Origin of the sequence: Corynebacterium sputi DSM 45148 (assembly GCF_000427865.1) — a bacterium.
GTDB classification, from domain to species: domain Bacteria; phylum Actinomycetota; class Actinomycetes; order Mycobacteriales; family Mycobacteriaceae; genus Corynebacterium; species Corynebacterium sputi.
In genome coordinates, this window is sequence record NZ_ATYV01000002.1 from 57,672 (window position 1) to 224,074 (window position 166,403).

Genomic DNA, 166,403 nt, shown 5'->3' on the forward strand with positions numbered 1-166,403 from the left:
TTGATCTCAAGGAATCTCGGCAGGCAGCCCTCGATGCCTATCAGGCAATCAAGGGCTAACCACTCCGCCGTGACCCCGTGACGAGCCAGCGGCAGTGCTGGGCGAGAATGTATCCATGAAAAAACTTCTTGCTCTCCCCGTATCGCTGGCTCTACTCATTGGTGTTTCTGCCTGTGCTGATGACTCCCCGAGCACGAACAACGGCCCCGATAATGCTGCGGTGGAGCCAAGCATTCCTGACCTTTCAGGTACCTGGCGTCAGCAAAACACCGCCAGCGAAACCGATTACATGGAAGCAACGATCGCTGAGAACACCATCACCGTCCGGTGGATGTTCAACGAAGACGACATGAGGCCCCTGTATTGGGTCGGCACCTTCGACGTACCTGCCGACGCCACCTCACCAGTGACGATCGAATCGGTCCGAGACAAAGAAGCAACTGACCCTGCGCTGTTCGCGGCGATGGTCGATACCAAGGACTTCACGTACGACGACGGCGAAATCACCTTCGACGTCTCTATCCAGGATGAGACGGCAACTGTCCAGATGACCCAGGTCGAATCAGCACCAGCGGAGTCCTGACGCTCCACTGGCTACTTAGCGTCCCAGGTCCCACCCTGCTGCCTGGTCCTGTTGCCTCCAAAACTCGGCAAATCGACCATCTGCAGCAAGTAGTTCATCGACACTGCCGTCTTCAATGATTCGGCCGTCTTCCAGAAACAACACTCGATCCGCCTGGCGAATGCTCGACAGCCGGTGGGCCACGATCACTCGGGTTCGGTCACTGTTCTGCAAGGCGGTCGTGATCGCTGCTTCGTTCTCGTTATCGCGGGCACTGGTGGCTTCGTCCACCAAGAGGATCGGCGCGGGCTTCAGCAGCGCACGGGCAATCGATACCCGCTGGCGCTGTCCTCCAACGAGCATCGAACTATACGGCTTCGAGGCGAATCCCTCCGCTCGGGCGGCGGTGATGGCGTCGTGCAGTTGGTCGTCGGTGGCGTCGGGGTTGCCGGAGAGGATGTTGTCGCGGATGGGTCCGTCGAAAAGATAGGGCTCCTGGAACACGACGCTGGATTCGCCTGCGGAAACGATGCCGCTGGTCGGCTCCTGCAGTCCCGCGATGAGCGACAGCACGGTGCTTTTGCCAGATCCGGACGGACCCACGATTGCTGTGGTTGTGTTTGGTTCGAGGGCGAAGGTGAGTTCGTGGAGGACGTCGTTGTCGCCGTACGTGAACGAGACGCGATCGAAGCGAATGTCCGCGCCACCCGGCGCGGCGTCTGACACCACCAATGCATCAAGCACCGTCCGCAATTTGCGCAGCATGGTGATGGAGTTCTCCACTCCTGCAGACAGTTCCGCCAATACAGTGAACGGCTCCAGGTACCGCACGGTTACCACAATTAGAGCGATCGCTTCCGGCACCGAGACGTTCCCCTGCACCGTGAGATACACGGTCATACCTGCCATGAGAATCAGCATCAGTTGGCTGGCCAGACCGAAGATCAGGTGTCCGGGGATCTGCATGAACAGCAGCTTCATCATGGCATTGTGCTGGGTTTTCAGAGCCGTGCCGACGTGGGAGTGTTCGGAGTCGACGCGTCGGGAAGCCCGCAGGGCCTGCTGGGTGCCGGCGAATTCCACGATGCGTTCAGTCAACTGTGCGTTCGCCGAATCAGCCTCACGGTCGGCCTTCCGTCCCAGCATTCCAGAGACCACATACGCACCAAACAGCACCGGCACGCCCAGCAAGGCAACCAGTGCCAACTGCCACGACACCGCGAACAGCGCCAGCGCAATCACCAGCGGCAGCAGGATCGCCGTGACCACCGGGGTGACCAGGTACACCACCACACCGACGAGGTCCGGTCCGGTTGCCGCTATCGACTGCCGCGCCACGGAGGTGTTCTCCGGTGTGAACCAGTTCAGGCGAGTTTTCTCCACGTGAGCGCCGACGGTCTTCTGTCCGCGGCCGAGCAAGGAGAATCCGAGGTCGTAACCAATCCTGGCCACCAGATAGTCCACGACCCAACCGGCCACGGTCACCAGCGCCAACCACCCAACCCACGGCCACGCATTAGATGGAGTGCCACTAAACAGCGCAGCCACCAACGGCACCAGGAGAACCACGCCCACGGCGCGGAGGACCAGTCCGAGCAGCGTGAAAAAGACATGCTTCCCGACGCTCCCCTCACTCCCCTTCGGCAACAACCCCACCAAAGTCCTGATCATCGGATTGCTCCCTTCGTCTCTGCGGCATCCCACAGTCTGCGGTAACGGCCGGCGTGTGGGCCGGCCATCAATTCGTCATGGGTACCGGACTCAACGATCCGGCCCTCGTCGAGGACCACGATCTTGTCGACACCAGTAATCGTGTGCAGCCGGTGCGCGATCACGACAACGGTGCGTCCGGCTACTAGTTCGTTGAGGGCCCGCTGCACGAGGTACTCGGACTCTGGGTCGGCAAAAGCGGTGGCCTCAACGAGTACCAGCACTGGAGTGTCGGCGAGGATCGCCCGCGCGATCGTCAGACGCTGCTTCTCACCACCAGATAGTGCGGTACCAGCAGAACCGATGACGGTGTCATAGCCCTCGGGCATCCGCATGATCCGCTCATGGATCTGGGCGGCTTCGGCGGCGGCGATGATAGCGGGGTCGTCGGCGCCCGGAACTGCCAGAGCGATGTTCTCTCGCACTGTGCCCTGCACCAGTTGGGTGTCTTGGAAGACGAACCCGACGTGGCGGTACAACTCGTCGAACTCCATTTCACGGATGTCTTTTCCACCGATGCGGATCGCGCCCTCATCCACGTCGTGGAACCGCGCGAGCAGCGACGCCAGCGTGGACTTTCCTGATCCGCTAGGCCCCACCAACGCGGTGACGGTGCCGGGCTCCAACTCCAGGTTCACGTCGCGGACCACCGGTACCCCATCGACGTACGAGAAGGTGATGTTGTCGAAGTTGAGGGTGAGGGATGTGGAGGGGGACGTCGGGAAGCGGGTGTGTAGCTCGTCCTCATCCAGTGTGTTTTGGATATTCCGCGCGGCGCTGATGCCTCCGCGCAGTCCCGCGAGGCCGTAGCCCAGGCCGAGCAGTTGCGCGCCAAAGGTCGTGCCGAGGAAAAGGAACGGCAAAATCTCGACCGGATCCATCCCGCCGGTGATGCGAATGGTCCCGAAAAGCGTAATGAGGAGCAGGAATGTCGATGGGCGCATCGCCAGATCCATGACGGTCTTCTGCCCGATGAATGGCCGCTGCCAGCCTCCCAGGAAGTCGATGTAGCGATTCAGTTGAGTACGGAAGCGTGACGACGTCCCGAATACCCGTATCACCGGCTGCCATTCAAGGAATGAGCCTGCCTCGCTATTCATTCGCTCCGCCCATGCTTGGGCCTTGGAGGTTTTCGAGCCGGATTGCACGATCATGCGATACATCGCGAGCACGTAGATGAGGATCGGAATGAGCATGACCAGGCCCAGGCGCCAGTCGACGATGAAGCGGTACACCAGCACGGTAACTGGTGCGCTGACGGCGGCGACGGCGTCTGGAACTGCGTGGGTGATGAGGTAATGCATCGACAGGGTGTCGTCGTAAATGAGGGTTTTAACCTGGCCGGAGGTGCGCTTGTCGAACCACCCGAGCGGCAGTCGGGCGACCTTGTTCAGTAGTCGCTGGCGCAGAGCTTTTTCGAATCGCGCGTCCACTAAATGCAGCCAGAGCATCAGCGCCGTGGACGTGATGAGTCCCAGTCCCATGAGGATCACTGCCCAGATACCGAGCTGCCAGAGTCGTTCGGTAGGGGCGTCAATAAGCATGAGCCTGGCAAGTTCGGTGAGCAGGATGAATGGAGCGATCTGCAGGAGCGTCACCAGTGCTTGGACGATTCCGGCGATCCAGAACGTGGGCTTGAGCGGTGCGAGCAGACGGCCGGCAGCGCGGGCGCGCCACTTCTCGTGTTCCTCGGCGTCCTCGGTGGCCTTTTTCCACTTGGCTTTGGCTTCTTCGGCGAGGGCTTTCTCGCGCTGGGCTTCTTCCTTTGAGCGGCGGGAGCCGAAGGCGCGGCCCTCGTACCAATAGGCGCGGGCGTAGATTTCGGTCTTGGGGAAACCGAAGTCGTCGCGAAGCCGCTGTCGGAGGAGTTTGAGCGTGGCCGATTCGGTGGAGGCCCAGCCTTTCCAGTTGGCCCATTCGCGGGTCTCGACGGCCTCTGCCACCGACCCCTCCCCATCCCTCGCCTTCCGATGGACGTTCAGGCGCGGATGGTCAGCGATGTGAAGGTCGCGGTCGTGCTCGGAGTGCTCCTAGAAGTAGAGCTCGATCGGCATAGTCTCGGGGATGGTGCCGATGACGCCATTGAGACCTGGCAGAGATGCAGCATCGCCGAAGAGGAGGTAGCCGGCGGCGTCCTCGTCAGGTTCGAAGACAGAGGAGCCATTGGACTGAGCCTGCAAGGTCATGCCTTTTGCCGCGGTGCTGGCCCAGGCGGAGGCGGGGCCGGCAGGCTCGTGGAGGACGAAGTCACAGGCGAACTCACCGGTCTCGTCGTTGGCCTCGGTGAAGGTGTACGCGCGCTGATGTTCGGCGCCCTCATTGTCTGGGTCATTGTCCGGGAACCAGATGCGCACCCACGCGGTTGCGCCGGGCTGTGCGTCGCTGAAGAGGGTGTCCGCGCGGAAACGAATGCGCCTGAAGTGTGGCGCGAGTTCTTCGGTGCCAACGACGGTGATGTCGTGGTCCTTCACACCGAAACTCTTCATCATCACGCCGGTAAAACCTCTGCGTGCCATGTGTCCTCCTACGTCACGCGGGATCATCCGGACTAATGCCAGACTCTCCCGATCAAACGTAGGCTAACCTATCCCTGCCTCGGCGGGAACACCTCACGGCGGGGAACCACCCACCAGCCCCGCGAAGAGCAACGAGACCATCATCGACAGGATCACCGTGTTGAACAGGAAGGCAATGAAACCGTTGGTCCGAAACAGCCGCCAGCCAGGCCGAGAGACGATCTGAGCAGGACTCGTCGCACCCATCGTTGAGATCGACAGCGCCAACGTCACGAACTCACCGAACCGTGGCTGCTCGTTAATGGAGAAGATCATGTGCTCGTCCTGGCTCTCGGAGAACACCAACAACATGTATGACCTGGCGAAAGCCACCACCATGAGGATCCACGAACACATCACGGTCAGCAGTGCGAGGGCGACATAGATCGATTCGCCGCGGAACGCCGGTTGAGCAGCGATGACGATCGTGACCAGCACTGCGACACTGGCTGCGCTGACACTGGTTTTTGTGGTGGCCTGGCCGAGGGATTGCTTGTGGCTACCGGACCAGTTTTGGGCGTCGCCGAGGACAGCGTCGCGAAGTTCCTCATCAGAGAGACCTGCAAACTTCAGGCAACTCCAGGTGACGTACACAATCGTGTAGGTCGGCCACAGCGCCAGGAACCCGACCATGTAGATGTTCGCGCCACGGCTGGTATCGATGAAGTCGCTGAGTTCACCAGTAATCATCGCGATGGCCATCGCCCCGATGGCAAGCAACGAACAGATGATGATGCGGAACGTGTCCGTGTTGGGGCGAAGTCTCCTCATGGAAACCAGTATTGCACCCGCCCTCATTCTGAACTGGCGGCTCCTGGTTGGTTTCAAGGCGGTACCGGAGACCGACCTGAACTACGCTGACCTAGATTCATTGAGGGTAAGGAGCACACATGATGTCAGGTCGACCGCAGGGTCAGCACCGCGCCGGCGCGTTCGGACGTTTTCGCATGCACCGCGCAATCGACAAGCCCATCCCTCCGGTTCCCTCCTCTCACCGGACGACCTTCGTCATTGACGGCGAATGCACCCCGACCGGGGTGGCTCCAGAGGCAATCTCTGCGGAGGAAGCGCTGCTGTTCTCTGAGCATTCGATCTCTGCGGGAAATGCCGACATCGCCGAGGCCACGGCGCAGGAGACCGCCGACAAGCAGCGCCTCGCCCTGACGGTGTACTCCTCCCCGACCGAGGACGACATCACAGCACTGACCGGCGCATGGGCTCTGCACCCGATGCTCGAGGAGGACCTTCGCACTGGCGGGCAGCGTCCGAAACTGGAGCGCTATGACGACGTCCTCTTCGTCGTCGCCCGCTCCGCCCGATACCTGGACAAAGAAGAGGATGTGGCGTTCTCTGAGTTCCACGTCGTAATCAAAGAAGACGCCATCGCAGTGATGTGCCAGGACGGCCGCTGGGTCACTGACAAGGGTGCACAAGGCCATGACGAGGCAGTGGCTGTTGGCGCTGTCGAGCGGGCTACCGCCGCGCTGGTGAAAGACAAAGAGTTACTGAAGCTCGGTCCCGAGGCGGTGCTGTATCGGCTTCTCGACGAGATCGTCGACGGCTTCATCCCCGTTCTCCGCGGCATCGTCATCGACAAAGAACAGATCGAAAAGCAGGTGTTTAACGGCAATAGCGCGGTCGCCGAGCGTATCTATCGCCTCAGCCAGGAGGTCATCGATCTTCAGCACGCGACGTCCTCTCTGTCCGCCGTGTTGGATGAGCTCTCCAATGGCTGGCGCAAGTACGGCATCCCAGAGCAACTGCAGGAGTACTTGGAGGATGTCTCGGACGGGCTGACCCGCGTGGAAACCCGCGTCGTGGAACTGCGCGCAGCATTGGCGCAGATCCTGGACGTCAATGCCACGCTCGTTGCTCAGCGCCAGAACGAAGACATGAAAAAGATCTCCGGCTGGGCCGCTATTCTCTTCGCCCCGACGCTGATCGGCGCGATCTACGGCATGAACTTCGAGGTCATGCCAGAGCTCAGCTGGAGATTCGGCTACCCCATGGCCGTGTGCGTGATGGTGCTGTTCTCCGCGACGCTGTGGCTTATCTTCAAGCGCAACAAGTGGATGTAAAGCTACTGCGCCTCGAATGACTCCAGCAGGTCCCGGAGGGAATTGACCAGGTTCACTCGCCACGCTGCCCAGTCATGGCCGGCCTCAAAGCCGGTAGCGACAACAGAGCGGTCGCCCAGGCGCGGATCAATGTTGAGGTCATCCTTGAGCGTCCGCACGTTCAACAACATGTCCCCCTCATATGCACCTGCGTGGAGGTGGAGAGAGGACCAGTTGGGGGCGTCGAGAAGCGAATCGGTGACATCAAAGCGCCATAGCGACGGTGACTGCGCGATAGCGTGGCGAACCGCGCCACCGCTGAGCGCGAGAGTCCACAATGCGGCAATCCCGCCGAGACTCTGGCCTGCGACGATGGTGCGCTCTCCAGAGGGATCGACGGCGAAACGCCTGCGTACGGCGGGCAGCCAGCGATCGATAACGGTATCGACCTGCCCGCCAGGCACACCGAGGTTCGCCCGACGATAGTCGTTGTCACTGGAGTCAACGAACAGCACGTGGGCCGGGCGCATGAGACCGGCCTCGATGAGTTGATCGAGAATGCCGGGCAGGCCAAGGGAGAGCCAGTTCTGGCCGTCGTAAAGCACCAGAAGTGGAGTTGGTTCAGCCGTGGGTGGCACGTAGACGGAGGTATCTCCATCAAGCTTCACGACGTTCCCCTCCCCCACCGGCTCCCTCCACACCTGACGCGGCGCGGTGGGACCTGCAGCGACAGAGGAGATCTCGCCAAGTCGCGGATTAATGATCGCAACGCAGTCCGGATCTAGTTCAGCAGCTGCAGCTGCTGCCAACAGGACATTGCGGCGACCCTGCACCTGCCGCCAGGGCGGCTCATCGTCGGAGCGCCACACACTGATGCGATAGGAAAAACGAAGCGCGCTGGGCAGCCGGAGCGTAATCGTCCAGCGGCCATTGCGACGGACCATCTCCATACGGGAGACATCCGTGTAATCGAAGACGGGGTTAGTCCACAGCAGGACTACCCGCGCCGAATCGTCCCGGACCACCCACGTCCAGTACGAAAAGTTCGGATCCGGATCCGGGCAGATACGAGGGTTGTGCTCGAAGAAACACTGCGCCGAACAATCCGGTTCGACCCGTTCCCAGTCCAGGGACGACGCCCTGTCGTGGGTCGGAGTCGGAGCAAGCTCCACATGCTCACGCCCGAAGCGGTCGAAGCTTCGAGGGCGGGCGTCTGGGAGCGTGCGGTTCATTTAGCCCTCGATGACCTCGGCGACCGGAATCGCGATCTGCTGAGCGGCCCAGGTGGAGGACAGCGGTCCGGAGCGTGCGAGAGCCCAAGACAGGTTGCCGTCATGCTCCTGGCCATTGATGTCGAAGGAGCCGCCCTTGTTGTTGATGACAACGACGTTGCCCTCTTCAGAGGCCTTGATCTGCTTGAACAGCTCGTTGTTGAGGATGCGATCAGAGGTGGACTCATCGTTGGCAGAGAAGATCACCACGTCAGCGTCGATAATGGAGAGCTGCTCCTCAGCGATGGTCTCGCGGTACTCCAGGGTGCCGGCGAGCTCTGGCTGCTCGAAGCCCATGCTGGTCAGGGTGTTTCCAGCCGGGGAACCTTCGGTGGAGTGGTACTGCAGGCCCCCTCGTCGCCGTAGCTGACCAGGTAGGCAACAGACTTGCCCTGGAACTCCGGGTGGGTGCTGCGGAACTCTTCGAAGAAGTCCTCTTCGGTGTTGATGGCCTCTTCAGCAGCTTCCTGGAGGTCAAGGGCCTCGCCGATGCGGCGGATGTTCTCGTCCCAATCGTTCTGGGTGTTGAACACGGTGCCGGCTTCGCCTTCCTCACCAAGGACCGGCGCGATGGTGCTCATCTCGTCGTAGTAGTCCGTCAGATCCATGCCCAGGGCGATGATGAGGTCTGGCTCTGCTGCGGCGATCTGCTCAGAGGGGAACGGGTTGTCCGGAGTGGCGGTGAAGACTTCGGGGATCTCGTTATTCATCGCGTCGGTGATCCACGGGTGCTGCTCACCATCGGGCTCACGAGCGATGTACGGGGTCACGCCCATCGACACGAGGATCTCAGTGTCATCCTGAGACATGGTCACAGCCGCGATCTTCTTCGGCTGCTCCTCCAGAGTGGTGGTGCCCCACGGCGACTCGAGCTCGTACGGGTAGGAGGTGGTGCCTTCGCCGGCCGGGACGAGATCGTCAGTGCCGGCGGCGCTCTCGACGTTGTTGTGCTCACCGTTGTGGTTGTTGCCCTCGTCGCTGCTGCAGCCGGACAACACCAGCAAAGCGGAGGTAGCGACAGCTGCCGAAGCAACCAACTTCTTACGTACGGTGATTCTCATCGAGAGACCCTTTCTGTTCGACAGGCACCTGATGTGGGCCTTAACGTCACAGATGATTCCGCCAAGGCAAGCCTAAGGCAAGCAGTTTTTCTAAACGTTTCCTATACACCCCCGGCGTGCCAGTACCTCGCGTAGCGTCCGCCCAGTTCGAGCAGGTCGGCGTGGGTGCCTTCTTCCACGATGCGCCCGGCATCGACGACCACGATCCGGTCGGCGACGGCCGCCTGACTCAGCCGGTGCACCACGGTCAACGCGGTTCTGCCTGCGGTTACCTCTTGCGCAGCCCGGTCCAGGATGTTGCTATCTGCACTTCCGCTTTCCGACGCCGCCTCATCCAACACCACCCACCCCGGATTTCGGAGCACAGCCCTGGCCAGGGCGATCTGCTGGCGTTGGACATCGGTGAGGTCGGGGTTGATCGGGCGTCTAGGGCCCAGTCCGGTCCTGCTGCCCCGACTCGAGCAAGGGCGGCACGGAGCTCTTCGTCGGTGGCCTCTGGCGCGGCGATCCGGAGATCCTCCGCAAGAGTGCCCGCAAAAATGTGATTCTCCTGGGAGACAAGCACTGCCTCTGGAACGGCGACGGTGCCGGAGTCCGGGGTGAGATGGCCCGACAGCACGGTGGCGAGGGTGCTTTTGCCCGCACCACTGGCACCGACGACGGCCACGTGTTCGCCCGGCGCGATGTCCAAGTCGATGCCGTCGAGAGCAGTGACCGGGCCGAAGGAGTGCCGCAGTCCCCGAACCTGGACCGAGTCGGTAGTCGAGGGCTCTCGCGGTGATTCGGTCGGCTCTTCCAACAGGCCGACCAATCGCGCCAGGGAGGCGGCTGCCTTCTGGAGGTCGTCGATACCGGCGAGCACCGCCCCCATCGGATCGAAGAGATTCATGAACAGCAGGGCCGCTGCGGTCACCCCACCGATGCTGGCAGAGCCGTTCTGGACCAGGAAGTAGCCGATCACAAGGATCACCGACAGGCCAGCGAGTTCGGCGAGGTTCAGCCGTCCCCAGAATTTCACTGCCAATCGGGTGGTTCGGCGGACCAGGTCCGCAGCGAGGCGAGCAGTGACGTCGATGCGCGATTGCGCCCGATCGGTGTCTCCGAAGGCAGTGAGTGTCGGCAGGGCATCGAGGGATTCTAGGACCTGCTGGGATCTGATGCCTTCGACTTCCCGGGAGCGTCGATACACCGGCTGGGTGTGCTTGAGGTGAATACGCAGAGCCAGCAGCTGCATCGGCAATACGACAAGCGCGGTGAGCATAAGCACTGGGTTGACCGCACCGATGCCGATGAGGGCAGCGAGGATCGCGAACGCTGCGGCGACAACGCGGGGCAGCACTGAAGAGACGGTGTCACCAATGATTGCGACATCGCCAGAGACTCGGGAGACGATCTCACCGCGACCGGCTGCCTCAACACGGGCCTGGGGAATCTTGAGGACATGGACGACGAGGCGTTGCCTCAGGTCCGCGAGCATGCGGGCACCAGCGGTCGCCACCGAAGTGAAGGACAGCCCGCCGAGGAGACCTTGCGCCAGAGCCACGAGACCATCGCGCCGAGCAGCCAGGCCACCGGGCCATTGTCAGTCACGGCGTCGACGATCCGACCAAGGATGAGCGGCCCAGCGATACTCGCTAGAGACCCTAGGATGACCAGTCCCACCGCGATGGCGAAGCCGGTCCAGTGTCGACGGATCAGAACAACGAGGGCTTTCCACGTCTCTCGTGAACTGGCGGTTGTCAGTGCGGTGCTCATACGGTCACGACCTTCGTGCAGATGTTCAGCAGAATGGGACTGCGAGTGATCAAGACGGTGGTCCGGCCCTTCCGAGCGTCAGCGATTCCAGCGGCAATGGCGGTCTCTGTGACGGTGTCGACGGAGGAAGTCGGCTCGTGCAGGATCAGGACCTCGCTCCCCCACTTGCCGTTCCCAACCTTCCGGCCCCAACAGATCGGATAGTGCGGCGGCCTCGGTCAACTGGTCAATCCGGGTGCGCTCGCCGTCGGGCCAGATATTGTCCGCCAGGGAGCCGTCGATGAGAACCGCATTGTGCGGAACGCTCATTCCCGCCATCGTCTGAGAGAGCTCTCTGCCTCTGTCGGTGATGACCCCGAGGATGTGGTGGGGTTCGGGGGTGAGGGGGACGCATGGAAGCATGGTTTTCTCCTCGTCCTCTTCAAATAGCTTCTGGACGCGATCGCGCGACGCGCGCACCCGCGCGAACTCCGCGCCCATGTAGCCCAGACCTGCCACCGGCCACTGGAGGAATTGCGCCACTCCGATGACGGTGACGAGCTGTCCGATGGTGATGCCGGCGCGCACCGAAAGGAACACCAGCGCTGCCAGGAAGAGCCCGGTGAGCGTGGCGGTGACGCCGTGAACTGCACCTGCAGCGCGTGCGGCACCGATGGAGGCACGGAGGTTCGTTTGGTTGGCGACTTCGGCGCGGTGGAGTGCCTCGTCTTCCACGCCGAGGCCGCGGACGGTTCGCAGACCAGAAAGGATGTCGGTGACCGTGGCGGAGGATTGGGCGAGCGCCTCTTGTTCCACGCTGGTGCGCTTCTCCAGTGGGGCGCTGGCCTTGTGCACGGTGAATACGAGCACGGGCACGAGCACCAACACCGCCAGGCCCAGTGGAACGTTGATGAGCAACAGGCCGACCGACGTCAGAGCGATGACGACCACGTAGGACACAGCGCCACCTGCGACCCTTGCGATCGAGGAGGCCGAACTGACGTCATTGGTCAGCGTGGAGAGGGTCTTCCCTGGGCGCGCATCGGCTCGAGTCGCGGGACTGAGGACTTTCGCCAGGAGAGTGCGCCGAGTCCGGTAGTCCGTATCGGCGTACATGTTCGTGGAAGCGATCTCCGCGGTGCGCCACGAGCCGATGAGGACGATGAAGACTGCGATCAAGGCCGCGATGCCGAGGATGAGTCCGGTCGCGTCTGATGGGCCGATCGCCCGGTCGATCACGATTCCCACTACGAAAGGCACTGCTGCCTCGCACAATTGGTGCCCGGAGAAGCCGAGCGCCGCCGGCAAGAGGGTGCGTTTGTTGCGTGTCACCTGCAACGAAGAAGTCGAAGACATGGCGTGTTAGCTTATGCTGGCCTACATTCGGCAACAATGTGACAGGAGGACAGACAGTGTCGCACAGCGGACAGGTCCGAGTCTTCACCAACCGATTCACCCTCACCGAGGACTGCCGGTGGGACAGTCATTCGCATCCTGATCTCCACGAAATGGTGTGGGGCTGCCGGGGCGCGTTGACGGTCACCACCGACACCGGCTTCTTCGCGGTGCCTGCCGCGCTCGGATTGTGGATCCCGGCGGGCGTCTCCCACCGAGTTCAGGCCGCCGCGGGCACAGCGTTTAAGTGCACGTTCATCTCCACGTGCATTGACGATCTGCCTCCCGACGCCAACCGCGTCCACGGCGTCCTCGTCCCACCGGTGGTCTCCGCCCTTCTGGAGCGGTTGAGCCAACCTCCTTGGCTTCCCGACGCCTCCCGCCTCCCAGCCGAAAGCCTCGCCCTGAGGTTGTTGGAACCCACTCAATTCATGACGGTAGATCTGCCAATGCCTACTGACTCCAGGGCTAGTCGAGTCGCCCACGCTCTCGTGGCGGATCCCTCCGACGGTCGCAGTGCGGAGGAATGGGGCCGCGCAGTTGGTGCCAGCGCGCGAACGTGACACCGGTTGTTCGCCTCTTCAACTGGCCTGAGTTTCACCGAATGGCGAACACGCGCGCGGATGCGCCGGGCCGTTGAGGAACTGGCCGCTGGAGTTCCGGTCAGCAACGTCAGCCGACGGATCGGCTACTCCTCCCCCAGTGCATTCGTCCAAGCATTCCGGAGGGAGAACGGCACAACTCCTGGTGAGTTCGCGGCTATGCGGCGGGGGTTGGTGGAGGTGAGGGCGTCGTAAAGCGAATCTTTTAGGTGAACCTAACCCAGTGTCCTGCCCGCAACACTGATTGACGTTCCGGCGACACCGTGAGCCACGCGCCGCCCCTACTGTTCATCGAGTTCAGACCGCAGGGCACGCGCCCGTTCACCAGAAAAGACTCACATGCGACACTCCACAGTTGCCGGTTTCATGGCCATCGCGGCCGGGCTCGTGCTCACCTCCTGTTCATCCGCAGATGCCTCGGCGTCCAACGCCCCTACCGACGAAATCGTGACCCCCGCCGGCACCACCATAGAGATGCCCGACGACCCGCAGGCAGCCCTCGGCTTCTACACCACCGACGTGGATATCCTCACCACACTGGGCGTTCCACTGTCACAGAGCCAGCCGATCCGCGACGAGTACACCGCGTTTCCGGAGTTCTTCGACCAGTCCAAGCTCGAGGGCCTGGACGCGTTCCACAACTACCCGGAGTACAACTTCGAGGGCGTCGCTAACGCTAACCCGGACTTCATCCTCAACGGCCTGGGCTACGGACATCGCCCCGACGTATACCTACAACGCCTTCGACGGCGCCGACTGGCGCGACTCAGTATCGAAGGCCGCGGCGGACCTTGGGCGCGAGGACCAGTGGCAGGAATGGGAAGAGGAGTACCAGGCACGTGTCGATGAGGTTCGGGCTCGCCTGGATGAGGAAGGCATCGACCCGGTCGTCGCGTCGATCTCATTCTGGAACGACAAGGTAAATATCGGCTGCACCGGTGTACCGTGTTTGGTCTTCGCGGACCTGGGGCTGAAGATCGCTCCGCAGGCGAACGCCACTGAAGACGGTCTGCAGGATGGAGAAGCCCCAGAATTGAGCGTCGAAGAACTAGGAACGCTAGAGGGCATCGACGTGGTCTTCGACTCCGCTGACGAGGACGGCGTCATGTCTCTTAATGAGGAACAACTGACCCGGAACCCCCTGTGGCAGAACCTGCCTTTCGTAAAGGACGACCAGATTTACGCGTACAACATGGAGATGCAGTACGGTTCCCCCAGCGGTCAGATGGCCTTCCTTGAGGTCGTAGAGAAACCACTGCTGGGCGGGAACTGATGAATGGCGGGCCGCTACCTGCGCTTACTGCATTACTGGGCATAGAGGACCTGCAATACTATTGAGGTCAATAGTTTCCTGGAGTTTCGGTTCCATTCCCACTGAGCCCTGACGAGGAGGTCCCCATGCCCGACGCCTCCGGCACTTCCTCCATGAAACACGCACTCACCCATCCTGCAGTGTGGGTCTACGTGGCGTTTTCCCTCGTGACAATGGTCATCCTGCAGACAGCGATGATCCTGCAGTCGACACCAGTGGCCGCAATCGCCTTCGCCGTCTATGCAGTGACGCATTGCGCCCGAGATCGAATCGTCCTCATCCGCGACAGTGTCGCTCACCTAGCGGGACTGGGGCTAGCGCTAAGCACCGTGATCAACATCCTGGTGGCACTGATCGTCGGTGAGGTGGCCGAGCGGATCCTTCTGGGACGCGGCGATGATTTCATGGACGCCGCCTTGATCACCGGCATCGCCGCGATCCTCGGAGTGCTGTACGCACTGTTCAGCGCACTCGTTGGAGCCTTCAATGTGTGGGGCTTGATGACGTTCCGGAAGCGCTTCGGACCCGACTCCCCATGGAAGCCGCTGATGATCACGGCTGTGGTCTCTACCGGGATCGGCATCATGGCATTCGTAACGTACAACCTGATCTGGCACGCGGGACACGACCTATACCTAGTCGGAGTCTGGCTCGTGATGCTCGCGATCCGACTCGGCGGGGACTTTGCGGTGTCCCGGACCGTCTAGCGCGGGTGGAACTGCTCGCTTGTGCCTGTCTGAAGACTGCGGGCGCTAAACCCCGTCATGGTGCACCCCGTCATCGGAGGAATTCCCGGATCTTCGACCTGGGGAAATGCGACACTCAGTCCTCCCATGACGGGGTGCACCAATGCGGGGTCGACTTTTCGACCGGGTAGTCCGACTGCCCGGCCCTGACTCGAGGGACTACTGGTCGACGAAGTACGCGCCGATCGGCTCGCCCTGCGTGGTGATCAGACGATCCGAGCCGGAGATGGTGAACCCGGCGTCGCCGTTTGTGCATTCAAGGGTCGCCTCGTCGACGGCAGCACACGTCGTGCCGTTCAGGCTGACCTGTTGTCCGGCCATCAGGCTGGCCGGGGCAGCCGGGATTCCCTCGAACAGGGTGTAGTCCACTCCGTCGGAACCGACGAAGACCGCACCAGGTCGGCTTGGGTCCAGCGGCGGGACCTGGATATCGGGGACGTCGTCAGGCGCAGTACCGATGCAGATCACGCCTTCCTCGCCGAGTGCACACTCGCCAACGGTGCCGTCGGTCTCGTACTTGAAGACGTACCCGGTAGGCGCAACGAAGGTCTCAATGTCGACCTCCTCGTACTCCGACTCCGAGGCTTCAGACGTGGTGTTTCCGTCAGAGTCGGCGACCGTTTCAGAGTCGGTGGAGGTCTCTGCGGTGGTTTCGACCTCGGTGACGGTGTTGTTATTGCCGTCGGTTCCACATCCCACCAGGAATCCGACGACGGCCAAGGCGCTGATCGACCCGAGTATCTGTGCTCGGCTGCGTGTGCTCATAGCGATAACTTTCCCACATCCGACCCCTAGTTAACAGAGTTGATGCAGCGGAATCGGTGAAATGGCCATGTTTCTGGGCGGCCCGATGACCGCCGAGATCCCTTACGGAGCGACGCCGACCCGACCGGAGTCCGGAAGATCGCACACTGCGGCCAGCCCTAGCTCTGCGGATCGAGCTGCTGTCGGCATTGAGCACGTCCAATCTCCGAGTTCTTGAAAGTTTGTGTTTCCACCATCAATATTCACTGGAGTGTTGAGGTATTTCTCCATAATTAGGCGCCCTTCGGCGCAGTTGACTTCACCGTCTACGACCGTCACCTCATTGCCGTCCAAACCTCGTTTACGTACTGCTGCGCGTTATCGCGTTGGTGCAGAGAAGGTATCGACAACCTCTCCCTGAAGAAGGATGTCGACCTTCACCAGATCAGCGTTCTGCTCGCCGGCTTCCTCATAGTTCAGCGAGGCGTAGCCCTTGGTACGAGACTTCAGCAGGTCGAAAAAGTCGAAGATGATCTCCCCCATGGGCATCTTGTACCGCAGTTCGACGCGATCCTCAGAGAGGTAGTCCATGCCCCCCATCTCACCGCGCTTCTGCTGGCACAGTTCCATAGTTCCGCCGATGAACTCAGACGGAACGATGATGGTGCACTTGACCATCGGCTCCCAGATCTCCCTAGGCTTTCCGTCCGGCCAGTCAGCAGGGTTAGAGACGCGCTTCTCTGTGCCGTCTTCAGAGACAACGCGATAGACCACGTTCGGTGCCGTAGAGATCAGATCAAGGTCGAACTCACGCTCCAGACGCATTCGGGTGATCTCCATGTGGAGAAGACCAAGGAAGCCTCCACGGAAACCGAAGCCTAGGGCGACAGAGGTCTCGGGTTCGAAGGTGAGGGAAGCGTCGTTGAGCTGGAGCTTTTCCAGCGCGTCGCGAAGGTCCGGGTAGTCCTCCTGGCTCATCGGGAAGAGCCCGGAGTAGACCATCGGGGTCGGGTCTGCATAACCCGGCAGAGCATCCACTGCTCAGTTCTTAGCTGAGGTGACGGTGTCACCGACCTTTGACTGGCGGACATCCTTCACACCAGTGATGAGGTAGCCGACCTCGCCGACGGAGAGTCCGTCGCACTTCTGAGGCTTCGGGGATACCACACCAATCTCAGGATCTCGTGTTTGGTGCCAGTCGACATCATCTGGACCTACTCGCGCGGGGTGAGCTTGCCGTCGACGACTCGGATGTAGGTGACCACGCCACGGTAGGTGTCGTAGACGGAGTCGAAGATCATCGCACGGGCAGGAGCAACAGGTTCAACATCGGGCGAGGAGTTGATGACCCATCCCTGCTGCTGGTGCCGTACTAACTTTCCGACTTTCGAGGCGGTCAAAAAAACACGGAATCTCGATGTCTAAAATCATTTCGGAGCCAGTAGTGAATTGGTGCACTTCTACTAACGACAGGACTGATCGCCAATGGTCGCAGCCCAAGAAATGAATCTTCAGGACATTCTGGAGGGGACAAAGCAGTACATCGTTCCGCTCTACCAACGTCCATACCAGTGGGGAAAGCAGCAGCTTGAGGCTCTCTGGAACGACATTGTAGAGCTCACTGAGGATCGAGCAGACGGCGCACGCAGCAGCCACTTCATCGGCTCGCTGGTTCTGGCTCCGCCACCTGCAGCCGTTGCTGGGGGCGTCGCTACCCACTTAGTGGTTGACGGACAGCAGAGACTGACGACGCTAACGCTCCTTCTCGCCGCCATCCGCGACCACCGCGATGAAGTCGAGCCAGAAGACCACGCCGGTGAAGAAATCCAGAACCGGTTCTTGGTCAACAGTTATAAGAAGGGCGCTCAGCACATCAAACTAGTTCCCACCCAAGCCGATCGCGCGGCATATCAGGCCGTGATCAACCGTTTCCCTGACTCTGGCGGATCCGACTCCATTGGTGAGGCTTACCGCTTCTTCCGCACGAAGCTCGCGCACATCGACGATCCGGACGACCCCGACGACATGGCGGCGATCCAGGAGGCGGTCGTTGAAGGACTATCTCTTGTTTCTATCAGCACCCATCCGGAGGATAACGCCCACCGAATCTTCCAGTCGCTCAACAACACAGGGTTGAAGCTCACTCAAGGCGATCTACTACGCAATTACATATTCATGCGATTGCCGGAATCCGGAGATGACGCCTACGACCGTTATTGGAAACCTCTTCAGGCTCGACTAGAGAATGACCAGATCGAATCACTCTTCTGGGTCGATATCGCCTCATCAAAACCACTTGCGAAGATGAGCGATACTTTCGTCCTTCAGCAACGGCGGATGGATGCGCTCACCGGCGAGGAGGCGATCCTTGAGGAGCTCGCACGCTTTACAAAACTGGCTGAACTCTACGAATTGATTCTGAACCCGCAGTTGGAAAAGGATCAAAGCGTCCGGCACAGACTGCAGCGGTTGCGTGATTGGTACGTCAACACCACCCATCCGATCCTCCTCAACCTACTAGCCAAGCGAGATGACGGAAGTATCTCAAGTAAGGAGCTCGCCAGCACGATCCTCGTCCTCGAGGCCTTCATCATCCGTCGCTTCCTCACAGGTCGACCGACTCAGGGTTTGAATCGCACATTCCGTGAGGCTGCAGGAATCTTTGAAGGAGTTGACGACACTGCAGAACACCTACAGCGATGGCTCTCAACCGGTCGAAAGCACTACGCCGGGGACGATCAACTTCGTGAGGCAATCAAGGAGCAGCCCTACTACCTCAACGGCAAGCAGGCGCACCGACCGCTGTTCCTCCGCTGGTTAGAGGAAGAGTTCGACTCCCGAGAGCCGATCGATACGACCTCATTGTCGATCGAGCACGTCATGCCGCAGACTCTGAGCCCCGAATGGAAACACACGCTGAAGGAACGACACCCAGATCAATCTCTCGAAGACCTGCATTCGGCCAAGAAGCATGTGCTCGGAAACCTGACGTTGACTGGTTACAACTCGAAGCTCAGTAACCGAGGGTTCGACTGGAAACGTGAAGAGATGAGCCGTTCGGGTCTTCGGCTCAGCGCAGGCGTCGTCGAAAATGATTCATGGGGCCCCGATGAGATCGATGCGCGTGCCGACGCCTTGGCTGACCTAATCTGTGCCGCATGGCCCGGTCCGGTGACAACCGAAACTGAAACCACATCCTCAGCACCGGTCGTAGTTCAGGACCCAAAGTGGCAGAAGCTACGGGAAGTACTCCTCGCTATTCCGAGCGGGAGATGGACCAGCTTCGGAGAAGTCGGAACGATCGTTGGCGCCGGAGCACGGCGGGTCGTCAACCACCTCTCGGAAGAAAAAGTGCCAAATGCGCATCGGGTGCTCTACCGCAGTGGGGAAGCTTCGGACTCCTTGCAGTGGCACGACCAGCAGGAGACTCGATCGCTTCAAGAAGTTCTCAAGCTGGAGGGCGTCGAGTTCAGCAGTAGAGGAAAGGCTGTGGACAAGCAGTTCATCTCCGCTGAGGAGCTGAGCGCACTACTGGACCCGGAGATCGAAACCGCGATACTGGTTGACTAGCTTTCGTCCTACTTCACCTGAATGAACCGCTCTGCCTTCTTCGGAGCAGCTGCTCGGTTCTCCAGGTTCCGCCGAGGGTTCCGCTCATCTGGGCGTTTACCCTGGGGTTGGCCTGCGATCCTGTACGTGGTGATATGGGCTTGATCGACGGACATGCCGCGCTTTTCGATGAGGAACCTTCGAAGCGTTCCCGCATCCCGGTACTCTCCCGCTGCCCACACAATCGTGGACGGCCTCAGAGTAGAAAGGGTGACGTCGCAAGCGAATCACTTGTAACCGGGATTTGGGGTAAATGTCCTTTGTCCGCATCGATTCCAATTACGTCGACTTCAACTTTTGGAGGCAGAGCGTCAAGCGTTGCGGCTTCTGCGGGTAGCGCTGAGTTATCGGCAATCATCAGCGGGTGGTCGCTGATCGGTGCCAGCCAGGCTTCGCTCGCTCCTCGCCAAATCCCTTCGTCGCCCGGCTGCGCCGACGTCGACCAGGTAGATGCGAGCCCATCTAGATGCTTTACGACTTCCAACTCCACACCACTCTCGCCAACTCTCCGCATCGAATAGCTACGAACTTGAGGCATGCGAAATGGTGTAGATCTTTTTAGTCGCCTGAAGTGAGTCAAATACGATCGCCAGAACGTCGCGATGGGCGGAAGCGCAGTCGGCCCGTCTGCTCAGTATGGCGCCTCAGGTGGATAATAGTGCCAATTCTCTTCTTCGAAGCCCAAGGTAACCCCAGACTTCGACTGACCTCGCTGATGTTTCAGCTACTCTTCATCCGTACTAAGCGCAGCCACAAACGCCTCCTGCGGCACCGACACCGTGCCGATGTTCTTCATCCGCTTCTTACCGGCCTTCTGCTTCTCCAGCAGCTTGCGCTTACGAGAGATATCGCCGCCGTAGCACTTAGATAGAACGTCCTTACGGAGTGCACGGATGTTCTCGCGGGCGATGATCTTCGAACCGATTGCAGCCTGAACTGGGACTTCGAACTGCTGACGAGGGATCAGTTCCTTGAGCTTCTTGGTCATCTTGTTGCCATACCACTGCGCATTGTCGCGGTGGACGATGGCAGAGAAGGCATCAACGACCTCTCCCTGAAGAAGGATGTCGACCTTCACCAGATCAGCGTTCTGCTCGCCGGCTTCCTCATAGTTGAGGGAGGCGTAGCCCTTAGTGCGGGACTTCAGCAGGTCGAAGAAGTCGAAGATGATCTCGCCCATGGGCATCTTGTAACGCAGTTCGACGCGATCCTCAGAGAGGTAGTCCATGCCACCCATTTCGCCACGCTTCTGCTGGCACAATTCCATCGTTCCGCCGATGAATTCCGACGGGACGATGATGGTGCACTTGACCATCGGCTCCCAGATCTCGCGCGGCTTTCCGTCCGGCCAATCTGCTGGGTTAGAAACGCGCTTCTCTGCGCCGTCTTCTGCAACGACCCGGTAGACCACGTTCGGAGCGGTCGAGATCAGATCAAGGTCGAATTCGCGCTCAAGGCGCATTCGGGTGATCTCCATGTGGAGAAGTCCAAGGAAGCCCCCACGGAAACCGAAGCCGAGGGCGACGGAGGTCTCAGGCTCAAAGGTGAGAGAGGCGTCGTTGAGCTGCAGCTTTTCCAGCGCGTCGCGAAGGTCCGGGTAGTCCTCCTGGCTCATCGGGAAGAGCCCGGAGTAGACCATTGGAGTCGGATCCGCGTAACCCGGCAGAGCTTCCTCGGCGCCGTTCTTTGCGGCGGTCACGGTATCTCCAACCTTTGACTGGCGGACATCCTTCACGCCGGTGATGAGGTAGCCGACCTCACCTACCGACAGTCCGTCGCACTTCTGCGGCTTCGGGGAGACGACACCGATCTCAAGGATCTCGTGCTTGGTGCCGGTCGACATCATCTGGACCTGCTCGCGCGGGGTGAGCTTGCCGTCGACGACACGGATGTAAGTGACCACGCCGCGGTAGGTGTCGTAGACAGAGTCGAAGATCATGGCTCGGGCAGGAGCCTCAGAGTCGCCGACCGGTGCAGGAACGAGCTCGCAGACGCGGTCCAGAAGTGCGGGGACGCCTTCGCCGGTCTTACCGGAGACGCGAAGCACGTCCTCCGGCTCACAGCCGACGAGGTTTGCCAGTTCCAGGGAGTACTTCTCAGGATCTGCGGCCGGCAGGTCGATCTTGTTGAGGACCGGGATAATCTCAAGTTCGTTCTCCATCGCCAGGTAGAGGTTGGCGAGGGTCTGGGCTTCGATGCCTTGGGCGGCGTCGACAAGCAAGATGACGCCTTCACATGCCTCCAGTGCACGGGAGACCTCATAGCTGAAGTCGACGTGACCGGGAGTATCGATCAGGTGGAGGACAATCTCTTCGCCTTCGTGTTCACCGGACTTCGGCACCCACGGCAGCCGGACGTTCTGAGCCTTGATCGTGATGCCACGCTCGCGCTCAATGTCCATGTTGTCCAGGTACTGGTCCCGCATGTCGCGGTCCTCGATCACGCCGGACATCTGCAGGATGCGATCCGCCAACGTCGACTTACCGTGGTCGATGTGGGCGATGATGCAAAAGTTCCTGATCTGCTTGGGATCGGTGAACGTCTTGGCCGCGAAGTTCTTGGTCACGTAGGAGCCACTTTCATGGCATGAGCGCGTTGATCCAGGCGGTCAGCCGGTCACGCGGGCGCTTTGGTTCGGCCCGGGCACGCATCATGCAGTCGTAGAGCGAATACAGTCCCATCAAGGATAGCCGGTCAGCACCTGCGGATGGCAGTTGTATAAGAGGACTCTGCTGGACCTGCCGAGAATACGATCGCCGATGTGTCTGAACTGTGCGAACTAGACAATGACCATTCGTGCCAGCGCTCGATCCGAATTCCTCGGGCCGACCGCACAGATTCCAATCTGCGGACCGAGCACAGGTAGTGGGCTGCTAACCGCGGGACGACCGGTGATTCCAGCGAGACACGTGAGCTGGAAGGTGCTGGCGCGGGCCTGCTCGATGACCTCTCCCCCAAGTCCCGCGCTCTCTCGGTCGGGTGCGACAGAGGACGCCGAGGGCAGAATCAACACGGCATCACCGATCGCGTCGTTGATGGCCTCTCGCGCCTGATCGAGGATGACGTCGGCGGCAGCGACATCTTCCTCGGTGTATTCCTGAGCAGTCTCGAAGCGTGAGCGAACATCCGGATTCAGAGAGTCCCAGTTCTCCTCGATCCATTCACCATTGGCCTGCCACGCCTCCCAGCCCTGCCGAGTCTGGAATGCCTTTACCCAATCAGGGAGGACAGTTGTATCGAAGGGGATTTCGTCGATGGTGAGGTCGCCCGGAAGTGAATCGATTGCCTCCTGGACGGCAGCGGCGACTTCGGGGTCGGCGATGTCGAGAAGTTCACGGGAGTAGACGACTCGGGTGAGATCCATCGTCTCGGGGAGGTCAGGCTCGAGGACGTCGGCGACCTCGTAGAGGACTTCCTGTGATTCAGTCAGCCAGCCGACGGTGTCGAAAGAGGGTGCCAGCGGGATGAGACCGTCGACAGGTACTGCGCCGTGAGTCGTCCTGATGCCGAACAATCCCTGGTAGGAGGCCGGAACTCGGATCGAACCGCCGGTGTCGGTGCCAAGGCCGATTGTCGCTTCCCCCAGCGCAACTGCTGCGCCCGAGCCGGATGACGAGCCGCCCGGAATCCGATCCGGTGCCTTCGGGTTCGGCGGTGCGCCGTAGTGACCGTTGGTGCCGGCGAGGCTATAGGCGAACTCATCGGTGCGGGCGATACCTCCGATGGAAGCGCCTGCACCGAGCAAAGAGGCCACCGCGGCCGCCGATACCGTCTCGGGCTGGGCGGACTCCAGCCACACCTCATTGCCGGCACCGATCACTTGGCCTTCGACGGCGAATAGGTCCTTCACCGCAACGGTCTGCCCGTCGAGGACTCCTGAACCGGTCGGCTCCACCAGTGGGTTGCTGTATTCGCGCCAGACGGTCGAGTCGAAATTGTCGCCGTCCGGGGTCTCGGTGGTCGCCGAGGCGGTGTTGTTTGCGGCGTTGTTCTCCGTGTCACCGCAGGCGGCTAGCGCTAACGCACCGGCTGCGGACGCTCCGGAAAACAACAGAAACTTTCTACGGGACAGGGCAACCATTGCGACCTCCACTTAAGACTTTTATGACGTCTCAAGTTTCGGCGACAGAAGAGTCCCACCCGTGAAAACGGTGTTTATATCGCGTTTCTCAGCAGATCTGCTGAGCCAAAAGAACTACTTCTTTTTCTTCAGGCGGTAGTACACCTGCCGGCGGACGGTTGCGACGGTGTCACCGGACTCGTCCTTCACCTCAACCTCGAACCAGTGCAGGTACTTCTCGCCGCCCGCGGTCTTCTCGCGGATGAGGTCGTAGGTGGCGTCGTCGATGCGCATGTCGGCGGTGATCCGGCCGCGGCCGGGCTTAGTGAACTTCACCTCTGCCGCGGTGTCCCACACGTTGTAGTCCCGACCAAGGCGGGTCATCGACGCGAGCATGTAGAACGGGTCGGTCATCGACTGGATCGAGCCGCCGAAGGCAGTGCCCACCGCGTTCATCGTCAGCTTGTTGGGCCTGTGCGTAGTCACGACGCGCGAGCCATCATCAGCGAAGACCTTCACCTTCACTCCGGCACCCAGGAACGGCGGCCAAAGAGACATGAATTTTTGCAGCTGGCGAGCGGTGAATTTCATGGTGGGCCTTTGAGGTTGGCGCCGGGAAGCAAGTACTTGTCACCGGTAGGTGACCTGGAAATCGTACAATCTAAAGCATGGCTCCGAAGTTCGTTTCGAAAATCGAGGACACTGGGCGCAAAACCGTCCGGTGGGCCGTCGACGCTATCCGCGGTCCGGACACGCTCGACGAAGGCCTGTCGATGCTCACCGCACAACTGGGCATGTCCCCATCCCTCGACGAAACCTCCACGGAGTACCGCGAACCGGTCACTACCGCCCGGCCGAGCCCCGAGTACGCGCGAACTCTCCTCTACGCCCCTGACATGGATGGCCAAGCTGAACCGGGCGAAGTGGTCTGGGCCCCAGTGATGCTCGGCGAGGACCCGATCCCCCAGGAACGCGCCGTCACAGTCCTGGGCAGGCGCAAGCACGTCCTCCTAGGAGCACTGATCTCTGCGGACCCGCGCCATGCACAGAACGACAAGTGGCTCTACATCGGCTCCGGCCCGTGGGACTCCAAAATGCGCCCCTGTTGGATCCGTCTCGATAAAATCCTGGAAGTCCCCGAATCCGGCATCCGCCGCTCCGGCATCTTCATGCCAAAACGCCGCTTCGACCGTATCGCCACCAAGCTGCGCACGAACTACCAGTGGTCCTAGCCCTTCTGGTAATGTTTCGACAGTTGTCTGCATGAAGTTCGTGGTTTATCGCCGATCAGGACCTTGGGTTCGGCGCTAACAACCAGGGCGGGGCCTTTTCCCCGGAATCTCACGGCAGCACCCATCACCGATCACGGAAACAAGAGGCAAAGCCACATGGCAAACATCAAGTCCCAGCAGAAGCGCATCAAGACCAACGAGAAGGCACGCCTGCGCAACAAGGCTGTCCGCTCCACCGTCCACTCCTCGATCCGCAAGGTTCACGCCGCCATCGAGGCCGGCGACAAGGCTGCTGCTCAGAACGAGCTGCAGGTCGCTTCTCGCAAGATTGACAAGGCCGTCTCCAAGGGCGTCTTCCACCGCAACACTGCGGCGAACAAGAAGTCCGGTCTGGCTAAGGCCGTCAACAAGATCGAGGGCTAATCGCCTTCTGGCTTGAACCAGAACACCGCCTCCGCTGATTAATTTCAGCGAAGGCGGTGTTTTGTTTGTCCAGGTCCTGATTACTCGTCAGGGTTGAACTGGAACTCGAAGTCATCTTCCGCTGCTGCGGTGTCGGTGGCTTCTTCGGTCTCGTCGGTCGCAACCTCGTCATCGGTGGCGTTCTCGTCGGTGGTCAACTCGAACTGGTCGACGACCTCACCTTCCATGCAGACGATGAGGTACGTGCGCTCATCATCGCCGGTCACCGCAGTTCCGTACTCGGCGTCCGATGCAGCCTCTGCGGTGGTCTCGGCGTCAGCCTCGGTGCCGGCTTCGTCCTCGGTGGTAACTTCTGCGCCAGCCTCACCTTCGATGGTCTCACCGTCGGTGGTCTCAGCGTCGGCGGACTCCAAAGACTCGTTGGTTGCCTCAAGGTCAGAGGTCAGCTCCGGCAGTTCTGCATTGTCCACGATGGATGCAGCGCAACGGACGCCGTCCTCTTCCCGGTCATCGAGACCGGCAACATCCTCAGCCTCTTCCGGCCATGAGCCCTCATTGGCGTCCGCGACATCCTGTGCGGCCTCGTCCAACTCGGGGGACTCGGTGTAGATCGAGGAGAGGTACTCGTCGAGTTCCGTCTCGAAGGTCGCCCGCTCTTCTTCCAGTGCGGGGTCCTGCTGCTGCGGGGATACCCCCGGGGTTCCCGGGGTTTCCGGGAAGAACTGCTCAAGGAGATCAGAAAGGAAGCTTCCCGACGCCAACTCTTCGACATCAATCGGGCTGGCATTCGCCACGGCGGTCCCTCCGGTGAGGGTCAGTCCCGCCGTCGCGAAGACTGCAATAGTTCTCTTGACGTTGTTCATGCGCATGAGTGTAGGGGCTTTCCTACCGGAGTGAAAAGGGCAGAACGGATGAAATTTGCTGGCAGGCAGGCTTAGGCGTCTTTTTCAGAGTCCTCACAGAACCATACGGCCGTCGATGGGAACACAGTTGACCTGCGACTGCGACATGAATCCCTTGCGCACCATTAGTCACATCAGCCCCACCTGTAATTTCCGTCATGATTTTTGTACTTCTGGGCCAGGCGTACGGTCCCCTGCGGCTCACGCGGGTGTGCACGCAACGAATTGATGGCATTCCACACCATCCGAACCGCCCTACCGTCATCCACCTCATCCCAATGGATCCGCACCACCCGGTTCCCGCGGTTCTCAATCCGCACCTGCCGCTCCCGCTCCTTCATCACCACCCGATAGTCAGCCTGGTCCTTTTTCTTGTACTTCCCGCGCCCATCGGCCTCGACGACGAGCTTGGTCTCCGGGAAGTAGAAGTCCACCACTCCCGCGAACGTCCCGTCCTCATCGGCCAAGTGCACCTGCTGATAAAACCGCGGGAGACCTGCCTCGATGAAAGCCGCTTTCGCGAACGACTCCAGCGGCGTATCCGAGCGCTCATCCGCCCAGCTCAGAATCTCCTTCGATCGCGGATCCCTGAACCGCCCCATCGCATCGGTCGCGCACTCCAGCAGTTCCGCCGGCGGTACTCCGCGCCTGAGCGCACCTTCCACTGCCATCAGGCCCGGCGCGATACCCCCGTGCTTCCCGACGTTCCCAACAACACCCACCACTCCCCTACCCACCGTCATTGAGGCGATCCCATTGACCCGCACCAATCCCTCCGGAGGGACCTCCCGTTGCCGGGCGAGCACCTTCCGATCCAAGAGAGGTCCAGCCATCCTGAAGTTCCGGTGGTTCGTCGACGAGCCCAACTCGATGGGGAATATCGTGTGCGGCAGCGGCAGCCCGTGCAGCACCGTCGCTGCCTCGGACATGAGAAACCGACTCCGGTTCTTCAGCGCGGCGGCCATCACCGTGAGCCGGTACTTCTCACTGAGGTACGAGCGATTCCACGTGTCGGTATCCAGGAAGCACCCGGGATAGACCGTCACTGCCGTGCCTTGCCGAACTCGGTACCTCCATTGATCTTTTAGCTTCTGGTACCTGCGGTCAGCGACAAACAGACCCGACGAATGTTTGCCGGGGATCCCCTCATGACATGGAAATTCTGTAACGATTCTGTCTGTCCCCACCTCAGCGTCCTCCCCCGTGCCCGCATGAACCCACCCCGAGTCCATGTTGTCGACACACTGCTCTACACACTGGCCTATTAGCCTCTCTAGCGCGCGTCGACAGGCACGAATTGGGCCCGACAGACAGACCCTTCATTGGTGCACCCCGTCATGGGAGGACTGCGATCTGCATTTCCCCAGGTCACAAAAACCCAGATTCCTCCACAGACGGGGTGCACGAAAGCGGGGTCTACCGCCGACCCGCCCGATGGGACTGCGACGCCAACTGGCTGATCTCGATGACGGCCTTCTCTAGGGCGTAATCGAAGTTTCGAGCGTTGCCCTTGATGTCTGCGTCCAGGTCGGCGGCGACCTTCATGGCACGGGCGACAGCAGGTGTCGACCAACGCTGTGCCAACCGCTGAGTCTTGTCCAACTTCCATGGCGGCATGCCGAAACGTTTGGCGTCCTTGGCAGAGACCCGGCCAACCCCATGCAGCCTGGCGACATCGCCAACCATTCCCGTGATCGCCGAGGCCATCAACACATGTGGGACACCGATCTGGATGGCGCGTCGGGTCTGGGAGATTGCCTCTGAGGTCTGTCCGGTCAGGGCAAGTTCAGCAACAGCGAAGCCAGAGACCTCTGCCGTGGCCCCGTAATAGGTACGAACAGCGGTGACGGTGACCTTGCCCTCGGTATCAGCGATCAACTGGTCAATCGCCGTTGAGAGCTCCCTCAGATCAGAGCCGACCGAGTCGAGGAGAGCGTCGACGACATCCCCATTAGCCCGCTTACCGCGAGAACGGAACTCATTTTGAACGAAGCCCGGCAGATCACGGGCCTTCAGAGCCTCCGCCTCGAAGACTGCAGCCGATGGAGCAGCCTTGCGCAGGTCAGCAACCATCTTCTTCTGCCGACCTTCACCCGAGTGCTGGATGATGATGGTGACACCGTCGGCGGGCTCCTTCACCGAATCTACGATGAGAGCAGCCGGTTCCTTGCCTGCGTCCTGACAATCGGTAAGAACCACGATGCGATCCTCTCCGAATAGGGAGGGGCTCAGCAGATCGATGAGTTCGTTGTAGGTGAGGTCTCCGCCGCGGAGCTGGGTGAGGGGGATGTTCCGGCCGTCGGGATCTGAGTCGGTAGCGGCAGAACGTCGAACGGCCTGGACGATCGACAGTCGGGCGCGGTCAATGAGCAGACCCTCTTTACCCACGATGAGGTTCACGGGAGCCGCAGTCGCAGCTGCTGGAGTACTCGTCACGGCTCCATCGTGCCAGAGGACCCCCACACAGTGCCGTCCGGGTAGAGCACCTGCGGCCCATCCCTGAACGGACACACAACCGGGACACCAGAGGGAGTGCTGATCCACCGACGAACCCGCTCCCCGCAGTTGTCAGCGGAGATCCATGAAGGAGGCTCCTCCGATTCACCGATGTCATGGGCGCCGTCCAAGTCTGGGACCACCTCGGTGCGAGGACTTTGGGTTGGTTGTGCGGGATCGAGCCCTCCGATCGCTTTCCGGCATCGCCGATCCGGTCTGTTGCTGTCAGCACTATCCGAGGGAAAGACCTCTACCCGCTCCGCCACCACGCACACCGCCGCGATTCCTCCCGGTGGTGCGGTGGAGAGATGAAGGCCCAACAAGAGTGAGATGGCGACGCCAAGGGTGGTGAGGAGAAGGGTGGTGGAGGTGAGCGTCGGGAAGCAAAAGAAGAACACTGCCAGCCCAAGCGCAAAGACCACCCCGACCAGCCCCATGCCAGAGGCAGCTCCTGGGACCTGCGCGAACAGCGAGCCGACCGAGTGTACCCACCAGGCGAACGGTGCAGCCAGCCAAACGAGCGCTGTGGCGATAGGTGTGAGGCCGAGGAATACGAAGACGGCGGCTGCGGTGCCGAGGATCGTTACCGGTGCCACGGCCGGGGCGGCGATGAGGTTCGCGAGAATTGAGATGTGCGAGACGCGTCCGATGAGCAGAGCGAGCACGGGGACCGTCGCGATGTGAGCGACCAGGGTGACCGCGATGGCTCGGACGAGGACGGCTGGCCAGCGGGCGACCGTGGGGATGGTGAGCAGTCGTTTGGTGACCGGTGCGACCACCACGATCAGCCCGAAGGTCGCAGCGACTGACAGCATGAAACCCGGCGCGAGTGCCAGTTCCGGCACCATGATCAGCAGGATGACAATGCCGCAGGCCAGAGCAGGCACGGCATTTCGACGCCTCGACGCAACTATCGCAATCAACCCCACGATCCCCGTCATCATGGCTCGCAGGACACTCGGCTCCGTACCAACCACAGCGACGAATCCCGCGAGTGCAAGCGCTCCTCCCACTATGCGGATGATGGGGCCCGCCCAGATCAAGGCCCACATCGTCACGCCAAGGACCAACGCGACATTCGCCCCAGAAACCGCCGACAGATGTGCGAGTCCGGAGTCAACCATCATCGTCTCGTCGAGGTCAGTGAACCCGCGTTCATCACCCAGGACCATCGCGGGGATCATGCGGTCTGGACCGGAGGGAAGGGAGGAGGCGATGTTGGTGAGGCCGTCGCGAACTCGGGCGACGTGATCGTTCGGTACCGAAGATTCCAGCACTACCCGGAGGTTCACCGTGATCCCCGACAGGTTTGGCCGTGATGACTCCCCCACTCCGACGATGGCAGTCAGCGCGGTGCCCTGATCATGCTCCAGCAGGGACTGATCCCCGAATACTGTCACTCGACCTGGAAGTCCATCGATCTTCGCCTCAGCCAGTGCACCGTGGTTCGTCGAGCGAGGTGCGCGAGTGAGGGTCATGTCGACAGTCGCTGAATGGCCGGTGCTCTCGACGACTAGATGCGTGCGAGCAACCGCCTGGCGAATGCCGACTCCTGCAGCAAGAACCGAGCCGACCACCGCAGGCAGCACCAGTTCCCCCCGAATGCGCTGGTGCAAAAGAACTGCGGCAACAACCGCCAGGACCCCAGCCACCACGGCAGAGAACACCGGACTGTGCATGAAAAGCAGCATCACGACGCTCCCCCACCCCACAACCACCGCCGGTACCACTCGGAGATCAAACGCCAACGGAACTGCGATCGCGCCCTTCTTCAGGACCCGTGGTTCAGCTGGTCTCGGCTTCCGTCGTAGTCGAGCCCGGATTCCAGGGCTCACACCGTCACCAGGTCCTTCATCTGCGCGAACTTCGCCGGTCCGATGCCGGAGACCTCCATTAGCTGCTCGACGCTTCCGAACGGACCACTGCTTTCTCGGTGACTGACAATGTTCCGGGCAGTCGCCGGCCCCACTCCAGGGAGAGTCTCCAGCAGAGCGGCATCGGCGGAGTTGAGATTGACCAGGCCACCTCCCCCGCCGGGATCGACGCTTGGATCTGCAGTGCCGGTGCCNCCGGCACTTCCACCGCCTGCCATCGGTTCATCGGACACGACGATCTGTTCCCCGTCGGTGAGGAGGGCGGCGTGGTTGATGGAGGCGAAGTTGGCGTCGGGAAGAAGGCCCCCAGCTAAGTGGATTGCATCTGCCACTCGAGATCCCGGCGGCAGCACGACGACACCCGGGTGGTGCACCAACCCGACCACGGACACGACCACTTCTGTTGGCTCGGCAACTGCTACATCGGGTAGCGACTCGGACTGCTCCGTTGGAGCACTGACTGATTGCCCGATTGCCTCGACCTCCGGCATCGTCACAGGTCCTGGCCGCAGCAGCCACACCGCCAGCGCTGCGATCACCACCACACCGACGGCCGCGGCCCCGAGTACTGCCGGCCGGGTGACGGCCCATCGCCGCTGGCCGTAATCAATCGGCATCGCCTCGTCTGCTGGCACGGGAGCGAGCAGATCGTCGAGTCGCCGTCGTACGTTGTCCATGCCGCGGAGGCTAAGGGCCAGCGTGTAAGTGCTCGCTTCCTAAAGCCCCGCCTACCTCGGCCTTGTGTACAAATCCCGAACAGTGGATAAGCGCGAGAATCGCTGGGCGAGTTTACTTCTCGGTGTCCTCAGAGGCAGGAGCGTCAGTGTCGTCGTTGTCCGACTGATCATCCTGGGATAGCCGTCGGAGGAAACCCTTGAGCAGCCCCTTGGGTTCGGGGCGATCGGTGTCAGCGGTACCGGCCGGCTTCTCGGTCACCTCAGCAGTGTCGACACCATCGACCTCATCCAGTGCTTCAGCGAGCGCTTCAGCACGTTCTTTGGCCAGGCGACGGTTCTCTGAGTGAGTAGCAATCTGCGCTGAGACAGCCCGGATCCATTCGGAACCGCGAGCGGCGGCGGCGCCCAGGACGTCGGACTCTGCGGGCTTGTCCGCTGGTACGTCTGCAACCTCCGCTGCGTCTTCCACAGGGTTCGCATCAGCGCCGTCAGCGATCTCGACCGAGCTCACATCCCCGGCAACGTCCTCACCGACAATCGGCTCCACCTTCAACTCGTCGGCCGGCGCGTCCGCCTCCCCAGTGTCGGTCTCCAGCACCACACCACCGGCCGAGGTCGAATAGACCAAACCCCCATCGGGAGTCCCGGGTTTACGGGTGCGGGCGGTGGAGGGAGTGTCCGGGTGAGCGTCGTTAAGCGAGACTCTTTCATCCGGAATCATGGAAACAAAACATGCCTCCGGGCCAGTATGGGCAAGCAAAGACGGCGGAAGTTCAGTCAGGTGGATAGTGCTGCCATCCGGGAGGTTGTCCTCCAAATGCTCCTGGATTGTCTCCACCAGGTCAGTATCGCCGCAGTTCATGATGATGCATTGCGCAGGCAGTCCACCTGCCACCGCAGTGCACCGCTCAATCAAGGCCTCCAACACCTTGGTGATAGTCCGGTGCTTCGCCACGAGGTTGACCGAACCGTCCTCGATCCCGATCAGCGGTTTGATGGCCAACGCGGTGGATAGGACCACCTTGCCGGTGGAGATCCTGCCACCGCGACGCAAGGAGTCCAGCCGTGGTACATAACCCCACACATGGGAGCGGTCTATGATCTCTCGCGCCGCCGCCGTGCATTCGCGCAGCGATCCGCCATCCTCGGCAACCTTGGCTGCGGCCACGGCAGCAAAGCCCACGGCAGCGCCCACGGTCCCGGTGTCGATGACTTCGGTATTACCTACTGCCTCACCGGCGATGACGCCATTGGACCAAGTAGAGGAAAACGTCTTGCCCACATGGAGCGCCAGCACGCCCTTGTCCCCTGCTCGCTCCTGGGCGCGGGCATACGCAACTGCAAGATCTAGCGTCTGGATGGCAGAAGTGGAGGCCTCCCCACCATCGGAATCGACCGGCATTGGCACCACAGCGATGTCGTAGTCGAGGGAGTCAGCAAGGCTCAGGCAAGAGGTGTCGTCGACGACAATTTGGACATGACGTGCATTCATCGTTCCTCCACCTGATCGATCGGTTGACTGGCTGTCAGACGGCGGTGTCCACCAGTTCTGGTGGCCCCCAGTTTAGGCAGTTCAGGCCCGACTCACCGGACGGGAGTGGGGGTCAATTCTGCGTTGAAGGCATCAAGGTTCCAGCCAAGGGTGCCGTCGGGCCGGATGCTGGTGCTCAACTCAACCCACGCGGTATTGCGCAAGCCATTGAACAGGAAAAAATGCGACAGCGGAACGCCAGTCAGCGAAGCGGTCAGCGCAGCGATCGACCCGCCGTGTGCGACGAGCATCGTGGTGCTGCCAGGCCAATCCACGTGTGTGGCGATCAGTTCATCGACCACCGAACGCATCCGCTCAGCCACAGCCACGCGGGATTCGCCTCCCGGCGGCGCCCACTCAGGGTCATGCCGCCAGCGGTAGCGCGCGCCAGGGAACTCCACGTCGACTTCGGTGTGGGACATGCCCTGCCACTCACCCAAGAGGGTTTCGCGCAGTCGCGTGTCCTTTGCGACATCCAGGCCCAGCAAATCGCCCACAGCACCAGCGGTGTCGTAGGCGCGCTTGAGGTCAGAGGCAATGATCCGAGTAATCGCGTGGGTACGGCCAGTGCCGACAGTCGAGGCGCCAGAATCGGCACCTGCATCCACACCCGAATCAGAGACCACCGGACCACCGGCGAAGAACCCCGCCACGGCGGCTGCTTGGGCCTCACCAGTGGCGGAGAGGTCAGTATCCATCTGCCCCTGCATGCGACCGGTCGCGTTGTACGTAGTCTGACCGTGCCGCAGCAGGATCAGCTTCCGCGACTCGGACCCGAGCGCGGACTGGGACTGGCCCGGCTCCACGGGTTACAGCTCGTCAGAATCCGGGCCAGCAGATGCCAGCGGGATGTCATCGATCGAGCGGGCGTTGCGCGAGGCATCGATGCGGTCCTGCGGCTCACCGGAGTAGTCCAGCGGGGTGCTCTGCTCCACGCCTTCGACCTCAATGGTCGGGCAGTCCTTCCACAGGCGGTCGAGTCCGTAGAACTCGCGCTCTTCGTGGCGGAATACGTGGACAACGAGCATGCCGTAGTCCAGCAGCGCCCAGCGGCCCTCGCGGACGCCTTCGCGGCGGACGGGCTTGGCACCCAGGTCGCGGAGGTCATCCTCGACCTCTTCCACGATGGCGTTGACCAGGCGCTCGTTGTCGGCGCTGACCAGGACAAAGGCGTCGGTGATGGTGAGCGGCACGGAGACGTCCAGAACCTGGATGTCCTCGCCCTTCATGCGGTCTGCGGCGACGGCTGCTGCTGCGGCCAGCTTGGTGGTCTGTTCGGAAACGGTCACGGTAGGGTTTTCAGCTCCTGCTTTTCGGATTCCTGCGGGGTTACCTCAGGTGAGGCCTGCGGTTCGTCGTCGGTGACAGACTGATACAGGCTTCTTTTGGCAATGTACTGCACAACACCGTCAGGGACGAGATACCAGACCGGCCGGCCCACCTTCGCGCGGTCGCGGCATTCGGTGGAACTGATCGACAGCGCGGGGATCTCGATCAGGTGCAGTCGGTCCGGTTCTACGTCCGGCAACTCCGCCGTGGCGAGGTCGAATCCCGGACGGGTAACACCGACGAAGGTCGCCAGTTCAAAGAGCTGCTCCCAGTTTCGCCAGGTGAAGATCTTCTGCAGTGCGTCTGCGCCGGTGATGAAGAACAGTTCAGCATCGTTGAACTGGGCTTTCAGGTCCCGGAGGGTGTCTGTGGTGTACGTCGGTCCCGGTCGATCAATGTCGACGCGGGACACCAGGAACCGGGGGTTGGACGCGGTGGCGATGACGGTCATGAGGTATCGCTCCTCACTATTTGTCACCGTCCGTCCGCGCTTCTGCCACGGCTCGCCGGTGGGCACAAACACCACCACGTCCAGGTTAAACCTGTCCGCCACTTCCGACGCCGCCACCAGGTGTCCATGGTGGATCGGGTCGAACGTGCCACCCATGACGCCGACGCGCCGGGGGTTGGTAGTGTTCGCACTTCTTGACATGGGTATTCACCCTAGTCGGCCCCGGGCTTGTTCAGAAAACGAATTGCTTTACGACGTCCCCGTCTCCCCACCACCCGCCCCCGACTGTGGACCTACGCCCCGATACTGCGCTCGGCTGCAGCAACGGCCCGCTCGGCCGAACGGATCGCATCGGCGGCTTCAATGCGGTGGATGACCTCTGCCGCGACTGCGTCCTGGATGCCAATATCCAGGTGGGAGGTGAATCCAACACAGGTGCAATTGAACTCGCCTAGGACGTAGGTGTCGGTGGTGGCGCCGTGGGCGTCGGGAGCATCGTCGAGCATGAAATCCGCCGTCCAGATCAACGGGACGCTGCGAACATTAAGGCGTTGCCTAATCGAGTCGAACTGACTGCGGAACAGCTCCACGAGCGAGGACCACTTCTCCGGGGAGTCATAGGTATACGTCGCCCCGGAGAACAGCGTCGCCGAGAACGCCCCTTCGGTCTGCGCGGGCTTCTTGTGCACCACGAAGACCGGATCGGAGCCGACCATGAGGATGCGGATCTCTCCTTCGACGATGCGCGGCAAAAAGCGCATGTCCACGATCAGGCCGTTATCGCCGACGATGTACTGCTCACAGAAGCTCATGAACTCATCGAGAGTGAACTCTTCGGTGTGGTTGTCCACCGCTTCGGTGCAGCGCAGTTGTGTGTCACCGGGCAAGGTATCGCCGACGGTGTACGGACGCTCATCGATGACGACGACCCGCCAGATGCCCGACCCGATTGAGCCACGGTTCTGCTTGAGCACCCGCTCTCCCCGGGAGATCGACTGCGGGAAGACGGTGCGGAAAGTCTGGATGTCGTAGTACGCATATGTATCGTCCGGTACCAATCCGGTGTCCGAGAGTTTCACCAGTGCATCCTTGGCACCGAAGGTGGTCATGTCGCCTGGATGTGACATCGCGACCAGCCCTCGGTCCGACAGCCCCCGCAGCAGATCGAAATAGCCCTGCTCCCCGCCGGGAATACTGCCTGGGTTCACGCGGGAGATGTAACCGTCGAACTTTGCGGCGGCGTAGGCGTGGATCTCCTCGGCCCACTCGGGGCGATAGAAGATGACCTCCGCGTCCCACCAGCGCGAGCGCAGCGCCTCGACGATCGGCAGGGTGTCTTTGCGGTGGCCATTGATGGTCTTGTCGGAGCCGCCCTCGACTTCGAAGATGACGATGTTCTTGTGCATCGGAATCCGTACCTCTCGCGGTGCGTGGGATGTCCACGGTCTGCGGACACCGCGAACGTAAACCCACCACACTGGCCCCGTCGCCCTGCAGAGGCAGTTTTCACCGAGCCGTCACCAGGGATTCAGCACACGGGGTTGATCGGTGTCTGCGCTGATCAACCCCGCGTTAGAAACTACCGCAGTGATTCGGCATCTGCACTCCATGGAACGCCGCCATCAGGTACGTGTACGCCACTGGCAGGTCGGTGACCATTGGCAGCATGTGTGTCACGCCATCGTCCCCGAAAAGGTCCGGCAACTGGTTCGGGTAAAACACCACATTCGAGCCCAGCGCACAGTAATCCTGGGCCAACTGCTCCGCCTGCGCCACCGGGATCGCCTGGTCATTGATGCCGTTTTCCACCATGATCGGCGCGTTCGTTGGCTGGGTACCCAGCTTCTGTGCGTCCAGGTAGGCACCGACTTCGGGCAGTTCGGCAACAAGTTCGTCGAAAGTTAGTCCTTCCTTCGTCATCTGCGCGGTGCCAGTCAGGCCAGCGGTCTCTCCACCGAGGAATGCCTCGATGTCGATGCCCTCATTGAGATTCAATGTCCCGTCAGAGACGCACTCATTCCGAGTGATCTGCAGGAAGCGGATCCCGTCCTCATTGAGGTGTTGTCCCACCAGGTTCGCAAAGTCCGGACGGTAAACGAACGACGAGTTGATCGCATACCCAAGCGTCGACAGCAGCGAGCCGCCATCGATCGACGGCAGGACCTCACGCAGGTTCGCCGGCGGTGCCCCGGCGAAGGTGCCCGCGACATTGAGGTCCGGTGCGTAACCGGCGGCGCGCTCCGCCGCAGATGCCGCTGCCCCACCGCCCTGGGAATACCCCAGGAAACCTACCGGTGACTCGCCCGGGGCGCCGGCGAGGTTAATGGCGGCGCGGGAGGCATCGATAAGCGCGTTTCCTTCGTCAACGGAGTTGACGTACGTATGTACGCCTGGCGTGCCCATACCGATGTAGTCGGTGACCACCACGCGGATGCCCTGGCTCGCGGCGAGGTAGGCGTTGAGGAGCTCGATATTGAGCCCGTCGAGCTCCTGCTCCGCGTTGAAAGTGGCGAAAAGATATTCCTGGGAGGAGGGCGCGCACTTGTCGCCCTGTCCCACCGTTCCCGGGGCGATGGCCAATGTGGGCCGCTCGCCAGTGCCGGGCCACGGGACCGTCGGCTCGATGACAAACCCGGTGACTCCGACCGTCGCCCCCATCTCATTGGTCGACGAGTACATGATCTTCGTCGCCGCACCGGGCCAGGTCATTCCCGTGAGATCCAACAGATGCTGAGCCGATTCACTGCGAACGATCTGACCGGCTGCGGGCAATTCTGCTGGCGGGTGATAGAAGGGGTCATCCAATCCAGCATCGTCGGGGGTCAGCCCGTGCTCGACGGGATCAAACGGCTTCCCGACGTCCACCTCCCCATCCCACGCCGGCCCCGCCACCGCTGGAAAAGCAGTAGCAGCCGTGAGCGCAAGGGCGAGAGATGCTGCAATAGACGCTGTCACACGATGCTTAATATTCTTCACAGAACGCCATTTAACACTCTTCTCAGGAGAATGTCAGGGCTTAGCGGTCCTCGATCAGAATGCGCATCGGCGTTATGCCCTCAAATCAGAAGGTGCCGCAGTCGTTCGGCAGTTCCTGGTCAGTGAACGCCAGGTACATGTAGTTGAAGGAGGTCGGCAAGTCAGCGAGCATCGGGAGGATGTGGCCTATCGCGGACTTCGGCAAGATCTCCGGGATGTTGCGCGGTTGGTATGCCACCTGGGCACCCTGCGCGCAGTAGTCACGGGCGAGCTGTGTCGATTGACCGTGCGGGATCGCATCATCATTAACACCGGTTTGCACCATGATCGGGGCATTCGGGAGTGCCGTTCCCAGCTTCTGCTCCTCCAAGTACTCCGAAAGCTCGGGCACGTCAGCAATCAACTCGCTGAAGGTGCGGCCATCCTTGGTCAGCGTGGAGGAATCGGTCAGCCCATAGGTGAGGATTGAGTCGCCGATGCAGGCCTCACGGGAGTCCTTGAGGAACTGAACCCCGTCCTCATTGAGGTAGTCAGTGACAAGAGCTGCCAGATCGGGGCGGTACTGCAGGCCTGAATTCAGGGCGTACCCAAGGGCGCCGAAGATCAGGCCATTATCGATGGCCGGGAGTACTTCCTTGAGGTTCGCAGGCGGCGCACCGGCGTAGGTCGCTGTGACATTCAGATCTGGGGCGTAGCCACCGGCGCGTTCGGCGGCAGCAGCAGCTGCTCCGCCACCCTGGGAGTAGCCGAGGAATCCGACAGGCGCATCGGCAGGTGCACCTGCGTGGAAGATCGCAGCGCGAGCAGCATCGATGAGCGCGTGGCCTTCGTCGTCTGAGTTCACGTAGGTGTGGACCCCCGGGGTGCCCAGGCCAATATAATCAGTGACGACCACACGCATGCCCAGGGAACTGGCGGCATAAGCGTTGAGAATCTCGTAGTTGATGCCGATCGACAGGCTCTCCATGTCGAAACTGGCAAAGAGGTTTTCCTGCGCGGATGGCGCACACTGGTCACCCTGCCCCATGGTTCCAGGGGCTACGGCGACAGTAGGACGCTCTCCCCCACCGCCCCACGAGACGCTGGGTTCGATGACGAAGCCGGAAACTGCGACCGTCTCCCCGACCTCATTGGTCGAGGAGTAGAGGATTTTCTCCGCCTGGCCGGGCCAGGACAGTCCGGTGAGCTCCAGCAGGTGCTGGGCAGGCTCGGTGCGGATTAGTTGACCGGCCGCCGGCAGATCGGCGGGAGGCTGATAGAAGGGGTCATCCAAGCCGGAGCCGCCATTAGCCAGTCCGAGGTCCTCAAGGGTGACGGTTCCTGCTGAGGTCTCGTCGGTCGTCGGGTCCGCGAATGCCGCCGGTGCCACCGCAGTCACGAGGAGAGCGGTGGCGACGGAAGCGGCCGTCGCGCGAAATAGGTTTCTCATGCGGGGAACCTTAAGTGATCCTTGACCCGTTGGTAACAAGAATTCCCAAAATTTTCGTTGTAGAACCGCAACATTTTAGATGGACAATCGATCCCGCGTGGGACCCGATATGAATCGTCAGAAGGACCCGCAGTCGTTGGACAGCTCCTCGCCGTTAAACGCCGAGTTCAGATACTGCATCGACACCGGAATATCGGACAGCATCGGCAGAATATGCCCCAGCGCCGACTTCGGCAGGATCGACGGAATCGTGTTCGTGTGGAACGACACTGCCGAGCCCTGACCGCAGTAATCCCGACCCAACTGGGCCGCCTGGTCGTACGGGATCACGTCATCGGAGACACCGGACTGCACCATGATTGGCGTCGAGACGTTGAGCTGACCCAACTTCTGGTCGTCGATATAGGACTTAATCTCGGGGATATCAGAGAGCAGCGTCGCGAAGTCATTGCCGCTGGAAGTCAGCGTCGAGGAGTCAATCAGCGGGTAGTTGATGATCGAATCAAGCAGGCAGTGCTCACGCGAATCCTGCAGGAATTTCACACCCTTATCGTTCAGATGCTCGGTCACCAGCGGTGCCAGATCCTCGCGATATTCCAGACCCGAATTCAACGAGTAGCCAAGCACTCCGAAGATCAGACCCTGATCAACCGCCGGAACCACGGCGCTCAGATCAGCTGGTGGGGCACCCGCGTAGGTGCCCTTGAGGTTCAATTCCGGTGCGTAGGAGCCAACGAGTTCTGTCGCCGATGCCGCCGCGCCACCGCCCTGCGAGTAGCCCAGGAATCCAACTGGAGAATCAGCCGGCAGACCTGCATGCGACAAAGCGGCTCGCGCTGCATCGATGACAGCGTTGCCCTGATCGACGCGGTTCATGTACGTGTGCACACCCGGGGTACCCATGCCGATATAGTCCGTGATCACCACGCGCATACCCAGCGCGGAGGCAGTGTAAGCATTGAGGATTTCGTAGTTAAACCCGACGGAGTTGCTATCCGAGTCGAAGCTCGCCAGCAGCCCTTCCTGGTTCGACGGCGCGCACTGATCGCCCTGACCCATCGTACCCGGAGCCACGACGACCGTCGGACGCTCTCCCGCCCCATCCCAACTTCCACTCGGCTCGATGACCACTCCTGAGACTGCCACCGTCTCGCCAACATCATTCGTCGAGGAGTAGAGGATCTTCTCCGCACTGCCCGGCCAGCCGATCCCGGCCATGCCAAGCAGGTGCGGTGCCGCTTCGGTGCGGATCATAGATCCTGCAGCCGGCAACTCTGCCGGCGGCTGATAGAACGGATCGGCCAGTCCCGAATCGCCGGGAGCCAGGCCCAGCTCCTCAAGAGATGCCTGACCATTGGTCTGCTCTTCGGACGGTTCACTCGACGGATCCGCGGTGGCCGCTGTGACGCCCACCGCCGCGATGAGAGCCGTCGCAGTGCCCACCACTGCTGCACGCATAATTAATCTCATAGGCCAAACTGTAGGCTGATCCTAACAGTCTTTTCTGCAAAACCTTATAATGCGCTGTGTGGGCAATCATTTGAGCGTGCAGAAGTTACGGAACCGTTACCCTTGGTAACGGTTCCGATGCTTTACGACGTCTACTTCACCACCCCAGCACCCACACTCTTAGGCGCGGGTCTGACCGGTTCCGCGGATGATCCACTTGGTCGAGGTCAACTCCGGCAGGCCCATCGGGCCGCGGGCGTGCAGCTTCTGGGTGGAGATACCGATCTCCGCACCCATGCCGTACTCCTCACCATCGGTGAATGCGGTCGAGGCGTTGACCGACACAGCCGCAGAGTCCACCGCATTAGCGAACTTCTCGCAGACGTTCCAGTCGCGGGCAGCGACGGCGTCGGTGTGTCCGGAGGAGTGGTTATTGACCCAGTCAATTGCGTCATCGACGCCGTCGACGGTGCGAACAGCAATATCCATCGAGAGGTACTCGTCGGTCCAGTCGGTGGCCTGTGCCTCGACGAGGCCGTCGAGAAGCGCCGGGGTAACAGTGCCACGGACATCCTCAACGAGGTTGTCACGGTCGCCGTGCAGGGTAACGCCAGCATCCACGAGAGCCTGCAAGATCTTCGAGCGGTCTTCGGCGCTGAAAGCCTTGTCGATGAGGACAACCTCGGTGGAGTTACACACCGAAACACGGCGGGTCTTGCCATTGACGGCAATGGCGATAGCCTCGTCCAGATCAGCAGAGCCATCGATGTAGACGTGGCAGTTACCGGTGCCGGTCTCAATGGCCGGGACGGTAGCGCCCATCACAACGGCGTTGATCAGGCCGGCACCGCCGCGGGGAATGACCACGTCAACCAGGCCGCGAGCGGTGATGAGGTCCTGCACCGAATCATGGGAATCGCACGGCAGGAGCTGAACCAGATCCTCCGGTGCATCATGGTCGCGCAGAACGCCGCGCAGCAGCTCCACCAGAGCGGTGTTGGAATGAACCGCGGTCTTGGAACCGCGCAGCAGGGCCACGTTGCCGGACTTCAGCGCAAGGCCAAAGGCATCGACAGTGACGTTCGGGCGTGCTTCGTACACCATGCCCATCACGCCCAGCGGGACGCGCACCTGCGAGAGCTTCAATCCATTGGCAAGGGTGCGTCCATCAAGAATCTCGCCGACGGGATCCGGCAGGCTCGCGACCTGGCGCAGGCCGTTGGCGATGGCCTCGATGCGGTCCTCACCCAGACGCAGGCGGTCGATCAGGGACTCGTCGAGACCGCGCTCACGGCCTTCGACGATATCGCGCTCATTCTCCCCCACCAGGTGAGCGCGGTGCTTCATCAGAGCATCAGCGGCCGCCGTGAGAAGCTCGTTTTTGCGTGCTGACGTGTATCCCGCCAGCTCCCCCGTGACAGCCTTTGCGCGACTGGCCTTCTCAAGGACCTCGGCCCGCTCAGCTTTGCGGGCCTCAGTCGGATTGTCGGTCATTGCATTGGTCGTATCAGACATACATTCCAGCATAGGTGAATTAACCGTGGTTCACAGTCGAATGACCGACACCGCAGGTGACTACAGGCGTGAGGCGTAGTTCGACAGGTAGTCCGCGTGGATGACCGGTCGACGCATGGCGTCCGGCAGCTCCTCGGTGGTGTGTCCGACCATGTCGCGCAGTTCCTCTGAGTCGTAGTTCACCTCGCCACGACCGATGACCTCACCGGTCGGACCAACAATGTCCACGATGTCATGGGACTTAAATTCACCGTCAAAGGAGGTAATTCCGACCGGCAGCAGGGACTTACGGCGCTCGGTGACAGCCTTCACTGCACCAGCGTCCAGGCGGATGATGCCAGCGGAGTCCGCGGCATACAGAGCCCAGAACTTCCATGCCGACAGGCGCTCATCACGCGGGGCGAAGGCGGTGCCGCAATCGGCCTGATCCAGAGCACGGTCAATGTTGTCAGTAGAAGTCAGCAGCACCGGCACTCCACCACGGGAGGCCAAACGGGCCGCGGAAACCTTGGAGGCCATTCCGCCGGTGCCCAGTGCGCCACCGTCACCAGCTGCGACACCACGCAGGTCATTTCCGGTCCAGACCTCCGGCACGAACTGAGCACCTTCTTCGGAGGGATTGCGGTCGTAGAGTCCTTCCACGTCCGACAGCAGCACCAAAGCATCGCAGTACACCAGGTGGCTGACCAGAGCTGCGAGGCGGTCATTGTCACCAAAACGGAACTCAGAGGTCGACACCGTGTCATTTTCATTGACGATCGGGATCGCCGAGAGCAACCGCAGACGATCAATGGTTTGCTGCGCATTTCGCGCCCGTTTGCGGTCACCGGCATCACCACTGGTGAGCAGGACCTGAGCGGTGGTGCGGTCGAATCGACCGAAGGACCGCGCCCACTCCTGCGCCAAACGGACCTGACCGACGGCAGCTGCAGCCTGCTTGGTCGGCAAATCCGTGGGGCGAGTGGCCAGACCCAGTGGGCCCATACCGGAGGCGACGGCGCCGGAGGAGACGAGGATGACGTCTGAATCCCGTGACATGCGGGCCTCCAAGGCCTCCGCGATCCGGTCGATCTTCTTCGGGTCCGTCCGACCATCTTCACCGGTCAGAGACGAGGACCCGATCTTGACCACAATGCGCTTGGCATCTGAGATCAGATCGCGGGTGGAACTGGAGTAAGGCGGGTTCTTCATGGTTACGTGTAACGCTCCCTAGTAGCTTTCTCGTTCTCGAAGTGGTACTCGTCGATCAGGCCACGACGCGCCTGCGACGCACGTTTACGAGCGGCTGCACTCGTTCGGTCCGTGGTTCCCAGGCGGCGGTCGGTGCCGCGTCCGGTGTTCATTTCCATGTCCTCACCGGCATGCGTATGCGGCACCCACTCAAAGGTGGCCCACCCAATGGTGACAGAACAACCCTCGACCGCGCCTGCTTTTCGCAAAGCATCCTCGACGCCCAGACGCGCTAGGCGGTCGGCCAAATATCCCACTGCCTCGTCATTTTCGAAGTTTGTCTGGTTGATCCAGCGTTCTGGTTTGCGGCCTTCGACGATGAATGCACCGTCCTCCTGCGGGTCCGAGACGATCTCGAACTCCTTCTGGCCACGCACGCCCTTGGGGCGGACAACCTTAACCTCCGGCTGGGTGGCGCCGGCATCGACCGGGTTATCCCGACGGAACTGCTTTACGAGCTCAAGCAGGCCGTACTTCAACGGCTCCAAACCCTCGCGTGCCACCGTGGAGATGGCGTATATCGGCCAGCCAAACTGCTCGAGGTCCTCGCGCATGAACTCAGCCATTTCACGTGCATCCGGCACGTCAATCTTGTTCAGGATGATGGCCCGCGGACGGTCCCGCAGATCACCCAAGCCCACATCGGAATCCAGAGCAGACTGGTAGTTATCGAGTTCCTTTTCCAAGGCCTTGATATCAGAGACCGGATCACGGTCGTGCTCGAATGTCGCACAATCGACGACATGAGCCAGGACAGCACATCGCTCGATATGACGCAAGAAGTCCAGCCCCAGTCCCCGACCGTCAGAGGCACCGGGAATCAACCCCGGAACGTCCGCGATAGTGAAGGACTCGTGTCCGACTTGCACCACACCAAGGTTCGGCTGAAGGGTCGTAAACGGGTAGTCACCAATCTTCGGCTTCGCCGCCGACAGCGAGGAGACTAGCGATGATTTTCCGGCGGATGGGAAGCCCACCAGGCCAACATCGGCCATGGACTTGAGCTCAAGAGTCAGAGCCTTCTCTTCACCCGGCTCACCGAGCAAAGCGAAGCCCGGGGCGCGGCGGTACCGGTTCGCGAGGGCCGCGTTTCCGAGGCCACCTCGTCCGCCTTCGGCAGCGACGAAGCGCATGCCCTTCTTGCTCATATCGGCCACGACCTCACCATCGGCGGTCAACACCACCGTGCCAATCGGGACCTTCACGATGAGGTCTTCACCGTTTGCTCCATTGCGGTGATCACCAGCGGCTTGACCGCCCTTACCTGACTTCAGGTGCGGATGGAAGTGAAAGTCAAGCAGGGTGTGTGCGTGTGGGTCGACTTCGAAAATGATGTCTCCACCATTGCCGCCGTTGCCGCCATCAGGGCCGCCGAGCGGCTTAAACTTCTCGCGCATCACGGAGCTGACGCCATGCGCGCCGTCGCCGGCCTGCAGGTGCAGGACAACCCGATCGATGAAACGTGACATTCAGAACTCCTATAGTGCTGCTGCGCGCCGAATCCCGGCGTTCGTGACTAGCGGGCCCTTCACAGGACCCCAGAATACGACAAAGCCGCCGTCCCCTGGCGGTACGAGGTACCGGGGACGGCGGCGTTGTGACACGGCGGTGAAGCCGGTCAGGTCTGTTCAGCGAGGCTGAGCAGACCGGGGCCGTCGTTAAAGCTTAAGCTTCAGCGCTCTCCACGATGGAGACGGTGCGACGGTTGCGCTTGGTGCCGAACTCGACAGCGCCGGTCTTGAGCGCGAACAGAGTGTCGTCGCCACCGCGACCGACGTTCTCGCCCGGGTGGAACTTGGTGCCGCGCTGACGCACGAGGATCTCGCCGGCCTTGACCTGCTGACCGCCGAAGCGCTTCACGCCAAGGCGCTTTGCCTCGGAGTCGCGACCGTTGTTGGTGCTGGATGCACCCTTCTTGGAAGCCATGATTTTCTCCTGGAAACGTGAGTGGAGGGGAGGCCGATTAGGCCTTGACCCCGGTGACCTTCAGAACGGTCAGCGGCTGGCGGTGTCCCCAGCGACGCTTGTAACCGGTCTTGTTCTTGTAGTGCATACCATTGATCTTCGGACCCTTGGTCTGCTCAACAATCTCAGCGTTGACGGTGGCGTTGGCAAGCTTGTCGCCAGCGGTGACGTCTGCGCCATCGACGAGCAGAACCGGGGTGAGAGACACGGCAGTGCCGGCTTCTCCCTCGATCTTCTCGACCTTGACGAGGTCACCTTCGGCAACCTTGTACTGCTTGCCGCCGGTCTTGACGATCGCGTACATAGGAGGGCTACCCCTTTTTCTTGGTTTACTCGTTCGGTCGGCACAGAGCCTTCCGAGCTGGACAATTTCTACTGCGCTCACTTGCCGCAACCAATCGGAACTGGTGCAGCCTCAGCATTTTCAGACGCGGTGAAGCGCCGGTACATACCGGTGAACAGCGACTGTGCAAGAGTAGCCAATAAGGGACCCAAAAGCCAAACCGCCCCGACAGAAACTGTCAGGGCGGTGTAACTATACGCCGGGTTAGCTGTTCTTGCGCACTACCCGTCGGCGTGAGCGGCTCGAGCGGTTACCGCCGGAGTTGCCGCGCGAAGAGCCCTTCGCACCGCTTACCGACGATCCCGTCTCCACCTTCTCATTCTTCTTCACCGGAGCCTCAGCCAGAGTCTGCTGGGCCTCCGGCTGCTGCTCATCGGCGCCCTGAGCGTCCGCAGGGGTGTTCTTGCGAACTACCCGCCGGCGACGGCGACTAGAGGCGCTGGAGGTACCAGCCTTCGCCTCAGACTTCTGCTCCGACTTCTGCTGAGGCTTCTCGGCCTTCTGCTCATCCTTGGCCGGAGCCTCAGTCTCGAACGTGGCCGGGTCCGGTGCGTGATCCGAACGGGACTTGCCGCGGGTCGGTCGACGACGACGCGGCGACGCCTCGAACTTCTCCACTGCCTCCTGGTAGGTCTCACCTTTTGCTCCGGTCTCCGCAGAGCCAACAGCCTTGACGGCCGCTTCAGCAATCGGTTCGACCGTCTTCTCCGGCTTCTCCGGGGCCTTTTGCTCCGCAGCCTTCGGGGCCTGTTTCTGCTGTGCCTTCGGGCCCTTCGCAGAACCCTGCTTCGGAGCGCGCTTCTGCTCCGGCTTCTGGTCCTGGCGAACCACACGGCGACGACTACGACGCCTGGAGACCTCAGAGACGTACCGATCATCCGACGGCTCGTCCGGATCCTTCTCGGCAGCCTCAGCGGTGGCTGCAGCCACGACAGCGGCAATGGGGTCCAGCGCCTCATCGTCCTTATCGCTTGCAGTCACAAAGATCGAGTCAATTACTCCGAGAGCTGCCTCATCGGCACGCTCTTCTTCCTCACGCTGAGCGGAGGACTCGGTGACGAAGTAGTCATCGTCATCGCTCCACACTTCACCTGAGGTCGACGCGGGGGCCACCTGCCCATCTGAGGGCTCCTGCTGCTCCTGCTGCTCAGCCTCGGCGGCACGGCGCTGGTTCGCCCTGCGGCGACGACGGCGCTGGCTGCTCTTGCTCTGCGACTGACCTTGTTCCTGTCCGTCCTTGCTCTCCTGGTTGTCCCGGCTATCTCGAGAGTCCTTCTGCTCCGACTCTTGGGAATCCTTGCTTTGGTCCTTAGTGGAGGTAGAGGGAGTGTGGGGGCGGGAGGCGTCGGGAAGCGGCTTCTTCTCGCTCTTCTTCGGCGCATCGTCCTTATCGTGCGGACGCTGCGAACGCTTCGTGCGCGGCAACTCATGCTCATGTTCCACCGGGTCCTCGTGGATGAGGTAACCGGTGCCACGGCAGGTCTTGCACTCAGTGCTGAAGGTCTCAAGTAGACCAGTGCCCAGACGCTTTCGAGTCATCTGGACCAGACCAAGAGAGGTGACCTCAGAGACCTCATGGCGCGTGCGGTCACGGCCAAGGGCTTCCTTCACTCGACGAAGCACCAGATCCTGATTCTCCGGGAGCACCATGTCGATGAAGTCCACAACGATCATTCCGCCGAGATCGCGCAGACGCATCTGACGGACGATCTCTTCGGCAGCCTCGAGGTTGTTCCGAGTAACGGTCTCCTCCAGGTTGCCGCCGGAACCGGTGAACTTGCCGGTGTTCACGTCAATGACCGTCATCGCCTCAGTGCGATCGATGATCAGCGAACCGCCCGAGGGCAACCAGACCTTGCGGTCGAGAGCCTTCTCGATCTGCTCCTCGATGCGGTACTCGTCGAACACATCAGTGCCGCCGTGATCGCGCGGCAGGTAGCGGTGGACGCGGTCGGCCAGATCCGGCGCGACCTCATCGACGTAGCCCTTCACCGTGCGCCAGGAATCGCCGCCCTGGACGACCAAGGAACTGAAGTCCTCATTGAAGATGTCGCGGACGACCTTCAGCAGCAAATCCGGCTCTTCATACAGAGCCAGCGGCTTCGCGCCCTTACGGGCCTTTGCCTCTTCCGCACGGGTGGAGATGTCATTCCACTGCTTCTCCAAGCGCGCGATATCCCCGGCGATAGCCTCCTGCTCCACACCCTCAGCAGCGGTACGCACGATGGTGCCGGCGCCCTCGGGAGTGACCTCCTTGAGGATGCGCTTCAGGCGCTTGCGCTCCGGCTCCGGCAGCTTGCGGGAGATACCGGCAGACTGTCCGTCCGGAACGTAGACGAGGAATCGACCGGCGAACGAGATCTGCGTAGTCAGACGCGGACCCTTGTGCCCGATCGGGTCCTTGGAAACCTGCACCAACACCTGGTCGCCGGACTTGAGGAAACGCTCGATCCGGCGGGACTTGCCCTCCGGCCCCAGCGCACGCCAGTTGACATCCGCCGAGTACAGCACGCCATTGCGATCGTGCCCAATGTCGATGAAGGCAGCCTCCATCGACGGCAGCACGTTCTGCACGCGGCCGAGGTAGATGTTGCCGATCTGCGATTCTTCGGTCTCAGAGGTGACCATGTGCTCCACGAGCAGGTCATCCTCCAGCACACCGACCTGCGTGACGGTGCCTGAGTGGTCGTGGCGCTGACGATCGCGAACGACCATAGTGCGCTCAACAGACTCACGACGAGCCAGGAACTCAGCCTCGGAAATCACGTGACGTTTCTTGGACTGCTCACGGCGATCCGCGCGGCGACGGCGCTGCGCCTCCAGGCGCGTGGAGCCCTTAATGGCGGTGGGTTCTGCAGTCTGCTTTACGACGTCCCCTTCCCCACCTTCCACATCCTGCTCATCACGGACCGTGGACTGCTGCTCCTTGGGCTCCGGCTTCGCCGGGTTCTTTGGCGCAGGCGCGGACTCGGCCTCAGGCTCTTCCTGGGTCTCAGCCTCAGCAGTGGCTTCCTGCTGGTTCTCCGAGGAGCGGCCACGCCCGCGACCACGGCGACGACGGCGCGAGCGCTGCGAGCGGTTGTTCTCTTCATCGCCGGACTCAGAGCGATCGTCCTTTGTGACCGTCACGTCAGTCGGCTCAACGTCAATGACTTCGCTGTCACTGCGGTCTGCGCGATCAGTGCGATCAGTGCGGGTGTTCTTGCTGCCGCGGTTGTTCTCCACGGACTTGGGCGCCTGGAAAATCGGGGCGTCGACGGTCGTTTCGGTGATCTCGGCAGCCTCGGACTGAGAGCTGGATCCATCCTCATTCGACTCAGAGAACAGTTCCTGGGAACCCTGCACGGACTGGGTGGAGCCATCAGCCGACGTCGTGGTGCGTCGGACGGTACGACGGGTCCGACGACGAGTACGCACCTGCGGCGGACGCGGCTCAGAACCTGCTGCGTCAAGAACTTCAGCCTCAGTCTGCGCCTCGGTACGGGAGTCTTCCTCCGACGGAGCCTCAGTCTTTGCAGCGGCCGGAGCCTCAGACTTCGGTGCACTCCGAGCGCTCACCCGACGGCGACGCTTCGGCGCAGCCTTCTTTGCCTCCGGAGCCTTCTCCTCGGCAGCCTGGTCAGCGGCAGTCGCGTCAGCGGCCTGCTCGACCTTGGGCTCGGTCTTCTTCGGCTCGGTCTTTTTCGACTCAGCCTTCTTCGGCGCTGCCGTCTGCTCAGCCTTCTTAGTCTCACCAGCCGGCTCAGACTGCTGATCTGCCTGCTGCACGTTCTGCTTGCCGGAGCTGCGACGACGGGTCGTCTGCTTCGCCGACTTCCGCGCAGCCTTCTTCGGCTCGGCGGACTTCTCGTCCGTCGACTCAGTGGCCTGGGCAGCCTCCGGGGCTGCAGTGTCGGTGCTAGTCTCCTCTGCCTTCGGAGCCTGCGAGACCTGTTCCGCCGGGGCGGTGGTCTTCTTCGCAGCGGTCCGAGCCGCCTTCGCCGGGGTCTTCTTAGCCGGCTTCTTCGCTGCCTTCTTCGCGGTCTTCTTCTGCGCCGGCTTCTTATCGCCATCGGTACTGTCCTGCGCGCCGGCGGTGACGGCTGCGATGACCTTCGCACGCTCGTCCGCGGACACGGCAGACTGGGCGCGCTTGTCCGGAACTCCTGCGGTATCCAGTTCGCGGATCACGTCTTTCGACTGGATTCCCAGCGCCTTCGCCAGCGCGTGCACTCGCATCTTCTCTGGTGCAGCTGCATTGTCGAATGCGCGTGCCTGTGCAATTGTCTCCTGGCTGTAATTTGCCACGGTTATGTGATTCTCCTTCTAGATCCGCCCATGGCGACCCGGCCTCTCGTCCATCGACCAATAGGGGATGGAGGGGCGGCGCCGACAGATATTGAGTTCTTTAAAAGTCTGGTCGGAGTTCAGCGGTCAACTACGAAGATCGCGGAGCGAACACCTATCGGCCATTGTCGCATACATAACCATTTGGCCGTGTCCGGCACTCCGGTCCCTTGCAAAGCGATCCGCGGGTGAGATCTCCTCCCCCATCCGTCCGATACCCCGGTACGTAGAGCCCCGGCCGCATTTCCCCAGGTCGAGGGCAAGACTCCGCTACGAGCCGGGGGTCCGAACCTTAAGGAGCCGGTAACTCGGATCACAGGTGACTGATCCCGATCACGCGCATCAGCATTTGTCCAGGTCGCGCGAAGCGGAGGCGATCGAAATCGGCCATCGCTCAACCGGTGCATGAGTCGAGCAGGCCAAGGAACGACAAATCCCGCCCCACCGGTGCCGCACATGGCACTGGGTGGGACGGGACAGGTATCCGGGAAGACCCGGAAAGTCCGGCGGACCTACTGGTTCGGGAACCAGATGGAGATCTCGCGCTCGGCAGACTCCGGGGAGTCAGAGCCGTGGACGATGTTCTCAGCAACCTCGAGAGCGAAGTCACCACGGATGGAGCCCGGGGTGGCAGCCTCGACCGGGTTGGTACCACCGGCGAGCTGACGCCATGCGGCGATGGCGTTGGGGCCCTCGACGATGCCGGCGATCAGCGGTGCGGAGGTGATGAAATCAACGAGCTCACCGTAGAAGGGGCGCTCGGCGTGCTCTGCGTAGTGGGCCTCTGCGGCAGCCTTGTCGGCGACGCGCAGGTCCAGAGCGGTGATCTTCAGGCCCTTGCGCTCGATGCGGGCGAGGACTTCACCGACGAGGCCGCGTGCGACGCCGTCCGGCTTGATGAGAATAAGAGTGCGTTCGGTCATGGACGGAATGTTATCGGTACGCACCGGACTCCCGCGAACCGGCCGGGTCACTACCCGACCGGAGCCTGCGAACTAAGTGTGCTGCGTGGTGAGCAGACCACGGTCGCGGCGAGCAATGAAGTTCTTGCGGAGGGTGAAGATATACCACCACACCAGCGCAAATACCACGCCGACCAATCCAAGCGACCAGTGCACCACAAACATCAGGACGCCGAACACCTGCATAACGATGTTGGCCTTCAATGCCCAGGGCTTGCGCTGCAGGAACGCCAGCACGAGCAGCGCGATGCCGAAGATCGTGACGTAGGCGATGTTAAAGGTGGTGGCGTGGGCCCCGTCGTCGACACGCATGACCACCGGCAGACCCAGTAACACCGAGATCGCCTGCATGATCAGCGCGCCGGACATCATGCCGGAGAGTCCGTTTAGCGGATCCTTCTCGTACGCCTTGCCCATGCCGAGCGGGCCGACGCCGGCCTCTTCGCGATCAGGGCCGGGGTTGGGTGAGCGGCCTTTATCGGTCATTGCGGTTCCTTTCCGAACAGGGTGCGAGCCTCACCGGCGGTGACGACGGAACCGGTGACGAGGACTCCGGAGCCGGAGACAATTCCGTCGCCGGTGTCGGTCTCCTCTGCCAAGGCGATCGCCAGTTCCACCGCGGAGGGAAGGCTGTCAATGCGGTGCACGCGCTCGTCACCGAAGACGTCATAGGCCAGGTCCGCGAGGTGATCCACGTCCAGTGCCCTCGGGGAAGAAGTTTGCGTTACGACGACCTCGTCCACAAACTCATCCAGCTCCGTCAGGATTCCGCGGGCGTCTTTGTCACCAAGGACAGCGACGACAGCGACGATCTTGCGGAAGTCGAACTCTGCTCGGATCGCTTCGCGTAGTGCGATGATGCCGTGCGGATTATGGGCAGCGTCGATGAAGACGGTGGGAGTGGTGCGGACTCGCTCCAGGCGGCCTGGAGACTCGACGGTCCGGAAGCCCTCACGAATGGCCTCGATGGCCAAGGGCCGGCCGGGGCCGGCTCCGAAGAAGGCCTCGACGGCAGCAAGTGCGGTGGCAGCATTGCGGGCCTGGTGTGCGCCATGGAGGGGCAGGTAAATCTGGTCGTACTCCCCTGCCACTCCGCGCAGCGTGACGTTCTGTCCACCAACGGCCAGGCTGTGATCGACGACGCCGTACTCGGCACCGGCGCGGGCAACCGAGGCATCGACCTCGACTGCGCGAGCCAGAAGCACCTCCATCGCCTCGGGGTCCTGTTCGGAAATGATCGCGACGTTGTCCGGCGGGGTCAGCAGATCATCAGAATCCCAGCGGGACTTGATGATGCCGGCCTTCTCCCCTGCAATCTGAGCGATCGTGTCACCGAGGTAATCGGTGTGGTCCATGCCGATCGGAGTGATCACTGCAACGTCCGACTTCACGACGTTGGTCGAGTCCCAGGACCCACCCATGCCGGTTTCGACGACAGCAACTTCCACCGGGGCATCCGCGAATGCGGCGAAGGCCATGGCGGTAAGGACCTCGAACTTGCTCATGCGCGGGCCGCCGTTGGCCTCTGATTCGGCGTCGACCATTCCCACGAAGGGTTCGATCTCGCGCCAGGTCCGCACGTAATCGCGCGGGTGCAGCGGAGAGCCGTCGATGGCGATGCGTTCGGTGGCCAACTGCAGATGCGGGCTGGTTGTACGTCCGGTGCGACGGCCAAGGCTGCGCACCAGCGACTCAATCATGCGGACCGTGGACGTCTTGCCATTTGTGCCGGCGACGTGGATGACCGGGTAGGTCCGCTCGGGGTTGCCCAAAAGGTCCATGAGCCGCTCAATGCGGTCCAAGGTCGGGTCGATCTTTGTCTCGGGCCAGCGCAGATCAAGTTCCGCTTCGACAACGGCCAGTTCAGCCAGGTCATCCGGCGTGATCTTCTGCGACGCTGGCGCATTGGCCTCCGCCTCCGACAGCGGCAGCGACAGGCCCTCACCATCGAGAGAGAGCTTGCCGAACATGCCGCCGACGGCGCCGACTCCGCTGTCGAGGTCTTCGACATCCACCTCGTCGCCGAGGTCTTCGGCCAGTTTGGCGATCTCTGATTCAGCGTCGCCGGAGTAGTCCTCGTCCTCATCAGAGACCAACGCCGAGACGTATTCGTCTGAGGTCAGATCCTCCAGTGCATCGAAGGGATTAGTGGTTCCGGTTGCATCGCCGGATTCGTCCTGATCGCCACTCGCTCCGACACCAGCTTCAGCGAGTTCTTCAGCCAGCATCTTCCGGGCGGTGGCTTCCGCACTGTCCTCAGAAGTCACTCCGAGGTCGGCAGAGAGCTCACCCATCGAAATGCCGAGGATGTCGTCGTCGGGGTGCTCGTCGTTGAGCTGGTCGTCGGGAAGCGAATCGTTGTCTTTGGGATCACTCATGCGGTGGGCAGACCTTCCAGTCGTGCGGAGATGCGCTCGATCTCATCCTTGGCGACCTGGTGGCGGGCGCGGATCTTGTCCACGACCGCGTCCGGTGCCTTGCCGAGGAATGCCTCGTTGCCGAGCTTCTTCTCGGTACCGGACAGTTCCTTCTCCGCGGCAGCAAGATCCTTCTCCAGGCGCTTGCGCTCAGCGGCAATGTCCACGGTGCCGGAGGTATCCAGCTCCACGGTCACAGTTGCCTGCGACAGACGCACCTCGACAGATGCGGTGGCGGTGAAGCCCTCCTCCGGCTGCTCCATACGAGCCAGCGAACGGATGGACTCCTCCTGCGCCAGAAGGTCAGCCGCTGCCAGGTCGACCCGGGCCGGCACGCGCTGCGCAGGCTTAAGTCCCTGGTCCGAGCGGAAACGGCGGACCTCTGTGACAAGCTTCATCAGGTCGTCGATGCGTCGGGAAGCATCGGTATCAATCTCGGCCGGGGTGCCGGTCGGCCATGCTGCGATGGCGAGGGATTCCCCAAGGTCGGAGCCGTCAGTCAGGGCCTTCCAGAGGGTCTCGGTGATGAACGGCATCGTCGGGTGCAGCAAGCGCAAGACGGTGTCGAGGACGTGGCCGAGCACGCGCTGGGTCGAAGCAGCACGAGCCTGCTGCGCCGGCGTGAGGGACTCACCCTCGGCCAGACGCGGGAAGTCGACCTTGGTGATCTCCAGGTACCAGTCACAGAACTCATCCCACGCGAAGTGGAACAGTGCCTCGTTGGCCTTAGAGAACTCGTACTTGTCCAGGGCCTCATCGACACCGGTGCGGACCTGGTCGAGGCGGTCGAGGATCCAGCGGTCAGCGTCGGTAAGCGAATCACGATCATCCAACTCGCCGACCTGGGCGCCATTCATCAGCGCGAACTTGGTGGCGTTGAACAGCTTGGTCGCGAAGTTACGGGCGGACTGTGCGTTGTCCTCACCGACAGGCAGGTCGGTGCCGGGGTTGGCGCCGCGGGCGAGGGTGAAGCGCAGGGCATCAGCGCCGTAGTCGCGGACCCAGTCCAGCGGATCGATGCCGTTGCCGAGCGACTTGGACATCTTGCGGCCGTGCTCGTCGCGGACCAGGCCATGCAAGAAGACGTCGGTGAACGGCACCTGCGGGCGGCCGTCAGTGCCAGTGCCCAGCGGGGAGTTCGGCAGGGTCGCGGCGAAGGTGGAGAACATCATCATGCGAGCAACCCAGAAGAACAGGATGTCGTAGCCGGTGACCAGCACGGACGTTGGGTAGAACTTCGCCAGATCCGGGGTAGCCTCCGGCCAGCCCATCGTGGAGAAAGGCCACAGCGCAGAGGAGAACCAAGTGTCCAAGACATCCGGGTCCTGGCGCCAGCCCTCACCGGTGGGAGCCTCATCATCAGGTCCGACGCAGACGATCTCGCCGTTGGGTCCGTACCAAATCGGGATGCGGTGACCCCACCAAAGCTGACGGGAGATGCACCAGTCGTGCATGTCATCGACCCAGTCGAACCAGCGCGGCTCCTGAGAGGCCGGGTGGATGGTGGTGTCGCCGGAGCGGATGGCCTGGCCGGACATCGCTGCCAGTTCCTCCACCTTCACGAACCACTGCTCCGACAGGCGCGGCTCGACCGGCTCGCCGGAGCGCTCCGAGTGGCCGACGGAGTGGACGTACGGGCGAATCTCCTTGACGATCCGGCCCTGGGCGCGCAGATCCTCGCGAACGGCCTCGCGGGCATCGAAACGGTCCATGCCGTCATACTTCGTGCCGGTACCGACGACCACAGCGGATTCATCGAGGATGGTCGGCATCTCCAAGCCGTGGCGCTGGCCCATGGCGAAGTCATTCGGGTCATGCGCCGGGGTGATCTTCACGGCGCCGGAGCCGAACTCGGGGTCGACATAGTCATCAGCGATGACACGCAGGGACAAGTCGTCGCGGAATGGGTGCGGCAGAACTTCGCCGACCAGGTCGGTGTAGCGCTCGTCGTCCGGGTGGACGGCGATGGCGACGTCGCCAAGCATCGTTTCGACACGGGTGGTGGCCACGACGATGGACTTCTCCCCCTCGCCGTAGCGGAAGCTGACGAGTTCGCCGTCGCGATCTTCGTACTTGACCTCAATATCCGAGACAGCAGTTTTGAGCACCGGGGACCAGTTGACCATGCGGTTGGCCCGGTAGATCAGGCCGCGGTCGAAGAGCTCCTTGAAGATGGTCTGTACAGCGCGCGACAGCCCCTCATCGAGAGTGAAGCGCTCGCGGGACCAGTCGAGGGAATCGCCGATCATCCGCATCTGGTGGCCGATCTGGCCGCCATATTCTTTCTTCCACTCCCAGACGCGCTCAATGAACTCTTCGCGGCCGTAGTCGAAACGGTCCTTACCTTCGGTCTCCTTCAGCTGCGCCTCGACCTTGGTCTGCGTCGCAATGCCGGCATGGTCCATGCCCGGCAGCCACAGCACCTCATATCCCTGCATGCGCTTGCGACGCGCGAGGGAGTCCATGAGGGTGTGGTCCAAGGCATGGCCCATGTGCAGCTGGCCGGTCACGTTCGGCGGCGGGAGAACGATGGAGTACGCGGGCTTGTCGCTGGTTGCGTCTGCAGTGAAGTACCCGGCGTCTACCCACCCCTGGTAGAGGTCGGACTCCACGTCCGCGGGCACCCAGGACTTCGGCAGCAGGTCGGCTCGGTTCGAAAGGTTCTCGGCGTTGTTCACGCCGGCCAGTCTAGTGTCCCAGCCGCCATCGCTCACCCACGGCCCGCGGGTGTCAGTAAAACGGTGCCGCTACGGCAGCAGATCTGCCACCGCGTCACGCTCACCGGCAAGTTCCTCAGCGTTGGCGTCCATGCGGGCGCGCTGGGCGTCGGAGATCTCAAGGCCCTGGACGATCTCCCAGGCCCCGTTCACGCTGCGGCACGGGAAGCCGTAAACCAAGCCCTCCGGGATTCCGTAGGAACCGTCCGAGGGAAGAGCGACGGACACCCAGTCGTCGTTGGCGGTCCCGTGGATCCAGTCGCGCATGTGGTCGACCGAGGCAGAGGCTGCCGAGGCCGCCGAAGACTTGCCGCGCACGTCGATGATCTCAGCGCCACGCTTGGCGACGCGCGGAATGAACTCACCCTCGTACCACTCTCGATCAACCAGCTCAGCAACCTTGTCGTCTCCGACGGTGGCGTACTCAACATCCGGAAACTGCGTCGCGGAGTGGTTGCCCCACACCGCTATATGGCGGAAGTCGCCGGTGGCCCGTCCGGTCTTCGTCGCCAACTGCGACAGCGACCGGTTGTGGTCCAAGCGCATTAGAGCAGTGAAACGGTCAGCCGGGATGTTCGGTGCATGGCGCTGCGCGATCATGGCGTTGGTGTTCGCTGGGTTGCCAACCACGACCACGCGGATGTCTTCTGCGGCCAATCGGTTGAGTGCCTCACCCTGCGGTCCGAAGATCTTGCCGTTAGACGCCAAGAGGTCAGCGCGCTCTTCACCCTTACCGCGCGGCTTCGCGCCGACAAGGAAAGCGGCGTTGACGCCATCGAAGGCAACGTTCACGTCATCGGTGACGGTGATCTTCTGCAGCAGCGGGAACGCAGAGTCATCAAGTTCCATGGCGACACCCTCTGCGGCACGGGTGGCCTCGGGGATCTCCAGCAGGTTCAGCTCTACCGGGGTCTCCGGGCCGAACACTTCACCGTTAGCGATCCGGAACAGCAGGGAGTACGCAATCTGTCCTGCGGCACCGGTGACGGCGACCTTCACTGGAACGGTAGTCATAACAGTCCTTTCGACGATGCAAAACTTCTTTCCACGATAGTGAAAGCCTTCTGGCAGCGCAGTGGCCCTTCTACCGCATCCCGAATTCGCGGGTGCCATGCCCATCGACGGCTTATATCAGATAGTCCTGATCCACATGTCCGTTCAAACACGACACGTTTCTGCATTGCCCGTATCTGCCATTTGTCTGACATATCACTCACATTCGGGGGCAATTTGAGGGGTGTCTAACGGCTATCGCGCGAAAACGCGGCTACTCTGGCGACGTGCAACCACCCATGCCCCGACGAGTGGTGACATCTGATCCACCGCAGCATCCACGCCGACGTGCAAGGACGTTTCAATGAGAACCAACGTGAACGATGACATCGCAGCCCGGCCGGTGTTGGAGGCTGCGTTGGAGCTGTTTGTGGACAAGGGTTTCGCCGACACAAAGATGGATGACATTGCCGATCAGGCTGGAGTCACCAAGCGTCAGTTGACCTACCACTTTGGGGACAAGACCAACCTGTACCGCGAGGCCATTCGCTACGGGTTGGAGCGGCTGCACCCCTCTACTGAGGAACTTCGGGCAACCTCAGAAATTCCTGTCGAGGCAATGCGCCATGTGCTGTCTCGGGTGTTCGACGCATATTTCGACTCCCCCAACTCTGTGCGTCTGGTGACCGCCGAGAACCTCCACCCGCTGCTTCCGCGCGGTGAGTACAGCCGGTTCTTCGAGCAGCACCCAGCCGTCCAGGAGTATGACCGGATCCTGCTACTTGGTCGCGACCTTGGCGCTTTCCGCACCGACGTGTCGGCAACGGACATCCACTTCATCGTGGCGTCGATGTGCTGCTTCCCCACGCTGGGCGATCCGGCGTTCCACGGAATCTACGCGCTGCCGCTGACCGATGAGGCCATGCGCGAGAAGACTAAGGCGCTGGTTATCGACACCATTATCGGGTTCTTGACCTCGGTCAATGGTGGTTCCGGCGGCGAGTCCTACACCGGCGTCGACAACACGCCGAACGATCCGGTCGTCGAGGTTCACCTCTCGGACGAGGTGTACGGCGACGACGAGACTCGGCTCTACGACGCTTCACTGGGCTACTCGGACATTTACGAGCAGTAACAACCCCTGCTTTACGACGTCCCCTTCTCTCACCTGGTTCAGGCGAAGGAAGGGGGATTAGGCGTCGTTAAGCAGATTTTTCGTCTTTTTCTTCGGTGACCAATTCAGGCACCTCGCCGTTTGTCACACATTCTGCGCTGACGCGCACGGCGACCACATCGTCGCGGTCAGGGACTTCGAACATCACCGGCATGAGGATCTCCTCCATGATTCCGCGGAGCCCACGGGCACCGGTGTTGCGGGCGATGGCCTTATCGGCGATGGCATCCATGGCGTCATCGTCGATACGCAGTTCTACGCCGTCCATCTCGAAGAGACGGGAGTACTGGCGCAGCAAGGAATTCTTCGGCTCGGTAAGCACGCGGACCAGTGCCTCCCGGTCCAGGCTTGTGACCGAGGCCAGTACCGGCAGACGGCCGATGAACTCGGGGATGAGACCGAACTTGATGAGGTCTTCCGGCAGCACCTTAGAGAAGGGGTCCTGCTCGCTGACGCCCTTAACCGGCACGACGTCCGCGCCGAATCCCAGACCCTTGCGGCCCGAGCGCTCTTCAATGACCTTCTCCAATCCGGCGAATGCGCCGGCAACGATGAAGAGGACGTTGGAGGTATCGAACTGGATCATTTCCTGGTTCGGGTGCTTGCGGCCTCCCTGCGGCGGGATGGAGGCAACGGTGCCCTCGAGGATTTTCAGCAGAGCCTGCTGGACACCTTCACCGGAGACATCCCGCGTAATGGAGGGGTTCTCCGACTTACGGGAGATCTTGTCCACCTCATCGACGTAGATGATGCCCTTCTGGGCCTTCTCCACATCGAAATCCGCAGCCTGCAGGAGCTTCAGGAGGATGTTCTCCACGTCCTCGCCCACGTAGCCGGCCTCGGTAAGGCTGGTTGCGTCTGCGATGGCAAATGGGACATCAAGCTTTCGGGCGAGGGTCTGCGCGAGGTAGGTCTTGCCACAGCCGGTGGGGCCGAGCAAGAGAATGTTGGACTTCGCGAGCTCTACCTCTTCGCCGAGGTCATCACTGACGTTGATGCGCTTGTAGTGGTTGTAAACCGCCACGGACAGATTGCGCTTCGCGGCCTCCTGGCCGATCACATACTCGTCGAGGAAGTCGCGAATCTCGACCGGGCGCGGCAGCCGGTCTCCTTCTTCGCCGGTTGCCTCGGCGGGCACGCCGGCGAGCTCTTCTTCGATGATTTCGTTGCAGAGCTCGATGCACTCATTACAGATGTAGACACCGGGTCCGGCGATGAGCTTTTTGACCTGCTTCTGGCTTTTCCCACAGAAGGAACATTTCAGCAGATCGGAGCTTTCCTGCATTCGAGCCATCTGGCCTCGGTTTCCTTCCCTTGACGCTGGATTTCCCCTGTCGACCGTGAGATGTGGCTGTGCCGCACTCCGGGACCTGACATGGAACTCCAACGCTACCCCGGTCGCGGATATTTCTGTGGCGTCTAGAGCGAAGTGTCACATATATGTGCCAATGCGCCAGCTCCGAATCAGTGCGCCTTCCTCGGGATACCGGGGGCAACCCATCACATCAACATCAGTAGTGGACTTCTCGCAACTTTAGTAACATCCATCTCACCCATATCTTCTATCGCATGAGTAACGGCAGAGTGGCTGTGGCCTCGGACAAATCCGGTCGGCCCGGCGGCCCAGCGAGTGCGATCTCTCAGAGCTTTTCTCAGGTCGAAAGGACCTCCGCATGAGCCTCCAGCTTCGTCGTACTGCCATCGCTGCTATCGCCTTCGCCACTGCAATTGGACTCGGCATCTCCCCTGCTTCCGCTGATCCGGTGGAGCCCGCAGAACCCTCCTCCTCCCTTGGATCGTTGGATCTGTCGACTGGATCGGCCGATCTCGACATCGTCTCCGGGAGCCTGTCCAGTGAATCGCTCGCGCTTCTCGACGGTGCCCTCAACGCCCCGGGCGGCATTCCCCTCGAGGACCTTTTCCGACTCCTAGGAGAACTCGGACCGGGTGAGCTCGGAGCCCTGGAATCCCTCCTCACCGGAATCCTGACCGGGGATTTCCCCGGCTCCGGTTCGCTCGAGGGACTGCTCCCGCAGTTGCCCGGTGGGGTCGAGGACCCAGATACCGAGGAGCCAGACGAGGACGCCGGTGGTGACGACGATTCCACTGATGAGACCCCGTCCGATGACGAGGCACCGGAGGAGGAAGCTCAGGGCGAAGACTCCACCGACGTTCCCGGTGTCGAAGAGGAGCCCGTTACAACCGATGAATCTGAGTCCGATGCAGCCTTGGGCGACGCTGCTGCGACCGTCGCACCGGACGCGATCGACGAAGCAGTGCAGGGCGAAGACAAGGCCCGCAAAGGTAATTCCACGGAAAAGGAAGAGTTCCTCACTCCGACGCTCGTAGTCGGATGCGGCGTCGGCGATTCCCCCGTAACCCTCGGCAAGACCTACGTTCAGCCAGGACCGAACTACGGTTTCGGCCCGTGGCCGGTTCCGGACAACTCACTGTTCCCCCATATCCCTGGCGGCCATGCCCGATACACGTCGGTGATCCTTAATGACGGCATCAACCTCGACACTGCGGCATCGGACCTCAAGGTGATCTGGATCAACCTGTCCACGTTCAAGGGCGGACTCGCTCCGCTCACCAACCGAGGACCGCTCGGACTGCCGTCCCTGGAGTACTCCACTACTCCCAACACTGGTGACGGCAATGTCGTCGCTGCGCTGTACGGCCGTGTCCATTACCAGCTCCCCACAGCAGAGTCCTGCCTGGTCCTGCCTGCCTTCGGTTCAACTACGGTAGCCGGCGCCGAGGACTAATCCCGACTCCTTCCTACTCACTTCCGGCGCGCCGCCGACCTTCCCAACAAGGAGGTTGGCGGCGCTTCGTATGTCCAGATGCGACCGTCTGACGGAACGGGGGTAACCGCGTTCGCGCCATTCTCGGGGCAATGTCCGGCTTTCGTTGACACAGATCACAATTTCCCGGAACCTTAAATCATGTGTGCGGGATCAGCGGTCGACTCAGTCGGCCTGCCCGGTGACCTCGAAACACACGTCACCGCGGTAGGCAGCTCCGTCATGCCCCTATCCGCTCACACACCTGCAGCGCGAGGGGGTCGCCCGCCAGGGTCGCTCCTCTCATTAGCCCACCCATGACAGGAGAGACAATGAGCGACAATATCGATCGTGGCCGGGACCATGCCCAGGCACCACAGGAAAGCCAGGCAACCCAGGAAGACGATGCACTCGGCGGTGGCTGCCCCTTCGCCACCGAAGGTGATGCCAATCAGCGGTGGTGGCCCCACCAGCTGAACCTCCGTCTTCTGGCCCCTAACCCGCAGGACATCCGTCCCACGGGCGAGGACTTCGATTACGCCGCAGAATTTTCCGCCCTCGACTTGGCGGAGGTGAAGAAGGACGTCGCAGACGTGATGACCACGTCACAGGACTGGTGGCCGGCAGACTTCGGTAACTACGGCCCGCTGTGGATCCGTATGGCCTGGCACTCCGCCGGTACCTACCGCGTCGAAGACGGCCGAGGCGGTGCTGGCTCCGGCCAGCAGCGCTTCGCTCCCCTGAACAGCTGGCCGGACAACGCCGGACTGGACAAGGCACGTCGCATCCTGTGGCCGGTTAAGAAGAAGTACGGCATGGCCCTGTCCTGGGCTGACCTTTACATCCTCGCCGGCAACGTGGCGCTGGAAGAGATGGGACTGCCCGTCGTTGGTTACGGCGGTGGCCGTGAGGACGTATGGGAGCCGGAGAACGTCTACTGGGGGTCAGAAGGAACCTGGCTCGGTAGTGATAAGCGTTTCAACGGTACCAACGAGACCACCCGTGACCTGGAGCAGCCGCTGGCCGCTACCCACATGGGCCTGATCTACGTGAACCCCGAAGGCCCGGAGGGAGTTCCGGACCCGCTTGCCGCGGCACACGATATCCGCGAGACGTTCAGCCGCATGAGCATGACCGATGAGGAGACCGTCGCGCTGATCGCTGGCGGCCACACTTTCGGTAAGACCCACGGCGCCGCCTCGGACGGCGAGTACACCGATGAGCCGCCGGAGGGTGCGAACATCACCGAGCAGGGCATGGGTTGGAAGAACACCTATGGCAGCGGCAAGGGCGATGACCAGATTTCCTCAGGCATCGAGGTCACCTGGACTTACCACCCGACCCGCTGGGACAACGAGTTCTTCCACATCCTCTACGGCTACGAGTGGGAGGTTGTCGACGGCCCCGGCGGCCACGTGCACTGGCGCCCGAAGGATGGTGGCGGAAACGACATGGTCCCGATGGCGCACTCGGACGGCAAGCGCGAGCCGCGCATGCTCACCACCGACCTGTCGCTGCGTTTCGACCCGGAGTACGGCAAGATCTCCGAGCGTTTCCGCGACGACCAGCAGGCGCTGACCGACGCATTCGCTCGCGCCTGGTTCAAGCTGGTTCACCGTGACCTGGGACCGAAGGCTCGCTACCTCGGACCGGAGGTCCCGGAAGAGGACTTCATCTGGCAGGATCCGCTGCCGGAGGCCACCGGTGAGGCAATTGATGAGCAGGACGTCAAGACGCTGACCTCGAATATCTTCGAGGCAGGCCTGACGGTGCCGCAGCTGGTCAAGACCGCATGGGCATCTGCTTCCACCTTCCGTGGTGGCGACAAGCGCGGTGGCGCCAATGGAGCACGCATCCGCCTGGAGCCGCAGCGCAACTGGGAGGTCAACGAGCCCAAGGAACTGGCGAAGGTTCTGGACGTGCTGGAGGACATCCAGCTCGACTTCAACCGTGCCAACGAGCCGAAGCACGTCTCCCTGGCTGACTTGATCGTCCTCGGTGGTACCGCCGCCGTGCAGAAGGCAGCTTCGGACGCTGGTGTCGAGGTGGACGTTCCGTTCACCCCGGGCCGCGTCGATGCCTCGCAGGAGCAGACCGACCAGGAGGCCTTCGGCCACATGGAGCCGAAGGCTGACGGTTTCCGGAACTACGACACCGGCAAGCACCCCCTGGGCGCCGAGCACCCGCTCGTCGATCGTGCCTCGCTGCTGACGCTGTCTGCACCGGAGATGACTGTCCTCGTCGGTGGTCTGCGTGTCCTCGGCGCGAACTACAACGGCCGCAGCGAAGGAGTCCTCACCGAGAACCCGGGTCAGCTCACGAACGACTTCTTCGTGAATCTCCTGGAGCTCGGCACCACGTGGACTCCCTCGGATGCCAACTCCACCGTGTTCCGCGCCACCGGCGCAATCGAAGGCACCGGCACCCGCGCTGACCTGGTGTTCGCCTCTAACTCGGAGCTCCGTGCTCTGGCCGAGGTTTACGCCAGCGATGACGCCAAGGAGAAGTTCGTCAACGACTTCGCCAAGGCATGGGTGAAGGTCATGGAACTCGATCGCTTCGACCTGCACCGCTAGCCACACAATCACCGGAAAGGCACCGCTATGGCCCTGCTGCACACCGTCCGCGTCGGGACCCTTGACGAGTCCACCGAGCCGCGCACGGTCCTCGGGGCCGGGCCGGTGGTCCTTTTGGGATCGCTGGGTTCCAGCGTCTCAATGTGGGATCCGCAGTTGCAGGGACTGGAGGACCTCTCCACGGTCATTGCCTGTGATTTGCGGGGTCACGGTGACTCTCCGGTGGTGTCGGATCCGGTTTCAGTGTCGAACCTGGCTGCTGACGTCATAGAGACGATGGACGCCACCGGAGTGGACCAATTCCACGTCGTCGGCCTGTCCCTCGGTGGCGCGATCGCGCAGACTCTCGCGATTGAATACCCGGAGCGAATCGCTACCGTCACGTTGATCGCCACGGCGCCAACGTTCGGTGATCCGCAGCAATGGATCGACCGGGCAGCATCGGTTCGGGAAAACGGAACCGCCTCGCTTATCGACGCCACCCTCCCCCGCTGGATGACCTCCACCTTTTTAGAGGCCAACCCGGACATCAAAGAGAAGTTCGCCCAGATGATCGCGGACACGGACGACGAAGGTTACGCCCTGTGTTGTGAGGCCATCGCGAACTTCAACAGCACCGACCGCCTGGGCGAAATCGATCAGCCGGTACTGACAGTTGCTGGCACCGAGGACCCCACGACTTCCCCAGAGGTGCTCGTCTCAATTGCAGACAAGGTGCAGAACGCCCGCAGTGAGGTCGTGAGCCCGGCCGGCCATGTGCCGACCTACGAACAGGGAGCAGAAGTCACGGCCCTGATCCGGGCGCACACAGCGGCCAGGTAGCCGAACCAGACGCAGCAAAAGGACCCCCACGGATTTCTGTGGGGGTCCGGCTGTGGGGTCAGGATTCGTGGAAAGGGGCGTCGGTAAGCGAATGCAGTTCTTCTACGCTCACACCATCGGCGCACTCCACGAGGGTCAGACCTCGGTTGGCATCGACCGAGAAGACCGCATGCGAGGTGACGATAAGATCGACGCAGCGCGCACCGGTCAGCGGCAGGGTGCACTCTTCGAGGATCTTCGGCTCGCCCTTGCGGGTGAGGTGATCGGTCATGACGATGATCTGCTGGGCGCCGTGGACCAGGTCCATCGCACCGCCCATACCTCGGACTAGCTTGCCAGGGACCATCCAGTTCGCCAGGTCACCGAACTGGGAGACCTCCATTGCGCCGAGCACGGCGACATCGACGGCCTTGGAGCGGATCATTCCGAAAGACTCAGAGGAGCCAAAGTAGGACGCACCGGGGCCGACCGTGATGGTCTCCTTGCCTGCGTTGATGAGCTCCGGGTCGACCTCATCATCATGCGGGTACGGACCAACGCCAAGGACGCCGTTCTCCGAGTGCAGCACAACATCCAGGCCTTCTGGGAGGTAACCCGGGACGAGGGTCGGCATGCCGATGCCGAGGTTGACGTACTGACCGTTCTTCAGTTCCTTGGCGACGCGAGCCGCCATCTGGTTGCGGTCCCAGCTCATGAGCGCACCGTCCTGTTCTCGATTCCGGTTTCCTGCGGGCCAACGTGCACCACGCGATCGACGTAGATTCCCGGCACGTGGACATCATCAGGATCGATGTAATCCACGAGGTGCTCGACCTGAGCGACGGTGATCTTGGCGCACTGAGCGGCGTCCGGGTTGAAATTGCGGGCCGTCTTGGTGAAGACGAGGTTGCCGAAGCGATCCGCCTTGTGTGCGTGGACGAGGGCGAAGTCGGCGTTGATGGCCTCCTCCATGACGTAGGTCTGCCCATTGAATTCACGGGTTTCCTTAGCCGGGGAACGCTCCGCGATGGTGCCATCGGAGTTGTACCGCACCGGTAAGCCGCCATCGGCGACCTGGGTGCCAACACCGGCGGTGGTGAAGAACGCGGGGATACCGGCACCGCCGGCGCGCATGCGCTCAGCGAGGGTGCCTTGGGGGGTGAACTCGACGGAGAGTTCACCGGCCAGATACTGGCGGGCGTACTCCTTATTCGACCCAATGTACGAGCCGATGGTTCGAGAAATCCGGTGCAGTTCTAGGAGCGTGCCGAGGCCGAAGCCGTCGGGGCCGCAGTTGTTGCTGATGATCGTCAGGTCACCGGCACCCTGCTCACGCAGGGCATCGATGAGGATGGAGGGGATTCCGACGAGACCGAATCCACCGACAGCGATCGACGCACCGTCGGGAATATCGGCCACGGCATCGGTGGCGGAGGAAAAGGTTTTGTCGAGCATGGTTTCTCACTATAGAGTGGTGTTCACCTCACGTACAAGCGTTCATAGGGCGAACAAGAGATCCGGGGCACAATGTAGGTAGTGCACGGGCCCCTCTCTCATCCCCTGGTCCCCGTGACGCTCCAGTGAAAGGAACACTCCGATGACAACGAACCCATCGACGAGCCCGAGACTCAGCGGTTCCGCGGGGCCCATCGACGAGTCGGCCGAGCACCCGCAGCAGCGCACCCAGGTTCAGTCCTTGGTCCGCGGCCTCGCGGTGATCCGCACGTTCAACGCGGAACGGCCCCGCCAGACCTTGTCCCACGTTTCGGAGGCAACGGGCCTAGCCCGCGCCACCGCCAGGCGATTCCTCCACACGCTGGTGGACCTTGGTTACGCAGCGACAGATGGCTCCGAGTTCTGGCTGACACCGCAGATTCTGGAACTCGGCTACTCGTACCTGTCGAGCCTGTCACTGCCAGCCCTGGCACAGCCACGGCTGGAGGAGCTATCCCGGACCATCGGGGAATCCAGTTCAATGTCTGTGCGTGACGGTAAAGACGTGGTCTACGTCTCCCGCGTCCCGGTTCGCCGAATTATGACAGTGGCCATCACCATTGGCACTCGATTCCCCGCGTGGGCGACCTCCATGGGCAGGGTGCTGCTGGCAGATCTTTCTGACGATGAGCTCGATGACTATTTGGCCTCCACGACCTTAGAGCGGCTCACCGCCAGGACCATCACGGAGGAAGACTCGCTGCGAGCTGAAATTGACACCGTCCGTCAACAAGGCTGGAGCATCGTCGACCAAGAGCTCGAGCCAGGTTTGCGTTCGCTGGCAGCACCGGTCGTCGACCCATCTGGCACGACTGTCGCCGCCATCAACGTCTCCACTCAAACCGCCGCTTATGACCTGGAGCACCTAACCTCAACGCTCCTCCCTGCGGTCCAGAACACCGCCGCTCTGATCAGCGCTGATTTGGCAGCACAGCGGAAATAGTTCCCGTACCCGCGTACTCTCACCAACCACACCAGGAGCCATCATGTCTCTCACCCCCACCGACATCGTCATCTGCACCCCGCTTCGTACGCCGGTCGGACGGTATGGCGGCGTGTTCGTCGACACTCCAGTCCAGGATCTCGCTGGTGCAGTTGTCACCGCGATCGTGGAGAAGGCCGGTATTAGTGCAGACGATATCGACGACCTGATCCTCGGACAGGCCTCCCCCAATGGTGCCGCGCCAGCCCTGGGCCGCATTGTGGCACTGGATAGTGGCCTGGGCGAGTCGGTGCCGGGCATGCAACTCGACCGCCGGTGTGGTTCCGGCCTGCAAGCGATCGCCACCGCCGCCGCACACGTTGCCTCCGGTGCCGCTGACCTCATCATCGCAGGTGGAGCAGAGTCCATGAGCCGCACCGAGTACACCGTCGACTCGACTGTCCGCTGGGGTTCCAAGGGCGGTGACATGACCTTCCGTGACCGCCTTGCAGAAGCCCGTGCCACCGCCGGCGGAAAGAACCACCCGATTCCGGGCGGCATGATCGAGACCGCTGAGAACCTTCGCCGCGAGTACGACATCGAGCGCGAGGATCAGGACGTCATGTCCGCAGAGTCCCACCTTCGTGCAATTGCGGCACAGGAGAATGGCGATTTCAGCTCCGAGATCGTCCCCGTTACCCTTCCGCCGAAGCGGCGTGGCCAGGACCCAGTCGTGGTCGACACGGATGAGCACCCGCGGCCGGGAACGACCGTCGAGAAACTCTCGGATCTGCGCGCCATTATGGGCCGCAGTGACGAGGACGCGACCGTCACCGCTGGTAACGCCTCCGGCCAGAACGACGGCGCTGCCGCAATGATCGTGACCACTCGCGCCAATGCCGAGCGGCTGGGGCTAGACCCAGTACTGCGCCTATCCGGCTGGGCTGTGGCCGGTGTTCCCCCGGAGACCATGGGCATCGGCCCGGTGCCGGCCACCGCCAAGGTCTTGGACCGGTTGAACCTCTCGCTCGAGGACATTGACACCATCGAACTTAACGAAGCGTTCGCTGCGCAGGCACTGTCGGTGCTGAAGGAGTGGGACCTAGAGGCCACCGATCCGCGATTAAATCCGCAAGGCTCCGGTATTTCTCTCGGCCACCCGGTTGGTGCGACCGGCGCCCGCATGGTCGTCACTCTGGCGCACCGCATGCGCCGCACCGGCAGCAAGCGTGGGCTGGCCACCATGTGTATCGGCGGTGGGCAAGGTCTCGCTGCGATCTTCGAGGCCGAGGAGTTGTAAATGACGCTCTTGCATTCCGTTCGGTACGGCTCCGGTTCCACAACCATTGTGTTTCTCGGGTCGCTCGGCTCGACTGTGGACATGTGGCTGCCCCAGCTCGACGCGCTCTCGCATGACGCCACTGTCATCGCACTCGATCACCGCGGCCACGGCCGCTCTCCGGTCGGCACGGAGCCAGGCTCCATAAAGGCGCTTGCCGACGCCTCCCTCGCCACCCTCGACTCCCTGAACGTCGAATCCTTTCACCTGGTGGGACTTTCACTCGGCGGCGCAGTGGCACAGTATCTAGCCGCAGTTGAGCCAGTGCGGGTCCAGACCGTGTCATTGTTGTGCACCGCCGCCAAGTTCGGCGAGCCAGACGGCTAGATTGACCGTGCGTGCCTCGCGCGGGAGCAGGGCATGGAGGCACTGGCGGACGCTATTGTGTCCCGCTGGTTCTCCCCCGGCTTTTTGGAGGCAAAGCCCGCCACAGTTGCGCACTACCGCGACATGATCGAATCTGTCTCCGACCAGGGCTATGCCATGTGCTGCGATGCTCTAGCGGACTGGGACTTCACCGCCGAGCTCGGCCGGATTACCCAGCCGGTTCTCACGATCGCTAGCGCCGACGATCCGGCAACACCGCCTGAGACCCTCCAGATCATTGCCGATGGTGTGGCTCATGGCCGTGCCAAGATCGTCTCGCCCGGCGCGCATGTCCCCACCATCGAGGTGCCTGACCAGATCAACGATCTGTTGCGCGCACACATCCTCGGTGTCCATTGAGATTAAGTCTCTGCGAGAGGTCCTGATCCAGTGGCGAATTCACGATCCGGCGAATCTGTGCTCCTGCGTGCGATGCAGATTTTGCAGTGCTTCGACGTGGATAAGCCGCGTCTGACTGCAGGGCATATCTCGGTGGCGGCTGACCTCTCGCGGTCCACGGCGCACCTCCTAGCCGCAAAAAAGGCGGGAGTAGGAATGCTCTGCCGCAATGCAGACAGGGTGTACTCGGTGAGTTCACGCGTGGGGGAAGTGTCCGTACGGGCGAACCCAGTGGGGCAATTTCGACGACTGGCGCAACCAGTGATGCACCACCTTCATTCGTCCTTAGATTTGCACATCTCAATGGCGTTCCCGGATTCTAAGCGCCACTGTCTGCTGTACCTCGATCGATATGACCCGACTGGGCAGTTAACCATTCTCACCCGGCATGCCTCGGGGGTCGGTCCTTCACACGAATTCCTCGGGACTAGTGATCCTGACATTCTCGCGATGCGGGTGCCGGACATCGTGAGGAACTCTATGCCGCAAGCGAAGACATGGCGGGAGCCACCATCTATGAGCTCTGATCGCCTGTGACGGCCCTCTTAGCGGCTGCTCCGATCCTGGTCACAATCGCCCTGCTGCTAACCAGACTTCCGGCGTGGGCACCTCCGCTGGCCGGCATCGTGTCCGCCACGGTTGTGGGGGTGTGGGCGCTGGGCAGCTCACCGGCATCACTTTACGCCGCTTCCCTCACCCTATTGCCCACCCTCATCAAAGTCCTCGCCATCATCGGCGCAGGCATCTTCCTATCTCGGGTGATGCAACATTCCGGCGCCCAACAGCGTCTTGCGGACTGGTTATCCCGAGGCGGTGCCACCGTTCCTGCCGCCCTGATGATGGCGCACGGGGTCGTGCCATTCTTGGAATCCGTCACTGGGTTCGGGGTCTCCATCATCATCGGAATGCCGTTGATGATGGCATTAGGTTTCCCGCCCGTAGCCTCTGCCGTGATGGTGCTGCTGGGTCTGCTCTTCATCAGCCCATGGGCGTCTATGGGACCGGGAACTTTGGTAGCCACCGAGCTGTCCGGGGCTGATCTGGGGGATATGGGGCTGGCCTCTGGGATGATGATGCTGCCAGCGTTTATTGTCTCCGGTGTGTTCGTCGGGGTCATCGCAGCCCGGTCAATCACTGCGATCACCGGTCCAGATACGCACTCACCGCGCCCGTCCATGGGCCAGGTACTTGGGTGGGCCGGAGTCGGCACGTGCTCTGCCGTTGTGCTGTGGCTGCTCACTATTGGCACCAATTGGCTGATCGGCACTCCGGTGGCCGGCGCGGTTGCAACAGCGATAGTGACCACTGGTTGGCTTCTCTACATCCGCCGCGGCCGACTCGCACCCACTCCTGGTCATGCCCTGGCACCGTACGGTGCGCTTCTGGTCGGGACCATCAGCGGGCAGGTAGTGGGGTCATGGGTCGGCGAAGGAATATTCCAGGACATCCTTGAATCGCCAGCCACGTGGGCGTTCTTCGCTGCACTACTCGGATGGGCGATTCTCCCTGCCCCACGATCGATGTACACCGCAGTGCCCTCTGAGACACTCCGCATGTGGTGGACCATCGGGCTTCCAAACGCCTTGTACATCTCATTCGGCGCCGTCATCGCCGGCGGCGGCCTGGCCGAGGCTCTGGCAACCGCGCTCATGGGCCTGGGGGTGGCGTATCTATTCGCTGCACCATTCATCGGTGCCTTGTCCGGGTACATCACAGCTTCCGCGGCCAGCTCCAACTCCATGTTCGGCACCACTCAAGTCGCCGCAGGTGCCCCTCTGGGGGTTTCCTCACTGTGGATGATGTCGATCCAGAATGCTTCCTCAGGCTGGGCCGTGGTTTCCAACCCGGCTCGGGTCGAGATCGCCTGTCAGATGATCCCGGCCGACCGGCGCTCTGGCTCCACCCGCGCACTTGTGTTCCGGATCATCATCCCGGCGGTTCTGCTGACGACAACGATCTCCGGTGTCGCATGCCTGCTCTTTTTGATGCTTGCCTAATCGCACACTGCGTATCGGTGGACACTGCTTCCGTGCACCCCGTCACCGGAGAACTGAGCGATGCATTTCCGCTGGTCGCAAAAATCCATATTTCCCCGAAAGCGGGGTGCACCAAACGTGTGGCGTCTGCAGGCTAGAGGCGGGGCCGTCCTCATGTTCGTGACGAGCGGCGATGCGCTTATTGCCGAATGATGAAACTCCGGATTTCCACGATTTTCGCGGTCTTTGACGTACTGGCGAACCTGATCGCATGACTGAACTCAATCTTTTCATTGCCATCAACAAGGTATCCATCGCAGGAGGCGAGTCGGCCGTGAGTGACGATCGAGCGGACTTCACCCTCAGTCGCGGATACCGCCATATCCGGGCCGTAGGTAGTTGATGAATGTTCATCGTGGAGCCACTCATCCAAGGGTCTCCCGGTCCCCCATGCCGTGACGAAGTCGCCGACTATTCCGATGCGTGGGGAGTTTCCACAGTCGTCAGGAAGTGTGATGGTCATCTCTATCTCCTTACACTGGTCGTGTGCCCATACTTCCCCTTGATCGCGCGCTCCGCCTGAATCTGCCCCAGGTGGGGGATGTCCTCGCGCTCATTGAATCTTTACCGGCCGACCGTGGGGTCAGTGTGCTGGTCAGGGATTTCTCCGGTGGTGGGGCCGCGTCCGTGATCGAGGACATCGCCGCGCGCAGCACTAGGTGGCACACAGTTCACGCGACGGCACTGCCCTGGCACCGGGAGACGCCCGGCGCGTTCCTGGACACACTGCCGGAGCTGCGCCCGCAGACGGTGCTGCTCATCGCCGATTCCCACCATGTTGACGCTGAATCGGCCCGCCGCCTGCGCGAACTGACGCTCTCACCGGCTCGGCTAGTAGTGCTCGCGGTGACCGGCCCTGCGAATGTCACCGGTGTGCTGTACGACGTCCCCATCAACGTCCCTCCCCTGCCCCTCACCACCATTGCCCACTATGCAGACACTGCCTTTGGCACCACGACGAGACCTGAGACAGTCCTCTCCCTCAGGGCCAGAAGTGCCGGGCGGCTGGACTTGCTGCGGGAACTGCTGGTCGATGCATCAGTCGAGGTGCCTGTGCAGTGGATCGCTGACCTGGATGCGGAACTGATTAATTCGCACTCCCCCGAGGATCTGCGCCAGTGGTTGGAAATTATCGCTGTGGCCAGTGAAGCAGGCTCTGGTATCACCTCACCAGTACCTATGAACACGGTCCGCGAAATTGGACGGGCACGGGGACTAACCGATGAGGCTCTGGATGACGGGGTGGGGTTGCGGCTGGTGGGCGTCGGGAAGCACGGGCTTTTCTTCACTGATCCCAGGCACCGGGCTGCGGCACTGGTGCACGTTCCGCCGACCCGACTGAAGGAAGTACAGGAGGCCACCGGGTTCGCCGGCGACCGCCAAGTGGCAGTAGGTGACCAGCCGTTGGTCAGATCGCTGGTGTCAGCCGGAGAACTGCCAGAAGCGAGGATCTGGACCCGCCGGGTATCAATGCCGGTGGAAGAGTCCTATTTAGCGATGCACGAAGGTAGACGACTAAATGCCCATCAGCTGGTGGAGGATACTAACGGGCCTGCCGCGGATCTCCAACGAGCATTTTTAGCCCTGGCCGACTGGGATGCACAGGCGCTGCGCGACCATACGCAGAGCATCGTTGATTCGGCATCACCTGACTCTTCTGAGCGCGCCGAAGCGGACTTGTTGTCCTTTTTTGCCACGGCTATCAGCGACGGTATCTATAAACCCCTGCCGGCCGGGCCCGAGCTGGTCAGTTCCGGTGCGTCGGGTGCCGTAGGAATGGGTGGGCCGATCAGGCAGCACCACCGGATGCTGTCCGGGTGGCTCTCTCTGGTTGCCGATGATCCGTTAACCGCCCGGGAAACACTGCGCGGAGAAAATCTTGACGCAAACCACAATGGCATCCTGCGGGTCTGGCAAGACGCCTGGCTTGCCCGCACCCACTATGTGCTCGGGGAGTTCAGTGCTGCTCGGTTGGTCGTCGAGCACGGGCTCTCCCGGGCTGAACGCCATGGCACGACACTGCTTAATCCGGTGCTGCTATGGACAGGGGCCCAGGTAGCGGCATTCCAAGGCGATTCAGCGCTGTCGACGAATTACCTTTCCCGGCTTCCCCGACAACACAGTTCCGATGACGCCTTCATCATCCAGCGCCTACCCACCGCCATGTGCCGCATGATCGTCACCGCCAACAGCGCAGACCTGCCCTCAGCCATCCGCGCCGGAGAAGCCCTGGCCGGCATCGGCATGGAGAAGGACACCCGGCAACCTGGATTTTGGCCATGGGAAGACGTCTACGCGCAGTGCCTAATACGGGCTGGAAAAATCAGCGCTGCCGATCAGGTCGTCACCGACTCAGAGGATCGCATTGCCTCCTGCCGGCTCGATTCAGTGACAGCAAAAATGCTCGTGCCGCGCGGCAGCATCCTGTTACGTCGAGGGTTCATCGACGAAGGGCTGCGTTGCTTCGAAACGGCCGCTGGCCTTATGGACAACTCCCCAATGCTGGCGTACCGATCCCGGATCCTCCTGGAGTACGGGCAGGTGTTGCGCCGGCTCGGGCGGAGAAACCACGCGGAGGGGATCTTCGCCCGGGCGCAGGAGGTCTTTGAGGAAATGGATGCCACGGCTATGGTCGAACGCACTCGCCGTGAGCGTCGGATCAGCAGCTCCGGCAGCACTAGCGGTGCTAGCGGCACCGCCGGCACAGCGCCGACACTGACACCGCAAGAAGAACAGATCGCGCTGATGGTCGCCGACGGAGTGACCAACCGAGAGGTTGCCCGGGAGCTCACCCTCTCCACAAAAACAATCGAGCACCACCTGACCCGGGTCTATAAGAAACTCGGGATTAAGGGGCGCTCAGAACTGGCTGCTTCGTTGCGGAGGTGACCGTCAGGCGCGGAGCCAGTTGTGGAAAAGATCGCCCCGCTCATCGCCAAGAGCGGTGAAGGTGGCACGCATGCGTTTGGGGTCTGCTTCCCGGTCGGTGAACAACTTGAAAGCATCCACTGCCTGGTACACACCCATGTGAGTTCCATCCAGAGTGCGGCAACCGATGGCAGCCGCTTCCTGCAGCAGCTGCGTATCCACCGGCATGTACACCACATCGCTAACCCAATGGTCCGGGGTCAGGCATGAGGTGTCGAAGGCAGTTCCTGGGTGGCTAAGCATACCCAGCGGCGTACAGTTGACCACGCCATCAGAGGCTGCGATCGCCTCTTCAACGGTGCCGGTGTCCCCCACCAGTCCGCCACCAACGCACACATCACGGCCGATGATCCCATTGACACGGGAGGCAAGGGCCGCTGCCCGCGCAGCGTCCATGTCTCGGATCTCCAGCCGCTCCACACCAGCGGAGATCAGGGCAAACGCCACAGCATTGCCTACTCCTCCGGCGCCGACTTGGACGACGGCGTTTTTGGGGACGTCTGGAAGCTGCTCCTGCAGTGCTCGTCCGTAGCCCGACACGTCAGTGTTGTACCCGCGGGTGCGGCCCTCACGGATAACCACTGTGTTGACCGAGCCGATCTGCGCTGCCGACTCATCGACCTCATCGAGCAGGTCGATGACCTCCATCTTGTACGGGTGGGTGATGTTGAGGCCGTCGAAGCCCAAGGCAATTGCCGTGCGGAGGAGACCTTCCAGCGTGTGGCCCTTGAGTCGGTCGGTGAGGGTGTCGATGCGGCGGTAGACGGTCGGGTGGCCCTGCGCCAGGCCCTCGACCTCGTGCATCTCCGGGGTACGGGACAGCGACAAGTCCACGCCGATGAGGCCGAGCATGTAGCTCTGCGGAGCAACGGAGGAAACCGGCTGGGTGGTCGGGGTGTCAGGGGTGGATGCGTCAGTGGTCATGATGACTCCTAAGTCAGATCTGGGCAGGTCAGGTCGGGGTCGGGTCAGCGTGGGATGCCGCGGGTGGCATCGCGGAGCACGCGGTACTGGGCGGTGAGACGAACCGGGGTATTGGTCAATCCGTGGCCCTGGTAGCCGCCGCGCTTCTCCACTACCTGGATGAAGGTGTTACCCAGGGTGCGGGTGTAGAAGTGCAGGTACTCGCCGTGGTCGTCGCGGTCATAGAGGATGTCGTAGGCCCGAAGTTCCGCGATGAGGTCGTCATCAAGGTTGAACCGCGACACCAAGTCGTCGTAGTAGTTCTCCGGGATGGGCAGTTTCTCCATCCCGCGTCGCTTAGCGCGGGCTGCGACGGCGACGATGTCGTTCGACGCCAGCGTGATGTGCTCCGGGTAGGAGGCCACCAGGAAGTCGCCCTGTTCACTCGCTTCGGGTGCGACATTGACCGACAGCGTGAATCCGCTGTCCGGATCCGTCATCCGCCGTGAGTGGACCAGGCCGGCGGGGCTTGGCACCTGTTCAGATGCCTCCGCCTGCAGTCCTAGGACCGAGGTGTAAAACAACACGGCCTCGTCGTACTGCTGCCACGGCTGCGCCAGCGTGACGTGGTCCACCGCTGTCACCGGTGAATCTTTAGGGGCGGCGCGGTGGATATCGTCGTCGGTGAGGCCAAATTCTGCGGCCCATACCGGCACGCCGTCGTCAGTGGCCTCACAGAAGAACAGTTCGGTGCCGTCCGGAGTGTAGACACCGTACAGTTCCGCTTCGTCTTCCTCTCGCTCCCGGATGACGGTGGCGGCGGAGAGTCCATTGGCGCGCTGCGCTGCCGAAGCCGCGTCGCTCACGTCTACTCCGAGTCCGCCGACGACTGTGGAGTCATCGGCCGGCCCAAGGTCGCGGACAATGATCCGCACGTCGCCTTGCACCCATACCTGGTATTCCTGCTTGCTGCGGTGATAGCCGCCAAGCACGAATCCGAGCTGATGGAGCATCCGGGTTGTCTCGCCGAGGCGCCCGGTGTGCAGTTCGACGAAACTGTAGTCGGCGGGCGGGTTTGCGTCGGGAAGCGGTTCAAGACCAACCGGCAGATCAGCAATCTGCTTCCCGACGTCCCCTGCCCCACCATTTTCCACCCCACTGAGGGCGCGGAACGTCTGATCCGAGAGCCAGCGCAGCGAGCGCAATCCGTCGATGGCAGTGCGGTTGACGTCTGCCTGACGGAAGGAGTCATTGAAAATTTCCAATGACACCGGCCCGTCATAGCCAGCCTGAGCCAGGTAGCTCATAAAGGCCACCAGGTCGAAGTCGCCTTCACCAGGGAACACGCGGTGGTGGCGGGACCAGTCGAGGATGGCCATGTCACGGCGGGGCGCGTCAGCGAGCTGGACGAAGAAGATCTTCGCCGGGTCGATGTCGACGATGCCGGAGGGGTCATCCCCACGGGAGAGGATGTGGAAACTGTCGAGGCAGGTACCAACGTTCGGGTGGTCTGCCAGATCCACAATCCACTGCGCGTGACGGTAAGTGTTGACGTACTTGCCCCAGGCCAAAGCCTCATAGGCGAGTTTGACGCCGTATTTCGCAGCGACTTCACCGGCGCGTCGGAGCTGAGAGGCGCAGACCTTGTCGTCATCGATAGTGGCAGTGCCAACATTCGAGCAGATGAGGATCGTGTCGATTCCCAGCCTGTTCATCAGCTGGAACTTCGTCTCCAGTCGACGCAGATTGTCGACGAAGATCTCTTCCTCCACCCCGTCTAGGTCCCGGAAGGGCTGGTAGAGGTCGAAGGTTAAGCCGAGTTCCTCACCGCGCGCCCGAATCTGCTCCGGAGAGTAGGGGTTGACGATCAGATCCTGCTCGAAGATCTCCACCCCATCGAACCCGGCGTCGGCCACGGCCCTGAGTTTCTCGGCGAGGGTGCCGGAAAGACACACTGTCGCGATCGACGTCTTCATTGCTGCTCCTTGGGTTCTAGGGGTAGAGGTCAGTCGTGGAATGGGTTACCCGACCGACGCCGGCGTGGGAGCCTGGCCTTCCGGATCCCGGTTCTCCGGCTTCCTGCGAGCGGGGTTGCGGTGGCCGGAGGTCATGTCGATCTCCGCGAGGGAGAGCTTCGAAGTCTCTCGGCCCGTTGCTACCCAGCCGGCGGAGATCAGCGCAACCACAGAGGTGAGGATCGCGACACCAATGAAGTTGTCGCCTTCGGTACCGGCGACCAGGGACGCCAGGATCGGAGCGAGACCACCGGAGATTGCGAAACCAATCTGGGTGCCGAGAGCGACGCCGGTGACACGCACCGAGGTTGGGAACATCTCGGAGTACAGAGCCGGCCAGACAGCGTTGGCCATCTGGTAGAACATGCCGAACATGATCACGCCGAACAGGAAGATCAATGTGAAGTTCCCGCTGTTCACGGCGGTCAGGTACGGGTACATCATCACAGCGGCACCAAGTGCACCGACGATGAAGACCGGCTTGCGGCCCACCCGGTCTGCCACACGGGATGCAATCGGGATCATGACCAGGGCACAGATATTGCCCAAGACGGTCACCCACAGCATCGTGGAACGGTCCAGGCCGACAATGGACGTGGCGTAGGACAGCGACCAAACAGTGACCACCACGTTGACCGTGTTGATCATTGCGGCGAAGGCGATTCTCATCACCGACACCCAGTGGTCGCGCAGGACTTCGCGGACCGGGTTGTTCTTGATGAGCTTTGCGGTTGCGTTGTCCACGCCTTCGTTGTGCTCGATCTCCTCCACAGTCTCCTGGAACACCGGGGGCTCCTCCAGGTTGCGGCGGATGATCCAGGCGATCAGGACGACAGCGGCAGAGAGCCAGAACGGGACGCGCCAGCCCCAGCTCATCAGTGCGTCATTGGAGAGGAAGAACGTGAACGGGATGAAGACTGCGGTGGCGAGCAACGTACCGAACTGCGTTCCATGGAGTGTCCAACTGGTGGTCCAGGACCGGTGCTTCTCCTCTGCGTGTTCCAGGGAGACTGCGATAGCGCTGGACTGCTCACCGGAGGCGGAAATACCCTGCACGACTCGGCAGAGAACCAGCAGGGCTGGGGCCCACATGCCGATCTGGTCGTAGGTCGGCAAGCAACCCACCGCGAAGGTGGCGAAACCGATCATGAACAGGGACAACATCAGCACGAACTTGCGTCCGTAGCGGTCTGCCAGCGGCCCCATGATCAGGGCGCCGAGCGGGCGGACCACGTAGGCGATACCGACAGTGGCCATGGAGCCCAGGATCGCCACGCCCGGGGAGGTATCCGCCGGGAAGAACAGGTGGTTGATGACGAGTGCTGCGGCGGTGCCGTAGACAGCGAAGTCGTAGTACTCCAGTGCGGAGCCGATCCAGCTGGATGCGGCTGCGCGCTTGGGAGTTTTCTTCGGGGCGTTGCCGTCGACGACAGCGGTGCCGGAGGGAAGGTCAGCCGGATCAGGCACACCAGGGGAGGTGAACTGATTAGTCATGGCAGATACCTACACTTTCAAAAGAAGCGGCTACGGGGTAGCCGAATCCGAAACCACGGATTGTTCCGTGGCCTTGAGGGTGGACGGACGCAGGGTGCGCGAAGTCGAGAAGATAAGCGCACCGAGCAGTCCGACAATCGCGAAGGCGAAGAAGCCCCACGGGTAAGCGATTCCGGCCGTGACCATGATGCCGCCGAGCAGCGGACCGGAAATCGCGCCCAGTCGACCGATGCTGGCCGAGAAGCCAAGCGCGGTCGCACGGACAGAAGACGGGTGGTTCTCTCCAACGAAGGCGTAGATGAGAACCTGCGAGGAGAACACGAACACGCCGGTGATGAACACCAGGAAGTACAGGCCCACCAGCGGCAGACGCAGAGCCAGCATGGCCAGCGCGACGGCCGAGCAGGTGAACCAAATCAGAGCGGTCGTGCGCGGCGAACGGATGTCCGCCACACGGCCTGCGATGAACAGACCCACCACGGCGCCGATGTTCAGCACCATGAGGAACGCCAGGGAGTTACCCATGTCGTAGTCGGCAGCACGCATGATCTGCGGCAGCCAGGTGTTCAGTCCGTAGACCAGGAGCAGTCCCATGAAGGACGTGCCCCAGATGGCGATGGTGTTCAGACGGAAAGTCGGCTGGAACAGGGTCTTGATACCAACCGGCGCGTCTGAACCTTCCTTCTGCTCCTGCAGCTTGTCCATCTCGGTGTCCGGCACAATGCCGTAGCGCTGCTCCACTGCCGTCGCCTCAGCGTCCCGGCCACGGGTGCGCAGGAACGCCGGGGACTCCGGCAACAGGAAGAACAGGAACGGCACGAGGATGAAGCCCGGGATAGCACCGGCAAGGAACATGGAGTGCCAACCGAAGTCAGCGATGATGACCATCGCCAGCAGAGCGGTAAGCACAGCACCGACGTGGTAGCCGGTCATCAGGGTGGTTGCCGCGGAGCCGGCCTTGCGCCCGGTCCGGAACTCGGTAACCATCGCGATCGCCGTCGGCAGCGCACCACCCAGGCCCGCACCGGCGAGGAAACGCCAGGTGGAGAACCAGAACACGTTGGTGGTGAATGCCAGGAACAGCGTGAACAGGGAGAAGAAGAACACCGACACAATAAGCACCCAGCGGCGGCCGAGTTTGTCAGTGAGGAATCCGATCACAAGTGCACCGATCGCCATGCCGACCAGACCGATGGTGGTGATCTGGGTGGCCTGCGCACCGGTGAGATCCCATGCTGGATCTTCCAGCATGGAGGGCAGGGTGGCGCCAAGGACCACCAGATCGAAGCCATCGAGAAGCACTGCGATCCAGCACAACAGGATGACTACGAAAGGTGATTTCGCAGCGGCGCCCGTAGCGCGGTTGGATGTAGCGGTTGTCATGGAAGGTCAAACCTCGTGATTCGGAATGTCGAGCCCGACGTACTGTTCTGCCAGATAACGTCGTCCTGCCTCGGATTCGAGGACAGCGGTGAGTTCCGCCATGCGGCGGTTGGACTCAAAGGCGGTGCCGTTCGGTGCTTCATGGAGCATCGACGACATCCAGTAGGAGAAGTGCTGCCCCCGCCAGATCCTGGGCAGGACCAGGTCGGTGTAGCTCTCTAGGTGTGAAACGTCCCCGCGGAGGGCCTTCACCAGGCCCGGTGCGAGCTGTGCCACGTCAGCGACTGCGAGATTAAGACCCTTCGCCCCGGTGGGTGGCACAGTGTGTGCGGCGTCGCCGGCGAGGAACAGCCGGCCTAGCTGCATTGGTTCGGTGACGGCCGAGCGGAATCGCAGGACTGACTTGTCGAAGATGTCACCCTCCGACATCGTCAGGTCCGGTGTGTCCGCACGGGTGTGCAGCGCGTCCCAGATGCGGTCGTCCGACCACATCTCAACGGTGTCGTCCGGGTCGCACTGCACGTAGTAGCGCTGCACCGAGTCGCTGCGGGTAGAGATCAACGCAAATCCCTCAGGATGGGTGGCGTAGATCAGTTCCTTCTGCGTTTTCGGTGCGTTGACCAACACGCCGAACCAGGCGTACGGGTACTCATGGCGGTGGCGGGCACCGCCTGCGGTGTCAGAGATCAGCGTCCGGTACGGCGATGCCGATCCGTCAGCTGCGATGACGTACTTCGCCTTCAACGTCGCTGAGTTTCCAGATTCGTCGGTGTAGTCAACGGTCACTGGGTACTCGCCCATTCCGGCGTTGGCCGCCAGGGGCTCTTCAAAACCGCTGACGGAGTCGACAGTGGTGTTGAAAAGGATCGTGCCGCCGTCGGCGAGCCTGCGGGCGATGAAATCGATCAGGTACTCGTGCTGGGGGTACACCGCCACGTGATGGCCGGTCAATTCCGTCAGGGCAATGCGCGTGCGATTGCCGGCGACGGAGATGTCGATCCCCTCGTCGATATCGGCCTCACGGTCCATCCGCTCACCGACTCCGGTGCGGCGCATGAGGTCGAGGGTGCCCTGCTCAAGGATGCCAGCGCGGACGGTCGATTCGACCTCCGTGCGGCTGCGGCCCTCGAAAACCACCGATTCCACTCCCTGCAAGTGCAGGAGGTGGGACAGGGTCAGGCCGGCCGGGCCGGCTCCAATGATGGCGACTTCAGTGGTGTTCATTTCAGCCCAGTTCCTCCACTGCCTTGTTCAGCAGTGCGAAGCCATGGTTGCTGTTGGGAACTCCGGCGTAGATGGCGGTGTGCAGGAGCACCTCGCCGATCGACTCGTGGCTGACGCCGGCGCGCAGGGCCGCTCGGATGTGCATGTCCAGTTCGCCGTCGTTGCCCACCGCGGTGAGGATGCCGATGGTCAGCAGCCGACGCTCTGTGTGGTCCAGGCCTGGGCGCTGCCAGACATCGCCCCAGGCGGTGCGGGTGATGAAGTCCTGGAACGGCGCCGTCACGTCCGTCATCTTCTCGATGGAGCGGTCGACGTGTGCGTCCCCGAGGACCTCTCGGCGCGTGCCCATTCCCCGCTCGTGGGCGGCGGCACGACCGGAGTCGTAGTTGTTGGTGTCGGACATGCCGGCTCCTTAGGTGTTGTCGTTCGTGTTCGAAACGGCCCGAAGCACCGCATCCACCACATCGCCTGCGTGACCTGTGTGGTCTGCCGGTGAGGTGCTGAAGCCATGCTTCTTGGCGGCCGTCTGCATGAGTTCCTGTAGTTCACCGGCGACGACAGCCTCGTCGATCTGCGCCCGGGGAACGTACTTCCCAAGCGCCTCGGCGAGGACTGCGCCATCGGTGAGCTCCAGGTTTCGGTCCATCGCATCGGTGTCGACGGTGATGCCGTCCAGGCTTGCCCGAATCCGATTGACGGCGGACGCAGTGGTCGCAGCCAGATCGCGAACGGTCTGCCATTCGACGTGCCAAGCACCTGTGGCGCGTTGCATGCGCTGGTCCATTGCATCGAGCATCGTGGCAGCAAGCCCTGGTGCCCGACGCGCGTATCCGTCGCAGGCCACCGCTGCAGCCGGATTGGCCTTGTGTGGCATCGCAGAGGACCCGCCCGGGGCGGCCTCACGCAGTTCGCTGACTTCGGTGGCGGCGTGGAAGACCACGTCGCCGGCGATCTTACGAACGGCTCCTGCCACCGTCGCCAGGGCATTAGAAACCCGCACCAACGGAACCCGGTTGGTATGCCAGACCAACGGACTAGCGGCGAGATCAAGCTCGGATGCTAGTGCGTCGTGGATTGCCACACCGTCCGGGTAGGAGAAAGCCAGGTTTCCTGCGGCGCCTGCGTACTGCACCGGCAGCTTCCCGACGGACCCTTCCAAATCTTCCTTCGCCTCCACAACGGACTCCAGCCATCCGGCTGCGATTGCTCCGAAGGTGGTGGGAACAGCTTGCTGACCGAGGGTACGTCCGATGACGGTGGTATCTCGGTGGGTCTTTACTAGATCGGTAAGGATCACTCGGACCTGGGCCAAATCCGCCAGGATGACATTGGACGCCGCGCGAAGGCAGAGCACCAGCGCAGTATCGATAACGTCCTGGCTGGTAGCTCCGGTGTGAATGGCCGACACCGGGACACCGGCGTCCTTGGCCACGGCCTTCAGACCCTTTGCAACGGGAATCGCCGGGTTTCCGCCTGCCGCTGATGCTGCCGAGAGTTCCGGCATATCAATGACAAAAGCATTGATGAGCGGGAGCGTCTTGTCGACAGTCTCCTGCTCCACCAGTCCGAGCCTGCCAACCACTCGCGCAAGTGCTGCCTCGGTGTCCAAGATCCGCTGCACAAACGCCACATCAGAGAGCTCCGCAGCCGCGGCGGTATCGCCGGACGCGAAGTCACTGTAGATGTTTCGGCACAGGTCGTGGACCATGGAGAGCTCCTTGCGAGGTGTGGGGTCAGATACGGAAGAACGGGGTTTCCAGCGCGTCATCCTCGTGCATGAGGATTACGTCGAAACGGTACGCATTGTCGCCCTCGCGCTTGAGGATGAGTGCATCGCGGCGGTTCTCCGGGACAGAAGCGAGCACCGGGTCACCGGCGAGCTCCGCGGTCTCCGGCAGGTATGCGCGGGTGTAGAGACGCTCGAGGATTCCTCGGGCAAATACGCTGACCTTGAAGTGCGGTGCTTCGGTTTCGTCATTGACGTCGACGGCGCCGGGGACGAGGGTGCGGAAGGTGACTTCCCCATCCTCATTGGCCATACCGCGGCCCAGACCGCGGAAGCCCTCAGCAGATGCGTCTTCGCCGACACGCGGATCCAGCGGGGACTGATACAAGCCAGCTGCGTCGGACTGCCAGATCTCGATCATGGCGTCCTTGACCTTGTCGCCTGCGCCATCGGTGACCGAGAAAGTGACGTCCACGGCCTGGGCGTCTCCCTCCGGAACCATCTCGTTGGCGCCGTCCCAGGTCAGTCCAATGTGGACATAGGGGCCGACGGTCTGCGAGGGAGTGATTCCTGCAGGTGCGTCGTCCTGGTCGCGGATGTCAGAGACCGGGTAGCGGAACGGGCCGTCCGGGTTGCTGTCAATCATGGATGCTCCTGAAATTCTTGTCGTTCGAATCGGTGGTGGGCCGGACTACTCGAACGGGGTGGCGTTCTCGCCGCGCAGGACGATGTCGAACTTGAAGCCCATCGCAAAGTTCTCGCGGGTCTCGTCGTAGTCGAAGGCGGCGATCATGCGCTCACGTGCTCCGGCGGGAACCGTGTTGTAAATCGGGTCCTGGAAGAACATCGGATCACCGGGGAAGTACATCTGGGTCACAAGGCGCTCAGTGAACTCACGACCGAACAGAGAGAAGTGAATGTGCGCCGGACGCCATGCGTTGTGATGGTTGCCCCACGGGTAGCAGCCTGGCTGAACGGTGTAGAAGCTGTAAGAGCCATTGGCGTCCGTCAGCGTGCGAGCGACACCATTGAAGTGCGGATCCAGCGGTGCCGGCCAGCTGTCGTTCTTGTGGCGGTACCGGCCGGCGGAGTTCGCCTGCCAAGCCTCGACCAGGGTGTGCGGCACGGGCCTACCGTCATAGCCGCGGACCTGTCCATGGACATAAATGCGCTGACCGACAGCCTCGCCACCATTGGCCAGAGTCATGTCATTGTCAATGCCCTGCAGGTCCGCTTCACCGAAGACTGGACCGGTGGTTTCGCCGAGGCGTTCAGGCACCAGCAGCAGGTCGTTTCCGGGATTGCGGAGAACGGTCGTGCGGTACTCGGGGAACTTCAGCGGGGCGAAGCTGCCCTCGGTGGTGACGTTGGTAATCGGAATCATCTAGGTGACCCCCTCTTAGTGGAAGGAACGTGATGCAAGTCTCAAGTTATTGCGGCTGTGCGCACAATGGCAAACAGTTCGTATCGTGAACATCGGCCTAAAAAGGCAAAGCCCGTTATGTGCAGGACATTTCACCAGGCAACATTTCAATTCAGGGTCCACTTAGGGGTGGGGATCAGGGCAACCCCCTTAGCCTCAGACACGAAAAGACCCTGTCCCGAAGGACAGGGTCTCGGTCCGGACGAGGGGTCCGGGAAGGGCCGACGAGGGCGTCGGGAAGCGAGAACTACTTGTTCAGCTTGCGGTACTCAAAGACCTGGTCGATGATGCCGTACTCCTTGGCATCAGCGGCGGTAAGGATCTTGTCGCGGTCGGTGTCAATGCGGACCTGCTCCGCGGACTGGCCGGTGTGACGGCCCAGCGTCTCCTCCATAAGGGAACGCATGCGCTCGATCTCCTTGGCTTGGATCTCCAGGTCCGACACCTGACCCTGGATACCCTGGGTCGCCGGCTGGTGGATCAGAACACGAGCGTTCGGCAGAGCCGCACGCTTGCCCGGAGCACCAGCAGCAAGCAGCACAGCGGCTGCAGAGGCGGCCTGGCCCAGGCACACGGTGGAGACATCCGGACGGACGTACTGCATCGTGTCGTAGATAGCCATCAGCGAGGTGAAAGAACCACCCGGAGAGTTGATGTACATCGTGATGTCACGATCCGGATCCAGGCCCTCAAGGACCAGGAGCTGGGCCATGATGTCATTCGCCGAGGTGTCATCCACCTGCGCGCCGAGGAAGATGATGCGCTCCTCGAACAGCTTGTTGTACGGGTTCGACTCCTTCGCACCGAAGCTCGAGTGCTCGACGAAGGAAGGCAGTACGTAACGCGACTGCGGCATCTGCATGTTCGGGTTCATCTCCATGTTCATGTCATTCATCGTTGACTCCGTAACCTTCCGGCCCTACTCGCGGGTTTCTTTGAGAGAGCTGACGACGTGATCGACGAAGCCGTACTCCAGTGCCTGCTGTGCGGTAAACCAACGGTCGCGGTCCGAATCGGCTTCGACCTGCTCAACCGTCTGGCCGGTGTGCTCAGCGATGAGGCGAGCCATCTCCTTCTTGGTCTGAGCGAACTGCTCAGCCTGAATGGTGATGTCCGAGGCGGTACCACCAATGCCTGCGGACGGCTGGTGCATCATGATCCGCGCGTGCGGCAAAGCGAAACGCTTGCCCTTCTCACCGGCAGACAGGAGGAACTGACCCATCGAAGCGGCCAGGCCCATGCCGTAAGTTGCAACATCGCACGGCACAAACTTCATCGTGTCGTAGATGGCCATACCCGCGGTGACAGAGCCGCCCGGCGAGTTGATGTACAGCGCGATATCGCGCTCCGGGTCCTCTGCGGCAAGCAGGAGCATCTGGGCGCACAGGCGGTTGGCGATCTCATCGTCAACCTGGTCACCCAGGAACAGGATCCGCTCCTTGAGCAGCCGGTCGAACACCGAATTCGCGGGTGTGTGGTTCTGATCGCTCATCGAAACTTTGTTTCCCTTCCGTAGTGCACGGTTCCGCCGTCGTTATTTTGTGTGCAGGCGGCGGCTTGCGGTGCCCAACTGTGTGAACTCTCCGGCTGGATGGTCCACGTGGACTTTCCACCTAGAGTAACGAAACGGGCCGCCCGGTTTGTTCCGGATCGGCCCGTGTTCGCTGTGGGCGTTGCCGCCCATCAGCCTCAGTGGCTTGTACCTCCGCTGCCCAGGCCTAATGGCCGGGACAACTATTGCTTACTCAGACTCTGCCGGGGCCTCTGCCTCAGCCTCAGCCAGGTCGAAGTACTCCTTGACATCGATGTCGTTGCCCTCGGAGTCCTTGACGGTGGCGTCCAGGATCGAGACAGCCAGAGCCTTGCCGCGACGGACGTCGGCGAACAGGTTGCCGAGCTGACCGGACTGCTGGATCTGCTGGATGAACTGGTTCGGGTCCATACCGTAAGACTGCGCGGTGAAGAGGATGTGGTCGGTGAGCTCCTGCTGGGAGACCTCCGGCTGCACCTTCTCGGCCAGCGCGTCGAGGAACAGCTGGGTACGAACAGCTTCCTCGGCGGAGTTGCGGGAGTCCTCGTCGAACTTCTCGCGGGTGATGTCCTGCGCCTCGAGCATGGTGTTCAGCACCGACTCGTCGCCACCGAACTGCTGCAGCAGCTGCTGGAGCTGGCCGTCGACCTGCTCCTGAACGACTGCCTCCGGCAGAGCAACCTCGGTTGCCTCCAGAGCGGCAGCCAGAACGCGGTCGCGAATCTGGGACGCCTGCTCGTTCTTCTTGGTCTGCTCGACCTGCTTAGTCAGGTCCGCGCGCAGCTCGCCGATGGTGTCGAACTCAGACGCCATCTGAGCGAACTCATCGTCAGCAGCCGGCAGTTCGCGAACCTTCACGGACTGAACGGTGACAGTGACCTGAGCCTCTTCGCCCTCGTGCTCACCAGCGACCAGGGTCGTGGTGAATTCCTTGGACTCGCCCTCAGACAGACCCTTGATGGCCTCGTCGAGGCCGTCGATCAGGTCGCCGGAGCCAACCTCGTAGGACAGGCCCTCGGTGGAAGCCTCTTCGAGGTCCTCACCATCAACGGTGGCAGCCAGGTCGATGGAGACGAAGTCCTTGTCCTCGACTGCGCGCTCAACACCAACGAGGGTACCGAAGCGAGCCTGGAGGTTCTCCAGCTCGGCGTCAACGGCGGCCTCGTCTGCGGTCAGTGCGTCGACCTCGACGTTGATAGCGGAGAAGTCCGGAAGCTCGATCTCCGGGCGGATGTCGACCTCAGCGGTGAACTCGACGAACTCGCCGTCCTCCAGCTTGGTGACGTCAACCTCAGGCTGACCCAGCGGCTTGAGATCGTGCTCGTTGACGACCTCTTCGTAGCGGGTCGGGATCATTTCGTTGAGGACCTGCTCGAGGATCGGGCCGCGGCCGATGCGCGACTCAATGAGCTTGGCCGGAGCCTTGCCCTTGCGGAACCCCGGGATGGAGACCTGCTGGGACAGGGCCTCGTAGGCCTTGTCGAACTCCGGCTTCAGCTCGTCGAAAGGCACCTCGACGACGATCTGAACCCGGGTCTCGCTCTGCTTATTGACGGAGCTCTTCACTGCCTTACACTCCTGGTTTGTTGATGTGAGTGGTTATCTTCAACAGATCACGGGAGTGCCCGTGCTGCTAGTCGGGGTAGCGGGATTTGAACCCACGGCCCCTCGCTCCCAAAGCGAGTGCGCTACCAAGCTGCGCCATACCCCGTGACTGTTTGAAGTGTACGTGGACTGCAACAGGGCCGATACATGACCCCTATTTAACCCCCACAGAACAGCCTCCCGACGCCCATATCCCCTGTTCACACCCAATGCGCGGATCACCACCATGCTGACAAGGCCAGCTCCCTTCGGACGCTTAACTACTGCGCGTTGACACCGTTTGAAGGGGCCCACTAAGTGCCCGACGCCTCCAAGAACGTGGCCATTCAGTCCAGCGACATCCCGCTGGTCCATCACCACGTGCCAGCCCCCCCACCCCACCTGGGACTTTGCCTGAAGCCAGCTCGTTCGCTATTGTTTATGAAGTCCTAATCGGAGGGCCGCTGCAGCGCAGTGCCAACCGGTTGACCAGTGGGAATGTCGTATAGTGGCTATTACCTCAGCCTTCCAAGCTGATGACGCGGGTTCGATTCCCGTCATTCCCTCCACATAAAACCCCTTCCGAGTGCGTTCGGAAGGGGTTCTTCTGTATCTGTTGTAGCCACGCAAAGTCAGTGGGCTCGCCTGGAACCATCGCGGGTGGGAGTAATGACCTCTGCGCGTGCGCTGAACACCCGTTACTCGTTGCGTATCCGAGTGCGCCGTGCAACATCTACAGGGTATTGGGGCTACGTAGAGAGGGTGCCCCTGTGGCAGTTGCTCATCGAGCCTCCACCGGGAGCAGTTCAGTTGGTGCCCTGGGTCCGTGTATCCAACAAGCGCCGTCTCTGCGCCCTATCCACACGAATTCAGTGCCCCCCCCCTGTTCGTAGCGCACCTTCAACCGCGACCTGCGGTTTTAAGGATGTGGCGCTACGAACTGGGGGATTGCCTCCTGCAGTCCTGCAACACCGGGAGTATGCGTCAGATCAGTCTTCTGAAGAATCCTTAATGTCCCGCTTCTCCGCCAAGGCTTCGCCGATAGCGCTGCCTGCGGCAGCACCGGTGGCCCGGCCAGTGAGGATGTCGCTGATCTTGATGCCAAAGAGATTCTCCGTCTGGGAAAGAACACCTGCGACGTTGGACATCGGCTGGGAGTTAATGGTGCTGACGGTCTCGGTGGCGTCTGGACCTCCGTAAATAGTGACCCCATTGATGGAGCCCAGAGCCTTGGCCGAGTCGCGCACCAGTTCCGGCATGATCTCAATGATCTTGCTGGCGAGAATCGCCTGCTGATTCTGCTCCATCGCCTTTGCCTCTGCTTCGAGGGCTGCTGCGCGAGCGGTACCCATCTCGCGCTCGGCGTCGGCTTCAGCCTTGGCCTTCGCAGCGATCCCAGCGGCCTCAGCTTCGGCCTTGACTCGCTGGGAGTGCGCTTCGGCTTCCGCTCGCATGCGCTCAGCATGGGCATCTGCTTCTGCTCGGGTGCGCTGCGCCTTGGCCTTAGCCTCAGCAACTGCTGCGTCGGCTTCTGCCTGGCGCTGCTTCTCTGCGGCTTCAGCCTCGGCAGCCTTGATCCGCTCATTGGCCTTCGCTTCGGCAGCCGCGTTGCGCTTGTACTTGTCTGCATCTTCCTGCGCGTTAACCGTGGAGTCGAGGCGGTCGCGCTCGTTCTTTGCCTGCTGCTGCGGACCTGCTGCTCACGCTCGGCGCGGATCAGCGACTCTGCTTGCTGGGCCTCGGCCTGAGCCGTTTTCACGTCCCGCTCCGCCTCGGCCTTATTGATCTCTAGGGCACGGAACTCGGTGAGGTTCTGCTCCTCAACTGCGGTGTTCTTCTTCTGAATCTCACGCTCGGCAGCGGCACGGGCGATCTCTGCTTCGCGACGGCGAGCCTCGATCTCCGGGGCACCCAGGGACTGGATGTATCCATCGGAGTCGGTAATGCCCTTAATTTGGAAGGAGTCGAGCACAAGGCCCTGCTCCTTGAGCTCCGGTGCGATGTTCTGCGCGATCTGCTCGGCGAATGCCTGGCGGTTCTGCATCAGGTCGACCACGTCCTGCTGCGCGATGATGCCACGCAGAGCGCCTTCCAGCTGGTCCTGGGTGAACTGTTCGACAGCGCTGTCCTGGCCGGCGAAACGCTCGGCAGCAGCACGGACCAGGTCCGAAGTCGATCCGATCTTCACCAGAGCAACAGCTTCAACGTTGAGTGTGACTGAGTTCTTCGACTGCGCCACTGCGGTCATCATGACCTGACGGGAGCGAAGCGAAATAATGTCGTATCGCTGGGTGATGGGGTTGACCATCGTTTTGCCACCGATGATGACGGTGGTTGGGGCAGAGTCCTCGGAATCTCGGGACTACTTGCCGGAGACAACCATTGCCTCGCCGGCTTTAGCCACCTTGATCCAGGTCCGAGTAATCACAAAGGCAATGAGGCCAAACAGGGCCAACACCGCCACGATGACGAGGGCAATGACCACGGCGATGCCAGTAGTGATGGTTTGCATGCGAGTCCAATCTCAGATTGAGGTGCAAACGGGTCTCTTCCGGACCAGTTTCTTAGCCCATTCTAATGGTCATGCAGGTATTACGTTCAGCTTGTCGAGACCTTCGACAGGCTGAAATCAATGGCCTCATCCAAAGCGGTATCCCATCCGACATGGCCCGCTAACTCGTGGTCGAGCCGGTAAGTCACGTCCGCGCCATTGAGTCTGGCGTCAGCCACCAGCGCTGTAGTGAAGGCCGCTGGCGAGACCACATCCAAGGACTGCTGGTAGATAAACGCCGGCGCGCCCCAACCGGTGGCAGGCACGGTGACGCTTTTGCGGAGTTCCCCAATCAGAGGGCCCACCCCTAGGGGTTGGGTGACGAGGGTGCCGATGGGGACGTCGTTAAGCATCGCTGACATCTCGAAGTAGTTCAGTTCCTGCGCTGCCTCCACCGCGGAGCGTCCTGCCTCGGTGAGGTAGTTATCGAGCGGGAAGCTCGGGTCGACGGCGCGGAACCCAGCCAGAGTGAAGGCGAGGTAGGTCGCCAGGTCCGGCTGCGCGATCTGTAAAGCAGGCGATACCGCGGATAGCTCATCTGCCACTCCCGCAGGCACTCCACCTGTAGTGGTTGCCGCTAAGGTCAGCTCTGGCGCATAGTCTGCGGCCATTGCCCCGGCAGCGATTGAGGCCTGACCGCCCTGGGAGTACCCGTTGGTGACAAAAGTCGTGGACAAGTCCCCGCTCACAGACCGCGCCGCGCGCACCGCGTCGATCATCGCCGCGCCCTCGCTGTGGCTATTGAGATACGGGTGATCGCCCTCGGTGCCAAGTCCCACATACTCCGTGGCTGCAACAGCGAATCCAGCATTGAGCCACGCCGAAAGGTACTGGTCGCCGGTGTTGTCCTCGCCGACCCAGTGGGGATAACTGATGTTTTTGTCCCCGAGCCCCTGAGTCCCATGACCATAAGAAACGACAGGCCAGCCACCCGATGGCGCGAGCCCCGGCGGGACGTACAGCGTGCCCAGGCTCGTCGCCTGCTGTCCGTGCGGTCCCTCAGTTGCGTACTCGAAGACCAGCCGCGCGAGGCCCCGGTCAGCACCAAATCATCTGACAGCTCCTTAACGGAGATGATGGAACCGCGCTCAAAAGATCCGCTTAACGACGCCCCCTCCCTCACCTCACCACTTCCCATTGAGGACCAACCCGGAGTTGCGTGAGCCGGTGCGGGAACCGTAGCTGCCGCCAGCGACAATGCGCCGGCGGCGAGGACAGCGGAGACGGAACGGGGCATTTTCATGCCATAGTTAGAGACCTCAGGGTCGCCTTATCCAATTTCAAGGATCGAGTGTCTAAGACCAGACAGTCACGATGGCATTGCCGCGGGAAGCAACCTGGTCATAGATGGAGATCAGTCGCTTGACGTTGTCGACGAAATACTCCACATCGTTTGGGATCCCCTCCCCTTCCCCCTGGACGGAAGCGGACATGGCGAGTTCGGCGATATTGACGTCGTGAAGCAAGGGGGCGATCTCCGCGACGGCGTCGGCGTCAGTGGCGCCGACCAGCAGTTCTTCGTCGATCATCTCGGTGCCCTGCAGCGCGTCGAGGACAGTCTCGTCCTCCAGAGCCTCATCAGCGGCGCTGCACAGTCCCATCCACGACTTGTCGATGTCATCGCGGACCAGTTCAGAGTTCTCCGCCTCCAGCCACTCGGTGACCTGCGCCTCACGAGCGGAGGTGTCCAGGTCGCGGAAAGCCTCGAGATCGGCCGGAGAAATTTCTACGTAGTTCAGGGTCAGCATTGGGCAAGGATATCGCTTCTCAACTGGGAGACTGACTTTCACCCAATTGTTTGTAGCCTTAGCTAATGCTCTCAGCGTATGCTCATTGCATTCTCATCCATCATCGTTCTCAATGCGACCGAACTACGGAGGCACCATGAAGATCCGCCCTATCGCCGCAGCCGGACTAGCCGCGATGCTTACACTCGCTGCCTGCTCGAGCGACGACGGCAATAGCTCCGATGGCAACAACTCCTCGAAATCCGGTGACACCATCACTCACACCGAGGGTGCTGCCTACCCGGTGACTATTAACACCGAATTCGGTGAGGTCACCATTGACGAGCAGCCTGAGCGCGTCGTCGCCGTCGGCTGGGGAGACGCAGAGATCGCAATGCAACTCGGCGTGCAGCCGGTCGGCGCATCCGACTGGGTCGAGGTCAATGACGAAACGGGTCTGGGCGAGTGGGTCAACGAATCCTACGATGAGAACCCCGTCCTGTTGGGAACCATGGATCTGTCCGCTGAAGAGGTTGCAACGCTCGAACCAGACCTGATTCTCGATGTGAGGTCCTCCGGCGAACAGGAGCGCCACGACAAGCTCAGCGCCATCGCCCCGACCGTTGGACCGGCTCCAGGCAAGGGCAACTACCTCACCGTCGGCGACGAGCAGGTCGAAATGATTGCCGCAGCACTGGGCAAGAGCGAAGAAGGTGAAGTCATCCTCGACGACACCGAGGAGGCCTTCGCTTCAGTGAAGGAAGCGCACCCGGAGTGGGAGGGAAAGACGATTTCCGTCGCCACCCGCACCTCTGAAGGCTGGGGCGCGTACACCGATGCCGTCCGGGTCGGCTTCTTCGAGGAGCTTGGCTTCGACCTAGTCCCGACCATCGAAGACCTCGAGGAAGAAGGCCAGTGGAGCATCGACCTGTCAGATGAGCAGCTGCGGCTGCTGGACGCTGACCTGATCGTTGCCTTCCCGATCTACATCCCCACGACCGAGATCACCGACAACACCGCATGGAAGTCGATCCCCGCTGTGGAGGACGGCCACGCAATCGTCCTCGATGGCAAAATTTCCGAGGCATTCTCCCTGGGTACGCCGGAAGCACAGAAGTGGGCACTGGAGCAGCTCGTCCCGATGATCGAAGAGGCTCTCGGCGAGAACTCGTAGTGTGGGGGCATGGATCCCCGCATCATCGATAAGGACACCGGAACTGAGCTCTGGACAGCCGCCCAGTGCGCCGAATACTCCGGGACCGCCCGCGGCACATTCACTAGCTACGCAGGCCGTGGGCGCGCCCCAGAACCGACCGCGAAGCTGCACGGTCTCACCTTGTGGAATTCCGACGAGGTGAAGAAGTGGGACGAGGAGCGAAGCGGAACGAAGCGGGCCTGACAGGCCCCTTCCCCCGCGCGGTCCGCAGGGAACGATTTCTGCGGGCAATGCGTTGTACTCCTTAGAGTGGTAACCACCTGTTACCTCGCACCCGACCTCTGAGAGGACCGTTCCAGCACATGGAAGCCCTTGTACTCATCGCACTGGTCGTCGCTGCTGCCGTAGTCGTTGTTCGACTGTCGCAGAACCGTCAGAACAAGGCGATTGAAGCCCATAAAACCAACGAGCTCGCCGATGCCACCGGTGATGCCCGACGCTGGATCGAACGTCTCGGTTCCCAGGTTTTGAGCATCTCCGGATCCGATACTGCCTCCACCCAGGCGATGGCCGATGCGTCCGAGCGCTACAACGCGGCGTCGTCGCAGATCTCCACTGCTGCCACCCCTGCACAGGCACGCCAGGCGAAGGAGTCCGCGCTCGAGGGCATGCACTACGTCGCGGCTGCCCGCGAAATCATGGGCATGCCTGCCGGCCCGTCGATCCCGCCGCTGGAAGGTCAGCGAGCAGCAGGCTCCGTCACGGAGAAGCGCACGATCGACTTCGAGGGTGAGCAGATCTCTGCCAGCCCGAATGCGTCCTCTGAGACCCCGCACTACTACCCCGGTGGTCGTGTGGCTGGCCGTCCGGTCCCGGCCGGCTGGTACTCCTCCCCGTGGTGGGCATCTGCCATGGCAACGGGTATGTGGACCATGACATCCATGATGATGTTCTCCATGATGTTCAGCGGTATGGCCGGAGTCGGCTACGGCGCAAACGAATTCGAGTCCGGCGCCGGTGATGGCACCGACGGTGGTGGCGACATGGGAGACGGTGGCGACGGCGGAGACATGGGCGATGCCGGTGACGGTGGCGACATGGGAGACGGCGGCGATATGGGCGGCGGAGATATGGGAGATGGCGGTGGCGGTCTCTTCGGTGGAGACGGCGGCGGCCTCTTCGGCGGTGGCGATGGCGGCGGATTCTTCGATGGATTCGACTTCTAGCGCGATCCCGCGAATGTAACCGCTTTTCGCTCCCAGAGCAGAAGCCCTGACGCCCGGGTAGCCAGTAATTTCTACTGGTCACCCGGGCGTCGTCAGCTCAGGGGGTGTGGCTATCGCGCGTTGGCACCAATAGATGCCAACGGAGCGAAAGAACTTCTTGCCGGCACCCAGGCATGAAGAAACCCCGACCAACGATCATCAATTCAGGTCGGGGTTGCATTAGGAGAGGACGTTCCTAAACGCCCTCGTACCGACGAGAACTACTCGCCCGGAACCGACGGGGCGATACCGGTGCGCTCGTAATCAGCGAGGATGTCGATACGACGCTGGTGACGCTCCTCTTCGCTCCACGGCTGGGAAACGAATGCATCGACGATGGCCTTAGCCTCATCCTCGGAGTGCATACGGCCACCGAGTCCAATGAGCTGAGCGTTGTTGTGCTCACGAGCGAGTTTGGCGGTCTCCGGGGACCAAGCCAAGGCACAGCGCGCACCCTTGACCTTGTTAGCGGCGATCTGCTCTCCGTTGCCGGACCCGCCGAGAACAATGCCGAGTGAACCCGGATCGTTCACGGTGCGGGAAGCAGCCTCGATGCAGAACGCGGGGTAATCGTCGAGAGCGTCATATTCATGAGCTCCGCAATCGACAACTTCGTGTCCGGATTCTTCCAGGTGGGCCTTGATCAGGTTCTTCATTTCGAAACCGGCGTGGTCCGCGCCGAGGTAAATACGCATAGTTCCGATCATACCGGGTGTGAACAGAACGGCATCTGGGACGGGGCTAAATTCGCTTTACGCCGCAAACAACTACCCTCACTACCCGACACTCTTTTTGTTTCGGCCGCGCCCCGCGCGTGCCCCTTCTCTCCAGGAGATTTGATGACTAGCCCATTCGAGAAGCCCAAAGAACCTATCCAACGGCAGCGCTGGTTCCCATGGGCGACTGCGCTGGTGGTTCTGATTATCGTCCTTGTCGTTTTCTGGAGAATAATCCTGTAACAGGGTCTCTCAGATGCCCCCGGGGGATGCGTTACCTAGGGAGATTAAGCGAAAATGGAGCCTGGACACTCACCACACCACGTGCGTCCAGACTCCGGACGCCTTCATTTCCCGAGAGGAGCCCATCATGGCTGACCGAACTTACACCCCAGATCCGCGCGAAGACGCCCGCCAGCAGGAGATTTCCCGCGAACTGGTGGAAGCTGGAAACGAGAACCGCGGAAGTATGGCGATCATGGTCGGCGGCACTGTCGTAATCCTCATCGTCGCGATCGCACTACTTTTCTACGTATTCATGTAGGGCAGAACTGGACTCCGGACGACAGCACAAGAGGACCTGACCATGGACCCCACCCCCACTAGTTCCGTCCCCGTGCTGTTCGCGCTCGCCTGTTCTCTCGTGCCAGTGCGGCACTTGCGACAGCAGCGCTGACCGGGTCGATGCTCGTCGCCTGCGGAGAAGACTCAAACCAAGACCCCTACGACAATGCGACAGCATGGTCGGCACCTGGCTCAAACGTCGACCTAATGGTCGCCGACAGCCTTCCAGGCCAGGACCCGGGCGAGAATTTCGTGGAAAGGGTTTGGTACCCGGTTCGCGACGGTGATGCAGACTCCGACCAGAACTGGGCTGATGTATACCTCCCCGAAGGGGACTTTGAGGCAGATTCCGTCCCGTTAGTCATTCTTGTCCACGGAGGCGCCTGGCACGGTGGTGCTCCAGGGGTTCGCAACATGGCGCAGGATCTCTCCCACCGTGGTGTCGCGGTGTACAACCTGGAGTACCGCGACATCGACGAAGGCGGCGGCTACCCCAAGACTTTCACTGACGTCGCCGACGCCCTCGACATCGTCCCCGAGCTCAATCAGCGCTTCCCCGAGATCTCTATCGACGACGAGACCGTGGTCGGACACAGCGCTGGCGCGCAGCTCGCGGCGTGGGCTGGCACCCGTAGCGACCTAGAGGGACATGAAGTCGGTGCCGATCCCCTCTTCACTCCGACACGCGTCGTGTCCCTGGCCGGTCCCCTCGATCTGGTCTGGGCCGCAGAGAACGGCGACGATAACATTGTGAAGGCGATGAAAGGCACTCCCTCTGATCTTCCAGAGGAATACGCCAGCATCGACCCGATCCAGAACATCAACCCTGAGGTTCCAGTTGTCGCGGTCCATGGCACGAAGGATGACCTGGTCCCTCCGCAGAACTCAGAGAACTACGTGGACGCAGTCACCGATGAAAACGGCGACGCCCATCTGGTCCTCCTTGACGGCGAAAGCCACGCCACGTTTATGTCGAGTTCGTCTGACCACTACGTGCAGGTCCTCGATCTGATCCACCATGTTGCGATTGCTCCCCGATCGGATCTGGAAGACGACTTGAACGGAGCAACCACCAGCGTCCAGCACTTCTTGGAACGCTAGACCCGTCTCCTGTCGTAGCTGCAACGATTAGACCCCAGACGACGTCGGATCTATTCCGTCCTCTGGGGTCTTTGGCTAACTGCGACCGCTCAAAAGAGAGCCGTCAGTCGGATAATTCGCTATTTCCCCTTTTTGATTTTTCGAACTCGTCGTCCCTGAACCACCGTGACGATGATCGTGCCCCAGCTGACGATCATGATGATCGCTGCAAGGTCCTCACTAATTTCGGTGACAGGGAGCGAACCGAAGAACGAAACCACCGAGATGATCAACCACATCCGGAACTTCTTTTTCGCCAACTCCAGTTCAGCGGGATCTGCGATGTTCGCCGCGGGAGGGACAACCATCGGTGAAGGAGGATTGAACGGTGCGGACATGATGTATGGATTGTCAGGTCGCGAATTGTTCGGATTGCCAGTGGCCTCCGGGGAGATCCGATAGGGATTATCTCCACGGTCTGTGTTTGTCGGCGTGCTTTCGCTAGGCGCAAACGATGGGACCGACTCCGGCTGCTTCCTTTCAACAGGAACAGTCGACGTCGACGACACCGGCTCCTTGGTGCCGTTCAGTTCAATTGCGTCTTCAATCAGCAGCCGAGCCTGGACGTTGTGATTATTCGATGAGATCTCCGCTTCGACCACGACAGTTTCAACCTCTTCCGGAACAGCCTCAGCAATCGACGCCAACTCTGTAGAAGCCCAGGTAGAGAAGTCATCACTCCGAACGACGCTGGTCTCATACCTCTGCGCGAGTTTCACTTTTCCGTCTTGTGCTTCAAGGTCATCGGTGACCAACACGTCGCAGCGCGATTTAGTGACTGCCTGCTTGTACTCAAGGCCCAACGATCCACACAGAGCCTCAAGTCGCTCTCCCTGTGGATAGAGATCTCCGTCCACAAAAGTTGATCCCTTGAAGGCGATTCGAGCTCCTGGCACAAGAACCGTTGTGGCATCTACGACGATGTTCAAGGCGCCAAGGTTGTTCGCCTCTTCTGGTGCGGCTTGCGCCACCGATATCGGGTCAGCAGACGCGGTGACCGGCTCAAGAGCTGCCGGCACCTTTTCTGGTCGAGCAGGAGGAGGAGCCACAACCTCAACGGGCTCGATTAGCTTTCCAGTGCTGGTGTACCACCCCTCGAAAGCCTCTTGAGAGATGATGGGCTTGCCATATTCACGAGCCTTACGCGCCTTGGTCGACATCGAAGCAACGTCAAGCGCGACCAACACGTCACATTGAGACTTCGAGACACCTGTCTTGTACACAAGCCCCTTATCTGCACAAATTTCCGTTAGTCGGTCATTATCCGCAGGCGCACCGAGCAGGTTGTCTCGACCTGTAAAAGCGACTCGGGTACCTGCGCTGAAGTGGGTGCTGACGTCGACTGCATCTGGATCGGACACCAGTGGAAGATTCGCCGACTTCATCACTGAAGCCTCGACTCGACCTGCTAGTTCAGTGTGTTCCACCTGGGTCCATGAACTCCTTTCAACAGCCCACGCCGAGAGTTTTTCAATGCAATTGACCCCGGACTTTTCATACTGAGGCTTCTCCTCGCCTCCCGAGATCGCCGCCCATGCGACGTCGGTGTCGGTCGCTCGACTGCGGTCCAACTGCATCGGTGACTTCGGGGCCCAATACGGGATAAACAGTGCTCCTCCGTCGATTCCGGCAGTCTCCGGGACTACTGTGCCGCGATCGAGAGCCAGTCGACCCTGTTGGTAGGCGCTGACCATCTCTTCGCACCGTCGAATGACGGTCGATCCGCTGGGTGCCACGCCAAGATCAGAAATGTCGTAGCCGACGCCTAATCCGACTGACAATCCCTTCTCCTGATGGCGAACAGCACGCTCCAACATCGCCAGCCGGTCTCCCACCACGATGCCGCCTGCCGCCTGACGAAGTAGCAGCGGCCAGAACTCACGAAGCGCCGGCGCCATCGCAAGTCCTCCAGCTGGCACATTATGGCTCCTGCCGAAGTCCCCGAGATCAGCCCTCGGATTAATCCAGGAACCGAAGTCCGCGATCTTCTGCCCATCGTGCAGGATGGTCACGTGGATTCTCGCCACGTGTTCACTAATCTTGAAATCAACGCCATCGAACGAAATGAATACGACGCGATTCGTCTGAAGCTTCGCACCGACATCACGTCGAACCCGACGAACCAAGTGGTTATTCGCCCTGACGTGCCGTTCTTCGATCGGAGCGCTAAGTCGCAGGTTTTCTAGGTCCACGGCTCGAGACAGCGCCACATAAAATTGACCGTCAGTAGTCGTGCCGCCGGTCAGGTCGATATAGCACTTCGGGATCGTCTTGCCTTGAGCCTTATGAATCGTGATCGCCCACGCCAGAATCACGGGGAACTGCGAAATTGAACCCACCGAAGCGCTGCCGAGAACTCCTTCGGTAACTACCGGGCTTTTCACATCCCAGGTGTGTCGGCTGACGGTTACGACTTCTCCGTTGGCGTCGATTCGGACTGTGATCTCGTCGTTGTCTGCTTGGATGATCTGCCCGAAGGATCCATTGACGTACCTGCCAGCCCCGTCGTTGGTCACCATCATGACCCTCGCACCGACTGCATATCTCAAGACCGATGAGCCGCCGAATTTCTCACTCTCACTCACGCCTTCGAATGTGGCTGCACTGGTGAAATGTGGAGTTGTCAGGCCGTCCAGACGGGAGTCATTGATCTTGTCAACTGTTCGTCGATAACTAGCTAGGGTGACCCAATCATCAGGAGGGGTAAAGCCGGACTCAACCCGACTGTTGAGAACGTCAACGGCTTGATCAGTCAGTGAGCCTTCCCGAATCGAGTTCAAAATGTCGATGAACTCGGTATTCGACTGTCGCCAGACCTTCGTCAGGCTGATTTCTGCGAGATCCAGGCTCTGGTAGCAGTGCGCTGAAAAGAAATACGGAGTTTCCCACGTGGTGCGGAAGATTTCGACTTCGCTATCAACCACCACTGGAGGCAGCTGAAGGAGATCTCCCACAAGGATCAGCTGCACACCGCCGAAGGGCTTAGTGCTATTTCGCGCTCGCCTCAGCGCAATATCCATCATGTCGAACAGGTCCGCCCGCACCATGGAAATTTCGTCGACGACCAGCTGACTGATGTTCTTTAGGACCTTGGCCGGAGCACCTTCTGCTCGCCACCTGCCGCCTTCCTTCACATCATCTGGATACATGCCCGGCCGGAAACCGAATGCCCGATGGATCGTGAATCCATCAACATTTAGGGCGGCCACTCCCGTCGGAGCGGTAACTAGAACCTTCTTGGACATGTGCTGGTTCAAGAACATCCTTAGGAGCGTGGACTTTCCCGTACCGGCTTTGCCAGTGATCAGTACGTTCTCGCCATCACCAATACGACGAAGAGCATCATCGAATTCTCCCGTGATCTGGATTTCCATGTAGCCGCTTCCCCTCTCGCCACGGAGCCTGTACCCCGACCGTGGCCAATCAATTTCAGAACAAACGTCTCTCACCTTAGGGAATAAATTTCAGACTCACGGTGCTTCAGGTAGATCCTCCCACCGGCACAACCCCCGCTGTGCCTGAAACGATCCCGCTAAACTGCGACTGATCTGCAAGAAGAGACGAACCATGACCGTCAGATGCAATGAATAGACCGACGGAGACGGATCATTCACAGTTGGAAGTGGACATCATCCGCCGCTATAGCGCGAGTGACTGACATTCCACATCTGGTTGACCACTTGACGACTGCCTCTCTAACAACAAGACCGACACGGTCCTAATGTCCGTGCCGGTCTTTGTGTGGTGACCCGCGAAAAGTCGGCGGGCGGGTCCTAATTAGTCGAACTGGGGGCTCTCCGTGCGCGAACGCTTGATCTCGAAGAAGTGCGGGTACTGCGCCAATCGCACCGAGGCGTCGAAGATCTCGCCGGCTTCTTCGCCGCGCGGGATGCGGGTGATGACCGGGCCGAAGAAGGCGGTCTCCCCCAGCTTCACAACGGGGGTACCTACGTCATCGCCGACGGCGTCGATGGCGCCCTGGTGGAAGGCGCGGAGCTTTCCGTCATAGGCGTCGGTGTGTGCTACCTCGAAGCGCTCGGCGGGAAGGCCGACTTCGGCGAGGGATTCGACGATGAGGTCGTCGTAAACAAACTCCGGCTCCACGCCTTCTCGGTTCACCGGTCCCTCGTTGTGAACCTTGGTGCCGAGGGTTGTGTAGAGCTCGTCGACCTTGTCAGCGCCGTCGAGGGTCGCCACTGCGGCGAAGACTCGGGCCGGGGCCCAGTTGGAGCGCATCTTCTCGGCGTACTCATCCGGCAGGTCGCGGCCGGCGTTGAGCACCGAGAGGCTCATCGGCTGCCAGTCGACATCAATGTCGCGGACCTTCTCCACTTCCTTAATCCACCGGGACGTGGCCCAGGCGAACGGGCAAGAGACATCGAACCAGAACGTGACCTTCTCAGACATGGCGTCCTTCCAACAGGTTGGCGTTAATTTCCATCCACCGTAGCGTCCTACCGATCCAGTCGCTTTTCTAGGAATTCAACCCAGGTTGAAGCATATGCCTCGTTCGGTCCGGCCTCGTGGTCCATGTCGATAACTGCTCCGGTCTCCAGATCGACGCAGTAGTTATTACCGGCGCCATCGGCGGTCACGGGCAGCCACGTCTTCTGGAAACCAGTCTCGACTGACTCGGACACCTCCAGCCACATGTCCCACACCGCTTGCATCTCCTTGACGGACAATAGCCAGCCGCCGAAAGCGTCGAAGGAGGCTTTGGAGTCTGTCGTGCCGTCGTGAAGCAGCACCGATTCTCGCACCTGGGCGGGAAGTTCCGCGCCAATGTGCGCTTCTAGAGACTCAACGGCCTCTTCATCGGCGGGGCCGTTCACCGATTCCTCAGGCAAGAGGTCCGTGATGCGGGTCCAGGTGGAGTGGATGAGGGAGGCGTCGTTAAGCGAGTCGTCCATGCACCCATCATGCAGAAACCTGGGTACTTCCGGGTCGCCGGTCGGGCCGACAGCGTAAAACTGTGTACGGAAGGCGTTTCGACAAAAGGAGTTACCGTGTCCTCGATCAACCTCACCCGCGACGAAGCCCGCGCCCGCGCGGCGCTTCTTGAAGTGACGCATTACGACGTCCACCTTGACGTCACCTCACCCGGACCCACTTTCCGCTCCACCACGACGGTGGAGTTGATCGCGAAGGAGTCCGGTGCGACCTTCATCGATCTGCGGGATGCGGACGTCCTCAGCGTCACGCTTGATGGTGTGGATGTGACCGAAGCTGCGAAGTACACCTCCGAGACTGGAGTGTCCTTTAATGTCTCCGCCGGCTCACACGTGCTGGTTGTCGACGCCGATTGCCGGTACACCACCACCGGCCAGGGTTTGCACCGCTTCGTGGACCCGGCCGATAACGAGACGTACCTGTACTCCCAGTTCGAGACTGCTGACGCCAAGCGCGTCTTCGCCTGCTTCGACCAGCCGGATCTGAAGGCGACGTACACCATGCGAGTGGTTGCCCCTGAGGGCTGGACCGTGGTGAGCAACTCCGGTGCCTCCGTCACCGAGAACTCCGCCGCTGAGGGCACCAGCACCTGGGCCTTCGAGGTCGCGGTTCCGCTGTCGACGTACCTCATCGCCTTCTGCATCGGCCCTTGGTACGGAGTGCATGACGAATGGCGAGGGGAGATCACCCGCCACCCGGAGACTCTCGAAGAACACCAGCCGGACGGCGAACTGGTCATCCCGTTGGCACTGTACTGCCGCAAATCCCTGGCTGAGCACATGGATACCGAGCGACTTTTCCAGGAGACGAAGGAGGGCTTCGACTACTACGCGGAGAACTTTGGCGAGCCCTACCCGTTCGGCAAGTACGACCAGATTTTCTGCCCGGAGTTCAATTTCGGCGCCATGGAGCACGCCGGTGCCGTGACCATCCGCGACGAGTACATCTTCCGGTCCCGCACCACCGGATACGTCTATGAGCGCCGCAATGACACAATCCTCCACGAGATGGCTCACATGTGGTTCGGCGATCTGGTGACTATGCAGTGGTGGGATGACCTGTGGCTCAATGAGTCTTTCGCTACGTGGACCGCTGCTGCCGCGCAGGTGGCCGTCTCTGAGTACAAGGAAGCTTGGACCACTTTCGCCAACGTGGAGAAGGCCTGGGCATACCAGCAGGACATGCTGCCTTCGACCCACCCAATCGCAGCAGATGCCGGTGACATCGACACTGTCGAGCAGAACTTCGACGGCATCACCTACGCCAAGGGTGCATCGGTGCTCAAGCAGTTGGTCGCCTACGTCGGTGAGGACGCTTTCCTCGCCGGTGCGCGCCTGCACTTCGCCCGACACCGTTTCGCCAACGCAACATTCGATGATCTGCTCTCAGCGATGAGTGAGACCTCCGGGCGTGACCTCTCCGGCTGGGCACAGCAGTGGTTGACCACCACAGGAGTGAACACCCTCGCCGCTGAATTCACAGTCGGCGACGACGGGACCTATGATTCCTTCGCGATCCGCCAGCATGGAGCACAGCCCGGCGTCGGTGACCTGCGTGACCACCGCATCGCCGTTGGCCTATACGAACGCACGGACTCCGGGGCCATTGAGCGGGTGCGTCGGGTGGAACTGGATATCTCCGGCGAACTCACCGAGGTCCCGGATCTGATCGGTGCCCGTGCCGCGGATCTGGTCCTGGCCAATGATGACGACCTGACGTACGCACTCCTGGAACTGGACCCCCGCTCGCTGGAGACTCTCATCACTGGCATCGCGAACATCACCGACCCGATGCCGCGCACCTTGGCGTGGTCCGCTGCCTGGCAGATGACCCGCGGTGGTCGCATGCGTGCCCGGGACTTTGTCCGCCTTGTCGCAGAGGGCGCCCCTACCGAGAATCAGATCTCGGTGCTCGAGCGCATCCTCGCGCAGGCAGTCCAGGCCGTCACGTCCTATGCGGATCCGGAGTGGTCGACGGCTGAAGGAATCAAGACGCTTTCCGACGCCCTCCTTTCCGCCGCCCGCACTTCCGCCCCCGGCTCAGACAACCAGCTGGCATTCATTAACTCGCTGGCGCAGCTGCCCCTGGCCCCTGAGGTCGCCGGCACTGAGCCTGCCGAGGTGTTCACCGCGATCCGCGCAGGGTCCCCGGACAGCGTCGGTCTAACGGGTCTGGCCGTCGACGCCGAGATGACCTGGAAGGCTCTGATCGCCCTGGTCGCCGCGGGTGTGGCGGCGGGAGATGGTGAGGAAGGGGACGTCGGGAAGCAGATTGACGAGGCGGAAGCCGAGGACAACTCCTCACAGGGCGCAGTCTCCGCGATCAAGGCACGCGCAGCAGTGCCGAACGCGACGGTGAAGGCGAAGACCTGGCAGGCCATGACCGGAACCGGCGAGGCCGCGCTGACCAACCTGCAACTGCGCCACATGATGGCCGGATTCCAGGCACCGGGATCCTCTGCACTTCTCGTTGCGGCCGGCTATACCGACCGGTTCTTCGACGAGGCCGCTGGCTGGTGGTCGGCATTCTCCTCCGACACCGCCGACCGCATGCTCGAGGGCCTGTACCCCATGTGGGACCTATCGGAAAGCGCCGTTGACGCAGCCCAGCGTGTACTCGACGACGAGGCAACCCCGAGCCCGGTTCGCCGAGTGCTCAGCGAAGGCCAGGACCGTGTACGGCGCGCCCTGACCGCGCAGGCATTCGACCGCACCTAAACCCAGAAAAGGAGATTCACCCCATGGCCCCGTTCAGCCCTCATGAGGTCCACCGTGCCACCCGCATCGCGATCGTGGGTGGTGGGCCACGGGGTATCTCCGTCATTGAACGCATCGGTGCGCTGTTGTCCTCCCGCCCGGACCGGACGCCGCTGGAGATCAACGTCATTGATCCCTGCCAGATCGGTGCCGGCACTGTCTGGCGGACTGACCAAACTCGTACCGTCCGCATGAACACTCTCGCTGGCGCTGTCACCATGTTCACCGAACCCGGCGCGACAGTGTCTGCCCCGGTGCGGCCGGGCCCAACTCTCTACGAGTGGGTCGAAATGCTGCGCCATAACGGCACACTCGTGAACCCCAGTCACATCGCAACCTTTGAGGCACATCCGGTGCACGAGGAGGTCCGGTGGACCTTCGCTGAGGAACTGGTCTCCACACGAATCGACTCGAACCCCTCACGGGCGCTCTACGGGGCTTACCTGCGATGGTGTTACCAAGTGGCGCAGACAGGGCTGCCGGACTTCGTGAAACTCGTTGAGCACCGCGAGAGGGCCGTCTCCATCGACGATGAGCTCGATGGAACCGACCGCATCACACTGTCCGATGGCACGTTCATCACGGCCCACTCCACTGTTCTCGCCACTGGCTGGGTGCAACCAGGGCCTGATGCTGACGAAAAGGAGTTGGCCGATGCAATAGAGAATTCCTCAGAGGAACTCACCTGGATCCGGCCGGGCAATCCAATTGATCAGGACCTCTCCTCGGTGCCGGACGGTGGAGATGTCCTCGTCCGGGGCTTTGGCATGGGTTTCTTCGACCTCACGGCATTGCTGACGATCGACCGTGGTGGTCGATTCGTGGCGGACCCGGCTGCGCGGTCCGGGCTGCGATACGAGGCGTCCGGGCGTGAGCCGCACCTGAAGGTTGCCTCCGGTCGCGGGTATCCCTTCCTGCCTAAGTCTGAGTACGGAGACTTGCCACCGACCTCCCCATTGCTGCGACTAAGAGCAGTGATCGACACCTTGTCAGTGACTGACGGCCCGATTGACGTGGGCACCCAAGTCTGGCCTGCCATCGCGCGGGATGCTCATGAGGCGTACTACCGAGCCATCGCACGGGCCCGGCCAAGGCAGGTCCATGCCCCGATTAGCGAAATCATCCGGATCCTGGACTCCACTGAGGTTCCTCCGGTCATCGGTACCGAACTCGATGACGCCCTCACCGGTGTGGTCGACCCCGAGCTGCTCTTCGACCTTCCGTCGATCGCACATCCGCTGGCCGGTGTCACCGAGACTCCGGAGGAGTTGCTGCGTCATATCGCCGATGGAGTCGCCAAGGACTTGGCGCACGCGCATTACGCCTATGACAGCCCGATCAAGGAAGGCCTATGGGCAATCGCGTCCTGTCGTAAACCGCTGGCGATCCTCTGCCAAGGTGGGCGGGCCACCGTTGAGTCCAGGCTCGGCATCTACGCACAGATCATGGCGCTGGGACAGATGGTTGGCTCCGGTCCGCCGTCATTCCGCAGCCGGGAACTACTGGCTCTCATCGATGCGGGTTTGGTGACCTTCATCGGGTCGGAGCCGAAGCTCACTGTCGAGGACGGCACCTTCTGCATCCGCTCGGCGACCACTGAAGACACTCCGTTCCGCTCAACAACGCTCATCGATGCGTGGATGCACTCTCCCGACATCAGGCGTCCAGCGCATCGAGACCTCACCGCGTCCCTTGGACCCAGGGTTCGCCCATTCGTGTGGTCGAACACGTCAGAGGCGGCCACCGGCCCTTTCACCACAGGTTCGCCAGAGGTGGACCCGGTCTCCCGACGGCTTGTCGGCGAGGACGGTGAGCCCGACAAACGAATCCATCTGGTGGGCATCCCCACCCACTCCCAGATGGCCGACACCACCATCAGCCCGATGCCAGGCACCGACCCGCTGATGCTTCGTGAAACCGACGCCGCCGCAGTCAGCGCCGTGTCGGTGGCGATGCGTACCGCCGCTGAGTGACCCCGTAGGCTGAGACCATGAGCAATGGGTACAGCGATTTCTACAACGAGGTCGGCCCGGACGTCTTCAATGACATGGTTCAGGGCTTCTACCGGCGCGTTCGCACCGACGACATCCTCGGCCCCATGTATCCGCAGGACGATTGGGAAGGCGCTGAGCGCCGACTCCTGATGTTCCTGGAGCAGTACTGGGGCGGCCCGAAAACCTTCAGCGAAGAGCGTGGCCACCCGCGCCTGCGGATGCGGCATTTCCCGTTCCACATCGACATGCATGCGCGTGACCGCTGGCTGGAATTGATGTCCGCCTCGCTGGAGGAGATCCCCTCCGACCGGTTGTCTGCCGACCACCGCACCGCCATTTGGAACCACATGGTCCAGGTCGCGGACATGCTGATCAACAAGCACGTATAGCGCCCAAGCGGGTGCCGGAGCTCCTACGTCGAACCGGACGCAGGATGCCCACTTACAGCGGGAGCACTCCCATGCCCGAGGACGAGTAGATCCCGCCGAATCGTCCATCAATCCGCGTCCACCGGCCACGGGTAGAGATCCGCACCGGCTCGGCGTCGCGGGGCTTTTCCGGAATGAATCCCAGCAGGCACAGCGCGAAAACCTGCCGCATGGAGATCTCCACCTGGCTGCCGTCCTCCTCGGAGACGGTCAGCACACTCTGATCAAGCAGGGAACCGGGAAGTCCCAGCGGGCCGGAATCCTCTCGCACGACAGACTGCGCCTGGCTCTCAATGTCGCGGAACACCGTCGCCGGAATTACATCAACCTGACGGAAGCCCGTCTCCGGGGGAAGAGCACCACGCCAGGACGAATCAGCAGGAAGGCCGGCAGTGATGGTGTGGACCGATGCTGGTGCACCACCTGCGACCCCAGTGACGTTCTTAAAGCCCACAGTAGCGTCAATAACACTACCGACCCGAAGCACCATCGAGTCGCGCTCAGGTGTCAGCGTCATCGAACGGCAGCCCAGTGGCCCAAATGGAGTAGTGACCCACACTCGGCTCAATGCCGGTGAGGCACCCTCGGCCTCATCCCCGGTGTGGCGGGGGCGGAAACGGAGGAGGGAGGCGTCGTCAAGCTTCTGAGCCTTGCGCGCTAGTACACCCAACTCACGCAGTGCGACGTCAGTTCCGGTCAGCGAGGCACTCACTAGTCAGAGCCTCCTGTGGAGCCGTTCTCCCCAGTATTATCGTCGCCTTCAGCGACCTCAATGAGTTCGTCGATCACATACGGAGCAAGCATCTTGCGGTTCGCTGCAGTCAACTCCGAGGGACGCTGCGTAGCTGAATCGACCACAACCATGACGGTCTTGACCTCCGCAGCAATGTCACCGCGCTGATCGCGGATTGTCTGGTTGAGGGTGTAAGAGGTGCGGCCGAGCCGAATGATTTCGGTGTCGACGATGACGTGAGTGGTGTCCGGGCGCAGCGGGCGCAGGAAATCGACGGACATCGTGCGAACCACGGACATCGGGAACTGCTGGCCTCCCAGTTCCTCCAGTCCCCAGCGGAAACGGGCGTCCTGGGCGTAGTCGAGATACTTCGTGTTGTTCACGTGCCCGTACTGGTCAAAGTCGGACCACCGGGTCGGCATGGTCACGGAGTATGGGCGGGTGTCATTCTCAACGCTCATGGTGTTCTTCCTCTACCTTTCTCGGCCGCTTGACCCCCGTGTGGATGCACGAAGGCCCGGCACATCAGAAACCTTCTCTGACTGTACCGGGGCTGGCGTCAACAGACACCGGACGGGCAAGCCCGCCAGTGCTTAACGGGAGAGCTTGCGGTGGGTGACGCGGGACGGACGTGCTGCGTCCGCGCCGAGGCGCTCAACCTTGTTCTTCTCATAATCGCCGAAGTTGCCCTCGAACCAGAACCACTGTCCCTCTGCCACATTGCCTTCCCAGGCAAGGATGTGGGTACAGGTGCGGTCCAGGAACCAACGGTCGTGGGAAATGACCACGGCGCAGCCCGGGAAGTTCTGCAGTGCGTTCTCCAGAGAGGAGAGCGTCTCCACGTCCAGGTCGTTAGTCGGCTCATCAAGCAGGATCAGGTTTCCGCCCTGCTTCAGGGTCAGCGCGAGGTTCAGACGGTTGCGCTCACCACCGGAGAGGACCTTCGACGGCTTCTGCTGGTCTGCACCCTTGAATCCAAATGCCGACAGGTAAGCGCGCGAGGGCATTTCGTTCTGACCGACGTGGATGTAATCCAGCCCATCAGAGACGACCTCCCACACGGTCTTCTCCGGGTCGATGTTCGCACGATTCTGGTCGACGTAGCTCAGCTGCACGGTCTGGCCAATGATGACCTCACCGGCGTCAGCCTCTTCCAGGCCAACGATGGTCTTGAACAGCGTCGACTTACCAACACCGTTCGGTCCGATCACACCGACGATGCCGTTGCGCGGGAGGGTGAAGGACAGGTCCTTGATGAGAACGCGGCCGTCAAAGCCCTTCTCCAGGCTCTTCACATCCACGACCTGATTACCCAGGCGCGGCGGAGTCGGGATTTGGATCTCTTCGAAGTCGAGCTTCTTGTACTTCTCGGCTTCTTCAACCATCGCGTCGTAGCGCTCGAGTCGAGCCTTGTTCTTGGCCTGACGTGCCTTCGCACCGGAGCGGACCCAGGCGAGCTCGTCCTTGAGTCGCTTCTGCAGCTTGGCGTCCTTCTTGCCGGCGACCTCAAGACGCTTGGACTTCTCCTCCAGGTAGGTGGAGTAGTTGCCCTCGTACGGGTACAGCTTTCCGCGGTCGACCTCACAGATCCAGCCTGCGACGTGGTCGAGGAAGTAACGATCGTGGGTCACGGCGAGGACGGCGCCCTTGTAATCCTTCAGGTGCTGCTCCAGCCACAGGACAGACTCGGCGTCCAGGTGGTTAGTGGGCTCATCGAGCAGCAGCAGATCCGGCTCGGAGAGAAGGAGCTTGGCCAGTGCAACGCGGCGGCGCTCACCACCGGAGAGGTGTGACACCATCTCGTCGGACGGCGGACAGCGCAGTGCCTCCATGGCCTGCTCGATCTTGGAGTCGATCTCCCACGCGTCAGCTGCGTCGAGGTCCTCCTGGAGCTTGCCCATTTCGTCCATGAGCTCATCGGTGTAGTTCGTCGCCATTTCTTCGGCGATTGCCTCGAAGCGCTGCTTCTTCTCGAAGATGCCACCGAGGCCCTCTTCCACGTTTCCGCGGACGGTCTTTTCCTCGTTGAGCTCCGGCTCCTGCATGAGGATTCCGACGGTGGCGCCCGGTTCCAGGTACGCCTCACCGTTGGACGGCTGGTCAACGCCTGCCATGATCTTCAGGATCGACGACTTACCGGCGCCGTTAGGTCCGACCACACCGATCTTGGCGCCCGGGTAGAACGCCATGGTGACGTTGTCCAGGATCACCTTGTCGCCGTGGGCCTTACGCACGTTCTTCATCTGGTAGATGAACTCAGCCATGCTGGTAATTACCCCTCTTTCGCAGTGACTTAATCCCCCGAAACCTTACGCACCCCTACCTGGAAGAACAACGTGAACACATCGCGTCACTCTCGGGACTGTTCGGCCTCTTCCAGTTCTCTCGTCAAGATGCGCTTCTTCAGCACCGACACAGAGCTACTCCACACCGTGCCAAGAGCCACTGCGCAGACGATGGCGATCATGATGACCGTGGTGTCGCCAATATGGATCCCTCGGATCAACAGCCCAATCATCGCGACGATCCCGACCACAGGTCCCACCCAGGACCAGGTCAGGGCCCGGCGCATTTGCTCGGTGTCCGTCGGATTGAACAATGGGCGGCTCATACTGGCTCCACTCGCATGTGGTTGTGATGCCATCCACGCTATCGACGCAGCGCACCGGTGGCAATGAAATAGAAGTGCTTTAAAGACGTTGCTTTACGACGTCCCCCTTTCCCAACGAAAGCCGAACTCCCATGTCTCACCTTCTCTTTGAGCCGATCTCGCTTCGCGGAATGACTGCGCGCAACCGCATTTGGGTCCCGCCGATGTGCCAGTACTCGGTCGAGAGCCTCGACGGAGTCGCCGGCCAATGGCACCAAGTCCACTACGGGTCCTTGGCTCGCGGTGGCGCCGGCGCTGTGATCGTGGAAGCCACCGGCGTGGTACCCGAAGGCAGGATCTCTGCAAAGGACCTCGGGCTGTGGAATGACGAGCAGCGCGACGCCCTCTCCCCCATCGTTGCCTTCATGAAGGACCAGGGCGCAGCCGCCGGTATCCAGTTAGCTCACGCAGGTCGCAAGGCCTCAAACTGGCCCGAATGGGGTACTGATAATGACGGCAGCATGAGCATCGCCGATGGTGGCTGGGAAACTCATGCTCCCTCAGCGATCCCCTTCCCTGGGATGATTGAACCGCGGGCACTAGAGGACTCCGAGATCGAAGGTCTCGTCCAGTCCTTCGCGGAGTCTGCCCGTCGAGCCATGGAGGCAGGATTCGATTTCGTCGAAATCCACGCCGCCCATGGCTACCTCCTGCATGAGTTCCTCTCGCCGTTGAGCAACGAGCGCACCGACAACTATGGCGGCTCCCCAGAAAACCGGGCACGTTTCCTTCTTGAGGTCCTCGACGCCGTCCGCGCCGAGGTCGGTGAGTCTGTGCCGGTACTGGTGCGGATCTCCGCCACGGACTGGACTGATGGAGGCTTAACTCTCGACGACACTGTGCAGATCAGCCGCTGGCTCCGAGAGCACTCCGCAGACCTGGTGGATGTCTCTACCGGCGCTAACGTTCCTGCCCAGATTCCGGTTGGACCGGGCTACCAGGTGCGATTCGCCGATGGCATCCGCAACCGGGCGGGGATTGCTACCGCAGCAGTCGGAATGATCAATGAGCCCTTCCAGGCCGAGCAGATCCTCGCTACCGGCCAGGCTGATGTGGTTCTCATCGGCCGCGAAATGCTGCGCGACCCGCACTTCCCGCTGCGGGCCGCTCAGGCATTGCGATACAAAGATTCAGCCACCATCACCCCGCCGCAGTACGGCCGGGCCTGGCGCTAAATCTCAGGCCAGCGCTTAGGACGCCTCCTTGCCGAGCCAATCGGGATCATTCGGGTCCTCGCCGGCCGGGCCCGTGCCTGACTCCGTCGTAGAGGCGGCATGGGCCAGGTCGGTGCGGTCCTCCACGTTCGCATCGGCGGAGTCCGGGGCTCCGGTCCCACCGAAATTCGGCTTGGCCTCGAACGGGGTCTTGGTCATGATGCCCTTGAACTTCCGCAGATCCGGCCCGACGGTGATCGCGTGAACCCGCAACTGCGAGCGGTTCTGCCCTTCGTCGGTCTTCCACTTGTTCTGGTCCAGGCGGCCGTAGACGATCACAGACATACCTTTGCCGAGCGTGAGGAGGGCGTTCTCCGCCAACTTTCCCCAGCAGGACACGTCGACGAACGTCGTGGGACCGGAGTCCCACTCGCCAGCGAAGTTTCGCATGCGCTTGGATGAGGCGACGGAGAGCTGCACCATATAGGCCGGCTCGCCATCCTCTTTGTAGCTCCGCTTCGTCGGGTCCTTGGTCAAGTTCCCCACGATGATCAACGTTGAATCAGACATGGTGGTATCCCCCTTGGTGAGTGTCTGGTGACATCCGACTCCGCGTCCGAGCACGTCGCCCGGGGAGCCGTTGGCGGCAACACTGCCCGCCCTACCCACCGAGCGAGCCTGCCCGAGCCATGAAACAACCCCCGGCTGTGGACAGATTTCCAACCGGGGAAAACCGGTGGAAGGGGCTGTGGGGCCGGGGGTTGTGGAGGGGGACGTCGGGAAGCGGTTATTTACGCTTTCTACGCTTTTCTGCAGGTCCAACGGGGTCGCCGAGCGACACCCGGTGCCCGTCATCGACGACCCCGGTGTAGTACTCCGACTGCACATTGCTCGAACGTCCCTCGGCCATGCCCTGAAGCATCGCGTTGTAGTCGTTGAGCTCCTGGTCGTGGTCGCGATCGGCCTTACGGTCGTAGCGCTTGGCCTCCTTCGCATCAGAGCGACGCCACTGCACAAACAGCGCTGCGGTGACCATGTACAGCGGGATCTCACCGACTGCCCAGGCGATGGCACCACCGGTGTTCTGGTCCGCCAGCAGATCCACCGCCCACGGCAGGGAGAGATCTCCGTAGTAGTCCGGGGCGATGACCGTACCGGTCTGCATCAGAGCCACACCGAAGAATGCGTGGAACGGCAGAGAGACCATCAGGACCAAGAGTCGGAGGGACTCGGGAGTGTGGTTCGGAGCGGCATCGACACCCACGATCACCCAGTAGAACAGATAACCGGAGATGAGGAAGTGCACGTTCATGAACAGGTGCCCGATGTGCTCCTCGGCCATCCACGCGTAGAGGCTGGTCATGTAGAGCAGGTAGAAACCAGCAACGAACTGGACCGTTGCGACGATCGGGTGCGTAAGGAACTTCGATACCGGGTTGTTGATGAACACCGCGAGCCATTCGCGAACGCCCGGCAACCCATCCCGGCCCGCCGGCTTCAGAGCGCGGAAAGCCAGCGTCACCGGTCCACCGAGAACCAGCATCACCGGGATGGCCATGGAGTACATCATGTGCGCCAGCATGTGCACGCTGAACTGCGCCGGCATGTAGACGCCCAGCGCCGACGATGAGGTGAACAGCAGCATCACGCAACCGGACAGCCACCAGATGGTGTTCGACAGCGGCCACTGGCCGCCCTTCTTCTTCTCCAAGTACAGCCAGTACAAGTATACCGAGGCCAACGCGATGGCGATCGTGCCGAAGAACAGGTCGAAGCGCCAAACGGTGAACATCGCCTCCCATCCAAACGGGATGTCCAGGTTGTAGCCCAGTCGCGCCTGCATCTGGGTCATCTCTGGCAGTTCGCCACCGCCACCGGCCTGATCCTGGAACTGCGGCGGCGGAGGGGTCCGGCCAAGCGCGACTGCAACGCCGATGGTGGCAGCCATGATGAGGATTTCCACCACTGCAAAGCGACGGAACATGCTTCCCGACGGATCCTCATCCAACTTCGGCAACGTCACCTTTCGGTGGATATAGCCAATGAGACCAAGGATGACGATGGCGATGATCTTCACCAGAATCAATCGGCCGTAATTGCTAGTGAACAGATCACCGAAGCTGATGGTGATCCAGGTGTTGACCACGCCGGACAGGCTCAGCGCGATGAACGACACCAGGGCAACGAAGCTGTAGCGACGGGAGACCTCCCGCAGGAAGTCACCCTTTCGTCGGGCGTGCCCGAGCAACGCCATCAAACCGCCAACCCAAAACAGGGTGAAGGCGAAGTGGAAGATCATCGAGTTGGTGCCGACATCGTGATTACCGCCAGAGGCGTTGTGGCTCACCGATGCCAGCGCGACAACCGACAGCAGCACCAGTGCGAAAAACACTGGCTGCCAGACCCAGCGATTGCTCATCAGGGCGAAGAGACCAGTCACCAGGCCCATCACACCAATGAGCAGCCAAGCAGGTGATTCACCGACCTGCTCCAGGGACATCGACCAATAGGCCGGCTGGAGCGTCGTCGCCAAGGGCTGGCCGGAGACATCCGACAACGTCATCGGGATCTGCAGCAGTGCGATCAGGCCCCAGCAGATCGCCGCCCATCCACCGACTCTCGACGCAGCCCAACCATCAAGGCTCAGCGAACCATCCTTGCGAGCCTTCGTGCCGAACGCGGCGAGCATGAACGAACCAGTCGCCAGGGCTGCGAGGACCTCACCGCCGGACTTCGCCAGCGGCATTCCCACGGTCGTCACCAGACCCGGATCCGAGATACCCAGGGCCGCACGTGACTCCTGGTTGAACAGAAGCGACAGTGCGCCGGCAACTACTCCTGCAACAACGGCAAAGACGACGTACCACCCCGTAGTCCGCTTCACTCCGCGCTTCTTCTTCGGGGCGGAGGGCGAAGTCGAGGAGGTGGAGTCGGTCGAACCGGAGGGGTTGTCGGCGGCGTCCGAAAGCTCTGTCTGCGCAGCACTCATACCGATCAGGGTAGCCCTCTGCACCTGTTTTTCTATCTCAGGTGGCTAGAGGGTTAGAATCACTGCGGTCTACCGATCGAGCGGAGGCGTATCCGTCCGATTCAGTGTGTCCATGCCTCCGTAGCTCAGTGGATTAGAGCAGCCGGCTTCTACCCGGTTGGTCGAGGGTTCGAATCCTTCCGGGGGCGCAATTGGGAGTGTCCCCACTAGCCCGGTCTTAACCAGGTTGGTGGGGGCAGTCTTCTTCTCTCAGGAGACCAGCTCAGTGAACTGGGCGGAAGCATCCACTCGCCGAATCGCATCGACAACAGCGTGGCGCCACCGGATCATTTCATCGGGGTGCGTGAGAACTCCATCGGCCGACAATGCCTCAATCACTCCGATGAACCCCTGACATCCTGTCCAACCATCACCATGGCCGACGTACACCATGGTCCGGAAATTCTGCGCCACTTTATTTCCGTAGGTGTAAACGCTATCCCAGCCGCCGCTTTCCGCCTGCTGGATATCAACTGTGTAGGTCCGCTTCATCACACCGTGTGCTTCGAGCGGGATACTGCGGACGATCATGTCTCGAACCGTTTCTGCGCTGGCTGACGCAGTAGAAAACCCCACGTTAGTGTCCATCTGTTCCTGCCCGCGTTGGTGCTTGCCGCGTTGGAACACATGCTGGTTCGCTTTCGCACTGACCGAATCCATCATTTTTCCCCAGAGTATTGCACCCCCGATAAACACAGCGAGAATTGGAATGTAGCCCGGTGTCGAAAAGAGGAATTCCATGGAAGTGCCTTTCCGGGATAACTGGCGATGACTGGCGATTAGTTTCACATGCTAAACAATCGCCAAATATCCAGACAGCCCCGATAAGTAGTGCCCCCGCAGACTACAAATAGCCTCATATATTCGGCTATTTAATTAAAGTTTTCAGAACCCACTGGTTTTTGTGGACCGGGCTGCGCCATCGGCCCTCGGGTCTGCCTCCGCAGTGACCACACCGTCCTTGATGTGGAGGGCGCTTAACCCGCTGGTAGATCCCCCGCCGTCATTTTCGTGATAGGCACCATTGCGTCCGGTGGCTCCGTAGTTCGGTGCGTCAATGGCGGACCTCAGAGACTTCTCCTGATCCACAACACCAACGATCGTCTTGATGACGTAGGACGGAATCGACCCGCCGCCGGGAGTTCCCAGTGCCATCACTGGTTCGCCGTTACCGAAAACAATCAACGGTGTCATCGTGGTTTTCGGTCGCACACCAGGGGCTCGCTGGTTCATTGCTTTGGCCGAAGAGCTGAAGTTCTTCAGCGAATTATTTAGGAAGTAGCCGTCCTGCACTTCCCTGGTTCCGAAGTGCTGATGCAGCGTCGAGGTCACGCTTGCGATGCTGCCGCGAACGTCTCTGACGGTGATCTGCGAGGTCCCCTCCTCCGGATTGGGCAGATAGTTCCCTGCCATTCCGAACAGCGGGTTTGGTTCGATAGTGCCGATGGACGAATCGCGGTCAATCCGCGAGGCCTGCTCCATCAGGTGATCCTGATTGATGACCAACGAGTTCACGTAGGCCTCTGAAAAAGTTGGATCGACGGCCGGGTCCTGCATCCAGGTATTGCCGTTGGCCAACGCCAAGCGCTCGGCCTCGGTGACGAGGTGCGCCACAGTGTCCTCAGACTCGCCCTCCAATTCGACATGGTCGAGGATTCCAAGCGCCTCCCCAACGATCATCATTCCGGTGCCGGTAGACCCGGACCCGCACACGTCGTGTCCGCGATAACCGACGCAGAGCGCGTCTTCAGACTCAATACGATCGGAAATGTCGAGTCCGCGGAGATACCCCGCGTAGTCCGGATTGGTCAGAGTGTCACCAGCGTCCGGCAACTGCCCTGACTCAGCTTCTGGCCAAGGCAATTCGTCCAGTCCCGCCTGGCGTCGTTCCAGGGCGCTTGCCAACCGCGAACTCGTCGTAAAGCCCTGCTCGGCTAGTTCAATTGCAGGAGCGAGGACTTCCTCGAAGACTAAGGCTCCAAAGTCACTGTGGATGGTGGCCATGAGCACGGGCGTCTGTGGAATCCCAGTCAACGTGCCGCCTGCATCATCGGACGGAGCCTTGACGACTCCGTCCCATGATCTGAGGTCCCCCGTTGTTGCGTCGTAGTAGACGGCGACTGCGCCGCCTCCAGGACCGGAAGATTGGGGCTCGGTCAATCCGAGGGTGAACTGCGCAGCCACAGCAGCATCAGCGGCGGTTCCGCCCTCTGCCAGGATTCGGCATGCGACGAACGATGCGTAGGGATCTGGAGTGACGACCAACGCGTCTTCTACAGTGCCCTCCGCCGACAAAGCGCCGGTGACCCCGACCGGACCGCTGCACGACGCTTCATTTCCCAGCGTCCGATGGACCGTTTCACTTACCGAGGTCGTGCAGGACACCAACAGCGCAGAAACCGTCGCCACGGCCAAAGACATCAGCGTGGGGCGGAATCTTTTCACCGGGCTCTCCCTGCGGCAGTACGTAACGACGGTGTCCACACAAGAAACCTCACGGCCCTGCACCGGAACACTATCCAGGGCTCACAAATCATTACTGTTTTATAGAGAAGTTATCGTACACCGCTGTACCCCTTCGGACTTCACATAGCGAACGCGACGGTCAGCGGTTGACCTGCATCTCGCTTCCGTCAGCCGGATTGAGCTCGTCCACGTGTCCCTTCTCCGGTCCCTGCTGCTCCATCAGAGCCCAGAACTCGTCATTGAGACTGTCGATTTCCTCAGGCGAAGTCCGCGGATCCGCGGTCACCGCGACCCATGCCTCGACCATGGCGTCCGCGTAGTTGTGTCCGTATCCCTCCGGTACCGCTGCGGCACCGGATAGATCTGCGGTGACCTGCCAGAACGTCACCCAAGGCAGCCAACTGAGGTTATCCATGCGCCCTGGGGCCACCGGCTCCTCGAGCCAGTCCGGAGTCGAATACAGCAAGGCCGGCGACCACCAGACGACCGGATCCGTCGGGTGCTGCACGTACATCACCCGGAACTCAGTTCCCCACTGCGGATCTTCGGCGCGGACCATAATGTCGTCTGCGTCGATCGCGAAGCGGATGCCGGAGGCCTCCGGCTGCTCTGGGCGGTACTCGGGGCTGCCATCAACGCGCTCTTCGATGAACCAACGGCGTACCTCATTGCCTTGGGGTGGGCCGATGAGGAGCATGCCGTCGGGAAGCACGCCTGCAGGCCACATGCTCATCAAACCTGATTCGGCGCCCTGGGTGCCCAGCGATTCGCCGTAGATATACAACTCCGGCCGCTCGTCTTCGGGGATCTCCATCCACCACTGCGAAATCGCGGTGACCAGTTCCCTACTCGGGCCCTCCGCGACATTGCGATCCAGAACCACACTCAATGCACTGGGCAAAACGCCATACTGGGCTGAGGCGATGGCGGTGTCGCCGTCGTAGAGCAGCTCGAATGCCTGCGCCGCGACCGGATTCGCCCAGCCGGTACCTGTTACCGGCATGATCAGCACCGCTTCACGAGAAGCCGCATCAGTACGGACCAGTTCGTCGACAATCAGGTCGACGCGCTCCTCCATCGTGTCGCCATTGCCAAGGCCCGCGTACAAACGAATCGGCTCGGTCGCAGGGCGGCCGGTGACCTCTTCGAGCTGCGCTGCGGTCCTACCGTCAGCAACGAAACGAGAACCCTCGTAGCCCAGACCATCCCACGAGATTGCCGAACCAGGGCCCGCTGCACGCTCGGACACCTCCGGAGGCCAGATGTCCTGGCGGTAGGAATCATTGCGCTCTACGAAATAGCGCTCAGCGAGGGTCACTCCCACATAGGGCACAACGTTGCCGGCAATTAGCACAAGCGCCAGAATCACGCTGACCCAGGAGACCACCGACTTCGTCCCAGAACTCAGCGGGGTGTGCTCGAGCAGCTCGGTAATTTGGTACGCCCACAGATTCATCACGCGGAACGCCATGACCAGGCCAAGCCACACCAACAAGGTCACCGGAATTGTGCCCAGGAAATGCCATGGCCCCGGAGGTGCCATGTCGAGCTCGCGAGCCTGTTCGCGCTGCTGACTGACAGAGCCCAAAACCGACAACGCCACCACCACGACGAGCAGCAGCATCGCTCCTGCTTGGGTCCACGCCGCCGCCTGATGGTGCCGCGTCCAATTCGGGGCCTTTGCCGCAACTCCGAAGAGCAACTCACTGATCTGCTTGCCCCATCGAGACATGATCGCTGTCCACAACATGTGCAGGCCAATGCCGAGCATGTAGCCAGCAACGGCGACAACTCCGGCGACCAACCCCTGAATAATCCACGTGCGTGGAAGCAGCGACGGGGAGTACGCCGTCGGGACCACGATGGCGGCGACGATGAGCCCCCAGGTGTCGTAGGCCGTGAGGAGCTTCGGCTTCTCGTTCTCCTCGCGGTTGACGGTAGTGGTCTCTGACATGGCCACAATTGTGCCGTATCAGTGCACTACACTCGGGCCTCGGCAGCACTTTCGATACGTCTCCGGAGGACCCGCATGGCACTTCCCGCACCCCACAGCGATTTTCGGGCGGTGGTGACCGGCGCATCTTCCGGCATCGGCCGCGCGTTGGCGCGAGAACTAGCACGTCGCGGACACAGTCTGGTTCTTGTCGCCCGCTCGGAAGACAAGATGCTCGCTCTGGCGGAGGAGCTGCGTAGCGATTCCGTTGCCGTCGATGTTCACCCGTGCGATCTCTCCGATGCTGAGGCTCGTGCAGAGCTCATTGAGGCGATCAACTGGGACGCGGTCTCAATCCTGATCAACTGCGCAGGCATTGCCACCTTCGGCAGGTACCAGACACTGGACCGTGCGTATGAACGCGCGCAGTTCGAACTGAACGCAACTGCGCTGTTCGATCTGACGGACGCAGCTTTACACCCGATGGTCGCCCGCGGCTCTGGTGCGATCCTTAATGTTGGCTCCGCCGCCGGCACGACCGTTGTGCCCAATAACGCGACGTACACCGGCACGAAGGCCTTCGTAAACACCTTCACCGAGTGCCTGCACTACGACCTCAAGGGAACCGGCGTGCACTGCACTCTGCTTGCCCCGGGTCCGGTACGCCCGGATGAGCGCGACGATGGCGCCAACGAGGTTGACGAAGCCATTCCGGACTTCCTGTGGACCTCCACCGACGACTGCGCTCGGGATTCGCTCAACGCACTCTCGTCCAACAAGCTTCGCGTTGTCCCAGGAATCCTTTCCAAGGGGATGAACGCTGCAGGAACCTTCCTGCCCAGGCGTATGGTGGCACCGGTCATCGGCAAGATCTACGAGGGAATGAGCGAATAGTGGCGGACAACGGCAACGGACACGGCGGCGCGAAGAACGGCAAGCTCGACCGCATCGTGTGGGTCGACTGTGAGATGACCGGCCTAGACCCGGACACCCACGTTATCGTCGAGATCGCCGCGCTGGTCACTGATTCTGACCTCAACATCCTTGGTGAGGGCATTGACGTGGTGGTGCACGCCTCGGACGAGGAGCTGGCGAAGATGGATGACTTTGTCACCAACATGCATGCCTCCTCCGGGCTGACCGAAGAGATTCGAAATTCCACCGTGTCACTCGCTGAGGCGGAGCAGCAGGTTCTCGATTACATCCGTCAGTGGGTCGACCAGCCTAGAACCGCTCCCCTGGCGGGCAACTCCATTGCCTCTGACCGTGGATTCATCCGCACTGCGATGGTCGAGCTGGATGAGTTCCTTCACTACCGCATGATTGATGTTTCCTCGATCAAGGAGCTCACCCGCCGCTGGATGCCGGAGGTGTACTTCCGTCAGCCGGAGAAGGGCATGTCGCACCGCGCGCTAGTCGACATCAAGGAGTCGATCCGCGAGCTGGATTATTACCGCCGCGCCGCTTTTGTGCCGGAGCCTGGTCCCACCACTGATGAGGCAAATGAGGCCGCAGAGGAAGCGGTAGACCGCTTCCCGCTCTAAGGGAAAAAGATCTCGCTTCCCGACGTTTCCCTCTCCAACCACCCCACAACCAGTGATTTTGTCGAAATACCAGCACTGGGTTAACATCATCTACGCTGCACGGCGAGAGCCGAGTGAGTGATGGTGACTGTAGTTCAGTTGGTAGAGCACCAGGTTGTGATCCTGGGTGTCGCGGGTTCGAGTCCCGTCAGTCACCCCAAATGTACGAGGCCCGAACGCTGGTCTGGAGTAAATCTCCAACCGGGTTCGGGTCTCGATTTTTATGCCGCCCCCTCCCCGTCATCATCAGCGGCCACCACGCTGCAGATGAATTCGCCAACTGCGGACTCCGTGGTGACCAGAGCAAGGTCCTCTGGATCTGGGATGAAGATCTCCTCGACGGACAGCCCGAGTACTGCTGAGATCCTCAATGCGATCTTGAACGACGGTTCCAGGCGAACGCGATCATCCACACCAGCGCAGCAGCGACGGCGGGCACTGCAGCGGTTAACCTCGGCATACCTGCGAATGCTTCGGGCAATGCGTAGACCAATCCGGCCACGACGGTGAAGAGAACGGCAATCATTCCTGCCCTCGCTGCGTCTTGGCGTTCGATGCCCTCGGTGCCTGTGCGCAGCAGCGCTCGCGCCGAACATAATCAACTCACCGCATACAAATATCAATATCTTTCATCAGCATTCGTTGAATTGTAATTTACCAACGGATACCAATATGAAACTGCAGATCCACACCCCGTAAACACTTCTGAAAAAACGGGGTTAAACTCGAGATAAAACGATTCCCCCCGCAAAGGCATTGCGCCGAAAGCCGATCTACAATTAAACTCGCCGGATTTTTTCGAGTGGAAGGTAGATCGCGCTTATGTGCACACGAGTTGTTTGGCCAGACGCCGATGGGTCGGTCATCACCGGCCGCAACATGGATTTCCAGTTCGATCTGTTCACAAATCTGTGGAAGATGCCCCGTGGTGTCGAACGCACAGACGGTGTGTACAACAAACTCACATGGAAGGCGAAGTACGGCAGCATCGTCGCCACTGCGTTTGACTTGATCGCCGCCGACGGAATGAATGAAAAGGGCCTTGGCGGCCACATTCTATGGCTCACCGAGGCCAATTACGGCGAGCACCCTGAGGGCGACACACAGTTGGGCCAGGCTGTCTGGCTGCAGTACTACCTAGACAACTTCGCCACTGTTGAAGAAGCAGTCGAATGGACCCGCCAGTCCAACGTAAAGATCAGGCAGCTGTTCGACCCGACCGGGCACATCGTGCCGGTACTGCACCTTGCACTCAATGATTCGACCGGAGATTCGGCAATTATCGAGTACACCGATGGCGAACCGACGGTCTACCACGACCGTGCCTACCAGGTGATGACCAATTCACCGCCGTTCGACCAACAGCTCGAGCTGGTCAAGCAGTACTCGGGCCTCGGCGGAGACGCGACCCTTCCTGGTACCACCGATGCCAAAGATCGCTTCGCCCGCGCGTCCTTTTACGTCAGCCAGCAGGTCCAACCAAAGTCGCAAACAGAGGCAATTGCTGCGATGTACAGCATCATCCGGAACTGTGCTCAGCCGTACCGCAAGCCAGATGCCACTCACCCGGAACAGTCCAAGACCATTTGGCAGGTCGTTCTTGACCAGACGAAGATGCGCTACATCTTCGAATCCACGAACCGCCCGAACATCGTGTGGCTCGATTTTGCCTCGCTGGATTTCTCGGAGGACAGCGACATTCAGAAGCTGAACCTGCTGGGAGACCTTGCCATCGAGGGAGGCCTCGCCGGAGACGTCAGCGGTGAATTCAAGAACACCGATGGGCTCTCCACCTTCACGGTTGACGAAGGCATCAAGATTTTGGAGTTTGTCGCAAATCACCGTGAGGAGTTCGCTGAGATCGCAAAGAAGATCTCCGAGAGTGTTCCGTCCAAGCGGAACCAGCACGATACTTCGAAGTAATGCATTCGTGGCGACGCTGAGTTAGTGGCCGAAGCCACGGGTGGACGCGCGGATGCTGAATCAATCAGCATCCGCGCTTTGCACTTAAATAGACGTTTTCTGATGTACTCCGATAGTGCGGAGCCGACCGCCACCACTTGGACCCCATGAGGTTATTATCATGACAAATTCGTCAGAGAATACCGCCGGCCCTCCCCGCGGTGATGAGATGTTGGTCGTGGTCGCGAAACTCGGTGAGGCACTGGACCGATCGTCATATCCGGTGACAGTGATCAAGGAAATCCTCGAAGACATCACCGATGCGTACAAATACGATATTGAGGCGGAGATCTTCGCCAATTATCTCATCGCGCTAGACCGTGGGAACGGACGAGTCGAAGTCTCCTCAGCCGGCCCGTCCTACCGGTTCGATCAGGTGGACCGCACTGAAGCCCTCGTCCGTGAGTTGAGAGCTGGCGCTATCAAACTGGACGACGCTGCCACCACACTCGACAACATTGCGAACGCCCGCCCTCCCCTCACCATCCCGGTCCGGGTGATCGGCTATGTATTCATGGCGATGGGTTTCGCCATGTGTTTCCGGATGAGCCCCATGGCCACCGCCGCCGCCATGGTGATCGCGATTCCGGTCGCGCTGATCATGCTCTCAAAGATTGGCACTGGGAGGATCGGGCCGCTGATGCCCTTCCTCCTGACATTCCTCACTGCATTGGCGTTGGCATTCTGGGCCAAACACACAGGTACCGCAGACCCCGTGCGCCTTGCCGTGATTCCAGTGTTGACGCTGGTCCCCGGCGCTGCCATCAGCACCTCACTGATGGAATTGACTGAGGGCGATATGACTGCGGGAGCATCCAGGCTGATCTATGCCCTGGTCGTTATGTTGTCGATGGCGTTCGGACTTGCCCTTGCCATCGAAATCGCCGGCGTTCCCGCCGAGAGCCTGGAGGATCTGACCAGCAACCTTGCCCCGAGTTGGGTGATCTGGTTGTCCGGCCCCCTCTTCGGCCTGGGAGCGGCCTTGTATTTTTGTACACCTCGCAAAGTTTGGTTCTGGACAATCTTCGCTTGCTTCGGCACCTTGATGCTCAGCCAGCTTCTGGATAAGGGCGTGGCATCGCCATATGCCGGCGGTATTGCGATGGGCGTCAACGTGCTGTTCGCCTACTTCATCAATGTGAGAGTCCGGAGCCGACCGAGCATGCTCATGATGTACCTGCCGACGTTCTGGCTGATGGTTCCAGGCTCGATGGGTTTTGTGGCCTTCAGTGGTGTCATGACCGGGGCCCAGGATCTCAGCGATATGACCAGCAGCGCAGCCATGGCCCTGCTGAGTATGTCGATCTGCATGATGGTTGGACTAGCACTTGCTCCGTACTTGGCTCACCCGGTCAAAAGACTGGGCCTGGACACACGCAGTAAGAGCAAACGCCGCGAACCATCGACACCAGCACAAGGACGCTCGCGACGAATCCGTGACGAGACCCCGGAGCCGGGGAAATAGCGCTTGTTTCGCGTTCAGCTCCCCTCAGACCCATGTGCAACTAGATGGTTGCACTTGCCTGTCGGGCGGGTCATACTTTAGTGACACGGTCGGCGAGATACCGGCCCTGGCACCGGGAGAGATCACCATGTCCGATCAGACCGTCAAAGCCACCTCTGAGGCCGTCCCCGACGAGATCGTCCGGAGCATTCATATCAACGCCACTACCCAAAGGGTGTAGGACTCCGTCAGTGAGCCTGGATGGTTCACCAACAATGGCACGTCTACCCCGCATGAGATCAGTGAGGTAAACGGCACCTTCCACATCGTCGATCCCAACTATGGATCGTTCTCCGTCGGCGTCGATGTCCTCGAGCCCCCGTTCCGGGCAGTATTACGTTGGCTCGGCGGTCTCGGAGGATCCCTAGAAGACTTCCCCAACAACACCGTCGAGTTCACCATCGAGCCAGACGGGGACGGGGTACTCCTCACGGTCAGAGAGAGCGGCTTCAGCCAAATCAGTGACGACGCCGCCACTCGACGAACCGAATATGAGAACAACACCGAAGGGTGGAAGGTCGAACTCGACCTGGCGCGTTCTCTGGCCGAGTCTTCATGAAAGCGCAGCCTGGAGAGTCTGCGAATTCATCGTTTACCGACCAGATGCTCTCGAATGAGGCGGACGCGGTGTTTCCGGCCTCGGCCGATCGAACGAGGCGCCGGATACTCGTACGCCTCGCCAGTGCGCCTGACGATGCTGGTGCCATCGCTCGTGACTTAGAGCTGAGCAGACAGGCGGTAGCCAAACACCTGCGAATTCTTGAGCGTGCAGGCATCGTGTCCTTCACGACCAAATCAGGAAGGCACGTCCATTCCGTGGCACCATCCAAGATTCGAGAGATTTCTGATCTTTTGGGGGCGGTCGCCCGTGGTTGGGATCGCCGGCTGGACGCCGTCAGAACCAGGGCAGAGGACACGAAGCAACTCCCCTGACCCGACTTTGCATTTCGTTCAGCGGGTCGCGATCCAGATTTCGCGATGCTGCGGAGACCCGTGCATGTCGAAAGCCGCAGACCTTTGACGCTGAACCGTGAAGCCTGCCTCTACGAGACGGTCGTGCCAATTCACTTCAGTCCCTGGGTGCCGATGCCCGTGAGAGTCGCCGTGGCGGTGGCTCGGATGGTGAGCATCTGCGTGAGATTTGGCTGCGCCACCGGATTGCGCGCTCGCCGGCAACTCGACCAAGACGAGAACGCCTCCTGGCCGAAGTGCGGTGAATGCTTCGCGCAAAGCAGCACTCGGATCCGACACGTGATGCAGAGACAGCGCGGCCCACACCAAATCCGCGGGGCCAGGTATCAACAACGACCAAGAGTCAGACAAGTTTGCTTCGTGAACAGAGAAGTCGTCCCTCAGGCCCGCCTCTCCAACAGTGTCTAGGCAGCGCTGCAGAAGTTCGGTGGATATGTCGATGCCATGCACGTGCGCGTCGGTGAATTCCTCAGCCAGCGCTACTGAGCCGACTCCGGTTCCAGGTCCTAGATCTACGATGATTGTCGGCTCGTGGTCCAGCACCGAGCGCGCTTCGACAATCGCCAGGTCGGTGACCGAACCGCTGCAGCCGGCTTCGCCGTGGAGGTGATCAGCAAATCCCTTAGGCAGCGACTCCCACGGCTCGTGGGTTCCTTGCTGGTGTCCGTCGCTCATGACGCACGCGATTTCAGCCACGCCGAGTATCGCTTCGTCGCGACCTTGCTTGCCGACTGTTCCATGACAAGAGTCAATTCAGCGGAGATCCGAGGACGCGTGGGCTTTCCGTTGCCGAGTCGCTTCAACTGGTATCGAACCCTGGACATGGCAGCCGCAGAGGCAATCGCCTTGTCCTTGATCCGGACGGAGCCGACCTCAACGCTTGCGGAGCGGCCCGCCTCGGTAGCGCTACGCCATCTGTTCGGCAGGTCCGGCTCTACGGCCAACGCGGTCCCCATGCCCACTACATCGACTCCGCTGGAGAGAACCTCTTCTGCAACAGAGCGGCGCACAATACCGCCGGTGAGCATCAGCGGGACTGGACTTGAATCTGCCAGCTCCCGTGCCAACTCTAGGAAGTACGCTTCCCGGGCAGCCGTGCGGGAATCACCCTCCTGCGCGGCGGACTCGAGTGCATTGCCCGTCATAGCCGGGCTCTCGTAACTGCAACCAGAGAGCTCCACCAGGTCGACGTTCAGCTCTGCGAGCATGTTGATAACCGCACGGGCGTCATCCTCATCGAATCCGCCACGCTGGAAGTCCGCCGAGTTGAGTTTGACGGCAACGGCAAAATCAGTGCTGACACGGTCCTTGACGGCGCGGACGACGTCGAGAAGCAATCGGGAGCGGTTCTCCAAAGAACCGCCCCACTGATCGGAGCGTCTATTCGACAATGGCGATAGGAACTGCGAAATGAGGTAGCCGTGGGCGGCGTGAATCTCCACCCCATCAGAACCTGCCTCCTCTGCACGGCCAGCAGTGGTCGCGAAACGCTCGACTGTCTCTGCGATCTGAGCAGCGGTCAGCTCTACCGGATCAGCCATCATTGCGCTTGCCTTGCCAGCATCGACCTTGATTGCAGATGGAGCCCAGGCGACGCCAGGCATGTTCTTGCTGACCTGACGGCCAGGATGGTTGATCTGCATCCAGGCCTTTGAGCCACCGCTTTTGGCAGATTCAGCCCACTTTCGGAAAGGGGCGATCGGAGAATGAGCGTCAAGCACTACGCCAGAAGGCCCGGTCATCGCCTCAGCATGGAACATCACATTTCCGGTGATCAGCAGGCCAGACCCGCCCTCACTCCAGGTGCGGTAGAGCCCGAAGAGCGCTACATCCGGGAGCTGGTCCTTTCCTGCCATGCCTTCTTCCATCGCCGCCTTCGCGATTCGGTTCGGCAAGGTAGCGCCGCCGGGCAGGGTGATCGGTTCGAAAAGTGGGTCCGGCATCGTATTGCTCCAGTTCAAAGCAATGTTTACACTGTCTACATCCGGACCATAATGAAGGAAGTATTCAGTGTCAACATCCAGTCGAGAGACCTACCACCACGGTGATTTGCGCACGGCGCTCCTCGACGCGGCCACCGAACTTCTGGAGGAAGGCGGCACATTTTCCCTACGAGCTGTCGCCCGGCGCGCCGAGGTCTCTCAGACCGCCCCGTATCGACACTTCACGGGACGGGAGGCACTAGAGACCGCCATCGCAGTGCGTGGATTCGACGACCTCCGAGAGCGCTTTACCAATGCTCGTACTGGCACCGCGACAATCTCTTCACAGGATGCGATAGCCGACCTACTCACTTTCGCCAGCACATACATCCTCTTCGCACTGGAGCGCCCTGCCCTGTTTCGTCTGATGTTCGGTTACCAGTGCGAGACCGTCGACGACGACCGGATTCGCGCCGCCCACGACCTGAAGGGGACATTGTCTGCGCCGCTGCACGGGGCGTTTCCAGATTCCGATCACAATGCTCTCGCCACAGCGCTGTGGTCACTCACTCATGGGCTCGCATTCCTCCACCTGGATGGGAAGCTCACCGGCACCTCTCCGGAGGAGATTGCCGCTCAGGTCCACGAGACCTTCTCCGCCATCTTGTCGGCCGCCGGAGGCCTCAGCGCCCGCGGCACAAAACTGTGACACGGCGAACGGACCGACCTTCCCGAAGCCGGTTTAGAGCATCGTCCCTGCGCATGTGAGGTTCACCACCGTTTCGAATGGGTTAACACTGCCTACCTGCGCCGCTTCAGCGTCGGCCCTGACCGCCGACTGAGCCTTCGACAAAAGCGGAACTTTAGATGCCGTTCATTCGACTATCTAGTTATTAAACAGCCCTTCGCCTACCTACCCTGATCGATCCGCACCGCCGCACCCCGGAACCCGCGGACCGAGAACGGCACCGGAACCACATTGCGTGGATCCCGGTCCCGCCAGTCCCCACAGCCTCCTCTCTTCGTCATAGTTCGGGCCGAGCGCTCTGCTAGATCGCCGCGTCCCGGGAAAGGCGTTTCATGGATATCGTTGATGTTTCACGCTGGCAGTTCGGCATCACGACGGTCTATCACTTCATTTTCGTGCCCCTGACCATCGGTCTTGCACCAATGGTGGCACTGATGCAGACATTCTGGCTGGTCACCAAAAAAGACCATTGGTACCGGGCCACCAGGTTCTTCGGCACAGTTCTGCTGATCAACTTCGCCATGGGCGTAGCCACCGGCATCGTCCAAGAATTCCAGTTCGGCATGAACTGGTCGGAGTACTCCCGCATGGTCGGTGATGTCTTCGGTGGACCGCTCGCGCTGGAAGGGCTTGTCGCCTTCTTCCTTGAATCCGTGTTCCTCGGACTGTGGATTTTCGGCTGGGGTCGTATCCCCGGGTGGTTGCACGCGGCATCGATGTGGATCATCGCGGTGGCCGTGAATTTCTCGGCCTACTTCATCATCGTCGCGAACTCCTTCATGCAGCATCCAGTTGGTGCGGAGTTCAATCCCGAGACCGGACGCGCTGAACTTGTCGATATCTGGGCGCTGCTAACCAACCCCACCGCACTGGCTGCCTACTCACACGCAGTCGCAGGCTCCTTGCTCACAGCAGGCACCTTCGTGCTGGGAGTGACTGGATGGTGGATTGTCAAGGACGCCCGGACACGGGCAAAGGTGGCAAAGGAGTCCGGCACCGAGGTAGCCCCAACCACCGAACCCCACGACATGCACCGTCCGGCGCACCGACTTGGTTGGTGGACAACGCTGGTTGCCGCTGTCGGAGTGATGATCACCGGTGACATCCAGGCGAAACTCATGTTTGTCCAGCAGCCGATGAAGATGGCGTCGGCAGAATCGCTATGCCACACCGAAACAGACCCGATGTTCTCCGTTCTCACCATCGGTACCCACAACAACTGTGACTCAGTAATCCACCTGATCGAGCTGCCGTGGATTCTCCCCTTCCTCGCTGAAGGCCGGTTCCAAGGAGTCACCCTTCGTGGTGTGGTGGACCTACAGAACTACTACGAGGGTCTCTTCGGGCCCGGCAACTATGCGCCGAACCTGTTCGTGACCTATTGGTCGTTCCGTGCGATGATCGGCCTGATGCTCGGATCCCTCGCGATTCTCTTCTTCAGCTGGTTGTTCACCAGGGGCGGACGCCTTCCGTCCCAGCGGTGGGCATCGATCTTCGCACTTGGTTGCATCGCAGCGATCCCCTTCCCCTTCCTGGCGAATTCCGCCGGTTGGATCTTCACCGAGATGGGCCGCCAGCCCTGGGTTATCCACCCCAATCCGGAATCCATCGGTGATCCGCGCACAGAGCTAATCAGAATGACCGTCGACATGGGTGTATCCGACCATGAGCCATGGATGGTGTGGACGACCTTGATCGGATTCACGATTCTGTACGCGATACTAGCGGTGGTGTGGTTCCGCCTGATCCGGAATGTCGTCCTTGCAGGACCTCCTGCTGACGACGCTCCCCTGCTGCCTGCCGCCCTCGGCCGCGGTTCAGCAGATGATTCCGCACCTGGACCGGCCGCTCCGGTCAAGTTCGCGCTGCGCTCAGAAACCGCAGACGGCTCCAGTACTTTCCGTGACAACTCGAACCACGAAACCCGAGGTGAATGACACCATGTTCGGTATCGATCTTCCTGTCCTGTGGTTCATCATCATCGCGGTGCTGTTCGCCGGATACTTCCTGTTGGAAGGATTCGACTTTGGCGTCGGAATCCTGCTGCCGTTCATCGGCCGTGATGAAAAACGTCGCAGCGCCATGATCCGCACCATCGGACCAGTGTGGGACGGCAACGAAGTCTGGCTGATCACCGCCGGTGGCGCTCTCTTTGCCGCCTTCCCTCTCTGGTACGCGACGATGTTTTCCTCGTTCTATCTGCCGTTGTTCATCATCTTGATTGCCCTCATTGTCAGGATCGTTGGCTTGGAATGGCGCGGAAAGAACGATTCTCCGAAGTGGCACCGTTGGTGCGACCGGGGCATTATTTTCGGGTCCTGGGTGCCGCCTCTGATGTGGGGAATCGCAGTGGCCAACCTGGTCCGGGGAATCCCGGTGGATGTCGGGGAGCGAATCTCTACCTCGCAGGTGACCTTGTGGTCACTCCTCAACCCGTACGCATTGCTCGCCGGAGCGGCTCTAACCGCGCTCTTCGTTCTGCACGGTGCTACCTTCCTGCGGTTGAAGACCGCTGGGGTCCTGCGTGACGATGTTGCCCGTGCGCTCACCCCGGCTACCATCGCCACCGTCCTATTCGGAACCACGTTCGTTCTGTGGACCCAACTCCAGTACGGCACCTCGTGGACCTGGGCGCTGGTGGCGCTAGTTCTCCTCGGCGTCATCGTCGGCGCCTGGTGTGCTTACCTCGGCCGGGACGGCTGGGCGTTTACCTTCACTGCAGTGGCAGTTCTCTCAGTGACGGCCCTGGTGTTCGGTTCGATGTTCCCCTGGGTGGTTCCTAGCACGCTCGACGGGGGCACCGGAATCACCATCTGGGATGCCACCTCCAGCGAATACACTCTGACGATTCTCACGTGGGCCGCCCTCGCCATCACGCCGGTGGTGATCCTGTACCAAGGATGGACCTACTGGGTCTTCCGTAAGCGAATCCTCGCTGACCCGGTGACGCAAGGCTCCGGCTACTGATGGACGAGACCGAACCCTCCCCGCCCCGTGTCGGCCCCGTCGACCCACGTCTGTTGACACTGTCGGCACCGGTGCGCCGGTGGTTGCTGACCTCTGGGTTGTTGTCGGCGGCGCAGACTATCGCGGTCGTGCTGTTCGGGGTGTTGGTCGGACAGGTCGTCGCAGGCGTGATCGAGGATCCAGAGGCGCCCATAGCGTCCGGTTCGGTTCTGTCTCCCTGGTACCCGCATCTGATTTCTCTGGTGGTGGTCTCCATCGTGTGGGGATCGCTTGTGTGGGCAGAGCGCAGGTTCGGTCGCGGGGCAGCCGCCGGGGTCATCGACGATCTCCGGTCCCGGGCGCTGGCGCGGCTTGCCGTGCTCGATCCCCGTGTCGTTGATCGGGCTAGGTGGCGGATCACTCTCGGCGAGGGTCTGGACGGGCTGACCCCGTACCTGACCGGCTTCATTCCGGCGTTGACCTCAACCTTGATTGCGACACCAGCAGTTCTGGCGGTGGTGTTTTTCCTCGATCCTGGCTCGGCAGTGATCGCACTGGTCACGCTCCCACTGATTCCGCTGTTTATGTGGCTCGTCGGCACGCTGACAGCAGGGCGTACTGAGCGTCGCCTGCGCGGCCTGGCGGTCTTGTCTGACCAACTTCTGGATCTCGCCGCAGGCCTGCCCACGCTGCGGGCATTCGGCCGACAGCGCTCCCCCGCCGAGGAGGTGCGCAGGCTCTCCGCCGAACACCGCACCTCAACAATGTCGGTACTGCGGATCGCGTTCCTCTCCAGTTTTGTACTTGAGTTCCTGGCAACGCTCTCGGTCGCACTCATCGCCGTGGGAATCGGCTTCCGACTACTCGGCGGCTCAATTACCTTGGCGGTTGGGTTGACGGTGCTCATCATCGTCCCAGAGGTGTACAACCCGGTGCGCAACGTCGGCACCCGCTTCCACGATGCGCAGGACGGACTCGTCGCTGCGGATGACGTACTTTCGCTTCTCGACGCCCCGTGCCCCACCACCTCATCCACCTCTCCCATGCAGTCGGCACGTGAGCTCCCACCCCCGGCTCACGGACTGTCGGTCCACTTCAACCGGTTGTCGGTGGCCGCGCGTGATGGGCTGAGTCCCTGCGACCTCAGCGGTACCGCTCAGCCAGGGACAATCACCGTGTTGCACGGCCCCAATGGCGCAGGAAAATCCACTGCATTATTGGCTCTGCTGGGGATCATCGATCCGGATGCAGACAGCGAGGATTCATTCGGTGGGGTGTCAGTTCTCAGTTCCGCTGGCGCGCTGCACGGCGATGAACTGTGGCAGCGCACCTCGTACGTTCCACAGCGCCCCTTGCTCCCAGAGGAAGTTACCGCTGGAACCGGCAATGTCGGTGACACCAGCGCACTGTCCTTAGGCGAGCGACAACGCGCCGCGGTCTACGCCTCACTCGACGACAAACGGGACCTGCTGGTTCTGGACGAGCCGACAGCGCACCTGGACGAGGAAAACGCAGTGATCATGCTCGCCGCACTGAGAAAGCGCGCCGCAGCAGGTGCGACGGTCCTTCTCGCCAGCCATGATCCCGCGGTTCTCGCTGAAGCCGACATCACCATCGAGGTGCACCATGGCTGACTATAGCGATGTCTCCAGTTCGCAGGGACTGCGATCCCACCTGCGGGCGCTATCGCAGGTGCGTCCTATCGTGGGCCTGCGGTGGCGGGATCTCATTCGTCCAGTCGCCGCCGCGTGCATTACCTTGATCGCCGCGTTGACCCTGACTGTCGTGTCTGCCTGGTTGATCACAAAAGCGTGGCAAATGCCACCGGTGCTCGATCTCACCGTCGCAGTCACGGCGGTGCGTGCCCTTGGTATTTCACGTGCGCTCTTTAGGTATCTGGACCGGCTCGCCTCTCATGACGTCGCATTACGGTGCGCGGAGAATGTCCGCGTCAACGCCTATCGGATTCTGGCAACGTGCGATCCAACGGTGGTCGTTCGGATGTCCCGGGGTGCGCTGCTAACGCGCTTCGGCTCGGATGTGGACGCAGTCTCGGATGTTGTCGTTCGCGCCGTAGTTCCCGGCGCCGCCGCGCTGGTGGTGTCCGCATCCGCCGTTGGATTCGCTGCGTTGTTGTCGCCGTGGGCTGCGGTTGCTCTGTCCGTCGGGTTGCTGGTTGCTGGTATCGCCGCGCCGGCGGCGGTTGCCCGTTCCACCCGTGTCACTGAGGCTCGCCGCGCCGGCGCCCTGGAGTCGCTGACCACAAACGTCGACCACGTACTGGCGAACGCGCCCGCACTGCGAGTGTCCGGTCACCTGCCGCAGGCACTGGATTTAGCCGACTCCTCCTCCCGGAGGTTGAGCAGTGCCGACGAGGCCGGCGCTTCCGCCGACGCCACTGGCGCCGCTATCGGCGTGTGGTCCCATGCCTTCACCGTCATCGCGGTGGTTATGGTCGCCTCCATCGGATATCTCACCGGTGACCGCTCTCCCCAGTGGTTGGGCGCCCTGGCGTTGTTATCGCTCGCTGCGTTTGAGGCCGTCGCTGCTCTTCCGGCTGCAGCCGTCGCCGTCACCCGAGCCGCTGGTGCTGCCAGGCGCCTCACCGCGCTGTCTAGCGCTTCCCTCACCGATGACGGCCGCGACCCCGAACCGCTCAGTCCTGCACCATATCTGGCTGCCCACAATCTGGTCGTCGGTCGGGACAGCGACCTGCAGAGTTGGGATCTCGATCTTCCCTTTGGGTCCCGCGAACTCGTGGTCGCGCCCTCCGGCAGTGGCAAAACGACACTTTTACTGACTCTCGCGGGCCTGCTTCCAGCACGCTCTGGTGAGGTACTTCTGGACAACACTCCCACCGATGAACTGCCACCTTCGGTCCTGCGAGGCACCGTGCTGTTCGTCGCCGAGGACTCCCACATCTTCGCCACGACGGTACGAGACAACCTCGCGGTCGGGGCTCCCCGCGCTACCGACGAGCAGATCCACGACGTACTCGATGCGGTCGGTCTTACCGGCTGGACTGATTCGCTTCCCGACGGCCTCTCCACCATCCTCACCTCAGGCGACAACAGCCTGTCGGGAGGTCAACGCCGCCGGCTCATCCTGGCCCGAGCGCTGCTCAGCGACGCACCCATCTTGCTGTTGGATGAGCCGACCGAGCATCTCGACGCAGAAGGAGACTCAGACATCTCCGAACTCCTGGGATTCAGCGGTCCCCCACCGCCATTGCCCGGCGCGCTGGCGCAGCGGTCCATCGTGATGGTCCGGCACCCGCGCACCTAACTACCGGGTGACCGGTTCGAGTGTTTAGCCCCGTCGGGGTTTCACTCGGACCTCGACTCCGCCCATAAGTGCAACGCCGCGCACCCGCACGACCGGAGCGTCGGGAGGCAGATCTGTTGGTGAGACTGATGCGGACTTATCGACATTGACCGCATAGCCACCCATAAGGCCCAGACCATTGCACTCAACCCGGACTCCCTCTGGGACGATGATCTGGATTCCTCCCATCAGGGTGTACGCATCGATGGTGATATCACCGGTCTCGAACCTGGCGTCCCGAAGGTCAATCTCATTTCCGCCCATAACGGCGATGGAGGTGTGTTGCCCGGGCACCACCCAGTGCTTCCGGTTCACCCCTCCCATGATCGCCACGGACCACCGAGACGTGCCTGGCTCACCGGTGACTTGGCGTTGTGCTGCGGTGACGAGATCGCGGATGGTGGGGTTGGCGTCGGGAAGCGAATTAGCTCTCTGGACAGGAAGCGGCACCTGCCGCTGACCCAAGATGTCCGCCGCCGGATCATCGCGGAGGTCCTCCAACAAAGAGATCAATTCCTTCTGACGCATCGCGGCGAAGGCCTTCGCCGAGCGCTCATCGAACTCGGACATGGTGATCTGGCCCTCTGAGAGAGCCTCGGTCAGCAGATCTACGGTTCGGCGGCGCTCGGCGTCAGTCGCGCGGCGGCCGGTGGGTTCGGTCATAGATCCACAATAGAACGACCCTGCTTCCCGACGTCCCTGCCAACAACACCCCAACCCACTCACGTGAATGTCAGTCGCCTGCAAAGTCCCTGATCACAGTGGTCAGAGTTTCGTCGTCGACTTCGTGCCATTGTCCGGGAAGCACCATAAAACGTGCATCGATCATCGCGGATGCAAGTTGTCGACCCCAGGCGCCCATATCCCCTGCGGAAGCATCAGACGCAATCAACAAGGTCGGCTGCGGTATGGCGCTGAAGCGCTCGGCAGGAGTGCCCGGCAGGAACGTCAGTTCGTGAAGAATGCTTGGAGCATCTCTCAGCGACTGCTCGGACGGCGGCGGCATGTCGGCGAGGATCTCCTTGGGGATTCCTACGACTTCTGACTGGAACCATCGGAGGAGTTCTTCAGGTCCTTGCCGCAGTCTTCTCTCCCCTTCCGTATGAAACTCGCGGTCGGCCCCTGAGTCTGTTGACAGCGGTGGCTCCACCAGAACCAACCGATCGATCGCGGCACCTGCCTCGCCGGCGATCAAGCTCAATGTGGCGCCGGAGGAAAATCCATAGACCGTCACCGGGCCACCGACCATGTCGATGATCGCGCCGAGGTCCTCCACCTCCCGTTCAACGGCGTAGGTGTCGGCATTTCCACTCGTGCCCTTGCCTCTGCGGTCATAACTCCAGACTGTGAAGTGCTCAGCAAGCGTGTTCGCCAAGGTGGGCTGCGGAGTCGTGGCTCGCGAGACGCCCACACAGTGCACCATCACCAGGTCAGGCCCACTACCAATGCGGCTCCACGCGATCGGCGTGCCATCGAGGGAAACGACGGTTCCGTTTGTCTCCAACCCAGGTTGTTCGGGACTCACCGTTCGTCCTCTAAATCCGCGGGCGGGTTGTCCTTCTCCCCTACCGTCAAAGAGGCATCTCCCGAGGCCGCCCGTGACTGTGGATTCGCTGCCCGCTTTTGGATTCGACCGGGGTCAAGGGTCCTGGCAATGTCCTTGGCGCTGACAGTTTCGGTGGCATCGACATACCAGTCGGTGAGGGTCGGGTCCTCACTATCGAAGCCTGCGCCTGCACCTTCATCTGCGGCCACTTCGCTGGCGCCGAAGACGAAGTCATCGCCGTATTCGTCAATACCTCGACGCACACCCTGTGCAATCGCCGCCCGGGCATAGCGGCTACGAATGATGTACGGGTCGGTATGAAGATCCTTCGCCCAACACACCATCACTCCAATGACGATGAAGGCGAACGGCAGCGCACTGACGACCATGATCGATTGAAGACCGGACAACGCCGTCTCGCCCCCAATCAGCAGTAGCGACACCGCGATGAGCCCGAGCAGCAAACCCCAAATGACAGTGACCCATTTGGCCGGTTCGGGTCGGCCACCCTGAGACATCGAGGCCATCACAATCGACGCGGAGTCCGCAGCGGTGACAAAGAAGATGACGACGGCAATCAGAGCGATCGCAGAGGTGACCATCCCCAGCGGCAGATTCTGCAGTAGGCGGAAGAAAACCTCTTCGCTGGTGCCGCCGGGCTGAAGATCATTGCCATTCATCGTCATCCACATGGCGGTGCTGCCATAGACAGTGAACCAACCGATGACGATGGCCGTGGGTACCAACACGATCGTGGTGACGAATTCCCGCAACGTACGTCCGCGGGAGATCTTCGCGATGAACATGCCGACAAACGGTGTCCACGACACCCACCATGCCCAGTAGTACGTGGTCCAGGTGCCGAGGAACTCCACGGCCTCTGGCCCGTCATTGGCGTTGAGGGTCATCATGGCGGGAATCTGCCGGAAAAACTCGACGAGCGAGGTCGGCAGGAAATTCAGGATGAACACCGTGGGACCGACAACGAGGGTGAAAAGGCCCAGCAATCCGGTCAGCAGCATATTGGTGTTGGACAGCAGTCGAATTCCGCGCTTGATTCCTGAGACAGCAGAGGCGATAAACAGCGCCGTCAACAGCGCAATCACCCCGATGAGGAACATGTTGCCTTCCGGTGACCACCCGGAGATCACCGACACTCCGCTTCGGATCTGCAGTGCACCGATACCTAGAGATACCGCGGTACCGAACAGAGTCACCAGGATCGCGAAGAAGTCGATGAACCGCCCGAGGATCCGGTTCGACGAGCCAGGAAACACCGGTTCGAACAGCGCGGAGATCAACGGCGGCCGCCCGCGTCGGTAAGAGCTATAAGCGATCGCACCACCGACTAAAGCGTAAAACGACCAAGCGATCGGGCCCCAGTGCAGGTAGGTCTGGGCTAGTGCTGGAAGCGCCGCCTCGACCGTTCCGCCTTCAACCGACTGACTTGGGGACGGAGCTTGGAAGTACGTCAATGGTTCCAGCGGGCCGTAGAACAGCAACCCGATGCCTAGGCCTGCGGCAAATAACATCGAGATCCACGACGCGGTGGAGTACTCCGGTTCTTCATCATCCGCACCCAATCGAATGCCACCGGTGCGGCCAAAACCCACCGCGAGCATGAACAGTGCAATGGCGATCGCGAGCGCCCCGAACAGCCACCCGAAGTTGCTTGTCACCCACGCCAACGAGTTACTGCCGACCAAGGAGAGGTTCTCCGGTGCCACGAATGCCCACGCGGCGATCGCGATGACCACCGCAACTGCACCGACAAATACCGCGACGTTTGTCGGAAACGTCACCTTGGTGCGCTCGACACCGATACCTGGAACAAGTCCTGGATGTGGTGGCGAAAGAGGTACGTCGGCGGCCTTCCGCAGTGCATGTCGTACCGGTTCAGGCCGGTCCTGGCCGAGTCGGTCTGAGTCTTCCTGAGATGCCACCTGATCCACTTTCCGTCGATTGCTCCAGCGCACAGCGTTTTGCGGTTCGTTCCACCGTAACAACATAGAGACAGGCGCACCGGCGTCTAGTCACGATCAATAACCCGTTAAGATTAATTCAGAATCAATGGAGGAGTAAAAGGCGCGATGACGACACCACACACCACCGCCCAGGGCAGCCACCGACCTCGCAAGCGGATGACACTCGCGGCGATGATGACTGCCTCGTCCCTCGCCTTGATGGGCTGCAGTGCTTTGGGCATCGGCGGAGACCGGAATGACGCTGGATCCCAGCAGACCGAGTCGGAGGCACAGTCGACCGAGACCAATGGCCCTAACCCTTCACTCGGCCCCGGCGCCTCCAGTCGCGACGGGAACTCCGCCGAATGCGGGGACCTCACCGGCGACCAGGCTGTCGACAGGTGGCTCGACCGTGTGCCGGGCGGATTCCCGTGGCAAGCATCAGATACCTCCACGTATGACCCGTGCCAACCGCTGTCGTGGATCCAGCTCACCCAGTCCGGAGCTAGTTCCCGTTCGGCCGAGCAGTTGATGCTGTTCCACATGGGCGAGTATCTCGGCACTGCCACCAGTGATCCCCTCAATGGGATGTCGACTGTTGGACGCGTCAATGACTCCACCATCCGGGTCAACCAGCCACGAGAGGACCGGGCCGATGAGTTCCGCTGGGACGATGGCGCGCAGCGTGTGCTGATGAATGACGGCTCCGACGACTCCGGAGCGACCTCCGGAGGCTCTGGTGCACCTGCCACGGCAAATAACCCCAGCCAGGTCGGCGGGAATTGTGGTCAGTACGACGGCGCGACGGTTACCGCAGGCGACAGCACCTCCTGCGGCTTCGCGATGGCGGTAGCGCAAGAGGCACTCCAGCCGATCTACTCGGATATCGGCATGGGGTACAAGGCAACGGTCTCTGCAACGAGTCCAGAGACCGGTGACACCTACTCCATGGAATGCACCATCGGTTCCGACGCTTCATTGTCGACGTGCAGAGGCGGAAACAACGCGAAAGTTGAGATCGAGAAGCGTGGTCTCACCAGTCTGGTGAGGTGATGAATTAGGCGTCGATACGCTCGAGTTTCGGCGCCAACACGTAGACCATCATCGACGCGGTGACCGACCCGGCTGCGACGATGCCGGACAGCACCACCATTTGGAACAGACCCGCCTCCACTGGGGCGACGCCGCCGAAGATCGCTCCGACAAAGGCACCCGGCAATGTGACAAGTCCGGTGGTCTTGGTCTGATCGGTGGACGGGATAAGTGATTCCCAGATAGAGAATTTCGCAATGTCGACGGTGGCCTGGCGGTTCGTGGCACCAAGAGCCAACCACCCCTCGACCTCATCCCATCGGTCTGTTGTCGCTTGCCCCAGGCGCCGACCAGCCAGAGTAGCCACTGCCATTGAGCCGCCGATGATGATCCCGCCAAGCGCCAATACATACCTCGGGGAGAACTCCAGAGCGCCAGTGGCAAACACAGTCACCATCACCACCGATACCCCGGCCGCCATGGAACCGGCGACAACACCAAACTTGGCCCAACTCCAGTGCAATCTACGGGTACTGGTGACTGCCGCGACGGTGAACATCACCGACAGCGCCACGGCCACCCAGAACGGATCGCTGATCACTCCGGTCAGCAGCACACTGATCGCGGCCAACTGCAATGTCCCGCGGACCACGGCGAGAACCACCGCGAGCCGGTGACGCACTCCAGCAAGCGACAACACCACGGTGGCGACTGACAGCAGCACAACGACGGTGATGAGCGTGGGCACCACATCGTACTGTTCCAGCATTCTGTTATTTCCCCCTGTTCACATGCACTGTTCCGTCACCCGAACGCCGACCGGGCCCAGGGAATTCCCTACTGACAGTACGCCTGCTCGCTGCTAGGTTGGCGGCCACAATCCCAGAGCACACAATCAGCCCAGCACCATCACACACAAGGAGAATCATGTCGCGAGTAATCGTCATCGGAGCCAACGGCAAGGTCGCCCAGCGTCTGCTACCCATCCTCACTGACTCGGGCCATCAGGTCCGCGGAGTCATCCGCAACCCGGACCGCGCCGAAGATGTGCAGTCATTCGGCGCCACCGCTGAGGTCGCCGACGTTGAGCACCTCAGCACCGAAGAGATCACTGCGCTTCTCGACGGCTCCGACACCGTCGTCTGGTCCGCCGGCGCCGGCGCAGAAAGCGCTGAAAAGACATACGCCATCGATCGCGACGCCGCGATCCGGACCATGGACGCTGCCGCCGCAGCAGGAGCCAAGCGCTTCATCATGGTGTCCTACCTCGGCTCCGGTGTGATCCCGGATGTGCCGGAGGACAACTGGCTCTACTCCTACTCCCGAGCCAAGACCGCTGCGGATGAGCACCTGCGCAACACCGATCTAGACTGGACAATCCTCGCGCCCGGTCCGCTGACACTGGACGAGCCGACTGGGCTGATCAGCATCACGGCCCCCGGCGACGGACGGATCCCGCGCGGTGACGTAGCCGCCGTTGTTGCCACCGTTATCGGCGCTAACAACACCATCGGCCAGCGCCTGCCACTCGGAGAGGGAGACACCCGAATCGCCGACGCGATCCAGACGTATAGGGGTTAGGAAGAGGACGGCCGGAGACGTCGTAAAGCAACTCTGAACTGCGGCGACGCCGCAGGGCACGTGCACCCAGCGTCGGACCTGGAGTATAAAGGGAACCTTGACCGGATACGCCGGTGAAACGTGATCTGCGAACGAAGAGTGAATGACGAACCCGACCGAACTGACGTACATCCCACGACGTGCGAGTTGGTTCCTCTGGACACAGGATTTCGAGACTCCGGAGATCGAAACCCCAGACGGTGCCGACGCGACCGTCACTCTTGCGCTGCCCGATGAGGGTGAAATCTGGCCGTGGGAAGTCCCCGGCCAGGAAATCGGCCTGCGCCAGGGATGGGACTGGCTAGAGAACCGCGCCTTCGACGACAGTGACGGATTGTCGTTGCAGTCATGGACGGAACTGGCACAGGGCGGCCAGCCGGTATTCCCGGTATCCGCTCACTGCGGGTTGGCACTGGACGGCGAACACATTTACACCGCCGATGCCACCACCGCCCACGTACGCGATGTACTCGCCTTGGCGAAGCAGCTTCCGGACCTGGGTCTTCAAACGCGACTTCGCGACTACCAGCTCGCCGGTGTGCGCTGGCTGCAGGACCGCGATGACGGAGCAGTACTCGCCGATGACATGGGTTTGGGTAAGACCCTCCAGACCATTGGACTGATGGAACTGAAGGACAAGCGACCGCATTTGGTGGTCTGTCCCACCTCCGTCAGCCGGAATTGGGAGAACGAGATCCGTCGGCATTCGCCGAACCTGGAAGTCATCACTGAAACCGGCAGCAGCCGCACTGGCCCCCGTGGCGGCGCTCGCCGCAAAAAGCCGAAGCGCGGCTCTGTCACGATCGCCACCTACGCGCGCCTGCGCCGCAATCCCGAGCGGTTCGCCGACGTCAATTGGGGCGTGGTCGCCTTCGACGAGGCACAGCAGATCAAGAATCCGCGCACCTTGGCCTATCGCACTGCTGCGACCCTGCCCGCGGACTTCCGACTGGCCATCACCGGTACCCCGGTTGAGAACGAACTCAACGACCTATGGGCACTGGCGGACTTAGTTCGACCTGGATTCCTCGGCACCCGTCGGCGCTTCAAGGAGCGCTACGTCTTCCCGATCCAGCAGCGAAACTCAGCGCCCGCGGCAGACCGACTTGCTGCGCACTCCAGCGAACTGATGCTTCGCCGCACCAAGGCCGAGGTCGCCCCGGATCTGCCGCCGCGCCAGGTCGTGGACATTCCTTGCTCGATAACCGACGAGCAACGTCGTCTGTACAACTCTGCGCTGGTCAACGCTTTCGAAGGCGGACTCGGCATGGGCATCTCCCGCCGGGCAAATGTGTTGTCGCTGCTGACGAAACTCAAGCAGATCTGTAACCACCCAGCGCAGGCGCTGCACGAGACCTCCCCACTGCAGGATCGCTCTGGCAAGTTCGACCGACTGCACGACATGTTGGATGAAGCCGTCGCCGCTGACACCGGAGTGCTGATCTTCACCCAGTTCACCGCGATGGGACAGCTTCTCGCGGAGGATCTCTCCAGCCGCCATGGCATGGACGTGCCGTTCCTGCATGGAGGCCTCAATACTGACCAACGTGAGGAGATCGTCGAGACCTTCCAGAGCGGACAAGGCTCCAATATCCTCGTGTTGTCCCTGCGTGCGGCAGGTTTCGGCTTGAATCTCACCCGCGCCACGACGGTGGTGCACTACGACCGCTGGTGGAACCCGGCCGTGGAAGACCAGGCCTCCGACCGTGCGCACCGAATCGGCCAGGAACAGCCGGTCACGATTTACACGCTGCGCTCAGCCGGCACCGTCGAAGACCACATCGCCTCCATGCAGGACCGCAAACGCGGCCTGGCCGAGGCAGCCTTTGACGGCGGCGACGCCGAACTGCTTGAACTCGACGACGAGGCCCTGCGCAGCGTGCTGCAGCTCTCGACCGCTCGCGAATCGGAAGGAACCGGCGATGGCAACTGAATTCGGCAACACCGTGTGGGGACGCGCCTGGTTGCGACAGGTCGAACCCATCCTCACCAAGGGTGGCCCCGACCGTGACATCCCGAAGGCCCGATCGCTGGTCCGCCGGGCAGTCCGAAATGTCACCATCTCGCGGAACACTGTCACCGCTTACGTAGGCGATTACGGCCAGGAGAAGACAGTGACCCTGGAGGTCCCGCCGTGGAGCGCCTCAGAGATGACCAAGGTCAACCGCATCATTAGCGCTGTCGACGAAGCTGATCCCACGGACCTGCCGAACTACGTCGCTGACCAGTTGAACCATGCGGGCATCTCCATCGCGCCCGATATTTCAACTATCAATGCCCAATGGGAGAAGGCCTACGAGGACGACTCCCCCACTGGATCCGTCCCCGACGGCGTCCCACCGCGTCATGTCGTTCTGGCCTTGGCCTACTCAATTGCTCAGAAGGTCGATGAGGAGCCGGTTCTCGCAGTGCTACTACGTACCCCGAAAGGTCGAAGCGCAGCAGTAAACAAACTGACCCGCACCGACTTGATCTCCCTCGAAGACATCAATACCGAGACGTTCTACGACCAGCCGTTCATCGAGAACTGATCGGAGTCGCGGCAACTGCTTCGAAAGCTCTTCGATGGGGCCGCCGGCATTTTTCCAGGCGGTGAAACCGCCCTCGATGTGTCGGACGTTCTCGATACCCATCTCGTGTAGGGACTTCGCTGCCAGCGCAGATCGCCACGCCGAGCCGCAGTACAGCATGAGAGTCCGACCGTCGTCGAGTTCGGGACGGTAATAAGGGCTGTCTGGGTCTATCCAGAATTCAAGCATACCCCGTGGCGCGCGGTATGCCCCAGGGATAATGCCGAGTTTCTTCCACTCGCCGGGCTCGCGAATGTCGATGAAGTGAATGAAGCCGCAGTTAAACAACTCCTGGGCTGTATCGACGGGAGTCGGTGGAACGACATCATTTGCGGCTGCTACCAATTCAGCTGACGGCCGCGACAATGGCTCTCCGGGACTTCGGGGCATGGCGCCTCCAATCCTCTTTTTCGCAGGTTACACGTGAATCTGCCCATTCGAGGCGCGCATTCTGCGGGCAACGGCGAAAACCGATCCGGACTGGAACCACCGTCATTCACGACAAATCGAGGTGTCCGGTTGGGCACCTCGACGTCGTAAAGCAGTGCTTGTCAATGCTTTTGGGCTAGCACCTCGCCCGGCTGCGCGGATTGATCGTTTTTCGCCAACCGTCGATGGTGTCCCACAGGCAGACCACGAAAACGCTGACTCCGATGATCACGCCAGTGACTCGCATGGCATCGGTGGAAGGATCGGTGAGTACGGTTCCCATCTCCACGAACTCAGGGTTAAAAAGCTCATTGCCGATGAGAAGCGTCAATGCCCAGACCGCGAGAGCGATATTGAGCATGGTGTTGGCGATCGCCAGTGTCCGATTCCAGCCGTTGCTGCGAAAGAGAACAAAAGCGAAGATGAACTCGGCGAGGAGTATTGCGAAGAGTACCAAGATCTGCCACGGCCACAGCGCAGGGTTGAGGACCGACACCATCTCGCTATCGGAGGTCCAGGTGGGGTATCCGCGGAAACGGTCCCACAGCACCAGCCCAAGGATGATCGTCAGGAATACCCAAGAGGCGATCAACTCGCCAGCCCCGGAGCCATTGCCTGAGTCCACCTCTGGCAGGTCATCGATTGTCCATTCCACTCCCGTTTCGGTGCCCGTGCGTTCCATGATGAAGAACACCAACGTCGTCCAAAAGCCGATGTGCGCAGCGACAGTGAACGCTGCGCCGATGACGTTTTCAATGACAGAGCCGATTCCCTCACCGGTGATGATGCTTCCGGCCGCTGTTGCCACCATCACGATGGGGACAACGACGACGAGCAGTGTCTTGAGCAGCCGCCACCAGGTCAGGAAGTACTTCGGGCCGATGAGATAGAGCGGGCGCTCGGCGAACTGCGCCGACAACACCCCGGGGTCGCCGAGACCGGTGAGAACGTCGCGCTCTGCAGTCTCCGGATCCTGGCCCTGATCGACTTTCGCCGCGACCGCGTCTTCGATGCTTCCTTGAAGTTCATCACGAACATCACCCTGCTGAGACGGATCCAGGCTTTTGACGACGGCAAAGATATACCGATCCGTCAGATCACCGAGATACGGCGATGTGCCGAAGGTTGAGTTGTTGTCGGTGGCGTTCATGACTGCTCCCCTTCCGTGAGCGAGACGATCGCTTCATTGAGCGCGCGCCATTCAGTTGAGAGAGTCTCCGACAAACGGACACCCTCAGGCGAGGTTCGGTAGAACTTCCTGGGCCGGGATTCGTCGGTGTTCCATTCGCTGGACAAAAAGCCCTGTTTCTCCAGGCGCCTCAACAACGGGTACAACGTGTTGCCGTCGGCGGCGAACCCAAGAGATTCGAGATCCTCCAGCAACCCGTAGCCGTAGCCCGGTTCCCTGAGCAGTTCCAGGCACGCCAGCACGATCGTGCCTCGACGGATCTCCTGCAGATGGTTCTGGAACTCCTTGCTTGCCATACTCATCACGATAGTGTGCGCCACACACTAAACGCAAGGGCACAATATAGTTACCCTACGAAAGTTCGCTGACGGGAATGATGAAACGCCCAAGCTCGCTTCGCTGACATCTTGATGAGGGTCGGGCACGCTCAAGTGCATAAGCCTGTATAAGCCCTGGCAGGCACCTGCGAGACAGCCGCGTTCTCTGAACGGGCAGATAGCGGCTCGGGCGTGGCTACGCTTCGGAGCACCTGCGTAGACGGAAGAGTTTGGTGACTTCACTGCGGCGGGCCTCGGGGATTCCACCATCGCCCTTTTCCACACGGGGATGCGTTGGTCGGGTGGTCTCGATGGCGATGATCTGCAAACCATCGGCCTCGACTCGGGCCTCGATATCGCCTTCGGCGCGAAGCTCAAGAATCTCGGCCAAATCAGAAATGATCAGCCATGCTTCCCCACCGGCGGTGAGGTGAGCGCCGACCTCGTTTATGAAGCGATGGAGGACTGAAGAGCCTGGGTCGTAAATACCCGTTTCCAATTGAGACGACGGGGTCCCCGGGAGCCACGGTGGGTTGAACACAATCAGGTCAGCACGATCGGAATCGGAGGGAAAAAGATCGGCTTCGACAACGTCCACGCGATCGGCCAGGCCCAATCGCTCAATGTTGTCCTCTGCGCAGGCCACTGCACGTGGGTTCAGGTCGGTGGCAGTGACACCAGTGAATCGATCGTCACGGCCGAGCAGAGCGGCGAGAACTCCAGTTCCCGTGCCGATATCCCACACCTTGCCGGAAGGAACGTCAGTGGCAGTGGTCAGGGTGTCGGCAACCAAGTCGACGTACTCGCTACGGGTCGGAGAAAATACTCCGTAACGTGGGTAGATCTTCGTCCCTAGAGCCTGCACAAACACGCCCTTGCGGTGCCATTCATAAGCACTGATGACACCAGTTAGCTCATTGAAGGAGACGAAAAGCGACTCGCCTGAACCGTCGTCGGATTGTTGCGGCCACGGCCCGTAGGCCATCTCACAGGCAGCAGCTACATCCTCTGGAGCGCCCCGGAGCTGCAAATCATAGCCTGCGCCAAGTTCCACAACAATCCGGCTCAGCCATGCTGCACGCTCGGCACGGTCGGCGCGGACCGCTGCGTAGTCACTCTGATCGGTGCCCCTAGCCTCCTGCTTGGCCTGGATCTCTTTGTCCACGGCTCGAATAAGTCGCTGAGAGCGCGGGAAGTCGGAGCGGAGGAGAATGGAGTGGGCGTCGTGAAGCATCTCGAGGGCTTTTGCAGGCGCAATATGCCCCGCTACCACTACCCGGCGCGGCGGCGGGAATCCGCTTTCGGAGTGCCACCTGGCGGTCCGAACGGTGCCGCGTTCCTTCCAGCGGACTAACTGGGGAGTGTCGTGCACCGGGCCTACCTCGGGATCTTCAGGAGTGGAATTAATGCTTCGCGGCAGTGGTTGCCTCCGGTATGGATACCACTATTTCTGTGCCCCTGTCAGTTCTCGACCTGGTGCGTAGCTCGAAGCACGAGGATCTGCGGGAGGGGTTCGAGCGCTCACGTCGCCTGGCGCAGACGGCGGACAAGAACGGATACACCCGGCTCTGGTACGCGGAGCACCACAATATGCGCGAGGTGCTGTCATCAGCGACATCCCTGCTGATCCAGTACATCGCATCCAATACTGAGCGGATTCGAGTCGGCGCCGGTGGCGTGATGTTGCCGAACCACTCCCCTCTGGTGATCGCCGAACAGTTCGGCACCCTGGAGACGCTCTACCCGGGCCGCATTGACCTGGGACTCGGTCGCGCTCCTGGCACTGACCAGAACACCATGCGGGCACTTCGTCGCACTGGTGCGGAGGCAGAGCGGTTCCCTTCAGACGTGCTGGAGCTCAATGGATACTTGACCGGCAATACCTCGATTCCGGGCGTGTACGCCTACCCGGGCCACGAATCGAATGTTCCGCTGTGGATTCTCGGATCGTCGATGTTTGGTGCAACTCTCGCAGCCCAGCTCGGACTGCCGTACGCGTTCGCCTCGCACTTCGCACCGCAGATGCTCTCGCAGGCAGCGAAGGCCTACCGCGAGAACTTCAATGCTGAAGACTCGCTCCTGGGCCCGGATGCGAAGCCTCACTTCATGGCAGCAGCAAACGTCTTCGTTCATGACGATCCGGAGCTCGCCCGCGACCAGAAGCACAAGGCGGAGAACGCCCTGATCAAGCAGTTCCTGGGCAAGGGTCGGGACCTGGCTGCCGATGAGGTGGAGATGCTCCGCGACCACCCGGCCGGTCAGCAGATCCTGGATATGTTCTCCGTCGCCGTGGCGGGCACCCGCGAAGATGCTGCTCAGTGGCTGAACTCCTTCGCGCAGGACGTGCAGGCAGATGAGCTGATGCTCGTTGCTCAGGCCCCTGATGAGGCGGTTCGGCACCGGACCTTGGAGTTGCTCGCACCGACTCCGGCCACCGCTTAGGCCAATCGGCCGTCGACAAGTCGCACGATGCGGTCGGCTCGTTCAGCCTGGGACTGGTCGTGGGTGACGTACATGGTGGCCGTTCCCTCCCGGTGGGTGACATCGGCGATCAATGCAGTGATGTCGGCGGCGGTTTCGGTGTCGAGTGCTGCGGTGGGCTCATCCGCCAGCAATACCGCCGGTGAGTTCATCAGCGCCCGAGCCAGGTTCACTCGCGCCTGTTGCCCGCCGGAGATCTCCGCTGGGTAGCGGTCCGCGAGTTCTGCCACGCCCACTGCTTCAAGCAGCCGATCGGCTCGCGCCGAATCTGCTTCCCGACGTTCCTTGCTCACCCACCCCACCATCCCCAACCGCGTCATTGCGATCAGTTGTTGTCGGACAGTCAATGCCTGGTGCAGGTTGGGCTGCTGGAAAACCAGACCGATGTGGTTCCGCCGCATTGTTGTGGCGTCTTTACGTGACAAGGCTGCAGCGTCGATGGCTTCTTCGCCGAGGAGAACTTCTCCGCTGGTCGGCGCCTGGAGGCAGCCGGCGATCGCAAGAAGCGTGGACTTGCCAGAACCAGAAGGCCCCATCACCGACACCAATTCGCCCGAGCCGATGGTGAGGTTGACGTCATCGAGCAAGCGCCGCTTCTGATCGCCATCGCGGACGTCGAAGGTGATTCCCTTCATCGTGATTCCGTTGGTGACGGCGGTGGAGGTCTGCGTGGATGTCATGGTGTACTCCATTTCGTGTGATTAGGCGTTGGCCAAGGCAGTGCGAGGGTCGGCGGTGAGAACTGGGCGCAATGACACTGCCGCGCCGACTAGACCGCACAAGCCGAGCAATAGCCCGGGCCACAGGGTCGTGGATAGATCAAATACTGCGGGCATGCTCTCCGGCAGGAAGGCTCCGGCCGTGACGACCAGCGCGAGGCCGCCGGCGATACCTGCCACGAGAACAACCACTGCTTGGCTCAGGGCATCGGCGATGAGGGTGCTCCGGCTTGCTCCCAGCGCAGTGGAAATTGCCACCGAGCGGGTCCGCTGCACCGTCCACACCGCGAAGAACGCACCGACAACCAGCGCGGAAATGAGGTAGAGCAGCGTCGTCATCGCACCAAGTGAGGTCTGCTCACCCTGGTAGGACGCCGAGGCATTAAACCGGTCCTGCCCCGTCAGCACTGTCGTGCCGGAAACCTCAGCCGCCAGATCCGCCGAGCCAGCATCGACGAGCACCGCATTAACGACACTTCCCGAGATCTCTTCTGCATCCGACGGCGACACCAACAGCACCGGCTGATGATCTAGCCAGAGGTCCTCCCCCTCCCCAGTCACGGTGAGGTCGAGGGGTCCGAGGGTGATTGTGGAGTCGGAGACGTCGGGAAGCAGTGCGGGTGGCAACGCCACTTCTCCCGGCGCCACTTCTGCAGATGCCAGCGTGACCGCTGGGGTGTCCGCCACGCGGACGCGACCGACGTATAGCTCTTCGCCGTCCAGCTCACTTACCTGAGCCAACTCCAGTTGGGATGCTGACAGCGTGCCGGTGCCTGAATCAGAGAGGACGATCGCCGGGTCGTCGTTTTCCTGCAGGACATGGTCCAACCCCGAGACCGACTGATGCGACAGTCCCGCCATCAGCGCCGAGAGAAACGCGACCATGACGGTGATCAAGCCGATAGTCACTGTGATCAGTGCGGTCCGCCCTGGGGCCGCTCGTAGTTCCTTGAGTCCGTGGTACATGGCTTTCAGCCTTCTCGCCTGCGAGCGCACGCACATCAGCCGCAGGATTGGATTCGGATCAAACTTTCGGTTGATTCCCCCGCTGGCGCTGCCGAATACGATGGTGCCATGCGCAGTCTCTCCCTGATGGATCCAGGATCCCATGCCCTCACTCGGCGGATCTGGCGAGTTCTGGACCTATTTGTGCTGGCCATGCTGGTATTCGCGCTGTGGCGAACCCCGACATTCTGGTCTGTACTACTCGGCTCCACCTTCGCAGCGGTGTACCTTGCCGGAACACTCGTGGGACGTCGTGCGCTACTGAGCGCTGGTCCGACGCTGCCGTCTCAGTCGACCGATCGCCGCACTCAGATCTGGATCAATCTGTGGCTGCTGCTGATCATCGTCTTGTGGTCGGCACTGGCTTTCGCTGCCCCTGATGCTGCATATCTGTCATTCCCGCTGTTTTTCCTTGCGATGCATGTGGCCTCCGGGCGGACCGGGTTCCTCGCCGTGATTGCTATGACTGCCGTCGCCGTTATTGCCATTGCGGTCCACCACGGTTGGACCACTGGCGGGGTGCTCGGGCCGATCATCGGCGGCGTCGTGGCGATGGTGACGGGATTCGGTGTCCATCTACTGCTGGTCGAATCCCATGCCCGCGCCCAAGCGATCCGCGAACTGACTGCAGCCAAGGCTGACATCGCTGAGATCTCCCGACGCGCAGGTGAAAACGACGAGCGCGCTCGCCTCGCCGCTGACATCCACGACACCGTCGCCCAAGGACTGTCCTCAGTACAACTGCTTCTTCATGCTGCCGAACGAAAGTTGGAAGGCCCCGTTGAGGATCCGAGCGCCTCGGCTGCGCCCTCCCCCGAAGACATCGAAGCAGCACTGGAGCGGATCCGCCTCGCCCGCGATACCGCCGGCGAGAACCTCGCCGAAACCCGACGCATCCTGCGCCAACTCCAGCCAGCACCACTGGCCGACAGTGCCCTGCCGGTGGCGCTAGCAAGAGTGTGCGCCACCGCCGCGCTTGCTGATCCAGTCGAATTCAGCGTCACCGGCGACCCACAGCCCCTCTCTGGCAATGCTGAAGAGGCCATCATCCGAGTCGCGCAGTCGGTGGTCGCAAATGCGGTCAAACACTCTGAGGCCGACCAGTGTGCCGTCTCCTTGGAATATGCCGCTGATTCGACCCGCCTCATCGTCGAGGACAACGGCATCGGCTTCGACCCCACCGCGGAAGCTGACGAAGACTCCATGGGACTGGCCATCGCCCACCGCCGCGCCTCTGACGCAGGCGGGAACCTCACAATTGACTCATCACCCGGCCGTGGCTGCCGCATCACACTGACCATCCCCGAGGGAGCCTGAATTGACCATCAACGTCATCATCGCCGACGACCACCCCGTCGTCCGCGCCGGACTGCGGGCAGTCCTCGAGTCCGCTCCGGACATCACGGTGCTGGCTGAGGTCGGCGATCCCGACGATGCCGTCGCCAAGTGCACCGCCGAGGCCGGCACGGACCCGCTTCCCGACGTCGTCCTCATGGACCTCCGCTTCGGCGAAGGCCCCGGCTCCGCCGGAGCCGCCGACGGAGTTACCGCAACGGAAAAGATCAGGTCGCTGCCTGGGGCCCCGCAGGTCCTAGTCATCACGAACTACTCGACGGACGCGGACATCCTGGGGGCGGTCTCTGCCGGGGCTGTCGGGTATTTGCTGAAAGACTCCGGCCCCGATGAGTTAATCGCCGGGGTTCGCGATGCTTCCCGAGGCCGCACGGTCCTCTCCCAAAAGATCGCTGGTCGATTGATGGGACGGCTGAGCCAACCTGCAGTGGAGTTGACCGCTCGAGAGGTTGAGGTCCTGGAACTGGTCGCAGCAGGCCATTCGAACCGAAAAATCGCCTCGCAGCTCGTCCTGACCGAGGCGACGGTCAAGAGCCACCTGGTGCACATCTTCACGAAATTGGACGTGACCTCCCGAACAGAGGCCGTGGCGGTGTCCCGAGAACGCGGAATCCTCGGCGGCTGAGCATGCAGAAATGAGAAAGGCCGACCGCATCTGATGCGGTCGGCCTCTTTCAATTATGGTCCGGGTCGCACTGACCTGGGCTGAGGTCAGTGGTGTCCGGGAGTAGGCGGCGCCTGAACTAGGTGCTCGGGTTCGCGTTACCTGCAGACCAGGTCGACCACGGGATGTTCCAGTCGCCGAGTCCGTCCACACCGGACAGATCCGGTCCGACGGTGTTCTCCACGGTCACGATGTCTCCTCGCTTGAGGTTCTCCTGGAACCACTTTGCGTCAGCATCGGTGACATTGATGCAGCCATGGGAGGTGTTTTGGCTTCCCTGTGCCCACACCGACCAGGGTGCTCCGTGGATGTAAATGCCGGAGTAAGACATCTGCGTCGCGTAGTTCACCGGGGTGCGGTACGCACCGGCGCCGGTCAGACCGAAGGTCGAGGAGTCCATCACGAGGCTCTCGTGACGGTCGCCCACCATGTAGGTGCCATTCGGGGTGGCCCACTCAGAGCGGCCCAGCGACACCGGGACGGTGCGCAGGACTTCGCCGTTCTTCTCCAGGGACATCGTCTTGGTGCTGTCATCCACGCGAGCGATGACTCGGTCACCGATGGTGAAGTCCGACTCCTGGTCCGAAGCACCGAAGTAGTCATTGCCCAGATCCAGGCCGTAAGTGTTGGTCTTCACCTGAACCTTGGTACCCGGCTCCCAGTACTCCTGCGGACGCCAGCGGACCTCCGAGTTGGAGAGCCAGTAGAACGCGCCATCAACAGAGGGCTCAGTGGTGATCTCGATGGCGTCTTCGACAGCCTCGCGGTCATCAACGGACACACCGAAGCGGACGGCGATGGTCTGGCCAATGCCGACCTCAGATCCGTCAAGCGGCGACACCGACACGTTGGCCTCGATGGCCGGGGTGACAGTGGTGAAGGTCTGGCTCGTGGTGTTGCCATCAGCGGTAGCGGTGACCGTGTAGGTGCGCGAGTAACCAAGCGGTTCAGCCGAGGACCACGACGTTCCATCTTCCGACATGTTCGACTCGATGACCTTGCCATCTTCGTTGGTCATCTCAACCTCGGAGAACTCACCGTTCTCGACGCTGACGGTGACCGGCTCAGTCACAGACACACCCGTGGCACCATCTTCGAAGCCGTACGTGACCTCTGCCGCCTGCTGAACCCCTTCCGCCTCATTCGCGCTGGATCCGCTATCGGAGCAGGCAGTGAGACCCAGAGCAACAATTCCGAGAGACGCCACAACAGCCGCAAAACGGCCACGTCGCCGGGATGAGTACGACAATTCCATCAAATGATCACTTTCCGGATACTTACTAATTATTCATGGGTGAAGGCACGACCACCGGTTCCCCGGAGCGCGCACAGCTAGGTACACGCCCGCAACGGACATCGTTCGTTCTTCGACCAACTTACTGCTTCGACGAACGAATCGTGAGTGCAAAATGACTTCAATGCGGTCACGATTTCACAACAAGTACATCGCCCCTGAGCACCAGATATTACAACGAACATAAATAGGTAAGCCCCCTCAGCACCCCCGCCACCAGCGGTTCGCAGAGCGCACGTTTCGACGCCTGATTCTTTACTTCCCTGACTGCTCCCCGACGCCCAACTCCACACCGCCGGCCACCACCACCCCGACACAATCAACCGTCGCCGAAGCCCTCCCCTGACATTCACAGGGACTTTCCCAACATTTCATCGAGAGACACCGTGAAAGCAGATCTGAACGGCAAGTGAAAAATGATGCTGACCAAGCGATTTTACAAGAATCCAGCCTTCTGGTTATATATCTCCTGTCGCCGCGACAGGGACCGCAAGGAACTGGAGCGAACGAGCCGAGGCCGCATGGAATCGGATCACAGACAAAAAGCGCCATTAGCTCAATTGGTAGAGCAGCTGACTCTTAATCAGCGGGTTCGGGGTTCGAGTCCCTGATGGCGCACAACTACCCCAGGTAGTCGGTGAAAGTACTCACTGACCACCTGGGGTTCTTTGTGCCCCAGAAGTGTTAGAAGCCAGGAATTGTCGGAAAACAATCCGACAACACCAACTGAACTGCGCCCGGCGGGTGCTGGTCGGGCATCTCACACGGGGAGACCCTTTCTACGTAGCTCGAACCCCCTGTGGTTGTCGCGTAGCGAACTCAGATACGCAACGACTACAGGGTGCGCGGCGCACGCGCAGAGGGCGTTGCTTCCGACCGCGTTGATTTCAGGCGGGCCCCACTTGCTGATTACGCTCTCGGCACCAGCGGGCCCACCACGTTTTGTCTCTTCACTCGCCTAGATCCCGTGGGCTTCAGCGACGGCCGCATTGACGACGCGGCCGTCATTGACGTTAAGCCCGAGGGCCAGCGACGGATCTAAATCAAGTGCCTGCTCCCACCCTTTTCCTGCGATCGCCGCAACATACGGAAGCGTGGCATTGGTCAGGGAAACCGTAGATGTGCGCGGCACAGACCCGGGCATGTTCGCCACGCAGTAATAGATACTGTCGTGAACTCGGAAGGTTGGGTCATCGTGTGTGGTGGGGCGAGATCCCTCAAAACATCCGCCCTGATCGATGGCGATATCCACGAGCACGGAACCCGGCTTCATTTCAGAGACCATGGTGTCCGTCACCAATTTCGGCGCAGAGGCACCAGGGATCAGTACTGATCCGATGACAAGGTCAGCTTCCTTCAATGCCTTTGCGATGGTGTGCTGGGAACTGCGCAGGGTCGACACCCGTCCATCGAACCGGGCATCGAGTTCGCGCAGCCGGGCCAGGTTGATGTCGATGATGCTCACCTCAGCGCCAAGTCCGAGTGCCATCGCTGCGGCATGTTCTCCGGCGACCCCTCCCCCGATCACTACGACCCGACCACGTCCGGCGCCGGGAACGCCGCCGAGCAGTAGTCCGCGTCCCCCATTGGTGCGCATGAGATGGTGCGCCCCGACCTGGGCGGACAATCGACCGGCTACTTCGGACATGGGGGTGAGGAGAGGGAGGGATGCGTCGGGAAGCTGAACAGTCTCGTAGGCAATAGCCGTGGTGCCGGACTGAACAAGCGCCTCAGTCAGAGCGCGGTCCGCAGCCAGATGCAGATACGTGAACAGGATCTGCCCGCGGCGCATCAATGGGTACTCCTGCGCTATCGGCTCCTTGACCTTGATGATCATCGCGGCGCGTTCCCAGACCTCCTGTGCAGGGTCCACGAGAGCAGCGCCGGCAGAGGTGTACTCCTCATCGCTGAACGCAGATCCAAGGCCCGCACCTGACTGAACCAGCACTTCATGGCCCGCGTGGACCAACTCCGATACCCCGGCCGGCGTCGCCGCGACCCGGTACTCGTTGTTCTTCACTTCGGTTGGTACTCCGATGATCACGGGATCTCCTCGGTTAGTGACGGTCTTCTGTGAAACTGCCATGCACTCGCGTCCACAATTATTCCGGCCTGTTGCAACGCCGTAAAGGATTCGGAGACAACGGATACGACGACACCCCGGTCCCTGAATAGGGACCGGGGTGACAGTCGCTGTACCGCTAACGCTGACTACACGTTAAGGAGCAGGTCACGGACCCGCTCGATCTCCTTCTTCCGGCGACGGCCACGTGCGATCGAGAATCCGATCAAACCGACGACGCCAGCGACGGCGACACCAATAGCAGCCTTCACCTGCGGGTCATTCAGCTTCTCGAGAATCTGAGACTTCGCATCATCAGCGAGCGTCTTCGGATTCGTGCGATCAGCGAGCTCATCCAGGGTCTGGGCGAGCTGATTACGGTTCTTTTCAATATCGCGCTGAATCGCGTCGATGCTGCGGGCCACGGGGACTCCCCTACTGTCGAGGTACGTGCTATTTCTGACGAGACTAACACCAACGCCGGGGGCGAAGGTGCCCCAATGACCCGTTTTGGTCGCTACGATCTGGAATCATGACCGAGAACTCCGAATCGACGAATCCCACGCCGCGCCTGGAACCGGGAGATACTGCCCCCGCCTTCACCCTGACCGCCGACGACGGGTCGACGGTGTCCTTGTCCGACTTCTCCGGACGGAAGGTTCTCCTTTACTTCTACCCCCGCGCAAACACCCCTGGCTGCACTACTGAGTCCTGCGACTTCCGAGACAACGTGGCCAGGTTCAACGGCGTGGACATCGACGTGGTCGGCATTTCTCCAGACAAGCCGGAAAAGCTCGTTAAGTTTCGTGAGGATCACGACCTGAACTTCACACTCCTCTCCGACCCGGAGAAGGACACCATGTCTGCCTACGGTGCCTTCGGTGAGAAGAAGAACTACGGCAAGATCGTGCAGGGCGTGATCCGCTCCACCATCTTGGTTGGCACGGACGGCACCGTGGAGAACGCCTGGTACAACGTCAGGGCCAAGGGTCACGTTGACCGGGTCCTCCGCGACATCGACAGTGAGTGACACCAAGGGAGAGGGCACTACCGGTGGGGCCGACGATTCGGCCCCCGATGCGGATGTGAACCTCCCCGAGATTCTCGTCCCGCGTCGCCGTCCGGCACAGCAGCGTTCTCGCGAGCGCTACGCCCGAATCCTCGCAGCTGCCCGCTCGGTGTTGGTCGACGTCGGCTTTGAGTCGTTCACGTTTGATGAGGTCGCGCGCCGCGCTGAGGTCCCTATCGGGACGCTGTATCAGTTCTTCGCGAACAAGTACGTGATGATCTGTGAGCTCGACCGCGCTGATTCAGCAGCCGTTGTCCGAGAGATTCATCGGTTCGCGAACTTCATCCCCGCACTGGAATGGCCGGAGTTCCTCTCCGAGTTCATCGACCACATCGCTGACTTGTGGTCCAACGATGTGTCGCGTCGAGCTGTCTGGCTTGCCGTGCAGTCCACACCTGCGACCCGTGCGACCGCCGCCGACACAGAACGTGAACTGCTGGACGCGATTTCAGAGATTCTCCGTCCGCTAACTCCGGGACAGTCCCCGGAAATTCGGCATTTCATTGCCGGCCTACTGGTGCACACCACCTTCTCGCTACTGAACTACAGTGTGCAGAATCCGGGCCCCGAATCGATCTCTCCGACGGACGTGGGCCCTTTCGCACTTTCCCATTACGACCTGACAGTTCAGGAGGTCAAGAGAATGCTGGTGTCATACCTGCTGACAGTGGCCGGAAGCCTCGGCAGCGGTGTCGAGGACATGAACCCGGACAATCCAGGCCCGGGCCGACATGCCAAAGATTCCTGAGGCGATCACTAACCGCTGGCACAGCCCGGAGTCGTGGACGACTCTGACCCAGTTGGTGAAAATGGTCATCGCGGCCGCCGCCGCATGGTGGGTATCCACGGCGATCTTCGACGCCGAGTTCCCGTTCCTCGCCCCGTGGATGGCACTGATGACAGTGCACGCCACGGCCTACCGCACCCTCTCCCGAGCCACACAAGCCACGCTCGCGTCCCTACTTGGCATCGCGGTGGCATTCGTCGTCGGTGAGTTCCTCGGAGTCTCCTTGTGGAGCTACGCCCTTGCGCTGGCCATTGGGTTGCTGATCTCCCGAGTTAAGTGGATCCGAGACGAAGGCATGACGGTGGCGACCATGTCGGTCTTCATCCTCAGCGATGGCTTTTCGGAGGAGCAGCAACAGTTCTCCGAGCGCATCTTCGAGCTACTCATCGGTGTTGCAATCGGTGTGGTGGTGAACCTCCTCATCCTCCCCCCGCTCAGGGATCGCCAGGCGGGTCGGTACGTGGACAGTGTCAATCGCAGGATCGGAAACCTCCTGCAAGACATGGGAGCGTATTTCAACTCACCGCAAGAGGATGCTGACGACGCCTCAGATTGGGTCGATAAGACTGGGGCTATCTCACAGGAACTCGATTCTGCGTGGTCGGAAGTCTCCTTCGCTAGAGAAAGCCGCAAGGCGAACCCCCGAAATCTCATCTACCGGCGCATGCGGCAGACATCCGACCCGTCCTGGGAAGAGATTCTGCACCGCACTGACGAGAGCATTTCCCACCTGCGTAACCTCGCGCGGACTCTGCGCTCGTCCTACGACCAGGACTTCGACTGGGACAAAGGATTTACCGAGGAATGGTCGGAGCTGGCAGAGGATGTCGGTAAGGCGGTCGCCGATCCCGATGCCGAGGTGGAGTCACTCAGCGACAGGCTCGACCAGCTCGCGCGTCACACCAGTGACAACACGGATATCGACTCCATGGATTGGCCGGTGTACGGAGCTTTGATCACGTCACTTCGACACATCGTCAAGGTGGTCGATGATGTCGCCTCCGCCCGTGAGATTCGGGAGACCGATTAAGAACACCCCAGGTTAGTTCCTGAGCTTTCCCTTAATGGAACTGTTAGTGTAGCTTCGCCTCAGTTGATAATTGCATCAGTAACGGAGTTCGCATGCCTTCTCAGTTCCCATCCCGCCTGCGTCGGGGTGCCGCGACCGGAGCGGCCGCCGCTCTCATCGGTACCGCCGGAGCGGTGTTTGCGGTTCCCGCCGCCACTGCCTCACCTCTGGACGGGTTGAATGGGTTTAGTGGGCTCGGCACCGTTGAGATCCCCAGCCTCAGCGGAATCTCCGGCACCACCATGGGTGAGCCGAAGCTGGAGCTCTCGAAGAGCGACGACATCGCCGACGGGGAGGTCATCTCCATCACCGGCACTGGGTACACAGCGAACGAAAATATCTACGTCACTCAGACCATCGAGAAGCCATCTTCCGGCTACCCGACGACATATGCGGACGCCGTGAAGGTCACTGCCGACGACAGCGGCTCCTTCTCCACTGAGCTGCCGGTCAACACCTCATTCGGGGATGTCGACTGCGCCAGTACGCAGTGCTACATCGCGTCCTTCACCGCTTTCCCGAAACTCACCGACCGCAGCCAAGACGCTTGGGTTCCCATAAATTTCGCGGCCGGCAGTAGCTCTGCCTCCACTTACTCGACCAATTCCGCAGCAGCGGCCGGCTCTCAGAGTGCTGGTCACACCCAGGGGGCAGGATCCTCCAACGGAGCAGCTTCGGTAAAGCTCAGCTCGTCCACCGGGCTGAACCCTGACGGTGACACGATCACCGTCAGCGGAAGCGGCTTCTCCACCTCAGGCAACGGCATCTACGTGGGTATCGCTCAGCAGGACCAGTTCACCACAACCGATTCGGATTCTTTTGACCCGGATACGGCGTGGGTTTCCACCAGCCGCGGAAACCTCAATTCCGACGGTTCCTTCTCCATCAGCCTCCCGGTCACTGCAAAGTTCGGCAACGCGAACTGTTGGGAGAACAACTGCGCCGTCTACACCTTCGCTGCGCACGGCTCCTCCGACCGCAGCCAGGACACGGCCACCCCCGTGAGTTTCGCCGGTGGTGTGCAGAACGACAGCGACGCATTTATCCCGGCAGCAGCAACATCGGGTGGGTCCGGAATGTCAGGTGGAGGGGCCTCGAACAGGGCGTCGGGAAGCGAGTCTGATACATCGACCGGCACCGCGTCGGTCTCTCTGTCCACCACAGATCTGGCCAAATCCGGCACCACCTCGATCACAATCAGCGGCTCCGGATTCAAGACCAGCGGCAATGGCGTGTACGTGGGTGTGGCGGAAAAGGACCGTTATTCCACGACCAACGCCGATGTCTACAGCGTGGTCAACTTCGTCCGCACCTCCGAGATCAGCAGCGATGGTTCCTTCTCCACCACCTTGAGCGTCCCGACGCTCTCAGACGTCGCCAACTGCCTTGAGAATCAATGCGCCGTCTACACTTTCGCCGCGCACGGCTCCTCTGATCGCAGCCAAGACACGGCCACGGACATCTCCGTGCCGGGGTCTACTCCGTCTCAGGACGGTGCGAGCGAAGGTGAGAGCACGGCATCTGGAAGCGCTTCGGCAACCGGCTCCACTCCAGGCTCAGCCGACGAGGAGATCATGACTGCTCAGGTCTCTGAAGCCTCCACCATGAACCCGGTTCTCGCCGGAGGAATTGGAGCCATCTTCGGTGCCGCGCTGCTCGGCGTCGGCATCGTCGTGGGACGGAAGATGGGCTCCTCGGACTAGAAGTTCAGCACGGCGACGGCGACGGCGTAGTCGCCGTCGTGGCTGATGTTGACGCGTAGGTGCTGCTCGGGCACCGCAATGCTTAACGACGCCCCCATCTCCTCATTCACCCGACCCCCCAGCCGGACGCTGAGACGACCCCAACTGTCCGACAGAATGTCGATATCCCGCCACTCAACTTCTTCCGGAGAAATCAGCGGCGGTGCGCCCATAACTCCCTGCGACCAGGCTTTAATGATCGCCTCTTTCGCGGCCCATCTGCCCGCAAAATGACGAGCGAGAGCGGAGCCTGTCAGTCCCCTGCGCCGGGCACTGGAGTGCTCCCCTACCGTGAACACGCGTCGCGCAAAACTGGTGCCGGGAGTGTCCAAAAGCGCCTCAAAATCAGGGATATGGACCAGGTCCACGCCCACCGCTGAGGCGGCCTCGCCATCGACGGCGCCGTCCGCGGAGGCCGCCACTGCCTGCAGAAGTTCATCTATGGGCGGGCGGGCGTGGGTGCGATGTTCGTGGCCGTCTGCGGTCATGTCGCCCCATCGTAGTGAGCTACACAAGCGGCCCACCACGAGGTGGTCCGTGTCAGTTGCTCGGAGCGGTGATCACCACGGCATCGCCCTGGCCAGTACCACCGCAGATGCCAGCCGCGCCGGTACCACCACCGCGTCGCTGCAACTCCAGTGCCAAGTGCAAGAGGATCCTGGCTCCGGACATTCCGAGGGGATGGCCGATGGAGACGGCGCCGCCGTTGACGTTGACCCGATCAGCCGAGACTCCCAGTCGTCGGGAAGCATTGACTCCGACAGCCGCGAAAGCCTCGTTAATCTCGATCAGGTCCAGATCCGTTGCCTCGATACCCAGGTCATCACATGCAGCTGTGATGGCATTGGCCGGCTGGTCCTGCAGGGTCGAGTCAGGCCCGGCGACAGAGGCCGCGGAGCGGATCTCCGCGATCCACGTCAGACCCAGTTCCCGAGCCACGGTCCGGGGCATCAACACCATGGCTGCTGCGCCATCGGAGACCTGCGAGGCCGAGCCTGCGGTGATCGTGCCGTCGGCGGAGAAGACCGGGCGAAGTCGGCTGAGGGAATCAGCCGTAGTGTCCGGGCGGATGCCCTCATCGGTTTCGACGTAGGACGCGTCTCCCTTCCGCCCAAGAACCGGAACGCGAACGACCTCATTGTCGAACACGCCGTTGTCCCAGGCCGCAGCTGCACGCTGATGGGACTGCGCGGCGAACTCATCCTGGTCCTCGCGAGAGACGAAAGCATCGCCGGTGTTAGCCCGGTCGGTGAGTTCGCCCATGGAACGGTTGGTGAAAACGTCGTAAAGCCCGTCATAGGCGACATGGTCGACCACAGCTGAATCCCCGTACTTCACGCCCGGACGCATGCCCGGAAGCAAGTGCGGGCCCTGGGACATCGACTCCTGGCCTCCGGCGACGACGATTCGAGCGTCTCCACAGCGGATCATCTGATCCGCGAGCATGACGGAGTTAATGCCCGACAGACACACTTTGTTGATGGTCAGTGCTGGCACACTCATCGGAATTGACGCCGCATCAGCAGCCTGCCGTGCCGGGAGCTGGCCGGCACCGGCAGTTAGCACCTGCCCCATAATCACGTGGTCCACGTCCGTGGGTGACACACCAGCTTTATCCAGTGCACCGGAGATCGCGAGACCGCCCAATTCCGCAGCGGACAAGCCGCTGAGAGAACCCATCAGCCGCCCGACAGGGGTACGTGCTCCGGCAACGATGACAGTCGGATTTTCGGTCTTCATCAGTTCTGGTCCTTGTCTGCTGTGTGTTCTCCCACCACGGCCCGGCGCGCCTGAAACGACTGCCGGAGCCTGTCCAGGGCTTCTGTTCTGCTATCGAGAGTGTGGTTGTAGAACCCACTCCCTGACTTGGCGCCCAACCGGCCTTCTTCGACCAGTGTGACAATTTCCGCCGGTGGTTCGGTGTCCACGCTCAGCTCTGGGAAGAGTCGGGTGCACACCGCACGCCAGGTGTCCAGGCCTCCATGGTCCATGATCTCGAACGGTCCTGCCACCGCCCACCGAGGTCCAATGCTGTTGGTGACGGCTGCATCGATGTTCACTTCCGTCGCTATCCCCTCACGGACCAGCGACAACGCTTCCCGGATCAACGCCGCCTGCAACCGGTTGGCGATCAACCCCGGGGTCTCTTTTTTCAGAGGCACGACGACCTTGCTTGCGTCTTCCAGAAGCTCCGTCACCTCGGCGATGGCCTCCGCGGAGGTGAAAGGTGAGCCGGTTACCTCTACCAACGGAACTGTTGCCGCGGGATTGAAAAAGTGCGTGATCAACAGTCGGCTCGGGTTATGCAGAAGGTTCGCCAACTCCGTGGGGCTGAAGATGGAGGTGTTCGATGCGATGGGGGTCGTGCCATCGAACTTCTGGATCTGAGCGAACAGAGCGCTCTTCGCCGAGAGGTCCTCCACGATCGCTTCGACGAGAAGCGAACTCCCCTCCGCTGCCTCGCCGATGTCCGTGGCCACGGAGACATTCGGCCGAGAGGCCACCTCCAGTGACGCGACGTCAATATGCGGATCGCACAAGGTCACCTGGTGACCGGCTTCTGCCAGCACGTCCGCGATCTCCGAGCCCATGATCCCGGCACCGAACACAGTGACTTTCCGTTCGTCGGCCATAGCGGTCAGGCGTCCGTCGCCGGATGATCCCCGGAATCGGGGTTCTCCAGCTCCACGGTGAAGGACGTGCCGGTTCTTTCGCGGATCTCCTCCACGCTTGCCCCCGGGGTAATTCGGCGTAGGACGAGCTTGCGTTCGACGACATCGAATACCGCCAGCTCGGTGACGATCCGGTTAACCACGCCGACGCCCGTCAGCGGCAAACTGCACTCTTCAACGATCTTGGGCGAGCCGTCCTTGGCATTGTGGTCAGTCAGAACAACGACTCGGCGCGCTCCGGCGACCAGATCCATCGCCCCTCCCATGCCCTTGACGAGCTTTCCGGGGATTTTCCAGTTGGCCAGGTCTCCAGTACCGGAGACCTCCATCGCCCCAAGGAAAGCCGCTTTCATCTTGCCGGCACGGATCATGCCGAACGACGTCGCCGAATCAAAGATCACCGCGCCCGGCCGCAGGGTGATCGTTTGTTTACCTGCGTTGATCAGATCGGCGTCTTCGTCGCCCTCATAAGGGCTCTGTCCCATACCGAGTACGCCGTTCTCGCTCTGGAGGATGACGTTGACTCCCTCAGGGAGGTTGTTGGCGATCAGGGTCGGGATTCCAATGCCGAGGTTGACGTAGTCCCCGTCCTTCAGCTCGCTAGCGGCGATGGCTGCCATTTCATCTCGTGTCCAGGTCATGGCTACTGCTCCTGCGTCTGCTCGGTGGGGCGGGGGCGGGTCACCAGGAGTTCGATCTGATTCGGGATCTCTGCCTGGGCCAGGTGATGGACGAACACACCAGGGGTGTGGACATCGTCGGGATGCAGCTCGCCGGGGGCGACGATGTTCTCTGCCTCTGCGAAGGTGACGGTTCCGCACTGGGCTGCGACGGGGTTGAAGTTCCGTGCGGTCAGTCGGTACCGGAGGTTGCCGTCGACGTCTGCCGTGTGTGCATGCACCAGGGAGATGTCCGCGAGGATTGCTCGTTCTTGCACATAGGTCTGCCCATCGAATTCAGCCGTCGGCTTGCCTTCGGCGACTTCGGTTCCAACACCGGTCTGGGTATAGAACGCCGCGATACCGGAGCCGCCGGCGTTCATCCGCTCGGCCAGGGTTCCCTGTGGCACCAGCTCAACGTCGATCTCACCGCCGAGGTATTTCTTCATGAAGAGTTTGTTCTCTCCGATGTAGCTGGCGAGCACTCGAGAGATTTGATCCTTCTCCAGCAGGCGGCCAAGTCCTACCCCATCGATGCCGAGGTTGTTGGAGACCACCGTCAGGTCCTTAACGCCGGACTCTTGGACGATCTCGATGAGAGTGGCGGGAATTCCGCACAGCCCAAAACCTCCAACTGCCAAGGTCATGCCGTCGCGGAGTTCACTGAGTAGCTTCTCGCGGGTGTTGTCCAGAACTTTCGTCATGTTCTTCCTTTCTGTTCGTCCTGGGGCGGGAGTCCGTTAGCTCGCGGTCCAGCCGCCATCGACGGTGTAGGAGGCGCCGGTCACCATGCCGGCGAGGTCATCGGCCATCCACGTTGCAAAAGAGGCGACATCTTCAGGTTCGCCGAGACGCTTGATCGCGGACTCGGTGAGCATGATCTTTTCCACGACCTCGTCCGGAGCAATGCCGTGGGTCGCCGCCTGGTCCGCGATCTGCTTCTCGACCAGTGCAGTGCGTACATACGACGGATTGATGCAGTTGGAGGTGACCCCATGCTCAGCGCCTTCGAGCGCGGTGACCTTGGACAGACCTTCGAGTCCGTGCTTCGCCGAGACGTACGCCGACTTGTATGCGCTGGCGCGCAGACCGTGCACCGAGGAGATGTTGATGATGCGCCCGAAGCCACGCTCGTACATACCAGGCAAGGCCGCCCGAATCAGCAGGAACGGTGACTCCAGCATCAGTCGGTTGATCAGTCGCCAGGTGCTGGGGTCGTACTCGTGGATCGGTGCGACGCGCTGGATTCCGGCATTGTTGACGAGGATGTCCACGTCCAGGCTTAGATCGTCCAAGGCTTCGGTGTCCGAGAGGTCAACTGCCCAGTAGTCGCCGCCGATTTCGGAGGCCAGTGCTTTGGCAGCATCTTCGTTGAGGTCACAGACGGTGACGTGTGCTCCAGCCAGGGCGAATGCACGTGCGCAGGCTGCGCCGATTCCGGAGGCTCCTCCGGTAACTAGTGCCCTGCGGCCGGCGAGGGAGATGGTGAGTCCTGATTCAGACATTGGCTGTTCCTTTCGATGGATTAGTTGATGATTCCCATGGAGACGGCGGCCGCGAGGATCGTTGCCGCCAGCACGGGTCCGCCGATGGTGATGACAGCGAGGTCCTTGTAGGACTGTCGGTGTGTCAGACCACAGACAATGAGGAGCGTGACAACGGCTCCGGAGTGCGGCAGCGTATCCAGACCACCTGCAGCCATCGCAGTGAGTCGGTGCATCACTTCAAGGCTGATGCCGTCTTCCACTGCCATGTCTCGGAGCTGGTCCCCCAATGCGTTCAGTGCGATCGTCATGCCGCCGGACGACGAGCCCGTAAGTCCCGCGGTGAAGGACACCGACAAGATCGAGGTGATCGCAGCGTTCGCACCCATGTTGATCACCGAGTCACGAACCAGTGCGAATGCTGCAACCGATGCCACAACAGCTCCGTAACCGACCTCAGAGGCCGTGGAGAAGATCGGGTACATCGAGTTCTTTGCGCCCCTCACCAGTGGCCCTGAAGAGCTCCTTGAAGTGGCGGAAGTTAATGGCGAAGATCAGCAGGATCGCCGAGGTGATCACGGTCAGAACCGCCCATAGCGCGGCGCGGGACTCCAGCGTGATGCCGTCGTAGATTTCCTCCGACAAGAAGCCCCAGTCCATTGCCGGGAAGATGATCAAGGTGCAGGCAAAGTTGACGGCGAAGACCATCAGGAGCGGGGAGGAACGGAATGATCTGGTTCTTCGGTTCCGGCAGGTTGTACGTGGCTGCGGCCGAGGAATCGCCTTCCTTACCGGCGGCGCCTCCGCTGCTCTGCTCGCTGGAGAAGTGCTCACCTGAGGCTCGCAGCTTCCGCGACCGGTACTCCAGCCAGGTCATGCCGAAGGCGAGAATGATGACCGATCCGATAATGCCGACGACAGGGGCGGCAAACGATCCGGTGCCGAAGAACTGACCCGGAATGATGTTCTGCACCTGCGGGGTGCCCGGCAGCGCCGTCATCGTGAAGGTAAAGACACCGAGGGCGATCGTGGCCGGGATGAGTCGGCGCGGGATGTCCGCGGCGCGGAAGAGCTCACGTGCCAGCGGGTATATGACGAATGCGACAACGAACAGGCTGATGCCGCCGTAAGTCATCAAGGCCGCAGTAATGACGGTTGCGGCGATCGCAGCCTTCGCACCGATCAATGACGTCACGGTGTAGGCGATGGACCGGGCGTACCCCGTCACTGTCATGAGGATGCCGAAGATCGCGCCGGTAAGGAACACCGGGAAGAAGTTCCCGACGAATCCCGCCATCGCTGGCATGAAGATCTCTGTGTACGCCGGAAGAATTGGTGCTCCGGAGAAGATCAGAGCGACCACGGACGCGATCGGCGCCGCGATGAGGATTGGCACTCCCCGGTACGCAAGCGTGATCAACAGGACAAGGGAAAGCACAATACCGATGATTCCGAGAACCACTGGCACCTCCTAGCGGGGTCTGGCGGACGGTGAACGCACCGCAGGACCACCGGGCACAACGCTGTGCTTCCGACCTGCCTTCTGCGGCGACTTGCCACAGAATGCACCTCGATATGTGACTCAGACTACATCCGCGTGAGCAAGCCTGGAGGCATATTTTTGTACGGGGACACAACTACCGCCCGCTGAACTGCGTTAACTACTTGCGTGGGTACACCGATCGATCTGCCAATACCCATGAGACCTCAACGAGAGATTCCACGTCTCCTAGGTCGGCGCCGGTGAGTTCCTCAAACCGTCGCAATCGGTACCGCAGGGTGTTGACGTGCACCGGAATACTCCTCGCAGCCGCTGGAGAGTTCATTCGGTTGCTCAAGTAGGCCCGGACGGACTCAACCAATTCTTGAGCGAAAGGTCCACTCTCCCGCAGTGGATCAAGATAACGGCTCCGAAGGAGTTCGGTCGTTTCCGGGCTCCGGTGCAACGCGAGCCGCCAGGACAAGCACTCCGCGTCCACCACCTTTCGAATTCCGAGGCTTTCCGCTGCTCTCAGGACTAGGGACGCCTCCGCGAATGCCTCACGAAGGTCACCTAACGGAGCCGGGCCTCCCAGACCGACAGTGAAGCCAGGACCACTGATATCAAGATCCGGTTCACCAACAACTATGCCGACCACCGCGTTGGACTGGACCGTCGATAGAACCCTTACCCCGCTGCGCCTGGCCCAGTCCTGCAGTCGAGCCTCCGGCTCCGAACCAGTCTCGGCCCCGGCTGCTGCGGCTAGGACACTGATTGGAACCTCGCTCGGCACGTCGTACATCGCAGCGCCCCACAGGAGTTCGGCAGTGCTGGAACGACCAGCAACCGTACGCCCAATCCACTCCGATCGACGAGCCGAATCAGCAATCGCGACATCAATCTCACGGTCTCGGTACACCGCCGTCGCACGGGTGGCGAAGACGTCACCGAGGGACCACAGCAACGTCGACCACTCCAGCATCAGCTCTGGAGACACCCGGTACTCATAGGAAAGCGCGACCATACTGCGCATGATCTCTGCCATGCTGCGGCGGAATCCGCTGAGCAAGCTTCCCAGAGGAACTCCCTGCTCCAGACGTTCATAGGCCAGTTCATCGGCTTCGGGGACGTCCTCGGGTTCCGGCTCACGTCCGGCCTGGATGGTCCGGATGCTCATCGCGAAGTTCCGCTTGGCAGACGCGGTCAACGCTTCCACGTTCACGCCTTCATACCCCGGGATCGTGGCCAGAAGTTCATCAGCGATCCGGGCGGCGATACTCTCCGCATCCGATTCCACCCGCGCCAGCAATTCACGCCCCTGCTGTCCCCCGAGGTGTTTGCGGTCCTGCCCGGTGCCATCTGCGGTCATGTCGGTCAATCTTAGTGCGGTCTGGCCCGTAGACCTCTGCTCCGGCGCGGGCCTCCGGCACCGGCCCAAATTCACATATCCGAGATAGTTATGGCGGCAGACACTGCCACTGGAGGAATCTGGGAATTCGCGAACTGGGAAAACGCAAGCGCTAGGACTCCAGAGGCGGGGTGCACCAAGAGGGGTCTGTCTCGTCACTACGCCAGTGGCCTCACGAACCGAGACTCGGCAGCCCGTCCTTGTAAATGAGTGCGTGTACTCCGGTAGTAATGTCTACGACCTGCGAGAGCGCGAAGTCCGACGCTGCTGAAAGGTAGGCGTAGGCAACGGCTCGCTCGATACCGAGATCCTTTTCAAGGAAGTCCAGTGCGTTCACTACTGCCCGCCTCATCGCGACGTTGAGGTCTCGAATGTCACCGTTCTTCAGCCCATCGGGGTCGGACAGGCCAATAGGAATCCAGGCTTCTTCGGTCTCTCCGAATGGATAGTTGAACGCCACGGAGGGAGTCGAGGGATCACCGGGCTTGCAGGCGGTGAGTCGGAAGGTCGTCCGCAACGACCCCTCCATTGCAGTAAGCGCCACTTCCCCATCGCCCATGCCGTGGTGCGGGTCGCCAGTGTAGTGAACTGAACCCCAAAAGTTAAAGAGACGTAGTTAACACGATACTGAGTCGAACCTCCACGCAATGCTTTGTCGGTACTCCACCGGTGACATTGCGCCGAGCTTTTCTTGAATCCGCTGGTAGTTGTACCAACGCATGTACTGATCAATCTCCAGCGCCAGCTGATCAATGCTGCTGAAGTCCCGGCCGACGAACATCTCCTGCTTCAGATGGCCGAAAAAGCACTCCATCGGCGAATTATCCAAACAGTTGCCCCGCCTAGACATCGACTGC

Annotated in this window: 149 protein-coding genes, 5 tRNA genes and 5 pseudogenes (1 of these 159 only partly in view); 55 read left to right on the forward strand and 104 right to left on the reverse strand. The window is 61.3% G+C overall.

All coding sequences use genetic code 11. The features are described from left to right. Nucleotides 1–59, forward strand: partial view of a cryptochrome/photolyase family protein gene (locus YWU_RS0101360; protein ID WP_027019066.1) — the end only. Its footprint begins 1,279 nt before the window's first position; 59 of the gene's 1,338 nt are visible here — the last part of the coding sequence; its start codon lies beyond the left edge, outside the window; it ends in the stop codon at nt 57–59. A 56-nt stretch (nt 60–115) separates the two neighbouring features. Then, a complete protein-coding gene (locus YWU_RS14450; RefSeq protein ID WP_051259870.1) occupies nt 116–583 on the forward strand; it encodes a hypothetical protein in 468 nt (155 codons plus the stop codon). A 15-nt stretch (nt 584–598) separates the two neighbouring features. Here YWU_RS14450 and YWU_RS0101370 read toward each other — a convergent pair whose 3' ends face one another. The 3 genes and pseudogenes from YWU_RS0101370 to YWU_RS0101380 all read right to left on the reverse strand — a co-directional run bounded on the left by YWU_RS0101370 (nt 599) and on the right by YWU_RS0101380 (nt 5,598). Then, nucleotides 599–2,233 (reverse strand): ABC transporter ATP-binding protein, encoded by a 1,635-nt coding sequence (locus tag YWU_RS0101370; RefSeq protein WP_027019067.1) that lies wholly within the window; start codon nt 2,231–2,233, stop codon nt 599–601. Next, nucleotides 2,230–4,788: pseudogene (locus YWU_RS14455) on the reverse strand (ABC transporter ATP-binding protein/permease). The gene YWU_RS0101370 and the pseudogene YWU_RS14455 overlap by 4 nt, the downstream one beginning before the upstream one ends. Nucleotides 4,789–4,881: 93 nt before the next feature. Next, nucleotides 4,882–5,598 (reverse strand): DUF1345 domain-containing protein, encoded by a 717-nt coding sequence (locus YWU_RS0101380; protein ID WP_027019068.1) that lies wholly within the window; start codon nt 5,596–5,598, stop codon nt 4,882–4,884. Nucleotides 5,599–5,717: 119 nt separating this feature from the next. On the opposite strand from YWU_RS0101380, the gene YWU_RS14460 reads away from it, so the two are divergent. Next, nucleotides 5,718–6,905: a magnesium and cobalt transport protein CorA gene (locus YWU_RS14460; RefSeq protein ID WP_051259871.1), complete on the forward strand. Its 1,188-nt coding sequence runs from the start codon at nt 5,718–5,720 to the stop codon at nt 6,903–6,905. A gap of 2 nt (nt 6,906–6,907) precedes the next feature. Here YWU_RS14460 and YWU_RS14465 read toward each other — a convergent pair whose 3' ends face one another. From YWU_RS14465 to YWU_RS0101410, 7 genes are all read right to left on the reverse strand, one after another. Then, nucleotides 6,908–8,116, reverse strand: a complete 1,209-nt coding sequence (locus YWU_RS14465) for an alpha/beta hydrolase-fold protein (protein WP_051259872.1) — start codon at nt 8,114–8,116, stop codon at nt 6,908–6,910. Further along, nucleotides 8,117–8,452, reverse strand: a complete 336-nt coding sequence (locus tag YWU_RS0101395; protein WP_027019069.1) for an ABC transporter substrate-binding protein — start codon at nt 8,450–8,452, stop codon at nt 8,117–8,119. It lies immediately after the preceding gene. Nucleotides 8,453–8,457: 5 nt separating this feature from the next. Next, complete coding sequence (locus YWU_RS0101400; protein WP_027019070.1) at nt 8,458–9,216, reverse strand: ABC transporter substrate-binding protein; 759 nt, start codon at nt 9,214–9,216, stop codon at nt 8,458–8,460. Nucleotides 9,217–9,317: 101 nt separating this feature from the next. Then, nucleotides 9,318–9,467 carry a hypothetical protein gene (locus YWU_RS18040; protein WP_156892658.1) on the reverse strand — a complete coding sequence of 50 codons (150 nt, stop codon included), beginning with the start codon at nt 9,465–9,467 and terminating at the stop codon, nt 9,318–9,320. Nucleotides 9,468–9,484: 17 nt separating this feature from the next. Then, nucleotides 9,485–10,759, reverse strand: a complete 1,275-nt coding sequence (locus YWU_RS14470; protein ID WP_084141510.1) for an ABC transporter transmembrane domain-containing protein — start codon at nt 10,757–10,759, stop codon at nt 9,485–9,487. Then, nucleotides 10,678–10,971, reverse strand: coding sequence for an ABC transporter ATP-binding protein (locus tag YWU_RS18045; protein WP_051259874.1), 294 nt, complete (start codon nt 10,969–10,971; stop codon nt 10,678–10,680). Before YWU_RS18045 ends, YWU_RS14470 begins: the two co-directional genes overlap by 82 nt. 78 nt (nt 10,972–11,049) lie before the next feature. Further along, nucleotides 11,050–12,306, reverse strand: a complete 1,257-nt coding sequence (locus YWU_RS0101410) for an ABC transporter transmembrane domain-containing protein (protein ID WP_027019071.1) — start codon at nt 12,304–12,306, stop codon at nt 11,050–11,052. Nucleotides 12,307–12,362: 56 nt separating this feature from the next. On the opposite strand from YWU_RS0101410, the gene YWU_RS14475 reads away from it, so the two are divergent. The 4 genes from YWU_RS14475 (at nt 12,363) to YWU_RS0101425 (ending at nt 14,966) form a co-directional block, all read left to right on the forward strand. Then, complete coding sequence (locus YWU_RS14475; protein WP_051259875.1) at nt 12,363–12,908, forward strand: cupin domain-containing protein; 546 nt, start codon at nt 12,363–12,365, stop codon at nt 12,906–12,908. A 6-nt stretch (nt 12,909–12,914) separates the two neighbouring features. Then, the gene (locus YWU_RS17780; protein ID WP_084141513.1) at nt 12,915–13,142 is read left to right on the forward strand and encodes a helix-turn-helix domain-containing protein; all 228 of its coding nucleotides are present in this window, start codon (nt 12,915–12,917) and stop codon (nt 13,140–13,142) included. Between the two features lie 520 nt (nt 13,143–13,662). Next, nucleotides 13,663–14,220, forward strand: coding sequence for an ABC transporter substrate-binding protein (locus YWU_RS17785; RefSeq protein WP_240484031.1), 558 nt, complete (start codon nt 13,663–13,665; stop codon nt 14,218–14,220). Between the two features lie 125 nt (nt 14,221–14,345). Then, on the forward strand, nt 14,346–14,966 hold the full coding sequence (locus tag YWU_RS0101425; RefSeq protein ID WP_027019072.1) for a hypothetical protein: 621 nt from the start codon (nt 14,346–14,348) through the stop codon (nt 14,964–14,966). 198 nt (nt 14,967–15,164) lie between these two features. Here the strand turns inward: YWU_RS0101425 and YWU_RS0101430 are convergent, their stop codons facing one another. The 3 genes and pseudogenes from YWU_RS0101430 to YWU_RS14485 form a co-directional block, all read right to left on the reverse strand. Further along, a complete protein-coding gene (locus YWU_RS0101430) occupies nt 15,165–15,770 on the reverse strand; it encodes a hypothetical protein (protein WP_027019073.1) in 606 nt (201 codons plus the stop codon). A gap of 102 nt (nt 15,771–15,872) precedes the next feature. Further along, nucleotides 15,873–16,103, reverse strand: a complete 231-nt coding sequence (locus tag YWU_RS18050; RefSeq protein ID WP_156892660.1) for a hypothetical protein — start codon at nt 16,101–16,103, stop codon at nt 15,873–15,875. 36 nt (nt 16,104–16,139) lie between these two features. Next, nucleotides 16,140–17,065: pseudogene (locus YWU_RS14485) on the reverse strand (EF-Tu/IF-2/RF-3 family GTPase); the annotation flags it as partial. A gap of 169 nt (nt 17,066–17,234) precedes the next feature. Between YWU_RS14485 and YWU_RS14490 the strand changes: the two are divergent. Beyond that, nucleotides 17,235–19,319 (forward strand): DUF262 domain-containing protein, encoded by a 2,085-nt coding sequence (locus YWU_RS14490; protein WP_051259878.1) that lies wholly within the window; start codon nt 17,235–17,237, stop codon nt 19,317–19,319. 235 nt (nt 19,320–19,554) lie between these two features. Here YWU_RS14490 and YWU_RS18870 read toward each other — a convergent pair whose 3' ends face one another. The 4 genes from YWU_RS18870 to YWU_RS0101470 all read right to left on the reverse strand — a co-directional run bounded on the left by YWU_RS18870 (nt 19,555) and on the right by YWU_RS0101470 (nt 24,009). Next, the gene (locus YWU_RS18870; RefSeq protein ID WP_084141516.1) at nt 19,555–19,896 is read right to left on the reverse strand and encodes a siderophore-interacting protein; all 342 of its coding nucleotides are present in this window, start codon (nt 19,894–19,896) and stop codon (nt 19,555–19,557) included. Nucleotides 19,897–20,082: 186 nt separating this feature from the next. Continuing rightward, nucleotides 20,083–21,924, reverse strand: a complete 1,842-nt coding sequence (lepA, locus tag YWU_RS0101460; protein WP_027019077.1) for a translation elongation factor 4 — start codon at nt 21,922–21,924, stop codon at nt 20,083–20,085. A gap of 213 nt (nt 21,925–22,137) precedes the next feature. Then, nucleotides 22,138–23,439, reverse strand: coding sequence for an amidase family protein (locus YWU_RS14495; protein WP_034646663.1), 1,302 nt, complete (start codon nt 23,437–23,439; stop codon nt 22,138–22,140). Between the two features lie 114 nt (nt 23,440–23,553). Further along, nucleotides 23,554–24,009: a DUF4442 domain-containing protein gene (locus YWU_RS0101470; RefSeq protein WP_027019078.1), complete on the reverse strand. Its 456-nt coding sequence runs from the start codon at nt 24,007–24,009 to the stop codon at nt 23,554–23,556. Nucleotides 24,010–24,086: 77 nt separating this feature from the next. Between YWU_RS0101470 and YWU_RS14500 the strand changes: the two genes are divergently transcribed. Then, nucleotides 24,087–24,650, forward strand: a complete 564-nt coding sequence (locus YWU_RS14500; RefSeq protein WP_051259879.1) for a hypothetical protein — start codon at nt 24,087–24,089, stop codon at nt 24,648–24,650. A gap of 156 nt (nt 24,651–24,806) precedes the next feature. Continuing rightward, nucleotides 24,807–25,073, forward strand: a complete 267-nt coding sequence (gene rpsT / locus YWU_RS0101480) for a 30S ribosomal protein S20 (RefSeq protein WP_027019079.1) — start codon at nt 24,807–24,809, stop codon at nt 25,071–25,073. 80 nt (nt 25,074–25,153) lie between these two features. Here the strand turns inward: rpsT and YWU_RS0101485 are convergent, their stop codons facing one another. The 24 genes from YWU_RS0101485 to YWU_RS0101600 form a co-directional block, all read right to left on the reverse strand. Beyond that, nucleotides 25,154–25,936 carry a hypothetical protein gene (locus YWU_RS0101485; RefSeq protein WP_156892661.1) on the reverse strand — a complete coding sequence of 261 codons (783 nt, stop codon included), beginning with the start codon at nt 25,934–25,936 and terminating at the stop codon, nt 25,154–25,156. A gap of 173 nt (nt 25,937–26,109) precedes the next feature. Next, entirely contained in the window at nt 26,110–27,021 is a 912-nt protein-coding gene (locus YWU_RS0101490) for a DUF559 domain-containing protein (RefSeq protein WP_169718865.1), read from the reverse strand. 370 nt (nt 27,022–27,391) lie between these two features. Next, nucleotides 27,392–28,411, reverse strand: a complete 1,020-nt coding sequence (gene holA / locus YWU_RS14505) for a DNA polymerase III subunit delta (RefSeq protein WP_034646702.1) — start codon at nt 28,409–28,411, stop codon at nt 27,392–27,394. Next, complete coding sequence (locus tag YWU_RS0101500; RefSeq protein ID WP_156892662.1) at nt 28,408–30,306, reverse strand: ComEC/Rec2 family competence protein; 1,899 nt, start codon at nt 30,304–30,306, stop codon at nt 28,408–28,410. Before YWU_RS0101500 ends, holA begins: the two co-directional genes overlap by 4 nt. Further along, nucleotides 30,303–31,022: a ComEA family DNA-binding protein gene (locus YWU_RS0101505; protein ID WP_027019083.1), complete on the reverse strand. Its 720-nt coding sequence runs from the start codon at nt 31,020–31,022 to the stop codon at nt 30,303–30,305. Before YWU_RS0101505 ends, YWU_RS0101500 begins: the two co-directional genes overlap by 4 nt. Before the next feature lie 112 nt (nt 31,023–31,134). Next, a complete protein-coding gene (locus YWU_RS17315; protein WP_051259881.1) occupies nt 31,135–32,514 on the reverse strand; it encodes a DegV family protein in 1,380 nt (459 codons plus the stop codon). Between the two features lie 92 nt (nt 32,515–32,606). Continuing rightward, a complete protein-coding gene (locus tag YWU_RS0101515; RefSeq protein WP_051259882.1) occupies nt 32,607–33,359 on the reverse strand; it encodes a histidine phosphatase family protein in 753 nt (250 codons plus the stop codon). A 3-nt stretch (nt 33,360–33,362) separates the two neighbouring features. Next, nucleotides 33,363–33,842, reverse strand: a complete 480-nt coding sequence (gene rsfS, locus YWU_RS0101520; RefSeq protein ID WP_027019085.1) for a ribosome silencing factor — start codon at nt 33,840–33,842, stop codon at nt 33,363–33,365. Continuing rightward, on the reverse strand, nt 33,839–34,534 hold the full coding sequence (gene nadD, locus YWU_RS0101525; RefSeq protein WP_027019086.1) for a nicotinate-nucleotide adenylyltransferase: 696 nt from the start codon (nt 34,532–34,534) through the stop codon (nt 33,839–33,841). Before nadD ends, rsfS begins: the two co-directional genes overlap by 4 nt. Before the next feature lie 92 nt (nt 34,535–34,626). Beyond that, entirely contained in the window at nt 34,627–35,739 is a 1,113-nt protein-coding gene (locus YWU_RS14515; RefSeq protein ID WP_051259883.1) for a Cj0069 family protein, read from the reverse strand. Between the two features lie 166 nt (nt 35,740–35,905). Further along, nucleotides 35,906–37,288: a lipase family protein gene (locus YWU_RS0101535; protein WP_156892663.1), complete on the reverse strand. Its 1,383-nt coding sequence runs from the start codon at nt 37,286–37,288 to the stop codon at nt 35,906–35,908. Nucleotides 37,289–37,394: 106 nt separating this feature from the next. After that, on the reverse strand, nt 37,395–38,738 hold the full coding sequence (locus YWU_RS0101540; protein WP_027019088.1) for a lipase family protein: 1,344 nt from the start codon (nt 38,736–38,738) through the stop codon (nt 37,395–37,397). 117 nt (nt 38,739–38,855) lie between these two features. After that, nucleotides 38,856–40,208: a lipase family protein gene (locus tag YWU_RS0101545; protein WP_027019089.1), complete on the reverse strand. Its 1,353-nt coding sequence runs from the start codon at nt 40,206–40,208 to the stop codon at nt 38,856–38,858. Between the two features lie 159 nt (nt 40,209–40,367). Beyond that, on the reverse strand, nt 40,368–41,702 hold the full coding sequence (locus YWU_RS0101550) for a glutamate-5-semialdehyde dehydrogenase (protein ID WP_027019090.1): 1,335 nt from the start codon (nt 41,700–41,702) through the stop codon (nt 40,368–40,370). Between the two features lie 60 nt (nt 41,703–41,762). Beyond that, nucleotides 41,763–42,893 carry a glutamate 5-kinase gene (proB, locus tag YWU_RS0101555; RefSeq protein WP_027019091.1) on the reverse strand — a complete coding sequence of 377 codons (1,131 nt, stop codon included), beginning with the start codon at nt 42,891–42,893 and terminating at the stop codon, nt 41,763–41,765. 2 nt (nt 42,894–42,895) lie between these two features. Further along, complete coding sequence (gene obgE / locus YWU_RS0101560; protein ID WP_027019092.1) at nt 42,896–44,401, reverse strand: GTPase ObgE; 1,506 nt, start codon at nt 44,399–44,401, stop codon at nt 42,896–42,898. Between the two features lie 196 nt (nt 44,402–44,597). Next, nucleotides 44,598–44,858: a 50S ribosomal protein L27 gene (rpmA, locus tag YWU_RS0101565; RefSeq protein WP_027019093.1), complete on the reverse strand. Its 261-nt coding sequence runs from the start codon at nt 44,856–44,858 to the stop codon at nt 44,598–44,600. 37 nt (nt 44,859–44,895) lie between these two features. Then, entirely contained in the window at nt 44,896–45,201 is a 306-nt protein-coding gene (gene rplU, locus YWU_RS0101570) for a 50S ribosomal protein L21 (RefSeq protein WP_027019094.1), read from the reverse strand. Between the two features lie 243 nt (nt 45,202–45,444). Further along, nucleotides 45,445–49,527, reverse strand: coding sequence for a translation initiation factor IF-2 N-terminal domain-containing protein (locus YWU_RS14520; RefSeq protein WP_051259886.1), 4,083 nt, complete (start codon nt 49,525–49,527; stop codon nt 45,445–45,447). Between the two features lie 551 nt (nt 49,528–50,078). Then, on the reverse strand, nt 50,079–50,489 hold the full coding sequence (gene ndk, locus YWU_RS0101580) for a nucleoside-diphosphate kinase (protein ID WP_027019095.1): 411 nt from the start codon (nt 50,487–50,489) through the stop codon (nt 50,079–50,081). Nucleotides 50,490–50,561: 72 nt separating this feature from the next. Next, a complete protein-coding gene (locus tag YWU_RS0101585; RefSeq protein ID WP_051259887.1) occupies nt 50,562–51,014 on the reverse strand; it encodes a DUF4233 domain-containing protein in 453 nt (150 codons plus the stop codon). Further along, entirely contained in the window at nt 51,011–52,498 is a 1,488-nt protein-coding gene (folC, locus tag YWU_RS0101590; protein ID WP_027019097.1) for a bifunctional tetrahydrofolate synthase/dihydrofolate synthase, read from the reverse strand. Before folC ends, YWU_RS0101585 begins: the two co-directional genes overlap by 4 nt. Nucleotides 52,499–52,902: 404 nt before the next feature. Further along, nucleotides 52,903–55,623 (reverse strand): valine--tRNA ligase, encoded by a 2,721-nt coding sequence (locus YWU_RS0101595; protein ID WP_240484027.1) that lies wholly within the window; start codon nt 55,621–55,623, stop codon nt 52,903–52,905. 69 nt (nt 55,624–55,692) lie between these two features. Beyond that, the gene (locus YWU_RS0101600) at nt 55,693–56,676 is read right to left on the reverse strand and encodes a malate dehydrogenase (RefSeq protein ID WP_027019099.1); all 984 of its coding nucleotides are present in this window, start codon (nt 56,674–56,676) and stop codon (nt 55,693–55,695) included. Between the two features lie 343 nt (nt 56,677–57,019). On the opposite strand from YWU_RS0101600, the gene YWU_RS14525 reads away from it, so the two are divergent. After that, nucleotides 57,020–57,790, forward strand: a complete 771-nt coding sequence (locus YWU_RS14525; protein WP_051259888.1) for a TetR/AcrR family transcriptional regulator — start codon at nt 57,020–57,022, stop codon at nt 57,788–57,790. A gap of 67 nt (nt 57,791–57,857) precedes the next feature. Here the strand turns inward: YWU_RS14525 and clpX are convergent, their stop codons facing one another. Further along, a complete protein-coding gene (clpX, locus tag YWU_RS0101610) occupies nt 57,858–59,123 on the reverse strand; it encodes an ATP-dependent Clp protease ATP-binding subunit ClpX (RefSeq protein WP_027019100.1) in 1,266 nt (421 codons plus the stop codon). Nucleotides 59,124–59,502: 379 nt separating this feature from the next. On the opposite strand from clpX, the gene YWU_RS0101615 reads away from it, so the two are divergent. The 3 genes from YWU_RS0101615 (at nt 59,503) to YWU_RS0101625 (ending at nt 64,013) form a co-directional block, all read left to right on the forward strand. After that, complete coding sequence (locus tag YWU_RS0101615; RefSeq protein WP_027019101.1) at nt 59,503–60,597, forward strand: hypothetical protein; 1,095 nt, start codon at nt 59,503–59,505, stop codon at nt 60,595–60,597. 350 nt (nt 60,598–60,947) lie between these two features. Beyond that, the gene (gene katG, locus YWU_RS0101620; RefSeq protein ID WP_027019102.1) at nt 60,948–63,191 is read left to right on the forward strand and encodes a catalase/peroxidase HPI; all 2,244 of its coding nucleotides are present in this window, start codon (nt 60,948–60,950) and stop codon (nt 63,189–63,191) included. 27 nt (nt 63,192–63,218) lie between these two features. Beyond that, the gene (locus YWU_RS0101625; RefSeq protein ID WP_027019103.1) at nt 63,219–64,013 is read left to right on the forward strand and encodes an alpha/beta fold hydrolase; all 795 of its coding nucleotides are present in this window, start codon (nt 63,219–63,221) and stop codon (nt 64,011–64,013) included. A gap of 58 nt (nt 64,014–64,071) precedes the next feature. On the opposite strand, the gene YWU_RS0101630 is transcribed toward YWU_RS0101625, so the two are convergent. Both YWU_RS0101630 and YWU_RS0101635 read right to left on the reverse strand, forming a co-directional pair. Beyond that, nucleotides 64,072–64,707: a CoA transferase subunit B gene (locus YWU_RS0101630; protein ID WP_027019104.1), complete on the reverse strand. Its 636-nt coding sequence runs from the start codon at nt 64,705–64,707 to the stop codon at nt 64,072–64,074. Beyond that, complete coding sequence (locus tag YWU_RS0101635) at nt 64,704–65,447, reverse strand: CoA transferase subunit A (RefSeq protein ID WP_027019105.1); 744 nt, start codon at nt 65,445–65,447, stop codon at nt 64,704–64,706. The genes YWU_RS0101630 and YWU_RS0101635 overlap by 4 nt, the downstream gene beginning before the upstream one ends. A gap of 142 nt (nt 65,448–65,589) precedes the next feature. Here YWU_RS0101635 and YWU_RS0101640 point away from each other — a divergent pair, with 142 nt between their 5' ends. The 5 genes and pseudogenes from YWU_RS0101640 (at nt 65,590) to YWU_RS0101660 (ending at nt 70,509) form a co-directional block, all read left to right on the forward strand. Further along, nucleotides 65,590–66,429, forward strand: a complete 840-nt coding sequence (locus YWU_RS0101640) for an IclR family transcriptional regulator domain-containing protein (RefSeq protein ID WP_084141520.1) — start codon at nt 65,590–65,592, stop codon at nt 66,427–66,429. A 43-nt stretch (nt 66,430–66,472) separates the two neighbouring features. Beyond that, nucleotides 66,473–67,708 carry an acetyl-CoA C-acetyltransferase gene (locus tag YWU_RS0101645; RefSeq protein ID WP_027019107.1) on the forward strand — a complete coding sequence of 412 codons (1,236 nt, stop codon included), beginning with the start codon at nt 66,473–66,475 and terminating at the stop codon, nt 67,706–67,708. Next, a pseudogene (pcaD, locus tag YWU_RS14530) lies at nt 67,709–68,473 on the forward strand (3-oxoadipate enol-lactonase). Between the two features lie 72 nt (nt 68,474–68,545). Continuing rightward, nucleotides 68,546–69,049, forward strand: a complete 504-nt coding sequence (locus YWU_RS18875; protein WP_420805284.1) for an IclR family transcriptional regulator — start codon at nt 68,546–68,548, stop codon at nt 69,047–69,049. Further along, nucleotides 69,046–70,509, forward strand: coding sequence for an L-lactate permease (locus tag YWU_RS0101660; protein ID WP_027019109.1), 1,464 nt, complete (start codon nt 69,046–69,048; stop codon nt 70,507–70,509). The genes YWU_RS18875 and YWU_RS0101660 overlap by 4 nt, the downstream gene beginning before the upstream one ends. Nucleotides 70,510–70,687: 178 nt before the next feature. On the opposite strand, the gene YWU_RS0101665 is transcribed toward YWU_RS0101660, so the two are convergent. Further along, nucleotides 70,688–71,011 (reverse strand): hypothetical protein, encoded by a 324-nt coding sequence (locus tag YWU_RS0101665; RefSeq protein ID WP_027019110.1) that lies wholly within the window; start codon nt 71,009–71,011, stop codon nt 70,688–70,690. 23 nt (nt 71,012–71,034) lie between these two features. Here YWU_RS0101665 and YWU_RS17320 point away from each other — a divergent pair, with 23 nt between their 5' ends. Further along, a complete protein-coding gene (locus YWU_RS17320) occupies nt 71,035–73,437 on the forward strand; it encodes a helix-turn-helix transcriptional regulator (protein WP_156892665.1) in 2,403 nt (800 codons plus the stop codon). Nucleotides 73,438–73,440: 3 nt separating this feature from the next. Here the strand turns inward: YWU_RS17320 and YWU_RS14545 are convergent, their stop codons facing one another. The 13 genes from YWU_RS14545 to YWU_RS0101735 all read right to left on the reverse strand — a co-directional run bounded on the left by YWU_RS14545 (nt 73,441) and on the right by YWU_RS0101735 (nt 86,886). Beyond that, entirely contained in the window at nt 73,441–74,328 is an 888-nt protein-coding gene (locus YWU_RS14545; RefSeq protein WP_051259912.1) for a shikimate dehydrogenase, read from the reverse strand. Between the two features lie 116 nt (nt 74,329–74,444). Then, complete coding sequence (locus tag YWU_RS0101680) at nt 74,445–76,355, reverse strand: bifunctional sugar phosphate isomerase/epimerase/4-hydroxyphenylpyruvate dioxygenase family protein (protein ID WP_027019111.1); 1,911 nt, start codon at nt 76,353–76,355, stop codon at nt 74,445–74,447. A 45-nt stretch (nt 76,356–76,400) separates the two neighbouring features. After that, nucleotides 76,401–77,888 (reverse strand): MFS transporter, encoded by a 1,488-nt coding sequence (locus YWU_RS14550; RefSeq protein WP_084141526.1) that lies wholly within the window; start codon nt 77,886–77,888, stop codon nt 76,401–76,403. Between the two features lie 30 nt (nt 77,889–77,918). Further along, nucleotides 77,919–79,271: an MFS transporter gene (locus YWU_RS14555; RefSeq protein ID WP_051259890.1), complete on the reverse strand. Its 1,353-nt coding sequence runs from the start codon at nt 79,269–79,271 to the stop codon at nt 77,919–77,921. A 6-nt stretch (nt 79,272–79,277) separates the two neighbouring features. Continuing rightward, on the reverse strand, nt 79,278–80,495 hold the full coding sequence (locus tag YWU_RS0101695) for a 4-hydroxybenzoate 3-monooxygenase (protein WP_027019112.1): 1,218 nt from the start codon (nt 80,493–80,495) through the stop codon (nt 79,278–79,280). A gap of 1 nt (nt 80,496) precedes the next feature. Beyond that, nucleotides 80,497–80,898, reverse strand: a complete 402-nt coding sequence (pcaC, locus tag YWU_RS0101700; RefSeq protein WP_027019113.1) for a 4-carboxymuconolactone decarboxylase — start codon at nt 80,896–80,898, stop codon at nt 80,497–80,499. 9 nt (nt 80,899–80,907) lie between these two features. Beyond that, the gene (locus YWU_RS0101705; RefSeq protein ID WP_027019114.1) at nt 80,908–82,203 is read right to left on the reverse strand and encodes a lyase family protein; all 1,296 of its coding nucleotides are present in this window, start codon (nt 82,201–82,203) and stop codon (nt 80,908–80,910) included. 25 nt (nt 82,204–82,228) lie between these two features. Then, nucleotides 82,229–82,867: a protocatechuate 3,4-dioxygenase subunit alpha gene (gene pcaG, locus YWU_RS0101710; protein WP_027019115.1), complete on the reverse strand. Its 639-nt coding sequence runs from the start codon at nt 82,865–82,867 to the stop codon at nt 82,229–82,231. A 45-nt stretch (nt 82,868–82,912) separates the two neighbouring features. Further along, entirely contained in the window at nt 82,913–83,605 is a 693-nt protein-coding gene (gene pcaH, locus YWU_RS0101715; RefSeq protein ID WP_027019116.1) for a protocatechuate 3,4-dioxygenase subunit beta, read from the reverse strand. A gap of 286 nt (nt 83,606–83,891) precedes the next feature. Beyond that, a complete protein-coding gene (locus tag YWU_RS0101720; RefSeq protein WP_027019117.1) occupies nt 83,892–84,506 on the reverse strand; it encodes an ATP-dependent Clp protease proteolytic subunit in 615 nt (204 codons plus the stop codon). A 57-nt stretch (nt 84,507–84,563) separates the two neighbouring features. Next, nucleotides 84,564–85,136 (reverse strand): ATP-dependent Clp protease proteolytic subunit, encoded by a 573-nt coding sequence (locus YWU_RS0101725; RefSeq protein ID WP_027019118.1) that lies wholly within the window; start codon nt 85,134–85,136, stop codon nt 84,564–84,566. A 249-nt stretch (nt 85,137–85,385) separates the two neighbouring features. Beyond that, complete coding sequence (gene tig / locus YWU_RS0101730) at nt 85,386–86,741, reverse strand: trigger factor (protein WP_027019119.1); 1,356 nt, start codon at nt 86,739–86,741, stop codon at nt 85,386–85,388. A gap of 71 nt (nt 86,742–86,812) precedes the next feature. After that, nucleotides 86,813–86,886 (reverse strand) — tRNA-Pro (locus tag YWU_RS0101735). Between the two features lie 367 nt (nt 86,887–87,253). Between YWU_RS0101735 and YWU_RS0101740 the strand changes: the two genes are divergently transcribed. Next, a tRNA-Gly gene (locus tag YWU_RS0101740) sits at nt 87,254–87,328 on the forward strand. Nucleotides 87,329–87,748: 420 nt separating this feature from the next. On the opposite strand, the gene YWU_RS17325 is transcribed toward YWU_RS0101740, so the two are convergent. Beyond that, nucleotides 87,749–88,213, reverse strand: a complete 465-nt coding sequence (locus tag YWU_RS17325) for a hypothetical protein (protein WP_051259891.1) — start codon at nt 88,211–88,213, stop codon at nt 87,749–87,751. Here YWU_RS17325 and YWU_RS18055 point away from each other — a divergent pair. Beyond that, entirely contained in the window at nt 88,190–88,507 is a 318-nt protein-coding gene (locus tag YWU_RS18055) for a hypothetical protein (RefSeq protein WP_205618273.1), read from the forward strand. The two genes, YWU_RS17325 and YWU_RS18055, sit on opposite strands and share 24 nt — an antisense overlap. A gap of 164 nt (nt 88,508–88,671) precedes the next feature. Here YWU_RS18055 and YWU_RS18880 read toward each other — a convergent pair. The 4 genes and pseudogenes from YWU_RS18880 to YWU_RS0101765 form a co-directional block, all read right to left on the reverse strand. Next, nucleotides 88,672–89,067: pseudogene (locus YWU_RS18880) on the reverse strand (flotillin family protein); the annotation flags it as partial. A 54-nt stretch (nt 89,068–89,121) separates the two neighbouring features. After that, the gene (locus tag YWU_RS18060) at nt 89,122–89,271 is read right to left on the reverse strand and encodes a hypothetical protein (RefSeq protein WP_156892667.1); all 150 of its coding nucleotides are present in this window, start codon (nt 89,269–89,271) and stop codon (nt 89,122–89,124) included. Nucleotides 89,272–89,357: 86 nt separating this feature from the next. Continuing rightward, complete coding sequence (locus YWU_RS14565) at nt 89,358–90,332, reverse strand: lipase family protein (protein WP_084141529.1); 975 nt, start codon at nt 90,330–90,332, stop codon at nt 89,358–89,360. Nucleotides 90,333–90,605: 273 nt separating this feature from the next. Continuing rightward, nucleotides 90,606–91,058 carry a DUF1877 family protein gene (locus YWU_RS0101765; protein WP_027019121.1) on the reverse strand — a complete coding sequence of 151 codons (453 nt, stop codon included), beginning with the start codon at nt 91,056–91,058 and terminating at the stop codon, nt 90,606–90,608. Nucleotides 91,059–91,194: 136 nt separating this feature from the next. Between YWU_RS0101765 and YWU_RS0101770 the strand changes: the two genes are divergently transcribed. From YWU_RS0101770 to YWU_RS14570, 3 genes are all read left to right on the forward strand, one after another. Continuing rightward, the gene (locus YWU_RS0101770; RefSeq protein WP_027019122.1) at nt 91,195–92,211 is read left to right on the forward strand and encodes an ABC transporter substrate-binding protein; all 1,017 of its coding nucleotides are present in this window, start codon (nt 91,195–91,197) and stop codon (nt 92,209–92,211) included. Between the two features lie 9 nt (nt 92,212–92,220). Continuing rightward, nucleotides 92,221–92,436, forward strand: coding sequence for a hypothetical protein (locus YWU_RS0101775; protein WP_027019123.1), 216 nt, complete (start codon nt 92,221–92,223; stop codon nt 92,434–92,436). 119 nt (nt 92,437–92,555) lie between these two features. Next, the gene (locus tag YWU_RS14570) at nt 92,556–93,419 is read left to right on the forward strand and encodes a hypothetical protein (RefSeq protein WP_051259893.1); all 864 of its coding nucleotides are present in this window, start codon (nt 92,556–92,558) and stop codon (nt 93,417–93,419) included. A gap of 260 nt (nt 93,420–93,679) precedes the next feature. Here YWU_RS14570 and YWU_RS0101795 read toward each other — a convergent pair whose 3' ends face one another. After that, on the reverse strand, nt 93,680–94,153 hold the full coding sequence (locus YWU_RS0101795) for a ribose-5-phosphate isomerase (RefSeq protein ID WP_027019125.1): 474 nt from the start codon (nt 94,151–94,153) through the stop codon (nt 93,680–93,682). A 391-nt stretch (nt 94,154–94,544) separates the two neighbouring features. Here YWU_RS0101795 and YWU_RS18065 point away from each other — a divergent pair, with 391 nt between their 5' ends. Continuing rightward, nucleotides 94,545–94,718 carry a hypothetical protein gene (locus YWU_RS18065; protein WP_156892668.1) on the forward strand — a complete coding sequence of 58 codons (174 nt, stop codon included), beginning with the start codon at nt 94,545–94,547 and terminating at the stop codon, nt 94,716–94,718. A gap of 227 nt (nt 94,719–94,945) precedes the next feature. After that, a complete protein-coding gene (locus YWU_RS14575) occupies nt 94,946–95,839 on the forward strand; it encodes an alpha/beta hydrolase family protein (protein WP_051259913.1) in 894 nt (297 codons plus the stop codon). Between the two features lie 119 nt (nt 95,840–95,958). On the opposite strand, the gene YWU_RS0101815 is transcribed toward YWU_RS14575, so the two are convergent. From YWU_RS0101815 to YWU_RS0101825, 3 genes are all read right to left on the reverse strand, one after another. Then, a complete protein-coding gene (locus YWU_RS0101815; RefSeq protein ID WP_027019126.1) occupies nt 95,959–99,252 on the reverse strand; it encodes a DEAD/DEAH box helicase in 3,294 nt (1,097 codons plus the stop codon). 403 nt (nt 99,253–99,655) lie between these two features. Continuing rightward, nucleotides 99,656–100,285 carry a DsbA family protein gene (locus YWU_RS0101820; protein ID WP_027019127.1) on the reverse strand — a complete coding sequence of 210 codons (630 nt, stop codon included), beginning with the start codon at nt 100,283–100,285 and terminating at the stop codon, nt 99,656–99,658. A 47-nt stretch (nt 100,286–100,332) separates the two neighbouring features. Continuing rightward, nucleotides 100,333–100,788, reverse strand: a complete 456-nt coding sequence (locus YWU_RS0101825; RefSeq protein ID WP_027019128.1) for an SMI1/KNR4 family protein — start codon at nt 100,786–100,788, stop codon at nt 100,333–100,335. Nucleotides 100,789–100,884: 96 nt separating this feature from the next. On the opposite strand from YWU_RS0101825, the gene pepN reads away from it, so the two are divergent. Genes pepN through YWU_RS0101840 form a run of 3 tightly spaced genes read left to right on the forward strand, consistent with a single transcriptional unit; the run spans nt 100,885 to nt 105,967 of the window. Then, nucleotides 100,885–103,545, forward strand: a complete 2,661-nt coding sequence (pepN, locus tag YWU_RS0101830) for an aminopeptidase N (RefSeq protein ID WP_027019129.1) — start codon at nt 100,885–100,887, stop codon at nt 103,543–103,545. Between the two features lie 23 nt (nt 103,546–103,568). Next, the gene (locus YWU_RS0101835) at nt 103,569–105,557 is read left to right on the forward strand and encodes an FAD/NAD(P)-binding protein (protein ID WP_051259894.1); all 1,989 of its coding nucleotides are present in this window, start codon (nt 103,569–103,571) and stop codon (nt 105,555–105,557) included. A 17-nt stretch (nt 105,558–105,574) separates the two neighbouring features. Continuing rightward, the gene (locus YWU_RS0101840; protein WP_027019131.1) at nt 105,575–105,967 is read left to right on the forward strand and encodes a globin; all 393 of its coding nucleotides are present in this window, start codon (nt 105,575–105,577) and stop codon (nt 105,965–105,967) included. 52 nt (nt 105,968–106,019) lie between these two features. Here YWU_RS0101840 and YWU_RS0101845 read toward each other — a convergent pair whose 3' ends face one another. From YWU_RS0101845 to YWU_RS0101860, 4 genes are all read right to left on the reverse strand, one after another. Then, nucleotides 106,020–106,718: a DUF8185 domain-containing protein gene (locus YWU_RS0101845; protein ID WP_027019132.1), complete on the reverse strand. Its 699-nt coding sequence runs from the start codon at nt 106,716–106,718 to the stop codon at nt 106,020–106,022. Continuing rightward, nucleotides 106,718–107,200 carry an acyl-CoA thioesterase gene (locus YWU_RS14580; RefSeq protein WP_051259895.1) on the reverse strand — a complete coding sequence of 161 codons (483 nt, stop codon included), beginning with the start codon at nt 107,198–107,200 and terminating at the stop codon, nt 106,718–106,720. The genes YWU_RS0101845 and YWU_RS14580 overlap by 1 nt, the downstream gene beginning before the upstream one ends. A 132-nt stretch (nt 107,201–107,332) precedes the next feature. Further along, the gene (ettA, locus tag YWU_RS0101855; RefSeq protein WP_027019133.1) at nt 107,333–109,003 is read right to left on the reverse strand and encodes an energy-dependent translational throttle protein EttA; all 1,671 of its coding nucleotides are present in this window, start codon (nt 109,001–109,003) and stop codon (nt 107,333–107,335) included. Between the two features lie 86 nt (nt 109,004–109,089). Further along, nucleotides 109,090–109,350 carry a hypothetical protein gene (locus YWU_RS0101860; RefSeq protein ID WP_027019134.1) on the reverse strand — a complete coding sequence of 87 codons (261 nt, stop codon included), beginning with the start codon at nt 109,348–109,350 and terminating at the stop codon, nt 109,090–109,092. Nucleotides 109,351–109,481: 131 nt separating this feature from the next. Here YWU_RS0101860 and YWU_RS0101865 point away from each other — a divergent pair, with 131 nt between their 5' ends. Continuing rightward, on the forward strand, nt 109,482–110,564 hold the full coding sequence (locus YWU_RS0101865; protein ID WP_027019135.1) for an NADH:flavin oxidoreductase/NADH oxidase: 1,083 nt from the start codon (nt 109,482–109,484) through the stop codon (nt 110,562–110,564). Nucleotides 110,565–110,579: 15 nt separating this feature from the next. Here the strand turns inward: YWU_RS0101865 and YWU_RS18310 are convergent, their stop codons facing one another. Together YWU_RS18310 and YWU_RS14590 are read right to left on the reverse strand one after the other, a co-directional pair. Next, on the reverse strand, nt 110,580–111,113 hold the full coding sequence (locus YWU_RS18310) for a single-stranded DNA-binding protein (RefSeq protein WP_051259896.1): 534 nt from the start codon (nt 111,111–111,113) through the stop codon (nt 110,580–110,582). A 217-nt stretch (nt 111,114–111,330) separates the two neighbouring features. Beyond that, complete coding sequence (locus YWU_RS14590; RefSeq protein ID WP_051259897.1) at nt 111,331–113,532, reverse strand: bifunctional copper resistance protein CopD/cytochrome c oxidase assembly protein; 2,202 nt, start codon at nt 113,530–113,532, stop codon at nt 111,331–111,333. 114 nt (nt 113,533–113,646) lie between these two features. Between YWU_RS14590 and YWU_RS0101880 the strand changes: the two genes are divergently transcribed. Continuing rightward, nucleotides 113,647–113,720: transfer RNA gene (locus YWU_RS0101880), tRNA-Arg, on the forward strand. 61 nt (nt 113,721–113,781) lie between these two features. On the opposite strand, the gene YWU_RS0101885 is transcribed toward YWU_RS0101880, so the two are convergent. From YWU_RS0101885 to YWU_RS14595, 3 genes are all read right to left on the reverse strand, one after another. Next, nucleotides 113,782–114,312 carry a hypothetical protein gene (locus YWU_RS0101885; protein ID WP_027019136.1) on the reverse strand — a complete coding sequence of 177 codons (531 nt, stop codon included), beginning with the start codon at nt 114,310–114,312 and terminating at the stop codon, nt 113,782–113,784. Nucleotides 114,313–114,456: 144 nt separating this feature from the next. Beyond that, nucleotides 114,457–116,055 carry a gamma-glutamyltransferase gene (locus tag YWU_RS0101890; RefSeq protein ID WP_156892669.1) on the reverse strand — a complete coding sequence of 533 codons (1,599 nt, stop codon included), beginning with the start codon at nt 116,053–116,055 and terminating at the stop codon, nt 114,457–114,459. Between the two features lie 121 nt (nt 116,056–116,176). Next, nucleotides 116,177–117,991: an alpha/beta-hydrolase family protein gene (locus YWU_RS14595; protein ID WP_156892670.1), complete on the reverse strand. Its 1,815-nt coding sequence runs from the start codon at nt 117,989–117,991 to the stop codon at nt 116,177–116,179. A gap of 75 nt (nt 117,992–118,066) precedes the next feature. Here YWU_RS14595 and cmrA point away from each other — a divergent pair, with 75 nt between their 5' ends. The 3 genes from cmrA (at nt 118,067) to YWU_RS0101910 (ending at nt 119,713) form a co-directional block, all read left to right on the forward strand. Then, on the forward strand, nt 118,067–118,864 hold the full coding sequence (cmrA, locus tag YWU_RS0101900) for a mycolate reductase (protein WP_027019138.1): 798 nt from the start codon (nt 118,067–118,069) through the stop codon (nt 118,862–118,864). Next, nucleotides 118,864–119,514 (forward strand): oligoribonuclease, encoded by a 651-nt coding sequence (gene orn, locus YWU_RS0101905; RefSeq protein WP_027019139.1) that lies wholly within the window; start codon nt 118,864–118,866, stop codon nt 119,512–119,514. Before cmrA ends, orn begins: the two co-directional genes overlap by 1 nt. Before the next feature lie 123 nt (nt 119,515–119,637). After that, nucleotides 119,638–119,713: transfer RNA gene (locus tag YWU_RS0101910), tRNA-His, on the forward strand. 61 nt (nt 119,714–119,774) lie between these two features. Here the strand turns inward: YWU_RS0101910 and YWU_RS0101915 are convergent. Further along, nucleotides 119,775–119,924, reverse strand: a complete 150-nt coding sequence (locus tag YWU_RS0101915) for a hypothetical protein (RefSeq protein ID WP_156892671.1) — start codon at nt 119,922–119,924, stop codon at nt 119,775–119,777. Beyond that, on the reverse strand, nt 119,921–120,079 hold the full coding sequence (locus YWU_RS18070) for a hypothetical protein (RefSeq protein ID WP_156892672.1): 159 nt from the start codon (nt 120,077–120,079) through the stop codon (nt 119,921–119,923). The genes YWU_RS0101915 and YWU_RS18070 overlap by 4 nt, the downstream gene beginning before the upstream one ends. A 296-nt stretch (nt 120,080–120,375) precedes the next feature. Between YWU_RS18070 and YWU_RS14600 the strand changes: the two genes are divergently transcribed. The 3 genes from YWU_RS14600 (at nt 120,376) to YWU_RS0101930 (ending at nt 123,952) form a co-directional block, all read left to right on the forward strand. Next, nucleotides 120,376–121,476: a linear amide C-N hydrolase gene (locus YWU_RS14600; RefSeq protein ID WP_084141533.1), complete on the forward strand. Its 1,101-nt coding sequence runs from the start codon at nt 120,376–120,378 to the stop codon at nt 121,474–121,476. Between the two features lie 160 nt (nt 121,477–121,636). Further along, the gene (locus YWU_RS0101925) at nt 121,637–122,980 is read left to right on the forward strand and encodes a threonine/serine exporter family protein (protein WP_027019141.1); all 1,344 of its coding nucleotides are present in this window, start codon (nt 121,637–121,639) and stop codon (nt 122,978–122,980) included. A 642-nt stretch (nt 122,981–123,622) separates the two neighbouring features. After that, nucleotides 123,623–123,952, forward strand: a complete 330-nt coding sequence (locus YWU_RS0101930) for an ArsR/SmtB family transcription factor (protein ID WP_027019142.1) — start codon at nt 123,623–123,625, stop codon at nt 123,950–123,952. A gap of 18 nt (nt 123,953–123,970) precedes the next feature. Here the strand turns inward: YWU_RS0101930 and YWU_RS17335 are convergent, their stop codons facing one another. Beyond that, nucleotides 123,971–124,666 (reverse strand): class I SAM-dependent methyltransferase, encoded by a 696-nt coding sequence (locus YWU_RS17335; protein WP_051259899.1) that lies wholly within the window; start codon nt 124,664–124,666, stop codon nt 123,971–123,973. Next, on the reverse strand, nt 124,663–125,934 hold the full coding sequence (locus tag YWU_RS0101940; protein WP_027019143.1) for an NADH:flavin oxidoreductase/NADH oxidase family protein: 1,272 nt from the start codon (nt 125,932–125,934) through the stop codon (nt 124,663–124,665). The genes YWU_RS17335 and YWU_RS0101940 overlap by 4 nt, the downstream gene beginning before the upstream one ends. 67 nt (nt 125,935–126,001) lie before the next feature. Here YWU_RS0101940 and YWU_RS14610 point away from each other — a divergent pair, with 67 nt between their 5' ends. The 5 genes from YWU_RS14610 to cydC all read left to right on the forward strand — a co-directional run bounded on the left by YWU_RS14610 (nt 126,002) and on the right by cydC (nt 132,892). Continuing rightward, nucleotides 126,002–126,622, forward strand: coding sequence for a TetR/AcrR family transcriptional regulator (locus tag YWU_RS14610; RefSeq protein ID WP_034646671.1), 621 nt, complete (start codon nt 126,002–126,004; stop codon nt 126,620–126,622). A 371-nt stretch (nt 126,623–126,993) separates the two neighbouring features. Next, entirely contained in the window at nt 126,994–128,598 is a 1,605-nt protein-coding gene (locus YWU_RS14615; RefSeq protein ID WP_051259900.1) for a cytochrome ubiquinol oxidase subunit I, read from the forward strand. Nucleotides 128,599–128,611: 13 nt separating this feature from the next. After that, on the forward strand, nt 128,612–129,628 hold the full coding sequence (cydB, locus tag YWU_RS0101955; protein WP_027019144.1) for a cytochrome d ubiquinol oxidase subunit II: 1,017 nt from the start codon (nt 128,612–128,614) through the stop codon (nt 129,626–129,628). Continuing rightward, nucleotides 129,628–131,241, forward strand: a complete 1,614-nt coding sequence (locus YWU_RS0101960; protein ID WP_084141537.1) for an ABC transporter ATP-binding protein/permease — start codon at nt 129,628–129,630, stop codon at nt 131,239–131,241. The genes cydB and YWU_RS0101960 overlap by 1 nt, the downstream gene beginning before the upstream one ends. Nucleotides 131,242–131,299: 58 nt before the next feature. Further along, nucleotides 131,300–132,892: a thiol reductant ABC exporter subunit CydC gene (gene cydC, locus YWU_RS0101965; protein WP_034646748.1), complete on the forward strand. Its 1,593-nt coding sequence runs from the start codon at nt 131,300–131,302 to the stop codon at nt 132,890–132,892. A 24-nt stretch (nt 132,893–132,916) separates the two neighbouring features. Here the strand turns inward: cydC and YWU_RS0101970 are convergent, their stop codons facing one another. The 3 genes from YWU_RS0101970 to YWU_RS14620 all read right to left on the reverse strand — a co-directional run bounded on the left by YWU_RS0101970 (nt 132,917) and on the right by YWU_RS14620 (nt 136,420). After that, nucleotides 132,917–133,594: a DUF1707 SHOCT-like domain-containing protein gene (locus YWU_RS0101970; RefSeq protein WP_027019147.1), complete on the reverse strand. Its 678-nt coding sequence runs from the start codon at nt 133,592–133,594 to the stop codon at nt 132,917–132,919. 70 nt (nt 133,595–133,664) lie between these two features. Next, on the reverse strand, nt 133,665–134,456 hold the full coding sequence (locus YWU_RS0101975; protein ID WP_156892673.1) for an alpha/beta fold hydrolase: 792 nt from the start codon (nt 134,454–134,456) through the stop codon (nt 133,665–133,667). Then, the gene (locus YWU_RS14620; RefSeq protein ID WP_240484028.1) at nt 134,453–136,420 is read right to left on the reverse strand and encodes a BCCT family transporter; all 1,968 of its coding nucleotides are present in this window, start codon (nt 136,418–136,420) and stop codon (nt 134,453–134,455) included. Before YWU_RS14620 ends, YWU_RS0101975 begins: the two co-directional genes overlap by 4 nt. Before the next feature lie 147 nt (nt 136,421–136,567). Between YWU_RS14620 and YWU_RS18515 the strand changes: the two genes are divergently transcribed. Further along, the gene (locus YWU_RS18515; protein WP_051259901.1) at nt 136,568–137,494 is read left to right on the forward strand and encodes an LppP/LprE family lipoprotein; all 927 of its coding nucleotides are present in this window, start codon (nt 136,568–136,570) and stop codon (nt 137,492–137,494) included. Nucleotides 137,495–137,498: 4 nt separating this feature from the next. Here the strand turns inward: YWU_RS18515 and YWU_RS0101990 are convergent, their stop codons facing one another. After that, the gene (locus tag YWU_RS0101990) at nt 137,499–138,242 is read right to left on the reverse strand and encodes an ABC transporter permease (RefSeq protein ID WP_027019149.1); all 744 of its coding nucleotides are present in this window, start codon (nt 138,240–138,242) and stop codon (nt 137,499–137,501) included. Nucleotides 138,243–138,400: 158 nt separating this feature from the next. On the opposite strand from YWU_RS0101990, the gene YWU_RS0101995 reads away from it, so the two are divergent. From YWU_RS0101995 to YWU_RS18075, 3 genes are all read left to right on the forward strand, one after another. Then, nucleotides 138,401–139,054, forward strand: a complete 654-nt coding sequence (locus tag YWU_RS0101995; protein WP_027019150.1) for an SDR family oxidoreductase — start codon at nt 138,401–138,403, stop codon at nt 139,052–139,054. A 142-nt stretch (nt 139,055–139,196) separates the two neighbouring features. Then, nucleotides 139,197–141,026: a DEAD/DEAH box helicase gene (locus YWU_RS14630; RefSeq protein WP_051259902.1), complete on the forward strand. Its 1,830-nt coding sequence runs from the start codon at nt 139,197–139,199 to the stop codon at nt 141,024–141,026. Then, the gene (locus YWU_RS18075; protein WP_027019151.1) at nt 141,016–141,624 is read left to right on the forward strand and encodes a hypothetical protein; all 609 of its coding nucleotides are present in this window, start codon (nt 141,016–141,018) and stop codon (nt 141,622–141,624) included. The genes YWU_RS14630 and YWU_RS18075 overlap by 11 nt, the downstream gene beginning before the upstream one ends. Here YWU_RS18075 and YWU_RS18885 read toward each other — a convergent pair. From YWU_RS18885 to YWU_RS0102020, 4 genes are all read right to left on the reverse strand, one after another. Next, on the reverse strand, nt 141,508–142,053 hold the full coding sequence (locus tag YWU_RS18885) for a rhodanese-like domain-containing protein (protein WP_084141544.1): 546 nt from the start codon (nt 142,051–142,053) through the stop codon (nt 141,508–141,510). The two genes, YWU_RS18075 and YWU_RS18885, sit on opposite strands and share 117 nt — an antisense overlap. Before the next feature lie 175 nt (nt 142,054–142,228). Then, nucleotides 142,229–143,242 carry a permease prefix domain 1-containing protein gene (locus tag YWU_RS0102010; protein ID WP_051259903.1) on the reverse strand — a complete coding sequence of 338 codons (1,014 nt, stop codon included), beginning with the start codon at nt 143,240–143,242 and terminating at the stop codon, nt 142,229–142,231. Beyond that, on the reverse strand, nt 143,239–143,577 hold the full coding sequence (locus YWU_RS0102015; RefSeq protein ID WP_027019153.1) for a PadR family transcriptional regulator: 339 nt from the start codon (nt 143,575–143,577) through the stop codon (nt 143,239–143,241). The genes YWU_RS0102010 and YWU_RS0102015 overlap by 4 nt, the downstream gene beginning before the upstream one ends. Nucleotides 143,578–143,794: 217 nt before the next feature. Continuing rightward, entirely contained in the window at nt 143,795–144,970 is a 1,176-nt protein-coding gene (locus YWU_RS0102020; RefSeq protein WP_027019154.1) for a methyltransferase, read from the reverse strand. Nucleotides 144,971–145,032: 62 nt separating this feature from the next. On the opposite strand from YWU_RS0102020, the gene YWU_RS0102025 reads away from it, so the two are divergent. Beyond that, entirely contained in the window at nt 145,033–146,040 is a 1,008-nt protein-coding gene (locus tag YWU_RS0102025) for an LLM class flavin-dependent oxidoreductase (RefSeq protein WP_034646755.1), read from the forward strand. Here YWU_RS0102025 and YWU_RS0102030 read toward each other — a convergent pair. Both YWU_RS0102030 and YWU_RS0102035 read right to left on the reverse strand, forming a co-directional pair. Further along, a complete protein-coding gene (locus YWU_RS0102030) occupies nt 146,037–146,759 on the reverse strand; it encodes an ABC transporter ATP-binding protein (RefSeq protein ID WP_034646674.1) in 723 nt (240 codons plus the stop codon). The two genes, YWU_RS0102025 and YWU_RS0102030, sit on opposite strands and share 4 nt — an antisense overlap. Before the next feature lie 21 nt (nt 146,760–146,780). Next, complete coding sequence (locus tag YWU_RS0102035; RefSeq protein ID WP_027019157.1) at nt 146,781–147,764, reverse strand: FtsX-like permease family protein; 984 nt, start codon at nt 147,762–147,764, stop codon at nt 146,781–146,783. A 108-nt stretch (nt 147,765–147,872) separates the two neighbouring features. Between YWU_RS0102035 and YWU_RS0102040 the strand changes: the two genes are divergently transcribed. Together YWU_RS0102040 and YWU_RS0102045 are read left to right on the forward strand one after the other, a co-directional pair. Continuing rightward, on the forward strand, nt 147,873–149,120 hold the full coding sequence (locus YWU_RS0102040; protein ID WP_156892674.1) for a sensor histidine kinase: 1,248 nt from the start codon (nt 147,873–147,875) through the stop codon (nt 149,118–149,120). 1 nt (nt 149,121) lies between these two features. After that, nucleotides 149,122–149,781: a LuxR C-terminal-related transcriptional regulator gene (locus YWU_RS0102045; protein WP_027019159.1), complete on the forward strand. Its 660-nt coding sequence runs from the start codon at nt 149,122–149,124 to the stop codon at nt 149,779–149,781. A 118-nt stretch (nt 149,782–149,899) separates the two neighbouring features. On the opposite strand, the gene YWU_RS0102050 is transcribed toward YWU_RS0102045, so the two are convergent. Next, nucleotides 149,900–151,075: a L,D-transpeptidase gene (locus YWU_RS0102050; RefSeq protein ID WP_027019160.1), complete on the reverse strand. Its 1,176-nt coding sequence runs from the start codon at nt 151,073–151,075 to the stop codon at nt 149,900–149,902. Between the two features lie 584 nt (nt 151,076–151,659). Between YWU_RS0102050 and YWU_RS0102055 the strand changes: the two genes are divergently transcribed. Continuing rightward, nucleotides 151,660–151,732: transfer RNA gene (locus tag YWU_RS0102055), tRNA-Lys, on the forward strand. Between the two features lie 340 nt (nt 151,733–152,072). Here the strand turns inward: YWU_RS0102055 and ald are convergent. Together ald and YWU_RS0102065 are read right to left on the reverse strand one after the other, a co-directional pair. Continuing rightward, entirely contained in the window at nt 152,073–153,158 is a 1,086-nt protein-coding gene (ald, locus tag YWU_RS0102060) for an alanine dehydrogenase (protein ID WP_027019161.1), read from the reverse strand. A 167-nt stretch (nt 153,159–153,325) separates the two neighbouring features. Continuing rightward, nucleotides 153,326–153,601 (reverse strand): DUF3618 domain-containing protein, encoded by a 276-nt coding sequence (locus YWU_RS0102065; protein WP_027019162.1) that lies wholly within the window; start codon nt 153,599–153,601, stop codon nt 153,326–153,328. 107 nt (nt 153,602–153,708) lie between these two features. Between YWU_RS0102065 and bcp the strand changes: the two genes are divergently transcribed. From bcp to YWU_RS17345, 4 genes are all read left to right on the forward strand, one after another. After that, nucleotides 153,709–154,206 carry a thioredoxin-dependent thiol peroxidase gene (gene bcp, locus YWU_RS0102070; RefSeq protein ID WP_027019163.1) on the forward strand — a complete coding sequence of 166 codons (498 nt, stop codon included), beginning with the start codon at nt 153,709–153,711 and terminating at the stop codon, nt 154,204–154,206. A gap of 55 nt (nt 154,207–154,261) precedes the next feature. Further along, nucleotides 154,262–154,993 (forward strand): TetR/AcrR family transcriptional regulator, encoded by a 732-nt coding sequence (locus tag YWU_RS14635; protein WP_156892678.1) that lies wholly within the window; start codon nt 154,262–154,264, stop codon nt 154,991–154,993. Then, a complete protein-coding gene (locus YWU_RS0102080) occupies nt 154,977–156,062 on the forward strand; it encodes an FUSC family protein (RefSeq protein WP_027019164.1) in 1,086 nt (361 codons plus the stop codon). Before YWU_RS14635 ends, YWU_RS0102080 begins: the two co-directional genes overlap by 17 nt. 92 nt (nt 156,063–156,154) lie before the next feature. After that, nucleotides 156,155–157,804 carry a neocarzinostatin apoprotein domain-containing protein gene (locus YWU_RS17345; RefSeq protein ID WP_027019165.1) on the forward strand — a complete coding sequence of 550 codons (1,650 nt, stop codon included), beginning with the start codon at nt 156,155–156,157 and terminating at the stop codon, nt 157,802–157,804. On the opposite strand, the gene acpS is transcribed toward YWU_RS17345, so the two are convergent. The 11 genes and pseudogenes from acpS to YWU_RS14655 all read right to left on the reverse strand — a co-directional run. After that, a complete protein-coding gene (acpS, locus tag YWU_RS0102090; RefSeq protein WP_084141554.1) occupies nt 157,801–158,331 on the reverse strand; it encodes a holo-ACP synthase AcpS in 531 nt (176 codons plus the stop codon). The genes YWU_RS17345 and acpS overlap by 4 nt on opposite strands. A gap of 52 nt (nt 158,332–158,383) precedes the next feature. Then, nucleotides 158,384–159,583, reverse strand: coding sequence for an acetyl-CoA C-acetyltransferase (locus YWU_RS0102095; RefSeq protein WP_027019167.1), 1,200 nt, complete (start codon nt 159,581–159,583; stop codon nt 158,384–158,386). After that, nucleotides 159,583–160,476, reverse strand: a complete 894-nt coding sequence (locus YWU_RS14645; RefSeq protein ID WP_051259905.1) for a 3-hydroxyacyl-CoA dehydrogenase family protein — start codon at nt 160,474–160,476, stop codon at nt 159,583–159,585. The genes YWU_RS0102095 and YWU_RS14645 overlap by 1 nt, the downstream gene beginning before the upstream one ends. A 5-nt stretch (nt 160,477–160,481) precedes the next feature. Continuing rightward, on the reverse strand, nt 160,482–161,156 hold the full coding sequence (locus YWU_RS0102105) for a 3-oxoacid CoA-transferase subunit B (RefSeq protein WP_027019168.1): 675 nt from the start codon (nt 161,154–161,156) through the stop codon (nt 160,482–160,484). Nucleotides 161,157–161,158: 2 nt separating this feature from the next. Beyond that, on the reverse strand, nt 161,159–161,878 hold the full coding sequence (locus tag YWU_RS0102110) for a CoA transferase subunit A (RefSeq protein ID WP_027019169.1): 720 nt from the start codon (nt 161,876–161,878) through the stop codon (nt 161,159–161,161). A 36-nt stretch (nt 161,879–161,914) separates the two neighbouring features. After that, on the reverse strand, nt 161,915–162,679 hold the full coding sequence (locus tag YWU_RS0102115; RefSeq protein ID WP_027019170.1) for a 3-hydroxybutyrate dehydrogenase: 765 nt from the start codon (nt 162,677–162,679) through the stop codon (nt 161,915–161,917). Between the two features lie 20 nt (nt 162,680–162,699). Beyond that, complete coding sequence (locus YWU_RS18520) at nt 162,700–163,164, reverse strand: hypothetical protein (RefSeq protein ID WP_240484029.1); 465 nt, start codon at nt 163,162–163,164, stop codon at nt 162,700–162,702. A gap of 35 nt (nt 163,165–163,199) precedes the next feature. After that, complete coding sequence (locus YWU_RS18525; RefSeq protein ID WP_240484030.1) at nt 163,200–164,120, reverse strand: GntP family permease; 921 nt, start codon at nt 164,118–164,120, stop codon at nt 163,200–163,202. 199 nt (nt 164,121–164,319) lie between these two features. Further along, nucleotides 164,320–165,507, reverse strand: coding sequence for a PucR family transcriptional regulator (locus YWU_RS0102125; protein WP_034646763.1), 1,188 nt, complete (start codon nt 165,505–165,507; stop codon nt 164,320–164,322). A gap of 211 nt (nt 165,508–165,718) precedes the next feature. Then, nucleotides 165,719–166,141: pseudogene (locus YWU_RS0102130) on the reverse strand (acetamidase/formamidase family protein); the annotation flags it as partial. Between the two features lie 21 nt (nt 166,142–166,162). Then, on the reverse strand, nt 166,163–166,403 hold a 241-nt coding region (locus tag YWU_RS14655; RefSeq protein WP_034646766.1), incomplete at its 5' end, for an IS3 family transposase.

Bases quoted from the DNA above. Each gene is read 5' to 3' on its own strand.
- YWU_RS14450 (WP_051259870.1), top strand. From the start codon at position 116: ATGAAAAAACTTCTTGCTCTCCCCGTATCGCTGGCTCTACTCATTGGT.
- YWU_RS0101370 (WP_027019067.1), bottom strand. From the start codon at position 2,233: ATGATCAGGACTTTGGTGGGGTTGTTGCCGAAGGGGAGTGAGGGGAGC.
- YWU_RS0101380 (WP_027019068.1), bottom strand. From the start codon at position 5,598: ATGAGGAGACTTCGCCCCAACACGGACACGTTCCGCATCATCATCTGT.
- YWU_RS14460 (WP_051259871.1), top strand. From the start codon at position 5,718: ATGATGTCAGGTCGACCGCAGGGTCAGCACCGCGCCGGCGCGTTCGGA.
- YWU_RS14465 (WP_051259872.1), bottom strand. From the start codon at position 8,116: ATGAACCGCACGCTCCCAGACGCCCGCCCTCGAAGCTTCGACCGCTTC.
- YWU_RS0101395 (WP_027019069.1), bottom strand. From the start codon at position 8,452: ATGGGCTTCGAGCAGCCAGAGCTCGCCGGCACCCTGGAGTACCGCGAG.
- YWU_RS0101400 (WP_027019070.1), bottom strand. From the start codon at position 9,216: ATGAGAATCACCGTACGTAAGAAGTTGGTTGCTTCGGCAGCTGTCGCT.
- YWU_RS18045 (WP_051259874.1), bottom strand. From the start codon at position 10,971: ATGAGCACCGCACTGACAACCGCCAGTTCACGAGAGACGTGGAAAGCC.
- YWU_RS0101410 (WP_027019071.1), bottom strand. From the start codon at position 12,306: ATGTCTTCGACTTCTTCGTTGCAGGTGACACGCAACAAACGCACCCTC.
- YWU_RS0101425 (WP_027019072.1), top strand. From the start codon at position 14,346: ATGCCCGACGCCTCCGGCACTTCCTCCATGAAACACGCACTCACCCAT.
- YWU_RS0101430 (WP_027019073.1), bottom strand. From the start codon at position 15,770: ATGAGCACACGCAGCCGAGCACAGATACTCGGGTCGATCAGCGCCTTG.
- YWU_RS14490 (WP_051259878.1), top strand. From the start codon at position 17,235: ATGGTCGCAGCCCAAGAAATGAATCTTCAGGACATTCTGGAGGGGACA.
- YWU_RS18870 (WP_084141516.1), bottom strand. From the start codon at position 19,896: ATGCCTCAAGTTCGTAGCTATTCGATGCGGAGAGTTGGCGAGAGTGGT.
- YWU_RS14495 (WP_034646663.1), bottom strand. From the start codon at position 23,439: ATGGTTGCCCTGTCCCGTAGAAAGTTTCTGTTGTTTTCCGGAGCGTCC.
- YWU_RS0101470 (WP_027019078.1), bottom strand. From the start codon at position 24,009: ATGAAATTCACCGCTCGCCAGCTGCAAAAATTCATGTCTCTTTGGCCG.
- YWU_RS14500 (WP_051259879.1), top strand. From the start codon at position 24,087: ATGGCTCCGAAGTTCGTTTCGAAAATCGAGGACACTGGGCGCAAAACC.
- rpsT (WP_027019079.1), top strand. From the start codon at position 24,807: ATGGCAAACATCAAGTCCCAGCAGAAGCGCATCAAGACCAACGAGAAG.
- YWU_RS0101485 (WP_156892661.1), bottom strand. From the start codon at position 25,936: ATGAACAACGTCAAGAGAACTATTGCAGTCTTCGCGACGGCGGGACTG.
- YWU_RS17315 (WP_051259881.1), bottom strand. From the start codon at position 32,514: ATGAATGCACGTCATGTCCAAATTGTCGTCGACGACACCTCTTGCCTG.
- nadD (WP_027019086.1), bottom strand. From the start codon at position 34,534: ATGTCAAGAAGTGCGAACACTACCAACCCCCGGCGCGTCGGCGTCATG.
- YWU_RS14515 (WP_051259883.1), bottom strand. From the start codon at position 35,739: ATGCACAAGAACATCGTCATCTTCGAAGTCGAGGGCGGCTCCGACAAG.
- YWU_RS0101540 (WP_027019088.1), bottom strand. From the start codon at position 38,738: ATGAGAAACCTATTTCGCGCGACGGCCGCTTCCGTCGCCACCGCTCTC.
- YWU_RS0101545 (WP_027019089.1), bottom strand. From the start codon at position 40,208: ATGAGATTAATTATGCGTGCAGCAGTGGTGGGCACTGCGACGGCTCTC.
- YWU_RS0101550 (WP_027019090.1), bottom strand. From the start codon at position 41,702: ATGTCTGATACGACCAATGCAATGACCGACAATCCGACTGAGGCCCGC.
- proB (WP_027019091.1), bottom strand. From the start codon at position 42,893: ATGAAGAACCCGCCTTACTCCAGTTCCACCCGCGATCTGATCTCAGAT.
- obgE (WP_027019092.1), bottom strand. From the start codon at position 44,401: ATGTCACGTTTCATCGATCGGGTTGTCCTGCACCTGCAGGCCGGCGAC.
- rpmA (WP_027019093.1), bottom strand. From the start codon at position 44,858: ATGGCTTCCAAGAAGGGTGCATCCAGCACCAACAACGGTCGCGACTCC.
- rplU (WP_027019094.1), bottom strand. From the start codon at position 45,201: ATGTACGCGATCGTCAAGACCGGCGGCAAGCAGTACAAGGTTGCCGAA.
- ndk (WP_027019095.1), bottom strand. From the start codon at position 50,489: ATGACCGAACGCACTCTTATTCTCATCAAGCCGGACGGCGTCGCACGC.
- YWU_RS0101585 (WP_051259887.1), bottom strand. From the start codon at position 51,014: ATGACCGATAAAGGCCGCTCACCCAACCCCGGCCCTGATCGCGAAGAG.
- folC (WP_027019097.1), bottom strand. From the start codon at position 52,498: ATGTTCGGCAAGCTCTCTCTCGATGGTGAGGGCCTGTCGCTGCCGCTG.
- YWU_RS0101600 (WP_027019099.1), bottom strand. From the start codon at position 56,676: ATGACTACCGTTCCAGTGAAGGTCGCCGTCACCGGTGCCGCAGGACAG.
- YWU_RS14525 (WP_051259888.1), top strand. From the start codon at position 57,020: ATGAGAACCAACGTGAACGATGACATCGCAGCCCGGCCGGTGTTGGAG.
- clpX (WP_027019100.1), bottom strand. From the start codon at position 59,123: ATGGCTCGAATGCAGGAAAGCTCCGATCTGCTGAAATGTTCCTTCTGT.
- YWU_RS0101615 (WP_027019101.1), top strand. From the start codon at position 59,503: ATGAGCCTCCAGCTTCGTCGTACTGCCATCGCTGCTATCGCCTTCGCC.
- katG (WP_027019102.1), top strand. From the start codon at position 60,948: ATGAGCGACAATATCGATCGTGGCCGGGACCATGCCCAGGCACCACAG.
- YWU_RS0101625 (WP_027019103.1), top strand. From the start codon at position 63,219: ATGGCCCTGCTGCACACCGTCCGCGTCGGGACCCTTGACGAGTCCACC.
- YWU_RS0101630 (WP_027019104.1), bottom strand. From the start codon at position 64,707: ATGAGCTGGGACCGCAACCAGATGGCGGCTCGCGTCGCCAAGGAACTG.
- YWU_RS0101635 (WP_027019105.1), bottom strand. From the start codon at position 65,447: ATGCTCGACAAAACCTTTTCCTCCGCCACCGATGCCGTGGCCGATATT.
- YWU_RS0101640 (WP_084141520.1), top strand. From the start codon at position 65,590: ATGACAACGAACCCATCGACGAGCCCGAGACTCAGCGGTTCCGCGGGG.
- YWU_RS0101645 (WP_027019107.1), top strand. From the start codon at position 66,473: ATGTCTCTCACCCCCACCGACATCGTCATCTGCACCCCGCTTCGTACG.
- YWU_RS18875 (WP_420805284.1), top strand. From the start codon at position 68,546: ATGCAGATTTTGCAGTGCTTCGACGTGGATAAGCCGCGTCTGACTGCA.
- YWU_RS0101665 (WP_027019110.1), bottom strand. From the start codon at position 71,011: ATGACCATCACACTTCCTGACGACTGTGGAAACTCCCCACGCATCGGA.
- YWU_RS14545 (WP_051259912.1), bottom strand. From the start codon at position 74,328: ATGCTCGGCCTCATCGGCGTGGACTTGTCGCTGTCCCGTACCCCGGAG.
- YWU_RS0101680 (WP_027019111.1), bottom strand. From the start codon at position 76,355: ATGAAGACGTCGATCGCGACAGTGTGTCTTTCCGGCACCCTCGCCGAG.
- YWU_RS14550 (WP_084141526.1), bottom strand. From the start codon at position 77,888: ATGACTAATCAGTTCACCTCCCCTGGTGTGCCTGATCCGGCTGACCTT.
- YWU_RS14555 (WP_051259890.1), bottom strand. From the start codon at position 79,271: ATGACAACCGCTACATCCAACCGCGCTACGGGCGCCGCTGCGAAATCA.
- YWU_RS0101695 (WP_027019112.1), bottom strand. From the start codon at position 80,495: ATGAACACCACTGAAGTCGCCATCATTGGAGCCGGCCCGGCCGGCCTG.
- pcaC (WP_027019113.1), bottom strand. From the start codon at position 80,898: ATGTCCGACACCAACAACTACGACTCCGGTCGTGCCGCCGCCCACGAG.
- YWU_RS0101705 (WP_027019114.1), bottom strand. From the start codon at position 82,203: ATGGTCCACGACCTGTGCCGAAACATCTACAGTGACTTCGCGTCCGGC.
- pcaG (WP_027019115.1), bottom strand. From the start codon at position 82,867: ATGATTGACAGCAACCCGGACGGCCCGTTCCGCTACCCGGTCTCTGAC.
- pcaH (WP_027019116.1), bottom strand. From the start codon at position 83,605: ATGATTCCGATTACCAACGTCACCACCGAGGGCAGCTTCGCCCCGCTG.
- YWU_RS0101720 (WP_027019117.1), bottom strand. From the start codon at position 84,506: ATGCAGATGCCGCAGTCGCGTTACGTACTGCCTTCCTTCGTCGAGCAC.
- YWU_RS0101725 (WP_027019118.1), bottom strand. From the start codon at position 85,136: ATGAGCGATCAGAACCACACACCCGCGAATTCGGTGTTCGACCGGCTG.
- YWU_RS17325 (WP_051259891.1), bottom strand. From the start codon at position 88,213: ATGCGAGCGGAAGCCGAAGCGCACTCCCAGCGAGTCAAGGCCGAAGCT.
- YWU_RS18060 (WP_156892667.1), bottom strand. From the start codon at position 89,271: ATGCAAACCATCACTACTGGCATCGCCGTGGTCATTGCCCTCGTCATC.
- YWU_RS0101765 (WP_027019121.1), bottom strand. From the start codon at position 91,058: ATGCTGACCCTGAACTACGTAGAAATTTCTCCGGCCGATCTCGAGGCT.
- YWU_RS0101770 (WP_027019122.1), top strand. From the start codon at position 91,195: ATGAAGATCCGCCCTATCGCCGCAGCCGGACTAGCCGCGATGCTTACA.
- YWU_RS0101775 (WP_027019123.1), top strand. From the start codon at position 92,221: ATGGATCCCCGCATCATCGATAAGGACACCGGAACTGAGCTCTGGACA.
- YWU_RS14570 (WP_051259893.1), top strand. From the start codon at position 92,556: ATGGAAGCCCTTGTACTCATCGCACTGGTCGTCGCTGCTGCCGTAGTC.
- YWU_RS0101795 (WP_027019125.1), bottom strand. From the start codon at position 94,153: ATGCGTATTTACCTCGGCGCGGACCACGCCGGTTTCGAAATGAAGAAC.
- YWU_RS18065 (WP_156892668.1), top strand. From the start codon at position 94,545: ATGGCTGACCGAACTTACACCCCAGATCCGCGCGAAGACGCCCGCCAG.
- YWU_RS14575 (WP_051259913.1), top strand. From the start codon at position 94,946: ATGGTCGCCGACAGCCTTCCAGGCCAGGACCCGGGCGAGAATTTCGTG.
- YWU_RS0101815 (WP_027019126.1), bottom strand. From the start codon at position 99,252: ATGGAAATCCAGATCACGGGAGAATTCGATGATGCTCTTCGTCGTATT.
- YWU_RS0101820 (WP_027019127.1), bottom strand. From the start codon at position 100,285: ATGTCTGAGAAGGTCACGTTCTGGTTCGATGTCTCTTGCCCGTTCGCC.
- YWU_RS0101825 (WP_027019128.1), bottom strand. From the start codon at position 100,788: ATGGACGACTCGCTTAACGACGCCTCCCTCATCCACTCCACCTGGACC.
- YWU_RS0101835 (WP_051259894.1), top strand. From the start codon at position 103,569: ATGGCCCCGTTCAGCCCTCATGAGGTCCACCGTGCCACCCGCATCGCG.
- YWU_RS0101840 (WP_027019131.1), top strand. From the start codon at position 105,575: ATGAGCAATGGGTACAGCGATTTCTACAACGAGGTCGGCCCGGACGTC.
- YWU_RS14580 (WP_051259895.1), bottom strand. From the start codon at position 107,200: ATGAGCGTTGAGAATGACACCCGCCCATACTCCGTGACCATGCCGACC.
- ettA (WP_027019133.1), bottom strand. From the start codon at position 109,003: ATGGCTGAGTTCATCTACCAGATGAAGAACGTGCGTAAGGCCCACGGC.
- YWU_RS0101860 (WP_027019134.1), bottom strand. From the start codon at position 109,350: ATGAGCCGCCCATTGTTCAATCCGACGGACACCGAGCAAATGCGCCGG.
- YWU_RS0101865 (WP_027019135.1), top strand. From the start codon at position 109,482: ATGTCTCACCTTCTCTTTGAGCCGATCTCGCTTCGCGGAATGACTGCG.
- YWU_RS18310 (WP_051259896.1), bottom strand. From the start codon at position 111,113: ATGTCTGATTCAACGTTGATCATCGTGGGGAACTTGACCAAGGACCCG.
- YWU_RS14590 (WP_051259897.1), bottom strand. From the start codon at position 113,532: ATGAGTGCTGCGCAGACAGAGCTTTCGGACGCCGCCGACAACCCCTCC.
- YWU_RS0101885 (WP_027019136.1), bottom strand. From the start codon at position 114,312: ATGGAATTCCTCTTTTCGACACCGGGCTACATTCCAATTCTCGCTGTG.
- YWU_RS14595 (WP_156892670.1), bottom strand. From the start codon at position 117,991: ATGTCAGAGACCACTACCGTCAACCGCGAGGAGAACGAGAAGCCGAAG.
- cmrA (WP_027019138.1), top strand. From the start codon at position 118,067: ATGGCACTTCCCGCACCCCACAGCGATTTTCGGGCGGTGGTGACCGGC.
- YWU_RS18070 (WP_156892672.1), bottom strand. From the start codon at position 120,079: ATGATTGCCGTTCTCTTCACCGTCGTGGCCGGATTGGTCTACGCATTG.
- YWU_RS14600 (WP_084141533.1), top strand. From the start codon at position 120,376: ATGTGCACACGAGTTGTTTGGCCAGACGCCGATGGGTCGGTCATCACC.
- YWU_RS0101925 (WP_027019141.1), top strand. From the start codon at position 121,637: ATGACAAATTCGTCAGAGAATACCGCCGGCCCTCCCCGCGGTGATGAG.
- YWU_RS0101930 (WP_027019142.1), top strand. From the start codon at position 123,623: ATGCTCTCGAATGAGGCGGACGCGGTGTTTCCGGCCTCGGCCGATCGA.
- YWU_RS17335 (WP_051259899.1), bottom strand. From the start codon at position 124,666: ATGAGCGACGGACACCAGCAAGGAACCCACGAGCCGTGGGAGTCGCTG.
- YWU_RS0101940 (WP_027019143.1), bottom strand. From the start codon at position 125,934: ATGCCGGACCCACTTTTCGAACCGATCACCCTGCCCGGCGGCGCTACC.
- YWU_RS14615 (WP_051259900.1), top strand. From the start codon at position 126,994: ATGGATATCGTTGATGTTTCACGCTGGCAGTTCGGCATCACGACGGTC.
- YWU_RS0101960 (WP_084141537.1), top strand. From the start codon at position 129,628: ATGGACGAGACCGAACCCTCCCCGCCCCGTGTCGGCCCCGTCGACCCA.
- YWU_RS0101970 (WP_027019147.1), bottom strand. From the start codon at position 133,594: ATGACCGAACCCACCGGCCGCCGCGCGACTGACGCCGAGCGCCGCCGA.
- YWU_RS18515 (WP_051259901.1), top strand. From the start codon at position 136,568: ATGACGACACCACACACCACCGCCCAGGGCAGCCACCGACCTCGCAAG.
- YWU_RS0101990 (WP_027019149.1), bottom strand. From the start codon at position 138,242: ATGCTGGAACAGTACGATGTGGTGCCCACGCTCATCACCGTCGTTGTG.
- YWU_RS0101995 (WP_027019150.1), top strand. From the start codon at position 138,401: ATGTCGCGAGTAATCGTCATCGGAGCCAACGGCAAGGTCGCCCAGCGT.
- YWU_RS14630 (WP_051259902.1), top strand. From the start codon at position 139,197: ATGACGAACCCGACCGAACTGACGTACATCCCACGACGTGCGAGTTGG.
- YWU_RS18075 (WP_027019151.1), top strand. From the start codon at position 141,016: ATGGCAACTGAATTCGGCAACACCGTGTGGGGACGCGCCTGGTTGCGA.
- YWU_RS18885 (WP_084141544.1), bottom strand. From the start codon at position 142,053: ATGCCCCGAAGTCCCGGAGAGCCATTGTCGCGGCCGTCAGCTGAATTG.
- YWU_RS0102010 (WP_051259903.1), bottom strand. From the start codon at position 143,242: ATGAACGCCACCGACAACAACTCAACCTTCGGCACATCGCCGTATCTC.
- YWU_RS0102015 (WP_027019153.1), bottom strand. From the start codon at position 143,577: ATGGCAAGCAAGGAGTTCCAGAACCATCTGCAGGAGATCCGTCGAGGC.
- YWU_RS0102025 (WP_034646755.1), top strand. From the start codon at position 145,033: ATGGATACCACTATTTCTGTGCCCCTGTCAGTTCTCGACCTGGTGCGT.
- YWU_RS0102030 (WP_034646674.1), bottom strand. From the start codon at position 146,759: ATGACATCCACGCAGACCTCCACCGCCGTCACCAACGGAATCACGATG.
- YWU_RS0102035 (WP_027019157.1), bottom strand. From the start codon at position 147,764: ATGTACCACGGACTCAAGGAACTACGAGCGGCCCCAGGGCGGACCGCA.
- YWU_RS0102040 (WP_156892674.1), top strand. From the start codon at position 147,873: ATGCGCAGTCTCTCCCTGATGGATCCAGGATCCCATGCCCTCACTCGG.
- YWU_RS0102050 (WP_027019160.1), bottom strand. From the start codon at position 151,075: ATGGAATTGTCGTACTCATCCCGGCGACGTGGCCGTTTTGCGGCTGTT.
- bcp (WP_027019163.1), top strand. From the start codon at position 153,709: ATGACCGAGAACTCCGAATCGACGAATCCCACGCCGCGCCTGGAACCG.
- YWU_RS0102080 (WP_027019164.1), top strand. From the start codon at position 154,977: ATGCCAAAGATTCCTGAGGCGATCACTAACCGCTGGCACAGCCCGGAG.
- YWU_RS17345 (WP_027019165.1), top strand. From the start codon at position 156,155: ATGCCTTCTCAGTTCCCATCCCGCCTGCGTCGGGGTGCCGCGACCGGA.
- acpS (WP_084141554.1), bottom strand. From the start codon at position 158,331: ATGACCGCAGACGGCCACGAACATCGCACCCACGCCCGCCCGCCCATA.
- YWU_RS0102095 (WP_027019167.1), bottom strand. From the start codon at position 159,583: ATGAAGACCGAAAATCCGACTGTCATCGTTGCCGGAGCACGTACCCCT.
- YWU_RS14645 (WP_051259905.1), bottom strand. From the start codon at position 160,476: ATGGCCGACGAACGGAAAGTCACTGTGTTCGGTGCCGGGATCATGGGC.
- YWU_RS0102105 (WP_027019168.1), bottom strand. From the start codon at position 161,156: ATGACCTGGACACGAGATGAAATGGCAGCCATCGCCGCTAGCGAGCTG.
- YWU_RS0102110 (WP_027019169.1), bottom strand. From the start codon at position 161,878: ATGACGAAAGTTCTGGACAACACCCGCGAGAAGCTACTCAGTGAACTC.
- YWU_RS0102115 (WP_027019170.1), bottom strand. From the start codon at position 162,679: ATGTCTGAATCAGGACTCACCATCTCCCTCGCCGGCCGCAGGGCACTA.
- YWU_RS0102125 (WP_034646763.1), bottom strand. From the start codon at position 165,507: ATGACCGCAGATGGCACCGGGCAGGACCGCAAACACCTCGGGGGACAG.